This is a genomic window from Streptomyces sp. NBC_00388 (genome assembly GCF_036061255.1).
Classification (GTDB): domain Bacteria; phylum Actinomycetota; class Actinomycetes; order Streptomycetales; family Streptomycetaceae; genus Streptomyces.
The window spans coordinates 1217672-1448357 of record NZ_CP107948.1 but is presented as its reverse complement, the minus strand read 5'-3'; the positions used below and the strand labels follow the sequence as shown (position 1 = coordinate 1448357).

The 230686-nt window shown below is 71.5% G+C and carries 211 protein-coding genes, 7 tRNA genes, 1 pseudogene and 1 riboswitch (2 of these 220 cut by a window edge); of the genes and pseudogenes, 158 read left to right on the top strand and 61 right to left on the bottom strand.

What is annotated here, in order from left to right; all coding sequences use genetic code 11:
• The 3 genes from glpK to OG917_RS06605 all read right to left on the bottom strand — a co-directional run.
• Positions 1-1307 carry the 5' portion of a glycerol kinase GlpK gene (glpK, locus tag OG917_RS06615; RefSeq protein ID WP_328316596.1) on the bottom strand. Its footprint begins 223 nt before the window's first position, so the window shows 1307 of its 1530 coding nt (coding positions 1-1307); the start codon lies at positions 1305-1307; the stop codon falls past the left edge of the window.
• 45 nt (positions 1308-1352) lie between these two features.
• Entirely contained in the window at positions 1353-2129 is a 777-nt protein-coding gene (locus tag OG917_RS06610) for an MIP/aquaporin family protein (protein WP_328316595.1), read from the bottom strand.
• Between the two features lie 262 nt (positions 2130-2391).
• On the bottom strand, positions 2392-3156 hold the full coding sequence (locus tag OG917_RS06605) for an IclR family transcriptional regulator (RefSeq protein WP_328316594.1): 765 nt from the start codon (positions 3154-3156) through the stop codon (positions 2392-2394).
• A gap of 241 nt (positions 3157-3397) precedes the next feature.
• Here OG917_RS06605 and metH point away from each other — a divergent pair, with 241 nt between their 5' ends.
• The 3 genes from metH (at position 3398) to OG917_RS06590 (ending at position 9850) form a co-directional block, all read left to right on the top strand.
• Entirely contained in the window at positions 3398-6913 is a 3516-nt protein-coding gene (metH, locus tag OG917_RS06600) for a methionine synthase (protein WP_328316593.1), read from the top strand.
• A gap of 139 nt (positions 6914-7052) precedes the next feature.
• Positions 7053-7754 carry an HAD family hydrolase gene (locus OG917_RS06595; RefSeq protein ID WP_328316592.1) on the top strand — a complete coding sequence of 234 codons (702 nt, stop codon included), beginning with the start codon at positions 7053-7055 and terminating at the stop codon, positions 7752-7754.
• A gap of 497 nt (positions 7755-8251) precedes the next feature.
• Positions 8252-9850 carry an ABC transporter substrate-binding protein gene (locus OG917_RS06590; protein ID WP_328316591.1) on the top strand — a complete coding sequence of 533 codons (1599 nt, stop codon included), beginning with the start codon at positions 8252-8254 and terminating at the stop codon, positions 9848-9850.
• A 97-nt stretch (positions 9851-9947) separates the two neighbouring features.
• On the opposite strand, the gene OG917_RS06585 is transcribed toward OG917_RS06590, so the two are convergent.
• The gene (locus tag OG917_RS06585) at positions 9948-10622 is read right to left on the bottom strand and encodes a response regulator transcription factor (protein ID WP_328316590.1); all 675 of its coding nucleotides are present in this window, start codon (positions 10620-10622) and stop codon (positions 9948-9950) included.
• Between the two features lie 118 nt (positions 10623-10740).
• On the bottom strand, positions 10741-11685 hold the full coding sequence (locus OG917_RS06580; RefSeq protein WP_443058916.1) for a RecB family exonuclease: 945 nt from the start codon (positions 11683-11685) through the stop codon (positions 10741-10743).
• Between the two features lie 100 nt (positions 11686-11785).
• Here OG917_RS06580 and OG917_RS06575 point away from each other — a divergent pair, with 100 nt between their 5' ends.
• From OG917_RS06575 to OG917_RS06565, 3 genes are all read left to right on the top strand, one after another.
• A complete protein-coding gene (locus OG917_RS06575; RefSeq protein WP_328316588.1) occupies positions 11786-13024 on the top strand; it encodes a site-2 protease family protein in 1239 nt (412 codons plus the stop codon).
• An 18-nt stretch (positions 13025-13042) separates the two neighbouring features.
• Positions 13043-13987, top strand: a complete 945-nt coding sequence (locus tag OG917_RS06570) for a tRNA (adenine-N1)-methyltransferase (protein WP_328316587.1) — start codon at positions 13043-13045, stop codon at positions 13985-13987.
• 165 nt (positions 13988-14152) lie between these two features.
• Positions 14153-14740, top strand: a complete 588-nt coding sequence (locus tag OG917_RS06565) for a hypothetical protein (protein ID WP_328316586.1) — start codon at positions 14153-14155, stop codon at positions 14738-14740.
• Between the two features lie 109 nt (positions 14741-14849).
• On the opposite strand, the gene OG917_RS06560 is transcribed toward OG917_RS06565, so the two are convergent.
• Complete coding sequence (locus tag OG917_RS06560) at positions 14850-15161, bottom strand: ferredoxin (RefSeq protein ID WP_328316585.1); 312 nt, start codon at positions 15159-15161, stop codon at positions 14850-14852.
• A gap of 241 nt (positions 15162-15402) precedes the next feature.
• On the opposite strand from OG917_RS06560, the gene arc reads away from it, so the two are divergent.
• The 5 genes from arc (at position 15403) to prcA (ending at position 21110) form a co-directional block, all read left to right on the top strand.
• Complete coding sequence (gene arc / locus OG917_RS06555) at positions 15403-17169, top strand: proteasome ATPase (RefSeq protein WP_328316584.1); 1767 nt, start codon at positions 15403-15405, stop codon at positions 17167-17169.
• A gap of 239 nt (positions 17170-17408) precedes the next feature.
• Entirely contained in the window at positions 17409-18920 is a 1512-nt protein-coding gene (gene dop, locus OG917_RS06550; protein ID WP_443058915.1) for a depupylase/deamidase Dop, read from the top strand.
• A gap of 187 nt (positions 18921-19107) precedes the next feature.
• Positions 19108-19326, top strand: coding sequence for a ubiquitin-like protein Pup (locus OG917_RS06545; RefSeq protein ID WP_164263898.1), 219 nt, complete (start codon positions 19108-19110; stop codon positions 19324-19326).
• Between the two features lie 146 nt (positions 19327-19472).
• A complete protein-coding gene (gene prcB / locus OG917_RS06540; RefSeq protein WP_328316583.1) occupies positions 19473-20318 on the top strand; it encodes a proteasome subunit beta in 846 nt (281 codons plus the stop codon).
• Between the two features lie 45 nt (positions 20319-20363).
• Positions 20364-21110: a proteasome subunit alpha gene (gene prcA, locus OG917_RS06535; protein ID WP_328316582.1), complete on the top strand. Its 747-nt coding sequence runs from the start codon at positions 20364-20366 to the stop codon at positions 21108-21110.
• A 176-nt stretch (positions 21111-21286) separates the two neighbouring features.
• Here the strand turns inward: prcA and OG917_RS06530 are convergent, their stop codons facing one another.
• Positions 21287-22381: a LacI family DNA-binding transcriptional regulator gene (locus OG917_RS06530; RefSeq protein ID WP_443058914.1), complete on the bottom strand. Its 1095-nt coding sequence runs from the start codon at positions 22379-22381 to the stop codon at positions 21287-21289.
• A 64-nt stretch (positions 22382-22445) separates the two neighbouring features.
• Here OG917_RS06530 and OG917_RS06525 point away from each other — a divergent pair, with 64 nt between their 5' ends.
• From OG917_RS06525 to OG917_RS06470, 12 genes are all read left to right on the top strand, one after another.
• On the top strand, positions 22446-23705 hold the full coding sequence (locus OG917_RS06525; protein WP_328316580.1) for an MFS transporter: 1260 nt from the start codon (positions 22446-22448) through the stop codon (positions 23703-23705).
• Between the two features lie 9 nt (positions 23706-23714).
• On the top strand, positions 23715-25076 hold the full coding sequence (gene pafA / locus OG917_RS06520) for a Pup--protein ligase (RefSeq protein ID WP_328316579.1): 1362 nt from the start codon (positions 23715-23717) through the stop codon (positions 25074-25076).
• Between the two features lie 136 nt (positions 25077-25212).
• A complete protein-coding gene (locus OG917_RS06515) occupies positions 25213-26220 on the top strand; it encodes an FKBP-type peptidyl-prolyl cis-trans isomerase (protein WP_328316578.1) in 1008 nt (335 codons plus the stop codon).
• A gap of 42 nt (positions 26221-26262) precedes the next feature.
• Positions 26263-26634, top strand: a complete 372-nt coding sequence (locus OG917_RS06510; RefSeq protein WP_328316577.1) for an FKBP-type peptidyl-prolyl cis-trans isomerase — start codon at positions 26263-26265, stop codon at positions 26632-26634.
• A gap of 185 nt (positions 26635-26819) precedes the next feature.
• Positions 26820-27776: a helix-turn-helix transcriptional regulator gene (locus OG917_RS06505; protein WP_328316575.1), complete on the top strand. Its 957-nt coding sequence runs from the start codon at positions 26820-26822 to the stop codon at positions 27774-27776.
• 7 nt (positions 27777-27783) lie between these two features.
• The gene (locus tag OG917_RS06500; RefSeq protein ID WP_328316574.1) at positions 27784-28740 is read left to right on the top strand and encodes a helix-turn-helix transcriptional regulator; all 957 of its coding nucleotides are present in this window, start codon (positions 27784-27786) and stop codon (positions 28738-28740) included.
• A gap of 22 nt (positions 28741-28762) precedes the next feature.
• On the top strand, positions 28763-29008 hold the full coding sequence (locus tag OG917_RS06495; RefSeq protein ID WP_328316573.1) for a hypothetical protein: 246 nt from the start codon (positions 28763-28765) through the stop codon (positions 29006-29008).
• 9 nt (positions 29009-29017) lie between these two features.
• On the top strand, positions 29018-29215 hold the full coding sequence (locus OG917_RS06490) for a hypothetical protein (RefSeq protein ID WP_164263922.1): 198 nt from the start codon (positions 29018-29020) through the stop codon (positions 29213-29215).
• 210 nt (positions 29216-29425) lie between these two features.
• Positions 29426-29704 carry a Sec-independent protein translocase subunit TatA gene (gene tatA, locus OG917_RS06485; protein ID WP_328316572.1) on the top strand — a complete coding sequence of 93 codons (279 nt, stop codon included), beginning with the start codon at positions 29426-29428 and terminating at the stop codon, positions 29702-29704.
• Between the two features lie 61 nt (positions 29705-29765).
• Entirely contained in the window at positions 29766-30728 is a 963-nt protein-coding gene (gene tatC, locus OG917_RS06480) for a twin-arginine translocase subunit TatC (protein WP_328316571.1), read from the top strand.
• A gap of 18 nt (positions 30729-30746) precedes the next feature.
• Positions 30747-31682, top strand: a complete 936-nt coding sequence (locus OG917_RS06475) for a diacylglycerol kinase (protein ID WP_328316570.1) — start codon at positions 30747-30749, stop codon at positions 31680-31682.
• 58 nt (positions 31683-31740) lie between these two features.
• On the top strand, positions 31741-34569 hold the full coding sequence (locus OG917_RS06470) for a DEAD/DEAH box helicase (RefSeq protein WP_328316569.1): 2829 nt from the start codon (positions 31741-31743) through the stop codon (positions 34567-34569).
• Between the two features lie 61 nt (positions 34570-34630).
• On the opposite strand, the gene OG917_RS06465 is transcribed toward OG917_RS06470, so the two are convergent.
• Together OG917_RS06465 and OG917_RS06460 are read right to left on the bottom strand one after the other, a co-directional pair.
• On the bottom strand, positions 34631-35572 hold the full coding sequence (locus OG917_RS06465; RefSeq protein ID WP_328316568.1) for an RluA family pseudouridine synthase: 942 nt from the start codon (positions 35570-35572) through the stop codon (positions 34631-34633).
• A gap of 115 nt (positions 35573-35687) precedes the next feature.
• Complete coding sequence (locus OG917_RS06460; protein ID WP_328316567.1) at positions 35688-36326, bottom strand: fasciclin domain-containing protein; 639 nt, start codon at positions 36324-36326, stop codon at positions 35688-35690.
• A 280-nt stretch (positions 36327-36606) separates the two neighbouring features.
• On the opposite strand from OG917_RS06460, the gene OG917_RS06455 reads away from it, so the two are divergent.
• The 5 genes from OG917_RS06455 to OG917_RS06435 are packed head-to-tail and all read left to right on the top strand — an operon-like array spanning position 36607 to position 42011.
• Positions 36607-37878 (top strand): NAD(P)/FAD-dependent oxidoreductase, encoded by a 1272-nt coding sequence (locus OG917_RS06455; RefSeq protein WP_328316566.1) that lies wholly within the window; start codon positions 36607-36609, stop codon positions 37876-37878.
• Positions 37875-38597 carry a DUF1365 domain-containing protein gene (locus OG917_RS06450; RefSeq protein ID WP_328316565.1) on the top strand — a complete coding sequence of 241 codons (723 nt, stop codon included), beginning with the start codon at positions 37875-37877 and terminating at the stop codon, positions 38595-38597. Before OG917_RS06455 ends, OG917_RS06450 begins: the two co-directional genes overlap by 4 nt.
• The gene (locus OG917_RS06445) at positions 38594-39904 is read left to right on the top strand and encodes a class I SAM-dependent methyltransferase (RefSeq protein ID WP_443058913.1); all 1311 of its coding nucleotides are present in this window, start codon (positions 38594-38596) and stop codon (positions 39902-39904) included. Before OG917_RS06450 ends, OG917_RS06445 begins: the two co-directional genes overlap by 4 nt.
• Positions 39901-41208 (top strand): cyclopropane-fatty-acyl-phospholipid synthase family protein, encoded by a 1308-nt coding sequence (locus OG917_RS06440; protein ID WP_328316563.1) that lies wholly within the window; start codon positions 39901-39903, stop codon positions 41206-41208. The genes OG917_RS06445 and OG917_RS06440 overlap by 4 nt, the downstream gene beginning before the upstream one ends.
• Positions 41205-42011 (top strand): DUF1295 domain-containing protein, encoded by an 807-nt coding sequence (locus tag OG917_RS06435; RefSeq protein WP_328316562.1) that lies wholly within the window; start codon positions 41205-41207, stop codon positions 42009-42011. Before OG917_RS06440 ends, OG917_RS06435 begins: the two co-directional genes overlap by 4 nt.
• A 114-nt stretch (positions 42012-42125) precedes the next feature.
• Here OG917_RS06435 and OG917_RS06430 read toward each other — a convergent pair whose 3' ends face one another.
• The 4 genes from OG917_RS06430 to OG917_RS06415 form a co-directional block, all read right to left on the bottom strand.
• Positions 42126-42881, bottom strand: a complete 756-nt coding sequence (locus tag OG917_RS06430) for an anti-sigma factor (RefSeq protein ID WP_328316561.1) — start codon at positions 42879-42881, stop codon at positions 42126-42128.
• Positions 42878-43462, bottom strand: a complete 585-nt coding sequence (locus OG917_RS06425; protein WP_328316560.1) for a sigma-70 family RNA polymerase sigma factor — start codon at positions 43460-43462, stop codon at positions 42878-42880. The genes OG917_RS06430 and OG917_RS06425 overlap by 4 nt, the downstream gene beginning before the upstream one ends.
• Before the next feature lie 234 nt (positions 43463-43696).
• Entirely contained in the window at positions 43697-44539 is an 843-nt protein-coding gene (locus OG917_RS06420; RefSeq protein WP_328316559.1) for a siderophore-interacting protein, read from the bottom strand.
• Positions 44540-44586: 47 nt separating this feature from the next.
• Positions 44587-45492 (bottom strand): 5'-3' exonuclease, encoded by a 906-nt coding sequence (locus tag OG917_RS06415; protein ID WP_328321691.1) that lies wholly within the window; start codon positions 45490-45492, stop codon positions 44587-44589.
• Between the two features lie 222 nt (positions 45493-45714).
• On the opposite strand from OG917_RS06415, the gene OG917_RS06410 reads away from it, so the two are divergent.
• The 3 genes from OG917_RS06410 to OG917_RS06400 all read left to right on the top strand — a co-directional run bounded on the left by OG917_RS06410 (position 45715) and on the right by OG917_RS06400 (position 50310).
• Positions 45715-46797: a quaternary amine ABC transporter ATP-binding protein gene (locus tag OG917_RS06410; RefSeq protein WP_328316558.1), complete on the top strand. Its 1083-nt coding sequence runs from the start codon at positions 45715-45717 to the stop codon at positions 46795-46797.
• On the top strand, positions 46790-49420 hold the full coding sequence (locus OG917_RS06405) for an ABC transporter permease/substrate binding protein (protein WP_328316557.1): 2631 nt from the start codon (positions 46790-46792) through the stop codon (positions 49418-49420). Before OG917_RS06410 ends, OG917_RS06405 begins: the two co-directional genes overlap by 8 nt.
• Before the next feature lie 290 nt (positions 49421-49710).
• The gene (locus OG917_RS06400) at positions 49711-50310 is read left to right on the top strand and encodes a helix-turn-helix transcriptional regulator (RefSeq protein WP_328316556.1); all 600 of its coding nucleotides are present in this window, start codon (positions 49711-49713) and stop codon (positions 50308-50310) included.
• A gap of 28 nt (positions 50311-50338) precedes the next feature.
• Here the strand turns inward: OG917_RS06400 and OG917_RS06395 are convergent, their stop codons facing one another.
• Positions 50339-51163, bottom strand: a complete 825-nt coding sequence (locus OG917_RS06395; protein ID WP_328316555.1) for a hypothetical protein — start codon at positions 51161-51163, stop codon at positions 50339-50341.
• Between the two features lie 163 nt (positions 51164-51326).
• Here OG917_RS06395 and OG917_RS06390 point away from each other — a divergent pair, with 163 nt between their 5' ends.
• Both OG917_RS06390 and OG917_RS06385 read left to right on the top strand, forming a co-directional pair.
• Positions 51327-52436 carry a hypothetical protein gene (locus tag OG917_RS06390; RefSeq protein WP_328316554.1) on the top strand — a complete coding sequence of 370 codons (1110 nt, stop codon included), beginning with the start codon at positions 51327-51329 and terminating at the stop codon, positions 52434-52436.
• A gap of 9 nt (positions 52437-52445) precedes the next feature.
• Positions 52446-53393, top strand: coding sequence for a DUF2510 domain-containing protein (locus OG917_RS06385; RefSeq protein ID WP_328316553.1), 948 nt, complete (start codon positions 52446-52448; stop codon positions 53391-53393).
• Positions 53394-53453: 60 nt separating this feature from the next.
• Here the strand turns inward: OG917_RS06385 and OG917_RS06380 are convergent, their stop codons facing one another.
• Complete coding sequence (locus OG917_RS06380; protein WP_328316551.1) at positions 53454-54656, bottom strand: amino acid deaminase/aldolase; 1203 nt, start codon at positions 54654-54656, stop codon at positions 53454-53456.
• A 158-nt stretch (positions 54657-54814) separates the two neighbouring features.
• Between OG917_RS06380 and OG917_RS06375 the strand changes: the two genes are divergently transcribed.
• The 4 genes from OG917_RS06375 to OG917_RS06360 all read left to right on the top strand — a co-directional run bounded on the left by OG917_RS06375 (position 54815) and on the right by OG917_RS06360 (position 59042).
• On the top strand, positions 54815-56017 hold the full coding sequence (locus OG917_RS06375) for a hypothetical protein (RefSeq protein ID WP_328316550.1): 1203 nt from the start codon (positions 54815-54817) through the stop codon (positions 56015-56017).
• A gap of 106 nt (positions 56018-56123) precedes the next feature.
• Positions 56124-57347 (top strand): type VII secretion-associated serine protease mycosin, encoded by a 1224-nt coding sequence (mycP, locus tag OG917_RS06370; RefSeq protein WP_328316549.1) that lies wholly within the window; start codon positions 56124-56126, stop codon positions 57345-57347.
• Positions 57348-57468: 121 nt separating this feature from the next.
• Positions 57469-58194: an SseB family protein gene (locus OG917_RS06365; protein WP_328316548.1), complete on the top strand. Its 726-nt coding sequence runs from the start codon at positions 57469-57471 to the stop codon at positions 58192-58194.
• A 134-nt stretch (positions 58195-58328) separates the two neighbouring features.
• On the top strand, positions 58329-59042 hold the full coding sequence (locus OG917_RS06360; protein ID WP_328316547.1) for an MIP family channel protein: 714 nt from the start codon (positions 58329-58331) through the stop codon (positions 59040-59042).
• Between the two features lie 86 nt (positions 59043-59128).
• On the opposite strand, the gene OG917_RS06355 is transcribed toward OG917_RS06360, so the two are convergent.
• The gene (locus OG917_RS06355) at positions 59129-59503 is read right to left on the bottom strand and encodes a DUF1844 domain-containing protein (RefSeq protein ID WP_328316546.1); all 375 of its coding nucleotides are present in this window, start codon (positions 59501-59503) and stop codon (positions 59129-59131) included.
• Between the two features lie 362 nt (positions 59504-59865).
• Between OG917_RS06355 and infC the strand changes: the two genes are divergently transcribed.
• The 9 genes from infC to OG917_RS06310 all read left to right on the top strand — a co-directional run bounded on the left by infC (position 59866) and on the right by OG917_RS06310 (position 69798).
• Positions 59866-60558, top strand: coding sequence for a translation initiation factor IF-3 (infC, locus tag OG917_RS06350; RefSeq protein WP_328316545.1), 693 nt, complete (start codon positions 59866-59868; stop codon positions 60556-60558).
• 121 nt (positions 60559-60679) lie between these two features.
• On the top strand, positions 60680-60874 hold the full coding sequence (gene rpmI, locus OG917_RS06345; protein WP_164266672.1) for a 50S ribosomal protein L35: 195 nt from the start codon (positions 60680-60682) through the stop codon (positions 60872-60874).
• A 105-nt stretch (positions 60875-60979) separates the two neighbouring features.
• The gene (rplT, locus tag OG917_RS06340) at positions 60980-61366 is read left to right on the top strand and encodes a 50S ribosomal protein L20 (RefSeq protein WP_266858771.1); all 387 of its coding nucleotides are present in this window, start codon (positions 60980-60982) and stop codon (positions 61364-61366) included.
• 197 nt (positions 61367-61563) lie between these two features.
• Positions 61564-62421, top strand: coding sequence for a TrmH family RNA methyltransferase (locus tag OG917_RS06335; protein ID WP_328316544.1), 858 nt, complete (start codon positions 61564-61566; stop codon positions 62419-62421).
• 54 nt (positions 62422-62475) lie between these two features.
• Positions 62476-63609, top strand: coding sequence for a sensor histidine kinase (locus OG917_RS06330; protein WP_328316543.1), 1134 nt, complete (start codon positions 62476-62478; stop codon positions 63607-63609).
• Positions 63610-63783: 174 nt separating this feature from the next.
• On the top strand, positions 63784-64911 hold the full coding sequence (gene pheS, locus OG917_RS06325) for a phenylalanine--tRNA ligase subunit alpha (RefSeq protein ID WP_328316542.1): 1128 nt from the start codon (positions 63784-63786) through the stop codon (positions 64909-64911).
• Complete coding sequence (pheT, locus tag OG917_RS06320) at positions 64911-67436, top strand: phenylalanine--tRNA ligase subunit beta (RefSeq protein WP_328316541.1); 2526 nt, start codon at positions 64911-64913, stop codon at positions 67434-67436. Before pheS ends, pheT begins: the two co-directional genes overlap by 1 nt.
• A 427-nt stretch (positions 67437-67863) precedes the next feature.
• Positions 67864-69198 carry a transcriptional regulator gene (locus OG917_RS06315; RefSeq protein ID WP_328316540.1) on the top strand — a complete coding sequence of 445 codons (1335 nt, stop codon included), beginning with the start codon at positions 67864-67866 and terminating at the stop codon, positions 69196-69198.
• A 51-nt stretch (positions 69199-69249) separates the two neighbouring features.
• Complete coding sequence (locus OG917_RS06310) at positions 69250-69798, top strand: NUDIX domain-containing protein (RefSeq protein ID WP_328316539.1); 549 nt, start codon at positions 69250-69252, stop codon at positions 69796-69798.
• Between the two features lie 108 nt (positions 69799-69906).
• On the opposite strand, the gene OG917_RS06305 is transcribed toward OG917_RS06310, so the two are convergent.
• Both OG917_RS06305 and OG917_RS06300 read right to left on the bottom strand, forming a co-directional pair.
• Complete coding sequence (locus tag OG917_RS06305) at positions 69907-70767, bottom strand: 3-hydroxybutyryl-CoA dehydrogenase (protein ID WP_328316538.1); 861 nt, start codon at positions 70765-70767, stop codon at positions 69907-69909.
• A gap of 142 nt (positions 70768-70909) precedes the next feature.
• Entirely contained in the window at positions 70910-71848 is a 939-nt protein-coding gene (locus tag OG917_RS06300; RefSeq protein WP_328316537.1) for a DMT family transporter, read from the bottom strand.
• On the opposite strand from OG917_RS06300, the gene OG917_RS06295 reads away from it, so the two are divergent.
• Together OG917_RS06295 and OG917_RS06290 are read left to right on the top strand one after the other, a co-directional pair.
• A complete protein-coding gene (locus tag OG917_RS06295; protein ID WP_328316536.1) occupies positions 71847-73283 on the top strand; it encodes an aminotransferase-like domain-containing protein in 1437 nt (478 codons plus the stop codon). The genes OG917_RS06300 and OG917_RS06295 overlap by 2 nt on opposite strands.
• Positions 73284-73343: 60 nt before the next feature.
• Positions 73344-73919 (top strand): histidine phosphatase family protein, encoded by a 576-nt coding sequence (locus OG917_RS06290; RefSeq protein WP_328316534.1) that lies wholly within the window; start codon positions 73344-73346, stop codon positions 73917-73919.
• A 111-nt stretch (positions 73920-74030) separates the two neighbouring features.
• Here the strand turns inward: OG917_RS06290 and OG917_RS06285 are convergent, their stop codons facing one another.
• Entirely contained in the window at positions 74031-74504 is a 474-nt protein-coding gene (locus OG917_RS06285; RefSeq protein ID WP_328316533.1) for an SRPBCC family protein, read from the bottom strand.
• A gap of 98 nt (positions 74505-74602) precedes the next feature.
• On the bottom strand, positions 74603-75109 hold the full coding sequence (locus OG917_RS06280; protein ID WP_328316532.1) for an SRPBCC family protein: 507 nt from the start codon (positions 75107-75109) through the stop codon (positions 74603-74605).
• 257 nt (positions 75110-75366) lie between these two features.
• Between OG917_RS06280 and OG917_RS06275 the strand changes: the two genes are divergently transcribed.
• The 4 genes and pseudogenes from OG917_RS06275 to OG917_RS06260 form a co-directional block, all read left to right on the top strand.
• On the top strand, positions 75367-75723 hold the full coding sequence (locus OG917_RS06275; RefSeq protein WP_328316531.1) for a VOC family protein: 357 nt from the start codon (positions 75367-75369) through the stop codon (positions 75721-75723).
• Between the two features lie 103 nt (positions 75724-75826).
• The gene (locus OG917_RS06270; RefSeq protein WP_328316530.1) at positions 75827-78211 is read left to right on the top strand and encodes an excinuclease ABC subunit UvrA; all 2385 of its coding nucleotides are present in this window, start codon (positions 75827-75829) and stop codon (positions 78209-78211) included.
• 377 nt (positions 78212-78588) lie between these two features.
• Positions 78589-80019, top strand: coding sequence for a rifampin monooxygenase (gene rox, locus OG917_RS06265; RefSeq protein ID WP_328316529.1), 1431 nt, complete (start codon positions 78589-78591; stop codon positions 80017-80019).
• Positions 80020-80121: 102 nt separating this feature from the next.
• Positions 80122-80370: pseudogene (locus OG917_RS06260) on the top strand (hypothetical protein); the annotation flags it as partial.
• A 97-nt stretch (positions 80371-80467) separates the two neighbouring features.
• On the opposite strand, the gene OG917_RS06255 reads toward OG917_RS06260, so the two are convergent.
• Complete coding sequence (locus OG917_RS06255; protein WP_328316528.1) at positions 80468-81262, bottom strand: SDR family oxidoreductase; 795 nt, start codon at positions 81260-81262, stop codon at positions 80468-80470.
• A 233-nt stretch (positions 81263-81495) separates the two neighbouring features.
• On the opposite strand from OG917_RS06255, the gene argC reads away from it, so the two are divergent.
• The 5 genes from argC to OG917_RS06230 all read left to right on the top strand — a co-directional run bounded on the left by argC (position 81496) and on the right by OG917_RS06230 (position 86466).
• A complete protein-coding gene (gene argC, locus OG917_RS06250) occupies positions 81496-82524 on the top strand; it encodes an N-acetyl-gamma-glutamyl-phosphate reductase (RefSeq protein ID WP_328316527.1) in 1029 nt (342 codons plus the stop codon).
• Positions 82525-82636: 112 nt separating this feature from the next.
• Positions 82637-83788: a bifunctional glutamate N-acetyltransferase/amino-acid acetyltransferase ArgJ gene (gene argJ, locus OG917_RS06245; protein ID WP_328316526.1), complete on the top strand. Its 1152-nt coding sequence runs from the start codon at positions 82637-82639 to the stop codon at positions 83786-83788.
• The gene (argB, locus tag OG917_RS06240; protein WP_328316525.1) at positions 83785-84708 is read left to right on the top strand and encodes an acetylglutamate kinase; all 924 of its coding nucleotides are present in this window, start codon (positions 83785-83787) and stop codon (positions 84706-84708) included. The genes argJ and argB overlap by 4 nt, the downstream gene beginning before the upstream one ends.
• Entirely contained in the window at positions 84705-85889 is a 1185-nt protein-coding gene (locus OG917_RS06235) for an acetylornithine transaminase (RefSeq protein ID WP_328316524.1), read from the top strand. The genes argB and OG917_RS06235 overlap by 4 nt, the downstream gene beginning before the upstream one ends.
• 19 nt (positions 85890-85908) lie before the next feature.
• The gene (locus OG917_RS06230) at positions 85909-86466 is read left to right on the top strand and encodes an arginine repressor (RefSeq protein WP_328316523.1); all 558 of its coding nucleotides are present in this window, start codon (positions 85909-85911) and stop codon (positions 86464-86466) included.
• 37 nt (positions 86467-86503) lie between these two features.
• Here OG917_RS06230 and OG917_RS06225 read toward each other — a convergent pair whose 3' ends face one another.
• The 6 genes from OG917_RS06225 to OG917_RS06200 form a co-directional block, all read right to left on the bottom strand.
• Entirely contained in the window at positions 86504-87205 is a 702-nt protein-coding gene (locus OG917_RS06225) for a L,D-transpeptidase family protein (protein ID WP_328316522.1), read from the bottom strand.
• A gap of 124 nt (positions 87206-87329) precedes the next feature.
• On the bottom strand, positions 87330-88319 hold the full coding sequence (locus OG917_RS06220) for a bile acid:sodium symporter family protein (RefSeq protein WP_328321689.1): 990 nt from the start codon (positions 88317-88319) through the stop codon (positions 87330-87332).
• 76 nt (positions 88320-88395) lie between these two features.
• On the bottom strand, positions 88396-89370 hold the full coding sequence (locus OG917_RS06215; RefSeq protein ID WP_328316521.1) for a PfkB family carbohydrate kinase: 975 nt from the start codon (positions 89368-89370) through the stop codon (positions 88396-88398).
• On the bottom strand, positions 89367-90830 hold the full coding sequence (locus OG917_RS06210) for a purine-cytosine permease family protein (RefSeq protein ID WP_328316520.1): 1464 nt from the start codon (positions 90828-90830) through the stop codon (positions 89367-89369). The genes OG917_RS06215 and OG917_RS06210 overlap by 4 nt, the downstream gene beginning before the upstream one ends.
• Before the next feature lie 76 nt (positions 90831-90906).
• The gene (locus OG917_RS06205) at positions 90907-91905 is read right to left on the bottom strand and encodes an ADP-ribosylglycohydrolase family protein (protein WP_328316519.1); all 999 of its coding nucleotides are present in this window, start codon (positions 91903-91905) and stop codon (positions 90907-90909) included.
• Positions 91902-92624: a GntR family transcriptional regulator gene (locus OG917_RS06200; protein WP_328316518.1), complete on the bottom strand. Its 723-nt coding sequence runs from the start codon at positions 92622-92624 to the stop codon at positions 91902-91904. Before OG917_RS06200 ends, OG917_RS06205 begins: the two co-directional genes overlap by 4 nt.
• Positions 92625-92781: 157 nt before the next feature.
• Between OG917_RS06200 and OG917_RS06195 the strand changes: the two genes are divergently transcribed.
• From OG917_RS06195 to OG917_RS06185, 3 genes are all read left to right on the top strand, one after another.
• A complete protein-coding gene (locus OG917_RS06195) occupies positions 92782-93975 on the top strand; it encodes an argininosuccinate synthase (protein ID WP_328316517.1) in 1194 nt (397 codons plus the stop codon).
• Positions 93976-94073: 98 nt separating this feature from the next.
• Positions 94074-95501, top strand: a complete 1428-nt coding sequence (gene argH, locus OG917_RS06190; protein ID WP_328316516.1) for an argininosuccinate lyase — start codon at positions 94074-94076, stop codon at positions 95499-95501.
• 116 nt (positions 95502-95617) lie between these two features.
• Positions 95618-96589, top strand: a complete 972-nt coding sequence (locus tag OG917_RS06185) for an aldo/keto reductase (RefSeq protein WP_328316515.1) — start codon at positions 95618-95620, stop codon at positions 96587-96589.
• Positions 96590-96634: 45 nt separating this feature from the next.
• Here OG917_RS06185 and OG917_RS06180 read toward each other — a convergent pair whose 3' ends face one another.
• Positions 96635-97579 carry a ribose-phosphate diphosphokinase gene (locus OG917_RS06180; protein ID WP_328316514.1) on the bottom strand — a complete coding sequence of 315 codons (945 nt, stop codon included), beginning with the start codon at positions 97577-97579 and terminating at the stop codon, positions 96635-96637.
• A gap of 105 nt (positions 97580-97684) precedes the next feature.
• Between OG917_RS06180 and OG917_RS06175 the strand changes: the two genes are divergently transcribed.
• Positions 97685-98236, top strand: a complete 552-nt coding sequence (locus tag OG917_RS06175; RefSeq protein ID WP_328316513.1) for a TetR/AcrR family transcriptional regulator — start codon at positions 97685-97687, stop codon at positions 98234-98236.
• The gene (locus OG917_RS06170) at positions 98233-99762 is read left to right on the top strand and encodes an MFS transporter (protein ID WP_328316512.1); all 1530 of its coding nucleotides are present in this window, start codon (positions 98233-98235) and stop codon (positions 99760-99762) included. Before OG917_RS06175 ends, OG917_RS06170 begins: the two co-directional genes overlap by 4 nt.
• A 90-nt stretch (positions 99763-99852) precedes the next feature.
• On the opposite strand, the gene OG917_RS06165 is transcribed toward OG917_RS06170, so the two are convergent.
• The gene (locus OG917_RS06165) at positions 99853-100524 is read right to left on the bottom strand and encodes a lysophospholipid acyltransferase family protein (protein WP_328316510.1); all 672 of its coding nucleotides are present in this window, start codon (positions 100522-100524) and stop codon (positions 99853-99855) included.
• Positions 100525-100749: 225 nt separating this feature from the next.
• Here OG917_RS06165 and OG917_RS06160 point away from each other — a divergent pair, with 225 nt between their 5' ends.
• From OG917_RS06160 to OG917_RS06150, 3 genes are all read left to right on the top strand, one after another.
• On the top strand, positions 100750-101907 hold the full coding sequence (locus OG917_RS06160) for a glycerophosphodiester phosphodiesterase (protein ID WP_328316509.1): 1158 nt from the start codon (positions 100750-100752) through the stop codon (positions 101905-101907).
• Positions 101908-101992: 85 nt separating this feature from the next.
• Positions 101993-102487 (top strand): sigma-70 family RNA polymerase sigma factor, encoded by a 495-nt coding sequence (locus OG917_RS06155; protein ID WP_328316508.1) that lies wholly within the window; start codon positions 101993-101995, stop codon positions 102485-102487.
• A 36-nt stretch (positions 102488-102523) separates the two neighbouring features.
• Positions 102524-103027 (top strand): GNAT family N-acetyltransferase, encoded by a 504-nt coding sequence (locus OG917_RS06150; RefSeq protein ID WP_328321687.1) that lies wholly within the window; start codon positions 102524-102526, stop codon positions 103025-103027.
• A gap of 23 nt (positions 103028-103050) precedes the next feature.
• Here OG917_RS06150 and OG917_RS06145 read toward each other — a convergent pair whose 3' ends face one another.
• Both OG917_RS06145 and OG917_RS06140 read right to left on the bottom strand, forming a co-directional pair.
• On the bottom strand, positions 103051-103467 hold the full coding sequence (locus OG917_RS06145; RefSeq protein ID WP_328316507.1) for a hypothetical protein: 417 nt from the start codon (positions 103465-103467) through the stop codon (positions 103051-103053).
• Between the two features lie 2 nt (positions 103468-103469).
• Positions 103470-103829 carry a hypothetical protein gene (locus tag OG917_RS06140; protein WP_328316506.1) on the bottom strand — a complete coding sequence of 120 codons (360 nt, stop codon included), beginning with the start codon at positions 103827-103829 and terminating at the stop codon, positions 103470-103472.
• 545 nt (positions 103830-104374) lie between these two features.
• On the opposite strand from OG917_RS06140, the gene OG917_RS06135 reads away from it, so the two are divergent.
• From OG917_RS06135 to OG917_RS06100, 8 genes are all read left to right on the top strand, one after another.
• Positions 104375-105412 carry a methionine ABC transporter ATP-binding protein gene (locus tag OG917_RS06135; protein ID WP_328316505.1) on the top strand — a complete coding sequence of 346 codons (1038 nt, stop codon included), beginning with the start codon at positions 104375-104377 and terminating at the stop codon, positions 105410-105412.
• Positions 105409-106080 carry a methionine ABC transporter permease gene (locus OG917_RS06130; RefSeq protein WP_328316504.1) on the top strand — a complete coding sequence of 224 codons (672 nt, stop codon included), beginning with the start codon at positions 105409-105411 and terminating at the stop codon, positions 106078-106080. The genes OG917_RS06135 and OG917_RS06130 overlap by 4 nt, the downstream gene beginning before the upstream one ends.
• A gap of 71 nt (positions 106081-106151) precedes the next feature.
• Positions 106152-107012, top strand: a complete 861-nt coding sequence (locus tag OG917_RS06125) for a MetQ/NlpA family ABC transporter substrate-binding protein (RefSeq protein WP_328316503.1) — start codon at positions 106152-106154, stop codon at positions 107010-107012.
• A 143-nt stretch (positions 107013-107155) separates the two neighbouring features.
• On the top strand, positions 107156-107803 hold the full coding sequence (locus OG917_RS06120) for a GNAT family N-acetyltransferase (protein WP_328316502.1): 648 nt from the start codon (positions 107156-107158) through the stop codon (positions 107801-107803).
• A gap of 171 nt (positions 107804-107974) precedes the next feature.
• Positions 107975-109153, top strand: coding sequence for a precorrin-6y C5,15-methyltransferase (decarboxylating) subunit CbiE (gene cbiE, locus OG917_RS06115; RefSeq protein WP_328316501.1), 1179 nt, complete (start codon positions 107975-107977; stop codon positions 109151-109153).
• 310 nt (positions 109154-109463) lie between these two features.
• On the top strand, positions 109464-113111 hold the full coding sequence (gene cobT, locus OG917_RS06110) for a nicotinate-nucleotide--dimethylbenzimidazole phosphoribosyltransferase (RefSeq protein WP_328316500.1): 3648 nt from the start codon (positions 109464-109466) through the stop codon (positions 113109-113111).
• 173 nt (positions 113112-113284) lie between these two features.
• Positions 113285-114520, top strand: coding sequence for a uroporphyrinogen-III C-methyltransferase (gene cobA, locus OG917_RS06105; protein ID WP_328316499.1), 1236 nt, complete (start codon positions 113285-113287; stop codon positions 114518-114520).
• A gap of 54 nt (positions 114521-114574) precedes the next feature.
• Entirely contained in the window at positions 114575-115393 is an 819-nt protein-coding gene (locus OG917_RS06100) for a TrmH family RNA methyltransferase (protein ID WP_328316498.1), read from the top strand.
• 45 nt (positions 115394-115438) lie between these two features.
• On the opposite strand, the gene OG917_RS06095 is transcribed toward OG917_RS06100, so the two are convergent.
• Entirely contained in the window at positions 115439-116632 is a 1194-nt protein-coding gene (locus tag OG917_RS06095) for a serine/threonine-protein kinase (protein ID WP_328321685.1), read from the bottom strand.
• Positions 116633-117271: 639 nt separating this feature from the next.
• Here OG917_RS06095 and OG917_RS06090 point away from each other — a divergent pair.
• From OG917_RS06090 to OG917_RS06080, 3 genes are all read left to right on the top strand, one after another.
• Entirely contained in the window at positions 117272-117478 is a 207-nt protein-coding gene (locus tag OG917_RS06090; RefSeq protein ID WP_328316497.1) for a hypothetical protein, read from the top strand.
• A 199-nt stretch (positions 117479-117677) separates the two neighbouring features.
• A complete protein-coding gene (locus OG917_RS06085; RefSeq protein WP_328316496.1) occupies positions 117678-118634 on the top strand; it encodes a phosphotransferase family protein in 957 nt (318 codons plus the stop codon).
• Positions 118635-118673: 39 nt separating this feature from the next.
• On the top strand, positions 118674-118961 hold the full coding sequence (locus OG917_RS06080; protein ID WP_328316495.1) for a TFIIB-type zinc ribbon-containing protein: 288 nt from the start codon (positions 118674-118676) through the stop codon (positions 118959-118961).
• A 92-nt stretch (positions 118962-119053) separates the two neighbouring features.
• Here OG917_RS06080 and OG917_RS06075 read toward each other — a convergent pair.
• The 5 genes from OG917_RS06075 to OG917_RS06055 all read right to left on the bottom strand — a co-directional run bounded on the left by OG917_RS06075 (position 119054) and on the right by OG917_RS06055 (position 119544).
• Positions 119054-119125 (bottom strand) — tRNA-Val (locus OG917_RS06075).
• Positions 119126-119182: 57 nt separating this feature from the next.
• A tRNA-Val gene (locus OG917_RS06070) sits at positions 119183-119254 on the bottom strand.
• A gap of 32 nt (positions 119255-119286) precedes the next feature.
• Positions 119287-119358 (bottom strand) — tRNA-Val (locus OG917_RS06065).
• A gap of 1 nt (position 119359) precedes the next feature.
• A tRNA-Cys gene (locus tag OG917_RS06060) sits at positions 119360-119433 on the bottom strand.
• A gap of 38 nt (positions 119434-119471) precedes the next feature.
• Positions 119472-119544: transfer RNA gene (locus tag OG917_RS06055), tRNA-Gly, on the bottom strand.
• Positions 119545-119690: 146 nt separating this feature from the next.
• Here OG917_RS06055 and OG917_RS06050 point away from each other — a divergent pair.
• The 3 genes from OG917_RS06050 to OG917_RS06040 are packed head-to-tail and all read left to right on the top strand — an operon-like array spanning position 119691 to position 122465.
• Positions 119691-120749 carry a chorismate-binding protein gene (locus OG917_RS06050; protein WP_328316494.1) on the top strand — a complete coding sequence of 353 codons (1059 nt, stop codon included), beginning with the start codon at positions 119691-119693 and terminating at the stop codon, positions 120747-120749.
• Positions 120746-121567: an aminotransferase class IV gene (locus tag OG917_RS06045; RefSeq protein ID WP_328316493.1), complete on the top strand. Its 822-nt coding sequence runs from the start codon at positions 120746-120748 to the stop codon at positions 121565-121567. Before OG917_RS06050 ends, OG917_RS06045 begins: the two co-directional genes overlap by 4 nt.
• 58 nt (positions 121568-121625) lie before the next feature.
• A complete protein-coding gene (locus OG917_RS06040) occupies positions 121626-122465 on the top strand; it encodes a GNAT family N-acetyltransferase (protein ID WP_328316492.1) in 840 nt (279 codons plus the stop codon).
• Positions 122466-122496: 31 nt separating this feature from the next.
• Here the strand turns inward: OG917_RS06040 and OG917_RS06035 are convergent, their stop codons facing one another.
• Positions 122497-123012 (bottom strand): DsbA family protein, encoded by a 516-nt coding sequence (locus OG917_RS06035; protein ID WP_328316491.1) that lies wholly within the window; start codon positions 123010-123012, stop codon positions 122497-122499.
• A 154-nt stretch (positions 123013-123166) separates the two neighbouring features.
• Here OG917_RS06035 and OG917_RS06030 point away from each other — a divergent pair, with 154 nt between their 5' ends.
• The 3 genes from OG917_RS06030 to OG917_RS06020 all read left to right on the top strand — a co-directional run bounded on the left by OG917_RS06030 (position 123167) and on the right by OG917_RS06020 (position 125343).
• The gene (locus tag OG917_RS06030; protein ID WP_328316490.1) at positions 123167-123634 is read left to right on the top strand and encodes a hypothetical protein; all 468 of its coding nucleotides are present in this window, start codon (positions 123167-123169) and stop codon (positions 123632-123634) included.
• Between the two features lie 424 nt (positions 123635-124058).
• Positions 124059-125072 carry a LacI family DNA-binding transcriptional regulator gene (locus OG917_RS06025; protein WP_328316489.1) on the top strand — a complete coding sequence of 338 codons (1014 nt, stop codon included), beginning with the start codon at positions 124059-124061 and terminating at the stop codon, positions 125070-125072.
• A gap of 112 nt (positions 125073-125184) precedes the next feature.
• Positions 125185-125343 carry a hypothetical protein gene (locus OG917_RS06020; protein ID WP_328316488.1) on the top strand — a complete coding sequence of 53 codons (159 nt, stop codon included), beginning with the start codon at positions 125185-125187 and terminating at the stop codon, positions 125341-125343.
• A gap of 9 nt (positions 125344-125352) precedes the next feature.
• On the opposite strand, the gene OG917_RS06015 is transcribed toward OG917_RS06020, so the two are convergent.
• Positions 125353-125910, bottom strand: a complete 558-nt coding sequence (locus OG917_RS06015; protein ID WP_328316487.1) for a CGNR zinc finger domain-containing protein — start codon at positions 125908-125910, stop codon at positions 125353-125355.
• A gap of 194 nt (positions 125911-126104) precedes the next feature.
• Positions 126105-126518: an SsgA family sporulation/cell division regulator gene (locus OG917_RS06010; RefSeq protein WP_003959770.1), complete on the bottom strand. Its 414-nt coding sequence runs from the start codon at positions 126516-126518 to the stop codon at positions 126105-126107.
• A 211-nt stretch (positions 126519-126729) separates the two neighbouring features.
• Between OG917_RS06010 and OG917_RS06005 the strand changes: the two genes are divergently transcribed.
• The 3 genes from OG917_RS06005 (at position 126730) to OG917_RS05995 (ending at position 127628) form a co-directional block, all read left to right on the top strand.
• Positions 126730-127194 carry a TIGR02611 family protein gene (locus tag OG917_RS06005; protein ID WP_328316486.1) on the top strand — a complete coding sequence of 155 codons (465 nt, stop codon included), beginning with the start codon at positions 126730-126732 and terminating at the stop codon, positions 127192-127194.
• 54 nt (positions 127195-127248) lie between these two features.
• A tRNA-Val gene (locus OG917_RS06000) sits at positions 127249-127320 on the top strand.
• A 236-nt stretch (positions 127321-127556) separates the two neighbouring features.
• Positions 127557-127628 (top strand) — tRNA-Val (locus tag OG917_RS05995).
• Positions 127629-127691: 63 nt separating this feature from the next.
• Here the strand turns inward: OG917_RS05995 and OG917_RS05990 are convergent.
• Entirely contained in the window at positions 127692-128417 is a 726-nt protein-coding gene (locus OG917_RS05990) for a 3'-5' exonuclease (RefSeq protein ID WP_328316485.1), read from the bottom strand.
• 182 nt (positions 128418-128599) lie between these two features.
• On the opposite strand from OG917_RS05990, the gene OG917_RS05985 reads away from it, so the two are divergent.
• The 3 genes from OG917_RS05985 to thrS all read left to right on the top strand — a co-directional run bounded on the left by OG917_RS05985 (position 128600) and on the right by thrS (position 132491).
• Positions 128600-129160, top strand: a complete 561-nt coding sequence (locus tag OG917_RS05985) for a DUF4365 domain-containing protein (protein ID WP_328316484.1) — start codon at positions 128600-128602, stop codon at positions 129158-129160.
• Entirely contained in the window at positions 129160-130431 is a 1272-nt protein-coding gene (locus tag OG917_RS05980; RefSeq protein ID WP_328316483.1) for a hypothetical protein, read from the top strand. The genes OG917_RS05985 and OG917_RS05980 overlap by 1 nt, the downstream gene beginning before the upstream one ends.
• An 83-nt stretch (positions 130432-130514) precedes the next feature.
• Positions 130515-132491 (top strand): threonine--tRNA ligase, encoded by a 1977-nt coding sequence (gene thrS, locus OG917_RS05975; RefSeq protein WP_328316482.1) that lies wholly within the window; start codon positions 130515-130517, stop codon positions 132489-132491.
• Between the two features lie 73 nt (positions 132492-132564).
• Here the strand turns inward: thrS and OG917_RS05970 are convergent, their stop codons facing one another.
• Positions 132565-133230: a potassium channel family protein gene (locus OG917_RS05970; RefSeq protein WP_328316481.1), complete on the bottom strand. Its 666-nt coding sequence runs from the start codon at positions 133228-133230 to the stop codon at positions 132565-132567.
• A gap of 67 nt (positions 133231-133297) precedes the next feature.
• Between OG917_RS05970 and OG917_RS05965 the strand changes: the two genes are divergently transcribed.
• A complete protein-coding gene (locus tag OG917_RS05965; protein ID WP_328316480.1) occupies positions 133298-133855 on the top strand; it encodes an HIT family protein in 558 nt (185 codons plus the stop codon).
• Positions 133856-133941: 86 nt separating this feature from the next.
• On the opposite strand, the gene OG917_RS05960 is transcribed toward OG917_RS05965, so the two are convergent.
• Positions 133942-135609, bottom strand: a complete 1668-nt coding sequence (locus OG917_RS05960) for a hypothetical protein (RefSeq protein WP_328316479.1) — start codon at positions 135607-135609, stop codon at positions 133942-133944.
• A gap of 648 nt (positions 135610-136257) precedes the next feature.
• Here OG917_RS05960 and pgsA point away from each other — a divergent pair.
• The 15 genes from pgsA (at position 136258) to OG917_RS05885 (ending at position 151502) form a co-directional block, all read left to right on the top strand.
• A complete protein-coding gene (pgsA, locus tag OG917_RS05955) occupies positions 136258-136929 on the top strand; it encodes a phosphatidylinositol phosphate synthase (RefSeq protein ID WP_328316478.1) in 672 nt (223 codons plus the stop codon).
• Positions 136926-137828: a phosphatidylinositol mannoside acyltransferase gene (locus OG917_RS05950; RefSeq protein WP_328316477.1), complete on the top strand. Its 903-nt coding sequence runs from the start codon at positions 136926-136928 to the stop codon at positions 137826-137828. Before pgsA ends, OG917_RS05950 begins: the two co-directional genes overlap by 4 nt.
• Positions 137825-138985: a glycosyltransferase family 4 protein gene (locus tag OG917_RS05945; RefSeq protein WP_328316476.1), complete on the top strand. Its 1161-nt coding sequence runs from the start codon at positions 137825-137827 to the stop codon at positions 138983-138985. The genes OG917_RS05950 and OG917_RS05945 overlap by 4 nt, the downstream gene beginning before the upstream one ends.
• A 118-nt stretch (positions 138986-139103) precedes the next feature.
• Complete coding sequence (locus OG917_RS05940) at positions 139104-139652, top strand: hypothetical protein (protein ID WP_164265394.1); 549 nt, start codon at positions 139104-139106, stop codon at positions 139650-139652.
• Positions 139653-139840: 188 nt separating this feature from the next.
• Entirely contained in the window at positions 139841-140767 is a 927-nt protein-coding gene (gene pdxS / locus OG917_RS05935; protein WP_328316475.1) for a pyridoxal 5'-phosphate synthase lyase subunit PdxS, read from the top strand.
• Positions 140767-141357: a pyridoxal 5'-phosphate synthase glutaminase subunit PdxT gene (pdxT, locus tag OG917_RS05930; protein ID WP_328316474.1), complete on the top strand. Its 591-nt coding sequence runs from the start codon at positions 140767-140769 to the stop codon at positions 141355-141357. The genes pdxS and pdxT overlap by 1 nt, the downstream gene beginning before the upstream one ends.
• Before the next feature lie 62 nt (positions 141358-141419).
• The gene (locus OG917_RS05925; RefSeq protein WP_328316473.1) at positions 141420-142172 is read left to right on the top strand and encodes a YebC/PmpR family DNA-binding transcriptional regulator; all 753 of its coding nucleotides are present in this window, start codon (positions 141420-141422) and stop codon (positions 142170-142172) included.
• Between the two features lie 159 nt (positions 142173-142331).
• Positions 142332-142865 (top strand): crossover junction endodeoxyribonuclease RuvC, encoded by a 534-nt coding sequence (gene ruvC / locus OG917_RS05920; protein ID WP_328316472.1) that lies wholly within the window; start codon positions 142332-142334, stop codon positions 142863-142865.
• Entirely contained in the window at positions 142862-143482 is a 621-nt protein-coding gene (gene ruvA / locus OG917_RS05915; RefSeq protein WP_328316471.1) for a Holliday junction branch migration protein RuvA, read from the top strand. Before ruvC ends, ruvA begins: the two co-directional genes overlap by 4 nt.
• Before the next feature lie 14 nt (positions 143483-143496).
• The gene (ruvB, locus tag OG917_RS05910) at positions 143497-144588 is read left to right on the top strand and encodes a Holliday junction branch migration DNA helicase RuvB (RefSeq protein ID WP_328316470.1); all 1092 of its coding nucleotides are present in this window, start codon (positions 143497-143499) and stop codon (positions 144586-144588) included.
• A 166-nt stretch (positions 144589-144754) separates the two neighbouring features.
• Positions 144755-145231: a preprotein translocase subunit YajC gene (yajC, locus tag OG917_RS05905; RefSeq protein WP_328316469.1), complete on the top strand. Its 477-nt coding sequence runs from the start codon at positions 144755-144757 to the stop codon at positions 145229-145231.
• Between the two features lie 148 nt (positions 145232-145379).
• Complete coding sequence (gene secD, locus OG917_RS05900; protein WP_328316468.1) at positions 145380-147113, top strand: protein translocase subunit SecD; 1734 nt, start codon at positions 145380-145382, stop codon at positions 147111-147113.
• Position 147114: 1 nt separating this feature from the next.
• On the top strand, positions 147115-148233 hold the full coding sequence (gene secF / locus OG917_RS05895) for a protein translocase subunit SecF (RefSeq protein WP_328316467.1): 1119 nt from the start codon (positions 147115-147117) through the stop codon (positions 148231-148233).
• Positions 148230-148778 carry an adenine phosphoribosyltransferase gene (locus tag OG917_RS05890; protein WP_328316466.1) on the top strand — a complete coding sequence of 183 codons (549 nt, stop codon included), beginning with the start codon at positions 148230-148232 and terminating at the stop codon, positions 148776-148778. Before secF ends, OG917_RS05890 begins: the two co-directional genes overlap by 4 nt.
• Before the next feature lie 186 nt (positions 148779-148964).
• Positions 148965-151502, top strand: coding sequence for a RelA/SpoT family protein (locus OG917_RS05885; protein WP_328316465.1), 2538 nt, complete (start codon positions 148965-148967; stop codon positions 151500-151502).
• 75 nt (positions 151503-151577) lie between these two features.
• Here the strand turns inward: OG917_RS05885 and OG917_RS05880 are convergent, their stop codons facing one another.
• Complete coding sequence (locus OG917_RS05880) at positions 151578-152807, bottom strand: DUF349 domain-containing protein (RefSeq protein WP_328316464.1); 1230 nt, start codon at positions 152805-152807, stop codon at positions 151578-151580.
• A 170-nt stretch (positions 152808-152977) separates the two neighbouring features.
• On the bottom strand, positions 152978-153760 hold the full coding sequence (locus OG917_RS05875; protein ID WP_328316463.1) for a peptidylprolyl isomerase: 783 nt from the start codon (positions 153758-153760) through the stop codon (positions 152978-152980).
• 156 nt (positions 153761-153916) lie between these two features.
• On the opposite strand from OG917_RS05875, the gene OG917_RS05870 reads away from it, so the two are divergent.
• From OG917_RS05870 to OG917_RS05855, 4 genes are all read left to right on the top strand, one after another.
• A complete protein-coding gene (locus tag OG917_RS05870) occupies positions 153917-154603 on the top strand; it encodes an MBL fold metallo-hydrolase (protein ID WP_328316462.1) in 687 nt (228 codons plus the stop codon).
• 9 nt (positions 154604-154612) lie between these two features.
• Entirely contained in the window at positions 154613-155875 is a 1263-nt protein-coding gene (gene hisS, locus OG917_RS05865; protein WP_328316461.1) for a histidine--tRNA ligase, read from the top strand.
• A gap of 588 nt (positions 155876-156463) precedes the next feature.
• On the top strand, positions 156464-157090 hold the full coding sequence (locus OG917_RS05860) for a vitamin K epoxide reductase family protein (protein ID WP_328316460.1): 627 nt from the start codon (positions 156464-156466) through the stop codon (positions 157088-157090).
• 80 nt (positions 157091-157170) lie between these two features.
• A complete protein-coding gene (locus tag OG917_RS05855; RefSeq protein WP_328316459.1) occupies positions 157171-158538 on the top strand; it encodes a replication-associated recombination protein A in 1368 nt (455 codons plus the stop codon).
• 108 nt (positions 158539-158646) lie between these two features.
• Here the strand turns inward: OG917_RS05855 and OG917_RS05850 are convergent, their stop codons facing one another.
• Positions 158647-159327 carry a DUF2470 domain-containing protein gene (locus tag OG917_RS05850; protein WP_328316458.1) on the bottom strand — a complete coding sequence of 227 codons (681 nt, stop codon included), beginning with the start codon at positions 159325-159327 and terminating at the stop codon, positions 158647-158649.
• Positions 159328-159513: 186 nt separating this feature from the next.
• Between OG917_RS05850 and rpsD the strand changes: the two genes are divergently transcribed.
• Positions 159514-160128 (top strand): 30S ribosomal protein S4, encoded by a 615-nt coding sequence (gene rpsD / locus OG917_RS05845; RefSeq protein ID WP_328321682.1) that lies wholly within the window; start codon positions 159514-159516, stop codon positions 160126-160128.
• Here rpsD and OG917_RS05840 read toward each other — a convergent pair.
• Positions 160116-162275 (bottom strand): ATP-binding protein, encoded by a 2160-nt coding sequence (locus tag OG917_RS05840; protein ID WP_328316457.1) that lies wholly within the window; start codon positions 162273-162275, stop codon positions 160116-160118. The genes rpsD and OG917_RS05840 overlap by 13 nt on opposite strands.
• Before the next feature lie 169 nt (positions 162276-162444).
• Between OG917_RS05840 and OG917_RS05835 the strand changes: the two genes are divergently transcribed.
• The 6 genes from OG917_RS05835 (at position 162445) to OG917_RS05810 (ending at position 169124) form a co-directional block, all read left to right on the top strand.
• Entirely contained in the window at positions 162445-162873 is a 429-nt protein-coding gene (locus tag OG917_RS05835; RefSeq protein ID WP_328316456.1) for a DUF948 domain-containing protein, read from the top strand.
• Positions 162874-162880: 7 nt separating this feature from the next.
• Positions 162881-163195 (top strand): DUF6167 family protein, encoded by a 315-nt coding sequence (locus OG917_RS05830; RefSeq protein WP_328316455.1) that lies wholly within the window; start codon positions 162881-162883, stop codon positions 163193-163195.
• A complete protein-coding gene (alaS, locus tag OG917_RS05825; RefSeq protein WP_328316454.1) occupies positions 163195-165864 on the top strand; it encodes an alanine--tRNA ligase in 2670 nt (889 codons plus the stop codon). Before OG917_RS05830 ends, alaS begins: the two co-directional genes overlap by 1 nt.
• The gene (gene ruvX, locus OG917_RS05820) at positions 165864-166328 is read left to right on the top strand and encodes a Holliday junction resolvase RuvX (RefSeq protein WP_328316453.1); all 465 of its coding nucleotides are present in this window, start codon (positions 165864-165866) and stop codon (positions 166326-166328) included. Before alaS ends, ruvX begins: the two co-directional genes overlap by 1 nt.
• 101 nt (positions 166329-166429) lie before the next feature.
• The gene (gene mltG / locus OG917_RS05815) at positions 166430-168304 is read left to right on the top strand and encodes an endolytic transglycosylase MltG (protein ID WP_328316452.1); all 1875 of its coding nucleotides are present in this window, start codon (positions 166430-166432) and stop codon (positions 168302-168304) included.
• On the top strand, positions 168282-169124 hold the full coding sequence (locus OG917_RS05810) for a shikimate dehydrogenase (protein ID WP_328316451.1): 843 nt from the start codon (positions 168282-168284) through the stop codon (positions 169122-169124). Before mltG ends, OG917_RS05810 begins: the two co-directional genes overlap by 23 nt.
• A 37-nt stretch (positions 169125-169161) precedes the next feature.
• On the opposite strand, the gene OG917_RS05805 is transcribed toward OG917_RS05810, so the two are convergent.
• Positions 169162-169533, bottom strand: a complete 372-nt coding sequence (locus OG917_RS05805; RefSeq protein WP_328316450.1) for a hypothetical protein — start codon at positions 169531-169533, stop codon at positions 169162-169164.
• Between the two features lie 291 nt (positions 169534-169824).
• Here OG917_RS05805 and aroC point away from each other — a divergent pair, with 291 nt between their 5' ends.
• The 9 genes from aroC to OG917_RS05760 all read left to right on the top strand — a co-directional run bounded on the left by aroC (position 169825) and on the right by OG917_RS05760 (position 177805).
• Positions 169825-171009, top strand: a complete 1185-nt coding sequence (aroC, locus tag OG917_RS05800; RefSeq protein WP_328316449.1) for a chorismate synthase — start codon at positions 169825-169827, stop codon at positions 171007-171009.
• Positions 171006-171563 (top strand): shikimate kinase, encoded by a 558-nt coding sequence (locus OG917_RS05795; RefSeq protein WP_328316448.1) that lies wholly within the window; start codon positions 171006-171008, stop codon positions 171561-171563. Before aroC ends, OG917_RS05795 begins: the two co-directional genes overlap by 4 nt.
• Positions 171560-172654, top strand: coding sequence for a 3-dehydroquinate synthase (gene aroB, locus OG917_RS05790; protein WP_328316447.1), 1095 nt, complete (start codon positions 171560-171562; stop codon positions 172652-172654). Before OG917_RS05795 ends, aroB begins: the two co-directional genes overlap by 4 nt.
• Entirely contained in the window at positions 172651-173088 is a 438-nt protein-coding gene (aroQ, locus tag OG917_RS05785) for a type II 3-dehydroquinate dehydratase (RefSeq protein WP_328316446.1), read from the top strand. Before aroB ends, aroQ begins: the two co-directional genes overlap by 4 nt.
• Before the next feature lie 100 nt (positions 173089-173188).
• Positions 173189-173980: an AAA family ATPase gene (locus tag OG917_RS05780; protein ID WP_328316445.1), complete on the top strand. Its 792-nt coding sequence runs from the start codon at positions 173189-173191 to the stop codon at positions 173978-173980.
• Positions 173981-174040: 60 nt separating this feature from the next.
• Positions 174041-175147 carry an aminopeptidase P family protein gene (locus OG917_RS05775; RefSeq protein ID WP_328316444.1) on the top strand — a complete coding sequence of 369 codons (1107 nt, stop codon included), beginning with the start codon at positions 174041-174043 and terminating at the stop codon, positions 175145-175147.
• A 51-nt stretch (positions 175148-175198) separates the two neighbouring features.
• Positions 175199-175765, top strand: a complete 567-nt coding sequence (gene efp / locus OG917_RS05770; protein ID WP_328316443.1) for an elongation factor P — start codon at positions 175199-175201, stop codon at positions 175763-175765.
• Positions 175766-175767: 2 nt separating this feature from the next.
• Entirely contained in the window at positions 175768-176196 is a 429-nt protein-coding gene (gene nusB, locus OG917_RS05765; RefSeq protein WP_328316442.1) for a transcription antitermination factor NusB, read from the top strand.
• 103 nt (positions 176197-176299) lie between these two features.
• Positions 176300-177805, top strand: coding sequence for a pyridoxal phosphate-dependent decarboxylase family protein (locus OG917_RS05760; protein ID WP_328316441.1), 1506 nt, complete (start codon positions 176300-176302; stop codon positions 177803-177805).
• Positions 177806-177939: 134 nt separating this feature from the next.
• Here the strand turns inward: OG917_RS05760 and bldD are convergent, their stop codons facing one another.
• Positions 177940-178440, bottom strand: coding sequence for a transcriptional regulator BldD (bldD, locus tag OG917_RS05755; protein WP_014157378.1), 501 nt, complete (start codon positions 178438-178440; stop codon positions 177940-177942).
• A 217-nt stretch (positions 178441-178657) separates the two neighbouring features.
• On the opposite strand from bldD, the gene pyrR reads away from it, so the two are divergent.
• The 13 genes from pyrR (at position 178658) to metK (ending at position 193173) form a co-directional block, all read left to right on the top strand.
• A complete protein-coding gene (gene pyrR / locus OG917_RS05750) occupies positions 178658-179272 on the top strand; it encodes a bifunctional pyr operon transcriptional regulator/uracil phosphoribosyltransferase PyrR (protein WP_328316440.1) in 615 nt (204 codons plus the stop codon).
• Positions 179273-179377: 105 nt separating this feature from the next.
• On the top strand, positions 179378-180355 hold the full coding sequence (locus OG917_RS05745; protein WP_328316439.1) for an aspartate carbamoyltransferase catalytic subunit: 978 nt from the start codon (positions 179378-179380) through the stop codon (positions 180353-180355).
• Between the two features lie 2 nt (positions 180356-180357).
• On the top strand, positions 180358-181644 hold the full coding sequence (locus OG917_RS05740) for a dihydroorotase (protein ID WP_328316438.1): 1287 nt from the start codon (positions 180358-180360) through the stop codon (positions 181642-181644).
• Positions 181641-182282, top strand: a complete 642-nt coding sequence (locus tag OG917_RS05735; protein WP_328316437.1) for a PH-like domain-containing protein — start codon at positions 181641-181643, stop codon at positions 182280-182282. Before OG917_RS05740 ends, OG917_RS05735 begins: the two co-directional genes overlap by 4 nt.
• Positions 182279-183445, top strand: coding sequence for a glutamine-hydrolyzing carbamoyl-phosphate synthase small subunit (gene carA / locus OG917_RS05730; RefSeq protein WP_328316436.1), 1167 nt, complete (start codon positions 182279-182281; stop codon positions 183443-183445). The genes OG917_RS05735 and carA overlap by 4 nt, the downstream gene beginning before the upstream one ends.
• The gene (gene carB, locus OG917_RS05725) at positions 183438-186749 is read left to right on the top strand and encodes a carbamoyl-phosphate synthase large subunit (RefSeq protein ID WP_328316435.1); all 3312 of its coding nucleotides are present in this window, start codon (positions 183438-183440) and stop codon (positions 186747-186749) included. Before carA ends, carB begins: the two co-directional genes overlap by 8 nt.
• Before the next feature lie 94 nt (positions 186750-186843).
• Positions 186844-187956, top strand: coding sequence for a quinone-dependent dihydroorotate dehydrogenase (locus OG917_RS05720; protein ID WP_328316434.1), 1113 nt, complete (start codon positions 186844-186846; stop codon positions 187954-187956).
• Positions 187953-188801: an orotidine-5'-phosphate decarboxylase gene (pyrF, locus tag OG917_RS05715; protein WP_328316433.1), complete on the top strand. Its 849-nt coding sequence runs from the start codon at positions 187953-187955 to the stop codon at positions 188799-188801. Before OG917_RS05720 ends, pyrF begins: the two co-directional genes overlap by 4 nt.
• Before the next feature lie 302 nt (positions 188802-189103).
• A complete protein-coding gene (locus OG917_RS05710) occupies positions 189104-189427 on the top strand; it encodes an integration host factor (protein ID WP_266858973.1) in 324 nt (107 codons plus the stop codon).
• A gap of 38 nt (positions 189428-189465) precedes the next feature.
• Positions 189466-190059 (top strand): guanylate kinase, encoded by a 594-nt coding sequence (gene gmk / locus OG917_RS05705; protein ID WP_328316432.1) that lies wholly within the window; start codon positions 189466-189468, stop codon positions 190057-190059.
• Between the two features lie 25 nt (positions 190060-190084).
• Entirely contained in the window at positions 190085-190357 is a 273-nt protein-coding gene (gene rpoZ / locus OG917_RS05700; RefSeq protein ID WP_003970369.1) for a DNA-directed RNA polymerase subunit omega, read from the top strand.
• Positions 190358-190478: 121 nt separating this feature from the next.
• Entirely contained in the window at positions 190479-191714 is a 1236-nt protein-coding gene (coaBC, locus tag OG917_RS05695; RefSeq protein WP_328316431.1) for a bifunctional phosphopantothenoylcysteine decarboxylase/phosphopantothenate--cysteine ligase CoaBC, read from the top strand.
• 238 nt (positions 191715-191952) lie between these two features.
• Entirely contained in the window at positions 191953-193173 is a 1221-nt protein-coding gene (metK, locus tag OG917_RS05690) for a methionine adenosyltransferase (protein WP_328316430.1), read from the top strand.
• Between the two features lie 182 nt (positions 193174-193355).
• Here the strand turns inward: metK and OG917_RS05685 are convergent, their stop codons facing one another.
• The 3 genes from OG917_RS05685 to OG917_RS05675 all read right to left on the bottom strand — a co-directional run bounded on the left by OG917_RS05685 (position 193356) and on the right by OG917_RS05675 (position 195904).
• Positions 193356-194222 carry a biotin-dependent carboxyltransferase family protein gene (locus OG917_RS05685; RefSeq protein WP_328316429.1) on the bottom strand — a complete coding sequence of 289 codons (867 nt, stop codon included), beginning with the start codon at positions 194220-194222 and terminating at the stop codon, positions 193356-193358.
• Positions 194219-194893 (bottom strand): 5-oxoprolinase subunit B family protein, encoded by a 675-nt coding sequence (locus tag OG917_RS05680; protein WP_328321680.1) that lies wholly within the window; start codon positions 194891-194893, stop codon positions 194219-194221. The genes OG917_RS05685 and OG917_RS05680 overlap by 4 nt, the downstream gene beginning before the upstream one ends.
• A 261-nt stretch (positions 194894-195154) precedes the next feature.
• Positions 195155-195904 carry a LamB/YcsF family protein gene (locus OG917_RS05675; protein WP_328321678.1) on the bottom strand — a complete coding sequence of 250 codons (750 nt, stop codon included), beginning with the start codon at positions 195902-195904 and terminating at the stop codon, positions 195155-195157.
• A 168-nt stretch (positions 195905-196072) separates the two neighbouring features.
• Between OG917_RS05675 and OG917_RS05670 the strand changes: the two genes are divergently transcribed.
• From OG917_RS05670 to OG917_RS05650, 5 genes are all read left to right on the top strand, one after another.
• Positions 196073-196792: a GntR family transcriptional regulator gene (locus tag OG917_RS05670; RefSeq protein ID WP_328316428.1), complete on the top strand. Its 720-nt coding sequence runs from the start codon at positions 196073-196075 to the stop codon at positions 196790-196792.
• A 236-nt stretch (positions 196793-197028) separates the two neighbouring features.
• The gene (locus OG917_RS05665; RefSeq protein WP_328316427.1) at positions 197029-197760 is read left to right on the top strand and encodes a DUF969 domain-containing protein; all 732 of its coding nucleotides are present in this window, start codon (positions 197029-197031) and stop codon (positions 197758-197760) included.
• Positions 197757-198725, top strand: a complete 969-nt coding sequence (locus tag OG917_RS05660) for a DUF979 domain-containing protein (protein ID WP_328316426.1) — start codon at positions 197757-197759, stop codon at positions 198723-198725. Before OG917_RS05665 ends, OG917_RS05660 begins: the two co-directional genes overlap by 4 nt.
• Positions 198726-198857: 132 nt before the next feature.
• Positions 198858-199943: a DUF2891 domain-containing protein gene (locus tag OG917_RS05655; protein ID WP_328316425.1), complete on the top strand. Its 1086-nt coding sequence runs from the start codon at positions 198858-198860 to the stop codon at positions 199941-199943.
• 93 nt (positions 199944-200036) lie between these two features.
• Positions 200037-202178: a primosomal protein N' gene (locus OG917_RS05650; protein WP_328316424.1), complete on the top strand. Its 2142-nt coding sequence runs from the start codon at positions 200037-200039 to the stop codon at positions 202176-202178.
• A 242-nt stretch (positions 202179-202420) separates the two neighbouring features.
• Here the strand turns inward: OG917_RS05650 and OG917_RS05645 are convergent, their stop codons facing one another.
• Complete coding sequence (locus tag OG917_RS05645) at positions 202421-202987, bottom strand: hypothetical protein (protein ID WP_328316423.1); 567 nt, start codon at positions 202985-202987, stop codon at positions 202421-202423.
• Positions 202988-203412: 425 nt separating this feature from the next.
• Here OG917_RS05645 and fmt point away from each other — a divergent pair, with 425 nt between their 5' ends.
• On the top strand, positions 203413-204345 hold the full coding sequence (gene fmt / locus OG917_RS05640) for a methionyl-tRNA formyltransferase (protein WP_328316422.1): 933 nt from the start codon (positions 203413-203415) through the stop codon (positions 204343-204345).
• A gap of 136 nt (positions 204346-204481) precedes the next feature.
• On the top strand, positions 204482-205951 hold the full coding sequence (locus OG917_RS05635; protein WP_443058912.1) for an RsmB/NOP family class I SAM-dependent RNA methyltransferase: 1470 nt from the start codon (positions 204482-204484) through the stop codon (positions 205949-205951).
• A 74-nt stretch (positions 205952-206025) separates the two neighbouring features.
• Here the strand turns inward: OG917_RS05635 and OG917_RS05630 are convergent, their stop codons facing one another.
• Positions 206026-206841, bottom strand: coding sequence for a DUF899 family protein (locus OG917_RS05630; protein ID WP_328316421.1), 816 nt, complete (start codon positions 206839-206841; stop codon positions 206026-206028).
• A 223-nt stretch (positions 206842-207064) separates the two neighbouring features.
• Here OG917_RS05630 and rpe point away from each other — a divergent pair, with 223 nt between their 5' ends.
• Both rpe and OG917_RS05620 read left to right on the top strand, forming a co-directional pair.
• Entirely contained in the window at positions 207065-207751 is a 687-nt protein-coding gene (rpe, locus tag OG917_RS05625) for a ribulose-phosphate 3-epimerase (RefSeq protein WP_328316420.1), read from the top strand.
• 110 nt (positions 207752-207861) lie between these two features.
• Complete coding sequence (locus OG917_RS05620) at positions 207862-208878, top strand: sugar-binding transcriptional regulator (protein ID WP_328321674.1); 1017 nt, start codon at positions 207862-207864, stop codon at positions 208876-208878.
• A 76-nt stretch (positions 208879-208954) separates the two neighbouring features.
• Here the strand turns inward: OG917_RS05620 and OG917_RS05615 are convergent, their stop codons facing one another.
• Positions 208955-210328, bottom strand: coding sequence for a cryptochrome/photolyase family protein (locus OG917_RS05615; RefSeq protein ID WP_328316419.1), 1374 nt, complete (start codon positions 210326-210328; stop codon positions 208955-208957).
• Positions 210329-210455: 127 nt separating this feature from the next.
• Complete coding sequence (locus OG917_RS05610) at positions 210456-211997, bottom strand: SDR family oxidoreductase (RefSeq protein ID WP_328316418.1); 1542 nt, start codon at positions 211995-211997, stop codon at positions 210456-210458.
• A gap of 308 nt (positions 211998-212305) precedes the next feature.
• Here OG917_RS05610 and OG917_RS05605 point away from each other — a divergent pair, with 308 nt between their 5' ends.
• The 3 genes from OG917_RS05605 to OG917_RS05595 all read left to right on the top strand — a co-directional run bounded on the left by OG917_RS05605 (position 212306) and on the right by OG917_RS05595 (position 216535).
• Positions 212306-213568 (top strand): NAD(P)/FAD-dependent oxidoreductase, encoded by a 1263-nt coding sequence (locus tag OG917_RS05605; protein ID WP_328316417.1) that lies wholly within the window; start codon positions 212306-212308, stop codon positions 213566-213568.
• 209 nt (positions 213569-213777) lie between these two features.
• Positions 213778-215223: a GuaB1 family IMP dehydrogenase-related protein gene (locus OG917_RS05600; protein ID WP_328316416.1), complete on the top strand. Its 1446-nt coding sequence runs from the start codon at positions 213778-213780 to the stop codon at positions 215221-215223.
• A gap of 430 nt (positions 215224-215653) precedes the next feature.
• Positions 215654-216535 (top strand): RNA polymerase sigma factor SigF, encoded by an 882-nt coding sequence (locus tag OG917_RS05595; RefSeq protein WP_328316415.1) that lies wholly within the window; start codon positions 215654-215656, stop codon positions 216533-216535.
• Between the two features lie 65 nt (positions 216536-216600).
• Here OG917_RS05595 and OG917_RS05590 read toward each other — a convergent pair whose 3' ends face one another.
• Positions 216601-216969 carry an ATP-binding protein gene (locus OG917_RS05590; protein WP_328316414.1) on the bottom strand — a complete coding sequence of 123 codons (369 nt, stop codon included), beginning with the start codon at positions 216967-216969 and terminating at the stop codon, positions 216601-216603.
• Positions 216970-217253: 284 nt separating this feature from the next.
• Here OG917_RS05590 and OG917_RS05585 point away from each other — a divergent pair, with 284 nt between their 5' ends.
• Together OG917_RS05585 and OG917_RS05580 are read left to right on the top strand one after the other, a co-directional pair.
• A complete protein-coding gene (locus OG917_RS05585; protein ID WP_328316413.1) occupies positions 217254-218051 on the top strand; it encodes a carbon-nitrogen hydrolase family protein in 798 nt (265 codons plus the stop codon).
• 77 nt (positions 218052-218128) lie between these two features.
• Positions 218129-219838: a flavin monoamine oxidase family protein gene (locus tag OG917_RS05580; RefSeq protein WP_328316412.1), complete on the top strand. Its 1710-nt coding sequence runs from the start codon at positions 218129-218131 to the stop codon at positions 219836-219838.
• A 90-nt stretch (positions 219839-219928) separates the two neighbouring features.
• Here the strand turns inward: OG917_RS05580 and OG917_RS05575 are convergent, their stop codons facing one another.
• The 4 genes from OG917_RS05575 to OG917_RS05560 form a co-directional block, all read right to left on the bottom strand.
• The gene (locus OG917_RS05575; RefSeq protein WP_328316411.1) at positions 219929-220861 is read right to left on the bottom strand and encodes a TIGR03619 family F420-dependent LLM class oxidoreductase; all 933 of its coding nucleotides are present in this window, start codon (positions 220859-220861) and stop codon (positions 219929-219931) included.
• Between the two features lie 24 nt (positions 220862-220885).
• A complete protein-coding gene (locus OG917_RS05570; RefSeq protein ID WP_328316410.1) occupies positions 220886-221590 on the bottom strand; it encodes a DUF5995 family protein in 705 nt (234 codons plus the stop codon).
• Between the two features lie 90 nt (positions 221591-221680).
• Entirely contained in the window at positions 221681-223123 is a 1443-nt protein-coding gene (locus OG917_RS05565; RefSeq protein ID WP_328316409.1) for a uracil-xanthine permease family protein, read from the bottom strand.
• 253 nt (positions 223124-223376) lie between these two features.
• On the bottom strand, positions 223377-224606 hold the full coding sequence (locus tag OG917_RS05560) for an MFS transporter (RefSeq protein WP_328316408.1): 1230 nt from the start codon (positions 224604-224606) through the stop codon (positions 223377-223379).
• Between the two features lie 103 nt (positions 224607-224709).
• On the opposite strand from OG917_RS05560, the gene OG917_RS05555 reads away from it, so the two are divergent.
• The 7 genes from OG917_RS05555 to OG917_RS05525 all read left to right on the top strand — a co-directional run.
• On the top strand, positions 224710-225885 hold the full coding sequence (locus tag OG917_RS05555) for an ROK family transcriptional regulator (RefSeq protein WP_328316407.1): 1176 nt from the start codon (positions 224710-224712) through the stop codon (positions 225883-225885).
• A 115-nt stretch (positions 225886-226000) separates the two neighbouring features.
• A riboswitch (FMN riboswitch) is annotated at positions 226001-226131 on the top strand.
• 191 nt (positions 226132-226322) lie between these two features.
• Positions 226323-227384: a bifunctional diaminohydroxyphosphoribosylaminopyrimidine deaminase/5-amino-6-(5-phosphoribosylamino)uracil reductase RibD gene (gene ribD / locus OG917_RS05550; protein WP_328321672.1), complete on the top strand. Its 1062-nt coding sequence runs from the start codon at positions 226323-226325 to the stop codon at positions 227382-227384.
• A gap of 5 nt (positions 227385-227389) precedes the next feature.
• Positions 227390-228019 (top strand): riboflavin synthase, encoded by a 630-nt coding sequence (locus tag OG917_RS05545; protein WP_328316406.1) that lies wholly within the window; start codon positions 227390-227392, stop codon positions 228017-228019.
• Positions 228016-228669, top strand: a complete 654-nt coding sequence (locus OG917_RS05540) for a nicotinamide mononucleotide transporter family protein (protein ID WP_328316405.1) — start codon at positions 228016-228018, stop codon at positions 228667-228669. The genes OG917_RS05545 and OG917_RS05540 overlap by 4 nt, the downstream gene beginning before the upstream one ends.
• The gene (locus OG917_RS05535) at positions 228666-229949 is read left to right on the top strand and encodes a bifunctional 3,4-dihydroxy-2-butanone-4-phosphate synthase/GTP cyclohydrolase II (protein WP_328316404.1); all 1284 of its coding nucleotides are present in this window, start codon (positions 228666-228668) and stop codon (positions 229947-229949) included. Before OG917_RS05540 ends, OG917_RS05535 begins: the two co-directional genes overlap by 4 nt.
• Positions 229950-229970: 21 nt before the next feature.
• Positions 229971-230456 carry a 6,7-dimethyl-8-ribityllumazine synthase gene (gene ribH / locus OG917_RS05530; protein ID WP_328316403.1) on the top strand — a complete coding sequence of 162 codons (486 nt, stop codon included), beginning with the start codon at positions 229971-229973 and terminating at the stop codon, positions 230454-230456.
• Between the two features lie 34 nt (positions 230457-230490).
• Positions 230491-230686, top strand: partial view of a phosphoribosyl-ATP diphosphatase gene (locus OG917_RS05525; RefSeq protein WP_164266345.1) — the 5' portion only. The gene runs 77 nt beyond the window's last position; the window shows 196 of its 273 coding nt (coding positions 1-196); it begins with the start codon at positions 230491-230493; its stop codon lies off the right edge, out of view.

Below are 230686 nucleotides of genomic sequence, written 5' to 3'. Positions count from 1 at the left end.
GCGTCCAGGAAGTCGGAGAGCGTCTGCATCAGCAGGTTGTTGGAGGTCATTCCGCCGTCGACCTTGAGCGAGGTCAGCTCGACGCCGGAGTCCTTGGTCATGGCGTCGCTGATCTCACGCGTCTGCCATGCGGTGGCCTCGAGGACGGCACGGGCGATGTGCGCCTTGGTGACGTAACGGGTCAGCCCCGCGATCACACCACGCGCGTCGGGGCGCCAGTACGGGGCGAACAGACCGGAGAAGGCCGGTACGAAGTACGCGCCGCCGTTGTCGTCGACCGAGGAGGCCAGGGTCTCGACCTCGGCGGCACTGTTGATCATGCCCATCTGGTCGCGGAGCCACTGGACGAGCGAGCCGGTGACGGCGATCGACCCTTCGAGCGCGTACACCGGCTTCTGGTCGCCGATCTGGTAGCCGACGGTCGTCAGCAGGCCGTTGTACGAGTTGACGGGCGTGTCACCGGTGTTCATCAGCATGAAGGTGCCGGTGCCGTACGTCGACTTCGCCTCACCCTCGGCGAAACAGGTCTGGCCGAACAGGGCCGCCTGCTGGTCACCGAGCGCGGAGGCGACGGGCACACCGGCCAGCACGCCGGCGGCTGCCGTCCCGTACACCTCGGCGGACGAGCGGATCTCGGGCAGCACGGCCGCCGGGATCTCGATCGAGGCGAGGATCTTCGGGTCCCACTTCATCGTGTGCAGGTTCATCAGCAGCGTGCGGGAGGCGTTGGTGACGTCCGTGACGTGGACGCCGCCGTTCACCCCGCCCGTCAGGTTCCAGATGACCCAGGAGTCCATGGTGCCGAAGAGGATGTCGCCGGCCTCGGCGCGCTCGCGCAGCCCCTCGACGTTGTCCAGCAGCCAGCGGATCTTCGGCCCGGCGAAGTACGAGGCCAGCGGCAGACCCGTCTCGCGGCGGAAGCGGTCCTGGCCCACGTTGCGGCCGAGCTCGCGGCAGACGGCGTCCGTGCGGGTGTCCTGCCAGACGATCGCGTTGTGGACGGGCTCACCGGTGTTCTTGTCCCACAGCAGCGTGGTCTCGCGCTGGTTCGTGATGCCGATGGCCTTGACGTCGTCCGAGGTGATGCCGGCCTTCCGGACCGCGCTCGCCACGACTTCCTGGACGTTGGTCCAGATCTCGGTGGCGTCGTGCTCGACCCAGCCCGGCTTGGGGAAGATCTGCTCGTGTTCCTTCTGGTCGACGGCGACGATGCGGCCGTCGCGGTCGAAGACGATGCAGCGGCTGGACGTGGTGCCCTGGTCGATGGCCGCGATGAACGGCCCGGTGGTGTGAGCGTCAGTGGTCACGGTGTGCTCCGAAGGTCTGAAGGGGTGGTCGTCGGTGCCGGGTGCTCACGCGAAGGCGAGGTTGTAGAGACCGCCTGCGAGAGCGCCGCCTATGAGCGGGCCCGCCACGGGTATCCACGCGTAGCCCCAGTCCGAGCTGCCCTTGTGCGGGAGCCGCAGCAGGGAGTGGACGATGCGCGGGCCGAGGTCACGGACCGGGTTGATGGCGTAACCGGTCGGACCGCCGAGCGACAGTCCGATGGAGACGACGACCAGCGAGGTGATCAGTGCGCCGAGCGTGCTCAGGCCCTTGCCGTCGGCGCTCAGCCCCTGCGTCAGGATCGCCAGGACCAGGACCGTGGTGCCGATGATCTCGGTGGCCAGGTTCTGTACGACGTTACGGATCTCGGGTGCGGTGAAGAAGACACCTCCCACTGGGCCGGGACCGGGCTCGCTCTTCGCGAGGCCCTTGTCCTGCGCCGCGATCTCCGGGTCCTTGAGATGGGCCTGGAAATGACCGTAGTACGCGACCCAGACGAGCGCAGCACCGATCATGGCGCCGAGCAGCTGAGAGCCGAGGTACAGGGGCACGTCGCCCCACGGGGTGTCGCCCTTGACGGCCAGGCCTATGGTCACCGCCGGGTTCAGGTGCGCGCCCGAGACACCGGTGGAGATGTAGGCGGCGGTCAGTACGGCGAAGCCCCAGCCGAACGTGACGGCCAGCCATCCCGCGTCCTTGGCCTTCGAGCGCTTGAGGGTGACGGCGGCGCACACACCCGCGCCGAGCAGTACGAGTACGGCGGTCCCGATGGTCTCGCCGATGAAGATGTCGGAGCTGGACACCCGCGACTCCTTTGTCCTTCGTCCAGGGGAAGCCGGACACCGGTTTCCTCCGGTCGTCCGCGCCCTCAGGTGAGGGCGTTGCCGGCCCTTTGGCACTGTCACACCCTAACGCGCATTTCCGTTAAGTGTTCGACAATGCCGACCGATGAACGGCAGTTTTGTCCTGCGATCGGTAAAGGTCAAGAGGCTGTGACGTGAAACTCGGCCAAGGCCGGTTTCCGGCCCCGCGGAAGTGCCCCGGGGGACGGTCTCCGGGGGTCGCTCAGAAGCGCCCGGCGCCCAGATCGCGCGAGACGGACCGGGCACAGTCGCGCACCGCTGCCACCAGTTCCGGGCGCAGCTCCCCGTCCACGCAGACCCGCTCGACCGCACCGGTCACCGCGATGGCGCCCAGTGGCATCCTGCGCCGGTCGTGGATGGGGGCGGCCACCGACGCCACGCCCTCCCAGGTCTCCTCGACGTCCGAGCCCCAGCCGCGCGCCCTGGTGAGGTCGAGTGACGATTCGAACTCCTCCAGGCCGCTGACCGTGCGGGGGGTGAGGCTCTGGCGCTCGCTCTCCAGGGCCTCGCTGTGGGCCACCGGGTCGTACGCGGAGAGCACCTTGCCGAGAGCGCTGGAGTGCAGGGGCTGCATGGCTCCGACCTCCAGCACCTGCCGGCTGTCGTCGGGGCGGAAGACGTGGTGGACGATGAGGACGCCCCGCTGGTGCAGGACGCCCAGATAGACGCTCTCCCCGCTGGAGCGGGCCAGGTCGTCGGTCCAGACGAGGGCGCGCGCCCGCAGCTCGTGCACATCCAGATAGCTGTTGCCCAGGCGCAGCAGCTCGGCCCCCAGCTGGTAGCGCCCGGACGCCGGGTCCTGCTCCACGAAGCCCTCCTGCTGGAGGGTGCGCAGGATGCCGTGGGCCGTGCCCTTGGCCAGGTCGAGGGAGGAGGCGATGTCGGACAGCCCGAGCCGCCGCTCGCCGCCCGCGAGCAGCCTCAGCATCGCAGCCGCCCGCTCCAGGGACTGAATGTTCTTCGCCATTGCTGGGCCACCCTCCACACTGTTCGGCAATGCTGAACACTATCGGTCCATGTCGACCCAGTGTCACGCGGAGTGCGGCCGGGCGGTACCGGGCCCTCTCCCCGCGGCTCCCGCGACGGAGAGCCGTCCGCCCCGTGGGACACCAGCGCCGCCCGGCGCCGTCCCGGCTACGCTGGCCAGGTGCGCCATCCTGCCGGAAGGCGCAAAGCCGACAGCCGTCGCATCCCAGGGAGAACATTCCATGGCCTCGTCGCCAACCCCTTCCGCTGACAGCCGGACCCGAGCCGACGCCCTCCGTGAGGCACTGGCCACCCGTGTGGTGGTGGCCGACGGTGCGATGGGCACGATGCTGCAGGCGCAGGATCCCACTCTCGAGGATTTCCAGCAGCTGGAAGGCTGCAACGAGATCCTGAATGTGACCAGGCCGGACATCGTGCGCTCGGTGCACGAGGAGTACTTCGCGGTCGGCGTCGACTGCGTGGAGACGAACACCTTCGGCGCGAACCACTCGGCGGCGAACGAGTACGAGATCGCCGACCGCATCGTCGAGCTGTCCGAGGCGGGCGCCCGCATCGCCCGCGAGGTCGCCGACGAGTTCGCTGCGAAGGACGGCCGCCAGCGCTGGGTCCTCGGTTCCGTGGGCCCGGGCACCAAGCTGCCGTCGCTCGGCCACACGACGTACGGCGTACTGCGGGACGGTTACCAGCAGAACGCCGAGGGGCTGCTGGCCGGCGGCGCGGACGCCCTGATCGTGGAGACCACGCAGGACCTGCTGCAGACCAAGTCGAGCCTGATCGGCGCGCGCCGCGCGATGGACGCCCTGGGTTTCGACGTGCCGCTGATCTGTTCGCTCGCCTTCGAGACGACCGGTGTCATGCTCCTAGGCTCCGAGATCGGCGCGGCACTGACCGCGCTGGAGCCGCTGGGCATCGACCTGATCGGGCTGAACTGCTCGACCGGTCCGGCCGAGATGAGCGAGCACCTGCGCTACCTGGCACGTCACTCGCGTACGCCGCTGATGTGCATGCCGAACGCGGGCCTGCCCGTGCTGACCAAGGACGGCGCGCACTTCCCGCTCGGCCCCGAGGGGCTGGCGGACGCCCAGGAGACATTCGTCAGCGACTACGGCCTGTCCCTGATCGGCGGCTGCTGCGGTACGACGCCCGAGCATCTGCGCCAGGTCGTCGAGCGGGCACGCGCGCTCACCCCGGCGACCCGTGACCCGCGGCCCGAGCCCGGCGCCGCCTCCCTGTACCAGAGTGTGCCGTTCCGGCAGGACACGGCGTACATGGCGATCGGCGAGCGGACCAACGCCAACGGCAGCAAGAAGTTCCGTGAGGCGATGCTGGAGGCGCGCTGGGACGACTGCGTGGAGATGGCCCGCGACCAGATCCGCGAGGGCGCGCACATGCTCGACCTGTGCGTCGACTACGTGGGCCGCGACGGCGTGGCCGACATGGCCGAGCTCGCGGGCCGTTTCGCGACCGCCTCGACCCTGCCGATCGTGCTGGACTCCACCGAGCTGCCCGTCCTGCAGGCCGGTCTGGAGAAGCTGGGCGGCCGTGCGGTCCTGAACTCGGTGAACTACGAGGACGGGGACGGCCCGGAGTCGCGCTTCGCCAAGGTCACCGCACTGGCGAAGGAGCACGGGGCGGCGCTGATCGCGCTGACCATCGACGAGGAGGGCCAGGCCCGCACCGTCGAGCACAAGGTCGCGATCGCCGAGCGGCTCATCGAGGACCTGTCGGGCAACTGGGGCGTGCGTGAGTCGGACATCCTCATCGACACCCTGACCTTCACCATCTGCACCGGCCAGGAGGAGTCGCGGGGCGACGGTGTCGCCACCATCGAGGCGATCCGCGAGCTCAAGCGCCGTCACCCGGACGTCCAGACCACGCTGGGGCTCTCGAACATCTCCTTCGGTCTCAACCCGGCCGCCCGCGTCGTACTCAACTCCGTGTTCCTCGACGAGTGCGTCAAGGCGGGACTGGACTCGGCGATCGTGCACGCCTCCAAGATCCTGCCGATCGCCCGCCTGGAGGACGAGCAGGTCAAGGTCGCCCTCGACCTCATCCACGACCGCCGCTCCGAGGGCTACGACCCCCTGCAGAGGCTCATGGAGCTCTTCGAGGGCGTCAACATGAAGTCGATGAAGCAGGGCAGGGCCGAGGAGCTCATGGCGCTCCCGCTGGACGAGCGCCTGCAGCGCCGGATCATCGACGGCGAGAAGAACGGACTGGAGGCCGACCTCGACGAAGCGCTCCAGGACCGGCCGGCCCTCGAGATCGTCAACGAGACCTTGCTGGAGGGCATGAAGGTCGTCGGTGAGCTGTTCGGCTCCGGCCAGATGCAGCTGCCGTTCGTGCTCCAGTCCGCCGAGGTCATGAAGGGTGCGGTGGCCCATCTGGAGCCGCACATGGAGAAGACCGACGCCGACGGAAAGGGCACCATCGTGCTCGCCACCGTCCGGGGCGACGTCCACGACATCGGCAAGAACCTCGTCGACATCATCCTGACGAACAACGGCTACAACGTCGTCAACCTCGGGATCAAGCAGCCCGTATCGGCGATCCTCGAAGCGGCCGAGGAGCACAAGGCCGACGTCATCGGCATGTCCGGTCTCCTCGTCAAGTCGACCGTGATCATGAAGGAGAACCTGCAGGAGCTCAACCAGCGCGAGATGGCCGCCGACTTCCCCGTCATCCTCGGCGGCGCCGCCCTCACCCGCGCCTACGTCGAGCAGGACCTCCACGAGATCTACGAGGGCGAAGTCCGCTACGCCCGCGACGCGTTCGAGGGCCTGCGCCTGATGGACGCCCTGATCGGCGTCAAGCGCGGTGTCCCCGGCGCGGTCCTGCCGGAGCTGAAGCAGCGCCGGGTGCCGAAGCGGGACACGGCAGCCGTCGTGGAAGCGGACGAGCCGGAGGGCTCCGTACGCTCGGACGTGGCCACTGACAACCCGGTCCCGGAACCGCCGTTCTGGGGGACCAGGGTCGTCAAGGGCATCCAGCTCAAGGAGTACGCGTCCTGGCTGGACGAGGGCGCTCTCTTCAAGGGCCAGTGGGGGCTCAAGGAGGCCCGCAAGGGCGAGGGCCCCACCTACGAGGAGCTCGTCGAGACCGAGGGACGTCCGCACCTGCGCGGCTGGCTCGACCAGCTGCACACCAAGAACATGCTGGAGGCCGCCGTCGTCTACGGCTACTTCCCGTGCGTGTCCAAGGGGGACGACCTGATCCTCCTCAACGACGACGGCAGCGAGCGCACCCGCTTCACCTTCCCGCGCCAGCGCCGGGGCCGGCGCCTGTGCCTGGCGGACTTCTTCCGCCCCGAGGACTCCGGCGAGACGGACGTGATCGGCCTCCAGGTCGTCACGGTCGGTTCGAGGATCGGCGAGGCCACCGCCGAGCTCTTCGCAGCCAACTCCTACCGTGACTACCTCGAACTGCACGGTCTGTCCGTGCAGCTGGCCGAAGCCCTCGCCGAGTACTGGCACGCGCGGGTCCGCTCCGAGCTCGGCTACGCCGGCGAGGACCCCTCCGACGTCCAGGACATGTTCGCTCTCAAGTACCGCGGCGCGCGCTTCTCGCTCGGCTACGGTGCCTGCCCCGACCTGGAGGACCGGGCGAAGATCGCCGAGCTGCTCCAGCCCGAGCGGATCGGGGTCCACCTCTCGGAGGAGTTCCAGCTCCACCCCGAGCAGTCCACGGACGCGATCGTCATCCACCACCCCGAGGCCAAGTACTTCAACGCCCGGTAGCCCCGGTACGGCCCGCGGATGCACCGCATCGCAGGGCGCACCCGACCGCAGCGACGTAGACTGATCGGTCCGGTGCAGGCCGGTTGCCTTCCCAGCAGGGTGGGTGACCGGCCTTCGTGTCCCCAGGAGGTGTCCCCGTATGACCAGTACGGTCGCCGCGCTCGATCCCCGTATGGCCGAAGGCGCGGCTCTGCAGGCCGTCCTGCTCGACATGGACGGCACGCTGGTGGACACCGAGGGCATCTGGTGGGACGCGGAGGTGGACGTCTTCGCGGCTCTGGGCCACCGGCTGGACGAGAGCTGGCGGGAGACCGTGGTGGGCGGGCCGATGACCCGCAGCGCCGGCTACCTGATCGAGGTCACCGGCGCGGACATCACCCTGCCCGAGCTGACCACGCTGCTCAACGACCGGTTCGAGGCGCGGATCTCCGGCGGGGTGCCGCTGATGCCGGGGGCGCTGCGGCTCCTCACCGAGCTGGCCGCCCACGGCGTGCCCACGGCCCTGGTCTCCGCCTCGCACCGCCGGATCATCGACCGGGTGCTGACATCGCTGGGCCCGGCCAACTTCTCCCTGACCGTCGCGGGCGACGAGGTGGCACGCACGAAGCCGCACCCGGAGCCCTATCTCGCGGCCGCCGCGGGCCTGGGAGCCGATCCGGCGCGCTGCGCGGTCATCGAGGACACCGCGACCGGCGTGGCCGCGGCGGAGGCCGCAGGCTGCCGTGTGGTGGCCGTCCCCTCCGTGACGCCGATTGCCGCCGCCGACGGCCGGGTGGTCGTCGGATCTCTGGAAGAAGTTGATCTGCGTTTTCTCCGGGCGCTGGTCGACCGAATGCACTGACCCGGGCACGGACCGTGCCGATTTCGTTCCGGAGGAATCGGCGCGTGTCGTTCGGGTGTATTTACGTGAACATGAAGAGAGGCTTCATGCTTTACGAAAGGTGCGATCGGAGTGACGTTCATCACCTGACGGGATGTCGACGCGAGGGCAATTGCATGCTGCGACCCTTCCGTCTCCGCTCCGCACGTGCCCATGTGTCCCGATTGGTGAAGTGGTGTACGAATCACTTCGGTGGTCGGATATTGACGCTCCGCTATTCGTGAAGATGGTGTGGATCCCACCCAAGTCGCCCCCGGTCCAGGTTTCCTGACGTTCCCCACTAATCTCATGGCGAGAACTTCGCCGTACACTTCTGTGCCCCCGGTGCCCACCAAGCGTCCGGGATCACCGGACTGATCGCTCTGTACCCGGCCCGATCGCCCCGCCCCGATCGGGCGGCAGCGGCGGAGTGTCTGTACATCGCTGTATCCCAGTGCCGGATGAGGAGAACGTCCAGAATGAACCGCAAGACTCTGGTGCTGTCGGCGATAGCGTGCCTGCTCGCTCCGGCACTCGCCGCGTGCGGCGGCACAGGCAGCGGCGACGACGGCGGCAAGGCCATCGTCGTGGGCACGACGGACTTCATCGAGTCCGGCAAGGCCCCGGCTCCTCTCGACCCCGCCTACACCTATGACACCGGTGTCTGGAACTTCCTGCGCCCCACTCTCCAGTCACTGATGCAGATGCCGCGTGGTGGCGGCCTGCCGGTGCCGGACGCTGCCAGCGACTGCCGGTTCACCGACACCGAGAACGAGAGCTACCGCTGCAAGCTCCGCAGCGGACTGCAGTTCGCCAACGGCGACCCCCTCACGGCCGCCGATGTGAAGTACTCCCTGGACCGTGTCACCCACATCCACGACCCGAACGGGCCGTCGGGTCTGCTGGAGAACATCGACACCATCGAGCCGGTCAGCGCTCACGAGCTGGTCTTCCACCTCAAGACGCCCGACGCCACCTTCCCGTACAAGCTGGCGACCCCGGCCGCGGGCATCGTGGAGAAGAGCGTGTACGCGCCGGACAAGCTGCGCAAGGGCTTCGTCGTCGACGGCTCGGGGCCCTACACGTTCAAGGCGGAGGTCAGCAACAACCGCCTCACCAAGGCCATCTTCACCAAGAACCCCCACTACAAGGGTTCGCTGAAGCTGCAGAACGACAAGGTCGAGATCGATTCCTTCCCCGACGCCGCCGCCATGGGTGCCGCGCTGAAGTCAGGGAAGGTCGACATGGAGGCACGCACCCTCTCGCCCGAGCAGATCAAGCAGTTCTCGGACGGATCGTCGCCGAACATCAACTTCGTCGAGAGCCCCGGCCTGGAGATCCGCTACCTCGCCTTCAACACCAATGACCCGGCGGTGAAGAACAAGGCGGTCCGCCAGGCGATGGCCGCGCTTGTCGACCGCGGTCAGATCGCCAGCCAGGTGTACGGCGCGACCTCCGAACCGCTCTACTCGCTGATCCCCTCCGGCATTGGCGGCCACACCAATTCGTTCTTCAACAAGTACGGCGATCCGAGCAAGAGCGAAGCCGCCCAGATCCTGCACTCCGCCGGGATCAACAGCAAGGTGCGCCTGACGCTGCATTACACGAGCGACCACTACGGGCCGGGCACGGCGAAGGAGTTCGCGCTGCTCAAGAAGCAGCTGAACGCCTCCGGACTCTTCGACGTGACGACCGAGGGCCACAAGTGGGCGCAGTTCCGCCCCGCCGAGGTGAAGGGCGACTACGCGGTCTACGGCATGGGCTGGTTCCCGGACTTCCCCGACGCCGACAACTTCATCTCGCCGTTCCTCAGCAAGGGCAACTTCCTCAACACGCCCTACGCGAACTCCACCATCCGCGACACGTACATCCCGGACTCGCGGAAGGCCGCCGACCGCACCACGGCGGTGACCCCGCTCCAGAAGATCCAGGACATCGTCGCGGACGACGTCCCCGTCCTGCCGCTCTGGCAGGGCAAGCAGTACGTGGCGGCGCGGGACGACCTCACCGGAGTGGAGTGGGCGCTCAGCAACTCGTCCGCCCTGCAGATCTGGGAGCTCGGCCGCGGCGTCAGCTGACCCGTCCGGCCGCGGCGCACCGCGGGGGCTCCGGCGCCCGGCGGCCGCGCCGCCGGGCGGAGCCGCGCCGGTGCGCCGCAGCCGGGAGGCCCGGGAGCTACTGCTGCGCTCCCGGGCGCACCAGACCGCTCTCGTACGCGTAGACCGCGGCCTGCACCCGGTCACGCAGTGCCAGCTTGGTCAGTACGTGGCCCACATGGGTCTTGACGGTGGTCTCGCTGACGAACAGGTCGGCGGCGATCTCGGCGTTCGAAAGGCCGCGCGCGACCAGCTTGAGCACCTCGACCTCGCGCTCGGTCAGCGTGTGCAGGGCGTCCGGCACGGGATCCTCGCCGGACGGCAGATGGTCGGCGTACTTGTCGAGCAGCCGGCGCGTGATGCTCGGCGCCAGCGTCGCCTCACCCCCCGCCACCACCCGGATCGCCTGGACCAGCTCGTTGGCGGGCGCGTCCTTGAGCAGGAAACCGCTGGCACCGGCCCGCAGAGCCTCCACGACGTACTCGTCCAGGTCGAAGGTGGTCAGCACCAGGACCTTCGCCGGACCGTCCCGTCCCGGGCCGGTGATCTGGCGGGTGGCCTCGACCCCGTCCATCCGGGGCATCCGGATGTCCATCAGCACCACATCGGGCTGCAGCGCCCGGACCTGGTCGAGGGCCTGGAGACCGTCCCCGGCCTCACCGACCACCGCGAGGTCCTGCTCGGCCTCCAGGATCATCCGGAAACCGGTGCGCAGCAGCGGCTGGTCGTCGACCAGTAGGACGCGGATCGCCACGGGAACTCCTTCGCTAGACCGGCCCCATTCTGCCCTGACTGTCCCCCCGGGACGCCGTGGGGCGTACCGGGGGAGTCCAGGACGGATCAGGCGCAGCGGCGGCCGGGGCCGCCCGGCCTCACTGGGACACGGCCGCGCCGGCCGTACCGGCACCGGCTTCGCGGGCCCCGGCACCGGCGCCGGGCGCCCCCGCACCGGCCCCACGCACCACGTCCAGGGGGTAGACCGGCGGCGTACCGCCGAACTCCGGACAGACAGCGCGGTGGTCGCACCAGCCGCAGAGCTTCGTCGGCCGCGGCTGCCAGTCACCGCTCTCGGTGGCCTTCCTGATCGCCTCCCACAGCGCGAGCAGCTTCTGCTCGACCCGCTCCAGGTCGGCCTCGGCCGGGTCGTACGTCACCACCTCGCCGCTGCCCAGGTACACCAGCTGGAGGCGGCGCGGCACGACCCCCTTCAGCCGCCACACGACCAGCGCGTAGAACTTCATCTGGAAGAGCGCGCCCTCCGCGTACTGCGGGCGGGGCGCCTTGCCCGTCTTGTAGTCCACGATCCGGACCTCGCCGGTCGGCGCCACGTCGACCCGGTCGATGATCCCGCGCAGCCGCAGCCCCGACGCCAGCTCCGTCTCGATGAACAGCTCACGCTCGGCGGGCTCCAGGCGCGTCGGGTCCTCCAGCGTGAACCACCGCTCCACCAGCGACTCGGCCTCCGAGAGCCACTTCGCCAGCTGCTCGCCCCCCGGGTCGTCAGCGAACAGCTCGCCCAGCTCGGGCCTGGACGACAGCAGCCGGTCCCACTGGCCGGGGACCATCGCCCGGGCACGCGGAACGGTCCGCTCCGCCGCCGGGTCGTCGAACATCCGCTCCAGCACCGCATGCACCAGCGTTCCGCGCGTCGCCGCTGGGCTGGGCTTCTCCGGCAGCTTGTCGATCACCCGGAACCTGTACAGCAGCGGACACTGCATGAAGTCGCTCGCCCTGGACGGCGAGAGTGAAGTGGGCTGCTGGGCGGTAGTCATGTCCCAGACCCTACGACCCCCCACTGACACCGAGCCGCATACCATCGACGCCAGACATCCTCACACTGCATGATCAGGACATCGCGGAAAGCGGCGACCGGCCGGCAGGGGTGCGGAACGCATCCGGACGATACGAAGGGACACCGTGGACGAGAGCGGCGACAGCGGGCGCTCGCAGCCCGGCGCGGACGGGCAGGGCCCCGGCCCCGCGCCCGGCGGCGGCAAGCCGCGGCGCAGGGAGGCACCGGGCGGCGGCATCCTCATGGGCCGCCCCTTCGGCGTCCCGGTCTATGTCGCCCCCAGCTGGTTCCTGGTGGCAGCGCTCATCACCTGGGTCTTCGGCGGCCAGCTCGACCGGATCCTCCCCGGACTGGGCGGTGTCCGGTATCTGGTCTCCCTCTTCTTCGCGGTCGCCTTCTACGCGTCCGTGCTGGTCCACGAACTGGCCCACACGGTCGCCGCGCTGCGGTTCAAGCTCCCGGTACGCCGCATCCAGCTCCAGTTCTTCGGCGGGGTCTCGGAGATCGAGAAGGAGTCCGAGACCCCGGGCCGCGAGTTCGTCCTGGCGTTCGTGGGACCGCTGCTCTCCCTGATCCTCTCCGGCGTCTTCTACCTCGGGATGAAGGCGGTGGAGCCGGGAACGGTCCCCGGGGTCCTGCTGGCCGGCCTGATGATCTCCAACCTCATCGTGGCGGTCTTCAACCTGCTTCCCGGGCTGCCGCTGGACGGCGGCCGGATGCTCCGCGCCGTGGTCTGGAAGATCACCGGCAAGCCGATGAGCGGCACCATCGCCGCCGCCTGGTTCGGCAGGGCGCTCGCGGTGTCGGTCCTGATCGGTCTCCCGCTCCTCACCCACACCGGCTCCGACGCCGACGTGGGCGGCATGGAGACGGTCATGGACGCGCTGCTCGCCGCGATCCTCGCCGCGATCATCTGGACGGGCGCGGGCAACAGCCTGCGGATGGCCCGGCTGCGCGAACACCTCCCCGAACTCCGCGCCCGCACCCTCACCCGGCGCGCCGTGCCCGTGGAGACGACGACACCGCTCTCCGAGGCCCTGCGCAGGGCCAACGACGCCGGCGCCCGCGCTCTGGTCGTCGTGGACAGCGAGGGCGATCCGACGGCCCTGGTGAGGGAGGCGGCCATCGTCGGCGTGCCGGAGCACCGGCGCCCGTGGGTCGCGGTCAGCGGACTGGCCCAGGACCTCACCGAGGGGATGCGGGTGCCGGCCGAGCTGGCGGGCGAGGCGCTTCTCGACAAGCTGCGCGCCAGTCCGGCCACCGAGTACCTGGTGGTCGAGGAGAGCGGCGCGATCTACGGAGTCCTCTCCACGGCCGACGTCGAACGGGCATTCGTCCAGGCGATGGCGCGACCGGGTTCCTGAGGCCGGTAGTCTGCTCGTATGTCCGAACCGACCGGTGCCGCCCGCCGACGTGGGCCCTTCAAAGTCGGGGACCAGGTCCAGCTCACCGACCCCAAGGGACGCCACTACACCTTCACGCTCGAAGCAGAGAAGAACTTCCACACCCACAAGGGTTCTTTCTCGCACGACGAGCTGATCGGTGCTCCCGAGGGCAGTGTTGTCCGTACCACGGGGAACGTCGCCTACCTCGCGCTGCGCCCCCTGCTCCCCGATTTCGTCCTGTCCATGCCCCGCGGCGCCGCCGTGGTCTATCCCAAGGACGCGGGGCAGATCCTCGCCTTCGGGGACATCTTCCCCGGCGCCCGGGTCGTCGAGGCGGGTGTGGGCTCCGGTGCGCTCAGCAGCTTCCTGCTGCGTGCCATCGGCGAACAGGGGATGCTCCACTCGTACGAGCGCCGTGAGGACTTCGCCGAGATCGCCACGCAGAACGTGGAGCGCTACTTCGGCGGTCCGCACCCCGCCTGGCAGCTCACCATCGGTGACCTCCAGGACAACCTCTCCGACACGGACGTCGACCGCGTGGTGCTGGACATGCTCGCGCCCTGGGAGTGCCTGGACGCCGTCTCCAAGGCGCTCGTCCCCGGCGGCATCCTCTGCTGCTACGTGGCCACCACCACCCAGCTCTCGCGCACCGTCGAGTCCATCCGGGAGATCGGCTGCTTCGCCGAGCCGCAGCCCTGGGAGTCGATGGTCCGCAACTGGCACGTCGAGGGCCTCGCCGTCCGCCCGGACCACCGGATGATCGGCCACACCGGCTTCCTCGTCACCGCCCGCCGTCTCGCCGACGGTGTGGAGGCCCCGTTGCGCCGCCGCCGGCCGTCCAAGGGCGCGTACGGCGAGGACTACAGCGGCCCCGGAAAGGCCACCGGCAGGCCGGGCGCCGAGACCGGGAACGACACCACCGGGTCCGCCGAGACCGCCTGACCGCGCAACGCGCCGACGCCGCCGCAGAGTTCCCTCAGCACCTCAGGGAACTTCGCGGCGGCTTCTTTACGTTGAACATACGCACCCCGGCGTTTCGATCCCCTGTGACGTGTGGCACCATTCTGGCCACCCCCTCCGGTACTGCCCCCACAGGAGACCTCTCGCGTGCAGCCCTCCGCGCCCCCGGACCTCGTACTCCCGGACCTCGCGCACAACAGGACCAGCGCGGTCCACTGGCTGGCCACGGCCACCGCGATGGCCGCGGTCGTCGCCCTGGCGGGCGTCCTCACGCCCGATCCGGCCACGGCCTCCCAGCCCGGCGGGAAACCGGCCCACGCCAAAGTGGCCGCGCCCGATCCGGCGTCCGTGACCTTCCCGCTGAAGTGCGGAGGGGCGGGGACCACCGTCACCAGGAAGGCCTCCGGCGACCTCGACCGGAACGGCAGCCCGGAGACGGTGGCCGCGGTGCGCTGTGACGCCGGATCGGGCACACCGCCCAGCGGGATCTACGTCCTCACCAGGTCGGGGACCGGGGACGGTCCGGCCCGGGTCGTCGCGACCCTGGTCGCCCCCGGGGAGCAGCAGAGCGTGAGCGCCCTCGCCGTGCGGGACGGCGCGGTGACCGCCACGCTGCTCGGCTACTCGTCCCCCGACGTGCCGCGCTGGGATCCGGACGTGCGGCAGAAGGCCAAGTGGCGCTGGCAGGGCGGCAAGTTCGTACGCTCGGTGCCCTCCCAGGCGCGGAGCGTGTGAGGGCGGCTGTTTCCCGGCGGACGGAGCGGCCCGGGACGGCCGGGGCCCCTGGTGTGCGGCGTGCCGCCCCGGCCGGGCCTCCGGCGTCCTAGGCCGGGCCTCCGGCGTCCTAGTCGGCGGCCGGTCCGTAGACCTCCACGCTGTCCGAAACCCGCCGTACGTGGATGCAGTCGCCCGGGCACTCCTTGGCCGAGTCCACCACGTCCTGGAGGAGTGGCAGCGGCACGGGTGTGGTGGCGCCGACCGACTGGAGCAGTTCGTCGTCGGCGCTCTTCACATAGGCCAGGCCGTCGATGTCCAGCTCGAAGACCTCGGGCGCGTACTGGGCGCAGATGCCGTCCCCGGTGCAGAGATCCTGGTCGATCCAGACCTCCAGCGCCTGGGCGCCTTCGCTGGTGGGAGCCTCGTCCTGCACGGTCATTTCTCCTGCCGTTCCTGCGCGGTTGAACCAATTGAAGCCACCCCTGACGGGTGTTGAACACTTCGACGATACAACCGGCCGCTTTCCGATGCTGTTGGGTGGGTATTCCCAAGGCGTGAGGGAGTACGCAAGGGTGAAGATCAGACACACCCCGACGGTCTTTGTGATCTAGGGGTTTCAATCACCAGCCGCCCAGGTAGGGTCAGGAAGCGTCCAGCTCCCCTTGGAGGAGGTGAGGACCGTGGCAGCCCACGACGACGACAACAACCGCGGCACCCGGCCCGCGCGAGGGTCCGAGGACCCCGCCGGCCAGGTTGCCTATCTTGAGCAGGAGATCGCCGTCCTGCGCCGCAAGCTCGCCGACTCTCCGCGTCATACGAGGATTCTCGAAGAGCGGATCGTCGAGCTGCAGACCAACCTGGCAGGCGTGTCCGCGCAGAACGAGCGGCTCGCCAATACACTCCGCGAGGCCCGCGACCAGATCGTGGCCCTCAAGGAGGAGGTCGACCGGCTGGCACAGCCTCCGGCCGGCTTCGGTGTCTTCCTGCAGGCCAATGAGGACGGGACCTGCGACATCTTCACCGGGGGCCGCAAGCTCCGGGTGAACGTGAGTCCCAGCGTCGAGCTCGAAGAGCTCAGGCGCGGCCAGGAAGTCATGCTGAACGAAGCGCTCAACGTGGTCGAGGCCATGGAATTCGAGCGTGCCGGGGACATCGTCACCCTCAAGGAGATCCTTGAGGACGGCGAGCGTGCCCTGGTGATCGGGCACACCGACGAGGAACGGGTGGTGCGGCTCGCCGAGCCGTTGCTGGACATCACCATCCGCCCCGGCGACGCCCTGCTGCTCGACTCCCGGTCCGGCTACGTCTATGAAGTGGTGCCGAAGAGCGAGGTCGAGGAGCTCGTCCTCGAAGAGGTCCCGGATATCGACTACGACAAGATCGGCGGCCTGGGCGACCAGATCGAGCTGATCCGCGACGCCGTCGAGCTCCCGTACCTCCACCCCGACCTCTTCAAGGAACACGAGCTGCGGCCGCCGAAGGGCATCCTGCTCTACGGTCCGCCCGGCTGCGGCAAGACTCTCATTGCCAAGGCCGTCGCCAACTCCCTTGCCAAGAAAGTCGCCGAGGTCACCGGTCAGCCCGCGGGGAAGAGCTACTTCCTCAACATCAAGGGCCCCGAGCTCCTCAACAAGTACGTCGGTGAGACCGAGCGGCACATCCGCCTGGTCTTCCAGCGTGCCCGGGAGAAGGCGAGCGAGGGTACCCCCGTCATCGTCTTCTTCGACGAGATGGAATCCCTCTTCCGCACTCGTGGATCCGGTGTCAGCTCGGACGTGGAGAACACCATCGTCCCGCAGCTGCTCGCCGAGATCGACGGTGTGGAGGGCCTGGAGAACGTCATCGTCATCGGCGCGTCCAACCGCGAGGACATGATCGACCCGGCGATCCTGCGGCCGGGCCGGCTCGATGTCAAGATCAAGATCGAGCGTCCGGACGCGGAGGCGGCGAAGGACATCTTCGCCAAGTACCTGCGGTCGTCGCTGCCGCTGCACACGGACGACCTGGCCGAACACCGGGAGAACCCCGACGTCACGGTCAGCGCCATGATCCAGTCCGTCGTGGAGCGGATGTACACGGAGTCCGAGGAGAACCGCTTCCTCGAAGTCACGTACGCCAACGGCGACAAGGAAGTCCTGTACTTCAAGGACTTCAACTCCGGCGCGATGATCCAGAACATCGTCGACCGGGCCAAGAAGATGGCCATCAAGGCCTTCCTCGACCAGGGCCAGAAGGGCCTGCGGGTCTCCCATCTCCTCCAGGCATGCGTGGACGAGTTCAAGGAGAACGAGGACCTGCCGAACACCACCAACCCCGACGACTGGGCCCGTATCTCCGGCAAGAAGGGCGAGCGGATCGTCTTCATCCGCACGCTCGTCACCGGAAAGCAGGGTGCGGACACCGGGCGCTCCATCGACACGGTGGCGAACACCGGTCAGTACCTGTAAAAGGCAGGGCGGCTGCGGGTCCCCCGGCGGGTACCCGCAGCCGCCTTGTTTTCCGGCCTTCGGCCGCGAGGACAGCAATGCCTGTAATGATCTCCCCAGCGGCGCAACGGCGTTCTACGCTCTTCGGTATCACCGAGTGGCGCAGTGACGGGGAAGGACAACCGCGCACGCGCACGCACCGGAGCAGCGGTACTTGAGCGACGTTCCCGCGAGGGGCGCTGCCGGGCAAGGAGGGCCGCATGACCGTACGGCGGGTAATGGGCATCGAGACGGAGTACGGCATTTCCGTCCCGGGCCACCCGAACGCCAATGCCATGCTCACCTCGTCCCAGATCGTCAATGCCTATGCGGCGGCGATGCACCGGGCGCGGCGCGCCCGCTGGGACTTCGAGGAGGAGAATCCGCTGCGGGACGCGCGAGGCTTCGACCTCGCCCGGGAGACCGCTGACACCAGCCAGCTGACCGACGAGGACATCGGCCTGGCCAATGTGATCCTGACCAACGGGGCGCGCCTCTACGTCGACCACGCCCATCCGGAGTACAGCTCTCCCGAGATCACCAATCCGCGGGACGCCGTGCTCTGGGACAAGGCGGGCGAGCGGATCATGGCGGAGGCGGCCGAGCGTGCGGGCCAGATCCCCGGCGCGCAGCCGATCCACCTGTACAAGAACAACACCGACAACAAGGGCGCGTCGTACGGGACGCACGAGAACTACCTGATGAAGCGGGAGACCCCCTTCTCGGACATCGTGCGCCATCTGACGCCCTTCTTCGTCTCCCGGCAGGTGGTCACCGGGGCCGGCCGCGTCGGGATCGGCCAGGACGGCCACGAGCACGGCTTCCAGATCAGCCAGCGCGCGGACTATTTCGAGGTCGAGGTCGGCCTGGAGACGACGCTCAAGCGGCCGATCATCAACACCCGCGACGAACCGCACTCGGACGCCGAGAAGTACCGCCGCCTCCATGTGATCATCGGCGACGCGAACCTCTCGGAGATCTCGACCTACCTCAAGCTGGGCACCACCTCCCTGGTGCTGGCGATGATCGAGGACGGGTTCATCAATGTGGACCTCGCCGTCGACCAGCCGGTGCGCACCCTCCACCAGGTCTCGCACGACCCCGGCCTGCAGCAGCTGATCACCCTGCGCAGCGGTCGCACGCTGACGGCCGTGCAGCTCCAGATGGAGTACTTCGAGCTGGCCCGCAAGTACGTCGAGGAGCGGTACGGAGCGGACGCCGACGAGCAGACCAGGGATGTCCTCGGCCGCTGGGAGGACGTGCTGAACCGACTGGAGACCGACCCGATGAGTCTGTCGGGGGAGCTCGACTGGATCACCAAGAAGGAAATCCTGGAGGGATACCGCCGCAGGGACAGCGTCGGCTGGGACGCGGCCAGGCTCCATCTGGTGGACCTGCAGTACGCGGACGTACGGCCGGAGAAGGGCCTGTACAACCGCCTGGTGGCCCGCGGGAGGATGAAGCGGCTGCTGGACGAGCCCGCCGTCGTCCGGGCCGTCTCGAACCCGCCCGAGGACACCAGGGCCTACTTCCGGGGCCGCTGTCTCGAACAGTACGCGGACGATGTCGCCGCGGCCTCCTGGGACTCCGTGATCTTCGATCTGCCGGGCCGTGACTCGCTGCAGCGGGTGCCCACGCTGGAGCCGCTGCGCGGGACCCGCACTCACGTCAAGGAGCTGCTCGACCGGTGCCGGACGGCGGAGGACCTGGTACGGGTGCTGCAGGGAGGCTGAAAAGCCCCGCTTGTGGGAATCATCGGAGTAGGTCCCGGACGTTGAGGAAAGTGCGGGGCCAATGTCGGACCTCGCTTGTAGTGTCTGATCAAGCGGTTCCGATCATGCTTCTCATCGGGTCGGTCGGATCCGGTCCGATGGTGACCGTTTCAATTTCAACAACATCGAACCGAGCGGGGTGAGGTAGATGGCGACCAAGGACACCGGCGGCGGGCAGCAGAAGGCGACGCGTTCCACCGAGGAGACCGAGGAGCAGGCGCCTGAGGCGCAGGGTTCCGAGGACCTCAAGGAGCGCCAGGAGAAGCTCTCGGACGACGTCGACTCCGTTCTGGACGAGATCGACGACGTCCTTGAGGAGAACGCCGAGGACTTCGTTCGGTCGTTCGTGCAAAAGGGTGGCGAGTAGCCCCTGTCGTCCGTGTCCGGTGCGGCCGGCGGAAGCCGACCGCACCGCGACGGATGACCGGCGCGGGCACGGGTAAGGTCCGTTCACAGTCCGCAAGATCGGCCCGGCCTCAGAAGGCGGGCCGCCGCCCATCCGGAAGGAAACGCGTGGAAGCCAACCCTCGTAGCACCGGGCGTCTGCCGGCCGCTTTCCTGACGCCGGGATCCTCCTCGTTCATGGACTTCCTGTCCGACCACTCGCCGGAAATCCTGCCGGGCAGGCGGCCGTTGCCGCCCACCCAGGGACCGGTCGAGGCACCGCACGGGACGACCATCGTCGCCGCGACCTTTCCCGGCGGGGTCGTCCTCGCCGGCGACCGGCGCGCGACCATGGGGAACGTGATCGCGCAGCGCGACATCGAAAAGGTCTTCCCTGCCGATGAGTACTCGGCGGTCGGCATCGCGGGCGCCGCCGGTCTCGCCGTCGAGATGGTGAAGCTCTTCCAGCTCGAACTGGAGCACTTCGAGAAGGTCGAGGGTGCCACCCTCTCCCTGGAGGGCAAGGCCAACCGGCTCTCCACGATGATCCGCGGGAACCTCTCCATGGCCATGCAGGGGCTCGCCGTGGTCCCGCTCTTCGCCGGATACGACGTCGACCGGGAGAAGGGGCGCATCTTCTCCTACGACGTCACGGGCGGCCGCTCGGAGGAGCGCGGATACGCCGCCACGGGCTCCGGCTCGGTCTACGCGCGCGGCTCCATGAAGAAGCTGTACCGCGAGAACCTGACGGAGCAGCAGGCCACCACCCTGGTCGTGCAGGCGCTGTACGACGCTGCCGACGACGACTCGGCGACCGGAGGTCCCGACGTGGCCCGCCGGATCTATCCGATCGTCGCGGTCATCACGGACGAGGGCTGCCGCAAACTGACCGAGGAAGAGGGTTCGGAGCTCGCCCGTTCGATCCTGGCGCGACGCCTCGAACAGCCCGATGGCCCGCGGGCCGAGCTCCTCTGAGGCCTTCCGATGCACTCGTCACTGACAGAAAGGGACGGATAGCCGGTGTCGACGCCGTTCTATGTCTCACCTCAGCAGGCCATGGCCGACCGGGCGGAATACGCCCGGAAGGGCATCGCCCGTGGTCGCAGCCTGGTCGTGCTGCAGTTCGCCGACGGCATTGTCTTCGTCGGCGAGAACCCGTCCCGTGCCCTCCACAAGTTCAGCGAGATCTACGACCGGATCGGCTTCGCCGCCGCCGGCAAGTACAACGAGTACGAGAATCTGCGGATCGGGGGTGTGCGCTACGCGGATCTGCGGGGCTACACCTACGACCGCGACGATGTGACGGCCCGTGGGCTGGCGAACGTCTACGCGCAGACGCTGGGCACGATCTTCTCCAGTGCGGCCGAGAAGCCGTACGAGGTGGAGCTGGTCGTCGCCGAGGTCGGGTCCGAGCCCGACGGCGACCAGATCTACCGGCTGCCGCACGACGGATCGATCGTGGATGAGCACGGTTCGGTCGCGGTCGGGGGGAACGCGGAGACGATCAGCACCTTCCTGGATCAGCAGCACCGCGAGGGCATGACGCTCGCCGAGGCACTGAAGCTGGCCGTGCAGGCGCTGTCCCGCGAAACCAACGGCGGCGAACGGGAGATCCCCGCCGAGCGACTCGAAGTGGCGGTGCTGGACCGGACACGGCCGCAGCAGCGCAAGTTCAAGCGCATCGTCGGCCGTCAGCTGGCCAGGCTGCTCGACGCGGACGACGCCGCGTCCGCCGCGACGGACGCCCCGTCGGACGAGGACGAGTAAGGGGCCGCACCCGGCTCTCTCCGTGCCCCGGCCCGCCTTGTGCGGTCCGGGGCACGCGCAGTCCGCGTCCGGCAGGAGCTCCGGGCGCACACGGGCGGTGAAGGGGCGGCCACCGGTACGGTCCCGCCCCCGCCCCGCCCCCGCCCCCGCCCCGCCCCCGTCCCCGGCTCCGGCGGTCAGCCCGGCGCGGGCGGCGCGGCCGTCGAGCCGCGTACGAGGAGGTGCACCGGCAGGTCCCCGCCCTCTGGGCGGCGGCCGGCGAGCACGGCGAGCAGCGCTGCCATGCCCCGCTGCCCGATCTGCTCGGCAGGCAGGGCCACGGTCGTCAGCTCGGGCTCGATCGCGGTCGCCAGCGCCAGATCGTCGAAACCGGTGACGGAGAGGTCCTCGGGCACCCGCAGCCCCAGCCGCCGCGCGGCCTTGCAGGCACCCGCGGCCAGGATGTCGTCGTCACAGATGACCGCGGTGGGCCGGGGGCCCCGGACGGTGAGTGCGTCCTCCACCGCCTGCCGCGCGGCGTCGACCGCCAGCGGCGCGGTGACGGTGCGGACCTCCGCGCCGCGCAGGGCGGACCGCAGCGCCGCGGCCCGGACGTCGAAGGTCCAGGATTCGACCGCCGGTGCCAGGTGGACGAAACTGCGGTGGCCGAGCGCGAGCAGATGGTCCGTCACCTGGCGCATGCCGTCCGCGATGTCCAGGTTCACATGGGCCGCCGCACCCGACTGGTCCGGATCGCTGTCCAGCATGACCAGCGGCAGGCCCGACTTCTGGATCGCGGCGAGCGCCCCGACGGCCATCGATGAGGCGATCACTCCGTCCAGCGCGGTCTGCGCCGATCCGAAGGGGTCGCGGGCGGGGCCCACGCCCTCGGGGGAGGGGTAGAGCACCACCCCGAAATCATGCTCGGCCGCCATCGCCGCCGCGCCCGTGTAGACGCGGGCGAAGAACTCGGTGGTGAGCGCCGGGACGACCAGCAGCACGGTCTTCGTCCGGCCGAGCCGCAGCCCGCGGGCGGCGAGATTCGGCCGGTAGCCGAGGCGCTGCGCCGCGTCGCGGACCAGTCCGGCCGTCCGCTCCGAGACCCTTCCGCGCCACTTGTCGCCGAGCACCAGCGAGACGGTGGCCTGCGAGACGCCTGCGGCGCGGGCCACATCACGGCTGGTGGGGCGGGCCGGTACCACTGGTTCCGGGCTCGTCGCTCGGGCGTCCACTCGGGCCTCCGTCCGGCCTGTTCCCGACCGCGGCCATCTGGACTCACGGTCTGCGCACATGGTACGTATGACCAGACACGTTATACGTAACACTCCGGTCGGGACCGGGAGACAAGGGGCGGACATGGCCGCGGGATACGCGGAACTCCTCGGTACCAGGCATGTGACGCGGCTGCTCACCGGCACCCTCGTCGGCCGGCTGCCGAACGCGACAGCGGCCATCGCCGTCGTGCTCTTCGTCCGCGGCCACGGCGGCAGCTACTCGCTGGCAGGGGCCCTCTCCGCCGTCTACGGTCTGGCCACCGCGGTGGGACAGCCGCTGCTCGGCCGCGCCGTCGACCTGTGCGGGCAGCCCCGGGTGATGCTGCCGTCGGCCGTGGTGTCCGCGCTCGGCATGGTGCTCTTCGCCGTCGCGGGCACGGATCCGCTCCCGCTCGCCGTCACGGCGATGCTGATCGCGGGTCTCTTCACTCCGCCCCTGGAGGGCGGGCTGCGCGCCCTGTGGCCCAGTGTCCTGAAGCGCGAGGACCGCGTGCACGCCGCGTACGCGATGGACGCCGTGGCCCAGGAGGTGATGTTCACCGTCGGCCCGCTGCTGATCACCCTGGCGGTCTCGCTGTGGTCGGAGGCCACCGCACTGGTGGCCGTCAACGCCCTCGGCGTGCTCGGCGCCCTCTCCGTGGTCGTCTCCGCGCCCTCGCGCAGCTGGCGCTCCGCACCCCGCGAGGCCCACTGGCTGGGCGCACTCCGCTCGCCCGGACTGCTCGCGCTGCTCGGTGCCTTCTTCTTCGTCGGCCTGGCACTCGGCTCGATCACGGTGGCGGCGGTCGCCTACGCCGACGGGCACGGCGGCGACGGGTCGTACGGCGTGCTGATGGCGGCCATCGGCCTCGGCGCCCTCGCGGGCGGGCTCCTGTACGGCGCCCGGCAGTGGCCGGGGAGCGCCGAGCGGCGGCTGCGTGTCATCGTCGCCGCACTGGCGCTCTGCTACCTGCCGCTGATGCTGGTGCCCGGGGTGACGGCCATGGCCGTCCTGATGACGGTGGCCGGCGTCTTCCTCGCTCCCGCCATCGCCTGCGCCTTCATCGTCGTCGACCGGCACGCCCCGCGGGGCACGGTCACCGAGGCGTTCTCCTGGCTGGTGACCACCTTCGGGGTCGGCGCCGCACTGGGCACCGCCGTCGCCGGACCGGCCGTCGAGACGGGCGGAGTGGCCGCCGGGTTCGCCGCCGCGGGAGGCGGGGGGATCGCCGCGCTCCTCGTCCTGATGGCCACTCAGCGGGTCCTCGCAGCTCCCGGCGGTCCCGGCTCCGTCGTGGCCGGTTCTGAAAATGATCGGAACGGGGCCGTCGAACCCGGTTTCAGGACAGGCCATCAGGCGTAATGTTCAGTCATGGACCGCCGCATTTTCGGGCTGGAGAACGAGTACGGCGTCACGTGCACATTCAGGGGACAGCGCCGACTGTCACCTGACGAAGTGGCGCGCTACCTCTTCCGCCGTGTTGTGTCATGGGGCCGCAGCAGCAATGTCTTTCTGCGGAACGGCGCCCGCCTCTACCTCGACGTGGGATCGCATCCGGAATACGCAACACCCGAGTGCGACAACGTGGCTGAACTGGTCACGCACGACAAGGCCGGCGAGCGCATTCTCGAAGGCCTGCTCGTCGACGCCGAACGCCGCCTGCACGAGGAGGGAATCGCGGGCGACGTCTATCTCTTCAAGAACAACACCGACTCGGCGGGAAACTCCTACGGCTGCCACGAGAACTATCTCGTCGCCCGCCACGGAGAGTTCTCCCGGCTTGCGGACATTCTCATCCCCTTCCTCGTCACCCGCCAATTGATCTGCGGTGCCGGAAAGGTGCTGCAGACCCCGCGCGGAGCGGTTTTCTGCGTCAGCCAGCGGGCGGAGCACATCTGGGAGGGCGTCAGTTCCGCGACCACCCGCTCCCGTCCCATCATCAACACCCGCGACGAGCCCCACGCGGACGCCGAGCGCTACCGCAGGCTGCACGTCATCGTCGGTGACTCGAACATGTCCGAGACGACCATGCTGCTGAAGGTCGGTGCGACCGACCTCGTCCTGCGCATGATCGAGGCGGGCACGGTGATGCGTGACCTGACCCTGGAGAACCCGATCAGGGCCATCCGCGAGGTCAGCCACGACACCACCGGGCAGCGCAAAGTTCGGCTCGCCAGCGGGCGGGAGGCCTCGGCCCTCGAAGTCCAGCGCGAGTACTACGACAAGGCCGTGGACTTCGTGGACCGCCGCGGCATCCGCACGGGCCAGGTCGCGCAGGTCCTGGAGCTCTGGGGGCGCACGCTCGACGCGATCGAGGAGGAGGACCTCGACAGGATCGGCACCGAGATCGACTGGGTGATGAAGTACAAGCTCATCGAGCGGTACCGGGAGAAGCACAACATGACCATGTCGAACCCCCGGGTCGCCCAGATAGACCTCGCCTACCACGACATCCACCGGCGGCGCGGGCTCTACTACCTGCTGGAGAAGCGCGGACAGGCCGCGCGCATCTGCGAGGACCTGAAGATCTTCGAGGGCAAGTCGGTGCCCCCGCAGACCACCAGGGCGCGGCTGCGCGGCGACTTCATCCGCCGGGCCCAGGAGCAGCGCCGGGACTTCACCGTCGACTGGGTCCATCTCAAGCTCAACGACCAGGCACAGCGCACCGTGCTCTGCAAGGACCCCTTCCGGTCGGTCGACGACCGGGTGGAGAAGCTGATCGCCGGGATGTGAGCCGCCCTCACCCCGGCCTGCGAGGGCCCCGCACACCGGAGTGTGCGGGGCCCTCGCGCATGCCGTGCGCCCACATGGGGGACGAGGAGTCGTAGAGTGGCGGCCACTGACACCCCCACTACCCCCGAGGACCACTGTGCGACGCCGTTTTGCTGCCTTGCTCATCGTGCCGGCCCTGGTGCTGACCGCCTGCGGAGGTGAGGACTCCAAGAAGAAGGACGACTCGGCCTCGTCTTCGCCCGACAAGGCCGCCGCCTCGACGGCCGTGCCCAAGCCTGTCGACTCGGCGTCCCCGCTGCCCACGGTCTCCGGCAGCGCGGGCAAGAAGGCGACCATCACGGTCCCGAAGAAGGACCCGAGCGGCAAGTTCGTCATCCACACCCTCTCCGAGGGCAGTGGGGCCGTGGTCAAGAAGAACGACCTGGTGATGGCCGACTTCACCGGCAAGGTCTGGAAGAGCGGCAAGGACATCGGCAGTTCGTTCGACAAGGGCGGTGCCCCGCAGCTCATCACCGCCGGTTCGAAGACGATCATCCCGGCCTTCGCCGACGCCGTCACCGGCAAGAAGCTCGGCAGCCGTGTCCTGGTCGTCGCTCCGCCCAACGCGGCCTTCGGCAGCCAGGGCCAGCAGCAGCTCGGGGTCACCGGCAAGGACACCCTGATCTTCGCGCTGGACATCAAGAAGATCATCCCGAAGAAGGTCGAGGGCACCCAGGCCCCCACCTCGTCCGACCTGCCCCAGATCAAGGCGGACAAGGAAGCACCCGCCACCATCTCCGTGCCGAAGAGCGACCCGCCGAAGAAGCTGGTCGACAAGGAGCTGATCCAGGGCAAGGGCGCGACGGTGAAGAAGGGCCAGACCGTCTACATGCAGTACAGCGGTGCTGCCTGGAAGCCCAATGAGGGCAAGGCGTCCGCGACCCTGTTCGACTCGTCCTGGAAGACCGGCACGCCGTTCCAGACGGCCATCGGCGAGGGCGCGGTCATCAAGGGCTGGGACCAGGGGATCGTCGGCAAGAAGGTGGGCAGCCGGGTCATGCTGGTGATCCCGCCGGAGCTGGCGTACGGCGACAAGGCCCAGGGCGCGACCCTGCCGGCCAAGTCCACGCTGGTCTTCGTCGTCGACATTCTGGCGGCAGTGTAAGACTGTCCTGGTTGCCCAGTACCAAGAAGTAGGAGCAATTACGTGAGCATCGAGAAGCCCGAGATCGACTTCCCGGGTGGCGAGCCGCCGGCCGACCTGGAGATCAAGGACATCACGGAGGGCGACGGCGCCGTCGCCAAGGCCGGAGACCGGGTCAAGGTCCACTACGTGGGCGTGGCCTTCTCCACCGGCGAGGAGTTCGACGCGAGCTGGAACCGCGGCACCCCGCTGGAGTTCCAGCTCGGTGCCGGCCAGGTCATCTCCGGCTGGGACCAGGGCGTCCAGGGCATGAAGGTCGGCGGCCGCCGCCAGCTGACCATCCCCGCGCACCTCGCCTACGGCGACCGTGGCGCCGGTGGCCGCATCAAGCCCGGCGAGACGCTGATCTTCGTCTGCGACCTGGTCGCTGTCTGACCGGAACTGATCGTTTCCGAGGGTCCACGCCTGCGGGCGTGGACCCTCGGCTTTTGACCGGACACCGCGGAGCGGTACGGTCGGCGATCGTGGAGCGTACTGCTGCGTTCCTTCGTACTTCTGCACTGCGTTCTTCCCGGGGGCCGCCCCCCGGCGGACACTCCCGGACCCCAGAGAGGGCGTCGATGGCGATCGCCAAGGCCGAGCGGCTCATGAATCTGGCGCTGTGCCTGCTCGGAACCAGGCGACCCCTCAGCAAGCGTGAACTGCGGGGGTCCATCGAGGCGTATCTGGAAGCCGGATCCGACGAATCCTTCAACCGGATGTTCGAGCGGGACAAGGACGATCTGCGCGAACTCGGTCTGGTCATCGAGACGGTGGAGAGCCTGGACGGGGACGCCGGATATCTGGCCCGCCGTGACAGCAACAGGCTTCCCCCGGTCGCCCTCGACGCCGAGGAAGCAGCCGCGCTCGGGCTTGCCGCCAAGGTCTGGCAGCAGGCCCGGCTGGCCGGCGCGGCCAGCGGCGCGCTGCAGAAACTGCGGGCCGCCGGCATGCCCGAGGCCGAAGATCCGTACGCCGTGCAGCACGGCGCCCTGGAACCGCGGATCCCGGTGCACGAGGCCGCCTTCGAACCGCTGATGCTGGCCTGCCGCGACCGCCGGCCGGTCGCCTTCGACTACCGCAAGGCCAACGCCGCCCGCCCGGAGGCCCGTCAGGTCGAGCCCTGGACGCTGGAGTGCTGGCGCGGCCACTGGTACCTCGCCGGGTGGGACCGGGAGCGAGGCGCCGAGCGGGTGTTCCGGCTCTCCCGTATCACCGGCAAGGTCCGTTCCAGGCCTGGTGTGTTCACCGCCGGGGTGCCGGACGTGGTGACCGTGCGCGAGACCGTGGAGACCTGGGCGGGCGAGACCGCGACCCGCAGCGCGCGGATCCGGCTGCGCCCGGGCGCCGGATACCCGCTGCGCTCCCGTGCGACCGCCGTCCGGGAACTCGGCGACGGGTGGGACGAGTTGGAGATTCCGTACGGGCACGGACTGGACGCCTGGCTGGTGGAGTTCGGCCCCGACGTGATCGTGCTGGAGCCCGCGGATCTGCGGGCCGACGTGGTGGACCGGCTGCGCGCCGTGGCCAAGGACTGAGGGACACGTGGCTACGAACGCGATCGACCAGACCCGCCGGATGCTCTCCCTGGTGACCTATCTGCGCGAGCGCCCCGGGGCACGCGTCGGTGATGTCGCGCGCGCCTTCGGCATCACCGAGGACGAGCTGATCTCGGACCTGGACGTGCTGCCCATGTGCGGGACGAGCTTCCGCGGCGGCGATCTGCTCGACATCGACACCGACGGCGAGTCCATCTGGTGGCACAACGCCGACGACGTGGCCGCGCCGCTGCGTCTCGCGGCCGACGAGGCCACGGCCCTGCTGGTCGCGGCCCGCGCGGTGGCGACGCTGCCGGGGCTCCGCGAGGGCGACCGGAAGGCGCTGCTGCGGGCCACCGCCAAGCTGGAGGGCGCGGCCGGGGACGCGGCGGGCGCCAGCTCCCGGCTCTCGGTGACCTTCGAGTCGGAGGGCGGTGTCTTCGCCGACGTCGACCGCGCCATCTCGGAGCGGCGCAGGCTCTGGCTGCGGTACTACTCGCCGGCCCGCGATGAGCTCACCGAGCGCGAGGTCGACCCGATCAGGCTCTTCGCCGTCGGTCATACGTACATGGAAGGCTGGTGCTACCTCTCCGAGGCACGGCGCACCTTCCGGCTGGACCGGGTCGCCGGGATCCGGCTGCTCGACGAGGCCTCCTCGCCCCCCGAGCTCGAACTGCGGGACCTGTCGGAGGGGCTCGTGCAGCCCGCGGCCGAGGACCCCGAGGTCGTGGTCGAGGTCGGCCCCGGCGGGCGCTGGGTCGCCGAGTACTACCCCCACGACAGCGCGGACGAGCTCGCCGACGGCGGGCTGCGCATCACCCTGCGCACCCCCGACCCCGCCTCGCTGCGCAGGCTCGCCCTGCGGCTCGGCCGGGACGGGCGCATCGTCTCGCCGCACGATCTGGCGGCCAGCGCACAGCTCGCGGCCCGCGAGGCGCTCGCGGCCTATGACGGGCAGGAGTAGAGAGTTGGGGAGAATGCCGGTTATGTCTGAATTCTCGGCACAAGTCGGCCCGATCGTCTTCCGGGCCGCCTGCCCCGACTGCCGCGGCCGCTTCGAGCTGACCGCGAGTGCGCTGCGGCTGGCGATCGGCGCCAGCCGGCGTACCACCTTCTACTCGTTCACCTGCCCCGAATGCGGCTCGTCCGTACGCAAACCGGCTGGTGAGCGGATTGTCGAGCTTCTCTCCTGCGGGGGCGTGCGGACGCTGCGCCTCCACTCCACTGTCTAGGGTGGTCACATGTTCTGGCCGATGACCGCCATCGTGCTGGGATTCCTCGGAATCGCCGTGCTCGGTGTGCTCGCCATCCGGGTTTTCGTCGAGGCCCAGCGCCTCGGCAGTCAAGTGGCGCGCGCCACACAGCAGATCGGGCAGGCCGCTGACGGGCTGGAACGCGCGGCCACCGGGCTCGCACGGAGCGGTGAAAGTTTGCGATAGGGCCTCCGGGCTCTGCTGCCCGGCCGTTTCGGGCGGTACGCTGCTGGTCGCGGGCCCGGGAGCGAGGCGCGGGCCGCAAGCGGGAGTCTGCACGGGCATTGCCCTGCGTTTACTCCCGCGGGTTACGATCGCTGCCAGCACGACGATCGGACTCCTGTCCGATCGGTCGGGCAGTCCCACCCCAGCCGCCTCGGTGAGAAGGTACAGCTTATGTTCGGAAGGCTCGGCGCCCCCGAGATCATCCTGATCCTCGTCGTCATCGTCCTGCTGTTCGGTGCGAAGAAGCTTCCGGACATGGCCCGTTCGCTGGGCAAGTCCGCCCGCATCCTCAAGAGCGAGGCCAAGGCGATGAAGTCCGACGGTCAGCAGACCGCCCCGGCCGACCCGCCGCACGACACGACCGACGTCCCGCGTACCATCCAGGCCGCTCCGGGAGACGTGACCAGCGCCCGTCCCGTGACCGAGCCTTCGGACTCGACCAAGCGCTGACAACCGGGCCGGAGCGGGCACCGCGGTGAGCGGCCGCCCGCCGCACAGATGAGGACGTGGGTTGCTCGTGTCTGCCCGCAAAGTGGAGAGGGATCCCGACGGGCGCATGCCCCTCGTGGAGCACCTGCGTGAGCTGCGCAACCGGCTGGCGAAAGGGCTGCTGGGGATCGTCATCGTCACGATCGTCGCTGCCTTCTTCTACAAAGACATCATTGAATTCTTCACCAACCCGGTGCTGCACGCGGTGGGCTGCCATTCGAGCTTCGCCGAACTCTCGCACAAGGAAGACGGGACCTGCGCACGGATCGTCCTGAACGGTCTGCTCACGCCGTTCACGCTCGCCCTCAAGGTCTCCCTCATGGCCGGTGTGGTGCTCTCCTCGCCGATCTGGCTCTACCAGCTGTGGGCCTTCGTCGCGCCCGGTCTGCACAAGCACGAGCGCAAGTACACCGTCGGCTTCGTGGCGGCGGGCTTCCCGCTCTTCCTGGCCGGCGGCTTCTTCGCGTACAAGACGCTCCCCACCATGGCGAAGGTCCTGCTCGACTTCTCCCCGGCGGGGCTCGACAACCAGCTGCCCCTCGACGACCTGCTCGACCTGATCACCCGGATGGTGGTCGTCTTCGGTCTCTCCTTCGAGCTGCCGCTGCTGCTCGTCATGCTGAACTTCGTCGGGATCATCACCGGCAAGCGGATGGCCGGCTGGTGGCGCGGGATGATCATGGGGATCACGGTCTTCGCCGCGGTCGCCACGCCCAGCACCGACCCGCTGACCATGCTGGCGCTGGCCGGGCCGATCTGGGTGCTGTACGGGGTCGCCACCGTCGTCTCCCTGCTGAACGACCGCCGCAAGGCGCAGCGTGCGGCGGTGGGTCCTGAGGACGACGAGGCGTCCGAGCTCGACCTCACGCCCGAGGATGTCGGCGAGGTGGAGACCGTGCCCGCCACGCGGGTGCCGGGCCAGGCAGGCAGTGAGGCGGACGGTTCCAGGTCCAGTGGTCTCGGCAGTTACGACGACGTCACCTGACCTTGTAGGGTCCGGCGGGTGACCAGCGAGATCACCCTCTTCGTCAATCCCACCGCAGGACGCGGCCGGGGCGCGCACGCCGCGCAGCCGGCCGCTTCCGCGTTGCGGGACGCAGGCTTCTCCGTGCGCACCGTGCTCGGCAGCGACGCGCCCGACGCCCTGCGCCGCGCACGTGAGGCCGTGCGCGGCGGGACCGGCGCACTCATAGCCGTCGGCGGGGACGGAATGATCAGCCTCGCCCTCCAGGCCGTCGCGGGCACCCGCACCCCGCTGGGGGTGGTGGCCGTCGGCACGGGCAACGACTTCGCCCGCGGGCTCGGGCTGCCGGTACGGGACCCGTCCGCCGCGGGCCGCTCGGTGGCCGCGGCGCTCAAGGGCGGGGACATCAGGGAGATCGACCTCGGCCGGGTCGTCCCGGGCGGCGCCGGCCCGGACGGCGCGGGGGCCGGCCGGCCGGGGGAGCGCTGGTTCGGGAGCGTGCTCGCCGCCGGATTCGACTCGCGGGTCAACGACCGCGGCAACCGGATGCGCCGGCCATCCGGACGGCTCAAGTACGACCTGGCGATGATCGCCGAGCTGGCCACCTTCCGGCCGCTTCCGTACCGGCTGTCGCTCGACGGCGGTCCGGTCCGCGAGATCGAGGCCACGCTCGTGGCCGTCGGCAACGGGCCGTCCTACGGCGGCGGCATGCGGATCTGTGCGGGCGCTGAGCCGGACGACGGCCTTCTCGACGTCACGGTGGTCGGTGCCTGCTCCCGCACCACCCTGGTCAGGGTCTTCCCGAAGGTCTACCGGGGCACCCACCTCGGCCATCCCGCGGTCAGCTCGTACCGGGTACGCAGGATCGAGCTGCAGGCCGCCGGGGTCACCGGGTACGCGGACGGCGAGCCGCTGGGGGCGCTGCCGCTCGCTGTGGAGTGCGTGCCGCGCGCGGTCCGGGTCATCGGCTGTTGAAATGCTGAAATAAAGATCGCGCTGACTGTCGGAGGCGGCGGGTAGGCTCGTTGACAAGATGACCGAGGACCTTTCGCCCGCTGAGCGTTATGCAGCCGCCCGCATCCGCGCTGTCGAAGAGGCCACTTCGCTGGCTCCCTTCCGCGGCATGTACGACTTCGATCTCGATCCCTTCCAGATCGAGGCGTGCCGGGCCCTTGAGGCAGGGAAGGGTGTGCTCGTCGCGGCGCCCACCGGCTCGGGCAAGACGATCGTCGGCGAGTTCGCCGTGCACCTCGCCCTGGAGCAGGGCCGCAAGTGCTTCTACACCACCCCCATCAAGGCCCTGTCCAACCAGAAGTACGCGGACCTGGCCAAGCGGTACGGGGCGGACAAGGTCGGACTGCTCACCGGCGACAACAGCGTGAACGCGGACGCCCCGGTGGTCGTCATGACCACCGAGGTCCTGCGCAACATGCTGTACGCGAGCTCGCAGGCCCTGCTGGGCCTCGGCTATGTGGTGATGGACGAGGTGCACTACCTCTCCGACCGCTTCCGCGGCGCCGTCTGGGAAGAGGTGATCATCCATCTGCCGGATTCGGTGACCCTCGTTTCGCTCTCCGCCACGGTGTCCAACGCCGAGGAGTTCGGTGACTGGCTGGACACCGTCCGCGGCGACACCGAGGTGATCGTCTCCGAGCACCGGCCGGTCCCGCTGTGGCAGCACGTGCTCGCGGGGCGCCGGATGTACGACCTCTTCGAGGAGTCGACGGACCACGGCGGCCGGGGCGGCGCCAAACGCGAGGTCAACCCGGACCTCCTGCGGATGGCCCGGCAGGAGAACCAGCGCACGTACAACCCGCGGGACCGCCGCCGCGGCAAGATGGTGCGCGAGGCCGACCGCGAGCGCGAGCGCCGCTCCCGCAGCCGTGTCTGGACCCCCAGCAGGGCCGAGGTCATCGCCCGGCTCGACGCCGAGGGGCTGCTGCCCGCCATCACCTTCATCTTCAGCAGGGCCGGCTGCGAGGCCGCGGTCCAGCAGTGCCTCTACGCGGGGCTGCGGCTCAACCCGGATGAAGCACGTCAGACGGTCCGGGAGATCGTCGAGGAGCGAACCGCCGCGATCCCGCGCGAGGACCTCCACGTCCTCGGGTACTACGAGTGGCTCGAAGGCCTGGAGCGGGGCATCGCCGCGCACCACGCCGGGATGCTGCCGACCTTCAAGGAGGTCGTCGAGGAGCTGTTCGTCCGCGGGCTCGTGAAGGCCGTGTTCGCCACGGAGACCCTGGCGCTCGGCATCAACATGCCCGCCCGCTCGGTGGTCCTGGAGAAGCTCGTCAAGTGGAACGGCGAACAGCACGCCGACATCACCCCCGGTGAGTACACCCAGCTGACCGGCCGGGCCGGGCGGCGCGGTATCGACGTCGAGGGCCACGCGGTGGTGCTCTGGCAGCGCGCCATGGACCCCGGCGCCCTTGCCGGACTCGCCGGTACCCGCACCTATCCGCTGCGCTCCAGCTTCCGGCCCTCGTACAACATGGCCGTCAACCTGGTGCAGCAGTTCGGGCGGCACCGGTCGCGGGAGCTGCTCGAAACGTCCTTCGCGCAGTTCCAGGCCGACAAGTCGGTCGTCGGGATCTCCAAGCAGGTGCAGAAGAACGAGGAGGGCATCGCCGGCTACCGCGAGGGCATGACCTGCCACCTCGGGGATTTCGAGGAGTACGCCCGGCTGCGCCGCGACCTCAAGGACCGTGAGACGGAGCTGGCCAAGCAGGGCGCCGTACAGCGGCGGGCCTCCGCCGCCGACGCTCTGGAGAAGCTCAGGCCGGGCGACGTGATCCATGTGCCGACCGGCAAGTTCGCCGGGCTCGCGCTGGTCCTGGACCCGGGGCTGCCGGCCGGCCGGGCCAACGGGCACCGGGGCTTCGAGGCGTACGACGGGCCGCGGCCCCTGGTGCTCACCGCCGAGCGCCAGGTCAAGCGGCTCGCTTCGATGGACTTCCCGGTGCCCGTGGAGGCACTGGACCGGATGCGGATCCCGAAGTCGTTCAACGCGAAGTCGCCGCAGTCCAGGCGTGATCTGGCAGCCGCGCTGCGGACCAAGGCCGGGCACATCGTGCCCGAGCGGCACCGCAAGCCGCGGGCCGCCGCCGCCGACGACCAGGAGATCGGCCGGCTGCGCACCGAGCTGCGCGCACACCCCTGCCACGGCTGCGACGAGCGCGAGGACCACGCACGCTGGGCCGAGCGCTACCACCGGCTGCAGCGTGACACCCGGCAGCTTGAGCGCCGGATCGAGGGCAGGACCAACACCATCGCCCGCACCTTCGACCGGATCTACGCCCTGCTGACCGAGCTGGACTACCTCAGGGGCGACGAGGCGACCGTGCACGGCAAGCGGCTGGCCCGGCTCTACGGCGAGCTCGACCTGCTGGCATCGGAGTGTCTGCGCGCCGGGGTGTGGGAAGGCCTCAACCCCGCCGAACTGGCCGCGTGCGCCTCCGCGCTGGTCTTCGAGGCGCGGCAGTCCGACGACGCGGTGACGCCGAAGGTCCCCGCGGGGGCGGCGAAGACCGCGCTGGCCGAGATGGTCAGGACCTGGGGCAGGCTCGACGCCCTGGAGGAGGACTTCAAGATCAATCAGACGGAGGGCGTGGGCCAGCGCGAGCCCGATCTGGGCTTCGCCTGGGCGGCCTACCAGTGGGCGTCCGGACGGGGCCTCGACGAGGTGCTGCGCGACGCCGAGATGCCCGCCGGTGACTTCGTCCGCTGGTGCAAGCAGGTCATCGACGTCCTGGGCCAGATCGCGGCGGCGGCCCCCGGTGAGAACAGCACGGTCTCGCGCAACGCCCGCAAGGCGGTCGACGCCGTGCGCCGGGGCGTGGTGGCGTACAGCTCGGTGGGCTGAGCGCGGCCGGCACGGTACGGCCCCGCCGGAGCAGGAGCGCTCCGGCGGGGCCGTACGCCGCTCAGCGGCCCGCTGCCCACTCGTCGTACGCGGTCCAGGCCCGCAGCGAGCGGCCGCTCTCGAAGCGGTGCTCGGTGCCGGTGACCGGATCGGTGAACTCCAGCACCCGGGCCAGCAGTTGCAGAGGCCTGCGGAAGTCGTCCGCGGGCGGGTCGGTGACCACCGGGAAGAACGGATCGCCCAGCAGGGGGACGCCCAGCGCGTTCATGTGGACACGCAGCTGGTGCGTGCGGCCGGTGACGGGCGTGAGCCGGTAGCGGGCGAGATCCCCGCTCCGTCCGGCCGCCTCGATCCACGTCTCGCTGTTCGGCTCGCCGGGCGTCTCGAAAGCGGCGACGATCCCCGGCACCTTCTCGATGCGGCTGCGGGAGACGTGCGGCAGTTCGAGGCCGGCGCGGTACGGGGCGACGGCCTCGTACTCCTTGTGCACCTTCCGGTCCCGGAACAGCGTCTGGTAAGCGCCGCGCTCGTCCGGCCGCACGGAGAACAGCACAAGGCCCGCGGTCAGCCGGTCCAGCCGGTGCGCCGGGCTGAGCGCGGGCAGGCCGAGATCCTTGCGGAGCAGGGCCAGCGCGGTCTGTGTGATGTGCCGGCCCCGCGGGGTGGTGGCGAGGAAGTGCGGTTTGTCGGCGACGACGATGTGCTCGTCGCGGTAACGCACGGTGATACCGAAGGGTACGGGCACCTCGTAGGGGAACTCCCGGTGGAACCAGACCGAGGAACCGGGCAGATAGGGCGTGTCGGCCAGGACCGGCCCGTCCGCCCCCACGAACGCGCCCGCCCGCAGCATGGCGTCCACTCCGGCCGCGCCGACCGGCAGCCGCTCGGCCAGGTGGTCCCTGACGGTGGCCCACGCGCCGTCGGCGGGAAGCCGCAGCCGCACCGCGTCGATGCCCTCACGCTGGGGCAGGGGGCCCGGGAGCCGGGAGGTCTTGCGTCTCATGGTGGCTCAAGAGTACGAGCGGCGGGCCCGTGGGCACACACCCGTCCCGCTCGCGCCCGCCTCGGCCCCGCGCCGTGGGACGCTTGGAGAGGTACCCGTACCTGCTCCGATGTGACTACTTCGGCATCAGCACCGAGTCGACGATGTACACCGTGGCGTTGGCCGTCGGGACATTCCCGCAGACCACGTTCGAGGCGTTGTTGACCTTGTACGAGACGCCGGAGCCCGAGGTGGTGAGGTTGCTCTTCTCCAGGGTCGGGTAGCTGCCGTTCTCCAGCATCTTCGGCGTGAGCTTCTTGCCGACGACGTGGTAGGTGAGGATCTTCGTGAGCATCGCCTTGTCGTTGAGGACCTTGTCCAGCTGAGCCTTCGGGATCTTGTTGAAGGCGTCGTTGGTCGGGGCGAAGACGGTGACGTTCTGGGCGTTGTTCAGGGTGTCGACCAGGCCGGCCTTCTTGACGGCCGTCACCAGGGTGGACAGCGCCGGGTTGTTCGAGGCGGCGGTCGCGACCGGGTCCTTGGCCATGCCGTTGAAGCTGCCCGCGCCGTTCTTCGGGACGGTGGCACAGCCCGGACCGAACGGCTTGCTGGTGTCCATCGCGTTCGACTTGGGCGCCGACGCCGAGGACGACTTGTCCGAGTTCGCCTTCGAATCGTCCTTCTTGTCGCTGGACGAGCACGCGGAGAGCGCCAGGGGAAGGGCGACCGCGCCGACGACGGCGAGCGTGATGCGGGGGAAGCGGGTGGTGCGCATGAGGGTCTCCTCGTGGAAAGGGATGTTCAGAAGGTCCGAAAGGGTGGTGCGCAGGCGGAGTGAGCCGCCGCTACGTAGCGCGTCGCGCAGCGGGTGTTCCATCCGGAACCCGGTGCGGCCGCATCTCTCCGAAGTGCACTCACGTCGGCTATTCGGCCCTGGTGCGGTTCCGGATTGGTCTCTCACCCGATCGAGTGACAGACCAATCCAGGTGGACCCCCGCTGCGAATGCCTGGTGAGGGGCGGTGCCCGCCCGACATGACTTACCGGAGGGAGCGGCATGGCAGACCAGAGGCGACGGACGGCAGTGGTGGGAAGCGGGGTCGCGGGGCTGACCGCCGCGCATGTCCTGCAGCGCGCGCATGACGTATCGCTGTACGAGGCGGACGACCGGCTCGGCGGCCACGCGCACACCCACGACATACCGTCGGCCGACGGCCGGGTGCATGCCGTCGACTCCGGGTTCATCGTCCACAACGAGCGCACCTATCCGCACCTGCTGCGGCTCTTCGCCGAACTGGGCGTGGAGACCCAGGAGTCGGAGATGAGCATGTCCGTGCGGTGCGAGGGGTGCGGCCTCGAATACGCCGGTGCACGCGGCCTGTCCGGTCTCCTCGCCCAGCCGCGCAACGCGTTCCGCGGCCGCTTTCTGCGGATGCTCACCGAAGTGCCGCGCTTCCACCGCCTGGCCCGGAAACTGCTGGAGGCCGGAGCGGGGGCGGAGGCACTGACCCTGGGGGAGTTCCTCGCCCGCGGCGGCTTCTCCCCGTACTTCACCGCGCATTTCATGACACCACTGGTCTCGGCGGTCTGGTCCTGCGACCCGGTGACCGCCCTCGGCCACCCCGCCGGCCCGCTCTTCCGCTTCCTGGACCACCACGGTCTCCTCTCGGTGACCGGATCCCCGACCTGGCGCACCGTGACCGGCGGTTCGCGCACCTATGTCGACCGGGTCGGCAAGGAACTCACCGCGCTGCACACCTCGACCCCGGTCCGCAGCGTCCGGCGCGACGCCGGCGGTGTCGAGATCACCACCGACGACGGGACGGCCGAGCGGTACGACTCGGTCGTCATCGCCGTCCACCCCGGCCAGGCGCTCCGCATGCTCGCCGACCCGACCGAGCAGGAGAGCAGCGTCCTGGGCGCCTTCCGCTACTCCCGCAACCCCACCGTGCTGCACACGGACACCACGATCCTGCCGCGCAGCCCGCGGGCCCGCGCCTCCTGGAACTACCTGATGCCGCAGTGCTCCGCCGGGGCCGACCGCGTCCAGGTCAGTTACGACATGAACCGCCTCCAGCGCCTCGACGCGCCCGAGACCTACGTCGTCACGCTCAACGGCGCGGACCGCGTCGCCGGGGACCGGGTGCTCGACCGCATGGTGTACGAACACCCCGTGCTCAGCGTCGAGTCGGTGGCCGCCCAGCACCGCCTGCCCGGACTGAACGGCCCGGTCACCGCCTACGCGGGGGCCTACCACGGCTCTGGATTCCACGAGGACGGCTGCCGTTCGGGCGCCGTCGCGGCCCGGGCGCTGGGGGTGAGGTGGTGAACGCCCTCTACCCGGTCACGATCACGCATGTGCGGACCACGCCGAAGCGGCACATCATGCACCACCGCACCTATATGTGGCTGATCGACCCCGGCGCGCCGCCGCGGCTGCCGCGCCTGTTGCGCCCGCTCGCCCGGTTCGACGCCCGCGACCACTTCGGCGGGGGCGACCCGGCCATCCGCGACGGCCTGGAGAAGTTCCTCGCCGCACGCGGTGTGGACCTCGGCGGCGGCAGCGTGCTGATGCTCGCCCACGCCCGGGTCCTCGGCCACGTCTTCAATCCGCTGACCGTCTACTGGTGCCGCGACGCGCGGGGGCAACCACTGTGTGTCGTCGCCGAGGTCCACAACACCTACGGCGAGCGCCACTGCTATCTGCTGCGCCCCGACCCGTCGGACCGGGACGTGGTGGCGAAGGAGTTCTACGTATCGCCGTTCTTCCCCGTGGACGGCGACTACCGGATGCGGCTTCCCGAACCGGGCGAGCGGCTGAACCTCGCGGTGCACCTCGAACGCGGCGACGCCCGTCCGTTCACCGCGACCGTACGGGGGGAACGCCGGGCCGCCACCCCGGCCGTTCTGCTGCGGGCGGCGCTCCGCCATCCGTGGTCGACCATGGCCGTCTCCCTCGGGATCCGGGTACATGGAATCTGGCTCTGTCTGCGCGGGCTGCCCGTCCAGCCCCGCCCCCGTCATCTGCCCCAGGAGGGCGTGAAGTGAGTGTTTCGGTTTCCCCGGCGTCTCCCGGTCCGGCAGGATCCCCCGGGTCCGCTCCCCCTTCAACAGCGCTTCACCGCACCGCGGTCGACGCCGGGCGCTGGCCGGACGTCGCCCGGCTGCCTGACGCGTCCTGGCTGCGTACGGCCGTCGCGGAACGTATCGTCCGCAGGGCGCTCGCCGGGCTCCCGCTGCGGGTGCGCCTCGCCGGCGCCGAGACACTCGGTCTCGGCGGCCCGCTGCTCGACGTGCACGACCCGAAGGCGTTCTTCCGCCGGATCGGCGCGGGCGGTCTGATCGGCTTCGGTGAGTCCTGGATGGCGGGGGAGTGGGCGGCCGCCGACCTGGTCGGTGTCCTCACCGTGCTGGCCGAACGGGCCGCCCGGCTGATCCCCGCGCCGCTCCAGCGGCTGCGCACCGTCTGGGCCAGGAAGCAGCCGGACGCCCAGCGCAACACCCCCGAGGGCTCGCGCGAGAACATCAGCCACCACTACGACCTCTCCAACGAACTGTTCGCGCTCTTCCTCGACGAGACGCTCTCGTACTCGTCGGCGCTCTTCCGCGGCTTCCCCGCCGACCGGTCGCTGCTGGCCGCGGCCCAGCACCGCAAGATCGACCGGCTGCTCGACGAGGCCGGGGTCGGCCCCGGCACCAGGCTGCTCGAAATCGGCACCGGCTGGGGCGAGCTGGCCGTCCGGGCCGCCGAACGCGGCGCCCGGGTGCGCACCGTGACGCTCTCCCGGGAACAGCGCGACCTGGCCGTCGAACGCATCCGCGCCGCGGGGCACGAGGACAGCGTCTCGGTGGAGATCCTCGACTACCGCCGGGTGGAGGGGAGTTACGACGCCATCGTGAGCGTCGAGATGATCGAGGCGGTCGGCGCCGAGTTCTGGCCCGACTACTTCATGACGCTGGACCGGCTCCTGGCGCCCGGCGGCCGGGTCGCGCTCCAGGCGATCACCATGCCGCACGACCGGATGCTGGCCAGCAAGGACACCTTCACCTGGATCCAGAAGTACATCTTCCCCGGCGGTCTGCTGCCCTCGACCGAGGCGATCGAGCAGATCACCGCCGGGCGGACGGCGCTGCGCGTCCAGCGCCGCGAGGAATTCGGCCCGCACTACGCCGAGACGCTCAGGCTCTGGCGCGAACGGTTCGAGGAGCAGGCGGGCGCCGTCGGCGCACTCGGTTTCGACGCGACCTTCCGGCGGATGTGGACCTTCTACCTCGCCTACTCCGAAGCGGGCTTCCGCTCCGGCTATCTCGATGTGCAGCACGTACTGCTCTCCAAGGAGGAGACCCACCGATGACGCGCCCTCAGACCCGGACCGGCGCCGCCCAGCAGCTGTTCCCGCTCGTCGAACAGCTCCTCGGCGGACGCCTTCCGCTGCGCCTGCGGGCCTGGGACGGCTCCACCGCCGGACCCGAAGGCGCGCCCGTCGTGGTCCTGCGCTCCCGCCGTGCCCTGCGCCGGCTCGTCTGGCAGCCCGGCGAACTCGGCCTGGCCCAGGCCTACGTCACCGGCGAACTGGACATAGAAGGCGACCTCGCCGACGGTCTGCGCACCGTGTGGGGCGCGGTCAGGGCCCGCGGGCTGCGCCCCCCGCAGCTCACCGTCGCCGACCGGGCCCGCGCGGTGCGCACCGCGCTGCGCCTCGGCGCGGTGGGCCCGCGCCCCGCTCCGCCGGCCGCCCAGGCCAGGCTGGGCGGCGCCCTGCACAGCAAGGCCCGCGACCGGGCGGCGATCAGCCACCACTACGACCTCTCCAACGACTTCTACCGCCTGCTGCTCGACGAGACGATGGCGTACTCCTGCGGCTACTGGACCAGCGACGAGGCCGGGTACGGCGCGGCCGACGCCCAGCGCGACAAGCTGGAACTGATCTGCCGCAAACTCGCCCTGACCCCCGGGGCCCGGCTGCTGGACATCGGCTGCGGCTGGGGATCGCTGACCCTTTACGCGGCGCAGGAGTACAAGGCGAGGGTCACCGCGGTCACGCTCGCCGCCGAACAGGCGGAGTACGTCAGGCGGCAGGTGGAGGAGCGCGGGCTGGCCGATCTGGTCGAGGTACGGCACTCGGACTACCGCGACATCACGGGCGGCGACTACGACGCGGTGTCCACCATCGAGATGGGCGAGCACGTCGGCGACGCGCAGTACCCCGGCTTCACCGCCACGCTGTACGGGATGCTCCGCCCGGCGGGGCGGGCGCTGGTCCAGCAGATGTCCCGCGGCGCGGTCGCCCCGGGCGGCGGCGCCTTCATCGAGGCGTACATCGCACCCGACATGCACATGCGCCCGCTGGGGGAGACGGTCTCGCTCCTGGAGGGCGCGGGACTCGAAGTACGGGCCGTGGAGTCGCTCCGCGAGCACTACACCCGTACGGTCGCCGCCTGGGAACAGACCCTGGAGGAGCGCTGGGAGGAATTCCGCGCGCTGGTCGGCGAGGAGACGGCCCGGGTCTGGCGGCTCTATCTGGTGGGCGGCCGGCTCGCGTTCGAGGAGCGCCGGATGGGCGTGGACCAGATTCTCGCCGTACGGCCCGACGCCGGCGGCGGCAGCGCGATGCCCGCCACGCTGCGCGACTGGTACGCCGGGGACGCCGGCCGGTGAGCGGCTACCCGTGGGGCGCGTTCGGCGTGGGGGCCGGCGCCGCGGCCGCCGCCGCGCTCGCCGTCATGCTCCTGACCTTCGCCGTCGCGGTGGTCAGGGGGGTGCACCGGATCGTCGACATCGCCTGGGGGCCGGCGTTCGCCGCGGTCGCCGTCGTCTCGTACGCCGTGTCGGCGGGAGAGGGCGGCGACGGTGCGCGGCGGCTCGTGGTCACCGCGCTGACCGTCGTCTGGGGGCTGCGCCTCGGCATCCACATCGCGCTTCGCGGGCGCGGCCACGGCGAGGACCCGCGGTACGAGGCGATGCTCGCCAAGGCCCCGGGCGACCGGAACCTCTACGCGCTGCGCAAGGTCTATCTGCTCCAGGGCGCCCTGGTCCTGCTCGTCTCCCTGCCGGTCCAGGCAGCGCAGTACCTGCCGGGCGCGATCGGGCCCGCCGGGTACGCGGGCTGCGCGGTCTGGCTGACCGGGCTGCTCTTCGAAGGGGTCGGCGACCGCCAGCTGGCCCGCTTCAAGGCGGATCCGGCGCACCGGGGGCGGATCATGGACCGCGGTCTCTGGTCCTGGACCAGGCACCCGAACTACTTCGGTGACTTCTGTGTCTGGTGGGGGCTCTTCCTGCTCGTCTGTGACGATCCGGTGGTGGCCGCGGCCACCGTGGTGAGCCCGCTCGTGATGAGTTTCCTGCTCATCGGCGGAAGCGGGAAGCGGCTGCTGGAGCGGCACATGGCGGACCGGCCGGGCTTCGCCGACTACACCGCGCGGACCAGCGGGTTCTTTCCCCTGCCGCCGAAGCGGAGCTGACGGGGCGGAGGGTACGACAACATGGAGGAGGGGGAGCCCGGCTGGGCTCCCCCTCCTCCATGTGCTCACTGCCTTATGTGCTCACTGCGGCAAAGTGCGCCGCCGCGGGTCCGGTCAGGCCGCGAACTTCATGAGGGCGAGCGGGGTGGTCGTCGGCGCCTTGGAACCGCCGGCCGGTTCCACCGTGATGCCCATCCCGGCAGCGGAGTCCACCGAGCCCTCCATGAGCACGCTCTCGGAGGAGGACGAAGGATTCAGCAGACCGGCGGAGCGCATCGTTCCGTTGTCGTCGAACCAGAGCTGGTAGACCTTGTCACCCGGCGGTTTCGGCAGCCCGGAGGCGAGGAAGGCCGCCTTGTCCCTGGTGTGCGAGACGACCACTGTGCCGGTCGCCCCGTCCGTCAGCCTGCCCGTGGTGACCTTGGCGTCCGGCGCGGCGAGCACATCGGCCAGCGCGCGGGCCTGCTGCTGCGACTGCGCCGCGTCGGTCCTCGCGTCCCCCGCCTCCTGGTGCTGCCACACCGCGACCCCGCCGAGACCGACGGCGGCGGCGAGACAGGCGGCCAGTGCGAAGCGGGAGAGCGAGCGCCCGCCGCGTACGGGCCCGCCACCGCCGCGGTGCTGCTGAGGCAGCAGTGGTGCCTCCTGGCGCTCGGTGGCGATCCGCCGCAGGACCTCCTGCTTGAGAGCGGGGGGCGGGGTCACGGTGACGGCGAGGGCCAGCCGGCCCGCCGTGGCGGACAGCTCCCGGACCTCCTGGGCGCAGGCGGAGCACACCTGCAGATGCTGCTCGAATTCGGCGCGTTCGCCCGGCTCCAGTGCGTGGAGCGCGTAAGCGCCGGTGAGTGTGTGCAGATCCGCTGTCATCATGCGCTGACCCCCAGGCAGTCGCGCATCCGGATGAGTCCGTCGCGCAGTCGAGTCTTGATGGTGCCGAGCGGTACGGAGAGCAGTTCGGCCACTTCCCGGTAGGCAAGGCCCCTGTAGTACGCGAGCGTCACCGACTCGCGCTGCACCTCTGTCAGAGAGCTCAGACAGCGGCGAACCTGTTCCCGTTCCAGCCGGGACTCGACCTGCTCGACGACCTCGTCGAACGCGGGCGTCCGGTCGAGCAGTGCGGCGCGGTGCTCACGGTCCGAAGCGGCCTGGGCCGAGCGGACCCGGTCCACCGCACGGCGGTGCGCGAGCATCAGGACCCAGTTCATCGCCGAGCCCCGGTCGGGCTGGAAGCGTGCCGCGCTGCGCCACACCTCCAGGAGAACCTCCTGGGCCACCTCTTCGGACTGCGCGGGATCACGCAGTACCGCGCGCACCAGTCCGAGGACGGGACCGCACACGGAGTCGTACAGACGCGAGAACGCGTCCTGGTCCCCACGGGCGACCATGGCGAGCAACTGCTGCAGATCAGGTCCCGCCGAAGCGGCTCCGCTGATGTGTACGGCTTCTTTCACGCGGCGTTCCTTCACAGGGCGGGCATGCGGTATACGGGTTCTCGCGGGGTATTCGGAGCGAGTGCGGCCGCGGATTGGTCAAGCGTACGAATCGTTCGGCGTCACCAGTTCTCCGCCTCGCGTCCGCGCGGCCGGGGGCGCCCGGCCAGGCGCGCGCGGAAGGCGCCCCGGCGCAGCGGAAAGCCCCGGCCCGCGAGCGCACGCTCGCGGGCCGGGGCTTTCCGCTGCCGGTGGTCAGCCCGCCTGCTCCTGCTCCGCCTCGACCCTGGCGTTCCACTCGCGCTTCACGGCGCGCCAGCTGTCGTCGTCCTGCCCCAGGCGCCAGTAGCCCGAGATGGAGAGCCGTTCGCGGGGGATCCCCCGGTCCAGCCGCAGATGGCGGCGCAGCTCCTTCACGCAGCCGGCCTCTCCGTGCACGAACGCGCTGACCTCGCCTGCCGGGAAGTCCAGGGCCTGCACCGCATCGACCAGCGCGGCGCCCGCAGGGCGCCCGCCGCGGTGCAGCCAGCGCACCCCGACGCCGTCCGGTGCCTCGATCTTCTGCTCCTCGTCGGGGCCCGACACCTCGACGAACGCGTGGACCACGGCCCCCGCGGGCATCCGCTCCACCGCGGCCGCGATGGCGGGCAGCGCGCTCTCGTCCCCCACCAGCAGGTGCCAGTCCGCGGCCGGATCCGGTGCGTAGCCGCCGCCGGGGCCGAGGAAACGGACCGTGTCGCCGGGCCGCGCGCCGGCCGCCCACGGGCCGGCCAGCCCCTCGGTGCCGTGCACCACGAAGTCGACAGTCAGCTCGCGCAGCGCCGGGTCCCAGGACCGCACCGTGTACGTACGGGTGACGGGCCACTGCTCGCGCGGGAGCTCCTCGCGGATCCGGGCCATGTCGAACGGCTCCGGATAGCTCACGCCCGCGGGCGGGAAGAGCACTTTGATGTAGTGGTCGGTGAACTCCGAGGCGTCGAAAGCGCCCAGACCCTCACCGCCGATGACGAGACGGACCATGTGCGGAGTGATCCGCTCGGTGCGGATCACCTGTGCCTCATGGGCCTGCGGTGTCTTTCGGGCCGGTGCTTCCGCCACGGACAGCTCCCCTGATCGTCATGGTTAGGCTCACCTAAGTTAGCACCTCAGCCCTGCAGGGTGGAGAGCAGCCGCTGGAGCGATCCGCCCAGACCCCAGAGGGCCGCCTGCTGCTCCAGGGTGGCGGGGTCGCGCGGCTCGGAGGGCAGCGCGGGATCGAACGGCGGCAGCGGCACGTCCGATGCCACCCGCACCACCTTCGGCGCCACGGCCACATAGGGGCGTGCCTCGTCCAGCTTCCGGCGCTGCGAGGGGGTCAGCGCGGACGCCGGGTCGCCTGCCGCGGCCATGATCCCGTCCAGGTCCCCGAAGGCGTCGAGCAGCTTCGCCGCGGTCTTCTCACCGATCCCCGGGACGCCGGGCAGCCCGTCGCTCGGGTCGCCCCGCAGCAGTGCCAGGTCCACATAGCCCTGGCCGGTCACCCCGTACTTCTCGCGCAGCAGCGCCTCATCGGTGAGCTGGAGGCTTCCCACGCCCTTCAGCGGGTACAGCACCCGCACGCCCCGGGCGTCGTCCACCAGCTGGAAGAGGTCGCGGTCACCGGTGACGATGTCGACCGGGCCGGTGGCCCGGCCGGCGAGCGTGCCGATCACGTCGTCCGCCTCGTACCCCGCGACACCCACCCGGGCGATCCCGAGGGCGTCCAGCACCTGCTCGATCATCGGCACCTGCGGGGCCAGGGTGTCGGGGGTGTCCTCCTCGTCGGGGCCCTGTTCCGTCTCCTGTGCCACCCGGTGCGCCTTGTACGAGGGGATCAGATCGACCCGCCACTGCGGACGCCAGTCCGCGTCCATGCAGGCGACCAGGGAGTCCGGGCGGTGGTCCTGGACCAGGCGGGCGATGAAGTCGAGCAGCCCCCGTACGGCGTTGACCGGGGTGCCGTCCGGGGCGCGGACCGAGTCGGGGACCCCGAAATAGGCCCGGTAGTAGAGGGAAGCGGTATCGAGGAGCATCAGGCGTCGCGTCACACCCCGATGATGCCGTACGCCACCGACAGCCACCCCGAGTGAGCTGCGTCACTCTTCTGTTTGAGTTGTGTAAAGAGGGGCAGGCGCCGCCACGGAGCGGAACCAGTAGCAGATTCAAGTATTGCGAGGGTGAAGCGGACCGATCCCGCGCCGCTCCACGACCTGTCGACACGGGGGTGATGGGTCGTCTTCGTTCAAACGCGTGAGGTGTATGTGTCCAGGCTGCAAGCCGACCACTTGTACAAAGTGTTCGGCAGACGACCCGATGAAGCCGTGGGGAAACTCGAGAACGGCACCGGCCGCGATGAGCTGCGCGGTGAGGGGACGACTGCTGCGGTCATCGACGCATCCTTCACCGTCGAGCCCGGCAACATCTTCGTCGTCATGGGTCTCTCGGGGTCCGGCAAGTCCACGCTCCTGCGGATGCTCAACGGGCTCCTCGAGCCGACCGCGGGCCGGGTGCTCTTCGACGGTCAGGATCTGACCGCTCTCAGCGACGGCGAGCTGCGCGAGGTGCGCTCCAGGAAGATCAGCATGGTCTTCCAGCACTTCGCGCTCTTCCCCCACCGCAGCGTCCTGGAGAACGCCGCCTACGGCCTGGAAGTACAGGGTGTTCCCCGTGCCGAGCGCGAGAAGCGGGCGGCCGAGGCCCTGGAGATGACGGGTCTCGCGGGCTGGGAGAAGTCCTGGCCCGACGAGCTGTCCGGCGGTATGCAGCAGCGCGTGGGCCTGGCCCGCGCCCTCGCCACCGACGCGGACCTGCTGCTGATGGACGAGTCCTTCAGCGCGCTCGACCCGCTGATCCGCCGCGACATGCAGGACCAGCTGCTGGAACTGCAGAAGCGGCTGAAGAAGACGATCGTCTTCATCACCCACGACCTCAACGAGGCCATGCGCCTCGGCGACAGCATCGCGGTCATGCGCGACGGGGAGATAGTCCAGCTCGGCACCGCCGAGGACATCCTCATCACGCCGGCCAACGACTACGTCGCCTCCTTCACCAAGGACGTGGACCGCACCCGGGTCCTCACCGCTGCGGCGATGATGACCGACGCGCACCGCCCCGACGCGGGCGACTGCGGCTGCGAGACCGTCACCCCCGACACCACGTTCGCCGACCTGTGCGGCGTGAGCGCACGCGTCCCGCACCCCGTGGCCGTGAAGAACGCCCAGGGCAAGCTGGTCGGTGTCGTACAGCAGTCCCGTCTCATAGGTTTCCTCGGCGAGTACGCCGAAGCCCCGCTGGCCTGCGACGCGGCCCCCAAGAACAAGGCGGTCGCCAGTGCCTAGGTTCCATTTCGGCGACTGGGTCGAGAACATCGTCCAGTGGCTGCAGAATCACGTCGGCTGGCTCTTCGACGCGATCAACAGCGTTCTCACGAACATGTACGACGGCGTCAACGCCGTGCTGGGCGGCGGTGAACCGCTGCTCATGGCGGGCATCTTCGCCGTCCTCGCCTTCTGGCTCCGCGGCCTGGTGCCGGCGGTGCTGACCTTCGTCGGCTTCGCTCTCATCGACTCCCTCGCCCTCTGGGACGACGGGATGGAGACGCTGTCGCTGGTGATCGTCGCGGCCGTCATCACGATCGTGATCGCGGTACCGATGGGTATCTGGGCGGCGCGCAACGCGAAGGTCGGTGCCGCGGTCCGCCCGGTGCTCGACGTCATGCAGACGATGCCCGCCTTCGTCTACCTGATCCCCGGCGTCATGTTCTTCGGCGTCGGGGTCACCCCCGGCGTGATCGCCACGATCGTCTTCGCGATGCCCCCGGGTGTCCGGATGACCGAGCTCGGCATCCGGCAGGTGGACGGCGAACTGGTGGAGGCCGCCGAGGCCTTCGGCACCTCCCCGCGCAACATCCTGCGCCGGGTCCAGCTGCCCCTGGCACTGCCGACGATCATGGCCGGTGTCAACCAGGTCATCATGCTCGCCCTGTCCATGGTCGTCATCGGCGGTATGGCCGGCGCCGGCGGTCTCGGCGAGAAGGTCTACGCCGCCATCACCCAGCTCCAGGTCGGCCTCGCCGCCGAGAGCGGGGTGGCCGTGGTCATCCTCGCCATCTACCTGGACCGGATGACCGGCGCCCTCAACCTGCGGGTCTCGCCGCTCGGCCGCCGCGCCGCCGCGAAGGCGGCCGCCCTGGCCCAGCGGTGGAGCTTCACGCACTACCGTCCCGGCACCACCGTCGCCATGATCGGCGTCGTGATCCTCGGACTCGTCGCGGGAGGCATGAACCTCGGTTCGGCCTCGGACAGCGGCAGCTCTTCGCAGGCGGGCTCGGACGTCGGCCACGGCAAGCAGATCAAGATGGGGTACATCCCCTGGGACGAGGGCATCGCCTCCACGTTCCTGTGGAAGGAGCTCCTGGAGCAGCGCGGCTACACGACCGACGTCAAGCAGCTCGACGCCGGCCCGCTCTACTCCGGTGTGGCCCGCGGCGACATCGACTTCCAGACGGACTCCTGGCTGCCGACCACGCACAAGGACTACTGGAACAAGTACAAGTCCCAGCTCGACGACATGGGCAAGTGGTACGGCCCGACGTCGCTGGAGCTGTCCGTGCCTTCGTACGTCAAGGGTGTGAAGTCCCTGGCGGATCTGAAGGGCAAGGGCAAGGAGTTCAACGGCAAGATCATCGGCATCGAGTCGAGCGCCGGTGAGATGGGCCTGCTGAACAAGAAGGTCCTGAAGTCCTACGGGCTGCAGGGTGAGTACAAGGTCGTGTCGTCGAGCACGTCGTCGATGCTGGCGCAGCTGAACCGCTCCATCAAGAAGAAGGAGCCGGTCGTCGTGGTGCTGTGGTCGCCGCACTGGGCGTACGGCAAGTACGACCTGACGAAGCTCAAGGACCCGAAGGGTGCCTGGGGCAAGAGCGACTCGATCCACACCGTCGCGCACAAGGGCTTCGACAAGAAGGACCCGACGGTCGCGAAGTGGCTGAAGGACTTCAAGCTCTCCGAGGGCCAGCTGACCAGCCTGGAGAACGCCGTCCAGGCCGCCGGCGAGGGCCACGAGCAGGACGGTGTGCGCGCCTGGCTGAAGAAGAACCCCGGCATGGCCGGCAAGCTGGCGCCGGTGGCGAAGGGCGCGGGTGCCCCGCAGAAGGGCAAGGACGCCGGCAAGAGCGTCAACCTGGGCTTCTTCCCGTGGGACGAGGCGATTGCCTCCACCTACCTCTGGCAGAACATCCTGGAGGACCGCGGTTACAAGCCCAACGTCAAGCAGCTCGACCCGGGTCCGCTGTACACCGCGCTGGCGCAGGGCCAGGAGGATGTGCAGTTCGACTCCTGGCTGCCGACGACCCACAAGCAGTACTGGGACAGATACAAGAGCAAGCTGACCGATGTCGGCTCCTGGTACGGGCCCACCTCCCTCGAACTGTCCGTGCCTTCGTACGTCAAGGGTGTGAAGTCCCTGGCGGATCTGAAGGGCAAGGGCAAGGAGTTCAACGGCAAGATCATCGGCATCGAGTCGAGCGCCGGTGAGATGGGCCTGCTGAACAAGAAGGTCCTGAAGGCTTACGGGCTGCAGGGTGAGTACAAGGTCGTGTCGTCGAGCACGTCGTCGATGCTGGCGCAGCTGGACCGCTCCATCAAGAAGAAGGAGCCGGTCGTCGTGGTGCTGTGGTCGCCGCACTGGGCGTACGGCAAGTACGACCTGACGAAGCTCAAGGACCCGAAGGGTGCCTGGGGCAAGAGCGACTCGATCCACACCGTGGCCCGCAAGGACTTCGGCAAGGACCTGCCCGAGCTGAACGGCTGGCTGAAGAAGTTCAAGCTCAGCGAGGACAAGCTCAACTCCCTGGAGGTCGCGATCCAGAACGGCGGTGCGGGCAAGGAGAAGCAGTCCGCCCGCAAGTGGCTCGACGCCAACCCGGGCCTGGAGGACAAGCTGGCGCCTGTCGGCAGCTGATCCGACTCTCCCGCAGGAGATCTTCCGCGGAAGGCTCACCCGCAAGGGGTGGGCAACGCCACCGGCGTTGCCCACCCCTTGCGGTGTTTCCGGCCGCTCCGCCGTCAACGCCTTCGCCGGTGCCGGTACTTGGCGGCGGCCGGGAGCGGGGGCCTGTGGGCCCGCCCCGCGGCCGTCCGGCCGGGAGCTGGTGCGACGCGGGTGTGACGCGAGCACCCTGCCATGGCCCGAAGCTGCGTAAGGTGCTTGCAGACACGACCGGCGACCGGGCAAAGGGAGGGGAACCAGGGATGGACGTTAACGAGAAGGAGGCGTTCCGGGTGGGCGCCGCCGTCCGCAGACGCCGCCGTACGCTGGGGCTCACCCTCGCCAAGGTGTCCGCGCGCAGCGGTCTCTCCGTCCCCTTCCTCAGCCAGATCGAGAACGAACGCGCCCGGCCGAGCGAGCGCTCCCTCCAGCGGGTCGCCGACGCGCTGGAGACCACGGCCGTGGAACTGCTGGCCGTGTCCGACGCGGGACGCACCGTCGATGTCGTCCGTGCGGCGGACACCGCCGGGTGCGACCGGGATCCCGGGCCGCGGATCCGGGACCTGGTACGCGGGCACCATCAGCTGCACGCCATGGAGTTCACGGGCGAGCAGGAGACCGGACGCGAGTTCCAGCACCGCAACGACGAAGTGCTGTACGTGGCCGAGGGCGCGGCCGAGGTGGAGGCCGAGGGCCGCGCCTACCGTCTGGAGCGCGGCGACAGCCTGTTCCTCTCCGGCGGGGTGCGGCACCGCTGGCGTGCCACGCTGCCCGAGACCCGCATCCTCGTCGTCGCCGTCGCCGAGCACGTGGACGCGACCGCCGACCCGCGGGCCCGCCCCGGTCCGAACGGGCCGGCCTAGGCCCGCTGCCCCCCGCCCCCCGCCCGCGTCAGGCCCGGGCCTCGGCGTACGGCAGGAAGTCGTCCAGCACCACGACCCACCCCTCCGCGCGGAACAGCCGGGTCCCCTCGTCCGCGAGCTCCGGGTCCTTGGACGCCCGGTCCACCCAGGTCTGCGGATCGGGGCCCAGCAGGTCGAACAGCCTCGGGGAAGCCGCCAGCAGTTCGCCGAGGAGCGCGGCCTGCTCCGGCGGGGCGGGCCGCGGGCGGCCGTCCGGACCGGCCAGCACGCCCATGCTGCTGGCGTAGAGGTGCACCTCTTCCACCGGCAGACCGTTCGGCAGCTCCATGGGGAACTCACCGTTCGGCAGCAGAACCCTTTCGTAGTAGGGGAGTTCGGTCGCGTCGACCGCGGCCAGCTGGTCGTCGTCCAGCCAGGTGACGGCCAGTGAGAGGACCGACCCGCGGTCGGTGTACGGCGCGGTGGCGACGTATCCGGCGGGGTAGATGTGGGCGCAGCACCCGATCGCGATGCCCTCGACCCGTACCGGGACCATGGGCACGGTGCCGGAGATACCGCGGCTCAGCAGCTTGTTGCTGAGCTGGGCAGGCGAGGCGTTGGAGCCGACCGACATCGCCGGGTGGCGTGCGGCCAGCCGCGGCAGACCCCGCGCCGCCAGATACGCGTCCAGTGCCACGGGCCCGTTCGCGGTGGAGACCTGCCAGGTCTCCACCGGGCCGGCGCCCGGTGCCATGGTGAGCAGCGTCCGGGAATCGAGCAGTGAGGGCTCCGTGACCGGCAGCCCGGGATAGCTGAGCGGCTCCTTGGCCGGCACCACGGCGAGGCCGAGCGCTTCGAGTGAACGGTCCTGCACAGTTCTTCCCTTCGCCGGTGACCACACCCTCCGGCCGCTGAGCTTGCCACAGGAGTGCCGCTGCCGGGTGACGGCCGTGCCGCAACCCGGGAGCCTGCTCGGCCCGGGCTCGCTAGAATCCCTGACCACAGCTCAACTCGGCTATGGGGGAAGCGATTTGCTGATGCTGACACGTGCGATGCTGAGCGGCCGCGGGCATCCGCGCTTCCGTACGTCACTGCGCTGGTGGGTCGCGGAACGCTCGGTGCTCGGACTCTTCCTCCTGGCCTTCGGATCGCTGGTCGCCCTCTCCGCGGCGATCGCGGCCGGCCTGTCACTCACCCTCGAATCGCCGCGCCCCCTGGACGCGCGGATGACCGATGTGCACCAGCTGACCAACCTGACGCTGCACGCGCTGCGCGCCTGCGTCGGCACGGACAACCTCGATCCGCAGGACGGCAACAGCGCCCAGGAGGCGCTGTCCACCCTCGCCTCCGTCATCGGGGCCATCGTCCCCGCGACCCTGGTCGGCGTCGTCTTCATCAAGATGTTCTCGGTGCGGCCCTTCGTCTGGCGCGACCGGGTCAGTGTGAGCTACGCACACCAGGCGGACGCCCGCGACTTCGCCGGGCAGCACGTCGGCAGCGACCACCGGATCCTGGCCGTCCGTTTCTACAACCGGATGGAGAACCTCGCCGTCATCGACCTCTCGGCCCGCGTCTACCTCTGGTACCTGCGGCCCTCGCCGCACGACGGCACCCCGGTCTTCTGCAAGCAGCAGCTGCACGTACTGGACCAGCACGGCAGGCCGGCGCAGGAGCGCACCTGGTTCATCATGGACCGCGGGTCGCCCCTGACGGTGTGGATCCCGGTGGAGGCCGCCGTGCCCGAGCTCCCCATCGGTGAGATCCAGGGCACCCTGCTCGACGGCGCGCACTCGGTACGGATGCTGGTGCGGCTCACGGCCAAGGCCGCAGGACTGGGGACGGAGGTCTTCGGTGAGCGCTGGTTCGACCTGGAGGGTGACGACTTCGAGCTGGGCCGCTTCGCGCCCATCAGGCCGGACGTGGACGCCGACATAAGGGTCTGGGAGGGGTGGCCGACCTTCGACTCCCTGCTGGGCGTCGGTGAGCGGACCACGGACCGTCCACGGGCGGGGCACCCGGGTGGCGCCGGGCACCGGCAGCCGGTGACGCTCCGCAAGGCCGCGCGGCAGGGCCGCCCCGGGGGCCGCCTCACCGAAGCGCCCGCTCTGCACCCGCCCGGGCCGCCGGCGCCCGGCACCGAGCTCTAGGGTGACCGGATGAGCGCTTCGACCCCGCCCGGCTGGTACCCGGACACCGGTATGCCCGCAACCGAGCGGTGGTGGGACGGCGCGGCATGGACCGCGCACACCCGCCCGCCCGGCGGCGTACCGCAGCAGCCGGCTCCTGCGGGGCCCGGCTTCGGGCCCCCGCCCCCGCCGCCCCCCGCGGCCCGGAGCGGGGGCGGCGGCCTGCCGCGCGCGGTGCCGGTCGCCGCGGGCGCGGTGCTCGTGGCTGCCCTGGCCGTGACGGTCGCGGTCACCTTGGTGGGCGGAGGCGGGAACGGCACGAGGGCGCACCCCCCGTCCGCGACGAGCGCCCCTGCCCGGGCCACCGCCGGGGGGACGCACAGCCCGGGGGCCGGTGCGCCACCGACCGCCGATCCCTCGCTGCTCGTCGACGAACTCGACGGCATCACCCTGCCGGTCCCCGGCGGTTGGGAGAAACCGGCGGACACGGTCGGGGACGTCACGACCATGCGGACCCGCCACTCCTACGAGTGCCCCGGCGACTCGGCCTCGTTCTGCTATCACGCCACGGTGACCTCGCAGACCGCCGACGAGACCGACCTCCCCTCGGCCGAGGCCGTCGCCAGGGCGGACATCAAGGACGCCGCCGACAGCTCGTACGACAGAGACCCCGCCGGGAACCTCGACTACGACGGCATCACCTCGCACACCGTGCTGCGGTCCCGGTCCGTCGTCGTCGCGGGGCGCACCGGCTATCTGGTGCGCTGGCGAGTCAGGACCGGTGCGGGGCCCGGAGGTTACGTCCAGACCGTCGCCTTTCCCTCGTCCGTAGGGTCCGAGTCGATGGTGGTGGTGCGGTTCGCCTTCGACGCGGGCCCCGGCGGACCGGCGCCCGGCGGCATGGACACCATCACCAAGGGGATCCGGCCCATCGGCGACGCCACCAGCGGCGGCGTGGGAAGCAGCATCGGTCACTGAGCCGCCTCCGCGTGCCGCCGTGGGCGGGCGCCGCCGGGCCGGGCGCCGCCGGGCCGGGCGCTACAGGAAGGTGTGGCCCTCGCCGCGGTAGGTGGGCGCCGCGCCGGTCACCCGGTCGCCCTCGACGAGGTGCAGGGTGTCGAACCGCTCGCACAGTTCCCCCGACTTCGCGTGCCGGAACCACACCTTGTCGCCGATGAGCAGATCGTCGGCGGGGGAGCCGAGCAGCGGGGTCTGGACCTCGCCTGGCCCCTCCTGCGGGTCGTAGCGCAGCCCCTCCGGGAGATACGGGACGGGCAGCCGGTCCGCGCCCGCGGCGCCCGACGCCGGGTATCCGCCACCGAGCACCGTCACCACGCCCACACCCGGCCTGCGCACCACCGGCGCGGCGAAGAGCGCGGCCGGACGCCCGGTGAATGACGTGTAGTTGTCGAAGAGCCGCGGTACGAAGAGACCGGAACCCGCCGCGATCTCGGTCACTGCCTCCTCGGCCGCGGTGTGCTGGACGCTGCCCGTGCCACCGCCGTTGACGAACTCCAGGTCCGGCGCCACGGCCCGGACCGCCCGCACCACGGCGGCCCGCCGGGCCGCCAGCTCCTTACGGGCCGCCGACTGCATCAGCCGCACCGCACGCGAGCGCAGCGGACGCCCGGCGACCGAGTCGCCCACCCCGGCGATGTGGCCCTCGTACGCCATCAGCCCCACCAGCCTGAATCCGGGCCGGCGCGCCACCGAGCGTGCCAGCCCGGCCAGTTGGGCAGGGTCACGCAGCGGTGACCTGAGTGCGCCGATCCGCACCCGCCCGCCGAGCATCCGCAGGGAGGTGTCCAGTTCGAGGCAGACCCGGATCTCCTCCCGGCCGCCGTCCCGCGCCCGGTCGATGAGCTCCAGCTGGGCCGGGTCGTCGACCATCACGGTCACGGCGGCGGCGAGTTTCGGATCGGCCGCCAGCTCGGCGTAGCCGCCGCGGTCGGCCGACGGGTACGCGAGGAGCACATCGTCGAAGCCCGAGCGGGCCAGCCACAGCGACTCCGCGAGGGTGAAGGACATCAGCCCCGCGAATCCGTCCCGCCCCAGCACCCGCTCCAGGAGGGCCCGGCAGCGCACGGACTTGCTGGCCACCCGGACCGGTTTGCCCGCCGCACGGCGGACCAGGTCATCGGCGTTGGCGTCGAAGGCCTCAAGGTCGACGATGGCCAGCGGGGCATCGAGAGCGGCGGTGGCCCGGTCGTACCGGGTCCGGTCAGCAGCACGGGGCGTCATGGCCGAAGCCTGCCAGACATGATTACCGGAGGGTAGGGGGATGTTCTGGGCAGATGCCCCGTGCGTACCGTCCGGTTCCCGCAGGCCCGCTGTCAGCCCGTAGAGTGACCGACTGACCAGCCTGGAAGGCGAATTCGGGCGAACGCACAGGGGGGCGGATGGGTACCGAGGCGCGACGTGCCCCTTTCCCGTCCTTCCCGCCCCGCCCCGGTGAGCCGCCACCCGGCGCGGGGGAGCCGCCCGCCGGAGGCCCGGCCGCCCCGGCCGAGAAGTCCACCGAGACGACCACGCGGCTGCGTCCCGTCGCCGGATACGCGGAACCCGCCCGGCCTCCCGGCGCTCCTGCCGGTGGAGCAGCGGTCTCCCCCTTCCCGCCGGCCGCACCCCCGCCCGTCACCCCGCCCCGGCCCACCGCCCCGCCCCCGCCCGCCACCGCGCCGTCCGTTCCTCCGCCGCGTCCCACAGGGCCCCCGACCGCCCACCGCAGGCCGGTCGGCGCTGTCGACCTGACGCCGCGGCCGGACGCGGGGAGGCGGGGGTTCTCCGCGGAGCCGCGTCCCGCACCCGCCGAGACCCCGGTGGAGACCACCACCCGGCTGCGGCCCGTACCGGCCCGGCGCCCGGCGAGGGCCGCCCTGGTGGCGGCCTGCGTGGTCCTGGGCCTCGGACTGACCGGCGGCGCCACCGCGGGGAGCCTGCTCAGCGGTGACAGCGCCGCGGCCGGCCCCCGGGACGGATTCACCGCGGCACGCGGTCTGTGGCACAGCGCGCCGGTCGACACGCTCTTCCCGCCGTCCCTCAAGGGAACGGGCGCGGGCCCCGGCGGCGCCGACCGCACCTGGACCCGGGTCGGAGTCGCCCCGGACACCACGTGCACCGGGCGGCTCGACCCGATGCTGCTGAGGGCGCTCCAGCCGGTGGGCTGCACCAGGCTGGTGCGTGCGACGTACACCGATGCCACGAGCAGCAGCGTGACCACGGTCGGGATGGTCTTCACCGAGGCCGGACCGGCGGCGATGGGCGCTCTGCACCACAGGTTCGCGGCCGAGGGGCTCGACCGGCGGACCGATCTGATGCCCGGCACCTACCCGGTGCCGTCCACGCCCGCCGCCTCCTTCGGCAGCCGCCAGCGGGCGAGCTGGGCGGTGAACGTCCTGACGGACGCCCCCGTCGTCGTGTACGCGGTCTCCGGGTTCGCCGACGGGCGCACGGTCGCCGATCCGCAGCCCGCGGCCGTGGCCATGGAGCAGTCGCAGACGACCGCTGCGGCCCAGGCGGGACTCGGCCACGAGGCCAGAGGCATCGAGGAGCGGGTCGAGCGTGCCCTGCGCAAGAACGTGGCGGCGGCGGAGAAGCCCTGAACCGCGCGGAGGGTCCGTCAGCCGCGAGCGGGACCACCGCGCCCAGCCGCCCCGAACGTGCGACCCGAACACGAGAGAAGCCCCCGAACCGCACCGAGGAGTACCGATGAGACGCCGAGGACCGACCGTGCTCACGGCCGTGCTGGCCGCCGCGGCCTTCACCGTGCTGCCCGCGGTACCCGCACGCGCCGACTCCATCCGGGCCCAGCAGTGGGAACTGGCTGCTATGCACACCCAGCAGGCCTGGCGTACGAGCAAGGGCCGGGGCATCACCGTCGCGGTGCTCGACACCGGGGTGGACAGCGCCAACCCCGACCTCACAGGACAGGTCCTCCCCGACAAGGACCTGATCGGCTTCGGAGCCCGGCGCGGCGACCGGTCCTGGGCCCGCCACGGCACCGCGATGGCGGGCATCGTCGCCGGACACGGCCATGGCCCCGGCCGTACGGACGGCGTCCTGGGGATCGCACCCGAGGCGCACATCCTGCCGGTCCGGGTGATCCTCGAAGGCAGCGACCCAGCGATCAAGAAGGCCCGTGCGTCGAGGGGGGACGCCCTCGCCACCGGCATCCGCTGGGCCGCCGACCACCACGCCGACGTCATCAACCTCTCCCTCGGCGACGACAGTGCGTCCGCCCGGCCGGAGCCGGGCCAGGACGCGGCCGTCCAGTACGCGCTCTCCAAGGGCGCTGTCGTCGTCGCGTCGGCGGGCAACGGCGGTGAGGACGGGGACCACATCTCCTACCCGGCCGCCTACCCCGGGGTGATCGCGGTGACCGCCGTCGACCGGTACGGCACCCACGCCTCCTTCTCCACCCGGCGCTGGTACGCCACCGTCAGCGCCCCGGGCGTCGACGTCGTGATAGCCGACCCCGACCGCAAGTACTACGAGGGCTGGGGGACCAGCGCTGCCTCCGCCTTCGTCTCGGGCGCGGTCGCGCTGGTGCGGGCCGCGTACCCGGACCTCACCCCGCCGCAGATCAAGAAGCTGCTCATGGACACCGCCCGCGACGCCCCGCAGGGCGGCCGTGACGACTCCCGCGGCTACGGCATGGTCGACCCGGCGGCCGCCCTCGCGGCGGCGAAGAAGCTCGCCCCGGCCCAGCTCCGCACGGAGGCGGCCGGATACGGGACGAAGTACTTCGGCCCGGGCCCCGACGCGGAGCCCGGCGACGGGGGAGCAGCGTCGTGGGTGGTGCCGCTCGCGGGGGGCGCCGGGGTGCTGCTGCTGGCCGGAGCCCTGGTGCTGTGGCGCGGGGCACCGGCCGGGGGGCCGCGGAGCGCCGGCTCCGGCCGGTTCCGTCGCCCGCTGCGACGCCGGCCGTTCTGACGGCGCCTGTTCTGACCCTGCCCGTTCTGACGCCATCCGGTGGACGGCAGCTGTACGGCCGGCGCCATCGGCCGTACAGCCCCGCAGCCGGGCGGCGCCGGGCGGCGGCTAGGCTCGTGCCGTGGCGCTCAAGAACATTCCGGACTCCGGATTCTCCGACGACGACGGCACCGCCGACCCCCGGCTGACCGCGGCGCTCGCCGCCTGGTCGCAGGAGAGGGCGGCCGAGCCGCAGGTGCTCGAAGCCCTGAAGGACGCCCGGCTCCTGGTGCCGGTCGTCGCGCTGCTGGGGGAGGCCGAGACCGGCGAGGACGGGCTGCGCCGCGAGAAGTCCAGCGACATGGCGGTCCCCACGCTCCAGGCCGGCGACCGCAGGGCGCTCCCCGCCTTCACGTCGACTGCCTCACTGGCCCGCTGGGACCCGCAGGCCCGCCCGGTGGCCGTACCGCTGCACCAGGCGCTGCAGGCCGCGGCCCATGAGCGGGCCGACACCCTCGTACTCGATCTGGCCGGCCCTGTCCCGTACGAGCTGAGGGGCGCCGCGCTGCTCGCACTGGCCGAGGGACGCACCAGCGCGGACCCGCTGGACGATCCGGCCGTGGTGGAGGCGGTGCGTGACGTCGTCGCCGCGCACCCCGTCGTGCTCCGCGCCCATCTCGGTCCCGGCCGCGCCGACGGCACCCTCGCCCTGGTGCTCGCCCCCGGTGCGGACCGGTCGGCCGCCACCGCCGTCGCCACGGAACTGGCCGCCCACGAGGTGCTCAGGGCCCGGCTGGTCGAGGGGCTCGACCTGGCCCTCCTGCCTGCCGGGGCGCCGCCCCCGAACGCCCCGCTCTTCACCCGCTGAGCCCGGCCCGCCGACCCCGGCCCGGCACGCCAGGGGGCGCGGCCGCACCGGGATCCCGGGCCCCCGACAGGCAGGTCCGGCTCTTCCGACGAATAATTGCGGAGAAATCCGACAATCTTCGTGAGGTGTGAGCTATGGAGACGACGGAGACGCGGAGGATTGCCGCGGAGTTCCTGGGGACTCTGCTGCTGGTATTCATCGCGGTGGGTTCCGTGGTGCTCGCCAGTGAGTACATCGGTGCCTTCGGCATCGCGCTCGCTTTCGGCTTCACCATGCTGGCGCTGGCCTACTCGCTCGGTGCGATCTCGGGCTGCCACATCAACCCGGCAGTGACGCTGGGCATGCTGCTGGCCGGGCGCATCGATCTGCGCCGGGCGGTGGAGTACTGGATCGCGCAGTTCCTCGGCGCCATCGTCGGCTCCGCGCTGCTCTTCCTGCTCGCCAAGCAGGTGCCGGGAATCAAGACGGACGGCCTGTTCGGCAGCAACGGGTACGACAGCCGCTCGGCCGTGCACATCAACCTGGGCGGCGCCTTCCTGGTGGAGGTGGTGCTGACCTTCGTCTTCGTCTTCGTGGTCCTGGCCGTGACCCACAAGGTGGCCGTCACCGGCTTCGACGGCCTGCCCATCGGTCTGGCGCTCGCCACCGTCCACCTGATCGGCATCCCGCTGACCGGCACCTCGGTCAACCCGGCGCGGAGTCTCGGCCCGGCCCTCTTCGCCGGCGGCGCCGCCCTCTCCCAGCTGTGGCTCTTCATCGTGGCGCCCCTGATCGGCGGGGCGATCGCGGCCTACGCGCACCTCTTCACCCATCCGGCGGGCCTGGCGCACGCCGACGCCAGCGTCTGAGACCGCCGGCACCCGTCATGGCTGTGCCCGGTCCCGCCGCCCCCTTCGGGCGGCGGGACCGGGCACAGCCGCGATCCGTCCCTGACTCAGCCGTAGACCGGCCCGGTGTACTTCTCGCCGGGCCCGTCGCCCGGCTCGTCGGGCACGACGGACGCCTCGCGGAACGCCAGCTGCAGGGACTTCAGGCCGTCGCGCAGCGGAGCCGCGTGGAAGGAGCTGATCTCGGTGGCGCTCGCCGTGATCAGCCCGGCCAGCGCCTGGATCAGCTTCCTTGCCTCGTCCAGGTCCTTGTGCTTCTCGCCGTCCTCGGCCAGGCCCAGGTTGACCGCGGCCGAACTCATCAGGTGCACTGCGACCGTCGTGATCACCTCGACCGCGGGGACGTCCGCGATGTCACGGGTCATGGAGTCGAAGCCGGGGGCTGCGTCTTCGGGGGTGGGGGAGGGGGTCGCGTCGCTCATGACGCACACGATATGCGGTGCTCCCCGCGGCCCCGCGCGGAGGCCGGTGCACACCGGTTCGCAGCCCGGCGTCCAGGGTGCTAACCTTGTGTAACGACCGGCCGGACACCTATGTGCCCGGCCCACAAGTGGAGGCTCCGATCTCCCACCTGACCGTCCTCCGGGACGGCGGGTCACCGGTCAGGCGGCGCCCATCGTTCCGTACGGACGATGGAAGCCACCCGATGTGCGCCCCGCGGTCGACGCGGCGGTGCTCCGGTATGTGAGGAGCTCCCGCCTGTGTCCCGTCCGGGGCGTTTTTCATGTTCCAGGTGCGGTTGGTCTGTCTAAACAGACGTTACGCGGCTGTCTGCCAGAGAGCCGTGTGGTGCTACCGAGGAGGATCCATCAGCGCCGAGCCCCGCATCAACGACCGGATTCGCGTTCCCGAGGTGCGACTTGTCGGACCCAGCGGCGAGCAGGTGGGCATTGTCCCGCTCGCGAAGGCCCTGGAACTGGCACAGGAGTACGACCTCGACCTGGTCGAGGTCGCGGCGACCGCCCGTCCGCCCGTGTGCAAGCTCATGGATTACGGGAAGTTCAAGTACGAGTCGGCCATGAAGGCCCGTGAGGCGCGCAAGAACCAGGCGCACACGGTCATCAAGGAGATGAAGCTCCGGCCGAAGATCGACCCGCACGACTACGACACCAAAAAGGGTCACGTCGTGCGCTTCCTCAAGCAGGGCGACAAGGTCAAGATCACGATCATGTTCCGCGGTCGCGAGCAGTCCCGCCCCGAACTGGGGTTCCGGCTGCTGCAGCGTCTCGCTTCGGACGTCGAGGACCTCGGGTTCATCGAGTCGAACCCGAAGCAGGACGGCCGAAACATGATCATGGTGCTTGGCCCGCACAAGAAGAAGACCGAGGCCATGGCCGAGGCGCGCGAGGCCCAGGCCGCCCGCAAGGCGGAGCGCCAGGGACCCGCGGGCGAAGGCTCCGCGGACGAGGTCGCCGAGGCTCCGGCCGAGGCAGAGGCAGAGGCCGAAGCACCGGCCGAGACCACCTCCGACGCGTGACCGGACGGGCCACCAGCCAGGCGGCCCCGGGGTTCCGCCCGGAACACATACCAATGATCTGACGCTCCCGGTCTCCGGTCCCGCACCGGGGGAGCGCCACTGACGAGGAGAGTACGGCGCGATGCCGAAGAACAAGACGCACAGCGGCTCCAGCAAGCGCTTCAAGATCACCGGCTCCGGCAAGGTGCTCCGTGAGCGCGCCGGCAAGCGTCACCTGCTTGAGCACAAGTCGTCCAAGAAGACGCGTTCGCTGACCGGCACCGTCGTGGTGGCCCCGGCCGACGCCAAGAAGATCAAGAAGCTTCTCGGCAAGTGATGTCGCGGCCCCCGGTGACCACCGGGGGCGCGATATCGGGACCGGGACCAATTCGTTTCCGGGCCGTGTGAGTTCACCCACGGCCCCGCTACAAGGAGTCAACTAGTGGCACGCGTCAAGCGGGCAGTCAACGCCCACAAGAAGCGCCGGGCAATTCTCGAAGCGGCCAAGGGCTACCGCGGTCAGCGTTCGCGCCTGTACCGCAAGGCCAAGGAGCAGGTCACCCACTCCCTGGTCTACAACTACAACGACCGCAAGAAGCGCAAGGGCGACTTCCGTCAGCTGTGGATCCAGCGCATCAACGCCGCTGCCCGCGAGAACGGCATGACGTACAACCGCCTCATCCAGGGTCTGAAGGCCGCCAACATCGAGGTGGACCGCAAGATCCTCGCCGAGCTGGCCGTGAACGACACCAACGCGTTCGCCGCGCTGGTCGAGGTCGCGCAGAAGGCGCTCCCGAGCGACGTCAACGCGCCGAAGACCGCTGCCTGATCAGGCACGCACTTCAGCCGGAGTCCGACCGGCAGGACCCGCAGGCGGAAGCCGCCTGCGGGTCCGCTGTGTTCCGCAGACCGGTGGTGTTCCGGATGCCCCCCCGCAGGCCGATCCGTGGACCGGCCTGCGGCGCCCTGCGCCGAGCGGCCCGGACGTGCCGCAGTCCCGTACGTGAGTAAGGTGAAACGCCGACCATGGGCACCCCCGCCGAGCTGATCTCCCCGCGTTCCCCGCGTGTCGCCGCCGCCAGGCGGCTCGCCCGGCGCAACTTCCGTACCAAGGAACGCCGGTTCATCGCCGAGGGCCCCCAGGCCGTGCGCGAGGCGGTCCTGCACCGGGTCGGCGGCGAGCCGACGCTCGTGGAGCTGTTCGCCACCGTGGAGGCCGCCGAGCGGTACGGGACGGTCGTGGCGGCGGCGCGGGAAGCCGGGGCGCGGATCCACCTGGCCGGTGACGACGTGCTCGCCGAGCTCTCCCAGACCATCACCCCGCAGGGGATCGTCGGCGTCTGCCGGTTCCTGGACTCGCCCTTCGACGAGATCCTCGCGGCGCGGCCCCGGCTGGTGGCCGTGCTCGCGCACGTCCGTGACCCCGGCAACGCGGGAACGGTGCTGCGCTGCGCCGACGCGGCGGGCGCCGACGCCGTCGTCCTCACCGACGCCTCCGTCGACCTGTACAACCCCAAGTCCGTACGCGCGTCGGTCGGTTCGCACTTCCATCTGCCGGTCGCGGTCGGCGTGCCGGTCGAGCGGGCCGTCGCCGGGCTGAAGGCCGCCGGGGTGCGGATTCTCGCCGCGGACGGCGCGGGCGACCACGACCTCGACACCGAGCTCGACGCCGGGACCATGGGCGGCCCGAGCGCGTGGGTGTTCGGCAACGAGGCCTGGGGGCTCCCCGAGGAGACCCGGGCCCTCGCCGACGCCGTGGTCCGCGTCCCCATCCACGGCAGGGCCGAGAGCCTCAACCTCGCCACGGCCGCCGCCGTCTGCCTCTACGCCTCCGCCCGTGCGCAGCGCGCTTCCGGAGGGTGCCGCTCCGTGACCTCCAGCTAGTAGGGTGACGAGTTCGGGGGCCCACTGCGCTATTCGGAGAGGTGGGATACGGGGATGGCTGTCTCATCGGGCAGAGCGTCATCGGACGGGCACGGATCGCTGCTGAACGGAGCCGGCGGATCCGGCGGCCCGGGCGGCCCCGGTGTCGACCCCGATGACCTCCCCGACGGACTGGTCGTCGCCGACGAGCACGGCCGGATCATCTGCTTCAACGCCGCAGCCGTACGCATCACGACCGTGCCGCGGGCCGCCGCGCTCGGCCACCCGCTGGAGCAGGCGCTGCCGCTGGAGGACCTCAAGGGCCGCCGCTGGTGGACCCTGACCGATCCGTACGGCGGGCTCGCGATCCGCTACGGCCAGCCCGAGCGCAATCTGCTGCTGCCGGGCGGCCGCGAGGTGCTGGTCTCCGCGCGGTACATACGGGAGTACCCCACCGGGCCCGTGCGGCGGCTGGTCGTCTCGCTCCGGGGCACGGAGGCGCGCCGTCGCACCGAGCGCAGCCACGCCGAGCTGATAGCCACCGTGGCACACGAGCTGCGCTCGCCGCTGACCTCGGTCAAAGGGTTCACGGCGACCCTGCTCGCGAAATGGGAGCGCTTCACCGACGCACAGAAGCGGCTCATGCTGGAGACCGTCGACGCCGATGCCAACCGGGTCACCCGGCTCATCGCCGAACTCCTCGACATCTCGCGGATCGACTCAGGCCGCCTGGAACTGCGCCGCCAGCCCGTCGACATCGGCGCCGCCGTCGACCGGCACGTCCAGGCCCACATCGCCTCAGGCCAGGACCCCGGCCGTTTCCTGGTCCGGATCCAGCAGCCGCTGCCCGATCTCTGGGCCGACCCGGACAAGATCGACCAGATCCTCGGCAACCTGCTGGAAAATGCGGTGCGCCACGGTGAGGGAACCGTCACCATCGAGGTCGCGGCCGCCGCCGCGAAGGACGACGAGAAGGGGACGGGCGTCACGGTGACCGACGAGGGCCCCGGCATCCCGGAGGAATCGATGAGCCGCGTCTTCACCCGCTTCTGGCGGGGCAGCAAGCGCGGCGGCACCGGGCTCGGCCTGTACATCGTGAAGGGCATCGTCGAGGCGCACGGCGGAACGATCACCGTCGGCCGCGGAGCGGGCGGCGGCGCCGAGTTCCGATTTATCCTGCCCGTGGGTACCCCGGCCTACCTCAAATAGGGGATATCACGCAGCGCCGTGCGAGGGTGGCGGCGGGCGGCGGGTGGGCCGGAGGACCTGCGGGCCCCTCCGACCCCACGCGACCTCTAGAATCGACCTTTGGCACGTTTGCGTCCTTGACGTCGCTGTCGGCGAGCAGGTCGCCTCAGCCAGAAATCGGAAGTACGGGAAGAGATGTCGGCACCGAACAAGTCGTACGACCCTGTTGAGGTCGAGGCACTGAAACCGGATGAGATCGAGCGGATGCGGAGCGAGGCGCTGGCCGCCTTCGCCGCGGCGGGCGATCTCGACGCCCTCGCGCACGCGAAGACGGCCCACACCGGCGGCACCTCGCCGCTGGCGCTGGCCAACCGCGAGATCGGCGCGCTGCCGCCGCAGGCCAAGGCCGACGCGGGCAAGCGGGTGGGCATGGCCCGCGGCGCCGTGAACAAGGCGCTCGCGGCCCGCCAGGCGGAGCTGGAGACGGAGCGGGACGAGCGGGTCCTGGTCGAGGAGGCAGTGGACGTCACGCTGCCCCACGACCGCACCCCCGCCGGCGCCCGCCACCCGCTGACCACCTTCATGGAGCGGGTCTCGGACATCTTCGTGGCCATGGGCTACGAGATCGCCGAGGGCCCCGAGGTCGAGGCGGAGTGGTTCAACTTCGACGCCCTGAATTTCACGCCCGACCACCCGGCCCGGCAGATGCAGGACACCTTCTTCGTCCAGGGGCCCGAGGGCACGGACGGCGACGAGTCCGGTGTCGTACTGCGGACGCACACCTCGCCCGTGCAGGCCCGCACGCTGCTCGACCGTGAGCCGCCCGTCTACGTCGTCTGCCCGGGGCGGGTCTACCGCACCGACGAGCTGGACGCCACGCACACCCCGGTCTTCCACCAGATCGAGCTGCTCGCTGTGGACGAGGGCCTCACCATGGCCGATCTCAAGGGCACCCTGGACCACATGGTGCAGGCGCTCTTCGGCCAGGACATGACGACCCGGCTGCGGCCGAACTACTTCCCGTTCACCGAGCCGTCCGCCGAGATGGACATGCAGTGCTACGTCTGCCGCGGCGCTTCGGTGGGCAACCCCGACCGCCCCTGCCGTACCTGCTCCAGCGAGGGCTGGATCGAGCTGGGCGGCTGCGGGATGGTCAACCCCAAGGTGCTCACCGCCTGCGGTGTGGACCCTCAGAAGTACAGCGGATTCGCCTTCGGGTTCGGCATCGAACGGATGCTGATGTTCCGCCACAACGTCGAAGACATGCGAGACATGGTCGAGGGTGACATCCGGTTCACCCGGCCGTTCGGGATGGAGATCTGATGCGGGTCCCGCTTTCCTGGCTGCGGGAGTACGTCGATCTCCCCGCCACCGAGACCGGCCGTGACGTGCAGGCCAAGCTGGTCGGCGTCGGCCTGGAGGTCGAGACGGTCGAGCAGACCGGCGCGGGCCTCAAGGGGCCGCTGGTCGTCGGAGAGGTACTGACCATCGAGGAGCTGGAGGGCTTCAAGAAGCCCATCCGCTTCTGCACCGTCGACGTGGGCGCCGCCAACGGCACCGGTGAGCCGCAGGAGATCGTCTGCGGCGCCCGGAACTTCGCCGTCGGCGACAAGGTCGTCGTGGTCCTGCCCGGCGCCGTCCTGCCGGGCGACTTCGCCATCGCCGCGCGCAAGACGTACGGCAAGACCTCGCACGGCATGATCTGCTCCGGCGACGAGCTGGGCATGGGCGACGACGGATCGCACGGGATCATCGTGCTGCCCCCCGGGAACGAGCCGGGCACCGACGCCATCGCGCTGCTCGAACTGGTCGACGAGGTGCTCGACATCGCGGTCACCCCCGACCGCGGTTACGCCCTGTCGATCCGCGGCGTCGCACGGGAGACCGCCACCGCCTACGGCCTGCCGCTGAGCGACCCCGCGCTGCTCGACGTGGCACCGCCCAACGCGCTCGGCTACCCGGTCAGAATCGCCGACCCGCGGGGCTGTGACCGCTTCACCGCCCGTACGGTCACCGGCCTCGACGTCGAGGCCCGCACTCCGATCTGGCTCCAGCGCCGCCTCCAGAAGGCCGGCATGCGCCCGGTCTCGCTCGCCGTCGACATCACCAACTACGTGATGCTGGAGCTCGGCCAGCCGCTGCACGCCTACGACCGCACCCGGATCGAAGGCCCCATCGGCGTACGCAGGGCCACGCCCGGCGAGAAGTTCACCACGCTCGACGGCGTGGCCCGGGTACTCGACGCCGGCGACCTGGTCATCACCGACGACCGCGGTCCCATCGGCCTGGCCGGCGTGATGGGCGGAGCCAACACCGAGATCGCCGACACCACAGCAGACCCGGAGACCGGCCTGCTCCGCGGCACCACCGACGTGATCATCGAGGCCGCGCACTTCGACGCGCTCTCGATCTCCCGCACCGCCCGTCGCCACAAGCTGCCGTCCGAGGCGTCCAAGCGCTTCGAGCGGGGTGTCGACCCGGAGGCCGCTTCGGCCGCCGCCCAGCGGACCGTCGACCTCCTGGTGCTGCTCGCGGGCGGCACCGCCGAGGCCGGGGTCACCGAGATCGTCGCACCGTCGGCGCCGCGCACCCTGCAGATGCCCGCCGACCACCCGGACAAGGTGGCCGGTGTCGCGTACGGGCGGGAGACCGTCGTACGCCGCCTCCAGCAAGTCGGCTGTGACGTCTACGGTCAGGACGAGCTCGTCGTGACCGTGCCGTCCTGGCGTCCCGACCTCGCCTACCCGAACGACCTGGCCGAAGAGGTCATCCGCCTGGAGGGGTACGAGAACCTCCCGTCGACCCTCCCGAGGCCCCCTGCGGGCCGCGGGCTCACCGAGCGGCAGCGGCTGCACCGCAGGGTCGGCCGCGCGCTGGCCGGCGCCGGCTTCGTCGAGGCGCTGAACTACCCGTTCACCGGCGACTCCGCGTTCGACCGGCTCGGGCTGGCCGCCGACGACCCGCGCCGTGCCACGGTCAGGCTGGTCAACCCGCTCTCCGACGAGGAGCCCGCGCTGCGCACCACGCTGCTGCCGGGTCTGCTCGGCGCGCTGCGGCGCAACACCGGGCGCGGCTCGCACGACCTGGCGCTCTTCGAGACCGGTCTGGTCTTCCGGCCGACCGGTGCGGAGCACGTGCCCGAGCGGCTGCCCGTCGACCGCAGGCCCACCGACGAGGAGATCGCCGGCATCACCGCCGCCCTGCCGCGTCAGCCGCGCCGGGTCGCGGCCGTCCTCGCCGGTGCGCGCGAACAGGCCGGCTGGTGGGGCCAGGGCCGCCCGGCCGACTGGGCCGACGCCGTCGAAGCGGCCCGTACCGTCGCCCGCGAGGCCGGTGTGGAGCTGATCGTCCGCGGTGACCGGTACGAGCCGTGGCACCCCGGCCGCTGCGCCGCGCTGTACGTCACCGTGGACGGCGCGGAAGTCCTCGCCGGGCACGCGGGCGAGCTGCATCCGCGCGTCGTCAAGTCGTTCCACCTCCCCGAGCGCAGTTGCGCCATGGAGCTGGAGCTCGATGTGCTGGAGCAGGCCGCCACCACGCTGGTCGCGCCCCGGATCTCCTCCTTCCCGGTGGCGACCCAGGACGTCGCCCTGATCGTGCCCGCCGGTGTCCCCGCCGTGGACGTCGAGGCGGCGCTGCGTGAGGGCGCGGGTGAACTCCTCGAATCGCTGCGGCTGTTCGATGTCTTCACCGGTGAGCAGATCGGTGAGGGACGGAAGTCCCTGGCGTACGCGCTGCGCTTCCGCGCGGCCGACCGCACGCTGACCGTGGACGAGGCGACGGCCGCGCGGGACGCCGCCGTCGCACTCGCCGCGGAGCGCACCGGGGCGGTGCTGCGCGGCGCGTAGCCGCCGTACCGCGCAGGGGAACAGCCGAGGGGCGTGTCCGGATCTCCGGACACGCCCCTCACCCGTTCCGGTGGTACCCGCCCGGTCCACGGCCCGGCGTTCCGCTGTTCCGGAGCCGGCTGAAGGCCCACTGCGGCGGCCGGGTGACCCGGGTGTGCGCCACCCGTCCTGTCGCGGAGCGCCGGGCAGTTCCGGCAGGGCGGGTGGCGCCGGGAGCGGGCCGCCGCACTGTACGAGGGGGAGCCGACGGCCCGGCCGCCTCCTGGGAGGCAGTTCAGTCAAGCGCTCCGGCCCTCCCGGGGGGAAGGGACCCGGGCGCCCCGGTCCGGGTGTTCCGTTCGCACCCCGTGTGAACGGCGCTCCACTACGCTGTCCCGCACGCACGATCGCCGGGGTCTGTCGGGTCCCCGGCCACCGGGAGGGGCCCATGCCGCCCAACACCCAGCTGGACGCCATGCTCGACGAGGCCGGGATGTCCCACGCCGGCCTCGCGGTCCGGGTCAACCGGGCGGGCACGGCCCGCGGTCTGGCGCTGCGGTACGAACACACCGCCGTGGCCCGCTGGCTGAAGGGCCAGCGGCCGCGCGGCCAGGTGCCGGACGTGCTCTGCGAAGTGCTGGGTGCCCGGCTGCGCCGTACGGTCACGCTCGACGACATCGGCCTCGGGGCGCCGGACACGCCTGCGCACGCCACTCCGCTCAGCGGATTCGTGGAGCGTGCGGCAGCGCTGTGGCGCTCGGACGCACAGCAGCGCGCCCGGCTGCAGGGCGCCGCCCCGCTGACCGGGAGCCCGGCCGTACTGCCGGTCTGGGAGTGGGAGAACCCGCCCGAGGACGCCGACGTCTCACGCAGCGGCAGCTGCCGGGTCGGCCGGGCCGACACCGACATGCTCCGGGCGGCCCGGACGCACTACGAGCAGATGTACCGGAAGGCGGGCGGTGTCGCGACCCGCGCCCGGATCGTCGGCTTCCTCAACTCCGGTACGGCGCCGCTGCTGCGCGGCACCTACAGCGACGCCACCGGGCGGGAACTGCTGCGCGCCACCGGCGGACTGGCTGCCATCGCGGGGATCTGCGCCTACGACTCCGATGAACAGGGCCTGGGCCAGCGCTACTTCCACCAGGCGCTGCGGCTCGCCAAGGCGAGCGGCGACCGTGCCCTCGGCGCGTATGTCGTCGCGCTCCTCGTCAACCAGGCGCTCTTCATGCGGGAGTACCGGCAGGCCGTCGCCTTCGCCGAGGCGGCGCTGCGCGCGGCCGGCGGTGAGCTCACCCCGGCGCTGGGCAGCGATCTGCACGCCATGCAGGCCAAGGCGTACGCCTATCTCGGCGACGCGGGCAGCGCGCTGGCCTGTATCGGCCGTGCGGAGGCGGCGGCCGGGCGGATCAGACCGGGAGCCGAACCGGACGAGACGGGGTATGTCCAGCCCGGACTCGTCAATGTGCAGGTCGCGGAGGCGCTGCTCAGACTGGGCGATCTGCCGGCTGCCCGGGCCCAGGCGGTCGCAGCGGCCGCGGCACCGGCGCACGACCGGGGGAGGGTCCACCGGCTGGCGATGCTCGCCCGGATCGAACTGCGTCAGGGGGACGCCGACCGGGGCGTGGCCACCGCCGTCGAAATGGCCCTCCAGGCGCGGGGGATGGAGTCACGGCGGCTCCGTGACCGGCTGCGTGATGTGCGCGACGACCTCCGGGAGACCGGATCCGGCGGCGCCGGCGAGGCCGCCGCGCTGATCGAGGGGGCGCTGCGCGTTCCCTTGTGAGCGTGCTCCTGCTGCCATAAGGCCATCGACTTGTCGGAAGGTGGCAGAACTGTGCAGTGGACGAACTTAACCGAAAAGAATGTGTACAAAAATCGCTGGTTCCGGGTCAATCTGGCGGATGTCGCGCTCCCGGACGGAACCCGGCTCGACCACTATGTGATCCGCCAGCGGGCCGTCGCGGCGGCGACCGTCGTCAACGAGGCGAACGAGGTGCTGCTGCTCTGGCGCCACCGGTTCATCACGGACAGCTGGGGCTGGGAGCTGGCCGCGGGGGTGGTCGAGGACGGTGAGACGACCGAGGCGGCCGCGGCACGCGAGATGGAGGAGGAGACGGGCTGGCGGCCGGGACCGCTGCGCCACCTGCTCACGGTCGAGCCGTCCAACGGCCTCTCCGACGCACGGCACCATCTGTACTGGTCGGAGCAGGGCACCCGGACCGGCGATCCGCAGGACGCGTTCGAGTCCGCCCGCCGCGAATGGGTACCGCTGGAGCTGGCGCCCGGCATGATCGCGCGCGGCGAGGTCCCGGCGGCCAACATGGCGGCAGGGCTGCTGATGCTGCACCATCTGCGGCTCGGCCGGACCGTCTCCGCGGAGTAGCGAACGGCACGCGACCCGGACGTCCCCTCCAGGGGAGCCCGCGTGCGGCTCCCCTGGAGGGCGCGGCACGGGTGCGGGGCACGGCGCGCGCCCCGCACACCCGCCGGATCAGTCGTACGGGTAGAAGCCCGAGCCGGTCTTGCGGCCCAGCCGGCCGGCGTCGACCATGCGCTGGAGCAGCGGGGGAGCGGCGTACAGCGGCTCCTTGAACTCGGCGTACATCGAGTCCGCGACGGAGGCGACCGTGTCGAGACCGATCAGGTCGGCGAGCTTCAGCGGCCCCATCGGGTGGGCGCAGCCCATCTCCATGCCGTTGTCGATGTCCTCACGGCTCGCGATGCCGGACTCGAACATCCGGATCGCGGAGAGCAGATACGGGATGAGCAGGGCGTTGACCACGAAGCCGGAGCGGTCCTGGGCCCGGATCGCGTGCTTGCCGAGTATGTCCTGCACCAGCGTCTCGGAGCGCTTGACGGTCTCCTCGGACGTGGTCAGCGCCGGGATCAGCTCGACGAGCTGCTGCACGGGGGCGGGGTTGAAGAAGTGGATGCCCATGACCTGGTCGGGCCGGGAGGTCGCGACGGCCAGCTTCACCAGCGGGATCGAGGAGGTGTTGGAGGCCAGGATCGCGTCCTGCCGGGTCACCACCTGGTCGAGCACCTGGAAGATCTCGGTCTTGACCTGCTCGTTCTCCACGACGGCCTCGATGACGAGGTCGCGGTCGGCGAACTCCCCGAGGTCGGTCGTGAAGCTCAGCCGGCCGAGCGTCGCGTCCCGCTCCTCCTCGGTGATCTTGCCGCGCTCGGCGGCCTTCGAGAGAGAGTTGTGGAGCCGGGTGCGGCCGATTTCCAGAGCCTCGCCAGTGGTCTCGGCGACCATCACCTCAAGGCCGCTGCGGGCGCAGACCTCTGCGATCCCCGCGCCCATCTGGCCACAGCCCACCACTCCGACGCGTTCGATGTCGGTCACATCCAGCCTTTCGCAGATCGTCGCGGGCGAGTACCCCGTATGGTTCCGGCGCCCGCCCGGCCCCCAGACGTTACCTCCGACCTGGCGGTGAGCGGGGCGCCGGGTTAACAACCGCTCACTGAACAAATCCGGACTTGTCCGGCTATACCGTCCTTGAGCGCTGAGTGACCGCGATGCATACGAGGACCGCGACAGCGGCGACGGGAGCGGCCACCGTGAGGTGCTCGCCCAGCAGGAGGACCGACCAGACCAGGGTCAGCAGCGGCTGTGCGAGCTGCAGCTGGCTCGCCCTGGCCACGCCGATCTCCGCCATCCCCCGGTACCAGACCACCAGCCCGAGGAACTGTGAACCGACCGCCACCCAGAGCACTCCGGCGATGCTGTGGCCGGTGAGATGTACGGGTTCGAGGGCGAGCGCCACGGCGCTCGCCGGGACGGCCAGTGGCAGGCAGAGGATCAGCGCCCAGCCGATCACCCGCCAGCCGGGCATCTCGCGGGCCAGCCGGCCGCCCTCGGTGTAGCCCGCGGCGCAGACCAGCAGCGCCGCGAAGAGATACATGTCACCCGGCGACAACGCGCCCCCGGACTGCTCCACGGTGAACGCGATCACCACGGCCGCCCCCGCCAGGGCGGCGGCCCAGAAGGCGCGCGACGGCCGGCTTCCGGTCCGCAGGGCGGAGAAGGCCGCAGTGGTGAGCGGCAGCAGGCCCACCACCACGGCGGCGTGCGAGGTCGTGGACGTCTGCAGCGCGAGCGTGGTCAGCAGGGGGAAGCCGAGGACCACCCCGGCGGCCACCACGGCGAGACCGGCCCAGTGCCGCCGCTCCGGGAGGGGGGCGCGCAGGGCGAGCAGGGCGGCGCCTGCCGGCAGGGCCGCGAGTACGCAGCGTACGGAGACGAGCGACCAGGGTCCGAAGCCCTCCAGGCCCCAGGCGGTCGCGGGAAAGGTGAGGGAGAAGGCGACGACCCCGAGCGCGGCGAGCAGGGTGCCGTTGCGGGCGGCCCGGCCGGTTCCTTCATGGCCGCCTGCACTGCCGACTGCTATCGATGAACGTACGGTAGCGCTATCCTGTGCTGTCATGTACCAGCGTAGCAGCGTGGCCGATCTGGTGAAATCACTGAAAGCGGAGCTCGACCGCTATCCCCTGGATGGAAAGCTCCCGTCGAGCCGGACCATGGTCGAGACCTACCGGGTCAGCCCGGTGACGGTCTCCCGCGCCCTCGCCCAGCTCGCCGCGGAGGGGCTCGTCGTGACCCGCCCGGGCGCCGGGGTCTTCCGGTCCGGGCCCCGCAAGGACACCCCCGCGCCCGGCGACACCTCCTGGCAGGAGATCGCGCTCAGCGCCGACGGGGCGACGGACGCGGCCCCGCGTGCCGTGGACGCGTCCGGGGTGCTGGTCACGCTGGCCGCGCCCTCGCCGGGCGTCATCGAGTTCAACGGCGGCTATCTGCACGCCTCGCTCCAGCCGGAACAGGCCATGGCTGCCGCGCTCGCCAGGGCGGGCCGGCGCCCGGGCGCCTGGGGGAGGCCCCCGGTCGACGGGATCCCGGAGCTGCGCGAGTGGTTCGCGCGGGGGATCGGCGGGCCGCTGACGGCTGCCGACGTGCTGGTCACCGCCGGCGGCCAGAGCGCCCTGAGTACGGCGCTGCGCGCGCTCGCACCGCCCGGCGCCTCCGTACTCGTCGAGTCCCCCACCTACCCCGGCATGCTGGCCGTCGCCCGGGCGGCAGGGCTGCGTCCGGTGCCGGTGCCGGTGGATGCCGACGGCGTACGACCCGAGCTGCTCGCCGACGCCTTCCGCGCCACCGGGTCCCGGGTCTTCGTCTGCCAGCCGCTCTTCCAGAACCCGACCGGTGCGGTGCTCAGCATCGCGCGCCGCCCGGAGGTCCTGCGCATCGCCCGTGAGGCGGGCGCCTTCGTCGTCGAGGACGACTTCGCCCGCAGGCTCGTCCACGAGGACGCGGGGCCCCTGCCGGGACCGCTGGCCACCGACGACCACGACGGGGTGGTCGTCCATGTCTGCTCGCTCACCAAGGCGACCTCGCCCAGCCTCCGGGTGGGGGCGCTGGCCGCCCGCGGCCCCGTGTCCGAACGGCTGCGCTCGATCCAGGTCGTGGACAGCTTCTTCGTGCCGCGGCCGCTCCAGGAGGCCACGGTCGAGCTCGTCGGATCGCCCGCGTGGAACCGTCACCTGCGATCCGTCTCCGGACAGCTGCGCCGCCGCAGGGAAGCGCTCACCGGCGCACTCCGCGGAAGCCTCCCCGAACTGGAACTCCCGTACATCCCCAGCGGCGGCTATCACCTGTGGGTGCGGCTGCCCGAAGGCTCGGACGAGGCGGCGCTGGTCCCGGCCGCCCTGCGCGCGGGTGTCGCGGTCGCGCCGGGCCGCCCCTACTTCTCCGCCGAACCGGCCGCCCAGCATCTCCGGCTGAGTTTCGCCGGAGTCGCGGGAGAGGGCGAGATCGCCGAAGGGGTACGGCGGTTGCGGGCGGCGTGCGACGAAGCGCTCGGCTGAGGCGGCGCGGTTCGCCGCCACCTCTTGACCCGCCGGGCTTTCAGTCGCACGATCGCGGCCATGAGCGTTCGCGTCACGCTGGTCGCCGCCGCGCGCAGTTCCTCCCGGCTCGCCGAGCGTTTCGACGACGACCGGCCCCTCGACCGGACCGGCTGGCACGAGGTGCAGCTCTCGGCGGGCTTCCTCGTCCCGCTGGCCGCCGCTGAACTGCGTTACTGCTCACCCACGCTCCGCAGCCGTGCCACCGGCGACGCGCTCGGCTTCGCGCCGCTGCTCCAACCCGCCCTGAGCGACTGCGACATGGGCCGGTGGCGCGGGCTCACCCTGGCGGAGGTGGCCGCGTGCGAGCCGGCCGCGGTCGACGTGTGGCTCTCCGATCCACGCTCTGCCCCGCACGGCGGTGAGTCCCTGCTGGGCTTCATCTCGCGGATAGGGGGCTGGCTGGAGACCAGGCCCCCGTGCGACGGGTCGATCGTCGCGGTCGCCGAACCCTCCGTCGTACGGGCCGCCCTCGTCTACGCGCTCAAGGCGCCGCCTTCGACGTACTGGAACGTCGATGTGCGACCGCTCTCGACGGTGACGCTGACCGGTCGGCCGGGGCGCTGGAGCCTGCGGATGGAGTCGGTCGCAGGCTGAGCGAGGGCGCTGGCCCGCCCGGCCGCACAGCGGACCGTCCTCCCCCGCGCCGTGGTCTCAGCCGGCCGGCCCCGTGCTGTGGCCTCAGGGGCCAGGCGCCGTGCTGCGGCCTCAGCCGGCCGGTGCGGTGCGCAGGTCGAGCTGATCGAGGACCAGGGGCCACGCGCCGGCGGTGCGGTCGCGGGACTCCTCGTCCGCGAAACCGGCGTGCGTGAGGGTCAGGACGGTGCCGTCGCCCTCCGGTGCGAGTCCGACGGTGAGGACGGTCTCCGCCCCTCCGGTGCCACCGGCTCCCGTGACCCAGGTGAGCTCGACCAGCCGGTCCCGCTCCAGCCGCAGGAACCGGCCGTAGTGCGGGTGCCGGGTCACCGGGCCGCCCGGCTCGGGTGCGTACTCGGTCTCGAAGAAGAAGGGCGCGGCCGGTTCGGGCGTCATCCGCACCGAACCGGGTGCGGCGAACCACTGGTCGATGTGTTCGGTCCAGGCCAGGTAGAGGACGCCGGGCGCGGCCCCCATGGTGCGTGTCGTCGTCAGCCGGAAGGGCCGGGACGTCAGATCCGGGATGCGGAAGGGTTCCTGGGGCATTCCGTACGCCTCACTCCACGGCTGGGCATCAGGGAAGTCCCTCCCCATCCGATCACACGCACCCGCCGGGCGCGGGCGACGCCGCCGGCCGGCCGGCGTCACGCCGCGGGCGCTTCCACGGCCGCCTTCAGATTGCGCAGGGTGGCCCCGATGTTCTTCCGCTGGAACACCGCGAACACGTGCCCGCGGGTCGCGATCCGGTCGAAGGCGTTGGCTGCGAAGTCCGGCCAGCCGCGCCGGTCGTCCGTCCAGGTCTCGGTGACCTCCGTGCCTTCGCCGGTCTCTGTGAAGCGGTACTCCCAGGTGGCGATGGGCCCGCGCAGCCTGGGCCGCCTGATGCCGATGGCGTGCACCCGGAACGCGAACCGCTCGCCGGGATCGGCCGCGGTCACCGTGCAGCGGGTCGTCCACCGGAAGGCGCCCCGCTTGTTGTGCCCGTCGAAGACCATGCCGACGAAAGCGGCCCTGTCCGTCTCGCGGAGCGTGGCCCCCAGGTTCTCCGGACTCCAGCGCCCCATCAGGGCCGGGTTGCTGACCTGCTCGTACACCGCCGATGGTGCGGCGTCGACGGTGATGCTGCCGGACACTGAGAAGGTGCGGGGCATGGGGTCTCCGTTCTTGGGGCCCCCGACCCTACCGGCCGGTAGCAACGGTGTCAGTACCGGCCGCCCACACCGGTCAGGAATCGAGAAGCGCGCCCCGGCGGGCCGCACTAGCGTGACGGACATGGACATCACCGGGCAGCGCGATCGCGCCGCACGGTGACTCACCCCCTGCCGGCCCGCTGCCGGGCCCGCGCACCGGCCCGTACGCACCGGCCGCGCAGACCGGGCCGCAGGGCCCCACGACCTCAGGAGCAACCATGACCAGCTCTCCCACCCAGGGAATCAAGACCGTGCTGCACCCCGTATCCGACCTGGCGGCGGCCAAGGCGGTCTACACCGCGCTGCTCGGCGTACCGCCCCGGGCCGACGAGTCCTACTACGTCGGCTTCGAGGCCGGGGACCAGCACATCGGGCTGGTGCCGGGCGGTGCGGAGCAGGGCATGAGCGGGCCGGTGACCTACTGGCACGTGCCGGACATCGAGGCGAAGCTGGCCGAGGTGACCGCCGCGGGTGCGAAGGTGAAGGAGCCCGCGCACGACGTCGGCGGGGGGCGTCTGGTGGCCACGTTCACCGACCCCGACGGCAATGTCCTGGGCCTGCTCCAGGACAAGTGAGGGCGGCCCTCACCCGTACGACGGAGACGGCGCGGAGTCCGGGCCGCGCGACACCGGCGTGGAACGCCACGGCGGCCCCGCCCGACAGAGGGAGACAACAAGCATGGCCAGGAGGACGGGCGCACAGACGCCTGCACCGCACATCGCCGACAGCCATGGTCTGATCCGCGTGCACGGTGTGCGGGTGAACAACCTCAAGGACGTCAGTGTCGAGATCCCGAAGCGACGTCTGACCGTGTTCACCGGCGTCTCCGGTTCGGGCAAGAGCTCGCTGGTCTTCGGCACGATCGCCGCGGAGTCGCAGCGGCTGATCAACGAGACCTACAGCGCCTTCGTCCAGGGCTTCATGCCGGCCCTGGCGAGGCCCGAGGCCGACGTGATCGAGGGCCTTACGACCGCGATCATCGTCGACCAGCAGCGGATCGGCAGCGACCCACGCTCCACCGTCGGCACCGCCACCGACGCCAACGCGATGCTGCGCATCCTCTTCAGCAGGCTCGGCCGTCCGCACATCGGCTCGCCCAAGGCGTTCTCCTTCAACGTCGCCTCGATCAGCGGGGCGGGCGCGGTCACGGTCGAACGCGGCGGCAGGGCCGTGAAGGAGCGGCGCAGCTTCAGTATCACCGGCGGCATGTGTCCGCGCTGCGAAGGCCGCGGCTCCGTCACCGACCTCGACCTCACGCAGCTCTTCGACGACACCAAGTCGCTCGCGGACGGCGCGATCACCGTCCCCGGCTACACGGCGGGCGGCTGGAACTACCGGCTGTACAGCGAGTCGGGTTTCTACGACCCGGAGAAGCCGGTCCGGAAGTACACCAAGAGGGAACTGCAGGACTTCCTGCACCGCGAGCCGACCAGGATGAAGATCGCGGGCATCAACATGACCTACGAGGGGTTGATCCCGCGGATCAGGAAATCCATGCTCGCCAAGGACCGGGAGGCGATGCAGCCGCACATCCGGGCGTTCGTCGACCGGGCGGTCACCTTCACCGTCTGTCCCGAGTGCGACGGCACCCGGCTGACCGAAGCGGCCCGGTCCTCGCGGATCGACGGGACCAGCATTGCCGACGCGTGTGCGATGCAGATCAGTGACCTCGCCGGCTGGGTACGCTCCGTCGACGACCCGTCAGTGGCCCCGCTCCTCGCGAAACTGGCGCAGACCCTCGACTCGTTCGTCGAGATCGGCCTGGGCTACCTCTCGCTCGACCGGCCATCCGGCACGCTCTCGGGCGGCGAGGCACAGCGCGTCAAACTGATCCGCCACCTCGGCTCCCCGCTCACCGACGTCACCTATGTCTTCGACGAGCCGACCATCGGCCTGCACCCCCACGACATCCAGCGGATGAACGACCTGCTGCTCAGGCTGCGGGACAACGGCAACACGGTGCTCGTCGTGGAGCACAAGCCGGAGACGATCGCCATCGCCGACCATGTCGTGGACCTCGGCCCCGGCGCCGGTACGGAGGGCGGCACCGTCTGCTTCGAGGGGACCGTCGAGGGGCTGCGGGACGGTGCCACCCTCACCGGGCGCCATTTCGAGGACCGGTCCGCCCTGAAGAAGGACGTGCGGACCCCCACCGGCAAGCTGGAGATCCGCGGCGCGACCGCACACAACCTGCGGGACGTCGACGTCGACATCCCGCTCGGGGTCCTCGCCGTGGTCACCGGCGTCGCGGGCTCCGGCAAGAGCTCACTCGTGCACGGGTCGATCCACGCCGACGAGGGCGTGGTGGCGATCGGCCAGGACGCGATCCGGGGCTCACGGCGGAGCAACCCCGCGACGTACACCGGGCTGCTCGACCCGGTCCGCAAGGCGTTCGCGAAGGCCAACGGGGTCAAACCGGCGCTGTTCAGCGCCAACTCCGAGGGTGCCTGCCCCCACTGCAAGGGTGCCGGCGTCATCTACACCGACCTGGCGATGATGGCCGGTGTCGCCACGGTCTGCGAGGAGTGCGACGGGAAGCGGTACCAGGCCTCGGTCCTGGAGTACCACCTCGGCGGCCGGGACATCAGCGAAGTGCTGGCGATGCCGGTGGCCGAGGCGGAGAAGTTCTTCGGCGCGGGCGAGGCGCGTACTCCGGCGGCGCACGCGGTCCTCACCCGCCTCGCCGACGTCGGGCTCGGCTATCTCAGCCTCGGCCAGCCGCTCACCACGCTCTCCGGTGGCGAGCGTCAGCGGCTGAAGCTGGCCACGCACATGGCCGGGAAGGGGGGCGTCTACGTACTCGACGAGCCGACCGCGGGCCTGCACCTCGCCGACGTCGAGCAGTTGCTCGCCCTGCTGGACCGGCTCGTGGACTCCGGCAAGTCGGTCATCGTGGTGGAGCACCACCAGGCGGTGATGGCGCACGCCGACTGGATCATCGACCTCGGCCCCGGCGCGGGGCACGATGGCGGCCGGATCGTCTTCGAAGGCACCCCCGCCGACTTGGTGGCGGCCCGTTCCACCCTCACCGCTGAGCACCTCGCGTCCTACGTGGGCGCCTGACGGCGACGGGGGACCGCACAGGCCGGCTGGGGCAGGAGAGCCGGGCGCGGGAGTCTTCGGGCTCCGGCGCCCGGCTCTGCCGTTCGCTGTCCACGTGCCCGCTGTCCACGACCCGCTGTCCACGTGCCCGCGACAAGAAAGAAGGCAAGGAGAAAAGCCACTCCCTGCCACTCTCAACATATAGCGCACTGGGGGGCTTGCGGCAAGACCCCGGTCGTGGAGCAGAATGACCGGCCACGGCCGGAACCTGCGCAAATGACAGAGTCGCGATATGTGCATGCCTTTGTCCGTGCACGGTTGTGCGAGAAGCCCCGCACCGCAGGCCCGACCCGCGGCACGGCCGGCCCGAATCCCCTCTCGGTGAAGGTGCGTTCCGAATGACTGATGTGATCGTGGTCGGCGGCGGGCCGACCGGTTTCATGCTGGCCGCCGAGCTGCGGCTGCAGGGTGTGCGCGTGCTCGTGCTGGAGCGGGAGACGGAGCCGACCAGGCAGGTACGCGGGCTCGGTCTGCATGTGCGCAGCGTGGAGGCGCTGGACCAGCGCGGTCTGCTGGACCGCTTCCTCGCACACGGCCGGCAGTACCCCCTCGGTACGTCCTTCGCCGGGATCAGCAAGCCGGCGCCGGACCCGCTGGACACCGCGCACGCATACGTCTTCGGCATCCCCCAGACCATCACCGACCGCCTGCTGGCCGAGCGCGCCACCGAGCTGGGCGCCGAGGTCCGCCGCGGCTGCGAGCTGGTCGGGCTGAGCCAGGACGAGGAGGGTGTGACCGCCGCACTGGCCGACGGCACGCGGCTGCGCTCGCGCTACCTCGTCGGCTGCGACGGAGGCCGCAGCACGGTGCGCAAGCTGCTCGGCGTCGCCTTCCCCGGCGAGCCCGCCGGGACCGAGTGGCTGCTGGGCGAGATGGCGGTGGCCGTCGCGCCGCGGGCGCTGGACGAGGCGGCGGCCGGGCTCCGCACGACACACCTGCGGTTCGGCCCCGCGCCCCACGAGGACGGGGTGTACCGCTTCGTCATCCGTGCCGATGAGGTGACCGGCGGGCGTGCGGTCCCGCCGACCCTGGAGGAGTTCAAGGAGCGGATCCGCACGTTCGCCGGGACCGACTTCGGTGTGCACTCACCGCGCTTCCTGACCCGCTTCGGCGACGCCACGCGGCAGGCCGAGCGCTACCGGGCCGGCCGGGTGCTGCTGGCCGGCGACGCGGCGCACATCCACCCACCGCTGGGCGGACAGGGCTTGAACCTCGGCATCCAGGACGCGTTCAACCTCGGATGGAAACTGGCTGCCGAGGTCAACGGCTGGGCCCCCGGTGGGCTGCTGGACAGCTACCACTCGGAGCGGCACCCGGTGGCGGCCGGAGTGCTGGACCACACCCGCGCGCACAGCGAACTGCTCTCCTCCGGGCCGGGCCCCCGGGCGGTGCGCCGGCTGCTGTCGGAACTGATGGAGTTCGACGAGGTCAACCGGTACCTGATCGAGAAGAGCACGGCGATCGGGATCCGCTACGACGTCGGCGCCGACGGCCACCCGCTGCTCGGCCGCCGGCTGCGCGACATGAAGCTGCCGCAGGGGCGCCTCTACGAGCTGACGCACCGAGGCCGGGGCCTGCTGCTGGACCGTACCGGTGGGCTCACGGTGGCCGGCTGGGCCGACCGGGTCGACCACGTCGTCGGCGGCAGCGAGGAGCTGGACGTCCCGGCTGTGCTGCTGCGGCCGGACGGCCACGTGGTGTGGGTGGGGGAGGACCAGCGGGATCTGGCCGCCCGCCTGTCCCACTGGTTCGGCGCCGGCGCCGCCTGAGCGCGCACGCGGGCGGGTGGGGCGGCAGCGCCCCGGGCGAGGCCGGGCGCGGCCCGGAGGCGTACCGTCCGCCCGGCGTCCGCCGTGCCCGAGCGCTTCAGCCGGAACGGTGCCGGGCACCGCCTGCACCTCACCGGCGCCGGGGAGGCTGCCAGGGTGAAGCTGCGCGAGCTGGTGACCGAGCTGCGCGGTGTGGTCCACGAGGGCATCAGCGACGAAGAGTACGCAGCCGCGCTCAAGGTGCTGCGCAGGATGGTCGCCAACGTCGAGGCGGCAAAGCCTCCGGGCCTGGTTCTTCCTCCTGGAGGGCCGGCGGACCCGTCGGCGGAGACACGTGGAGATACGTTCTGACCCGGCTGGTTGGGCGGGCCGGCGCCCTGGCCGGTGGTGGCCTGGGTAAGCCGCGGGCCGGAGCCTTCGGGGAGGACGGGGTGCGCGTGGTGGCGGCCTACGCGGTTGTGGCGATGCCGCCGTCGACGGGGATCACCGCGCCCGTCAGGTAGGCGCCCGCCCGGCCGGCGAGGAACACGGCGACACCCGCCATGTCGTCGTCGCGGCCGATCCGGCGTAGTGGGGCCGACGCCGCGATCGCCTCGCCGAACTCATCGAGGGTTGCCGCCATCATCGTCGACGGGAACGGTCCCGGCGCCACGGCGTTCACGGTGACGTGCTGCGGTCCCAGTTCCCTGGCGAGCACTCTGGTGAGTTGATGCAGTGCGGCCTTGCTGCTGGAGTACGAGTAGTTGGGCCGCTGGGGGATGTGGATGGCGGCGATGCTGCCGATGTTGATGACCCGCGCGGGATCGTCGGCGGTGCCCGCCCTGCGTAGTGCGGGCAGCAGTGCCTGGACCAGCCAGAACGGCGACTTCAGGTTGAGGTCGACGACCGTGTCCCAGGCCGCGTCCGGGAACGTCTCCAGCGGCTCGTCCCACATGGCGCCCGCGTTGTTGACGAGGATGTCGAGACGCTCCGAGCCGGCGGTGACGAGGTCGGACAGCCGCCGGCACTCGTCGTGGCGGGACAGGTCGGCGGGGATGGCCCGCACCTCACCGAATGCGGAGAGCTGTTCCTGAGCCTGGGCGCACGCTTCTGCGCTGCGTGAGCTGATGACCACGCGGGCGCCCGCCTGGAGAAGGCCACGCGCGATCATCATCCCGATGCCTCTGGTGCCACCGGTGACGAGCGCGCGCTTTCCACTCAGATCGAAGAGTTCCGCATGCGTGGTGAACTGGTTGTCTGCCACTTGCAACCTTTCTCGTCGGCCGTGCGCGATGATGCGCCGGCGCGTCGGGTGTTTCTGTTCAGCCGTCCCGACGCTATGGCCCTGGAGTGCACTCCAGGCAAGCGGACCGGGTAAGGAACCGGCAGGTGTTCCCGCGGGGCGGCGGTCGCACGCGCGCCCGGCTTCTCCCGCATCCGTCTTTGCATAAAAGTGCAGCTCTGCGTATAGTCATGCCTTCGACGAGGAGGATTTCGATGGCGGTACGTGCAGCGGTGGCAGGGGCAAGCGGATACGCCGGCGGGGAGCTGCTCCGCCTGCTGCTGGGCCACCCGGATGTCGAGATCGGTGCGCTCACCGGCAACTCCAACGCGGGCCAGCCGCTCGGGGCCCTGCAGCCGCATCTGCGGCCGCTCGCCGGGCGCGTGCTCCAGCCGACCACCGCGGACGTACTCGCCGGTCATGACGTGGTCTTTCTCGCGCTGCCGCACGGACAGTCCGCCGCGGTCGCCGACCAGCTCGGGGACGACGTCCTCGTCGTCGACATGGGCGCCGACTTCCGGCTGAAGGACGCCGGGGACTGGGAGCGGTTCTACGGCTCCCCGCACGCGGGTACCTGGCCGTACGGTCTGCCCGAGCTGCCCGGCGGACGGACCGGGCTCGCCGGTTCGAAGCGGATCGCCGTCCCCGGCTGTTACCCGACGGCGGTCTCCCTCGCCCTCTTCCCCGCGTACGCGGCCGGTCTCGCCGAGCCCGAAGCGGTGGTCGTGGCGGCCTCCGGCACGTCCGGCGCGGGCAAGGCGGCCAAGCCGCACCTGCTCGGCTCCGAGGTGATGGGCTCGATGACGCCGTACGGCGTCGGCGGTGTGCACCGGCACACGCCCGAGATGATCCAGAACCTCAGTGCGGCGGCGGGCGAGCCGGTCACCGTCTCGTTCACACCCACCCTCGCGCCCATGCCGCGCGGCATCCTCGCCACCTGCTCGGCGAAGGCGAAGCCCGGCGTGAGCGCCGAAACGGTCCGCGCGGCGTACGAGAAGGCCTTCGCGGACGAGCCGTTCACCGAGCTGCTCGCCGAGGGGCTGTGGCCGTCGACCGGCGCCGTGTACGGCTCCAACGCGGTCCAGATCCAGGTCGCGTACGACGCCGCCGCCGGCCGGATCATCGCCATCAGCGCCATCGACAACCTGGCCAAGGGCACCGCGGGCGGCGCCCTGCAGAGCATGAACATCGCACTCGGACTCGCCGAGGACCGAGGGCTTTCCACGGTCGGCGTGGCACCGTGAGCAGGGTGGGTACGGCCGCGGGCCGGAACCGGGGAACAGAGGCCGCGCCGCCGCGCAGCGCGGCCGGCAGTGACACGAGCCGCCACAGCGGCGGAGCGAACGAGGAGATGCAGTGAGCGTCACGGCAGCGAAGGGATTCACGGCCGCGGGTATCGCCGCCGGGATCAAGGAGAGCGGCGGACCGGACCTGGCCCTCGTGGTCAACACCGGGCCCCGGCTGGCCGCCGCGGGCGTCTTCACCTCCAACCGCGTCAAGGCCGCGCCGGTCCTCTGGTCCGAGCAGGTACTCAAGGGTGGGACCGTCGGCGCCGTCGTCCTCAACTCCGGTGGTGCCAACGCCTGCACCGGCCCCAAGGGCTTCCAGGACACCCACGCCACCGCCGAGAAGGCGGCCGCGGTCCTCGGCGGCAACGCGGGCGAGGTGGCGGTCGCGTCGACCGGGCTGATCGGTCTGCTGCTGCCCATGGACAAGGTGCTCCCCGGTATCGAGCGGGCCGCGTCCGAACTCTCCCCGCACGGCGGTGAGAAGGCCGCCATCGCCATCAAGACCACCGACACCGTCCACAAGACCGCCGTCGCGGGCGGGGACGGCTGGAGCGTCGGCGGCATGGCCAAGGGCGCCGGCATGCTCGCCCCCGGCCTCGCCACCATGCTGGTCGTGCTCACCACCGACGCCGACCTGGACAGCGCGGCCCTGGACAGCGCGTTGCGCGCCGCCACCCGGACGACCTTCGACCGGGTCGACTCCGACGGCTGCATGTCCACCAACGACACCGTGCTGCTGCTCGCCTCCGGCGCCTCCGGACTGGCCCCCGGGTACGAGGAGTTCGCCGAGGCCGTCCGTACCGTCTGCGCCGACCTGGCCCGTCAGCTGATCGGTGACGCCGAAGGGGCCAGCAAGGACATCCGGATCGAGGTGGTCAACGCCGCGACCGAGGACGACGCCGTCGAGGTGGGCCGCTCCATCGCCCGCAACAACCTCCTGAAGTGCGCCATCCACGGTGAGGACCCCAACTGGGGCCGGGTGCTCTCCGCGATCGGTACGACCTCCGCCGCCTTCGAGCCCGGTGAACTCAACGTCGCCATCAACGGCATCTGGGTCTGCAAGAAGGGATCGGTCGGGGAGGGCCGCGAACTCGTCGACATGCGCTACCGCGAGGTGACCATCACCGCCGACCTGGCGGCGGGCAGCGAGTCGGCCGTGATCTGGGCCAACGACCTCACCGCCGACTACGTCCACGAGAACAGCGCGTACAGCTCATGAGTACCCGCAAGCACACCGCGCTCCCCAAGGCACAGACCCTCATCGAGGCGCTGCCCTGGCTGACGCGCCACCACGGCAAGACCGTCGTCATCAAGTTCGGCGGCAACGCCATGGTCGACGAGGACCTGAAGGCCGCCTTCGCCCAGGACGTCGTCTTCCTGCGCCACGCCGGCCTCAAGCCGGTCGTCGTGCACGGCGGCGGTCCGCAGATCAGCGCCCAGCTCGACCGGCACGGCCTGGTCAGCGAGTTCAAGGCCGGGCTGCGGGTGACCACGCCGGAGGCGATGGACGTCGTACGGATGGTCCTCGCCGGCCAGGTCCAGCGCGAACTCGTCGGGCTGCTCAACCAGCACGGCCCGTTCGCCGTCGGCATGACCGGTGAGGACGCCAACACGATCACCGCCGTCCAGCACTTCCCGCAGATCGACGGCGAGGCCGTCGACATCGGCAGGGTCGGCGAGATCACCGCGATCGACATCGGTGCGATCAAGGCGCTGCTGGACGACGGCCGCATCCCCGTCGTCTCCTCCATCGCCCGCAGCGCCGAGGACAACCATGTCTTCAACGTCAACGCGGACACCGCGGCCGCCGCCCTGGCCGCGGCGCTCGACGCCGAGACGCTGATGGTCCTCACCGATGTCGAGGGCCTCTACGAGGACTGGCCGAACAGCGACGACGTCATCAGCAGGCTCACGGCGAAGGAGCTGGAGACGCTGCTGCCCGAGCTGGCCAGCGGCATGGTCCCCAAGATGCAGGGCTGCCTCTTCGCCGTACGCAACGGCGTCACCACCGCGCGCGTCATCGACGGGCGGGTCCAGCACTCGATCCTGCTGGAGATCTTCACCGACGAGGGAATCGGCACGATGGTCGTGCCGGACACACTGACAGAAACCACCGGCACCACCGAGGGGGAGTCATGAGCAACCAGGAACTCGCGCAGCGCTGGCAGGGCGCTCTGATGGACAACTACGGCACGCCGAAGCTCTCCCTGGTCCGCGGCGAGGGCGCCACCGTCTGGGACGCCGACGGCACCGCGTACACCGACTTCGTCGGCGGCATCGCGGTCAACGCCCTCGGTCACGCCCACCCGGCGATCGTCGAGGCCGTCTCACGGCAGATCGGCTCGCTCGGCCACGTCTCCAACCTCTACATCGCCGAACCGCCCGTCGCCCTCGCCGAACGGCTGCTGCAGGTATTCGGCCGCTCCGGCCGGGTGTACTTCGCCAACTCGGGCGCCGAGGCCAACGAGGCCGTCTTCAAGATCGGCCGGCTCACCGGGCGTACGCACATGGTGGCGACCCAGGGCGCCTTCCACGGCCGGACCATGGGCGCCCTCTCGCTCACCGGGCAGCCGGGCAAGCAGAACGGCTTCGACCCGCTGCCCGGCGTGGTCACCCATGTCCCGTACGGCGACGCCGAAGCGCTGCGCGCGGTCGTCACGGAGAACACCGCCTTCGTGATCATCGAACCGATCCAGGGGGAGAACGGCGCGGTCGTCCCGCCGGCCGGCTACCTCAGGGCGGCCCGTGAGATCACCCGCGCCACCGGCACGCTGCTGGTACTGGACGAGGTACAGACGGGGATCGGACGCACCGGCCACTGGTTCGAGCACCAGGCCCACGACGGCGTCGACCCCGATGTCGTCACGCTCGCCAAGGGCCTCGGCGGGGGGCTCCCGCTGGGCGCGGCTGTGGCCTTCGGTGCCGCTGCCGAGCTGCTCCACCCCGGCCAGCACGGCTCCACCTTCGGCGGCAACCCGGTGGCGTGCGCCGCCGGACTCGCCGTGCTCGACACGATCGCCGCGGACGGAATCCTCGACCGGGTGAAGCGCACGGGCGAGAAGCTGCGGACCGGAATCGAGGGCCTGGGACACCCGCTGGTCGGCCAGGTCCGCGGCGCCGGGCTGCTGCTGGGTATCGTGCTCACCGAGTCCCGCGCGCCACAGGTGCAGCAGGCGGCTCAGGACGCAGGATTCCTGGTGAACGTGACCGGCCCCGATGTCGTACGGCTGATGCCGCCGCTGATCATCGGTGACGACGAGGTGGACGCGTTCCTCCAGGCACTGCCCGGCGTTCTCGAACAGGCCAACGGGGAAGAGTGATCCGCAGAGTGAGGCGACGATGACCGAGGCGCAGCAGACCGGGCCCGAGGCGCAGGACACCGAGCACGGGGGGCCGTCCGTCCCGCAGACCCGGACCGCCCGCCACCGCCGGATCGTGGACATCCTCAACCGGCAGCCGGTGCGCTCGCAGAGCCAGCTCGCCAGACTCCTCGCGGACGACGGGCTGAGCGTCACCCAGGCGACGCTCTCCCGCGACCTGGACGAGCTGGGCGCGGTGAAGATCCGTAACACCGGGGGCGAGCTGATCTACGCCGTGCCCAGCGAGGGCGGCTACCGCACGCCTCATGCGCCGCTCGGTGAGTCCGCCAAGGAGGAGCGGATGCGCAGGCTCTCGTCCGAGCTGCTGATCTCGGCGGAGGCGTCGGCCAATCTGGTGGTGCTGCGTACGCCGCCGGGGGCCGCGCAGTTCCTCGCGTCGGCCATCGACCAGGCCGAACTGCACGACATCCTCGGCACGATCGCCGGGGACGACACACTGATGCTGATCAGCCGGGACCCGGCGGGCGGTCAGGCGCTGGCGGACCATCTGCTGCGGCTGGCACAGAACCCGCGCTGACGCCCTGTCGCGCTGACCGCCCGGTCAGCCCCGGGGGTCAGTAGCGGGTCAGGGCGGTCGCCCCGGACCGGGTGCCGATCGCGATGTGCGGACGGCTCCGGGGGGCGGCCCAGGTGAGGATCCGGTCGACCGCGGCCGCCGGTACCGACACACAACCCGCCGTCGCACCCGCGCCGTTGATGTGCAGAAAGATGCCGCCGCCCCGCCCGTGCACCGGGCGCGCGTAGTTGAACCCGATGACGAGAGCCCGGGCGTACTGCACCGGATAGCTGTTCAACCGCTCGGCCTCGCCCGGCCCGCAGTCCGCGGGAAGCGGGTCCACCCAGCGGTTGTACGCACGGGACGCGTTGTCCTCGCACCACCACGAGGAGCTCCCGACCGCCCGGTAGGGGTAACGGGTCCCGGCCGGGGCCGCCTTGATCCCGAAGGCGAACGGCAGGTCGAAGATCCCGGTGGGTGTGGTGTCCGTGCCCTGTCTGCGCGTGGCGCCGTCGGCGAGGCCCTTCGCCCCGAAGCGCGCCGCCGCCGAGCCGCTCCGGTGCCAGCTGCCGCCGCGCAGGTCCCACCAGGTCACCGTGCCGGTGGTGGAGTGCAGCGACGGGGCTTCCGCCGTGATCAGCTGGGAACCGCCGCCGGTGTCGGCCAGCCGTTCCGGCAGGGGACGGTCCCCGGCGGGCCGGGCCGCCAGGGAACCGGCGAGGGACAGCAGGACCGCGCCTGCCATCAGGAGTCTGCGCATGGTCCGGACCGTATGCGCCGGGAGGGCGTACCGCCCGTTCCGCTGAGCCGTACGGCTCAGCGGGGACTCCCGGGCGGCCCGGTGCGGGACTGCCCGGTGGGCACCGTCCGGCGCGGGCCGGGCCTCAGGCGGTCTCCGTCTTCCGGGACCGGTACGACATCCAGGCCGCGACCAGCGCTCCCGACACGTTGTGCCAGACCGAGAAGATCGCCGCCGGGAGTGCGGCCAGCGGGCTGAAGTGGGCGGTTGCCAGCGAAGCGGCAAGTCCGGAGTTCTGCATGCCCACCTCGAACGCCATCGCCCGGCTTCCCGGCTTGCCGAGACCGGCCGCCTTGCCCGCGCCGTAACCGAGCAGCAGCCCCAGGCCGTTGTGCAGGACCACGGCCAGCAGCACCATCGCCGCCGCCGACTTGATCGCGGACGCGCTGCCGCCGACCACGACCGCGACGATGACCGCCACGGTGACGGCCGAGAGCCAGGGCAAGGCCCCCAGCACCCGGTCCACGTAACGGCCCGCCAGGAAGCGCACCGCCAGTCCCGCGAGTACCGGCAGCAGCACGGTCTTGAGGATGTCGGTCATCATCGAGCCCGCGTCCACCGGCAGATAGGCGCCCGCGAGCAGCAGGGTGAGCGGCGGTGTGATCAGCGGGGCGAGCACCGTGGAGACGGTGGCCACCGAGACCGAGAGGGCCACGTCACCGCGGGCCAGGAAGGTGACCACATTGGAGGCAGTGCCGCTGGGGGCGCAGCCGACGAGGATGACGCCCGCCGCCAACTGCGGTGAGAGGCCGAGTACATGGGCGATCAGCCAGCCGAGGCCCGGCATGATCACGTAGTGCGCGACCAGTCCGAGGCCCACGGCCCAGGGCCGCTTCGCCACCCCCTGGAAGTCCACCTTGGTCATGGTCAGTCCCATGCAGAACATGACCACGCCCAGCAGGTACGGGACGGAGACGCTCCATCCCGCGAAGGTGCCCGGAGAGGCGAGGCCTATCGCTCCCGCCACCAGGACGAGTACCGGGAAGACGGTGACCGCCCGGCGTGCCGCGCGGTCGGCCCGGCCGGACGTACCGGCGGTACCGGCCGCTTCGGCGGGGCCGTCGGATTCCTGGATCACTTGTTCGTTCTGCACCTGGGTGATGCAACGCTGCTGGCGCACTCCGCCGCAATCCCGTCTCGTTATGTGGTCTTTACACCGACTGTGCGGGCAGGGCGGCCAGCCGCTCGGCGAGCGGGTCGTCACCCAGGAAAGCCAGCAGCTCTGCGAGGCCGGGCGCGGTCGCAGGGCCGCGCCTGGTCACCGCGCAGGCCGCCGCCGCGTTGGCGCCGCGCGCCGCCGACAGCGGGTCGAGGCCCCGGCCGAGCAGGGAGAGGAACGCGCCGACATGGGCGTCGCCCGCGCCGTTGCTGTCCACGGCGTCCACCGGGAAGCCCGGCACGTGGACCGGTTCCGCACCGGGGAGCGCCAGCCAGCAGCCGTCCTTGTCGGCGCGCACCAGTACCCCCGCGCCGGGTGCGAACCGCTCGCGCAGCGCGGCGGCGGCCCCGCGCTGATCCTCCTCGCCGGTCAGCAGCCGCCCCTCACGGGCGTTGCAGCTGAGCCAGTCGGCCCGTGCCAGGACCGGGCCGATGACCTCGGGGGCGATGTCGGCGACCAGCGGAGCCGGGTCGAAGCAGACCGTGACCCCGGGCGGCAGTGCGGCGGTGAAGCGTGCGAGCAGCGGGCCGTTCACGGGCAGCACCAGGCCGTACCCGGACAGCTGGACCATGTCGCCGTCCCTGAGCCGCCCGGTCACGACGGCCAGTTCCGCCGCGGTCAGCCGGGCGTCGACCCCGAAACTGGTCACGAACGTCCGCTCGCCCCCGGCGTCCACGAGCGCCACACAGAAGCCGGTGTCGCCGTCGTCACGGACCGGCAGCACGGTCCGTACGCCCTCGGCCGCCAGCGCGTCCCGTACGAGATCGCCGTGCGGGCCCGTGCCGTGCAGCCCCGCGTACACCGCGTCCGTGCCCAGCCTGCGGGCCGCGACGAGGGTGTTGAACCCGCCGCCGGCCGCGCGGGAGGTGCGTGAGCCGATGACGTCGCCGCCGCGCTCGGGCAGTGCCGGGATCTCGATCACCAGATCGACGATGACGTTTCCGGCGAGGATCAGACGGGGGTTCATCGGGTGGCCTCCTCAAGGGCGGGCTCGGGGGCGGCGGTCACCGGGGAGCGGCGGCCGGCCACCAGGTAGACGGCGGCGCCGACCACCATGGAGACGGCCCAGCCCAGCCCGTTGGTGCCGAACCAGCTCCCGGCCAGCGGGCCGGAGAACCAGACGTCGTCCTTGCCGGTGGACGCCTCGGTGAAGAGCAGGCCCGCCACGATCGCGGCGACCCAGGCGAGGACGGCGGGGAGCCGGAAGCCGCCGGTGTACCAGTAGCGGCTGGTACGGGTGGTGTCCATCAGGGCCGTGTCGTCGTACGTACGGCCGCGCAGCGAGTCCACGGCGATCACCCCGATCCAGGCGGAGATCGGCACGGCGAGCAGCGTCAGGAAGGTGGAGAAGGGCCCGTAGAAGTCACCGGCGATCAGCATGAAGTAGATGCCGCCGAGGAACATCAGGACGACGTCGACGAGCACCGCGGCGGCCCGGGGCACCTTCAGACCCAGCGTGATCATGGTGAGACCGGCCGAGTAGGTGGAGAGGTGGTTGGACATCAGGAGTCCGCCGAACGCCGCGATCAGATACGGGACAGCCATCCAGGACGGCAGCATCGCGTTGATGGCGGCGACGGGGTCCGACGCCGTGGCGAGGGCCGGGTCGCCCGCGGTGAGGAGCGAGCCCAGCGAGATCAGCAGCACCAGCGGGATACCGGCGCCGAAGGCGGAGGCGCTGATCAGCCGGGAGCCCGGCACCGAGCGCGGCAGGTAGCGGGCGTAGTCCGCGCCCGCGTTGGCCCAGCCGATGCCGGTGCCCGCGGCGATGAAGCCGATTCCCGCGATCACGCCGCTGGTGGGGCCGGAGGGCGCGTCGAGCACCTTGGACCAGTCCACGGTCGCGACCAGGAAGCCCATCACGATCAGGTTCAGCACGCCGAAGAGGACCGTGGCCCACTTGTTGATCCACATGATCGTGGCGTGGCCGAGCCCGCTGATCAGCAGTGTGCAGGCGATGAAGACCAGCAGGCAGACGACGGTGAGGAAAGTGTTCTGGTCCACCCCGAAGGCGACCCCGAGCAGCGCGAGCAGGGCGTACGCGGCGGTGGTCGTCGTGATCGTCTCCCAGCCCACCCGGCTCAGCCAGGTGATCAGGGTCGGGCCCGCGTTCCCGCGCTGTCCGAACACCGCCCTGGACAGGGTGAGCGCCGGGGCGCCGCCTTTCTGGCCGGCGATGCTCAACGCGCCGACCAGCGCGAACGAGCCGAATGAGCCGACGACGGCGACGAGCGCAGCCTGCCAGATGTTCAGGCCGCGGAACGCGACCAGCGTGGCACCGAGCGGCAGCCCGAGGAGCGAGATATTGGCGGCGAACCAGGTCCAGAACATCTGGCTCGCATGGCCGTGGCGTTCACTGTCGGGGACCGGTTCGATCCCCCGGGTCTCCACGGTGCCGACGCGATCGTTCTTCGTTGAAACGGCCATGACGGAACCTCCTTGCACGGTGCGTTGCGGGAAATGGGGTGGTGCGGGAAACGGGTGGCGCGGTACGGCGGCGGGCTCAGCGGAGAGCGAGCAGCTGCTCGGTCAGCGGTTCCAGCGCGAGGCCGTTGACGGCCTTGAGCGTGCGTACGGCGTCCGCGGGCAGCCCCGAGAGCCCGCTCACGGACCCGGCGACGGCGCCCGCGATGGCGCCGATGGTGTCGCTGTCGCCGCCGAGGTTGGCGGCGAGGAGGGTGCTGCGCCAGGGGTCGCCACCGGTCAGCGCGAGGACGGCGAAGGCCGCGGGGACGGACTCCTGGCTGGCCACGCTGGTGCCGATGAGTGCGACGATGCGGTCCAGCGCCTCCGCCTCGTCCACTCCGCCGACCAGCTCACGGGCCCAGCCGATCCGGGCGGCGATGTCCGCCCCGGCGATCCAGTTGCCGCGTGTGGCCCCTTCGCGGGCCGCGGTGACCGCCGCCTCGAAGGCGTCGTCCAGGGTACCTCCGGCGACTCCGGTGCTCACCGCTGCCGCGACGGCCGCCGCTCCGGCGATTCCCACGTTGGTGTCGTGCGTGACCTGGCAGGACTCCACGACCCGGTCGAGGAACCGGGGCAGCGGGCGGACGGCGGTGGCGATGCCGATGGGGGTGACCCGCATGGCGGCGCCGTTGGTGGTGCCGTATCTGCCCGCCTCCTTGATGCCGGCTCCGCCGGCCACGGCGTCGAGAGCCGCCTTGGTCGAGGGTCCGAGCAGGTCGAAGGAGCCCTTGGCCTTCATCTCGCGCTCCCAGGCGAGCAGCTCCGCGGCGAAGCGGAGCGGGTCGATGTGCCCGCCGCCCTCGACGAGCAGCCGGCCCACGATGACCGCCTGGTCGGTGTCGTCGGTGACCGAGCCCGGGGGCATCCCGGCGCTGACCGGGTTGTCGGGCTGTGCGGATTCGAAGCCGGTGATGCTGCCGTAGACCCTCACGACGTCCTGGCGGGACATCACCTGGGTGGGCATGCCCAGGGCGTCCCCGAGCGCCAGGCCGTGGAAGGCGCCGAGGGCGCGGTCGGTCAGGAACGGATCGGTCATGCGTGGCCTCCTCGGCCGGTGGTGCGGACGTGCAGCTGGAACCGGGACGGGTCGAGCAGGCTGGTGACCTGCTCCACGACGGTGCCGTCGGCGGCCCGGAACACCTGGGACTGGTGGAGGAACGCCTCACCGGGGGAGCGGTGCAGCGTGGCGGCGTCGGCCGCGTCGATGCCGGAGACGGAGATCCGGGCCTCGCCGGAGTCGGCGATGCGGCCCGCCGCGACAAGCGCCTTGTGCAGCGAACCGTCCTCCAGGCCGCGGCCCGGCAGTCCGGCGAGCGCGCCCACGGCGGGCACCCGGCTGCGCTCCAGCGAGATGCCGTGCCCGTCGGGCAGCCGCCTGACCCGGTCCAGTGCGATGAATTCCGCCGCCGCCAGACCGAGTTCGGCGGCGAGCGGCTGGTCGGTGACGGTCTCGAACCGGAGCACCTCGGTGGTCAGCGCGGTGCCCCGGTCGGCGAGGGCCTGTGTCCAGCCGAGCCGGTTGTCCAGGGGCGTCCCGTCGAAGGTGACGAAGGAGCCGATCCCGGCATGGGTGGCGATCAGTCCCTGTTCGCCGAGCTCGTTGAGCGCCTGTCGCACGGTGGTGCGGCTGACCCCGAAACGCTCCCGGAGGGTGTGCTCGCCCGGCAGCTTGCTGCCGTCGGCATGGACCCCGGCGCGGATCTCCTCCGCGAGGATGCGCGAGATGCGGTGATGCTTATGAACCTGTCCAGGCATGTCTAGAACTTAAGCGGAGCGAGCCCTTCCAGTCCATGGTTTCCGGTGAGCGATTTTTCGTACGCCCTCTAGACCCCTGTTGAGCTGCGATTTTGACAAGGCATACGGCCTACCGCATAGTTATGCCTACAAGCGATCGCACCGTGAGGAGAAAACCGTGACCGAGCGCGTCGTACTCGCCTACTCGGGCGGCCTGGACACCTCCGTCGCCATCGGCTGGATCGCCGAGGAGACGGGCGCCGAGGTCATCGCCGTCGCCGTGGATGTCGGTCAGGGCGGTGAGGACCTGGACGTGATCCGCAAGCGCGCGCTCGCCTGCGGCGCCGTCGAGGCGGAGGTCGCCGACGCCAGGGACGAGTTCGCCGACGAGTACTGCCTCCCGGCGATCAAGGCCAACGCGCTCTACATGGACCGCTACCCGCTGGTCTCGGCGCTCTCACGGCCGGTGATCGTCAAGCACCTCGTGGCCGCGGCCAGGAAGCACGGCGCCACCACGGTGGCCCACGGCTGCACCGGCAAGGGCAACGACCAGGTCCGCTTCGAGGCCGGCATCACCGCGCTCGGCCCCGACCTCACATGCATCGCGCCGGTCCGCGACTACGCGATGACCCGCGACAAGGCCATCGCCTTCTGCGAGGCGAAGAACCTCCCGATCGCCACGTCGAAGAAGTCGCCGTACTCCATCGACCAGAACGTCTTCGGGCGCGCCGTCGAGACGGGGTTCCTGGAGGACATCTGGAACGCGCCGGTCGAGGACGTGTACGCGTACACGTCGAATCCGGCGGAGCCCCGCGCGGCCGACGAGGTCGTCATCTCCTTCGAGGCAGGCGTCCCCGTCGCCGTCGACGGCAGGCCCGTCACCGTCCTGCAGGCGATCCAGCAGCTCAACGAGCGGGCCGGCGCCCAGGGCATCGGCCGGATCGACATGGTCGAGGACCGGCTCGTCGGCATCAAGTCCCGGGAGATCTACGAGGCGCCCGGCGCCATCGCCCTGATCACCGCCCACCAGGAGCTGGAGAACGTCACGGTCGAGCGCGAACTCGCCCGGTACAAGCGGCAGGTGGAGCAGCGCTGGGGCGAGCTGGTCTACGACGGCCTGTGGTTCTCACCGCTCAAGCGCGCCCTGGACGGCTTCATCGAGGAGGCCGGGCGGCACGTCACGGGCGACATCCGGATGACGCTGCACGGCGGCCGCGCCACCGTCACCGGCCGGAAGTCCAGCGAGTCCCTGTACGACTTCAACCTGGCGACCTACGACTCGGGCGATACGTTCGACCAGTCCAAGGCGCAGGGCTTCATCGAGATCTTCGGCCTCTCCGCGAAGATCGCGGCCAAGCGCGACCTGGCCTGACCCGACCCGGCCGACCCGGCTCGTACGGCGGCCGCCTCCCCGGTCCTCCACGGCGGGGAGGCGGCCGGACATCCCGATCCTTCTTGAGGAGCAACTCAGTGAGCAGCAACACCGGTGACGTCCGGCTCTGGGGCGGCCGTTTCGCCGACGGTCCCGCCGAGGCCCTGGCCCAGCTGTCCGCGTCCGTCCACTTCGACTGGCGGCTCGCGCCGTACGACATCGCGGGCTCCCGCGCGCACGCCCGTGCGCTGCACACGGCCGGGCTGCTCACCGCGGACGAACTGGCCCGGATGCAGGACGGTCTCGACCGGCTGGCGGCGGACGTCGCCGACGGCTCGTTCACCGGCACCGTCGCCGACGAGGACGTCCACACCGCCCTGGAGCGCGGGCTCCTGGAGCGGGTCGGCCCCGACCTCGGCGGCAAGCTGCGGGCGGGCCGGTCCCGCAACGACCAGATCGCGACGCTCTTCCGGATGTACCTCCGCGACCACGCCAGGACCATCGGCGCCCTCATCGCTGACCTGCAGGACGCACTGGTCGGCCTCGCCGACGCCCACCCGGACCTGGCGATGCCCGGCCGCACCCACCTCCAGCACGCCCAGCCCGTCCTCTTCGCCCACCATGTGCTGGCCCACGTCCAGTCCTTCTCGCGGGACGCCGAGCGGCTGCGCCAGTGGGACGAGCGCACCGCGGTCTCGCCGTACGGATCGGGGGCCCTGGCCGGGTCCTCGCTGGGGCTCGACCCCGAAGCGGTCGCCGCCGACCTCGGATTCGAGCGCGGATCGTCCGGCAACTCGATCGACGGCACCGCCTCGCGGGACTTCGTCGCCGAATTCGCCTTCATCACGGCGATGATCGGCGTCAACCTCTCGCGGATCGCCGAGGAGATCATCATCTGGAACACGAAGGAGTTCTCCTTCGTCACCCTCCACGACGCCTTCTCGACCGGCTCGTCGATCATGCCGCAGAAGAAGAACCCGGACATCGCGGAGCTCGCGCGCGGCAAGTCCGGCCGGCTGATCGGGAACCTGACGGGGCTGATGGCCACGCTCAAGGCCCTGCCGCTCGCGTACAACCGGGACCTCCAGGAGGACAAGGAGCCGGTCTTCGACTCCTGCGACCAGCTGGAGGTCCTGCTCCCCGCCTTCACCGGCATGATGGCGACCCTGACCGTCCACCGCGAGCGGCTGGAGGAGCTGGCCCCCGCGGGCTTCTCGCTCGCCACCGACATCGCCGAGTGGCTGGTCAGGCAGGGTGTGCCGTTCCGTGTCGCGCACGAGGTGGCCGGCGAGTGCGTCAAGGAGTGCGAGCGGCACGGCATCGAGCTCGACCAGCTCACGGACGAGCAGTTCGCGAAGATCTCCGAGCACCTGACCCCCGAGGTCCGCACGGTGCTCGATGTCCCCGGTGCGCTGGCCTCCCGCCACGGCCGCGGCGGGACCGCCCCCTCGGCCGTCGCCGCACAGCTCGTCGAGGTCAAGGCCAATCTGGTCATCCAGCACGCCTGGGCCGAGGCGAAGAAGTAGCGTCCCCGCGCGCCGCCGGCGCCCGGCACCTCCACCCGGGTGCCGGGCGCTGTCGTCCGTGATCGCGGGTAGGGGTGACAGGGACCGCATACCCCGACCCGCGCAGGGAGCTACCGATGCCCTTCGCCCGCCTCACGGCAGCGACGACCCCCACCGCCCATATCGGACTCGGACTGGCGGCCGTGGGCAGGCCCGGCTACATCAATCTCGGCCGCGACCAGGACCTGCCGGGTGAGCGCACCCCGGAGACCCTGCTCGCCCGTACGCATGAACTTCTGGACGCCGCCTACGCGCAGGGGGTGCGCTACTTCGACGTCGCACGCTCCTACGGCCGCGCCGAGGCGTTCCTCGCCGAGTGGCTGCGTGCCAGGCCCGCCGTCCAGGACGTCGTGATCGGCAGCAAGTGGGGCTACACCTACACCGCCGACTGGCGCACCGACGCCGAGGTCCACGAGGTCAAGGACCACAGCCAGGCCACCTTCGACCGGCAGCGCACCGAGACCGGCATGCTCCTGGGGGACCGGCTCGACCTCTACCAGATCCACTCCCTGACCGCCGACAGCCCGGCCCTGACCGACACCGCGCTGCATGCCAGGCTGGCCGGGCTGGCGGCGGAAGGGGTGACGATCGGCTTCTCCACGAGCGGGCCCGCCCAGGCGGACACCGTCCGGGCCGCGCTCGGGATCACGGTGGACGGCGCCCCGCTCTTCGGTGCGGTGCAGAGCACGTACAACCTGCTTGATCCCTCGGCGGGCGAGGCGCTGGCGGAGGCCCACGAGGCGGGGGTCCCGGTGATCGTCAAGGAGGGCGTCGCCAACGGGCGTCTGGCCGGCGCGGCAGCGCCGCTGCTGCTGCGCGACCTCGCGGAGGAGACCGGCACGACGCCCGACGCCGTCGCGCTGGCAGCGATCCTGCGCCACCCGTGGGCGACGGTCGTGCTCTCCGGCGCGGCCACCGCCGTGCAGCTGTCGGCCAATCTGCATGCCGCGGTGGCCGACCTCGGTGAGGAGCAGCTGGACCGGCTGGCCGGCCTGCGGGAGGAACCCGCCGCCTACTGGCGGCAGCGGGCGGAACTGCCCTGGCACTGACGCGTCCCGGACCCGGGACGACGCCGTCGCCCCGGCCCCGGCGGTTCAGGACGGGTCGAAGAGCGCGCTCACCGACTCGCCGTTGTGGATCCGCCGCATCGCCTCGGCCAGCGCCGGGGCGATGGAGAGGACCGTCAGCTTGCCCGTGCGCTCACCGGGCGGTATCGGCACGGTGTTCGTACAGACGATCTCCAGCACGTCGGGCTGGTCCGAGAGGCGCTTGAGCGCCCCCGATGCGAAGAGCCCGTGCGTACAGGCGACCCGGATCGATCTGGCTCCCAACTCGCGGAGCCGGTCGAGGAGTTCCAGTACGGTGCTGCCCTTGGCGATCTCGTCGTCCAGGACGATGACGTCGCGGCCCGCGACCTCGCCGATGACGGAGCTGATGGCGACCCGGTCGTCGGCGAAGCGCTGTTTGGCGCCCGCCGCCACCTGCACGCCCAGCATCCGGGCGAAGGCCGCCGCCTCCTTGGCGTTGCCGAGGTCCGGTGAGACGACCGTGGTGCGGGAGAGGTCGTAACCGCGGAAGTGCTCGGCCAGCTCCCGCAGCGCGTGCAGATGGTCGACCGGCACGGAGAAGAACCCGTGCACCTGGGGTGAGTGCAGGGTCAGCGCCAGGACCCGGCCGGCCCCCGAGTTCACCAGCAGGTCGGCCACCAGGCGGCCCCCGATGGAGATCCGCGGCGCGTCCTTCTTGTCCGAGCGGGCGTAGGCGTAGTGCGGCATCACCACGGTGATCCGGCCCGCCGACGCGCCCCGGGCCGCGTCGCACATCAGCAGCAGCTCGACGAGGTTCTCCTGCACCGGGGTGACCAGGGGCTGGATCAGGAAGACGTCACGCTCGCGGCAGTTGGCCTGGAGCTGTACCTCCAGACAGTCGTTGGCGAACCTGTTGACCCGCACCGGGCTCAGGGGTACCCCCAGATGCGCGGTGACCTCCTCGGCCAACTCGGGGTGGGCGCTACCGCTGAATACAGCGATGTCTCGCACGAACCGCTCCTCGTTCGGTCGAACCGGCGTGTCGGCCCCATCGTACGGGGCGGGTCCGACGCCCCTGATGAGACATAAGTGTCTCAGAGTGGTTATGGTTGTCTCATGACTGTCGACCGGGATCAGGTGCTCCGCACCGCCGCCGCCCTGCTCACCCGCAAGGCGACCGCGACGATGGACGAGGTCGCCCGGGCCGCCGGAATCGGCAGAGCCACCCTCCACCGGCACTTCGCGGGCCGCGACGCGCTGGTCAGGGCACTGGAAGAGCTCAGCATCACGGAGGTCGAGGCGGCGCTCGACGCCGCCAGGACCGACGAGGGGCCGGCCGTGGAGGCGCTGCGGCGCTTCATCGCCGAGGTGGAGCCCGCCGCCGGGCTGCTCGCCTTCCTCGTCACCGAGAACGAACTCTTCGAGGGCGAAGGGGTGAACGAGGGCTGGGACCGGCTCGACGCCCGCGTCTCCGCCCTCTTCCGGCGGGGGCAGGAGGCCGGAGCGTTCCGGATCGACCTCACCCCCGCCTGGCTGACCGAGGCGCTCTACGGGCTCATCGGTACCTGCGCCTGGGCGATACAGGACGGCCGGGTCGCAGCCAAGGACTTCTCTTACATGATCGCCGAGTTGCTGCTCGGCGGCGCACAACGGAGCGTGGAGCAATGACCGGTACCACCCGGCGGACGACCGATTCCGGGGACACTCGCAGTCTCGGCCGCTGGCTCGCCCTTGCCGTGCTCGTCCTCGCCGTGCTGCTCGTCGCGGTCGACGCGACCGTGCTCGGCCTGGCGACCCCCTTCCTGAGCGAGGACCTCAAGCCGTCGGGCACCCAGCTGCTGTGGATCGGCGACATCTACTCGTTCGTCATCGCGGGACTGCTGGTGTCCATGGGCAGTCTCGGCGACCGCATCGGCCGCAAGAAACTGCTGCTCACCGGTGCGGTGGCCTTCGGCGGGGTCTCCGTGCTCAACGCCTATGCGACCAGCCCCGAGATGATGATCGCCGCAAGGGCGCTGCTCGGCGTCGCGGGCGCCACCCTCATGCCGTCCACCCTCGCGCTGATCCGCAACATCTTCCACGACCCGAAGGAGCGCAGCCTGGCCGTCGGGATCTGGGGCGCCGCCGCCTCGGCAGGTACCGCGGTCGGTCCGGTGGTCGGCGGCTTCCTGCTGGAGAACTTCTGGTGGGGCTCGGTCTTCCTCATCAACCTGCCGGTGATGCTGGTGCTCGTCCTGGTCGGCATCAAGGTGCTCCCCGAGTCGCGCGACCCCGACCCGGGCCCTTGGGACCTGCCCAGCGTGGGCCTCTCGCTGGTCGGCGTGATGGCGGTGGTGTACGCGGTGAAGGAGGCGGCGGCCAACGGCTTCCACTGGGACAACCTGACGGCCGCGGTCGTCGGTGTGCTGGCCCTGCTCTGGTTCTCCCGGCGCCAGCTGACGCTCGATTCACCACTGCTCGACATGCGGCTCTTCCACCACCGGGGTTTCTCCGGAGCGGTCCTGGCGGACCTGCTGACGATTCTCGGCCTCTCCGGGCTGGTCTTCTTCCTCTCGCAGTTCCTCCAGCTGGTGCAGGGGCGCTCCCCGCTGGCCGCCGGTCTGATCGAACTCCCCGCGGCGGTGGGAGCGGTCGCCACCGGGCTCGCGGCCGGATACCTGGCGCGCAAGGCGTCGGTGCGCAGCGCCGTGGCCGGCGGTCTCGCGGCGGTCGCGGTGGCCCTCGCGGGCTGTGTGTGGGTCAGCGCGTCGACCGGCGTGGTGGCCCTCGGATCAGCCCTGTTCTTCGGCGGGCTCGGAGCCGGTCTGGCCTTCACCGTGACCTCCGACGTCCTGCTCTCCAGCGTCCCCAAGGAGCAGGCGGGCGCGGCGTCCGCGGTGTCCGAGACCGCGTACGAACTGGGCACGGCACTGGGGATCGCCCTGCTCGGTTCGGTGGTCACCGGGATCTACCGGGGCTTCTCCATCCCGCACGGAGTCCCGGCCGGCGCGGCCGAGGCGGCCCACGAGTCGCTCGGCGGCGCCGTCGAGGCGGCGAAGACCCTCCCGCACGACCAGGGCGCAGCCCTGCTCTCCTCCGCCCAGGACGCCTTCACCCACGGCTTCCAGACGGCGGCGGGGGTCGGCTCCGTCGTCCTGTTCGCCACCGCGGCGACCTCGTGGTTCCTGCTCAGGGGCCAGAAGCTCGACGTCTGACGCGCACAGCCCGGCGCCCGTGCGGTGCCCGGGAAACAGCGGAGGGCCACCCGGATCGTCCCGGGTGGCCCTCCGCCGTGCTGAGCGTCGTCAGGCGGCCTTGGCCTTCGTCGCGTACATGTCGACGTACTCCTGGCCGGAGAGGCGCATGACCTCGGCCATCACCGAGTCCGTGACCGCGCGCAGCACATAGCGGTCGCGGTCCATGCCGTCATAGCGCGAGAACTCCATCGGCGCACCGAAGCGGACCGTGACCTTGCCGGGCCGCGGCAGCCCCGCGCCGTTCGGCTGGATCTTGTCCGTACCGATCATCGCGAACGGCACCACGGGCGCGCCCGTCATCAGTGTCAGGCGTGCGATGCCCGTACGCCCCCGGTACAGCCGTCCGTCGGGGGAGCGGGTGCCCTCCGGGTAGATGGAGAACGCCTTGCCGTCCTCCAGGATCTGGCGGCCGGTCATCAGGGCGGCGACGCCGCCGCGTCCGCCGTCGCGGTCCACCGGGATCATCCCGACACCGGTGAAGAACCAGGCCATCAGACGGCCCTTCAGCCCCTTGCCCGTGACGTACTCGTCCTTGCCGATGAAGAAGACCTGCCGCTGGAGGCAGATCGGCATGATCATCGAGTCGATGAACGTCAGGTGGTTGCCGGCCAGGATGACCGGACCCGTCCCGGGAATGTTCTCGACGCCCTCCACCTGCGGGCGGAACATCAGACGCATGATCGGTCCGAGCACTGCCTTGATGAGCGCGAGTCGGGACAACGGTTCCTCCGGAGTCGGGGCCGGGCGGCCACGGTGAAGTATGTGCAGGTCGGTACGGTACTCGCGCGCCGTGGTGCGGCGCACATCGGGTTCACCCCAATGGTGCGCGTCGTTGACGCGAGTTCGAGCCGTGTTCCGTGCGGTTCCACCCCACGTTAGGCGCAACTCCCTACCATCGGGCCCTTCAGCGTTGACAGGTGCGGGACATCACAGCGAGGAGTGCCCATGTCGCAAGGCGGAGCGAGCGCGAAGACTGGACCCGGACGGCGCACACTGCTCGGCGCGGCGGCCCTCGGTACTGCCGCCCTGGGCCTGTCAGGGACGGCGCGGGCCGCGGCGCCGGCCGCAGGTCACGGCAGCTCGTACCGTGACCTGCCCGCGCCCACGGTGATCGGGCACCGGGGGACGGCGGGCTACCGCCCCGAGCACACGCTCGGTTCGTACCAGCACGCTCTCGACCTCGGCGCGGACATCATCGAGCAGGACGTGGTGCCCACCAGGGACGGGCACCTCGTCTGCCGCCACGAGAACGACATCTCCGCGACCACCGATGTCTCCGAGCACGCCGGGTTCGCGGACCGCAGGACCACGAAGACGGTCGACGGGACGGCAGTCACCGGCTGGTTCACCGAGGACTTCACCCTCGCGGAACTCCGGACGCTCCGGGCCAAGGAGCGCATTCCGGCCAACCGCCCGCACAACACGCTCTACGACGGGCGCTGGCCGGTCCCGACCTTCGAGGAGGTGCTCCGCTGGGCCGACCGGGAGGGCCGCGAGCGGGGCAGGGCGGTCTGGCTCTACACCGAGACCAAGCACCCGACCTACTTCCGCGGGCTCGGCCTCGGACTTGAGGAGCGCCTGGTCGCGCTGTTGCGGAAGTACGGCCGTGACCGCCGCAGTTCCCCGCAGTTCGTCCAGTCCTTCGAGCCGGGCTCCGTCCAGCGTCTCGCCCGGCTCGCCGGCACCCCGGGCATCGTGCTGCTCTCCGACCCGGCGAGCAGGCCCTGGGACTTCGTGCAGTCGGGGGACCCGCGCACGGTCGCCGACCTCCAGTCCCCTGCCGGGCTGAGGTGGATCGCCTCCTACGCCCAGGGCATCGGCCCCACGCTCGACTCGGTCATCCCGAAGGACCGGGACGGCCGGCTCACCGAACCGACCACCCTGGTGCGGGACGCCCACGCACAGGGGCTCCTGCTCCACCCGTACACGATGCGCAACGAGAACACCTTCCTGCCCGCGGACTTCCGGCGCGGTACGGACCCGAACGGCTACGGCGACGCCTTCGGCGCGTTCCGGGCGTACTTCGATACCGGGATCGACGGGGTCTTCTCCGACAACGCGGACACCGCGCTGCTCGCGGCCGCCGATCACCGCGCCCGCTGACCCCGCCGCCCGGCCGCCCTCCCCGTACGGGTGAGAGGGCGCCGCGGGGGCAACCGCGCCCGGCGGCCGCCGCGTCCCGCCCGGCATGGATCTCGTCACCGAACTGAGCCCGCTGCTCGCGGCCGAGGCGGCGGCCGAAGCCGCCGCGGCCGGAGTGGACCCCGCCGATCTCGAACAGGCCGTGTGGGTGCGGCTGCTGGAACAGACACCCGCCGAGCCGCACCGCTGGGTCCGCTCCGCCGTACGGGCCGAGGCCCGCCGGGCCAGGCGGCAGGCCAGGCGGGAACTGCCGTACGCCGTCGAGCCGTACGCCGACCCCGATGCGCGGCCCGAGCCCGCCGCCCTCGCCGCCGAACGGCGCCGTGCGGTACGGGCCGCCGTGAGCCGGACCCCCGGGCGCTGCCCCCGGCTGCTCGCCGCGATGCTCTCGCCCGCCGACCCCACCTACCGGGAGATCGCGGGCGAGTTGGGTATGTCACAGGGGAGTCTGGGGCCGGTTCGTTCCCGATGTCTGGGATGTCTGCGGAGAATGCTGACGACGGAGATTGCGGCCGGGGGCCGGTGGGGAAAGGAGCGTTAGATATCCGGTGAACAGGTGAGCGGGAGGCATGCGCACATGGGCATGAGTGTGACCATCTCAGCGGCGACTGCGCAGGACGCCGAGCAGATTCTGAAACTGCAGTACCTCTGCTATCAGGGCGAGGCCGCGCTCTACGGCGACTACTCCATCGAGCCGCTCACCCAGACGCTGGACGCACTGCGGGCCGAACTGTCCGGGGGCCACGGGCTGGTGGCACGCCTGGGTGACGAGGTGGTGGCCTCGGTGCGCGGCGGGGTGGACGCGTCGGGCACGGCCCGGATAGCCAAGCTGATCGTGCACCCGAGGATGCAGCGGCACGGCATCGGAGGACGGCTGCTCACCGCCATCGAGGAGAAGTTCGCGGCCGACCCGGCAGCCCGGCGCTTCCAGCTGTTCACCGGCCACCGGAGCGAAGGCAATCTGCGGCTCTACCGCAGCCACGGGTACGTACCGGTCGCCACCGAGCAGACCGGCCCCGCGGTGAGTGTGGTGACGCTGGAGAAGGAAGCCGGGGCGCGCGCCTATGTGAGGAGCGCCTGACCCGGTGCGCGGTATGTCCGCCGTCAGCGACCGGCGGCGGACCGGCGCAGCCAGAGCATGCCCAGCACCGGAAGGATCACCGGGATGAACAGGTAGCCCATCCCGTAGTCCGACCAGACCGTGGCATCCGGGAACGCGCCGGGGTCGGCCAGGGTCCAGCTGCCCGTGACGAGGACGAAGACCAGCTCGGCGGCGCAGCACACCAGCGCCGCCCGGCGGGCCGTCTCGCCGCCGCGCACCAGCGAGTAGGTGATGAACCCGTACACCAGGGCCGCCACGGCCGAGAGCGAGTAGGCCAGCGGCGCCTTCCCGAAGTCCATGATCATCTGGACGACCGAGCGGGAGGCCGCCGCGACCGTGAACACCCCGTAGAACCAGACGAGCACCCGGCCGGGGCCGGTGCCCAGCTCGTACGGGGGCTTCTCCTGCGCAGTGGTCATCGTCAGTTTCCCCAGATGTCGTAGAGCCGGACTTCCAGCACGGCCAGAACCACCGCGCCCGCGGCGACCGTCACCGATCCCCAGCGGGTCCGTTCGGTCAGCGAGAGGAACCCGGCGGCGGGCACGGCGGCGAAGGCGCCGATCAGATAGGCGATGAAGATGGCCTTGCCCTGCTCGGGCCGCTCGCCCCGGGCCAGCTGCACGATGCCGGTCACCAGCTGCGCCAGGGCGAGTACCGAGACGACGGCCATCCCGATGAAGTGCCAGTCCTTCGTGGGCTGGTCCCGGTAGGCGGCGTAACCGCACCAGGCGGCGAGGGCGAGCGCGGCCACAGTGACCGCGACCGTCAGGGCGACAAGCATGGGGCCGAGGGTATTACGACGCGCACCGCCCGCCGCGCGCGGCCCCGGCGCCGGGGGCCGGGCCGGGCGAGGCCGTGGCCTTGGCCACAGCGCAAGACCACCACCGCCGGCCCGACCAGGCCGCCCGTACTCCGCCGCGTATGGCGTCGCCGCAGGTCGGAGCAGGTCCGCAGGTGTCGACGGGCGAGCGGGAAGCACGTCCACGGCCGTCCGTTATACGGACAAGCGTGCTCGGGCCGCCCTCACTTCTGCTTTACTTGCCGCATGACCACGACGAGCAGCCGCACCCTTGCGACCGAGGCGATCAGCACGCCCGGTGCTCGTTGTATGTGTCGAATGCGCGCCTTCTGAGGGTCCCTGCCCGCGCCCCGAAGCGGGACCGAGAGCCGGGCCGCCCGCCTCCGCTCCCCAGCGGACACGGCAGCCGCCCGCCCACGCGCACGCAAGCCTTCCGGTCACCACCGTTACGGCCGTGCCGCGCTTCAAGGACGAATGCCCCGTGCCGGCGGACACCGCGCCGCGCACTCGACAGTGATGGAAATTCTGTGATCACCACCACCGGCCTGACGAAGGTCTATGCCTCGCGCGGCCGTGAGGTCACCGCCCTGGACGGCGTCGATCTGCACGTCCGAGAGGGCGAGGTGTTCGGCGTCATCGGCCAGAGCGGCGCCGGCAAGTCCTCGCTCATCCGCTGCGTCAACCTCCTCGAACGCCCCACATCCGGCACCGTGACCGTGGACGGCACCGACCTCACCGCGCTCGCCGGCCGCGGCAGCCGCGCGGGCCGGGAGCTGCGCGCGGCCCGCAGCCGGATCGGTATGGTCTTCCAGCACTTCAACCTGCTGTCGTCGCGCACCGTGCAGGGCAACGTCGAACTGCCGCTGGAGATCCTCGGGATCACCGGCAGGGAGCGCGCCCGCAAGGCGCTCGAACTGCTCGACCTCGTCGGCCTCGCCGACCGCGCGAAGTCCTACCCGGCGCAGCTCTCCGGAGGGCAGAAGCAGCGCGTCGGGATCGCCCGGGCGCTGGCAGGCGATCCGAAGGTGCTGCTCTCCGACGAGGCGACTTCCGCGCTCGACCCCGAGACCACCCGGTCGATCCTGCAATTGCTCCGCGACCTCAACCGGCAGCTCGGCCTCACCGTGCTGCTGATCACTCACGAGATGGACGTCGTCAAGACCGTCTGCGACTCCGCCGCGCTGATGAGGAGCGGCAGGGTCGTCGAGTCCGGGACCGTCAGCGGACTCCTCGCGACGCCCGGTTCCGAACTGGCCCGTGAACTGTTCCCGGTGGGCGGCCCGCTGCCCGGCACCGACCGTACGGTCATCGACGTCACCTTCCACGGGGAGAGCGCGGGCCGCCCGGTGATCTCGCAGCTCTCGCGTACCTACAACATCGACATATCGATCCTCGGCGCCGCGATGGACACCGTCGGCGGCAACCAGATCGGCCGGATGCGGATCGAACTGCCGGGCGCCTTCGATGAGAACGTCGTGCCGATCGGATTCCTGCGCGAACAGGGCCTCCAGATCGAAGTGGCAGGCGCCGAAGACCCCACGCTGCTGAAGGAGGACGCGAAGTGAACTGGTCCGAGATGCAGCCGCTGCTCTCGCAGGGCACCACCGACACCCTCTACATGGTCCTGTGGGCCACGCTCGTCACGGTCCTCGTCGGCCTGCCGCTCGGCGTGCTCCTGGTCCTCACCGACAAGGGCGGGCTGCTGCAGAACCGTCCGGTGAACAAGGTCGTCGGCGTGATCGTGAACATCGGGCGTTCGCTGCCCTTCATCATCCTGCTGATCGCCCTGATCCCCTTCACCACCTTCGTCGTCGGCACCTTCATCGGGCCGACCGCGATGATCGTCCCGCTCGCGATCGGGGCCATCCCGTTCTTCGCCCGGCTCGTCGAGACGGCGGTCCGCGAGGTCGACCACGGACTGGTCGAGGCAGTGCAGTCGATGGGCGGCAGCGTGCCCACCATCGTCAGGAAGGTGCTGCTGCCGCAGGCCCTGCCCTCCTTGGTCTCCGCGGTCACCACCACCGTCATCGTGCTCATCGGGTACTCGGCGATGGCCGGCGCGGTCGGCGGCGAGGGGCTCGGCTCCAAGGCGATCACCTACGGGTACCAGCGCTTCGAGAACAGCTTCATGATCGCGACCGTGATCGTGCTCGTCGTGATCGTCACCGTCATCCAGCTGATCGGCGACGGAGCCGTACGCCTGCTGGCGCGCCGGGGGCGCACCGCCGCATAGACCACTCCTCAGCACACGGCCCGTACTCCTTGTCCGGGCGACATCCGCACCACTGGAAAGAGGCACTTTTCGTGCGCAACTCCCGCAAGATATCCGCGTCCGCTGCCGCCGTCGCCGCTCTGGCCATCGGCCTCACCGCCTGCGGCACCTCGTCCGACCCGTCGAGCAAGCCCGAAGGCGCCAAGGCCGACACGAGCAAGCCGCTCGTCGTCGCCGCCTCGCCCGTCCCGCACGCCGACATCCTCAACTACGTGAAGAACCACCTGGCGGCCAAGGCCGGGCTCAAGCTCCAGGTCAAGGAGTTCACGGACTACGTCCTGCCGAACAGGGCCACCCAGACCGGCCAGGTCGACGCCAACTTCTTCCAGCACAAGCCGTACCTCGACGACTTCAACAAGAAGAACCACACCGATCTCGTGCCCGTCGTCAGCGTGCACCTGGAGCCGCTGGGTCTGTACTCCAAGAAGGACAAGGACCTGAAGTCCGTCAAGTCCGGGCAGACCGTGGCCGTACCCAACGACACCACCAACGAGGGCCGCGCGCTCAAGCTGCTCGCCGACAACGGGCTGATCACCCTCAAGAGCGGGGTGGGCAGCGAGGCCTCGCTCTCCGACATCAAGGACAGCAAGGGCCTGAAGTTCAAGGAGCTGGAGGCAGCGACGCTGCCCCGCGCCCTGAACGAGGTCGACGCCGCCGTCATCAACGGCAACTACGCGATCGACGCCAAGCTCAAGCCAGCCAAGGACGCTCTCGTCCTGGAGAAGGCGGCAGGCAACCCCTACGCGAACCTCCTCGTCGTCAAGAAGGGCAGCGAGAAGGACCCGCGCGTCGAGAAGCTCGCGAAGCTCCTCAACTCCCCGCAGGTGAAGAAGTTCATCGACGACAAGTACCAGGGCGCCGTCGTCCCCGCCTTCGGGGCCGTCAAGCCCTGACCCCCGCACCGCCGGTGCCCGCGGCCGGCCCCGCGTACCCTCACGTGGTACGCGGGGCCTCCCGCGGCCACCCAGCCATGCGGCGCCCGTTCACCATGCTGCATGCTGTGGCTTTACGTCGGTCCCTGGCCATGGAGCAGCGCATGACGACCACCTTCCCGGACATCTCCATCAGCACGGACCGGCTGGTGCTGCGCCCCTTCGAGGAGGCGGACATCCCGCCGCTGGCGGACATGATGAACGACGAGGCGGTCACTGCCTGGACCACGGCGCCCCACCCCTACCAGCACATCGACGGTGAGCGCTGGGTGCGCAGGATCGCGCCCGCCGAGCGCACCGCCGGCCGCGGCATCGTCCTGGCCGTCACGGAGTTCCTCACCCACCGCCTGGTCGGCACCGTCCATCTGCGCGCCACCAACTGGCGCACGAGGGCCACCGAGGTCCGCTACATCACCGCCCCCTGGGCACGCGGCGAGGGGTACGCCACCGAGTCGGTGCTCGCCGTGGCGCAGTGGCTCTTCCGCGACCAGCGGTTCGAGCGCATCGAGCTGCGCACCCCGGCGGACAACACCGCGGCGCAGCAGGTCGCGCAGAAGATCGGCTGCATCAGCGAGGGTGTGCTGCGCAACGCCTGGATAGCGCGCACCAGGACCGAGAACGGCACGGACGGCGGCTGGACGGACATCCGCACCGACCTCATCGTCTGGAGCCTGCTCCCGGAGGACCTGGAAGGGATCGCCGACCAGCTGGCCGGCGCCGGCGGATACGGCACTTTCAACGACTGGAACTGACCCCCTCGTCGGCCGCCCGCCGCAGCGGGTAACCTCGCGGGTGCCCGCTGTTCCGCCCCGCGGTCCCGGCTCACCCCCCTCCGCACCTGCACACATCCGGGCGGAGCGGCTGCCGGGGACCGGCAGGACGCCCGCACCCCGCCGCGCGACAACACCAGGAGACTGACGACGATGGCCGACCGGGTCACGGTGATCGGCTGGGACGGCTCGCCCCTGACCGCAGCCGCCAGGTCCGCTCTCTCCGCGGCCACACTGGTCGCCGGGGCCGGGCACCACCTCGCGCTGCCCGAAGTGCCGCCGGGCGCCGAGCGGATCCGCCTCGGCAGTGTGAGCCTCGCCGCCCGCCGTATCGCCGGACACCGCGGCACCGCGGTGGTCATCGCGGACGGCGACCCGGGCTTCCACGGTGTCGTCCGTACCCTGCGCTCCCCGGAGTACGGCCTGGAGATCGAGGTCGTCCCCGCCGTCTCCTCGGTCGCCGCGGCCTTCGCCCGCGCCGGCATGCCGTGGGACGACGCCGAGGTCGTCGTCGCCCACCCGCGGACGCTGCGGCGCGCGGTCAACGTCTGCCGTGCGCACCCCAAGGTCGCCGTTCTCACCTCACCGGGCGCCGGCCCCGCCGAGCTCGCGCTGCTCCTCGAAGGGGTCCACCGCACCTTTGTGATCTGCGAGGAACTGGGCACCGCCCGTGAGCAGGTCACCGTCCTCACCTCCGACAAGGCCGCCGACCACAGCTGGCGCGACCCCAACGTCGTCATCGTCATCGGCGGCGGCGCTCCGGCGGACGCCCCGGCGGTGCGCGGCTGGGCGCTGCCGCCGGCAGAGTACGGAGAGGGGCTCAGCGAGGGCGAGGACGCCGGACTGCGCGCGGCCCAACTGGCCAGACTCGGCCCGCGCACCGGCGATCTCGTCTGGGACATCGGCTCGGGCAGCGGGGCGCTGGCCGTCGAGGCGGCCCGCTTCGGCGCCGCCGTCATCGCGGTCGACGCCGACCGCGAGAGCTGTGTCCGTACGGACGCTGCGGCACACCGTTTCGGGGTCCAGCTCCAGGTCGTCCACGGGCAGGCCCCCCACGTACTGGAGCGGCTGCCGGAGCCCGACGTGGTCCGGATCGGCGGCGGGGGCGTGGCAGTTGTCACCGGATGCGCCGACCGCAGGCCCCAGCGCATCGTCACCCACGCGTCGACCCGCGACGAGGCCGAGGCGCTCGGTGCGGCGCTGGCGGACGGCGGCTATCTAGTGGAATGCGCCCTGCTGCAATCCGTGGACCTGGACACCCGTACCTGGGCGGAGCGCGAGCGCTCGGTGGTCTTCCTGGTGTCGGGCCGCCGTCCGGAAAGTGGCCCCTGACCCTGCTCCGGGACGGCGCGGGGTAGGCTGGCCGACTGTTGTACCGCAGCTGGGGGTTCGGCGCTTCGTTCGCCAATGTCCGGAAAAAGGAACCGTTTTGGGTCCGGTGTGGTACGGCGGCACCGGGGACGCGCAACGTGGCGCAGCCCACAGCGGACCGTGGCAGGAATCCCTGCACGGCGTCGAACGGCCGTGACCATACTGATGTGTCCGCAGGCCTTTCGTACCGCACGGCGTGCCCGCTCGTTGTCCCAGTACGGGCGACCCGGTAAAGGGCTGAAGGAGCACTATGGATGGGCGAGGGGTACGCATGACCGACACCGGCCAGGTCCCGGGCGAGGGACAGCCGGGGGACGCAGGCATGCTGGAGCAGCAGGGCCTCCCCGCCCCCGGCGCCTACACCTTCCTCGACCCCTCGGAGAACCCCACCGAGGACGACGACCTCCTGCTGATGCCCGGCGCGCAGGGCGCGTGGAGCGAACCGCAGCAGCCGCAGTTCCCTGCGCAGGCCGCACCGCTGCCCGAACCGGGCGCCCACGAGACCGGCGGCCGCGATTCCGGCTCCGTCGATGTCGGCGCGGTCCGCGCCCAGACCGCGGGTCAGCAGGCGCCGCCGCGCAGGCCGCTGCACATGGGCCCGCCGGTGCCCGACACCACCGGGGGTGTGGTGCGCTCACTGGCGGACCGCGGTCCTTCAACGGCGCCGGCGCAGCCCGCTCCGGTCTTCGACGGCGGTCCGAAGACCCTCGGCCCCGAGTACCTGGACTTCCCCCGCGACGAGGCCGATGTCCTGCCCGGCCCCCAGCTGGGAGAGATCCCGCCGCAGGCCGCGCCGTGGACGCCGCAGCCCGCACCGGTGGCGGCACACGAATCCGCCGCCGCGCAGCCAGCCCCGGCGCCCCAGCCCCATGACGTCCCTGCGGCTCCCGCCGGTGCGGCAGGGACGGCCGCCCCCGACGCGGTCGCCGCCCAGGCCCCGGCCGCCCCGGCGCCCGTGGCCCCGCAGCCCCCGGCCGCCGAGGCCGCGCCGTCCGCCGCGCAGGACTCGATGGGACGGTTCGTCCCGGTCGAGGGTTCGCTGCCGTCCGCGCCGAACCTGGCCCCCGCGCCCGCCGCGGCCGCACCCGTGACCGCCGCGGTCCAGCAGCCGGTGGAGGAAGCCGCGCAGGCCCCCGCCCAGGCAGCGGAGCCGCAGCCGGAGGCAGTCCAGGCCGCCGCGCCGGCACCGGAACCGCACTCCCCGCAGGACCAGGCCCAGGTCCAGGAGCACGAGCGGACACAGCCGCACGCACCGGTGGCGGCGGAGCTGTCTGCCGGCCGGGGCGCAGAGGAGCTGCAGGGCCCGGTGGCGGAGCCGGCAGCGGAACCAGCGCCGGAAGCCGTGGCCGCACCGGCCCCGGAGCCCGTACCGCAGGGACAGCCGGAGCCGGTTGTCGCCGTCGCGGAAGCGGAGGGCGAGACGGCAGCTCCGGCCTCGGCAGGGCAGGAGGGCGCCCCGGCGCCCGCCCCCGAATCCGTACCCATAGAGGCCGGGGAGCAGCTTCCCCGCACCCCGGCCGTGGCCCCGGTGCCCGCCCCCCGTCACGGCGGAGCGGAGCAGCGGCTGCCCACCGCCGAGGCGCAGACGGATCACGCCGCACAGGCCGATGCCGCCGTGCGGAGCGACCCCGCAGGACAGACCGGCCCCGCAGCATCGAGCGACCCCGTGGACCCCGTGGAGCAACCCGCGGCGCAGGCCGAACCGCTCCCCGAAGCCGTCACCGAGCAGGTCGGCCACCCCGCGGCCGCCGGACCCGCGGCGGCGGAGCAGCCGGAGCCCGCCGCCCCCGCGGCACAGCCGGTGGAGGCCGCGGTGGCCGAGGGCGAGCCGTGGGGAATGCCCTCGGCCGGGCTCCCGGCAGCCGTGCCCGGAGCCGAGGCGAGCGCTGCGGCCGCCGGGCCGGTCGTGCCCGCGCCGGCCGCCGCCCCCGTACCGGCCGCCGAGGCCCAGCCGTTCCCCACCGAAGCGGAGCAGGACGTGGAGCCCCGCACGGAGCACCCCGCCGACGCGTACCCCGGCACGGAGCAGACCGGCACGGAGCAGACCGGCACGGAGCAGACAGGCAGCGAGCAGCCCGGGGCCGAACAGCCCGCGGACGGCGAAGCGGCCGTCGTCGCCGAGCAGCCCGCAGACGGCGAGGCCGCCGTCGCCGCCGAGCCGCAGCCCGTCGCCGCGGAGCCCGTCGCGCCCCCCGCCCCCGGCTACGACGACGCCGAGCGCGAAGCCGTCCTGCGGGTCATGCGCGAGCGCCGCGACATCCGCAACGGATTCCGCAGCGACCCCATCCCGCACGAGGTGCTGCTGCGCGTGCTGGAAGCCGCGCACACCGCGCCGAGCGTCGGCCACTCCCAGCCCTGGGACTTCGTCGTCATCCGTTCGGCCGAGACCCGTCGTTCCATGCACGAGCTGGCACAGCGCCAGCGCGAGGCCTACGCCAAGTCCCTTCCCAAGGGCCGGGCCAAGCAGTTCAAGGAACTGAAGATCGAGGCGATCCTCGACACCCCGGTCAACATCGTCGTCACCGCCGACCCGACCCGGGGCGGCCGCCACACTCTCGGCCGGCACACCCAGCCGCAGATGGCGCCGTACTCCTCGGCCCTCGCCGTCGAGAACCTCTGGCTCGCCGCACGCGCCGAGGGCCTCGGCGTCGGCTGGGTCAGCTTCTTCGACGAGCGCGAGATGGTCCGCGCCCTCGGCCTGCCCGAACACCTCGAAGTCGTCGCCTACCTCTGTGTCGGGTACGTCGACGAATTCCCCGAGGAGCCCGAGCTGATGCAGGCGGGCTGGTCCAAGCGGCGCCCGCTCTCCTGGGTCGTGCACGAGGAGACGTACGGCCGCCGCGCACTGCCCGGCGAGGAGCCGCACGACCTGCTCCAGGACACCATCACCAACATCAGGCCGCTCGACGCCAAGGCGCTCGGTGAGGCGTGGGACCGCCAGAAGCGGATGACCAAGCCCGCCGGGGCCCTGGGCATGCTGGAGATCATCTCCGCACAGCTCAGCGGGCTCTCCCGGATGTGCCCCCCGCCCATCCCGGAGCCCGCCGCGGTGGCGATCTTCGCCGGGGACCACGGGGTTTACGCCCAGGGCGTCACCGCCTGGCCGCAGGAAGTGACCTGCCAGATGGTGGCCAACTTCCTCGGCGGCGGCGCGGTCTGCAACGCCTTCGCCAACCAGGTCGGTGCCGAGGTCTGCGTCGTGGACGTCGGCGTCGCCGGTGAACTCCCGGCCACACCGGGCCTGCTGCCCCGCAAGGTGCGCGCCGGTACCGGCGACTTCACCACCGGCCCCGCGCTCACCCGCGAGGAGGTGCTCTCCGCCATCGAGGTCGGCATCGAGACGGCCCGCGACCTGGTGGCGGCCGGCAACAAGGTGCTGCTCACCGGTGAGATGGGCATCGCCAACACCACGGTGTCCGCCGCACTGATCTGTGTCTACACCGGCCAGGACCCCAGCGAGGTCACCGGCCGCGGCACCGGCATCAACGACGAGATGCACGCCCGCAAGGTCGATGTCGTCCGGCGCGGACTGGAGTTGCACCGGCCCGACCCGGCCGACCCGATCGGTGTCCTCGCGGCGGTCGGCGGGCTCGAACACGCCGCGCTGGCCGGCTTCCTGCTCGGCGGCGCCTCGCTGCGTACACCGGTCATCCTCGACGGTGTCAGCGCGGGAGCCGCCGCACTGGTCGCCCGGGCCATCGCGCCCGAGGCGCTCGCCGCCTGCATCGCGGGCCACCGCAGCGCCGAGCCCGGCCATGTCGCCGCGCTCAACAAGCTGGGCCTGCGCCCGCTGGTCGACCTCGACCTCCGCCTCGGCGAGGGAACCGGCGCGCTGCTCGCGCTCCCCGTCGTCCAGAGCGCGGCGAGGGCGATGCACGAAGTGGCCACCTTCGACTCCGCGGGCGTCACGGAGAAGTAGCCGCAGCGCACGCGAGTGAGGGGCCGGGGTCAGCGATCCCGGCCCCTCACCGCCGTCCGGAGCAGCCCGGGACCGTACAGTGTTCCGGGGGCCCGCCCCCTTCCCCACCAGCCGCTTCACCGCCGCAGCGGCGTACGCAGCCCCAACTCCCCGCGCGAGGAGCCAGCCACGCCATGGCCGAGCACGCCGATCACCCCGCCTACCCCGTAGGACTCCGCCTCTCCGGCCGGCGCGTCGTCGTCATCGGCGGCGGGCAGGTCGCACAGCGCCGCCTCCCCGCGCTCATCGCTGCCGGCGGGGACATCCTGCTCATCTCGACGTCGGCCACTCCCTCGGTCGAGGCGATGGCAACGGCGGGTGAGATCGCCTGGGAGCGGCGCACCTATGCGGACGGCGACCTGGCCGGAGCCTGGTACGTACTGATCGCGACCGGTGACACGCAGGCCAACGAGCTGGCATCGGCCGAGGCCGAGCGGCGCCGCATCTGGTGCGTCCGGAGCGACGACGCGGCAGCCGCCACCGCCTGGACACCCGCCACCGGCCGCAGCGAGGGCGTGACCGTGGCCGTCCTCACCGGCCACGACCCGCGCCGGTCGGCCGCCGTGCGCGACGCCGTCGTGGAGGGGCTGCGTGACGGAACGCTCGCCGCCCCGCGCAACCGCGACCGCTCGGCCCCGGGCGTCGCCCTGGTCGGCGGCGGACCCGGCGATCCCGACCTCATCACCGTGCGCGGACGGCGCCTGCTCGCCGAGGCGGACGTCGTCATCGCCGACCGGCTCGGCCCGCGCGATCTGCTCGACGAGCTGCCCCCGCACGTCGAGGTCATCGACGCCGCGAAGATCCCGTACGGCAGGTTCATGGCGCAGGAGGCCATCAACAACGCGCTCATCGAGCACGCCAGGGCCGGAAAGGCCGTCGTACGGCTCAAGGGGGGCGATCCATTCGTCTTCGGGCGGGGCATGGAGGAGGCCGAGGCGCTCGCCGCCGCGGGCATCGCCTGCACCGTGGTGCCCGGCATCTCCAGCTCCATCAGCGTCCCCGGAGCCGCCGGGATCCCCGTCACCCACCGCGGTGTCGCCCATGAATTCACCGTGGTCAGCGGCCATGTGGCCCCTGACGACGAGCGTTCGCTGGTGGACTGGGCGGCCCTCGCGAGGCTGCGCGGCACCCTCGTCGTGCTCATGGGCGTCGACAAGATCGGCGCCATCGCCGCGGCCCTCGTCACCCACGGAAAGAGCCCGGACACCCCCGTGGCACTCGTCCAGGAGGGGACCACGGCCGCCCAGCGCCGGGTCGATGCGACGCTCGCGACGGTGGGGGAGAAGGCCAGGTCCGAGGGGGTGCGACCGCCCGCGGTCATCGTCATCGGCCCCGTCGTGCGGGTCGGACCGCCGTACGACCGCCCCTGACCGATTCCGTGCCCATCCGTTGGCACCTCTTCCAGGACAAGGCAGTATCACCCTGTGGCTGATCTCATCACTGTCGATGACCCCGACGACCCGCGTCTGCGTGACTACACGGGCCTGACCGACGTCGAGCTCCGGCGCAAGCGCGAACCCGTCGAGGGTCTCTTCATCGCCGAGGGCGAGAAGGTCATCCGCCGGGCCAGGCTCGCGGGGTACGAGATGCGGTCGATGCTCCTATCGGCCAAGTGGGTCGACGTCATGCGCGACGTCATCGACGAGGTCCCTGCCCCGGTGTACGCCGTCAGCCCCGAGCTCGCCGAGCAGGTGACGGGCTACCACGTGCACCGCGGCGCCCTCGCCTCCATGCAGCGCAAGCCGCTGCCCACCTCCGGCGAACTGCTCGCGAGCACCCGCAAGATCGTCGTCATGGAGTCGGTCAACGACCACACCAACATCGGCGCCATCTTCCGCAGCGCCGCGGCGCTCGGCATGGACGCGGTGCTGCTCTCGCCGGACTGCGCCGACCCGCTCTACCGCCGCTCGGTCAAGGTCTCCATGGGCGCGGTGTTCGCAGTGCCCTACGCCCGCCTCGAATCGTGGCCCAGAGGGCTGGACACCGTACGGGAAGCGGGGTTCAAGCTGCTCGCCCTCACCCCCGACGCGAAGGCGTCGGCCATCGAGGACGCCGCTCCGCACCGGCTCGACCGGGTGGCGCTGATGCTCGGCGCCGAGGGGGAGGGCCTCTCGACGCAGGCCCTTGTCGCCGCGGACGAATGGGTACGGATCCCGATGGCGCACGGCGTGGACTCCCTCAACGTGGGAGCAGCGGCCGCCGTTGCCTTCTACGCGGTGGCCACGGGCCGGCCGCAGAGCTGACGGAACCCGCCGACGGCGGGCCCGGCCCGCCGGGCCGGGACCCGCTCAGAACTGCTGCGCCGCCGCGATCCCGAGCAGCACGATCAGCGTCACGACGACGAAGACGATCAGACGCTGCCGCATCATCCGCGGACTCGGCCCGGTCCGCCGGCCGGCCGGAGTCGGACGCCCGCCGGCCGACCTCGACCCCGGGCGGAGCTGAGTACGCCCCCCCGAGCGCGTGGTGTTGCGCGGCGGCCCCGGCCGGGAGCCCCCGTGCGGCGCGGACGGGCGTGACGCCTGCGGCCTGGGGGTCTGGGCGCCGTCGGCGCGGCGCGGCGGGGCGTGCTGCTCCGTCTGCGGTGCGGCGATCCGCCCCGTCGGCCGGTCGGCCTCCTGGGCGCGGCGCTGCGCGGGGGTCCGGCCCTCGGAGAGGCCCTGCGCCTCCCGGGCGGCGATCTCCTTGAGCCGCATGGACAGTTGGAGCGTGGACGGCCGGTCCTCGGGATCCTTGGCGAGGCAGGCCCGTACCAGTGGCGCCAGGGCATCGTGCACGTCGTACAGATGCGGCTCCTCGTGCACCACCCGGTAGAGCATCACCTCGGAACTGCCGTGCCCGAAGGGAGAGTCGGCCGTCGCCGCGTACGCCAGCGTGGCGCCCAGCGCGAAGACGTCGGTCGCCGGGGTGACCGCGGCGCCGCGCACCTGCTCGGGAGCCAGGAACCCCGGGGACCCGACCGCGGTGCCGACGTGGGTGAGGGTGCTCGCACCGGTCGCCCAGGCGATGCCGAAGTCGATGATCCGTGGGCCCTTGGGCGAGAGCAGGATGTTGGACGGCTTGAGGTCACGGTGGACGACCCCGGCCTCGTGGACCGCGACCAGCCCCTCGGAGAGCGCGGCCCCGATGGACGCCACCTCGGCGGCCGACAGCGGCCCTTCGTCGGCCACCTTGTCGTGCAGGGAGGGGCCGGGCACGTACTGGGTCGCGAACCACGGGCGGTCGGCCTCCAGGTCGGCTGCGACCAGCCGTGCCGTGCACCCGCCCCTGATCCGCCGTGCCGCGGACACCTCACGGGCGAACCGCGACCGGAACTCCTGGTCCTCGGCCAGATCCGGCCGGATCACCTTGAGCGCCACCCGCTGTCCGCGCCGGTCGGAGCCGAGGTAGACGACGCCCATACCCCCCGCGCCCAGCCGCCGGTGAAGCCTGAACGAGCCGACGACACGCGGATCCTCGCGCCGGAGCCGCATCATCGTCATGTCCATCCCCGCTGCCCGGTCCGTCTGACGAGGCACAGCTTACGTACCCGCGGGCCGGTGTGCTCATAGGCCGCGCCCTCTCGCTCCGACCGATTGCCCGGCGGGGCCCGTGGCGGTGAAGCAGGGTCAGCTCGCGCCGGGCCCGGCCGCCTTGGCCCGGGCCGTACCTCAAAGAGCCTTCACAGGAAGGGCCTTGAGCCCCTTCCCGGCACCCGGCCGGTACGGGGCACGGGTACACCGGAGCCGCCGGGCACCCGGGTCACGGCTGCCGGCAGGGGAGACCGGAGGTGCTGTACGAAGGGGCGCCGGAAGTGAGTGAAGTCACCCCGGCAGGCCTGCGGGATCCCCCGGCCGGAACGGCAGGGCGGGCCGGCGGCAGGGGAGCGGCAGGTCCGCAGGGCCCGGCCGGTCGGGCCCTCCCTCGGGGAAGACCCGCAGGTATGCGGCGGGAATCTCCACCCAGGGGAGTAGACCGGCACACGGAGGCTCATCCTCCTGTAGGCCCAGCAGTCAGTACGCGGGCATGACGACCGGCTCCCTCGCCGCCCCTAGATTTGAGGTCAAGCGGCGAGTGCAGCACTCGTCCCCCGAGGTCGGTACTCGCCGCTTGCAGAACCGACAGGAGAGGGGCCGGGGACCATGGCCGACACCGCAGCGCGGACGACACTCCGCACGCAGGGACGCAGGGCGTACACCGCGCTCGGCGTCCGCAGCTCCGGTACCCGCCACCCGCTGGTGGCGACCGCCATGGTCCTTCCCCTCGCCGCACTGCTGATGTTCGTCTTCGGAGGCTGGCAGGCAGTGGTCACACAGGCGTCGTCCGTGGGCGTGATGCTGGGGCGCTGAGCGGCGCCCCGGGTCCGGGAGAGCGGTCCGGGCCAGGGACATCCGGCCAACAACCCCGTGGGGACGGGGGTGCGGCGGACGGCAGCGTTTGTCCGGTCAGCTGGGGAGCTGACCGGACATCGCGCTGTCCGGGGCGTTCCGGTCACCGGGGGAGCACCGCGTAGGCTCCCCCGCGCAGGCCACACCGACGGGGGAGACCGTGACCGCATCCGCCCGTATCCGCGCGCTCGGCGCCGCCGCCGCGCGCGCCCTCCATCCGCCGCACGCACCGTGCCCCGGCTGCGGCCGCGGAGCCACCGTCCTCACCGACCGCCCGGACGGCACGGTCGTGCGCCACGGCGCCGCCGTGGCCAAGGCGCACGCAGCGGGCACGGACCGGGACGCCCTCGCGGTACGGGTCGCGGTCGCCGCGCACCCCCTCCTCGGCGGCATCCTGCTGCCACCGCTCGCCGGCCCGGAGGCCGGCCCCGGCGGACCCGTCACCGTGTGGCCGTGCGGCGTACCCGTCGACCCGGAGGCCCCGGAGGCGGCGCCCTGGGAGGAGGCCGCCGTCCTGCTCGCCCGGCTCCACGCGGTCCCGCCCGCCGCCCTGCCGGGGCCACTGCCCCCGATGCGCGGTCCCGCGAAGGCGGCCCGCGCGCTGGCCCGGATGCGGGAGGCGCGCCCAGGACCGGCGGAGGAACCCGTACTGCGGGCCTGGCGGGGGCTGCCCGGCTGGGCCCGCGACGAGGCGCCCGCGCCCCGCGGCGCCTTCCTCTGCCACGGCGATCTGCACCTCGGTCAGCTCGTGCGGCATCCCGCGACCGGCGGCCGCTGGCAGCTGATCGACGTGGACGACCTCGGGCAGGGCGACCCGGCCTGGGACCTGGCCCGCCCGGCGGCCTGGTACGCGGCCGGGCTGCTGGCGCCCGGGGTCTGGGCGCGGTTCCTGGCCGCCTACCGGGGCGCGGGTGGCCCGGCCGTATGCCGGGAAGGCGATCCCTGGCCCGAACTGGACGTCGCCGCGCGGGCGCTGACCGTTCAGACCGCCGCCCTCGCCCTGGCCAAGTCCACAGCAGCCGGGAGGCCCCTCGACGAGGCCGAGCGGATGATGCTCGACGCGTGCGCCCGAATCGCGGGTCTCCCGGCGGAGTTGGCGCGCGGGGCGGCATCGTAGGGTGAGCCGTCCTGATCCGATCGGCGAGGAGTTGAACCGATGCAGTGCCCCAAGTGCCATGCCCCGATGCACACGTACAACCGCAATGGCGTCCAGATCGAGCAGTGCAGCGGCTGCCGGGGGATATTCCTCGACTACGGGGAGCTCGAATCGCTGACCCGTCTTGAGTCCCAGTGGGGTCAGCAGCCCCCGCCGCAGGCCTATCCGGCGCCGCAGGCCCCCGCCTGGGGCGCCCCGCAGCACTACGACGCGCACCACGGGGGACACCACGGAGGCCATCACGGCCGCCACAACAGGGGCTTCGGCCACATGCTCTTCTCCTCCTGACCGCAGAGGGGTGAGGGCTCCCGGCGGGGGACGGGAGCCCGGCAGACAGAAGAACCCCCGGCCGTGGAGACGGCCGGGGGTTCCTTTTCCGGTGCGCGATACTGGGATTGAACCAGTGACCTCTTCCGTGTCAGGGAAGCGCTCTCCCGCTGAGCTAATCGCGCGGGACGTGCTGATACTGCTCGGGCCGCAACTCTCGCGGCCTTGTCCGACATACTGCGTGCGCGATACTGGGATTGAACCAGTGACCTCTTCCGTGTCAGGGAAGCGCTCTCCCGCTGAGCTAATCGCGCGGGAAGGAAACCCGGCCGGAGCCAGGATCCAGTGGACGATACTGGGATTGAACCAGTGACCTCTTCCGTGTCAGGGAAGCGCTCTCCCGCTGAGCTAATCGTCCTTGGAGGTGGAGACGGGATTTGAACCCGTGTAGACGGCTTTGCAGGCCGTTGCCTCGCCTCTCGGCCACTCCACCAGGAGTGCGGGGGTTCGGGAAGATCCCCCGGTCCTGCGAGCGGACGACCAGGTTCGAACTGGCGACCTCAACCTTGGCAAGGTTGCGCTCTACCAACTGAGCTACGTCCGCTTGTCATTCCCGGAGCACTTGCGCGCCCCGGCGACATGTTGAACTCTAGCGGATTCCCGGTCCAGCACAAAAACGCGTTTCCGCAGCGTGCTGCGGTGCGTTCGCGGCGGAGCGGCTTTCCGGCGGCCCGTCCTAGACTCGCCGGTGTGCACCACCTCCCTCCTCTCGCCCGCTTCGGCGGCCGCGTCGCCTGTGACCTGCGTGATGTCACCAGCGACCCCGCCGCCCTGGACTCCGCGGGTTTCTGGGCGGTGACCGCGGACTTCGAGGGAGGGCTCGTCTGCGCCCGCTTCGGGGACGTGCGCGCGGAACCGGTGCCCGAGGCCGTCCCCGGGCGGTGGCAGGGGCCCGCGGCCGGTGACTGGACGTCCTCCCTCGACCACGACGCGTACACGGCGGGGGTCCGTCACATCCGCGCGCAGATCGCCGCCGGCGAGGTCTACCAGGCCAACCTCTGCCGGGTCCTCACCGCGCCGCTGCCCGCCGGCACCACGGCCGACGTCGACGCCCTGACCGCGCTGCTCGCCCGGGGCAACCCCGCGCCGTACGCCGGCACGATCCGGCTGCCCGCACACGGAGTGGAGATCGCGACCGCCTCCCCGGAGCTGTATCTGCGCCGCTCCGGGCAAACCGTCGAGTCCGGCCCGATCAAGGGGACCGGGCGCACGGCCGCCGACCTCCTGGAGAAGGACCACGCGGAGAACGTGATGATCGTGGACCTCGTCCGCAACGACCTCGGCCGGGTCTGCGCCACCGGCTCCGTCGTGGTGCCGCGGCTCTGCGCGGTAGAGGCCCACCCCGGTCTGGTCCATCTCGTCTCCACGGTCCGCGGGGAGCTGGCCGACGGCGCCGGCTGGAGCCGTCTGCTCGCCGGAACCTTCCCGCCCGGCTCGGTGACCGGGGCGCCCAAGTCGAGCGCGCTGCGGATCATCGAGGCCCTGGAGACAGTGCCCCGCGGACCGTACTGCGGAGGCATCGGCTGGGTCGACGCCGACCGCGGGACGGCCGAGCTGGCCGTGGGCATCCGGACGTTCTGGATCGACCGCACCGGCGACCGCGGTCCTGTCCTGCGCTTCGGCACCGGCGCCGGGATCACCTGGGGCTCGGACCCGGAGCGGGAGTGGGACGAGACGGAACTCAAGGCAGGCCGGCTGCTCGCGATAGCGTCCGGGGCGGAAGAGACGATCGGAAGGACCACTCCATGAAGATCTGGGTCAACGGCGCGCTGCGGGACTCGGAGACCGCGCTGGTCTCGGTCCTCGACCACGGGCTGACCGTGGGTGACGGCATCTTCGAGACGGTCAAGGCGGCCGGGGGGCGCACCTTCGCGCTCACCCGCCACCTGGACCGGCTGACCCGCTCCGCCCGCGGACTGGGACTGCCCGACCCCGATCTCGACGAGGTGCGCCGCGCCTGCACGGCTGTGCTCGACGCCAACCCGGTGGAGCTGGGCCGGCTGCGGATCACGTACACCGGCGGGCTCTCCCCGCTCGGCTCCGACCGCGGCGACGCCGGCCCCACTCTGGTCGTGGCGGTCGGCGGGACGAAGCGCAGGCCCGACACCACCGCCGCGATCACGGTGCCGTGGACGCGCAACGAGCGCAGCGCGGTGGCCGGGCTGAAGACCACCTCGTACGCGGAGAACGTCGTCGCGCTCGCCCGCGCCCACGAACAGGGGGCGACCGAGGCGCTGTTCGCCAACACCGCGGGCGCGCTCTGCGAGGGCACCGGCTCCAACGTCTTCGTCGTGATCGGCGGTGAACTCCACACCCCGCCGCTCTCCTCGGGCTGTCTGGCCGGTATCACCCGTGCGCTGACCATCGAATGGACCGGCGCCCGGGAGAGCGAGCTGCCGCTCGACGTCCTTGAGCGGGCCGACGAGATCTTCCTGACCTCGACACTCCGCGACGTGCAGGCCGTCCACCGGGTCGACGGGCGTCAACTGGACGGCGTACCGGGCCCGGTGACCGCGAAGGCCATGCGGATCTGGGACGAGCGCGCCGCGGAGCGGCTGGACCCCTGAGCGCGGAACATCCGCCCGGCGGATGACGCGGGGCCGCAGGAGGGGTAGAACTCCCCTGATGACCACCACCCTGCGGCCGACCGGGCCGCTTCAGCAGGGCGCCGACGGCGCCAGGGCACGCTCCTACGAGGTCTGTGTGAACAGCCGCCCGGTGGGCGCGGTCGATCTCCGCACGGACGACGCGTACGGGCCCGTTTGCGGCGTGATCGGCGGGCTGCGGATCGACGAGCAGGACCGGGGCCGCGGCCGGGGCACCGTCGCGGCGCTCGCCGCCGAGGAGGTGCTGCGCGGCTGGAACTGCGACCAGGTGCGGATCGCCGTGCCCGCCGGCGCGGCGGCCGCGGTACGGATGGCCGGCGCGCTCGGCTACACGCTGCACAACAGCCACCTGGTGAAGGAACTGCCCGGGCAGCCGCCGGAACTGCCCGCGGGGGTCGAGGGCCGGCCGATGCGCGAGGACGAGTTCCGGCTGTGGCGGGCCCGGGGCATAGCCGACTACGCACAGACCTGGGTCGACCGGGGCATGGCGGAGGACCGGGCGCGGGCCAAGTCCGAGGCCGACCACCGCGAGGCGCTCCCCGAAGGCCCGGCCACCCCCGGGGCCGCCATCGACGTCCTGGTCGGGGACGGCCGGGTGCTCGGGCACGTCTGGACCGGCGAGGCCCGGTCGGACCCCGGCCGGCACGTGGCCTTCGTCTTCGACGTCGAGGTCGCCGAGGAGCACCGCGGCCGTGGCCACGGCCGCTCCCTGATGCTGCTCGCCGAGCGCGAGGCGCTGGCCGCCGGGGCGCGGCAGATCAAGCTGAACGTGCTGACGGCCAACACCCCGGCTGTCCGGCTCTACGCGTCACTCGGCTACCGCCCGGCCGAGCACTTCTACGGCAAGCACCTGCTCTGAGGCGTCCGGCTCCCGGCCGTCCTGAGCCGCCTCAGGCTCCGGCCGCGAGCAGCCGGTCGGCGATCTCCTCGATCCGCTCGCGCAGCCCTTCCTGGCTCTTGCCGCCGTCCAGCCGTTCGCCGGCGATCACATAGGTCGGGGTGCCGGTGACACCGATCGCCTTGCCCTCGGCCTGGTCGGCGTCGACGGTCAGCGTGTGCCGGCCGTCGATCAGCACGGTGTCGAACTCGGCGGTGTCCAGGCCCAGTCCGGCCGCGATCTCCAGCAGCACCGGCTCGCCCCGGGACGCCAGCTCCTCGGTACGGGCCAGCACGGCCTCGGTGTACGGCCAGCCCTGCCCCTGCTCGAAGGCCTCCTCCGCCGCCTGGGCCGCCGCGTACGCGTGCCGGTGCTTCTCCAGCGGGAAGTGGCGCAGCCGCAGGTCGAGGCGGTCGCCGTACCGGGCGCGCAGCGCGCGTACGTCGTCCAGGGCGCTGCGGCAGTCGGGGCACTGGAGCTCGCACCAGACGTCCAGGACGACGGGGCGGGGGGCGGGGGAGTCACTCATGCTGCCAGTCTCCCAGCCGTGCGCGGTACGGCCGAACCGGGCCCTGAGGAGGATCCGCCCCCGAGATGTCCCTGAGGTCGGGCCCGGGCGTGGCCCCCGGACCCCGGTCCGGTGCAGGATGGAGGGAAGCGAACCCATGGCTGGAGGAGACCGGATGATTGCCGAGACCGTCTGTTCCGCGGTGTCCGCGGCGGGGCTGGGCATCGCCGCGATCACGGCGTACCGCAAGCGCTTCCTGGCGGCGACCCGTATTTTCGCGTACGCGCTGGTCCCGGTGGGGCTGGTGCTGACGGGGGTCGTCGGGTGGGTGGCCGACATCGCGTTCAAGCCGTCGGTGTGGCTGGGCTTCGGGATGCTCGCGGTCGCCTGGCTGCTGTTCCTCACCACCAGGGCCGTCGAGCGCCGTTCCGGCGGCACCCGCAAGGAGCGTCGGGCGGCCGCCAGGGCCGCCGGGACCGACCAGGTCGCCCCCGGGGCCCCGGCGCCGTCGCTTCCTGGCCGTACCGGGGCGCAGCCGCAGGCCGCGGCGCGGCCCGCGCCGCGGAGCAAGGCGGCCGGGGCTGCCGCGCCGGGCGAGGACTTCTCCGATGTCGAGGCGATCCTCAAGAAGCACGGCATCTGACGGCATCCGACTGCGCCGCCCGGACCCCGTCCCGGCGCCGTACGGCCTGGCCCCGGCCCGGGCGCCGCCCGCGGGTGCGGTGCCGAGCCCTCACTGCGGAGAGTCGGCACATGCCCCGGCCTTCTCGATGAATCGATTCACTGAGCGGGGAGAGTCCGGAGGGACCCCGAGGGGAGCAGTACCGGTGCTCAGCTGCGTCAACCCTTGACGGAGCCCGGGGCGAGGGTTAGCTTCCAGCTGGTTTGAAACAATTCACCGAACAGTCGGCAGGGCTGTCGGGAACCGGTGCGGGACGGGTCCGCCGCGCCCCGGGGCCCGTCCGTCTCGCCCGGCCGGGGGCGCGACCGTACGATGAGCGCACTCCGCGCGGGCAGCCGGACAGCATCCCGGCCCGGGACAGCCAGGTACAGCAGGTGGGACAGACGTGGCAGGCATCAAGGACGTGGCCAGGCGCGCGGGCGTCTCGGTCGGCACCGTGTCCAACGTCATCAACCGGCCGGCCTCGGTCTCGCCGGAGACCCGCGGTCGTGTGCAGGCCGCCATCGCCGAACTCGGCTACGTACGGAGCGAGTCGGCCAGGCAGTTGAGGGCGGGCAGCAGCCGGATCGTCGCGCTGCTCGTGCTCGACATGGGTAATCCCTTCTTCGTGGACATCGCCCGCGGGGCGGAACGGGCCGCCCGCGGGGCCGGGCTCGGCGTGATGGTCTGCAACAGCGACCAGAGCCCAGCGGAGGAGGCGGCCTACCTCTCGCTCTTCGCCGAACAGCGGGTGCTGGGAGTGCTGGTCACCCCGGCCGACCCCACGGGCAGGTCCCTGGAGGACTTCGGCCGGCACGGCATCCCGTCCGTGCTCGTCGACCGGGTGGCCTCCGGTGCCACCTCCTGCGCCGTCTCCGTGGACGACGTCCACGGCGGCACCCTGGCCGTACGCCACCTCGTCGCCGCGGGGCACCGCTCGATCGCCTTCGTCACAGGACCGCCCGAACTGCGCCAGATCCAGGACCGCAGGAAGGGTGCGCTCGCCGCCCTCGAAGAGGCCGGACTCCCGCCGGAGGCCCTGGTGGAGATCTCCGCGGGGAGGCTCGACGTGGCGGCCGGCCGGGACGCCGGCGCCCGGCTGGTCGGCCTGGCGCCGCGCCCGACAGCTGTCTTCTGCGTGAACGACCTGCTGGCGCTCGGCGTGCTCCAGTCGCTGTACGCGGCGGGCGTCAAGGTGCCGCAGGAGATGGCGATCGTCGGCTACGACGACATCGAGTTCGCCGCCGCGGCCGCCGTGCCGCTGACATCGGTACGCCAGCCCGCGGTGCTGATGGGGCGGATGGCGGCCGAACTCCTCCTGGAGGAGGCCGGGTACGCGGGGGATGCCGAACACCTGCACCGCGGTGTCATGCTCCAGCCCGAGCTCGTCGTCCGCGCCTCCAGCATCCTGCCGCACTGACGTCCGGGCCGGCGTACGTACGGCCGGGCTGTCACGGGATCCAGCGAACTGCCCGCCCGCATATGCGTGTTGGTCGGCGAAAACGGCTCCGCTGCGTCATCATCGGCCCGAGATGCCGGATACCTCCCGGGACGGTTCCGCCGTCCCCACCCCTGCCCCCGAGCCGCGTGGCTGTCTCTTCGCGCTCTCCCAGCCGCCTCTGATGATCTTCCTCGGGGTGATCTGCTGTCTGCTGTTCATGGCGGCCGTACATGACCTGTTCCTGCTGTGAGGGCGGACGTCAGCCCGCGGCCGCCTTCCGTCTGGCGCGGTAGGCGGCGACATGCAGCCGGTTGCCGCAGGTGCGGCTGTCGCAGTACCGGCGGGAGCGGTTGCGTGAGAGATCCACGAAGGCGTGACCGCAGTCCGGCGCCTCGCAGCGGCGCAGGCGCTCCTGCTCGCCGGCGACCACGATGAAGGCGAGCGCCATGCCGCCGTCGGCCGCGAGGTGGTCGGCGACCGAGGCGCCGGGGGCGAAGTAGTGGACATGCCACTCGTAGCCGTCGTGGTCGGTGAGCTGCGGGGTCGTCCCCGCTGAGGCGACGAGCCGGTTGACGAGCGCTGCGGCGGCATGGGGGCCCGGGGCGGCGAACACCTCGGCGAACTGCCGGCGCACCCCGATGACGGCCCGCCGGTCGTCCTCGCCGAGCTGTCCCACGCCGCTCAGGTCGTGGTCCCGCACGAAGGCGTACAGCCCGTCGGTGCCGGCGAGCGGGTCGCTGTCCGTGCCCTCGGGTGTGGTGTTCACCAGGGCGACCACCACGTCGAGGGCGATCCGGGTGTCGTGGGGGATCAGCACGGTGCGCTCCCTGGCCTGCGACGGGCCGGCGCCCGCCGATGCTGGCCGACTCTAGCCGCTCCGGCTCCGGGCACACCGGGGCGCCGTCCCCGCGGTGGATTCCGCGGGGACGGCGCCCGGCTTCTGGCGTATGTCGTTGTCTGCGCGGTGCCGTCGCCCCGAGTCGGACGGCGCCGGGCCTCTCGCGGCCTGGCTCAGCTTTCGGCCAGAATGTGCGAGAGCTCGGTGTCGAGGTCGAAGTGACGGTGTTCCGTGCCGGGTGGCACGGCGGCGTCGGTCCGCTTGAGGAACGACTCCAGCGCCCTCGCAGGGGCTTCGAGCAGGGCTTCTCCTTCCGGGGAGCTCAGGGCGATGCAGACGACGCCCTGACCGTGACTGCGCGACGGCCAGACTCGGACGTCGCCGGTGCCGGTGGGCCTGTGCAGCCCCTCCGCGAGGAGGTCACGGGCGAAGACCCACTCGACGGTCTCCTCGGCTCCGGTGTGGAAGGTGGCATGCACGGCGTAAGGATCGGCCGTGTCATACCGCAGGCCCGCGGGTACAGGCAGGGATGACTCGCTCGACACAACGAGGCGCAGGTGCAGCTCGCAGCTGACCGTGGTGTTCATAAGCGCCAGGGCCTTTCGCTCAGTGTGCGCTCGGGGATTCGCACGTCGGCGAAATCGACATGCCACCTACGGTGCCGTTGTAAACCCCTCTGACCGATTTGTGGCTCTTGAGGTCGCCTGTATGGCCGAGTGTGGGTTTGGGTGATTACGGCAAACGGGTGACGCCCGGCAGGCCGGCTCCGGCTCTCCCCGGTCCAGTAGGTTGGACCGCATGAATGCGGAGAGTGACGGCCGGGGCGGGATCGCCGCAGCGGGCTCCGGGGAAGGCGTCGCGGCCGTGAGCGGCCCGGAGACGCCCCCGGACGGTGTGCACGGGTCCCGGGCCCCGGACTTCGTCAAGGGGTCCAGGGTGCTGCGCCTGAGCTGGCGGGCGGGTGTCTTCCTCGTGGGGCTCGCGGTGGTGGCCGCCGGAGTCGTCATGCTGCCGCTCCCCGGACCCGGCTGGCTGGTGATCTTCGGTGGCATGGCGGTGTGGGCGACCGAGTTCGTCTGGGCGCAGCTGGTGCTCCGCTGGACCAGGCGGAAGGTGGCGGAGGCGGCGCGGAAGGCGCTCGACCCCCGGGTCCGGCGCCGGAACCTGATCCTCCTGACCGCCGGGCTGGTGGTCGTCGCCGTACTGCTCGCGCTCTACCTCCGGCAGTTCGGGATCGTGCCGCCGTGGAAGATCCACGGGTGACTCGGGGGTGGTCCGGAACGGCCCGGTGCATGCGGTAATGTTTTCCCTGCGCCCGGGCGATTAGCTCAGTGGGAGAGCGCTTCGTTCACACCGAAGAGGTCACTGGTTCGAACCCAGTATCGCCCACCGTCCGGTTCCGATGGCCCGGAGACTTTCCAGTCTCCGGGCCATCGGCGTTCCCGTCGTGGCACCGGCCGGCGCGGACCGTCCGGGAACGGTTCGTCCGCCGCCGGTGCGCGCGCAGACGCGCGGGGCAAGATGTGCGCCGGACCCGGCGTGAGCGGCGGGTCCCGGCCGCGGCGGTGCCATCCGCAAGGGTTTGAACCAGGCCCTGCGGGACCTGTATGGTTCAGTCCGTTCCCGGGCGATTAGCTCAGTGGGAGAGCGCTTCGTTCACACCGAAGAGGTCACTGGTTCGAACCCAGTATCGCCCACCGGGAAAAGGCCGGTCCGTCACCGCGGACCGGCCTTTTGCGTGCCGGATGCGCGTCGTACGCTCAGGCCACCACGGAGAGTTCGGGCCGCAGCGGCCAGGACGGGTCCACCGTCTCGGGTGTGCCCTGACGGGTGAACCAGGCCTGCAGCCCGCGCGCCTGCGCCGCGTGCCACGTCGTCTGGAGCGTGTGCAGCTCACCCGGCGTCAGCCGTTCGAGCCGGCCGGCGAACCGGCGGCCTATCGCCCGTACCAGCTCAAGCGAGGCAAGCGCGTCCGCCGCCGCGTCATGGGCCCCGTCCAGCCGCACCTCGTACTGCGCGCAGAGATCGGTCAGGGTGCGGTGGCCCTTGCGGTAGCGGTCCAGGTGTTTGTCCAGGACACGCGGGTCCAGGACCCGCAGGGGCGACTCCCCGAGATAGTTGCCGAGCGACGAGGCCCGGTGGCGCCTCAACTCCCGGTCGAGCAGCGTCAGATCGAAAGGCGCGTTCATGACCACCAGGGGGCGCCCCGCCGCGCACTGCTCGGCCAGGGCCCTGGCTATCTCCGCGACGACGGGGGCCGGCCAGCGGCCGTTGCGCTGCAGATGGAGATCGGTCAGACCATGGATCTCGGTGGCACCCGCGGGGACCGGGATCCCCGGATTCACCAGCCAGCGGGTGATGCGCGGCCGTCCCCCCGCGGTGTCCTGCACGACCAGCGCTGCGGACACGATGCGGTCGTCCTCGACGTCCACGCCCGTCGTCTCGGTGTCAAAAGCGGCCAGGGGTCCTTCGAACCAGCACGGCATGTCCCAACTCCTCGCACTCACATGTCAGATGGCGTGCGACATCTGCCCGATTCGGTGATACCCGGCTGTTTGCGACATACGCCGACCGGAGACAACAGAGGTGACGGGCAAGGACATTGACGGCCCGCCGCCGGGAAATCCGCCGGCACGCGTCGGCACAGTCCGGAAGGCACACCACAGCCATGGCGCTCACGCAGCCCGAACGGGGCCCACTGGTGCCCGAGCGCCTGCTGCGCGGGTCGCTCGCCACCACCGCCTGTATGGAGACCTTTCAGGTGGGATATCTGCACGCGGTCGCGGCCGCGTCGGGATGTTCGCTGTCCCAGCCCTTCCCGGACAACGGCATCGACTGGCACGTGAGCCACGGAGCCCCCGACCACACCGTGGACGACGAGGTGACGATCAAGGTGCAGCTCAAGTGCACCTACCAGATCGCCCCGGACCCGCCGGGTACGGCCTTCTCCTTCACGCTCGACAACGCCCATCTGGTGAAGCTCGCCCGTACGCCGGTCTCGGTGCACAAGATCCTCGTCGTGATGCTGGTGCCGCGGACCCGGGACGACTGGCTGCGGGCCGGCCCGGACCGGCTCGACCTGCGGCACTGCTGTTACTGGACCAACCTGGCCGGCCACCCGGTGACCGGCAGGCACAGGACCACCGTGCGGATCCCGACCTCGCAGATATTCGACGACCGAGCACTCTGCGAGATCATGACCCGTGTCGGGGCCGGAGGGAGACCCTGATGCAGCACCGCCCGCTCGACGAACCCGTACGTCCCCACCCGGTGGACCCCCCGGGGGTCCGGGACGGCGGCGAGGGCCCCGATCCCGCCCGGGTCGACCCCGCGGTCCTCGGCGCGCTCCTGGGCCGGCACGGCTGGCTCCGCCGCGGTGCCGCGGCCGGCCGCTATGCCCGCTGGACGCCCCCCGGCCCCGCCGGCCGGGGTACGAGCGTGCTCGTGCCCGAGAGCCGCGCCTTCCCCGACAGCGAGGACCTGCTGGCCGAGGCGCTCACCGCCCTCACCCGCTGCGCCGCGCCGTCGGCCCGCGAGGTGCTGGTCGCGCTCGCCGTGCCCAGCGACGAGATCCGCTGGTCGCGGGGGACGGCAGACGGCCTCGCCGGGGTCGCCCCCTGGACGGTCCAGGAGCAACTGCGCTCCGCGGCACGCCAGATGCTCACTGCCGGCGCACTGGCGGCGGCCCGCAACGCCGGCTACCACGGGGCCCGCCACCGCAGGCAGGCGGACGCCGCGCTGGACGGGGTGCTGGCGGGCCCGGCCCCTGACGGGCACGGGCTCACCGCCTTCGTCCCGGTGGAGCAGGGCAGGGCCGCTGTGGTCCGGCTGCACCACGCGCTGCACGCCGCCAGGGAGGCGGTGGACTACCAGCGGGCGACCGGCGCGATGGACGCGTTCGACGCCGCCGTCCGCGCGGGGGTGAGCCGCGAGCTGACCGAGGCGGTCGTCGCGCTCGTACGGGGAACCGAAGGGGTGACGGTCGCACTGGCCTGGGCGCCGGCGGCCGGGGTGCCCGAGGGGTGCGCGGCCAGGCCCGAACCGGTCGGCTTCTCGCCCGGCGACCTGCCCGCGCTGCGGGCGGCCGGGGCACGCTATCTGCGCTCGGAGCCCTCGCTCCCGGTCCGGGTCACCGGCGCGGTGGTACGGATGCGCCGCTCGGCGCCGGGCGGCCCCGGCACGGTGCGGCTGCGGGTGCTGGCCGGGGCGGAGGTCCCGTACGTCCGGATGGTGCTCGACGAGGAGGCGTACCGCATCGCGGGCCACGCGCATCTGGTCGGACTGCCGGTCCGGGTGCACGGCAGGCTGGAGAGCCGCAGCGGATTCCGCAGGCTGACCGGGGCCGAGGGGGTGGCTCCCGTGCAGGTGGACGAGGCGGAGCGCGACCGGCTGATGAAGGCGCTCCAGGAGAACCTCGACTTCTTCGAGGAGGCCTGCGCGGGGGAGCGGACACCGGACGCGGAGGAGAGCACGGGCGGTGGCGGGGACGGAAGGCCGTAACCGTTTCGCAAACCACACCCCGGTCTCGGTACGATTCAGGCGCGCGGCGCTCCGCCTGCGCACCCCTGAGTCAGGAGAGACCGGTGTCAGACGTCCGTGTGGTCATCCAACGCGATTCCGAGCGGGAAGAGCGCGTGGTGACGACGGGTACTACGGCAGCCGAGCTCTTCCCCGGCGAGCGCACCGTCGTCGCGGCCCGGGTGGCCGGTGAGCTGAAGGACCTGGCCTGCCCGCTGGCCGACGGAGACGAGGTCGAGCCCGTCCTCATCTCCTCCGAGGACGGCCTCGACATCCTGCGCCACTCCACCGCGCACGTGATGGCGCAGGCGGTGCAGGAGCTCTTCCCCGACGCGAAGCTCGGTATCGGTCCGCCGGTCAAGGACGGCTTCTACTACGACTTCGATGTCGAGCGGCCGTTCACTCCCGAGGACCTCAAGGCCATCGAGAAGAAGATGCAGGAGATCCAGAAGCGCGGACAGCGCTTCTCGCGGCGTGTGGTGAGCGACGACGACGCCCGCGCCGAGCTGGCTTCGGAGCCGTACAAGCTGGAGCTCATCGGGATCAAGGGCTCCGCCTCCGCGGACGACGGGGCGGATGTCGAGGTGGGCGGCAGCGAGCTGACCATCTACGACAACCTCGACCCGAAGACCGGTGACCTCTGCTGGAAGGACCTCTGCCGCGGTCCGCACCTGCCCACCACCCGGTTCATCCCCGCCTTCAAGCTGATGCGGAACGCCGCCGCCTACTGGCGCGGCAGCGAGAAGAACCCGATGCTCCAGCGCATCTACGGCACCGCCTGGCCCACCAAGGACGAGCTCAAGGCACACCTGGAGTTCCTTGAGGAGGCCGCCAAGCGCGACCACCGCAAGCTCGGCAACGAGCTGGACCTCTTCTCCTTCCCGGACGAGATCGGCCCCGGCCTCGCGGTCTTCCACCCCAAGGGCGGCGTCATCCGCCGTGCCATGGAGGACTACTCGCGCAAGCGCCACGAGGAGGAGGGCTACGAGTTCGTCTACTCGCCGCACGCCACCAAGGGCAAGCTCTTCGAGAAGTCCGGCCACCTGGACTGGTACGCGGACGGCATGTACCCGCCCATGCAGCTCGACGACGGGGTGGACTACTACCTCAAGCCGATGAACTGCCCGATGCACAACCTGATCTTCGACGCACGCGGCCGGTCCTACCGTGAACTGCCCCTGCGGCTCTTCGAGTTCGGCACCGTGTACCGGTACGAGAAGTCGGGTGTCGTGCACGGGCTGACCCGCTCGCGCGGCTTCACCCAGGACGACGCGCACATCTACTGCACCAAGGAGCAGATGGCCGAGGAGCTGGACAGGACGCTCACCTTCGTCCTGAACCTGCTGCGCGACTACGGCCTGACCGACTTCTACCTGGAGCTGTCCACCAAGGACCCGGAGAAGTTCGTCGGCGCGGACGAGGCCTGGGAAGAGGCCACCGAGACGCTCCGCCAGGTCGCGGAGAAGCAGGGACTGCCGCTGGTCCCGGACCCGGGCGGCGCCGCGTTCTACGGGCCGAAGATCTCCGTCCAGTGCAAGGACGCCATCGGGCGCACCTGGCAGATGTCGACCGTCCAGCTCGACTTCAACCTGCCGGAGCGCTTCGACCTGGAGTACACCGGCCCGGACGGCTCCAAGCAGCGCCCCGTCATGATCCACCGCGCCCTGTTCGGTTCCATCGAGCGCTTCTTCGCGGTGCTCCTGGAGCACTACGCGGGTGCGTTCCCGGTCTGGCTCGCGCCCGTCCAGGCGGTCGGGATCCCGATCGGTGACGCACACATCCCGTACCTCCAGGAGTTCGCCGCCACGGCGCGCAAGCAGGGGCTGCGGGTCGAGGTGGACGCCTCGTCGGACCGTATGCAGAAGAAGATCCGCAACCAGCAGCGCGCCAAGGTGCCCTTCATGATCATCGCGGGGGACGAGGACATGGCCAACGGCGCCGTCTCCTTCCGGTACCGCGACGGCTCCCAGGAGAACGGCATCCCGGTGGCGGACGCCATCGCCAAGATCGCGCAGGCCGTCGCGGACCGCGTACAGGTCTGACCGCTCGCGGTACGGCCCGGCGACGGGGGGAAGCCCCCGGACGGGATCCTGCGGGGGAGCCCCCGGACAGGGTCTAACTGTCCGGGGGCTTCTCCTCGTCGTCACGCCGGAAGGTCTGGAGCAGCCACGACGAGAAGGACCCGGTCACGGCGCCGAGCAGGGCGATCCCGCACGCCATCATGGCCACCGCGATCACCCTCCCCAGCGGCGTCACGGGGGTCACATCGCCGTAGCCGACCGTCGAGAGCGTCGCGGCGGCCCACCACACGGCGTCGCCGAAGGTACGGATGGTGGCGCCCGGGGCGGACCGCTCACAGCTGTAGACGGCGAGCGACCCGGCGAAGGCGAGCAGTACGGCCGAGAGCCCCGCGTAGGCGATCACCCGGGCCTGAAGATTCAGCCGGGGCTGCTCCCTCTTCTGCTGGACCGCGTTGTAGAGCGGCACGATCCGCAGCAGCCGCAGCAGCGGCAGGATCATCGCGAGCGTGTCCATCCGGTGCCGGTGCGGGAAGCGCAGCCGCTCGCCGCTGAGGACGAGCCGCACCGCGTAGTCCAGTACGAACACCAGCCAGACCGCCAGGGCCACGGCGAGTGCGGTGTCCCGCAGCAGGGGGTCGGCGCCCCGGGCGAGCACCCGGACCGCATAACAGGCGAGGAAGAGCAGTGCGGCCGCGAAGAGCGGGATCTCCGTGCGCTCCTCCCAGCGGCGCAGCCGCTCGCCGGGAATCAGGACGTCCATCGGCCCAGCATCGCCGGGACCGCCGCTGCCCGCGCCCCGGCGACACGTCGCGAACGGGGGAAGTCATATGCTGCACAGCATGACGAGTGAGCCGGAGCAGCAGAACGGAGTGGGGACGCCGGACGCGTTCCAGCGCCTGTGGACCCCCCACCGGATGGCGTACATCCAGGGGGAGAACAAGCCGAGCGGGCCGGGCTCGGGAGACGACTGTCCGTTCTGCTCGATCCCGTCGAAGTCCGACGAGGACGGTCTTGTCGTCGCACGCGGCGAGCATGTCTACGCGGTGCTCAACCTCTACCCGTACAACGGCGGTCACCTCATGGTCGTGCCGTTCCGCCATGTCGCCGACTACACGGAGCTGGACGCGGCCGAGACGGCCGAGCTGGGCGAGCTGACCAAGCGGGCGATGACGGCGCTGCGTACGGCGTCCGGCGCGCACGGATTCAACATCGGCATGAACCAGGGCGCCTCCGCGGGGGCGGGCATCGCCGCGCACCTGCACCAGCACGTGGTGCCGCGCTGGGGCGGTGACACCAACTTCATGCCGGTCGTCGGGCACACCAAGGTGCTTCCGCAGCTGCTCGCGGACACCCGCGGGATGCTCGCCCGGGCCTGGCCGGTGTGAGCTCCGGCCGTACCGGTACGCAGGCGTAGCCCGGACACGGCAGGTGCGGGGCCCGGCGGACCGCCGGGCCCCGCACCTGCCGGGCGTCAGGCGTCGTAGACGTCCGCCTTGCGCGGTGTCGGGTCCTGCACCAGCCCGCTGAGGACCATCGAGCGGTTGGTGAAGGAGTCGGTGTTCACGCCGTGCTCGTCCAGCACGCGCACCGCGGCCGCGTGCACGGCACGCAGCACCGGAGTCGCCGCGCGCATCGCGTCGTCCGCCATGAAGCGGTGCCGCCACGGCTTGTCGGCCCAGGCGTGCCGCATCCCGAACGGCTCGGGCAGCGTGATCTTCCCGCCGCAGAAGTCGAGTACGGGCGGGAACCAGGTCAGCGGGGCCCGCGCGGCCAGTCGCACCACCTCAGGTGTCTCCACCAGCGGCAGGTTCACGTCCCGTGTCTCCCAGAACCTGACTGCCTTGCTGACCTGCTTGGTCTTGGCAGCGGGCTTGGTGGTGAAGAGCGGGTGGACCGGGCCGAGCGCATGACCGGTGACCTCGATCCGCAGCGTCTCGTGGAGCACCGTCACAGTGATCATCATGGTGATCACCAGCTGCCCGTCCCAGAGGGTGAACTGCACGCCCAGGTAGTGGCGGTTGCCGCTGCCGAACTGCTGCTCGTTGCAGATCCGCTGTATCTCGTGGCCCTTGATCTGGAAGGCCTCCACGTCCTCTCCGTCGGGACGGCTCACCTCGCCCGCGTTCTCGCCGACGGGCGCCACGATCCAGTGCTTGACGGACGGGGTGGGGAAGCCGCCGGTGTGCAGCGGACCGCGCTCCAGCATCCGCAGCCGGTCGTGGATGGCCCGGATGACGTCCCAGCTGCGGAAGCCGTGGATCTCCGTGCCGGCCTCGCGGGGGACCAGCTCCTCGGCGAGCTGCCAGCTGCCCCAGCGGGTGCCCATGCCGAGTATTCCCTTGGGGCCCGCGTAGAAGACCGAGTTGGACTGCTGCTCGGCGGTCAGCCTGGCCAGGGCCTGGCGCAGCTGTTCGGCGGCGGTCTCGGTCGGGTTGCGCGGTACGGCCTCGGGGATCTTCGGTCCGATGCCGCCGCCGGAGAGCAGGCCCTCCCAGCGGGACCGCAGGTCCACGGCGGTCCGCTCGCAGATCCGCTTGGCCCACACCCAGCCGATGACGGGGGCGACCAGCATGACGCGCAGGTACATGGCGCCGATCCCGCCGAACGGCAGCTTGACGAGGAAGAGCACCACGAGCCCGCCGACGGCCACCAGCAGTGCGGTGCCCAGAGCCCCCGCGCTGCGGTTCTGCGCGCCGGCCAGGGTGCGCCGCAGCTGGAAGACGGCGAGCCAGATCAGCATCCCGGGCAGGAAGAGGAGTCCGAAGAGGGCCATCACGATGGTCAGCCGGGTGTCGCGTTCCTTGCGGATACGGGTCGCGGCCAGGCAGTGCTCCACGACGGTCTGCGGCTCGGTCCCGAAGGACTGGATGAGCGCGGCCCGGCCGCCGCCGAGCATCCGCACCTGGACCGCACGGGAGAAGGACTCGCCCAGATTCGGCTCGAAGAGCGAGAACTTGCCCTTCTTCACCACGGTCTTGTGCCACTCGCTGTTGGCTTTGAGTATCTCCTCGACCGAACTGTCCCGGTAGGCAGCCGACGCGAGGGCATGGGTCGCGGCGGTCTGGCCCGCTGCTCCCTGGAGCGGGACCTGTGCCCCGGGAATGAAATCGAATCCGTCGTTCGCCACCGCTGCCCCCATCGCCGCACCCAACCGCTGCTGCGGCTGTTCCCAACTACCGCGCCCCGCACACCTGCTGTGCGGGACCCGGGCCGCCCTTGCGCCTTCCGTCCGGATCGTGACGTCAGCGTATCCGCGGCGCTCCCCGCGCGTCACGGGGCGACCGAATGCTGTCCGGCGCGCGGGGGCGCGCGGCCGGATACCACTGCGGCCGACGGGCGTTGGCCACCGGTGGTACGCGCCGGTGTGCGCCCCTGCCGGCCGCCGGACACCGCGGGCGTGGCGCGGGGGCCGTCGCCGCCGGGGACCGGGTCGCGCGGCCCGGTCCGCGCGCAGGTCTGCCGGCTGCTCCTGGGTGTGCCCGGACCGTCGCCCAGGAGGCCCGGCGGGTGCTTCGCGGGCGCTTCCCGAGTGATGTGGGGCATCGCACGGTGAGGAACGAGGCGCGGACCCCGGGCCGGACCCCGGGCCGGAGTGCGTGGCGCCGGGGGCGCCGGGCTTCCCACCAGGCCCGCGGCGCGTCCCCCGGCAGGGCCGCAGGGCCCGCCCCGCGGCCGTTCCGCCACCCGCCGGGACAGGGCCCGGCGGTGGAGGCCCGCGGTCCTGGCTACGATGGGCCCGCCGGGTGGCCAATGGGGCCGCGCGGCTCACCGACCCCCCGGGAAGGCCATGCTGAACAAGTACGCGCGTGCATTCTTTACGCGTGTCCTCACGCCGTTCGCCTCGTTCCTGCTCCGGATCGGGGTCAGCCCCGACGCGGTGACGCTGATCGGTACGGCCGGGGTGATGGCGGGTGCGCTGGTCTTCTTCCCCAGGGGAGATTTCTTCTGGGGCACGATCGTCATCACCGTCTTCGTCTTCTCCGACCTCGTCGACGGCAACATGGCGCGCCAGGCCGGGATCTCCAGCCGCTGGGGTGCCTTCCTCGACTCGACCCTCGACCGGGTCGCGGACGGGGCGATCTTCTCCGGCTTCGCCCTCTGGTACGCGGGCACCGGCGACAACAACCTGATGTGCGCGGTCGCCCTCTTCTGCCTCGCGAGCGGCCAGGTGGTCTCCTACACCAAGGCCCGCGGCGAGTCGATCGGGCTTCCGGTCGCGGTGAACGGGCTGATCGAGCGGGCCGAGCGGCTCGTCATCTCGCTGGTCGCCGCAGGCCTCGCCGGGCTGCACACCTTCGGGGTGCCCGGCATCCAGATCCTGCTGCCGATCGCCCTGTGGATCGTGGCGGTGGGCAGCCTGATCACCCTGGTGCAGCGGGTCGTCACCGTACGCAGGGAGTCCGCGGAGGCGGACGCCGCGGCCGCCGGAGCCTCCGCGCACGGCGGCGAGGCGGTATGAGGGAGCGGCTGACGGACGCCCTGTACGGACTCGGCTGGGGCGCGGTCAAGAAGCTGCCAGAACCGGTCGCGACCGGGCTCGGCCGCCGCATCGCGGACACGGTCTGGAAGCGGCGCGGCAAGAGTGTGCTGCGACTGGAGTCCAACCTGGCCCGGGTCGTGCCCGGCGCGGGCCCCGCACGGCTCGCCGAGCTGTCCAAGGCCGGAATGCGCTCGTACATGCGGTACTGGATGGAGTCCTTCCGGCTGCCCGCGTGGAGCGCCGACCGGGTCCGCAACGGCTTCGACGTCGACGACGTCCACCATCTCAAGGACGGTCTTGCCGCCGGTAAGGGCGTCGTGCTCGCCCTGCCCCACATGGGCAACTACGACCTCGCGGGCGCCTGGGTCACCACGGAGCTGGGGGTGCCGTTCACCACGGTCGCCGAGCGGCTCAAGCCCGAGACGCTCTACGACCGGTTCGTCGCCTACCGCCAGGGCCTGGGCATGGAGGTCCTGCCGCACACCGGCGGCTCCGCCTTCGGCACGCTGGCCAGGCGGCTGCGGGACGGCGGCCTCGTCTGCCTGGTCGCCGACCGGGACCTCTCCGCCTCGGGCGTCGAGGTCGAGTTCTTCGGTGAGCCGACCCGGATGCCCGCGGGCCCCGCGCTGCTCGCCCAGCAGACCGGAGCGCTGCTGCTGCCCGTGACGCTCTGGTACGACGGCTCGCCGGTCATGCGCGGCCGTGTCCATCCGCCCGTCGGCGTACCCGCTTCGGGTACCCGCACCGAGAAGACGTCGGTGATGGCGCAGGCGCTCGCCGACGCCTTCGCCACCGGGATCGCCGAGCACCCCGAGGACTGGCACATGCTCCAGCGCCTCTGGCTCGCCGACCTGGAGCCCCGTCAGGAGCCCTCGTGAAGATCGGCATCGTCTGTCCGTACTCCTGGGACGTCCCGGGCGGGGTGCAGTTCCACATCAGGGACCTCGCCGAGCACCTGAACGGCCTCGGCCACCAGGTGTCGGTACTGGCCCCGTCCGACGACGAGACACCGCTGCCGCCGTACGTGGTCTCCGCGGGCCGGGCCGTCCCCGTCCCGTACAACGGCTCGGTCGCCCGGCTGAACTTCGGGTTCCTGTCTGCGGCCCGGGTCCGGCGCTGGCTGCACGACGGCACCTTCGACGTGATCCACATCCATGAGCCCACCTCACCCTCGCTGGGGCTGCTCACCTGCTGGGCCGCGCAGGGGCCGATCGTGGCGACCTTCCACACCTCCAACCCGCGCTCCCGCGCGATGATCGCCGCCTACCCGATCCTGCAGCCCGCGCTGGAGAAGATCTCGGCCCGGATCGCGGTCAGCGAGTACGCGCGCAGGACCCTCGTCGAGCACCTGGGCGGCGACGCGGTCGTCATCCCCAACGGCGTCGACGTCGCCTTCTTCGAACGCGCCGAACCCCGGCCCGAGTGGCAGGGGGGCACCATCGGCTTCATCGGGCGGATCGACGAGCCGCGCAAGGGGCTGCCCGTGCTGATGCGGGCACTGCCGAAGATCCTCGCCGAGTGCCCGGAGGCCCGGCTGCTGGTGGCCGGGCGGGGCGACGAGAAGGAAGCGGTCGCGTCACTGCCCAAGGAGATGCGGCAGCGGGTCGAGTTCCTCGGCATGGTCAGCGACGAGGACAAGGCACGGCTGCTGCGCAGCGTCGATGTCTACGTCGCGCCGAACACCGGCGGTGAGAGCTTCGGGATCATCCTCGTCGAGGCGATGTCGGCCGGTGCGCCGGTGCTGGCGAGCGACCTCGACGCGTTCGCCCAGGTCCTGGACCAGGGCGAGGCCGGCGAACTCTTCGCCAACGAGGACGCGGACGCGCTGGCCGGGGCTGCCGTGCGGCTGCTCGGCGACAGCGAGCGCCGGGAGGGGCTGCGCCTGAGGGGCAGCGCGCATGTGCGCCGCTTCGACTGGTCCACCGTGGGCGCGGACATCCTGGCGGTGTACGAGACGGTGACGGACGGGGCCGCATCGGTCGACACCGACGAACGGGTCAGCCTGCGCGCCCGGTTCGGCCTGGCCAGGGACTGACTCGTCGGCCGGGCCGGGCGCCTGACGGGCCGTCCGGTCCGGGGGCGGTCCTGCGCCGCGGGCCACGCACCGGCCGGAGCGGACGTCCGGGCCTGGCGGCCCGGTAGCCTTTCGGCCCGTGACCGTATCCCTGATCATCTGGATCGTCCTCGCGTTCGTCGCGGTCGGTCTGTACCTGAGCTGGACCGCGGGGAGGCTCGACCGGCTGCACGCCCGGATCGACGCCGCCCGCGCCGCCCTCGACGCCCAGCTGCTGCGCCGCGCGTCGGTCGCCCAGGAGCTGGCCACGTCCGGCGTCCTGGACCCTGCGGCCTCGATCGTGCTCTACGAGGCGGCCCACGCGGCGCGGCAGTCCGAGGAGGAGCACCGCGAGGTGGCCGAGAGCGAGCTCAGCCAGGCGCTGCGGGCGGTGTTCGGCGAGACGGCGCAGGTAGGGGCCGTACGGTCGGCGCCCGGCGGTGAGGAGGCGGCCGACGAGCTGGCGGCGGCCGTACGGCGGGTACCGATGGCCCGGCGCTTCCACAACGACGCGGTACGGGCCGCCCGCGCCCTGCGCACGCACCGCAAGGTCCGCTGGTTCCGGCTGGCGGGGCACGCGCCGTTCCCGCTGGCGTTCGAGATGGACGACGAGCCGCCCGTGGCGCTCGCCGACCGGCCGGGTACCTAGCCCGCAGGGTGCCGCCCGGCCTGCGGACGGAGGGCGCGGCCTGCGGACACCCCGCGCATTTGGATCATGCCGGGCGGTCCGGCCCGGGGCAGAACGATCCACCGGCTGTTCATTGGCCCTTGCGGTGGACTGGTCGGCCGGGGTTATGTCGGTCGGGCAAGAACCCTCTTCCCCGAGCGAGGTAGCCCGTGTCCAGCAGTACGCACTCCACCACTTCCCCCGCCGCCGAGACCCCGGCCACCGGCACCGCGCGCGTCAAGCGGGGCATGGCCGAGCAGCTCAAGGGCGGCGTGATCATGGATGTGGTCGACGCCGCGCAGGCGAAGATCGCCGAGGACGCCGGCGCGGTCGCCGTCATGGCGCTGGAGCGGGTCCCCGCCGACATCCGCAAGGACGGCGGCGTGGCCCGGATGTCCGACCCGAACATGATCGAAGAGATCATCGCGGCCGTCTCCATCCCGGTCATGGCCAAGTCGCGCATCGGCCACTTCGTCGAGGCCCAGGTGCTGCAGTCGCTCGGCGTCGACTACATCGACGAGTCCGAGGTGCTGACCCCGGCCGACGAGGTCAACCACAGCGACAAGTTCGCCTTCACGACGCCGTTCGTCTGCGGCGCGACCAACCTGGGCGAGGCCCTGCGCCGCATCGCCGAGGGCGCGGCCATGATCCGTTCCAAGGGCGAGGCCGGGACCGGCAACGTCGTCGAGGCGGTCCGCCACCTGCGCCAGATCAAGAACGAGATCGCCCGCCTGCGCGGCTTCGACAACAACGAGCTGTACGCGGCGGCCAAGGATCTGCGCGCCCCGTACGAGCTGGTCAAGGAGGTCGCCGGGCTCGGCAGGCTGCCCGTCGTGCTCTTCTCGGCAGGCGGTGTCGCCACCCCCGCCGACGCGGCGCTGATGCGTCAGCTCGGCGCCGAGGGCGTCTTCGTCGGCTCCGGCATCTTCAAGTCCGGCGACCCGGCCAAGCGCGCCGCGGCCATCGTCAGGGCCACGACCTTCTTCGACGACCCGAAGGTCATCGCCGATGCCTCCCGCAACCTGGGCGAGGCCATGGTCGGGATCAACTGCGACACCCTCCCCGAGGCCGAGCGTTACGCGAACCGGGGCTGGTGATGGGCACTCCCGTCATCGGTGTCCTCGCTCTTCAGGGCGATGTACGGGAGCACCTGTCCGCGCTGGCCGCGGCGGGCGTCCAGGGTGCTCCCGTCCGGCGCCCCGAGGAGCTCGACACGGTCGACGGACTCGTGCTCCCGGGCGGCGAGTCCACCACCATGTCCAAGCTGGCCACGCTGTTCGGCATGGCGGACCCGCTGCGTGAGCGCATCAGGTCCGGGCTTCCGGTGTACGGGACGTGTGCCGGGATGATCATGCTCGCCGACAAGATCCTCGACCCCCGGTCGGGCCAGGAGACCTTCGGCGGCGTCGAGATGATCGTCCGGCGCAACGCCTTCGGACGCCAGAACGAGTCCTTCGAGGCGGCCGTCGACATCCCCGGGATCCCCGGCGGCCCCGTCGAGGGCGTCTTCATCCGGGCCCCCTGGGTCGAGTCGGTGGGCGCCGGGGTCCAGATCCTCGCGGAGCACGGCGGTCACATCGTCGCCGTGCGCCAGGGCAATGTCCTGGCGACGTCCTTCCACCCGGAGCTGACCGGGGACCACCGGGTGCACCGGTACTTCGCGGACATGGTGCGCGACGCCGGGTGACCGCAGCCCGGTAGGATCTCTGGCGTTCGTCCAGGAAATGGTTACGCGAAGGAGACAGGCAGATGTCCGGCCACTCTAAATGGGCTACGACGAAGCACAAGAAGGCCGTGGTTGACGCCAAGCGCGGCAAGCTCTTCGCGAAGATGATCAAGAACATCGAGGTCGCTGCCCGCACGGGCGGCGCCGACGTGTCCGGCAACCCGACCCTCTTCGACGCCATCCAGAAGGCCAAGAAGAGCTCGGTGCCGAACAAGAACATCGACTCCGCGGTCAAGCGCGGAGCCGGTCTCGAAGCCGGTGGCGCCGACTACGAGACGATCATGTACGAGGGCTACGGGCCGAACGGTGTCGCGGTGCTCATCGAGTGCCTCACCGACAACCGCAACCGGGCCGCATCCGACGTGCGCGTCGCGATGACCCGCAACGGCGGCAACATGGCCGACCCGGGCTCCGTGTCGTACCTGTTCAACCGCAAGGGCGTCGTGGTGGTGCCCAAGGCCGGGCTCACCGAGGACGACGTCCTGGGAGCGGTGCTCGACGCGGGCGCCGAGGAGGTCAACGACCTGGGCGAGTCCTTCGAGGTGCTCTCCGAGGCCACCGACATGGTCGCCGTCCGCACCGCGCTCCAGGGCGCCGGCATCGACTACGACTCGGCCGAGGCCAACTTCATGCCGACCATGCAGGTCGAGCTGGACGAAGAGGGCGCGCGCAAGATCTTCAAGCTGATCGACGCGCTGGAGGACAGCGACGACGTGCAGAACGTCTTCGCCAACTTCGACGTCTCGGACGAGGTCATGGAGAAGATCGACGACTGACGGGCGCTCAGCGCCACGCGTACGCGGGTACGGACGGGCCGGAGGGGACACACCCCCGCCGGCCCGTCCGCGTTGTCGGTGGTACCCGATAGCCTGCGACAACGCAGGAACACATGGTCGAACGGGCCCGGGTGCACCGGGTGCGAGGGAGGGGGCACCGTGCGGGTACTCGGCGTGGACCCGGGGCTGACCCGCTGTGGCGTCGGCGTCGTCGAGGGCGTGGCGGGCCGCCCGCTGGCCATGCTCGGCGTCGGGGTGGTCCGCACGCCGGCCGACGCGGAGCTGGGGCTCCGGCTGGTCGCCATCGAGCGCGGCATCGAGGCGTGGCTGGACGAGCACCGGCCCGAAGTCGTCGCCGTGGAGCGGGTGTTCAGCCAGCACAACGTCAGTACGGTGATGGGCACCGCACAGGCCAGCGCGGTCGCGATGCTCTGCGCCTCCCGCCGCGGCATCCCCGTCGCGCTGCACACGCCCAGCGAGGTCAAGGCCGCGGTCTCCGGCAGCGGCAGAGCGGACAAGGCCCAGGTCGGAGCGATGGTGACCCGGCTGCTGCGGCTGGACGCACCGCCGAAGCCGGCCGACGCCGCAGACGCGCTGGCACTCGCCATCTGCCACATCTGGCGGGCCCCCGCCCAGAACAGGCTCCAGCAGGCCGTCGCCGCCCACCGCACGCTGAAAGGCCGTACCGCATGATCGCCTTCGTCTCCGGACCGGTGGCCGCCCTGGCCCCCACCACCGCCGTCATCGAGGTCGGCGGGATCGGCATGTCGGTCCAGTGCACCCCCGACACGCTGTCCGCGCTCCGTATCGGCCAGGAAGCCAGACTCGCCACCTCGCTCGTCGTGCGGGAGGACTCCCTCACGCTCTACGGCTTCGCCGACGACGACGAACGCCAGACCTTCGAGCTCCTCCAGACCGCGAGCGGCGTCGGACCCAGGCTCGCCCAGGCCATGCTCGCCGTGCACTCCCCGGACGCCCTGCGGCTCGCGGTCTCCACCGGTGACGAGAAGTCGCTCACCGCCGTACCCGGCATCGGCAAGAAGGGCGCCCAGAAGCTCCTCCTCGAACTCAAGGACCGGCTCGGCGCCCCGCTCGGCACCGGCGGCGCGCGCCTCGCCGCGCAGCGCACCGCCTCGGGGCCCGCGCCGTGGAGCGAGCAGCTGCACTCCGCGCTGGTCGGGCTCGGTTACGCGCCGCGGGACGCGGAGGAGGCCGTCGCCGCTGTCGCCCCGCAGGCCGAGGCCGCCGCCCAGCCCGATGTCGGCGCCCTCCTCAAGGCCGCCCTGCAGACCCTCAACCGCGCCCGCTGATCGAGAGACCCGCCATGCTGCCTCCTCAGAACGAGTGGGACGACACCGCCCCCGACACCGAAGAGCGCCTGGTGGGAGCCGTCGCCGACGGCGAGGACCAGGCGGTCGAAGCCGCACTGCGCCCCAAGGACCTGGACGAGTTCGTGGGCCAGGAGAAGGTCAGGCTCCAGCTCGACCTGGTCCTGCGGGCTGCCAGGCAGCGCGGCGCCACCGCCGATCACGTGCTGCTCTCCGGCGCCCCCGGCCTGGGCAAGACCACTCTGTCGATGATCATCGCGGCCGAGATGGGCGCCCCCATCCGGATCACGTCGGGCCCCGCCATCCAGCACGCAGGCGATCTGGCCGCGATCCTCTCGTCCCTCCAGGAGGGCGAAGTCCTCTTCCTCGACGAGATCCACCGGATGTCCAGGCCCGCCGAGGAGATGCTCTACATGGCGATGGAGGACTTCCGGGTCGACGTCATCGTCGGCAAGGGGCCGGGCGCCACCGCCATCCCGCTGGAGCTGCCGCCCTTCACCCTGGTCGGCGCCACCACCCGCGCGGGCCTGCTGCCCCCGCCCCTGCGGGACCGCTTCGGTTTCACCGGGCACATGGAGTTCTACGAGCCGTCCGAGCTGGAGCGCGTCATCCACCGCTCGGCCCGGCTGCTGGACGTCGAGATCGGCGAGGACGGCGCCGCGGAGATCGCCGGGCGCTCCCGCGGCACCCCCCGCATCGCCAACCGGCTGCTGCGCCGCGTCCGCGACTACGCCCAGGTCGAGGCCGACGGGGTGATCACGAGAGAGGTGGCCCGCAAGGCTCTCGCGGTGTACGAGGTCGACGCCCGCGGGCTCGACCGGCTGGACCGTGCGGTGCTCCAGGCCCTGCTCAAGCTGTTCGGCGGCGGGCCCGTGGGACTCTCCACTCTCGCCGTCGCCGTCGGCGAGGAGCGGGAGACGGTCGAGGAGGTCGCCGAGCCGTTCCTGGTCCGCGAGGGGCTGCTGGCCCGTACCCCGCGTGGCCGGGTCGCCACCCCGGCCGCCTGGGCGCACCTGGGGCTCGTACCCCCCCAGGGTGGTGCGGGAGGCGCCGCTGGAAAGGGACAAGCGGGTCTGTTCGGGGCGTGAGAAGGCGCGGGGGTGACCACAGCGGAACCCCGGTGCCATGCTGGGCGTTGTTCCATTGATGCGGACTCGCTTAGACTCCGCCGGTGCCGCCCTTCCAGAGCGGCATGCCCCGCCCCCGAAGATCAGGCCGCGATCCAGCGCGGTCGTGCGAAGGAAGTTCCCTCCCGTGAGTCTCGTGACCCTCCTCCCCTTCATCGTGCTCATCGGGGCCATGTTCCTGATGACCCGGTCCGCCAAGCGCAAGCAGCAGGCGGCCGCATCGATGCGCAATGAGATGCAGCCCGGCACCGGCGTCCGGACGATCGGGGGCATGTACGCCACCGTCAAGGAGATCAACGAGGACTCGGTGCTCCTGGAGATCGCGCCCGGCGTGCACGCCGTCTACGGCAAGAACGCGATCGGCGCGGTCCTGGACGACGCGGAGTACAACCGCATCGTCCACGGTGACACCGCTGTCGTTCCCGACGACGCCTCGTCGCTGACCGAGATCGACGACCCCAAGGTCGACCTCGGCAAGCACGAGACCCCGGACGCCGGCGCGGCCGCCGACGACGCCACCGATGCCGACCAGGCCACGGCCACGTCCGAGGACAAGGCCGAAAAGGGCGAGAAGAAGATCGACGGCGAGGGCGAAGCGAAGTAAGCACATCCGGGGACCGCAGGCGCCGCCCTCGGGCGGCGCCTGCGGTCCCCGAGACCGTGCACTGCTACAGCGGAGCAGGTCCCCCATCACTTCGTGGCCGTCACAGCGCATACCCGGCGCGGGCGGTAGGACAGGGAGAATCGACAAGGTGGCAGCACCGAACAAGGGCCGAAGGCAGACGGGAGCCCAGGGCAAGCCCGGGCGGTCCCTGGCCCTGATCCTGATCGCCATGGTTGCGCTCGTCGGCGGGATGTTCTGGGCGAAGCAGGTCACGCCGCGTCTCGGCATCGACCTCGCGGGCGGTACGAGCATCACGCTCCAGGCCAAGCCCCAGCCGGGCAAGCCCAACGCGATCAACCAGAAGAACATGGACACCGCGGTCAGCATCATCGAGCGCCGTGTCAACGGGCTCGGCGTCTCCGAGGCCGAGGTCCAGACGCAGGGTAAAGACCACATCATCGTCAACATCCCCAAGGGGACGAACGAGAAGCAGGCGAGGCAGCAGGTCGGTACCACCGCCCAGCTGTACTTCCGCCCTGTGGTGACGGTCGCCGCCGGGAAGCCGACCCCGGCCGGCAAGCCCTCCACCACGCCCTCCCCGAGCGCCTCGTCGAAGGCCAAGGGGACGTCGTCCACCTCGCCGAAGTCCACCGGTTCGCCCTCCGGCTCCCCGCAGGGCCGCGCGGTCACCGACGCGCTGAAGGCCGGCCCCACGCCCTCCCCGTCGGCTCCCCAGTCCAGCGCCACCCCGTCGCCCGCCGAGACCGCGGCAGCGGCCAAGCTGCAGAAGAAGTTCGCCGCGCTCGACTGCTCCACCAAGGCCGGCCGTGCCAAGGCCGGCGGCGACAACGTCAAGCCCAGCGACCCGACCGTGGCATGCAGCGACACCGGTGACGCGAAGTACATCCTGGACGCCGCGGCCGTGGACGGCACCGACGTCTCGGGCGCCAAGGCCGTCATCGACCAGCAGCAGGGCCAGTGGATCGTCCAGATGGACTTCACGGGCAAGGGCTCGAAGAAGTTCCAGGCGATCACCGGCAAGCTCTCGAAGCAGCAGCAGCCGCAGAACCAGTTCGCCATCGCGCTGGACGGTTCCGTGGTCTCGGCCCCCAGCGTGAGCCAGACGCTCAGCGGCAGCGCCCAGATCTCCGGCAGCTTCACCCAGCAGTCGGCCGAGGACCTCGCCAACGTGCTGTCCTACGGTGCGCTCCCGCTCTCCTTCAAGGAGGAGACGGTCACCACGGTGACGGCGGCACTCGGCGGCGAGCAGCTCCAGGCTGGCCTCATCGCGGGCGCGATCGGCCTCGCGCTGGTCATCGTCTACCTGGTGGCCTACTACCGCGGTCTCTCCCTCATCGCGATCCTCAGCCTCCTGGTCTCCGCGATCCTCACGTACACACTGATGGCGCTGCTCGGCAAGGGCATCGGCTTCGCACTCAACCTGCCCGCGGTGTGTGGTGCGATCGTTGCGATCGGTATCACCGCGGACTCGTTCATCGTGTACTTCGAACGGATCCGCGACGAGATCCGTGAGGGCCGTACGCTGCGTCCCGCCGTCGAGCGGGCCTGGCCCCGCGCCCGGCGCACCATCCTGGTCTCGGACTTCGTCTCCTTCCTCGCCGCCGCCGTGCTGTACATCGTGACGGTCGGCAAGGTGCAGGGCTTCGCGTTCACGCTGGGTCTGACGACACTGCTCGACGTCGCGGTGGTCTTCCTCTTCACCAAGCCGGTCATGACGCTGCTCGCGCGCAGGAAGTTCTTCTCCAGCGGCCACCCGTGGTCCGGACTCGACCCGAAGCGGCTCGGCGCCAAACCCCCGCTCCGCCGCTCGCGCGGTGCCACCGCCGCCTCCTCCGTCCCCACCGACCCGAAGGAGGCGTGAGATGTCGCGACTCGGCAGCATGGGCGCCCGGCTGTACCGCGGCGAGGTCGGCTACGACTTCGTGGCCAAGCGCAAGATCTGGTACGGCATCTCCATCCTGATCACCATCACGGCCATCGTCGGCCTGGCGGTGCGCGGTCTGAACCTGGGCATCGAGTTCCAGGGCGGCGCCGTCTTCACCACCACGCAGAGCAGCAGCGTCTCGGTGACACATGCCCAGGACGCGGCGGAGAAGCTCTCGGGTCACGACGCGACCGTCCAGAAGCTCGGCAACGGCGGCATGCGGATCCAGGTCTCCGGGATCGACACCGGAACGGCCGACAAGATCCACGGTTCGCTCGCCAAGGAACTGAACCTCCCGCTCGACAAGATCGCCGCCGACGTCGTCGGCCCCAGCTGGGGTGAGACGATCGCCACCAAGGCCTGGGAGGGCCTGGCGATCTTCATGGTGCTGGTGGTGATCTATCTGGCCATCGCCTTCGAGTGGCGGATGGCCCTCGCCGCCCTGGTCGCCCTGATCCACGACCTCACCATCACCGTCGGTGTGTACGCCCTCGTCGGCTTCGAGGTCACCCAGGGCACCGTGATCGGTCTGCTGACGATCCTCGGTTACTCCCTGTACGACACCGTCGTCGTCTTCGACGGTCTCAAGGAGTCGTCGAAGGACCTCAAGAAGCAGACCCGCTTCACCTACAGCGAGATCGCCAACCGCAGCCTCAACGGCACCCTGGTGCGTTCCATCAACACCACGGTCGTCGCGCTGCTCCCGGTGGCCGGTCTGCTCTTCATCGGCGGTGGCTTCCTGGGCGCCGGCATGCTCAACGACATCTCGCTCGCGCTGTTCGTCGGTCTCGCGGCCGGCGCGTACTCCTCGATCTTCATCGCCACCCCGCTCGTCGCCGACCTCAAGGAACGCGACCCCGCGATGAAGGCGCTCAAGAAGCGGGTGCTCGCCAAGCGGCGCGCCGACGCGGCGAAGGGCGAGTCCGCCGAGCAGGGCGACGGCACCTACCCGGGACAGGACGAGGGGCCCGGCGCCCCGGCCGCGGCCGGAGCAGGCTCCGTCCGCCGTCCGCCTGCCCCCCGCGGTCGCGGGCGCACCCCGGGGAAGCGCCGATGACCAGCACACAGAGCACCCAGGACCTGCTGCTCAGCAGGATCAGGGATGTGCCGGACTACCCCCGGCCTGGAGTGATGTTCAAGGACATCACCCCGCTGCTCGCCGACCCGGAGGCCTTCACGGCCCTGACCGACGCCCTCGCGGAGCTCTGCCTGCGGCACGGCGCCACGAAGATCGTCGGTCTGGAGGCGCGCGGCTTCATCCTGGCCGCACCGGTCGCCGTCCGCGCCGGCCTCGGCTTCATCCCGGTCCGCAAGGCCGGGAAGCTGCCGGGTGCGACGCTCTCCCAGACGTACGACCTGGAGTACGGCAGCGCGGAGATCGAGGTGCACGCGGAGGACCTCCGTGCCGACGACCGCGTGCTGGTCATCGATGACGTGCTCGCCACCGGCGGCACGGCCGAGGCCTCGCTGGAGCTGATCCGGCGGGCCGGGGCCCAGGTCGTCGGAGTGGCCGTGCTGATGGAGCTCGGCTTCCTCGACGGACGTGCCCGGCTGGAGCGGGCGCTGCACGGCGCCCCGCTCGACGCCCTGATCACCGTCTGACCCGTACGTCCGAACGCTGAGGCGGGCCCCCGGTCGATCCGGGCGGCCCGCCTCTCGCGTACGGTGCCGGCACCGGCCCGGGGCGAGCGGATCGCCGGGGGTCGTTACCATGGGCTTCCGGACCTGACACGGGGACCCGGACCCTCCCCCCAGGCTCCGTCCGGGGGGACCCCCAGAGGAGTGCCCTTGCCAGACGAGGACCGGCCCACAGCCGCCGCACAGCCCGAGAAGAAGGCCGCGGCGGCCCCAGTGACGCCCGAGAAGCCGCCCGCCGGGCAGCCGAAGCCCTCGGCTCCCGTGGTCCGCCCCGGCGGCGCCGCGCCGCTCTCGACGCCGAAGCCCGCCGCACAGGCGCCCGCGCCCGACCCGGCGCAGGGCGCTACCGCCCGTCCGGCGCCGCAGAGCCCCGCAGCGCGCTCCGGCGGCTCGTCCAACCGGGTCAGGGCCCGCCTCGCCCGGCTCGGTGTGCAGCGCTCCTCGCCGTACAACCCGGTGCTCGAACCGCTGCTGCGGGCCGTGCGCGGCAACGACCCGAAGATCGAGTCCGCGACCCTGCGGCAGATCGAACGCGCCTACCAGGTGGCCGAGCGCTGGCACCGCGGGCAGAAGCGCAAGAGCGGCGACCCTTACATCACGCACCCCCTCGCCGTCACCACGATCCTGGCCGAGCTCGGCATGGACCCGGCCACCCTGATGGCGGGGCTGCTGCACGACACCGTCGAGGACACCGAGTACGGCCTGGACACCCTGCGCCGCGACTTCGGCGACCAGGTCGCACTCCTCGTCGACGGCGTCACCAAGCTCGACAAGGTCAAGTTCGGTGAGGCCGCGCAGGCCGAGACGGTGCGCAAGATGGTCGTCGCCATGGCCAAGGACCCGCGCGTCCTGGTCATCAAGCTCGCCGACCGGCTGCACAACATGCGCACCATGCGGTACCTCAAGCGGGAGAAGCAGGAGAAGAAGGCCCGCGAGACCCTGGAGATCTACGCCCCGCTCGCCCACCGCCTGGGCATGAACACCATCAAGTGGGAGCTGGAGGACCTCGCCTTCGCGATCCTCTACCCCAAGATGTACGACGAGATCGTGCGGCTGGTCGCCGAGCGGGCGCCCAAGCGTGACGAGTACCTCGCCATAGTGACGGACGAGGTCCAGTCCGACCTGCGCGCCGCCCGGATCAAGGCCACCGTCACCGGGCGTCCCAAGCACTACTACAGCGTCTACCAGAAGATGATCGTGCGCGGCCGCGACTTCGCCGAGATCTACGACCTGGTGGGCATCCGCATCCTTGTCGACACCGTCCGCGACTGCTATGCGGCGCTCGGCACCGTCCACGCCCGGTGGAACCCGGTTCCGGGACGGTTCAAGGACTACATCGCGATGCCCAAGTTCAACATGTACCAGTCGCTGCACACCACGGTGATCGGCCCCAGCGGCAAGCCCGTCGAGCTCCAGATCCGCACGTTCGACATGCACCGCCGCGCCGAGTACGGCATCGCCGCCCACTGGAAGTACAAGCAGGAGGCGGTGGCCGGGGCCTCCAAGGTGCGCACCGACGCGCCGAAGAGCCCGGGGAAGGGCTCCCGTCAGGACACCGTCAACGACATGGCGTGGCTGCGGCAGCTGCTCGACTGGCAGAAGGAGACCGAGGACCCCAGCGAGTTCCTGGAGTCGCTGCGTTTCGACCTGTCGCGCAACGAGGTCTTCGTCTTCACGCCGAAGGGCGACGTCATCGCCCTGCCGGCCGGTGCGACCCCCGTCGACTTCGCGTACGCCGTGCACACGGAGGTCGGCCACCGGACGATAGGGGCACGGGTCAACGGGCGGCTCGTACCGCTCGAATCCACCCTCGACAACGGCGATCTGGTCGAGGTGTTCACCTCCAAGGCCACCGGCGCCGGACCGTCCAGGGACTGGCTGGGCTTCGTCAAGTCGCCCCGGGCGCGCAACAAGATCCGCGCCTGGTTCTCCAAGGAGCGCCGCGACGAGGCGATCGAGCAGGGCAAGGACGCCATCGCGCGGGCCATGCGCAAGCAGAACCTGCCGATCCAGCGCATCCTCACCGGAGACTCGCTGGTCACGCTGGCGCACGAGATGCGCTACCCGGACATCTCCTCGCTGTACGCGGCGATCGGCGAGGGCCATGTCGCCGCCCAGGGCGTCGTACAGAAGCTGGTGCAGGCGCTCGGCGGCGAGGAGGCCGCCAACGAGGACATCGCCGAGAGCACACCGCCGTCGCACGGCCGCAGCAAGCGCCGCGCCAACGCCGACCCCGGTGTGGTCGTCAAGGGCGTCGACGACGTCTGGGTGAAGCTCGCCCGGTGCTGCACGCCCGTACCCGGTGACCCGATCATCGGGTTCGTCACCCGGGGGAGCGGCGTCTCCGTGCACCGCGCGGACTGCGTCAATGTCGACTCGCTCTCCCAGCAGCCCGAACGGATCCTGGAAGTCGAGTGGGCCCCCACCCAGTCGTCGGTCTTCCTGGTCGCCATCCAGGTGGAGGCGCTGGACCGCTCCCGGCTGCTCTCGGACGTCACACGCATCCTCTCCGACCAGCACGTCAACATCCTGTCGGCGGCGGTGCAGACCTCCCGCGACCGGGTGGCCACCTCCCGCTTCACCTTCGAGATGGGCGACCCGAAGCACCTCGGCCATGTCCTGAAGGCGGTACGTGGCGTGGAGGGTGTCTATGACGTCTACCGGGTGACATCGGCCCGCAGGCCCTGACAGCCGGAACCGGACAGGGAGGAGCCCCCCGCTCATGAGCGGGGGGCTCCTCCCTGTCCGGCTGCGGTGAAATTCTCAGCCGCCGAACTCCTCCAGACCCTTCAGCGCCTGGTCGAGCAGCGCCTGCCGGCCTTCCAGCTCACGGGCGAGCTTGTCGGCCCTGGCGTTGTTGCCCGCCGTACGCGCCGTGTCGATCTGCTTGCGCAGCTTGTCGACGGCGTCCTGCAGCTGGCCCGTCAGACCCGCGGCACGCGCACGTGCCTCCGGGTTGGTGCGCCGCCACTCGCTCTCCTCGGCCTCCTGGAGTGCCCGCTCCACCGTGTGCATCCGGCCCTCGACCTTCGGCCGGGCGTCACGCGGTACGTGGCCGATCGCCTCCCAGCGCTCGTTCAGCGCCCGGAACGCGGCCCTGGCCGACTTGAGATCCCGCACCGGGAGCAGCTTCTCGGCCTCGACCGTGAGCTCCTCCTTCAGCTTGAGGTTCTCGACCTGCTCGGCGTCCCGCTCGGCGAAGACCTCGCCGCGGGCCGCGAAGAAGACGTCCTGGGCGCCGCGGAAACGGTTCCACAGGTCGTCCTCGGACTCGCGCTGGGCGCGGCCCGCGGCCTTCCACTCGGTCATCAGATCGCGGTAACGGGCCGCCGTCGCGGCCCAGTCGGTCGAACCGGAGAGCTTCTCGGCCTCGGCGACCAGCTTCTCCTTGGCCCTGCGGGCCTCCTCGCGCTGGGCGTCCAGCGACGCGAAGTGCGCCTTGCGCCGCTTGGAGAACGCCGACCTGGCGTGCGAGAAGCGGTGCCACAGCTCGTCGTCGGACTTCCGGTCGAGCCGGGGGAGGCCCTTCCAGGTGTCCACCAGCGCCCGCAGGCGCTCACCCGCGGACCGCCACTGGTCGCTCTGCGCGAGCTCCTCGGCCTCCACGACCAGGGCTTCCTTGGCGTGCTTCGCCTCGTCGGTCTGCTTGGCCTTCTGGACCTTGCGCTCCTCACGGCGCGCGTCGACCGTCGAGACCAGCCCGTCCAGCCGGACCCGCAGAGCATCCAGATCGCCGACGGCGTGGTGCTCATCGACCTGCCCGCGCAGGTGGTCGATGGCGGTCTGGGCGTCCTTGGCCGGCAGGTCGGTGGTCTTCACCCGGCGTTCGAGGAGGCCGATCTCGACGACCAGGCCCTCGTACTTGCGCTCGAAGTAGGCCAGAGCCTCCTCGGGAGAGCCTGCCTGCCAAGAACCGACGACCTTCTCGCCGTCGGTCGTACGCACGTATACGGTGCCGGTCTCGTCGACACGGCCCCACGGGTCGCTGCTCACAGCGCCTCCATCCACATGATGCCTGCGGAGACTTGTGGGCCCCCGGACATCGTCCACAGTTTCTTCGGCAGGGCTGCTTGCGCCCCGCACACCGCCAACATAGGCGAATGGCGGGGCGGCTGTCCGCATCCGGCCCATCCGAATATCGCCATAACCCCGCCGGGGTCCGCTCAGTCCTTGGTGACGGTGGCCTTCGAGATGGTGACGGCCTTCTTGGGGGCCCCGTCCTGGCTGCCGCCGGTCACCCCGGCCTTGGCCACCGCCTTCACCGTCTTGAGCCCCGCCGCGTCCATGGTCCCGAACGGGGTGTAGGTGGGAGGAAGTTTGCTGTCCTTGTAGACGAGGAAGAACTGGCTGCCGCCGGTGTGCGGCTGGCCGGTGTTGGCCATCGCGACCGTGCCGGCCGGATAGGTCACCGTGCCGTCGCTGCCCGCCTTGCCGAGCGCGGTCAGGTTCTCGTCCGGGATGGTGTAGCCCGGGCCGCCGGAGCCGTTGCCCTTGGGATCGCCGCACTGGAGCACATAGATGCCGCTCGTGGTGAGGCGGTGGCACTTGGTCTTGTCGAAGAAGCCCTTGTCCGCGAGCGACTTGAAGGAGTTCGCGGTGTGCGGGGTCTTCGCGGCGTCCATGACGAGGGAGACCGCGCCCTGGTTCGTCGTGAGCGCGAAGGTGTACTTCGCCTTCTTGTCGATCTTCATCGCGGGCTCGGGGGGAGCGGTGCTGCTCGCCGAGGGCGAGGGGGCCGGGGCCTTGGCCGCACCGGACTTGCCGTCGTCCCCCTTGAATGCTCCGGCGCCCCAGGCGATACCGCCCGCCACGACCACCACGGCGACCGCCGACGCGATCACCGCGTTGCGGCGGCGGGCGTTGCGCCGGGCCGTGATGCGGCGTTCCTGCTGCCGCTCGAACTTTTCCCTGGCGAGCTGCCGCCGCCGCTGATCGCTGTTGACCACCGGTGTTCTCCCTCGTCCGTATGTGTGCGTGATGTGCGCGTGTCGTCTACCTGTCCGGGCTAGGCCGTACCGTATATGGGTTCGCTGTGGGATGAGCGGCGCCGGTAGGCTCTGATCTGCTGCATTCTCCCGCTGGACCGACATTTAAGGACGATCGTGCTCATTGCCGGGTTCCCCGCCGGGGCCTGGGGGACCAACTGTTATCTGGTCGCCCCCGCCGCAGGTGAGGAGTGCGTGATCATCGACCCGGGCCACCAGGCCGCCCAGGGAGTCGAGGACGCACTCAGGAAGCATCGGCTCAAGCCCGTGGCGGTCGTTCTCACCCATGGCCATATCGACCATGTGGCATCGGTCGTCCCGGTGTGCGGAGCACACGACGTCCCGGCGTGGATCCACCCCGCCGACCGCTTCATGATGAGCGATCCGGAGAAGGGGATCGGGCGTTCCATCGGTATGCCGCTGATGGGCGAACTGACCGTCGGGGAACCGGACGACGTCAAGGAGCTGGCGGACGGGAGCGAGCTGACCCTCGCCGGTCTCGATTTCGCCGTTTCGCATGCCCCCGGCCATACCAAGGGGTCGGTGACGTTCAGGATGCCCGAGGCGGCGGACATTCCGCAGGTCCTCTTCTCGGGCGACCTGCTCTTCGCCGGCTCCATCGGCCGCACCGACATGCCCGGCGGCGACCACACCGAGATGCTCGATTCGCTGGCCCGTGTGTGCCTGCCGCTCGACGACTCGACCGTGGTCCTGCCCGGTCACAACGAGCAGACGACCATCGGCCGCGAGCGCGCCACCAACCCGTACCTGCGGGGCCTGGCCGCTCCCCGACGAGGAATGTGACGATTTTCCGTGAGTACTTTCCAGGCCCCCAAGGGCACGTACGACCTGCTGCCGCCCTCCTCCGCGACGTTCCTCGCGGTGCGCGCGGCGCTCGCCGCCCCGCTGCGGAACTCCGGCTACGAGTACATCGAGACCCCGGGCTTCGAGAACGTCGAGCTCTTCTCGCGAGGCGTCGGTGAATCCACCGACATCGTCTCCAAGGAGATGTACGTCTTCGAGACCCGCGGTGGCGACAGGCTCGCCCTGCGGCCCGAGGGCACCGCTTCCGTGCTGCGTGCCGCGCTGGAGGCGAACCTCCACAAGGCCGGGAACCTGCCCGTCAAGCTCTGGTACTCCGGCTCGTACTACCGCTACGAGCGGCCGCAGAAGGGCCGCTACCGCCACTTCTCACAGGTGGGCGCGGAGGCGATCGGTACCGAGGACCCCGCACTCGACGCCGAGATGATCATCCTCGCCGACCAGGCCTACCGCGCGCTCGGACTGCGGCAGTTCCGGATCCTGCTCAACTCGCTGGGGGACCGGGAGTGCCGGCCGGTCTACCGCGACGCGCTCCAGGCCTTCCTGCGCGGACTCGACCTGGACGAGGAGACCCGGCGGCGGGCCGAGATCAACCCGCTGCGGGTGCTCGACGACAAGCGGGCCGACGTACAGAAGCAGCTGGCCGGTGCGCCGATGCTGCGGGACTACCTGTGCGAGGCGTGCAAGGCGTACCACGAGGAGGTCCGCGCGCTGCTGACCGCCGCGGGCGTCGCGTTCGAGGACGACGTGAAGCTGGTCCGCGGCCTCGACTACTACACCCGGACCACCTTCGAGTTCGTCCACGACGGACTCGGCTCGCAGTCCGCGGTGGGCGGCGGCGGCCGTTACGACGGCCTCTCCGAGATGATCGGCGGGCCCGCGCTCCCCTCGGTGGGCTGGGCGCTCGGGGTGGACCGTACGGTGCTCGCGCTGGAGGCGGAGGGCGTCGCGCTCGAACTGCCCGCCACCACGAGCGTGTTCGCCGTGCCGCTCGGCGAGGAGGCCCGGCGGGTGCTGTTCGGCCTGGTCACCGAGTTGCGCAGGGAGGGCGTCGCGACCGACTTCGCGTTCGGCGGGCGCGGCCTCAAGGGCGCGATGAAGAGCGCCAACCGCAGCGGCGCCCGCTTCACCGTCGTCGCGGGCGAGCGGGATCTTGCCGAGGGCGTCGTCCAGCTGAAGGACATGGAGTCCGGTGAGCAGAGCGCGGTACCGGTCGGCGCTCTCGTGGACGAGGTCCGCAAGCGGCTCGGCTGAGACCGGCACCCGCCGCATCCGGCACCCGCCGCATCCGGCACCCGCCGGATCAGGCACCGATCGCACCGGGCACGCTTCTGCGGCCCGGACGGAGAGCCTCCGTCCGGGCCGCAACTGCGAGAGGGCCGGGCGGCTCCTCCGCCGCACCGCAGGCCGGGGTGGCGCGTGGCCGGAACACCGGAACCGTCAACATGGCGTCCGCGGGTTCGCCCGCCGGACAATTGCGACAGATGACCGCCGGGTACGGTTCACGGCGCCGGGACCGGCCGGACTGCGGCCGTGAGCAGGGGCGGGACTCCGCGCGCCCTCCTGCCGCGCCCGTCCTGCCAGCCCTGCCGCAGCTACGGGCCCCGGTACCCGCTTCTGAACGAATGCCCAGGTCGCAGCGGGTCCAGCGGAGTGCCGACGGCGGTTTTCCCGGCGCCGAGGGGCCGCCCCGGCCGTGCCCGCCGTACCCCGGAGGGCTCCCGGCGGGCGGGCCGCCCGCCGGGAGGTGTCCCTCTCCTTATCTCCATCGAACGGTGCGGACCCCGTCCGGTGCGGCACAATGAGCCTGCCCACAGGCCACAGGAGCGATGGATCGGCATGATGACGACGACAGTGGTTGACGACGTGTCCGCGCAGCAGGACGGGAAGACCGGCGCGAGCCGTGCCTTCGGCTGGCTTCTGGTGATCACCGGCGCCGCCGGGCTACTCGCGGCATGGGTCATCACCCTCGACGAGTTCAAGCTCCTGAAGAACCCGAACTTCACCCCCGGCTGCAGCCTCAACCCGGTGGTGTCCTGCGGCAACGTGATGAAGAGCGCGCAGGCCTCGGTCTTCGGCTTCCCCAATCCGATGCTCGGCCTGGCCACCTACGCGGTCGTGATCGGCGTCGGGATGAGCCTGCTCGCCGGCGGGCGCTACGGCCGCTGGTACTGGCTGACCTTCAACGCCGGCTGCCTGTTCGGTGTCGGCTTCGTCACCTGGCTCCAGTACCAGTCGCTCTACAACATCAACTCCCTCTGCCTCTGGTGCTGCCTCGCCTGGGTGGGCACGATCACCCTCTTCTGGTACGTCACCTCGCACAACATCCGGCACGGCCTGCTGGCCGCCCCGGGCTGGCTGCGGAGCTTCTTCGGCGAGTTCACCTGGGTGCTGCCCGTCGTGCACATCGGCGTCATCGGCATGCTGATCCTCACCCGCTGGTGGGACTTCTGGACCGGGGCGCACTGACCCTGCCGGTCCGGCGGCCCGCGCCGCCCGCTCCCGCCGGCCCCGCGGCGTTGTCAGTGGGGTGACATAGGGTTTTGCACGTGGAACCCGATCTGTTCACCGCCGCGGCCGAAGAGCGCCAGGAGAAGGACCCGTCCAGCAGCCCCCTGGCCGTCCGGATGCGCCCGCGCACCCTCGACGAAGTGGTCGGCCAGCAGCATCTGCTGAAGCAGGGCTCGCCACTGCGCCGGCTGGTCGGCGAGTCCGGGGGAGGTCCGGCAGGACCGTCGTCCGTGCTGCTCTGGGGGCCGCCGGGCATCGGCAAGACGACCCTCGCCTACGTCGTGAGCCAGGCGACCCGGAAGCGGTTCGTCGAGCTCTCCGCCATCACGGCCGGCGTCAAGGAAGTGCGCGCCGTCATCGACGGTGCGCGCAGGGCCTCGGGGGGATACGGCAAGGAGACCGTCCTCTTCCTGGACGAGATCCACCGCTTCAGCAAGGCCCAGCAGGACTCACTGCTCCCCGCCGTGGAGAACCGCTGGGTCACGCTGGTCGCAGCGACCACCGAGAATCCGTACTTCTCGATCATCTCCCCGCTGCTCTCCCGGTCCCTGCTGCTCACGCTGGAATCGCTCACCGACGACGACCTGCGGTCCCTGCTGCACCGGGCGCTCACCGAGGACCGCGGTCTCGGAGGCGCCGTCACCCTGGCCCCCGAGGCGGAGGCGCATCTGCTGCGGATCGCCGGTGGCGACGCCCGCCGTGCCCTCACCGCCCTCGAAGCGGCGGCCGGTGCGGCCATGGCCAAGTCCGAGCCGGAGATCACGCTGGAGACGCTGGAGGAGACGGTCGACCGCGCCGCCGTGGCGTACGACAGGGACGGCGACCAGCACTACGACGTGGCGAGCGCCCTGATCAAGTCGATCCGTGGGTCCGATGTGGACGCCGCTCTGCACTATCTGGCCCGGATGATCGAGGCGGGGGAGGACCCGAGGTTCATCGCCAGACGGCTGATGATCTCCGCCAGCGAGGACATCGGTCTGGCCGACCCCACCGCGCTGCCGACCGCGGTCGCCGCCGCGCAGGCGGTCGCGCTGATCGGTTTCCCCGAGGCCGCGCTCACCCTCAGCCACGCCACGATCGCGCTGGCGCTCGCCCCCAAGTCGAATGCCGCCACGATCGCGATCTCCGCCGCGCGCGCCGACGTGCGCGCGGGACTGGTCGGGCCGGTCCCGGCCCACCTGCGGGACGGGCACTACAAGGGCGCGGCCAAGCTCGGCCACGCCCAGGGCTACGTCTATCCGCACGATGTCCCGGGCGCCATCGCCGCCCAGCAGTACGCCCCGGACTCCGTGCAGGGGAAGCGCTACTACGAGCCCACCAGGTACGGAGCCGAGGCGCGCTACGCGGACGTGGTCGAGAAGGTACGGGAGCGGCTGTCGGGCGAGGGCGCGGACGGACGTCAGTGACCTCCGGGCGCCCGTCCGTGCCCCGGCTGCCGGCGGTTCACGCACATGCCGCCGCCCGCCGCCCGGGCACCACCACCGCCGGCCCGGCCGCGCCCGCGGACCGCGGCCTCACCCGCCCGTCGCGTCGAAGAGCGTGTGCATGGCGCGGCGCAGCCCGGTCACATCGCTCACCGGCTCGGGGAAGTCGAAGCGCGCGTCGAAGCACCGCGCACCGGTGAACCGCACCCGCAGGCCGAACCGGTCGAGCGCCAGGGGCACCACAGCCGTCCCGTCCGGGATCCGGTCGCCCAGCAGCCCGGACAGCCCGTGCACCTGGGCGCCGTGGGCGGAGTGCAGATGCTGGAGCAGCTCGGCCTCATGGGCGACCAGTGGATCGGCGACGGCTCCGGCGAACTCCTCCGCCTCGGCGCTCCCGTGTCCCCAGAGGTCGTCCACGTACACCTCCCCGACCTCCAGCCGCAGCATCATGCGGCCCGGCGCCGCCATGCCGGGTACGGCGGTGAGCCAGCCGGAGACCCAGGCCCGGCCCCGGATCCGGTGGGGTACGGAGACCGGGGCGACATCCGTGATCTCCAGCACGGCCGCCAGCTCGTCGTCCTGAGCGTGGGTCGCGGCCCGGACGGCCGGGGACGCGGCGGGATAGAGCAGGTACAGCTCCCCGTCGGGACCGGTGCTGCGGGCGAGCGGTACGAGCTGGTCACCGAGGGCCGCTTCGACCCCGGTCACCAGCAGTACCGCGGAGCAGGTACTCTGTACGAGAGTTCGTGTGCGCTCGGCTGCTGACGGCATCCGGGCGGTTTCAAGTCCGCTGGGACGCGGCTGACCACGATCTGATCGGACCTCCGTCGTGTCGACGCCCTGAGCGTCGGCCTTCTTTGTGCTGTCCGTGATGTGACTGGTGTTCCCCGGACGAGACATGCGATCTCCTTGAGTAAGGTGAGCCTAACCTAACCCAACCATGGAGGTTTGGAGAACGTGCCTAACCAGTCGCGTCCCAAGGTCAAGAAGTCACGCGCGCTCGGTATCGCGCTGACGCCGAAGGCTGTCAAGTACTTCGAGGCCCGTCCGTACCCGCCGGGCGAGCACGGCCGTGGCCGCAAGCAGAACTCGGACTACAAGGTCCGTCTGCTCGAGAAGCAGCGTCTGCGCGCCCAGTACGACATCAGCGAGCGCCAGATGGCCCGCGCCTACGACCGCGCCAAGAAGGCCGAAGGCAAGACGGGCGAGGCCCTGGTCGTCGAGCTGGAGCGCCGCCTCGACGCGCTGGTCCTGCGTTCGGGCATCGCCCGGACCATCTACCAGGCCCGCCAGATGGTCGTCCACGGTCACATCCAGGTCAACGGTGGCAAGGTCGACAAGCCGTCGTTCCGTGTCCGTCCCGACGACGTCGTGTCGGTCCGTGACCGCAGCCGCGACAAGGTCCCCTTCCAGGTGGCCCGCGAGGGTGGCTACGACACCGACGGTGAGACCCCGCGCTACCTCCAGGTGAACCTGAAGGCTCTGGCATTCCGCCTGGACCGCGACCCGAACCGCAAGGAAATCCCGGTCATCTGCGACGAGCAGCTGGTCGTCGAGTACTACGCCCGCTGATCCGGACGTACCTCGCGCTTCACCGCTTCGGCCCGTCGTCCCCCCGCTCCGTGCGGAGCAGGGGACGGCGGGTCTTCGCGTGGGGCGGGACCGCGCAGCGCCCGGGCCACCGCGGCGTTCCGGTCCAGCCGCGCGCCGCGCTCCAGCAGACTCTCGTAGACCCCGGCGCCCAGCGCGCCGCGGGCCCCTTCCGCGCAGCGCAGGTGTGGCGCGTTGTAGTAGGCGGAGCCGAAGAGCGGCAGCCCCACCGACGTCCAGAGCTGCGCCGCGGCCCCCTGCAGCAGCGCGGCTTCCGCCGCCTCCCCCTCCTCCAGCGTGAGCAGCGCCATCAGCTCCAGGGCGAGCACCGTGCCCAGCTGGTCGTGGAAGGCGTGGCAGGTGGTGAGGGATTCGGTCAGCAGCCCACGGGCGTCCACGGGCCTGCCGCCCGACCAGGCCTCGAAGGCCAGCACATACAGCGCGTAGGCCCGCGCCCAGCGTTCGCCGTGGTCCTCGCAGACCGCCACGACGTCCTGGCACATGGCTGCCGCCTCGGCGAGCCGGCCCCGGAAGCACACCGCCATCGCCAGCTCGACCTGGCCCATCAGGACGTTGCTGTTGAGCTCGCCGCTCTCCCGGTACTGCCCGATCGCCTCGCGCAGCAGTTCCTCCGCGCGCGGCATGTCGTCGGTGACCAGCGCCAGGCAGCCGGTCCTGTGCAGCGCGTACGCGGCCGCCACCGTGTCGCCGGTCTGCTGGGCCGCCTCGCGGCACTCCTGGAGAGCGGCCACCGCGGCCACCGGGTCGCCCTGGAGGACCGCCACGTACCCCAGTACCCAGAGCGACTTGAGCCGTGCCCCCTCGCGACCGCCCTCCGCCTCCAGCACATGGTCGAGCCAGTGCCGGCCCTCGGCGAGACGCCCGCACCCCGCCCAGTAGAACCAGAGTGTGCCCGCCAGGTACTGCGCCAGATGCGCGTCCCCCGGGTGGTCGAGGGAGAATTCGAGTGCCCCCCGCAGATTGGCCAGTTCACTGTCCACGCGGGCTGCGATCCCGGTCTGCCGGGCGCTGAACCAGTCCAGTTCGCACCAGGTCGCGAGCCCCACGAACCAGTCGCGGTGACGCCGGCCGAGCCGCTCGGTGTCACCGGTCGCGGTGAGCCACTGCGCGCCGTACTCCCTGATCGTGTCCAGCATCCGGTAGCGGACGCCTGCCGCGGTGTCCTCCCGTACGAGCACGGACTGCGCGAGCAGTTCGTGCAGCACGTCCAGGATGTCGTCGGACGCCAGGCCGGCGCCGCCGCAGATGTACTCGGCCGCCTCCAGGTCGAACTGCCCGGGGAAGACGGAGAGCCGCGCCCAGAGCAACCGCTGTCCGGGGGTGCACAGTTCATGGCTCCACCCGATCGCCGTGCGCAGGGTCCGGTGGCGGGGCAGTACGCCTCTGCCGCCCCCGGTCAGCAGCCGGAACCGGTCGTCGAGCCTGGTCAGCAGCTGATCGACCGAGAGCGCCCGCATCCGTCCCGCCGCCAGTTCCAGCGCGAGCGGGATCCCGTCCAGCCTGCGGCAGACCTCCGCGACCTTGGCGGCGTCGCCCCGGGGGAACCGGAATCCGGGCCGGCCGGCGGAGACGCGGTCGGTGAACAGCCGTACGGCGTCCTGGCCGCGCATCGGCGCCAGCGGGAGGGTCAGCTCGCCCTCGATCTCCAGGGGGCGCCTGCCGACCGCGATCACCCGCAGCCCGGGCGCACCGCGCAGCAGCCCGAGAAGCAGCGGGGCGCACGCGTCGACCAGGAACTCGAACCCGTCGAGCACGAACAGCAGCTCCCGCTCCGCGAGATGACGGGCCAGTACCTCGCGCGGCGGCCTGCTCGTGTGGTCGGTCAGCCCCAGCGCCTCGACCAGGGCGTGCTCGATCAGCTCCGGATCGCGCAGAGCGGAGAGCTCGGCCAGCCACACTCCGTCGGAGAACCGTTCCTTCAGAGTGCCGGCCACGTGCGTCGCCAGCCGGGTCTTGCCCACGCCGCCGGCTCCCACCACAGTGACCAGCCGGGACGAGCCGATGAGCTTCTTCAGCCCGGCAGCCTCGGTCCTCCGCCCCACGAACCGGTTGAGCTCTGCCGGAAGGCTGCCGGGGACGGTCCGGTGGCCGGTCGAGTCGCGTCGCATAGGACACGGAGAGTACGCGGGAGGGAGCACTGCGTACAATCCGGTGCCGGAACTCCTGCCGCGCACAGCGCATATCCGGTGCGGGGGCGGAGTCCCGGCGCGATAGGCTCGGTTACCACAATCGACGTGACCAACGACGTGACTTCCGACGACCAGAGAGCGGTGCAACGTGTCCGGTGGTGAGGTGGCCGGCATCCTGGTGGCCGTCTTCTGGGCGATCCTGGTCTCCTTCCTCGCCGTGGTACTGGTGAGGCTGGCCCAGACGCTCAGGACGACCACCAAACTCGTGGCGGACGTGACGGATCAGGCCGTGCCGCTGCTCGCCGACGCCTCCACGGCCGTCCGGTCGGCGCAGACCCAGCTGGAGCGGGTCGACGCCATCGCGACCGACGTCCAGGAGGTCACCTCCAACGCGTCGGCGCTCTCCACGACCGTCGCATCGACGTTCGGCGGACCGCTGGTGAAGGTCGCCGCCTTCGGTTACGGCGTCCGCCAGGCCCTCGGCCGCAAGGCGGACGGGGAGCCGGAGAGCTCGCGCCGCCCGGTGATCGTCGGCCGCACGGTGCCGGCCGCACGGCGTAGGAAGCGGAAGGGCTGACGCTGCAATGTTCCGCCGTACGTTCTGGTTCGCCACGGGCGCCGCAGCCGGTGTGTGGGCCACCACCAAGGTCAACCGCAAGATCAAGCAGCTGAGTCCTGAGAGCCTCGCGGCGCAGGCGGCGAACAGGGCCGTCGACGCGGGCCACCGACTGAAGGACTTCGCATTCGACGTACGGGCCGGCATGGTCCGGCGCGAGGCGGAGCTGGGGGAGGCGCTCGGTATCGACGCGCCGCCAGGACCGGCCGAGCTTCCCGCGCGGCGACGTCTCGCCGCCATTGAACACACCAAGCATTCGCACAACCGGAATGAGGACCACTGATGGAGTCGGCCGAAATTCGCCGCCGCTGGCTGAGCTTCTTCGAGGAGCGCGGTCACACCGTCGTCCCTTCGGCGTCGCTCATCGCGGACGACCCGACTCTGCTCCTGGTGCCCGCGGGGATGGTCCCGTTCAAGCCGTACTTCCTCGGTGAGGCCAAGCCGCCCGCCCCGCGCGCCACCAGCGTGCAGAAGTGCGTGCGTACGCCGGACATCGAAGAGGTCGGCAAGACCACCCGGCACGGCACGTTCTTCCAGATGTGCGGCAACTTCTCGTTCGGCGACTACTTCAAGGAAGGCGCCATCACGTACGCCTGGGAGCTGCTCACCAGCTCCGTGGCGGACGGTGGTTACGGGCTGGAGCCGGAGAAGCTCTGGATCACGGTCTACCTGGACGACGACGAGGCCGAGCAGATCTGGCGCGAGAAGATCGGCGTTCCGGCCGAGCGCATCCAGCGGCTGGGCAAGAAGGACAACTTCTGGTCCATGGGTGTCCCCGGTCCCTGCGGGCCGTGCTCCGAGATCAACTACGACCGCGGCCCCGCGTTCGGCGCCGAGGGCGGCCCCGCCGTCAACGACGAGCGGTACGTGGAGATCTGGAACCTGGTCTTCATGCAGTTCGAGCGCGGCGCCGGAGACGGGAAGGAGGACTTCCCGATCCTCGGCGACCTGCCGTCGAAGAACATCGACACCGGTCTGGGCCTGGAACGCCTGGCGATGATCCTCCAGGACGTGCCCAACCTGTACGAGATCGACACGTCCCGGATCGTCATCGACAAGGCCACCGAGCTGACGGGCGTCGGCTACGGCCGGGACGAGGCCTCGGACGTCGCGCTGCGGGTCGTCACCGACCACATGCGTACCTCCGTGATGCTCATCGGGGACGGCGTGACCCCCGGCAACGAGGGCCGCGGCTACGTCCTGCGCCGCATCATGCGCCGGGCCATCCGCAACATGCGGCTCCTGGGCGCCACCGGGCCGGTCGTCGCCGAGCTGGTCGACGTGGTGATCAACACCATGGGCCACCAGTACCCGGAGCTCATCACCGACCGCCGGCGGATCGAGACCGTCGCCCTCGCCGAGGAGGCCGCCTTCGTCAAGACGCTGAGGGCCGGCACCAACATCCTCGACACCGCCGTGGGTGAGACCAAGGCCGCGGGCGGCCGGGTCCTCGCCGGTGAAAAGGCCTTCCTGCTCCACGACACCTGGGGCTTCCCGATCGACCTCACCCTGGAGATGGCCGCCGAGCAGGGCGTCTCGGTGGACGAGGACGGCTTCCGGCGGCTGATGAAGGAACAGCGCGAGCGCGCCAAGGCGGACGCCAGGTCCAAGAAGACCGGCCACGCCGACCTCTCCGCCTACCGCGCCGTCGCCGACAGCGCCGGCGTCACCGAGTTCACCGGATACACCACCACCGAGGGCGAGTCGACCATCGTCGGCCTGCTCGTCGACGGGGTGCCCTCGCCCGCCGCCACCGAGGGCGACGAGGTCGAGATCGTCCTCGACCGGACCCCGTTCTACGCCGAGGGCGGCGGCCAGCTCGCCGACACCGGCCGGATCAGGCTCGGCTCGGGTGCCGTCGTGGAGGTCCGCGACGTCCAGCAGCCGGTCCCCGGGGTCTCCGTACACAAGGGTTCGGTGCAGGTGGGCGAGGTGACGGTCGGCGCCGCCGCGTACGCCGCCATCGACCAGCGCCGCCGGCGGGCCATCGCCCGCGCCCACAGCGCCACCCACCTGACGCACCAGGCGCTGCGTGACGCTCTCGGCCCGACGGCCGCACAGGCCGGTTCGGAGAACTCGCCCGGCCGCTTCCGCTTCGACTTCGGTTCGCCCAACGCCGTACCCGGCACGGTCCTCACCGACGTCGAGCAGAAGATCAACGACGTCCTCTCCCATGAACTCGACGTCCGTGCCGAGGTCATGTCCATCGACGAGGCCAAGAAGCAGGGCGCCATCGCCGAGTTCGGGGAGAAGTACGGCGAACGAGTCCGGGTCGTCACCATCGGCGACTTCTCCAAGGAGCTGTGCGGCGGGACCCATGTCCACAACACCGCCCAGCTGGGTCTGGTGAAGCTGCTCGGCGAGTCGTCGATCGGCTCCGGTGTGCGCCGGATCGAGGCCCTCGTCGGGGTCGACGCGTACAACTTCCTGGCCCGCGAGCACACGGTCGTCGCCCAGCTCCAGGAGCTGGTCAAGGGCCGTTCCGAGGAGCTCCCCGAGAAGATCTCGGGCATGCTCTCGAAGCTCAGGGACGCCGAGAAGGAGATCGAGAAGTTCCGCGCGGAGAAGGTCCTCCAGGCGGCCGCGGGTCTCGCCTCCGGGGCCAAGGACGTACGGGGGGTCGCCGTGGTGACCGGTCAGGTCCCCGACGGCACGGGCGCCGACGACCTGCGCAGGCTCGTTCTCGACGTGCGCGGACGCATCCAGGGCGACCGCCCGGCGGTGGTGGCCCTCTTCACCACGGCCAACGGCCGCCCGCTGACCGTCATCGCCACCAACGAGGCGGCCCGCGGGCGGGGTCTCAAGGCCGGCGAGCTGGTCCGGGCCGCGGCCAAGACCCTCGGTGGGGGCGGCGGCGGCAAGCCGGACGTCGCCCAGGGCGGCGGGCAGAACCCGGAGGCCATCGGTGACGCCGTGGCCGCCGTCGAGCGCCTGGTCGGAGAGACGGCCTGATGCGACGCGGCCGCCGGCTGGCGATCGATGTCGGGGACGCCCGGATCGGGGTCGCCTCGTGCGACCCCGACGGGGTCCTCGCCACGCCGGTGGAGACGGTACCGGGACGTGACGTCCCGGCCGCCCACCGGCGGTTGAGGCAATTGATCGCCGAGTACGAACCGATCGAGGTGGTCGTCGGTCTCCCCCGTTCCCTGAATGGGGGAGAGGGCCCGGCGGCCGCCAAGGTCCGTGTATTCGCCCAGGAACTCGCTCGTGATAGTGCACCCATTCCGGTGCGATTGATCGACGAGAGGATGACCACAGTGACGGCGAGTCAGAGTTTGCGGGCTTCCGGCGTAAAGTCCAGAAAAGGCCGTTCTGTCATTGACCAGGCTGCGGCCGTTGTCATCCTGCAGAATGCACTGGAGTCCGAACGGGCGTCAGGTGTTGCTCCAGGTGAGGGCGTCGAAGTGGTTGTCTGATCGCGATACGGTAGCGTTCCGCGCCGTGCGGCGGTTTTCGAACAGCTGCCGCACAGCACAAGAGGCGGACCGTCCGGAGGCCTCGCGGCTCTAGGGGACCGATGACTGAGTATGGCCGGGGCGCAGGCTCCGAACCGTGGCATCCCGAGGACCCGTTGTACGGGGACCAGGGTTGGGGAGGTCAGCAGGACGCCTCCGGCCGGACGCCGTACGACGTCCCGGCGCAGCAGTACGCCGGGGCGCCCCAGTACGACCAGTACGGCAACCCGGTCCACAGCCCGCCGCAGGACCCGTATCAGCAGCAGTACCCGCAGCAGCAGGCCCAGGGGCCGCAGCAGTACGGCCAGGACCAGCAGCAGTACGGGCAGGGCCAGGGCCAGAACCCGTACGGGCAGTACGGGCAGGGTCCCGCCCAGGTCCCGTACGGCGGCGGTCAGCAGCAGTACCCGCAGGATCCGGACCAGCAGCAGTACCCGCAGAATTCGAACGCCCAGCAGTATCAGCAGTCCGCGTACCAGCAGCCGTACGCGCCCGACGCGTACCGGCAGGACCAGTACCCGCAGCAGCAGGATGGCGGCTGGCAGGGCTCACCGCAGGCCGGTGCGGCGTACGGGGCGGATCAGCAGACGCCGTACAGCGGGCAGCCGGTGCATCACAACGGCGAGAACCCCGACTTCTACCGCACGCCCGACGCCTATCCGCCGCCGCAGCCCCCCGGCCGCCGGGACGAGTGGCCGCAGGAGCCGCCGGCCGGGACGGAGCCCGCCCCCCGGGTGGACGAACCCGAGACGCATCCTTTCTTCACCGGTGCCGAGGGGCCCGTCGGCGGTGACGACGAGGACGACTACGACGACGATCCGGGCGAGACAAGGGACGGCACCCGCGACCGCCGGGGCAAGTCCAGAAAGCCCAAGCGCCGCAACGGATGCGCCTGCTTCGCGGTCTCGCTCGTCCTGGCCGCGGGCCTCGGCGGAGTGGGCTACGTGGGCTACGGCTTCTACCAGTCCCGTTACGCGCCGCCGCCGGACTTCACCGGCGTCGGCAGCTCGCCGGTCCAGGTGGAGGTCCCGCAGGGGACGGGCGTCGGAGGGATCGGACGGCTGCTCAAGGAGAAGGGCGTCGTCAAGAGCGTCCAGGCCTTCGTCACCGCGGCGAAGGGCAAGTCGCTCCAGGCCGGCGTGTACAGCCTCAACCAGCAGATGTCCGCGAAGAACGCGGTCATCGCGATGGTGGATCCGAACAGCCTGAACCAGCTCATCATCCCGCCGGGCTGGCGGAACGCCACCGTGTACGCGGCCATCGACAAACGGCTCGAAGTGAAGGCCGGCACCACCGCGGGCGTCGCCAAGTCGCAGGCCGGCAAGCTGGGTCTGCCGGGCTGGGCCAAGGGGCACAAGAACCTGAAGGACCCGCTGGAGGGCTTCCTCGCCCCGGCCAGCTATCCGGTCGCCACGGGCATGAAACCCGAGGACCTGCTCAAGAAGATGGTCGGTCAGGCGGACAAGGAGTACGGGGACGAGGATCTCGAAGCGGCCGCGAAACGGCTGGGGCTCGACGACCCGTTCCAGGTCGTGACCGTGGCCAGCCTCGTGCAGGCCGAGGGCAGGACCCATGACGACTTCCGCCGAATGGCAGAAGTGATCTACAACCGTCTGAAGCCCGGGAATACAGAGACCAATCAGCTCCTTCAGTTCGACTCGACCTACAACTATCTGAAGGGCCAGAGCAAGATCAATATTGGTGAGGCGGAAATCCACAGCAATATGGATCCGTACAACACCTATACGCAGAAGGGACTTCCGCCCGGCCCGATCGGAAGTCCCGGTCATGACGCACTCGCTGCGGCCCTGCATCCGACGAAGGACGGCTATCTCTACTTCGTATCGGTCGACGGGCACAAGACCGGATTCACCAAGTCCTATGCGGATTTCATGAAATTGAAGAAGGAGTTCAATGACAACCAGAACGCCGGCTGACGCCCGCAGGGCGGCTGTTCTGGGCTCGCCCATCGCGCACTCGCTCTCCCCGGTGCTGCACCGGGCCGCATACCGGGAACTCGGCCTCGGCGCCTGGTCGTACGAGCGCTTCGAGGTGGACGAGGCGGCTCTCCCCTCCTTCGTCGAGGGGCTGGACGACTCCTGGGCGGGGCTCTCGCTGACCATGCCGCTCAAGCGCGCGGTCATCCCGCTTCTCGACGAGGTGACCGCGACGGCCGCCTCCGTCGAGGCCGTCAACACGGTGGTGTTCACCGCGGACGGGCGCCGGGTCGGGGACAACACCGACATTCCCGGGATGGTCGCCGCCCTGCGGGAGCGCGGGGTCGACAAGGTCGAGTCGGCCGCCGTACTCGGAGCGGGCGCCACGGCCTCCTCCGCGCTCGCGGCCCTCTCCCTGATCTGCACGGGCCCGGTCACCGCCTATGTGCGCAGCGAGGCCCGCGCCCAGGAGATGCGCGGCTGGGGCGAGCGGCTGGGCGTCGACGTGCACACGGCAGGCTGGGAGTCCGCGGCGGCCGCGCTGGACGCACCGCTGGTCATCGCGACCACCCCGGCCGGCGCCGCCGACGCACTGGCCGGCGCTGTCCCCGGTACGCCCGGCACGCTCTTCGACGTGCTGTACGAGCCATGGCCGACGGCGCTCGCCTCCGCCTGGCAGTCCCGCGGCGGGGCGGTCGTCGGCGGCCTCGATCTGCTGGTGCACCAGGCGGTGCTCCAGGTCGAGCAGATGACCGGCCGCGTGCCCGCGCCGCTGACCGCCATGCGGCAAGCGGGGGAGCAGGCGCTCGCTTCGCGGTGACACCGGGCCCGCGACCGTGCGGGCCCGCCCCGTCCGGTCAGCCGCGGCGCCGGAGGCCGATCTCCGTACCGGCCGCGTAGTCCTGGGTCCAGCTGCGGCCCGCGTCGGACCTCCAGGTGACCTGGACCGTGCCGCCCAGGGCCCTGACGCGGTCCACCGTCATGGAGCGTTCGCTGTCCCTGACGTCCCCGCGGCGCAGCTCCCGCGCCTCCACCGTGACGGACTCGGCCGGCTGTGCGCGCTCCGCTTCGGCGGCCCCACGGACCAGGGCGGCGGCCAGCTCCCTGGCCTGGGCGGGGGAGCAGAGCAGCGCGGTCTCCGGCCCTCCGGGCGACGCGGCGGTGAGCCGTACTCCTGCGGGGCCCGCGGTCAGGGTCACACCCGCGCCGTCCCCGAGATCGAGTTCCACGTGCTCTCCGCCTCTCTGCGGCGGCCCGGTCGTCCGGCCGCCCCGGTCTCCGGTGACCCCCGCATTGGAGCACACGGGCCGCCCCCCCACCGGTGCCGGGCGCCGTACCGTACGGGACCGCGAAGGCGCCGCCGGTCACCGGCCGGGAGTCCGCCGGTCACCGGCCGGGAGTCCGCCGGCTGGACCCGTGACCGTCCGGCTACCCGTCCGTGGGAGGATCGGGTCAGGCGGGCCAGGGCCGCGCACCCGGCCGCGCCGTCGCAGACCGAGGCGCGAGCATGAGGAGCACCGTTGAGCAGGTTGCGTTGGCTGACCGCGGGGGAGTCGCACGGACCCGCACTGGTGGCGACGCTGGAGGGGCTTCCCGCCGGCATCCCCGTCACCACGGACATGGTGGCGGACGCGCTCGCCCGGCGGAGGCTCGGGTACGGCCGCGGCGCCCGGATGAAGTTCGAGAAGGACGAGGTGACCTTCCTCGGCGGCGTCAGGCACGGGCTGACCATGGGCGGCCCGGTGGCCGTCATGGTGGGCAACACCGAGTGGCCCAAGTGGGAGAAGGTCATGTCGGCCGACCCGGTCGACCCCGACGAGCTGGCGCAGCTGGCCCGCAACGCCCCGCTGACCCGCCCCCGCCCGGGCCATGCGGACCTCGCCGGTATGCAGAAGTACGCGCTGGACGAGGCCCGGCCGATCCTGGAGCGCGCCAGCGCCCGTGAGACGGCGGCGCGTGTCGCACTCGGCACGGTGGCCCGCTCGTACCTCAGGGAGACGGCCGGGATCGAGCTCGTCTCGCACGTCGTGGAGCTGGCAGGCGCCAAGGCCCCGTACGGCGTCGTCCCGGTCCCGGCCGACGAGGCGCGGCTGGACGAGGACCCGGTGCGCTGCCTGGACGCCGGCGCGTCGGAGGCGATGGTCGCCGAGATCGACCAGGCCCACAAGGACGGTGACACCCTCGGCGGTGTCGTCGAGGTGCTCGCCTACGGCGTGCCGGTCGGCCTCGGTTCGCATGTGCACTGGGACCGCAGGCTCGACGCCAGGCTCGCCGCCGCCCTGATGGGCATCCAGGCCATCAAGGGCGTCGAGGTCGGCGACGGCTTCGACCTGGCCCGGGTGCCGGGCTCGCAGGCACACGACGAGATCGTGCCGACCGCGGACGGCGTACGCCGCACATCGGGCCGCTCCGGCGGGACCGAGGGCGGTATGTCCACCGGGGAGCTGCTCCGCGTCCGGGCCGCGATGAAGCCGATCGCGACGGTGCCGCGCGCCCTCGCCACCATCGATGTGGCCACCGGCGAGGTCGCCGCCGCGCACCACCAGCGCTCGGACGTCTGCGCGGTGCCCGCAGCCGGCATCGTCGCCGAGGCCATGGTCGCGCTGGTCCTGGCCGACGCGGTCGCGGAGAAGTTCGGCGGCGACAGCGTCGGTGAGACCCGCAGGAACGTCCGGTCGTACCTCGACAACCTCCAGATCCGATGAGCGGGCCGCTGGTCGTCCTCGTCGGCCCGATGGGTGTCGGCAAGTCCACCGTCGGCGAGCTGCTCGCCGAGCGGCTGGGCGCGGCCTACCGCGACACCGACGCCGACATCGTGGCGGCCGAGAACCGCACCATCGCGGACATCTTCGTCGACGAGGGCGAGGACCACTTCCGCGCCCTGGAGCGCGCCGCGGTGCGCGACGCCGTGGCGGGGCACACCGGTGTCCTGTCGCTCGGCGGCGGCGCGGTCCTCGACCCGTCCACCCGCGCGCTCCTCGCGGGCCGCCCCGTCGTCTACCTCTCCATGGACGTCGACGAAGCGGTCAAGCGCGTGGGGCTCAACACCGCGCGCCCGCTGCTCGCCGTCAACCCGCGCCGCCAGTGGCGCGAGCTGATGGAAGCGCGCCGGCCCCTCTACACCGAAGTAGCCCGCACGGTCGTCGCCACCGACGACCGTGTCCCCGAAGAGGTCGTCCAGGCGGTCCTCGACGCCCTCGAGCTCCCGCTCCCCGCGGGGGACACCACCCCGCCCCACGGCCAGGAGAAGACCGTATGACGCAGGACGCCCCCATCCGGATCCAGGTCGGCGGCACGGACGGCCACGACCCGTACGAGGTACTGGTCGGCCGTCAGCTGCTGGACGAACTGCCCACGCTGATCGGTGAGCAGGCCAGGCGGGTCGCCGTACTGCACCCCGAGGCGCTGGCCGAGACCGGCGAGGCGGTCCGCAAGGACCTCGCCGACCAGGGGTACGAGGCCATCGCGGTCCAGCTGCCCAACGCGGAGGAGGCCAAGACCGTCGAGGTCGCCGCCTACTGCTGGAAGGCGCTGGGCCAGACCGGGTTCACCCGCACCGACGTCATCGTCGGGGTCGGCGGCGGTGCGACCACCGATGTCGCCGGATTCGTCGCGGCCACCTGGCTGCGCGGGGTGCGCTGGATCGCTGTCCCGACCACCGTCCTCGGCATGGTGGACGCGGCCGTCGGCGGGAAGACCGGCATCAACACCGCCGAGGGCAAGAACCTGGTGGGCGCCTTCCACCCGCCCGCCGGAGTGCTCTGCGACCTCGCCGCGCTCGACTCCCTCCCGGTCAACGACTACGTCTCCGGGATGGCCGAGATCATCAAGGCCGGTTTCATCGCCGACCCGGCCATCCTCGACCTCGTGGAGTCGGACCCCGAGGGGGCCCGTACGCCCGCGGGGCCGCACACCGCCGAGCTGATCGAGCGGTCCATCCGGGTCAAGGCCGAGGTCGTCTCGAACGACCTCAGGGAGTCGGGCCTGCGGGAGATCCTCAACTACGGGCACACGCTCGCCCACGCCATCGAGAAGAACGAGCGCTACAAGTGGCGGCACGGCGCCGCGGTCTCGGTCGGCATGGTGTTCGCCGCCGAACTCGGCCGTCTCGCGGGCCGCCTCGACGACGCGACCGCCGACCGGCACAGCGCCGTGCTCGCGTCCGTCGGACTGCCGCTGACCTACCGGGGCGACCAGTGGCCCAAGCTCCTGGAGACGATGAAGGTCGACAAGAAGTCCCGGGGCAACGTCCTGCGCTTCATCGTCCTCGACGGGCTGGCCAAGCCGACCGTCCTCGAAGGCCCGGACCCGGCCGTCCTGCTCGCGGCGTTCGGGGAGGTATCGGGATGAGCCGGGTCCTCGTGCTCAACGGCCCGAACCTCGGCCGCCTGGGCTCCCGCGAGCCCGATGTCTACGGTGCGACGTCCTACGCCGGACTGGTCGAGGCCTGCACCCTGCTGGGCAAGGAGCTCGGCCTCGACGTCGAGGTGCGGGAGACCAACGACGAGGGCGAGATGATCCGCTGGCTGCACGAGGCGGCCGACGGCGCGCTCCCCGTGGTCATCAACCCCGGTGCGTTCACGCACTACTCGTACGCGATGCGGGACGCGGCGGCCCAGCGCACCGCGCCGCTCATCGAGGTGCACATCTCGAATCCGTACGCCCGCGAGGAGTTCCGTCACCATTCCGTCATCGCCCCGGTCGCCAGCGGCACCGTCGCGGGCTTCGGGATCGGCTCCTACCGCCTCGCCCTGCGGGCGCTGGCCGGGGAACTCACGGACTGACGACGGACGATGGGGCTCCCCGGCCGTTCACACGGTGGTGGCCGGGGAGGGTACCGTTCGGCAGGCAAGGAGTCGGCCGAGCGAGACGGAGTGGCACCGGATGCAGCACGCTGTGGGAGCTCCGCTGCCGCCCCCTCCGGGCGCGGGCTGGGGCCAGGCCGCCCAGCAGCCCGCAGGCCCCCCGGGCTGGGCGGCACCGAACCAGCCGGCCGCACCGCCCCACCCGCCGGCCGCGCCGCCGTCCATGGAGACGACCGGTCACGTCCAGTTGCCGCCCGGCGGCCCGGTGCCGCTGCCGGCCCCGCCCGCCGCCAGTGCTCCCGCGGACACCGGGAACACCACGCTCGCCGTGCTCCTCATAGGCCCGGCGGGCGCCGGCAAGACCACGGTCGCCCGGCACTGGGCGCGAAGCCGCCGGATGCCCACGTCGCACATCAGCCTCGACGACGTGCGGGAGTGGGTCTGCTCCGGGTTCGCCGACCCCCAGACCGGCTGGAACGACCACTCCGAGGCCCAGTACCGGCTGGCCCGCCGGACCTGTGGTTTCGCGGCGAGGAACTTCCTGGCCAACGGCATCTCCTGCATCCTCGACGACGCGGTCTTCCCGGACCGCCCGGTCGTCGGCCTGGGCGGCTGGAAGCGCCACGTCGGGCCCGGTCTGCTGCCCGTCGTGCTGCTGCCCGGCCTTGAGGTCGTCCTGGAGCGCAACGCGGCCCGCAGCGGCAACCGCCGCCTCGACGACGAGGAAGTGGCGCGGATCCACGGCCGGATGGCCGGCTGGTACGGCTCGGGGCTGCCGATCATCGACAACTCGGGCTACGACGTGGCCACCACCGCGCAGGTGCTCGACGACGTACTCGCACGCTCCATCGCCTCCCCTCCGGCCTGGTGACCACCCCGGTCGGACGCGCTGAACCGGCCGGGACCGGCCGCTGCTCCTAGGCTCGGGACCATGGCAGAGGTGTTTGCGGTCCGCCGGGCAAGGCTGCGTGACCGGTGCCTGGCAGCGGGCAGCGGTGCGGCGCTGGTCTCCCGGCCGGCCAACGTCCGGTATCTCGCCGGTGCGGCCCCGGCGGGCGCCGTCCTGCTGCTCGGCCCCGACGCCGATGTGCTCCTCTGCCCCGAGGACCCGGCCGGTGAACCCCAGGAAGGGCGGCCCGACGAGCAGCTGCGGCTGACGGTGCTCCGGGGGGCGGGCGGCGACCCCGCGGTGGCCGCCGCGGAACTCCTCGTCCCGGCGGGCGCCCTGTCGCTCGCGGTGGAGGAGCACCATCTGACGGTCGCCCGCCACCGAGCCGTGCGCTCGGTCGCACCGCGGCTGCACCTCGCCGATCTCGCCCGCGCCGTCGAGCAGCAGCGGATCATCAAGGACGAGGACGAGATCGGCTGCCTGCGCACCGCGGGGGAGATCACCGACCAGGCCCTGGGCGAGCTGCTCGAATCGATCCTCGTCGGGCGTACCGAGCGCCATCTCGCCCTGGAGCTGGAGCGCCGCCTGATCGACCACGGCGCCACCGGGCCGTCCTTCCCGACATCGGTGGCCACCGGACCCAACGCCGGGCTGCGGGGGCACCGTCCGTCCGACCGCCGGGTCGAGGAGGGCGATCTGCTCTCCGTGCGTCTCGGAGCGGTGTACCGGGGATACCGATGTGAGATCGGCCGGACCTTCGTGATCGGGACGGCGCCCGCGGACTGGCAGATCGAGCTGTACGACCTCGTCTTCGCCGCACAACGGGCAGGTCGGGAGGCACTTGTGCCCGGTGCGGCCTGCCGGGACGTGGACCTCGCGGCACGCCATGTCCTGGAGGCCGCGGGCCACGGCGGGACCCTCGGTCCGGTGACCGGCCACGGTGTGGGGCTCGAAATCGACGAGGACCCGCAGCTGGCACCTGCGGCCATGGGTAAACTGGACGCTTGCGTGCCGGTCACCGTCGAACCGGGGGTCCACCTCCCTGGCCGGGGCGGAGTCCGGATCGATGACACGCTCGTCGTACGCCCTGAGGCGGACGGCGGACCCGAGCTACTCACCATTACGACCAAGGAGCTGCTCGCCCTCTAGCGGCGCGCACCCGCGGTCCCACACACGCTGCAGTCCAGGAGAACCTCAACCGTGGCTTCCACGAACGACCTCAAGAACGGCCTGGTGCTCAAGCTCGACGGGGGCCAGCTCTGGTCCGTCGTCGAGTTCCAGCACGTCAAGCCCGGCAAGGGCCCGGCTTTTGTGCGCACCAAGCTCAAGAACGTGCTTTCCGGCAAGGTCGTCGACAAGACGTTCAACGCCGGTGTGAAGGTCGAGACGGCCACCATTGACCGACGCGACATGCAGTTCTCGTACATGGACGGCGAGTACTTCGTTTTCATGGACATGAACACGTACGACCAGCTGATGGTCGACCGCAAGTCGGTCGGTGACGCGGCCAACTTCCTCATCGAGGGCTTCACCGCCTCCGTCGCCCAGTACGAGGGCGAGGTGCTCTACGTCGAGCTCCCGGCCGCGGTCGAGCTGACGATCCAGCACACCGACCCGGGCGTCCAGGGTGACCGCTCCACCGGCGGCACCAAGCCCGCCACCCTGGAGACCGGTTACGAGATGGGCGTCCCGCTGTTCATCACGACCGGCGAGAAGATCAAGGTCGACACACGTACCGGTGATTATCTCGGCCGGGTGAACAGCTAACCGTGGCTGCCCGGAACACGGCGCGCAAGCGCGCCTTCCAGATCCTCTTCGAGGCCGACCAGCGCGCGGCGTCCGTGCAGACGGTCCTCGCGGACTGGATCCGTCTCTCCCGGACCGACGACCGGCAGCCACCGGTCAGTGAGTACACGATGGAACTCGTCGAGGGGTACGCGGAGCACGCGGACCGCATCGACGAACTCATCGCCACCTACGCGGTGGGGTGGACCCTCGACCGGATGCCGGTCGTCGACCGCAACATCATCAGGCTCAGCGCCCATGAGCTGGTGTGGGTCGACGGGACGCCGGACGCGGTCGTGATAGACGAAGCGGTGCAGCTCGCCAAGGAGTTCTCCACGGACGAGTCACCGGCCTTCATCAACGGCCTGCTCGGCCGGTTCAAGGACCTCAAGCCGAGCCTGCGCCGGGACTAGGCCCGCCCCCGGACAGGCCCCGCGCACCAGGCCCGGAGCAGAAGATGAACAATCTTCTGCTCCGGGCCTGGTGCGTCGCGCGGGCCTGCCCTAGGTTGCGCGCATGGCTGACCCCGGCGAACAGACCAGCGAACCGACATCCGCAGGGACCGGCCCGGAGGCGCTCGCCGACCGGCGCATCCTCGACCGGCTCGGCGCCCTGCGCGCGGCCGATCTCCCGGTCAGGGGCGGGCGCACCATGGCGTACGTCTACGACTCGGGCCTGCCGGGAATCGAGGAGCTGGCCTCGGCGGCGGCCGCGGCGTTCGCGGGGGTCAACGGGCTCGACATGACGGCCTTTCCCAGCGTCGTCTCCCTGGAGAACGACATCGTGGGGCGCGCCGCACGGCTGCTCGGCGGCGGCCCGGACACCGCGGGCACCTTCACCAGCGGAGGTACGGAGAGCTGCCTGCTCGCGGTCCTCACCGCGCGCGAACACGCGCTGCGCACCCGCGGGGTCACCGAGCCCGAGCTGGTGCTGCCGGAGACCGCGCACGCGGCCTTCCACAAGGCCGCCGCGCTCTTCGGGCTCAGGACCGTGGTGGTGCCGGTGGATCCGCTGTCCTACCGGGTGCGCGCCGGCGACCTGGCGGTCGCCGTCCGCGACCGCACCGCACTGGTGGTGGTCTCGGCGCCCTCGTACGCCCACGGTGTGATCGACCCGGTCGCCGAGGCCGCCGCCGAAGCGGCGCGCAGGGGCGTGCTCTGCCATGTCGACGCCTGCATAGGCGGCTGGTACCTCGGGCATCTGAGGCTCGGCTCCGGGGCGCCCGTGCCGCCGCCGTTCGATCTCTCCGTACCCGGCGTCACCTCGCTCTCGGTGGACCTGCACAAGTACGGCTACACGGCGAAGGGCGCGTCGGTGCTGCTGTTCCGGGACGCCGAACTCCGCAGGCACGGCTGGTTCGCCCACGCCTCGTGGCCCGGCTACCCGGTGGTCAACGCCACCCTCCAGGGCACCAAGGCGGCCGGGCCGCTGGCCGCCGCCTGGGCGGTGCTTGAGCGGATCGGCACCGATGGGTACACGGCGCTGTCGCTGCGCGTCCACCGGGCGGTGACGGCGCTCGTGGCGGGGGTGGGAAAGATCGACGGGCTCCGGGTGCTCGGCAGCCCCGACTCCTCACTGCTCGCGCTGGCCGCCGACGGGCCGGGCATCGATCCGTTCGTGGTGGCCGACGAGATGCGCGGTCTCGGCTGGTACGTCCAGCCGCAGCCCGCCTTCGCCGGCTCCCCGGCCAATCTCCATCTCACGGTGACAGCCGCGATGGCGGGGGACGAGACCGTGCGCAAGCTGCTGAGCGCGCTGGCGGAGGCCGTCGCCGCCGCTGCGGCGAGGGGGCCCGCCGAGCCCGGCGCCGCTGTCCTGGAGGCTGCCGCGGCCCTCGACCCGGCGGCCCTCACACCCGGGGAGGCGGCGCTGGCGCTCACCTTCGCCGGGGTGGGGGAGGGCGGCGAGCTGCCGGAGCGGATGGCGCCCGTCCTCGCGGTGCTCCAGGCACTGCCGCCCGCGCTCGCCGAACGGCTGCTGCCCGAACTGGTCGGCCGGCTCTACCGGCACGCCGGGCCCTGACCGCGGGCGCGGGCGGATTGCGCGGCCGGTCGCGGACAGGCGCCCGGCGGGGCCGCAAGCCGAAGGGCGGCCACCGGCATATGCGGGGCCGCCCTTCGGACGAGACGTTTCTTCTGTTGAACGATCCGCGGGGCTCAGCCCTCGTCGTGCGCGACGGCACGACGCGCGTCCGCGTCCAGTACGCCCCAGCTGATCAGCTGTTCGGTGAGCACCGAGGGGGACTGGTCGTAGATGACGGCGAGTGTGCGCAGGTCGTCCTGGCGGATCGACAGCACCTTGCCGTTGTAGTCGCCGCGCTGGCTCTGGATCGTGGCGGCGTAACGCTGGAGCGGCCCGGCCTTCTCCGGCGGGACGTGGGCGAGACGCTCCAGGTCCAGGACGAGCTTCGGCGGCGGCTCGGCGGCTCCGCCCGGTGTCGTACCCGGGAGCAGTTCCTGCACCGGAACCCCGTAGAAGTCCGCCAGTTCGGCGAGGCGCTGGACGGTTACGGCGCGGTCGCCACGCTCGTACGAACCGACCACCACGGCCTTCCACCGGCCCTGGGACTTCTCTTCGACACCGTGGAGGGAAAGGCCCTGCTGGGTGCGGATGGCACGGAGCTTGGCCCCGAGCTGTTTTGCGTATTCGCTGGACATATGGCTCCCCGGACGCTGAGATGACCTGCGGCTCCGCCGCGCGGCTGGTAACTCACTGTGAGGTTACGCAGCGTTACTTGGATGCGTCAAGCCGAATGGTCCGGACCGCCCCGGACCAGGGCGGGAGCGCCCAGGCGGCCCCTGGTACGGTGGGTTCTGTAATTTCGACGTCCTTTAAGGTCCGTCCCGTGAGGCGGAGAAGGAGGTCCGTTTCATTATGGACACCAGCAGTGCAAGCTCAGACGGTTCCGGCGCGAGCGGCGGTACCGGTGGTTCCGGCGCGCGCCCCGTTCTTGAGGCCCCGGACATCGCACGGGTTCTGACCCGTATCGCTCACGAGATCGTCGAACGGGCCAAGGGCGCCGAAGACGTCGTGCTCCTCGGTATCCCGACCCGCGGTGTGTTCCTGGCCCGCAGGCTCGCGGCCAAGCTGGAGGAGATCACCGGCCGTACGATCCCGGTCGGCTCCCTGGACATCACCATGTACCGCGACGACCTGCGCATGCGGCCCGCCCGTGCGCTGGCCCGCACGGACATCCCCGCCGACGGTGTCGACGGACGCCTGGTGGTTCTCGTCGACGACGTGCTCTTCTCCGGCCGCACGATCCGCGCCGCGCTGGACGCCCTGGGCGACATCGGCCGTCCGCGCGCCGTGCAGCTCGCGGTCCTCGTCGACCGCGGCCACCGCGAACTGCCGATCCGTGCCGACTACGTCGGCAAGAACCTCCCCACGTCGCTGCGGGAGACGGTCAGGGTCCAGCTCGCCGAGGAGGACGGCCGTGACACGGTCCTGCTCGGCAGCGAGCGGACCGCCCCGGCCGGCGGCCGCTAGCCCACTCCTGCGTACGGCCCGTGACCCGGGCCGCAGAGCTGTGCCCGAATCCGCCGCGCCCTCCGCGACGCCCCGCGATCCCCCGCGAACATGGAGAACTCCCAGATGAAGCGCCACCTCATCTCGGCCGCCGATCTCACCCGCGACGACGCCGTCCTGATCCTCGACACCGCCGAGGAGATGGCCCGGGTCGCCGACCGGCCGGTCAAGAAGCTTCCGACCCTGCGCGGCCGTACCGTCGTCAACCTCTTCTTCGAGGACTCGACCCGGACCCGAATCTCCTTCGAGGCCGCCGCCAAGCGCCTCTCCGCCGACGTCATCAACTTCTCCGCGAAGGGCTCGTCGGTCTCCAAGGGCGAGTCACTCAAGGACACCGCGCTGACGCTGGAGGCGATGGGCGCCGACGCCGTCGTCATCCGGCACGGCTCCTCCGGGGCTCCCTACCGGCTCGCCACGTCGGGCTGGATCGACGGCGCGGTCGTCAACGCCGGCGACGGCACGCACGAGCACCCCACCCAGGCGCTCCTCGACGCGTTCACCATGCGCCGCAGGCTGGTCGGGGCCGACACCGGCATCGGGCGCGACCTCGAAGGCCGCCGCATCACGATCGTGGGTGACGTACTGCACAGCAGGGTCGCCCGGTCGAACGTGCTTCTGCTGCACACCCTCGGAGCCCGGGTGACGCTGGTCGCGCCGCCCACCCTGGTGCCCATCGGCGTCGAGCACTGGCCCTGCGAGGTCTCGTACGACCTCGACCGGGTGCTGCCCGCCTCCGACGCCGTCATGATGCTCCGTGTGCAGCGTGAGCGCATGAACGCGGCCTTCTTCCCCACCGAGCGCGAGTACTCGCGCCGCTACGGCCTGGACGGCGACCGCATGGCGCGGATGCCGGGCGACGCCATCGTGATGCACCCCGGGCCGATGAACCGCGGGATGGAGATCACCGCGGATGTCGCCGACTCGGACCGCTGCACCGCCGTGGAGCAGGTCGCCAACGGCGTCTCGATCCGGATGGCCGTCCTCTATCTGCTGCTGGGCGGCTCCGAGCCCGCCCTGACTTCCCGTACCGAGGAGAGCAAGTAACCATGAGCAAGACCCTGATCCGTGGTGCGAAGGTGCTCGGCGGCGAGCCGCAGGACGTGCTGATCGACGGCGAGACCGTCGCGGCGGTGGGCCCCGGCCTGTCCGCCGATGGCGCCGAGGTCATCGAGGCGGGGGGCCGGATCCTGCTGCCCGGCCTCGTCGACCTGCACACCCACCTGCGCGAGCCGGGCCGTGAGGACTCCGAGACGGTGCTCACCGGTACCAAGGCCGCCGCCGTCGGCGGGTTCACCGCCGTCCACGCGATGGCGAACACCTTCCCCGTCGCGGACACCGCGGGGGTGGTGGAGCAGGTCTGGCGCCTGGGCAAGGAGTCCGGCTACTGCGACGTGCAGCCCATCGGCGCCGTCACCGTCGGCCTCGCCGGCAAGCAGCTCGCCGAGCTCGGCGCGATGCACGACTCGGCGGCGGGTGTGCGGGTCTTCTCCGACGACGGCAAGTGCGTGGACGACGCGGTGATCATGCGCCGCGCCCTGGAGTACGTGAAGGCTTTCGACGGTGTCGTCGCCCAGCACGCCCAGGAGCCCCGGCTCACCGAGGGCGCCCAGATGAACGAGGGCGTCGTCTCCTCGGAACTGGGGCTCGGCGGCTGGCCCGCCGTCGCCGAGGAATCGATCATCGCCCGCGATGTGCTGCTCGCCGCCCACGTCGGCTCCCGGGTGCACATCTGCCACCTGTCGACGGCCGGTTCGGTGGAGATCGTCCGCTGGGCCAAGTCCAAGGGCTGGAACGTCACCGCCGAGGTCACCCCGCACCACCTCCTCCTCACCGACGAGCTGGTCCGTACGTACAACCCGGTCTACAAGGTCAATCCGCCACTGCGCACCGAGGCCGATGTGATGGCCCTGCGCGAGGCACTCGCGGACGGCACGATCGACTGCGTCGCCACCGACCACGCCCCGCACCCGCACGAGGACAAGGACTGCGAGTGGGCCGCCGCTGCCATGGGCATGGTGGGCCTGGAGACCGCGCTCTCCGTCGTCCAGCAGACGATGGTCGACACCGGGCTCGTCGACTGGGAGACCGTCGCCGACCGGATGTCCTTCCGCCCCGCGGCCATCGGCCGCCTCGCGGGCCACGGCCGCCCGATCGCCGCGGGTGAGCCCGCGAACCTCACCCTGGTCGACGCGGCTTACCGTGGTGAGGTGGACCCCGCGGGCTTCGCGTCCCGCAGCCGCAACACCCCGTACGAGGGCCGTGAGCTGCCGGGACGCGTCACCCACACCTTCCTGCGGGGCAGGGCAACGGTCGTGGACGGGAAGCTGGCGTGACACCTCTCATCAATCTTCACCTCGCAGCGGAGCAGAAGTCGGCGGACGTCACCGACTGGTCGGGCCGCATCGGCTGGATCGTCGGCCTGCTGCTCCTCGTCGTGCTCGTCTACTGGCTGATGCGCGAGGGCTGGAAGTGGCGGGGCACGCTCCAGGGCGACCTGCCCGAGCTGCCCACCGCGCCGGACGCCCCCGGTACGGCCAGACTGGAGATGAGCGGCCGCTACCACGGCTCGACCACGGCCGGGCAGTGGCTCGACCGGATCGTCGCCCACGGCCTGGGCACCCGCAGCAAGGCCGAGGTGACGCTCACGGACGCGGGAGTGGACGTCGTACGCCCCGGAGCGAGCGACTTCTTCATCCCGGCGGCCCAGCTCCGCGAGGCCCGGCTCGACAAGGGCATCGCGGGCAAGGTCCTCACCGAGGGCGGCATGCTCATCCTGACCTGGCAGCACGGCGACAAGCTGATCGACTCCGGCTTCCGCTCCGGCCGGGCGGCTGAGCACGCCTCCTGGGTCGAGGCAGTGAACGCCCTGAGCCACCCGGCCGGCAGTCCCGCCGGGACCACCACCGCGAGCAGCACCGCCGCGGACCGCACCACGCACCACCCGATCACGACGGAAGGCACCGCACGATGACGATCTCCAGCCCGGGGAACGCCTCGGAGAGGAAAGCGGCGTCCCCCGCCGTACTCGTCCTGGAGGACGGCCGGTGTTTCCGCGGCCAGTCCTACGGGGCCACGGGGGAGACCTTCGGTGAAGCGGTGTTCAACACCGGGATGACCGGTTACCAGGAGACCCTCACCGACCCCTCGTACCACCGCCAGGTCGTCGTGATGACGGCCCCGCATGTGGGAAACACCGGCGTCAACGACGAGGACGACGAGTCCGGGAAGATCTGGGTCGCCGGTTACGTCGTGCGCGACCCGGCCCGCACCCCGTCGAACTGGCGCTCGCGCCGCTCCCTCGACGACGAACTCGTCTCGCAGGGCGTCGTCGGCATCAGCGGCATCGACACCCGCGCCCTCACCCGCCATCTGCGTGAGCGCGGCGCGATGCGCGTCGGGATCTTCTCCGGCAACGCCATCGCCGACGACGGCACGCTGCTCGCCAAGGTCCGGCAGGCCCCGGAGATGAACGGCGCCGACCTCTCGTCCGAGGTCGCCACCGCCGAGGCGTACGTGGTCCCGGCGATCGGCGAGAAGAAGTTCACCGTCGCCGCCATCGACCTCGGGATCAAGGGCATGACCCCGCACCGGATGGCCGAGCGCGGCATCGAGGTGCACGTCCTGCCCGCCACCGCCACCGCCGACGAGGTGTACGCGGTCGCCCCCGACGGCGTGTTCCTCTCCAACGGCCCCGGCGACCCGGCCACCGCCGACCTGACGGTCATCAAGGCCGTCCTGGAGCGGAAGACCCCGCTCTTCGGCATCTGCTTCGGCAACCAGCTGCTCGGCCGCGCCCTGGGCTTCGGCACCTACAAGCTCAAGTACGGCCACCGCGGGATCAACCAGCCCGTGCAGGACCGTACGACGGGCAAGGTCGAGGTCACCGCGCACAACCACGGCTTCGCCGTCGACGCGCCGCTCGACCAGGTCTCCGACACCCCCTACGGCCGCGCCGAGGTCTCCCACGTCTGCCTCAACGACAACGTGGTCGAGGGACTCCAGCTGCTCGACCAGCCGGCCTTCAGCGTCCAGTACCACCCCGAAGCAGCCGCGGGCCCGCACGACGCCGCGTACCTCTTCGACCGCTTCACGTCTTTGATGAACACAGCCCTGATGGAGGCCCAGCGTGCCTAAGCGCTCCGATATCCAGTCCGTCCTGGTCATCGGTTCCGGGCCGATCGTCATCGGCCAGGCCGCCGAGTTCGACTACTCGGGTACCCAGGCATGCCGGGTGCTCAAGGCCGAGGGCCTGCGGGTCATCCTGGTCAACTCCAACCCGGCCACGATCATGACCGACCCGGAGATCGCCGACGCCACCTACGTCGAGCCGATCACCCCGGAGTTCGTCGAGAAGATCATCGCGAAGGAGCGCCCGGACGCCCTGCTGCCGACCCTCGGCGGGCAGACGGCGCTCAACACCGCCATTTCGATGCACGAGGGCGGTGTCCTGGAGAAGTACGGCGTCGAGCTGATCGGCGCCAACGTCGAGGCGATCAACAAGGGCGAGGACCGCGAACTCTTCAAGGGCGTCGTCGAGGCCGTCAAGGCCAGGATCGGTTACGGCGAATCCGCCCGCTCGGTCATCTGCCACACGATGGACGACATCATCGCCGGCGTGGACACCCTGGGCGGCTACCCGGTCGTCGTGCGCCCCTCCTTCACCATGGGCGGCGCCGGCTCCGGCTTCGCGCACAACGAGGAGGAGCTGCGCCGGATCGCCGGACAGGGCCTCATGCTCTCGCCGACCACCGAGGTGCTCCTTGAGGAGTCCATCCTCGGCTGGAAGGAGTACGAGCTGGAGCTGATGCGCGACAAGCACGACAACGTCGTGGTCGTCTGCTCCATCGAGAACTTCGACCCGATGGGCGTGCACACCGGTGACTCGATCACCGTCGCCCCCTCGATGACCCTGACCGACCGCGAGTACCAGCGGCTGCGCGACATCGGCATCGCGATCATCCGCGAGGTGGGCGTCGACACCGGCGGCTGCAACATCCAGTTCGCCGTCAACCCCGACGACGGCCGGATCATCGTCATCGAGATGAACCCGCGGGTCTCGCGCTCGTCCGCGCTGGCATCCAAGGCGACCGGATTCCCGATCGCGAAGATCGCGGCCCGGCTCGCTGTCGGCTATACGCTGGACGAGATCCCCAACGACATCACGGAGAAGACCCCGGCTTCCTTCGAGCCGACACTCGACTACGTCGTCGTGAAGGTGCCGCGATTCGCCTTCGAGAAGTTCCCGGCCGCCGACGCCACCCTCACCACCACCATGAAGTCGGTGGGCGAGGCCATGGCGATCGGCCGTAACTTCTCCGAGGCGCTCAACAAGGCGCTCCGCTCGCTGGAGAAGAAGGGCTCGCAGTTCACCTTCACCGGCGAGCCCGGTGACAAGGCGGCCCTCCTGGAGACCGCCAAGGTCCCCACCGACGGCCGGATCAACACCGTCATGCAGGCCATGCGGGCCGGCGCGACCCCGCAGGAGGTCTTCGACGCGACGAAGATCGACCCGTGGTTCGTCGACCAGCTGTTCCTGATCCTGGAGCACGCCGACGAGCTCGCCGCCGCCGAGAAGCTGGACCCCCAGCTGTTCGCCGCCGCCAAGCGCCACGGCTTCTCCGACGCCCAGATCGCCGAGATCCGCGGTCTGCGCGAGGACGTCGTCCGCGAGGTGCGGCACGCGCTGGGCGTACGCCCGGTCTACAAGACGGTCGACACCTGCGCCGCCGAGTTCGCCGCGAGGACGCCGTACTTCTACTCCTCGTACGACGAGGAGAGCGAGGTCGCGCCCCGCGAGAAGCCCGCGGTGATCATCCTGGGCTCCGGCCCGAACCGGATCGGCCAGGGCATCGAGTTCGACTACTCCTGCGTCCACGCCTCGTTCGCGCTCAGCGACGCGGGCTACGAGACCGTGATGGTGAACTGCAACCCCGAGACCGTCTCCACCGACTACGACACCTCCGACCGGCTCTACTTCGAGCCGCTCACCCTGGAGGACGTCCTGGAGATCGTGCACGCCGAGACGCTGGCGGGGCCGGTCGCGGGTGTGATCGTCCAGCTCGGCGGCCAGACCCCGCTCGGCCTGGCACAGGCGCTGAAGGACAATGGCGTACCGGTCGTCGGCACACCCCCGGAGGCGATCCACGCCGCCGAGGACCGCGGCGCGTTCGGCCGGGTGCTCGCCGAGGCCGGGCTGCCCGCCCCCAAGCACGGCACCGCCACCACCTTCGACGAGGCCAAGGCCATCGCCGACGAGATCGGCTACCCGGTCCTGGTCCGCCCCTCGTACGTGCTCGGCGGGCGCGGCATGGAGATCGTCTACGACGAGAGCCGCCTCTCCTCGTACATCGCGGAGTCCACCGAGATCAGCCCCACCCGCCCGGTGCTGGTCGACCGCTTCCTCGACGACGCGATCGAGATCGACGTCGACGCGCTCTACGACGGCACCGAGCTCTACCTCGGCGGCGTCATGGAGCACATCGAGGAGGCCGGGATCCACTCGGGCGACTCCGCCTGCGCGCTGCCCCCGATCACCCTCGGCGGCTTCGACATCAAGCGGCTGCGCATCTCCACCGAGGCCATCGCCAGGGGCGTCGGCGTCCGCGGGCTGATCAACATCCAGTTCGCGCTGGCCGGCGACATCCTCTACGTCCTGGAGGCCAACCCGCGCGCCTCCCGTACGGTCCCCTTCACCTCGAAGGCCACCGCGGTCCCGCTGGCCAAGGCCGCGGCCCGTATCTCACTCGGTGCGACCGTCGCCGAGCTGCGCGCCGAGGGCATGCTCCCGGCGACCGGCGACGGCGGCACCCTGCCGCAGGACGCGCCGATCTCCGTCAAGGAGGCCGTGATGCCGTGGTCGCGCTTCCGCGACATGCACGGACGCGGCGTCGACACCGTCCTCGGCCCGGAGATGCGCTCCACCGGCGAGGTCATGGGCATCGACTCGGTCTTCGGCACCGCGTACGCCAAGTCGCAGGCCGGGGCGTACGGCCCGCTGCCCACCAAGGGCCGCGCGTTCATCTCGGTCGCCAACCGGGACAAGCGCTCGATGATCTTCCCGGCCCGCGAGCTCGTCGCGCACGGCTTCGAACTGCTCGCCACCTCCGGCACCGCCGAGGTCCTGCGCCGCAACGGCATCAACGCCACCGTGGTCCGCAAGCTCAGCGAGGGCGAGGGCCCCGGCGGGGAGCGGACCATCGTCCAGCTCATCCACGACGGCGAGGTCGACCTCATCATCAACACCCCGTACGGCACGGGCGGCCGGCTCGACGGCTACGAGATCCGCACGGCGGCCGTGGCACGCTCGGTGCCCTGCCTCACCACGGTCCAGGCGCTCGCCGCGGCCGTCCAGGGCATCGACGCGCTCAACGGCGGCGACGTCGGTGTCCGTTCCCTCCAGGAACACGCACGTCATCTGACCGCCGCACGCGAGGTCTAGCAGCCCACGAGGGGGACACCGGAAACGGTGTCCCCCTCTTCACGGGACCCCGTCCATGAGTTCCCGCCCGGGGGCTCGTCATGAGGAAAGCCGGATGTACAAACTCTTCTTCGACCTGGTCTTCAAGCGGATGGACCCCGAGCGCGCCCACCACCTGGCCTTCGGCTGGATCCGCGCCGCGGCGCGGACCCCGGTCCTCCGTACCTTCGCGGCGGCGGCACTCGCCCCCCGTCACAAGGAGCTGCGTACGGAGGCCTTCGGCCTGCGCATGCACGGCCCCTTCGGCCTCGCCGCCGGTTTCGACAAGAACGCCGTCGCCATCGACGGCATGACCATGCTGGGCTTCGACCACGTCGAGATCGGCACGGTCACCGCGCAGCCGCAGCCCGGCAACCCCAGGAAGCGGCTCTTCCGCCTGGTGGCGGACCGCGCGCTCATCAACCGCATGGGCTTCAACAACGAGGGCTCCGCGGCCGTGGCGGCCCGTCTGGCGGCCCGCAACCCGGTCTTCAGGACCACCGTCGGCGTCAACATCGGCAAGACCAAGGCCGTCCCCGAGGCCGAGGCCGTCGGCGACTACGTCACATCGACCGAACGGCTGGCCCGCCACGCCGACTACCTGGTCGTCAACGTGTCGTCGCCGAACACCCCAGGCCTGCGGAACCTCCAGGCCACCGAGGCGCTGCGCCCGCTGCTGACCGCGGTCCGCGAGGCGGCCGACCGCACCGTCACCGCCCGGCGGGTCCCGCTCCTGGTGAAGATCGCCCCGGACCTCGCCGACGAGGACGTGGACGCCGTCGCCGACCTCGCGGTCGAGCTGGGCCTGGACGGCATCATCGCCACCAACACCACCATCGCCCGCGACGGCCTCGGCCTGCGGTCCGCCCCCGCGCTCACCGCGGAGACCGGCGGACTCTCCGGAGCCCCCCTCAAGGAGCGCTCCCTGGAGGTCCTGCGCCGCCTGTACGCCCGCGTGGGCGACGATCTCACCCTGATCGGGGTCGGCGGCATCGAGACCGCCGAGGACGCCTGGCAGCGGATCCTGGCGGGTGCCACGCTGGTCCAGGGCTACAGCGCCTTCATCTACGAGGGCCCCTGCTGGGCCCGTGCGGTCCACAAGGGCCTCGCGGCCCGGCTGCGCAACAGCCCGTACGCGACCCTCGCCGAGGCAGTCGGCGCGGACACCAGGAAGACGGTGACCCGATGACACCCCGGCAGCCACTCGAACCGTTCGGCACCCGGCTGCGCCGGTCGATGGACACCCGCGGGCCGCTCTGCGTCGGCATCGACCCGCACGCCTCCCTGCTGACCGCGTGGGGGCTCGGCGACGACATCGCCGGTCTTGAGCGCTTCACCCGTACCGTCGTGGAGGCGCTGGCGGACCGGGTCGCCGTGCTCAAACCGCAGTCCGCGTTCTTCGAGCGGTTCGGCTCGCGTGGCATCGCCGTCCTGGAGAAGGCGGTCGCGGAGGCCCGTGCGGCCGGCGCCCTGGTCCTGATGGACGCCAAGCGGGGCGACATCGGCTCGACCATGGGCGCGTACGCCGCGACCTACCTGGACCCGGAATCGCCCCTCTTCTCGGACGCGGTGACCCTCTCGCCGTACCTCGGTTTCGGCTCGCTCCGCCCGGCCCTGGACGCGGCCGTGCTGAGCGGCGCGGGCGTCTTCGTCCTCGCGCTGACCTCCAACCCCGAGGGCGCCGAGGTCCAGCGGGCCACGGCGCCCGACGGCCGGCCGCTGGCCCGGCTGATGCTCGACCACATGGCGGCCGAGAACGAGGGCGCGGAACCGCTCGGCTCGGTGGGCGCAGTCGTCGGCGCCACACTCGGTGACCCGGGGGTGCGCCTGGACATCAACGGCCCGCTGCTCGCACCCGGCATCGGAGCCCAGGGCGCGACCCCCGCGGATCTGTCCAGGGTGTTCGGTTCGGCGGTCGGCAACGTGGTCCCGAGCGTCAGCAGGGGAGTCCTGCGCCATGGGCCCGGCATCGCGGCCCTGCGTGATTCGGCCGCGCGCTTCGCCGGCGAAGTCCGGACGGCGGTCGCCGGGTAGGACGTGTTCTGCCGATCGGCGAGGTCGGGGGCCGGGGAGAGCCGGAAACCCGGGGGTCGACGATCAGATTCGGCCACTTCGCTGTCGGTGGGCCGAAAACCGGGGTGTTATGCCCTATATATCCCCTCCGGCCAAGGCTGACCAGGACTTTTCGTCTGTTCTCGCTGACTGGAGCGGCCTTGGCCGCTAGTCTCCGTCGAGAGCCGACGCGCAATTCTGTTGCTCGTCGCTTCGCAGGTGTGGGGCGATCAGGTTCCTCACCGGTCCGTATCCGACAGTTCGACATCCGAGGTGACGTAGGCGTGGCTCTTCCGCCCCTTACCCCTGAACAGCGCGCAGCCGCGCTCGAAAAGGCCGCCGCGGCTCGCCGGGAGCGGGCCGAGGTCAAGAATCGACTCAAGCACTCCGGCGCCTCCCTCCACGAGGTCATCAAGCAGGGCCAGGAGAACGGCGTCATCGGGAAGATGAAGGTCTCCGCCCTCCTGGAGTCCCTGCCCGGCGTGGGCAAGGTCCGCGCCAAGCAGATCATGGAGCGGCTCGGCATCTCCGAGAGCCGCCGAGTGCGCGGTCTCGGCTCCAATCAGATCGCCTCTTTGGAGCGCGAGTTCGGCGGCGGCGCTGCCTGACGTCCCGGGCACCCCCGGGAAGCTGGAATAATCGCCGCATGGCTGCAACACCCCGGGGGACGACCCCCGTACCCCCGGACCCCCATCCGCGGTTGACCGTGCTCTCCGGCCCCTCCGGGGTCGGCAAGAGCACGGTCGTCGCTCATATGCGCAAGGTTCATCCCGAGGTCTGGCTCTCGGTGTCGGCGACGACCCGCAAGCCGCGCCCCGGCGAGCGCCACGGCGTCCACTACTTCTTCGTGGACGACGAGGAGTTCGACAAGCTCGTCGCCAACGGCGAGCTGCTCGAGTGGGCCGAGTTCGCCGGCAACCGCTACGGCACCCCGCGCCGGGCCGTCCTGGACCGCCTGGAGGCGGGGGAGCCGGTGCTCCTGGAGATCGATCTCCAGGGCGCCCGGCTCGTTCGCCAGTCGATGCCGGAGGCCCAGCTGGTCTTCCTCGCGCCGCCCGGCTGGGACGAGCTGGTCCGCAGGCTCACCGGCCGCGGGACCGAACCGCCCGACGTCATCGAGCGCAGGCTGGCGGCCGCGAAGATCGAACTGGCCGCGGAGTCGGAGTTCGATACGACTCTTGTCAATACCTCCGTCCAGGACGTGGCCCGCGAGCTGCTAGCCTTGGTCAAGGTTCTTTGATTTTCACTCCATCGGAAGGCAGAGAGTGTCCTCTTCCATCACCACGCCCGAGGGCATCATCAACCCGCCGATTGATGAGCTGCTCGAGGCAACCGACTCCAAGTACAGCCTGGTCATCTACGCCGCCAAGCGCGCGCGTCAGATCAACGCTTACTACTCGCAGCTCGGCGAAGGCCTGCTGGAGTACGTCGGTCCGCTGGTGGACACTCACGTCCACGAGAAGCCCCTCTCGATCGCGCTCCGCGAGATCAACGCGGGTCTGCTGACCTCCGAGGCCATCGAAGGCCCCGCGCAGTAACGCAGACAGTGAGTTCTTTCACTCCGGGCCCGGCAGCACCGCTGCCGGGCCCGGAGTGTTTCCCGGGGCCCCCGGGGGCGTCGTCCCGCCGGTGATGCAGCATGGGGGTGTACGAATCCGAATGCGGAGCGGAAGCCGGGGAGACGTGGACGTGGCGGAGAAGCCGAAGGTCGTTCTGGGGGTCAGCGGAGGCATCGCCGCGTACAAGGCGTGCGAGGTGCTCCGCCGGCTGACCGAGTCCGGCCACGACGTACGCGTCGTGCCGACCGAATCCGCCCTCCACTTCGTGGGCGCGGCGACCTGGTCCGCGCTCTCCGGCCACCCGGTGCCGACCGACGTCTGGTCCGATGTCCACGAGGTCCCGCACGTGCGGATCGGCCAGGGCGCCGACCTGGTCCTGGTCGCCCCCGCCACCGCCGACCTGCTCGCCAAGGCGGCCCACGGGCTCGCCGGCGACCTGCTCACCAACACACTCCTCACCGCCAGGTGCCCGGTGGTCTTCGCTCCCGCGATGCACACCGAGATGTGGGAGCACCCGGCCACCCAGGAGAACGTGGCGACGCTGCGCCGCCGCGGCGCCGTCGTGATCGAGCCCGCCGTCGGGCGCCTCACCGGGGTGGACACCGGCAAGGGCAGGCTGCCCGACCCCGGCGAGATCTTCGAGGCCTGCCGCCGGGTCCTCGCCCGCGGGGCCGCGGAGCCGGATCTCGCGGGCCGCCATGTGGTCGTCAGCGCGGGCGGCACCCGGGAACCGCTCGACCCGGTCCGCTACCTGGGCAACCGCTCGTCGGGCAAGCAGGGGTACGCACTCGCCCGTACGGCCGTCGCGCGCGGCGCCCGGGTGACGCTGATCGAGGCGAACACCGGCCTGCCCGCACCCGCCGGGGCCGATGTGGTGCACGTGGGCACGGCGGTGCAGCTGCGGGAGGCGGTCCTGAAGGCAGCGGCCGACGCCGATGCGGTCGTCATGGCAGCCGCGGTGGCCGACTTCCGGCCCGCGGCGTACGCGGCGGGCAAGATCAAGAAGCGGGACGGGCAGGAGCCCGCGCCGATCGCACTGGTCCGTAACCCGGACATCCTGGCCGAGATCTCCGCGGAGCGCGCCACGCCCGGACAGGTCGTTGTCGGATTCGCGGCCGAGACGGACGACGTGCTCTCCAACGGGCGGCACAAACTGCGCCGCAAGGGCTGCGATCTCCTGGTCGTCAACGAAGTCGGGGAGCACAAGACCTTCGGCTCCGAGGAGAACGAAGCGGTCGTCCTCGCGGCCGGTGGCGGTGAGACCGCCGTGCCGTACGGTTCCAAGGAAGCTCTTGCCGATACCGTCTGGGATCTGGTGCTACCGCGTTTCGGATGAAAATCTGGTGACGACCGCCGGCCCGGAGGAAGGGCTGGAAGCCCGGTTCCACCCCTTCGCCGCGGCCCGAAAGCCGTACCGCCGGCGCAGTGCCTCAGATCACATGACTCCCACGGAGCGAGACACGTGCCCCGTTGACCGGAGCCGACCGATAAACTGGTCCCGGAATGAGCCGGGCGCAGCCCCCGGCCACTCCACCCATGATCAGCCAGCAGCCGCTGCAACCCCAGGGAGCGTTGTGTCCCGTCGTCTGTTCACCTCGGAATCAGTCACCGAGGGCCACCCCGACAAGATCGCTGACCAGATCAGCGACACGATTCTCGACGCGCTTCTGCGTGAGGACCCCGCCTCCCGTGTCGCCGTGGAGACCCTGATCACCACGGGCCAGGTGCACGTGGCCGGTGAGGTCACCACCAAGGCGTACGCGCCGATCGCGCAGCTCGTGCGCGAAAAGATCCTCGACATCGGCTACGACTCCTCGAAGAAGGGCTTCGACGGCGCCTCCTGCGGCGTCTCGGTGTCCATCGGCGCGCAGTCCCCGGACATCGCCCAGGGTGTCGACACCGCGTACGAGAAGCGGGTGGCCGCAGCGGGGGGCACCGAGGACGACGACCTCGACAAGCAGGGCGCCGGCGACCAGGGCCTGATGTTCGGCTACGCCTGCGACGAGACGCCCGAGCTGATGCCGCTGCCCATCCACCTCGCGCACCGGCTCTCGCGCCGTCTGTCCGAGGTCCGCAAGAACGGCACGATCCCGTACCTGCGCCCGGACGGCAAGACCCAGGTCACCATCGAGTACGACGGTGACAAGGCGCTCCGCCTGGACACGGTCGTGGTCTCCTCGCAGCACGCGAGCGACATCGACCTGGACTCGCTGCTCGCCCCCGACATCCGCGAGTTCGTCGTCGAGCACGTGCTGAAGCAGCTGATCGACGACGGCATCAAGCTGGACACCGAGGGCTACCGGCTGCTGGTCAACCCCACCGGGCGGTTCGAGATCGGCGGCCCGATGGGTGACGCCGGCCTCACCGGCCGGAAGATCATCATCGACACGTACGGCGGCATGGCCCGCCACGGCGGCGGCGCCTTCTCCGGCAAGGACCCGTCGAAGGTGGACCGGTCCGCGGCGTACGCGATGCGCTGGGTCGCCAAGAACGTGGTGGCCGCGGGCCTCGCCACCCGCTGCGAGGTCCAGGTCGCGTACGCGATCGGCAAGGCCGAGCCGGTGGGCCTGTTCGTGGAGACCTTCGGCACCGCCGTCACCGACGTCGAGAAGATCGAGCACGCCATCACGGACGTCTTCGACCTCCGCCCGGCCGCGATCATCCGCGACCTGAACCTGCTGCGCCCGATCTACGCGCAGACCGCTGCGTACGGACACTTCGGCCGCGAGCTCCCGGACTTCACCTGGGAGCGCACGGACCGCGTGGACGCGCTGCGGAAGGCCGCGGGCCTGTAGGGGCGCTCGTCTCCGGAAGAACACGACTGCCCGGCACCTCTTCGGAGGTGCCGGGCAGTCGTGTTCTGTGTGCTGGGGGTCTGCAACCGGCCGGATCGGAGTCGGAATCAGCAGGAGACGGACTCCGCGGGCGGGGGAGGGACGGCGGGGCCTGCTCCGTTGACGTGGGGCGGGCCCCGGGGTCAGCGGATGAGGGTGAACCTGAGTGGTGTGCCGGGGGGTGCCTGGGCCGCTGCTGCCAGGGCGTCTTCCGGGACGACGCCGATCACCGGGTAGCCGCCCGTCGTCGGGTGGTCGTTGAGGAAGACCACAGGGCGGCCGTCCGGCGGGACCTGGACCGAGCCCAGGACGACGCCCTCGCTGGGGAGCTCACCGTGCAGTGCGCGCTCCAGGGTGGGGCCCTCGGTGCGCAGGCCGATGCGGTTGCTCTGCGGCGACACCCGGTAGCCGGCCGTGGCCAGCGTGCGCAGGGCGGCCGGTGTGAACCAGTCGTCGCGCGGCCCGGGCCGCAGCGGCAGGACCAGGGAGCCGGGGACGCCGGGCCATGGGGCGGTGTCCGCGCCGGGAACCGCTGCCCGGGTCCGCGGGGTGCCGAGCGGGAGGGTGTCCCCGTCCCGGAGGGGGGCCGGGCCGAGACCCGAGAGCAGGTCGGTGGAGCGGCTGCCCAGGACGGGGTCGGGGCACAGGCCGCCCGCGAAGGCCAGATAGCTGCGGACCCCGTGCTGCGCCGGATGTGCTTCGAGCACCGCGGAAGCGGGGACCAGGACGGGCGCCCCCCAGGGCGCGGGCCTGCCGTCGACCGTGACCCGGCAGGGCGCGCCGCCGACGACCGCCGTCACGGTCCGGGTGGGGCGGACCGCGCAGCCGGTGAGGGTGGTCTCCAGCACGGCGGCGTCCGCCGGGTTGCCGGCCAGCCGGTTGGCGAGCCGTCCGGCCGGGGCGTCCAGGGCCCCCGCGCGGCCCACGCCGAGATGGGCGTAACCCGTACGGCCGCCGTCCTGCACCGTGGTCAGCGCGCCCGCGCGGACCACCTGGAGTGTGGCTGTCACCGGCCGGTCCCCTCCGTCTGTGTTCCGGCGGCGCGGTGGCGCTCCGGGTTCTCCGTGAAGCGGACCCGGGTGCCTGGTGTCAGGAGTGCGGCGGGATCGCGGTCCGGGTCCCAGAGGCGGCCGGGATCGGGGGTCCGGCCGATGAGCTGCCAGCCGCCCGGCGACGCGCGCGGGTACACGCCGGTGTACGGGCCGGCGAGCGCCAGGGCTCCGGCGGGGACCCGGGTGCGGGGAGTGGCGCGGCGGGGCACCTGGAAGCGTTCGGGGAGGCCGGTCAGATAGCCGAAGCCGGGGGCGAATCCCGAGAAGGCGACCCGGAATTCGGTGCCGCTGTGGATCCGGGCCACCTCGCCGGGTGTGACGCCCCACGCCCCGGCCACCTCGGCGAGGTCGGGACCGTCGTACACCACGGGTACCTCGACGGCGGGCCCGGCGTCGAGGGGCAGCGGGGGGATCCGCCAGGTGACGAGCGACCGGGCCAGACGGGCCGGGGCGCCGGACGAGCCGTCCGAGACGCCGTCGAGCAGGACGGTCCGGGCGCCGGGCACGATCTCCCGTACGGCGGGGAGCCTGCCGAGGGCGCGCCGGTGCAGCAGTTCGGCGTGGAACGCCTCCGCGGCCGCCCCGGTGGGGAGTTCCACGAGCAGACCGTGCCGGCCCGCAGGCAGCACCCGAATGCTGTCGTCGCCGAGGGCGGCGGGCGTCCCGGGCCCTGCTGTCCCGGCCCTCGCTGTCCCGGTCGTGGCATCCGTGCCGGTAGGCGCCCCAGTACCGGTCTCAGTGTCGGCCACAGCCACACTCCCGCCCTCTGTCCTGTCGGTCCCTTCGTCCTCGGGGGCCGGGCGCCACGGCCCCTGCCGGCGTCCTCCCGCGGGCGGTGGCCCTCGCCCTGGTCGCTCCGCTGCCCGTCGCCGCAGCCCTGGCCGCCCCGGTCATGCGAAGGCCCTGACCCTGACGCCGGCCTCTTCCAGCGCCACCCGGATCCGGCGGGCCACGCCGGCCGCGCCCGGGGTGTCGCCGTGGACGCAGAGCGAGCGGGCGGCCACCGGCACCCGGCTCCCGTCCCGGGCCGTGACCGTACGGTCGACGGCCATCCCCACGGCCCGGCGTACGACAGCCGCTGCGTCCTCGATCACCGCCCCCGGTTCACGCCGCGGCACCAGTGTGCCGTGCGGGGTGTACGCGCGGTCGGCGAACGCCTCGTCGACGACGGGCAGCCCCGCCGCCCGGGCAGCCGCGAGCAGCCGTGAGCCCGGCAGGCCGAGGACCGCGAGGCCGCCGCCGGCGAGCCGGATCCCCTCGACGACCGCGGTCGCCTGCTCCTCGTCGTGGACGGTGCGGTTGTAGAGGGCGCCGTGCGGTTTGACGTACGAGACACCTGGCCCGGCAGCCTCCGCGAAGACCCGCAGTGCGCCGATCTGGAAGGCGGTCTCGGCGGCCAGTTCGTCCGGTGGCACGTCCATGGAGCGGCGGCCGAAACCGGCGAGGTCCCGGTAGGAGACGTGGGCGCCGATACGCACCCCGCGGGCGGCGGCCGCTTCGCACACGCGACGCATCACGGAGGGGTCGCCCGCGTGGAAGCCGCAGGCGACGTTGGCGCTGGTCACAGAGGAGAGCAGAGCGTCGTCATCGGTGAGCTGCCACCGGCCGAAGCCCTCACCGAGGTCCGCGTTGAGATCCATCACGCGCGTACGCTAGCCAATTGTTCAACAATCTGACAAGGGCTGGTGCGGCCGCAGACCGTGCGGCGGCCCCGGGGCGGCTTGGGCGCGGGGGCGCCGCTGCTGTTGACTTGGCGACGCCGCCGGCGCGGGCGGAGCGGCGGACGACGCACGGACAGGGGACGACACATGACGGGGACAGCGGACCGGACTTCTCCGGACCTCTCGGAGCTGGTGGCGGGCGGGCTCGCTCCGCCGGGCACGGGCGCGGGTACCGCGGAAAGGGTCGCCGCGATCCTCCGGGAGCGGATCACCGAGGGGTACTTCCCGCCCGGCAGCCGTCTGTCCGAGGAGAGCCTCAGCGCCGCGCTGGCGGTGTCCCGCAACACGCTGCGGGAAGCGTTCAGGCTGCTCACCCATGAGCGGCTGCTGGAGCACCGGCTCAACAGGGGCGTCTTCGTCCGTGTCCTGGCCGTCGATGACCTCGTCGACATCTACCAGGTCAGGCTGCTGGTGGAGTGTGCCGCGCTGCGGGCCCTGGGGGACCCTCCGTACGCGCTGGACGATGTGGAGGCCGCGGTCGCCACCGGTGAGCGGGCCGCGGCCGTGGACGAGTGGGCCGCCTGCTCGACCGCCAACATCCGGTTCCACCAGGCACTGGCGGCGCTCGCCGGCAGTCCGCGGGTGGACGAACTGATGCGCAACGTGCTGGCCGAACTGCGTCTCGCCTTCCATGTGATGGCAGACCCGAGACGCTTCCACGAGCCCTACCTCACCCGGAACAGGCAGCTCGCGGACCGGCTGGCGGCAGGCGACGCGGCGGGCGCCGAACGGATGCTGGGCTTCTACCTGGAGGATTCCCGCCGTCAGCTCGCCGAGGCCTACGCGATGCGCCTCGCCGCGGAGTGACCGGGCAGACCCGGCGGAGTGGCCGCGGAGTGACCGGGCAGGCCAGGCGGGCTGTACAGCGGGGTGATGTGCGGGGGAGGGCGGCGCGGTCGCGCCGGCCGGTCGTGGCCGCCGCAGGCCGCTTCCCGCTCGGCGCCGGATACCTCTTGTGTGTTTGTTGAACAATCGCCTAAGGTCTCGCGCAGCATCCCGTCCGACCGGGGCCTCCTGGCCCAAGCGCGGAAGAAGGCCGACGCGTGATCGTTCTCCTCGGCGTGCTCGTGGTGATCCTCGGATTCGCCACGCGCCGCAACCCCCTCCTCGTGGTGGGCGCCGCCGGCATCGTGACCGGACTGCTCGGCAAGATGTCGCCGCAGGAACTCCTGGCCGCGTTCGGCAGCAGTTTCGCCTCGTCCCGTTCCGTGACCGTCTTCGTCATCACCCTCCCGGTCATCGGCCTTCTGGAGCGCTACGGCCTGCAGGAGCAGGCCCGCAACCTCATCGGGAGACTCGGTGCGCTGACCACCGGCCGATTCCTCGCTCTCTACCTGCTCATCCGCCAGCTCACCGCCTCCGTGGGGCTGACCAGCATCGGCGGACCGGCGCAGAGTGTCCGCCCGCTGATCGCCCCGATGGCCGAGGCCGCCGCCGAGAGCAGGGCGGGCGGGCCGCTGCCGAAGCGGCTGCGCGAGAAGATCCGTTCGCACGCCTCGGGCGCCGACACCATCGGCATGTTCTTCGGCGAGGACTGCTTCATAGCCATCGGTTCGATCCTGCTGATCACCGGCTTCGTCAACTCGACGTACAACCAGCACCTGGAACCGCTGAGCCTCGCCCTCTGGGCGATCCCGTCCGCGATCTGCGCCTTCCTCATCCACGGTGCGCGGCTGCTGCACCTGGACCGCGTGCTGGAGCGCGAACTGGCCGTCGTGGCCGCCGAGAATGCACTCACCGCCCATGCCGCCCGCCGCCCCGAGGACCTCACGTGATCAAGTCCGAGTACTTCTTCTGGCTGGTCGGCGCGGTCTTCCTGGTGATGGCGGCGCAGATGGCCGGCGACCGGACCAACCCCAAGCGGACCGGTTCGGCGTCCTTCTGGGGCCTGCTGGGCGCGTCCTTCCTCTACTCGACCGGTGTGGTCGACAAATCGCTTCCCGCCGAACCCCTCGGCGCCGCCGTCCTGGTGCTGATCGTTCTCGGCGGGTTCGGCCTCACCGGCAAGGGCGCCCCGCACACCCCGCCCCGCGAGGAGCGCGCCGCATCGGCCGCCCGCCTCGGCAACAAGCTGTTCCTCCCCGCCCTCACCATCCCCGTCGTCGCGATGCTCTGCGCGACACTTCTGAAGAAGGTGAGGATCGGCGGGGAGCCGGTCCTGGAGCCGGGATACGAGACGATCCTGGGTCTCGGCATCGGGGCGATCGCGGCCCTGGTGGTCGGCATGACAGTCCTGCGTGAGCGCCGCGTCACGGTGCCGCTGCACGCCGGGCGCAACATGCTCGAATCCATGGGGTGGGCGCTGGTGCTGCCCCAGCTGCTCGCGGTGCTCGGGTCCATCTTCCAGACCGCGGGCGTCGGCGACCAGGTGGGGAGGATCACCGAGGCGATCCTCCCGGACGGCCAGCGGTTCATCGCGGTGCTCGTCTACTGCTGCGGGATGGTGCTGTTCACGATCGTGATGGGCAACGCCTTCGCCGCCTTCCCCGTCATGACGGCGGCGGTCGGCTGGCCCGTGCTCATCCAGCAGATGCACGGCAGCATCCCGGCGATCCTCGCCATCGGGATGCTGTGCGGCTTCTGCGGCACCCTCGTGACACCCATGGCCGCCAACTTCAACCTGGTCCCGGCCGCGCTGCTGGAACTGGACGACCAGTACGGCCCCATCAAGGCCCAGCTGCCCACGGCGGCAGCCCTGCTGGTCTGCAACATAGCCGTCCTGGCGCTGTTCGCCTTCTGACCGGCCGCGCCGCCGCACTGCCCCGGTCCCCGGTCCCGCGCCACCCCGGATCCCGTCGCCCGCCCCGTACCGCCGATGCCGCCCCGAAGCCGTCCGTCCAGCTCAGTACCGCCCCGCTCAAGGAGTACCGCCATGCCCCCCACCCCGCCGGCCCCCGCCTCCGCGTTTCCCCGTGAGTACGCGCGTCCGTTCGCGGAACTGGCGCTCCACAACGTGGTCCGCGAGTACCCCAATGCCCCGGCCCACCTGTACGCCGGGCCCGAGGAGATCGTCACACCGCGCGAGCTGCACCCCGCGTTCTACGGGTCGTACGACTGGCACTCGACCGTGCACATGCACTGGCTGCTCGTACGGCTGCTGCGCCGGTTCGGCCCGGCCGCGCCGGACGGGGGACCGGGTGGCGGGGCCGCGCTGCCCGCGAGCACGGCGATCCGGATCACCGAGGTCCTCGACACCCATCTGACTCCCGGCAACATCGCCGTCGAGGCGGCCTATCTGCGCCGCCGGCCGTCGTTCGAGCGCCCGTACGGCTGGGCGTGGCTGGTCGCGCTCGCCGCCGAGTGCCGGGCGCTCGGCGGGGCGGCCGGCGAGCGCTGGGCGGACGCGCTCGCGCCCGCGGTCGACGCCGTGGGCGATCTCCTCCTGTCCTGGCTGGCCAAGGCGACGTACCCGGTCCGGCACGGAGTCCACAACAACAGCGCGTTCGGGCTCGGCCTCGTCCTGGACGCGGGCGAACGCGCCGGTCTGGCCCGCCCGGTGCTGGACGCGGCGGCCGGCCGGCTGACCGGCTGGTTCGCGGGGGATCACGACGCGCCGCTCCACTGGGAGCCCTCAGGACAGGACTTCCTCTCGCCGGCGCTGACCGAGGCACACGCGATGCTGCGGGTCCTGCCTGCCGCCGACTTCCCCCGCTGGCTCGCCGGTTTCGTCCCTGCGCTCAGCGCCGGGCACCCGTGCTCCCTGCTCACCCCGCCGGTGGTCTCCGACCACTCCGACCCGCAGATCGGACATCTGCTCGGCCTGGCCCTGAGCCGCGCCGCCGGGCTGCGTGCCCTCGCGGCCGCACTGCCCGCCGGCCCGGCGCGCGAGGCCGTGGAGGAGTCGGTCGCGGCCCACCTGGCCGTGGGGCTCCCGGCGGTCTCCTCGGGCGACTTCAACTCCGACCACTGGCTCGCGACGTTCGCCGCCCTGGCCCTGGACACGGCGCCCGGACACTGACCGGGCCTCCCGTGCGCGTGGGCGCGGGCGGAGTGCCCCGCGGCCCTTCGCCCGGCAGGCCCGATGTCAGTGGGGTCTGGTAGGAATTTGGCTGTGAGCAGTGACGACGAGCAGCCAGGGAGCCCCGACGACGGGGCCCCCGAGCAGCTTGCCCTCATCAGGGAGACCGTGCGCCGCACCAAGGTGCCCCGGGCCAAGCCCCGTACCTGGCGCGGCGCCGCCCTCGCCGGTGAGCTGCCGGTGGCGCGGGTCGTGGTGAACAAAGGCGTGCTCCATCTCGACCAGTTCTTCGACTACGCCGTACCGGAAGAGCTCGACGAGGCGGCCCAGCCGGGCGTCCGGGTCCGGGTCCGGTTCGGCGCCGGCAACCGGAACGTTCGGGACGGCCGCCGCGAGGGCGGGGGCCTGATCGACGGTTTCCTCGTCGAGCGGCGGGCCGATTCCGACTACGCGGGGCCGCTCGCCGCACTGGCCGGGGTGGTGTCCCCCGAGCCCGTGCTCAGCACCGAACTGCTCGGGCTCGCCCGGGCCGTCGCCGACCGTTACGCGGGCAGCCTCGCGGACGTGCTGCAGCTGGCCGTGCCCCCGCGGAACGCACGCGCCGAGGCGAAGCAGTCCCCCGAGCCGCTGGAGCCGCCCCCCGCGCCGGAGCCCGGCACCTGGGCCCGGTACGGACAGGGGCCGGCCTTCCTGCGGTCGCTGGCCACCGGCGGAGCACCGCGTGCCGTATGGACCGCGCTGCCGGGTCCGCACTGGCCGCAGGAGCTGGCACTCGCTGTCGCCGCCGCACTCTCCTCGGGGCGCGGTGCGCTCGTCGTGGTGCCCGACGGGCGGTCGGCGGCCCGGGTCGACGCGGCGCTTCTCGCGGCCCTCGGACCAGGACACCACGCGCTGCTCACCGCCGACGCGGGCCCCGAGAAGCGCTACCGGCAGTGGCTCGCGGTGCGGCGCGGAGCCGTGCGGGCCGTGGTCGGCACCCGGGCCGCCATGTTCGCTCCCGTACGGAACCTCGGCCTGGCCGTCATCTGGGAGGACGGGGACGCCAGCCACAGCGAGCCGCACGCACCGCTGCCGCACGCCCGCGAGGTGCTGCTGCTGCGCGCGGCGCACGACAAGTGCGCCTTCCTGCTGGGCAGTACGAGCTGCACGGTGGAGGCCGCGCAGCTCGTCGAGAGCGGCTGGGCGGCCCCGCTCGTGGCCGACCGGGAGCAGGTCCGGGCCGCGGCGCCCCTGGTGAGGACTGTCGGCGACCTCGATCTCGCGCGGGACGAAGGAGCGAGGGCGGCCAGGCTGCCGAGCCTCGCCTGGCAGGCCGTGCGGGACGGGCTGAAGAGCGGCCCGGTCCTGGTTCAGGTGCCGCGGCGGGGGTACGTACCCCGGCTCTCCTGCGAACGCTGCAGGACGCCCGCCCGGTGCGCGCACTGCGCGGGCCCCCTGGAAGCACCGGACGAGCGGGCGCTGTGCTGTGGCTGGTGCGGCCGGGACGCGGCCGGCTGGCACTGCCTGGAGTGCGGCCATGCCCGGCTGCGCGCACAGGTCGTGGGCGCGCGGCGCACAGCCGAGGAGCTGGGCCGTGCCTTTCCCGCCGTGCCCGTGCGGACGTCGGGGCGCGACCATGTGCTGGACACCGTGGACGGGCGGCCCGCCCTGGTGGTGAGTACGCCCGGCGCCGAACCGGTCGCCGACGGCGGATACGCCGCGGCGCTGCTGCTGGACGGCTGGGCCATGCTCGGGCGGGCCGACCTGCGTGCGGACGAGGAGGCGCTGCGGCGCTGGATCGACGCGGCCGCGCTGGTGCGGGGCCAGAGCGAGGGCGGCACGGTGGTGATCGTGGCCGAGCCCACGCTCCGCCCCGTCCAGGCGCTGGTCCGCTGGGACCCGGCCGGGCACGCGGTGCGCGAGCTGGCCGACCGGGCCGAGCTCGGCTTCCCGCCGGTCTCGCGGATGGCCGCCGTGTCCGGCCGGGCGCAGACGCTCGAAGAGTTCCTCGCCGCGGTCCGGCTGCCGCATGACGCCGAGGTGCTGGGGCCCGTACCGATCCTCCCGGCGGACCCGAACCGGCCGCGCAGACCGGGCGATCCGCCCCCGGGGGAGAGCTGGGAGCGTGCGCTGGTCCGGGTGCCGCCCGGCAGCGGAGCGGCGCTCGCGTCGGCCCTCAGGACGGCGCAGGCGGCGCGGCTGACGCGGGGCAGCGAACCGGTACGGATCAGGGTCGACCCGCCGGACATCGGCTGACACCGGGAGCCCTGCCGGGGGTGGCCGGGGCGTTCCGGTGGTGCGCCTGCTGGTCGGAGCCGTCCTGCGGGGCCTCAGGCCGCCCGGGCCTCCGTTCCCGCCGGCCCCCCCGACTCCCGTGCCCCCTGACGGAATCCCGGTATCCGGCGCCGGGCGCGCGACTGCCCCCGGCGCGGGTCCGGCGCAAGGGGCAGTGGCTGTGCGGGAGGTGAAGGGGCGGCGCAGGGGCCGGGCGGCGAGGGTCAGCCGTTGCGCGGTCCCGGGAAGGCACTCGGGCGTGCCTCCTCGCGGAGGGAGTGGTCGCCCGCGGTCGGCTGGGGCGGCATGGAGCGGGCGGCGGGCACGGTCGGCAGCCCGGGGGACACGGGCAGAGGCTGCTCCGCGATCACCTGGCTGTCCTCGTCGACCGCGGAGCCCTCCTGCTCGGCGGTCGCGGCCGCCGCGACGGCCGCGGCCGCCGAAGCCCGCCGGGTGCCGTATCTGCGGTGCACCGCCTGTTTGGTGACGCCGAGCGCCGAGCCCACCGCGTCCCACGAGAAGCCCAGCGATCGGTCGAAGTCCACCGCTGCCGTCACCAGGGTCTCGACGCTGTCCCGGAGTTCCTGGGCCAGGCGTACGGTCGGGGCGGGAGCCCTGCCGTAGACGACGAAGCCCGTGGAAGGGCCTGAGCGGCGCGGGCGGTAGACATTGCCCAGCTGAGCGGTGAGGGTGCGCAGTGCGTCCACCTGTCGGCGGACCCGCTCGATGTCTCTGACCAACAGGTGCAGGCTGGCCCGCGCTTGGGCGTCGTGGGTTGCGTGGTCGGCCATGAACAAGCCTCTCGGACCGGCGTTGAAAAGGATCGGGCCGCGCGTACGGCCCACTCTGCTTCGGACAGGTTTTTCAGGAGCTGCTGGAGTCAATGGAGTTGCTGAGTGCGGCAGGGACCGCAGGACTCAAGGGTCTTGTCCTGACGGTGTCTCGGTGTTCTTCCGGGTGCCGGGTGCTCCCGGCGGGTCTTCCCGGCAGGCTTCCGGTCAGGTGTTCCGGGCGGGTGTTCCGGTCCGCGCGGTCGGTCGGTTTCTTCCTTTCGGTCAATCTCTCTTGACCAACGCTCCACCTGCTGTTCTGGTCACGCTGCGGGGGCGTATGGGCATATGCGAGGGGCGCGCGGCGGTGCGTACGCCCCCTCGGAACGGGACCGTAGACTGGTGCGCTGCTCGTAGTCGTGTGCAGTCGGTCCGAGAGGCATCCAGTGAAACTCGTCTTCGCAGGCACCCCCGAGGTCGCCGTACCCGCCCTGGACGCCCTGATCGCATCCGGCCGGCACGAGGTGGCCGCCGTGGTGACCCGTCCCGACGCCCCCGCGGGGCGCGGCCGGCGGCTCGTGGCCAGCCCGGTCGCGCAGCGCGCCGAGGAGGCGGGCATCGAGGTGCTGAAGCCGGCCAGGCCGCGGGACGAGGACTTCCTTGCGCGGCTGCGGGAGATCGGTCCCGACTGCTGCCCGGTCGTCGCCTACGGAGCGCTGCTCCCCAGGACCGCCCTCGACGTGCCCGCCCGTGGCTGGGTCAATCTGCACTTCTCGCTGCTGCCCGCCTGGCGTGGGGCGGCGCCCGTGCAGCACTCGATCATCGCGGGCGACGAAGTGACGGGTGCGTCGACCTTCCTGATCGAGGAGGGGCTCGACTCGGGGCCGGTCTACGGCGTGCTCACCGAGGAGGTGCGCCCCACCGACACCAGCGGTGATCTGCTCACCCGGCTCGCCTTCGCGGGATCGGGACTGCTGGTGGCGACCATGGACGGGATCGAGGACGGCACCCTGCACGCGGTGCCGCAGCCGTCCGACGGGATCTCGCTGGCACCGAAGCTCACGGTCGAGAACGCCAGGGTCGACTGGTCGGCCCCCGCGATGCGGGTGGACCGGCTGGTGCGCGGCTGCACCCCCGCACCCGGCGCCTGGACCGTCTTCCGCGGGGAGCGGCTCAAACTGGTCTCCCTGGCCCCCGTCACCGACCGCACGGACCTGGCCCCCGGTGAACTGGCTGTCGCCAAGAACAGCGTGCACGCGGGCACCGGCTCGCACGCCGTCGAGCTCATCTGGGTCCAGCCCCAGGGCAAGAAGCCGATGCGTGCGGCCGACTGGGCCCGCGGGGTCCGGATCGCCGCCGGAGAGCTGCTCGACGAGTAGCGCCCGCGCCGGGTGACCCGGCCCCGCCCGGGCGCGGCGGCGGGGGCCGGGTGAACGCCCGCCGCACCGGACGCAGGCCGACCGGACGTACGCTGAGAGGGTTCGTCCCTCTCACCTTCAGCGGAGCACCTTTCACGTGACCGACCAGCCTCGCCGCCGTCCCGCGCAGCAGTCGAGACGGCAGCAGCCGAATCAGCAGTCGAAGCCCTACCGCCGTCCGCAGAAGGACCCGGTGCGGCTCCTCGCCTTCGAAGTGTTGCGGGCGGTCGACGACCGGGACGCGTACGCCAACCTCGTACTGCCGCCCCTGCTGAAGAAGGCCCGCGAGAACCCGGAGTTCGACGGGCGGGACGCCGCGCTGGCCACTGAGCTGGTGTACGGAACGCTCCGCAGGCAGGGCACGTACGACGCGGTCATCTCGGCCTGCATCGACCGCCCGCTGCGGCAGGTCGACCCGCCGGTGCTCGACGTACTGGCCCTCGGCGCGCACCAGCTCCTCGGTACCCGTATCCCCACCCACGCCGCGGTGTCCGCGAGCGTGGAGCTGGCCCGGGTGGTGCTGGGCGACGGCCGGGCGAAGTTCGTCAACGCGGTGCTGCGCAAGATCGCGGCCGATGACCTGGACGGCTGGCTGGAGCGGGTCGCGCCGCCCTACGACGACGACGCCGAGGCCCATCTGGCCGTGGTCCACTCGCACCCCCGCTGGATCGTCTCCGCGCTCTGGGACTCCCTGGGCGGTGGCCGCGCGGGGATCGAGGACCTCCTCGAAGCGGACAACGAACGCCCCGAGGTGACCCTGATCGCCAGGCCGGGCCGCTCCACCACCGACGAGCTGATCGACACCGTCGGCGAGGACTCGGCACTGCCCGGCCGCTGGTCGCCCTATGCCGTCCGGCTCGCGGAGGGCGGCGAGCCGGGTGCGATCGAAGCCGTGCGCGACGGCCGGGCCGGGGTCCAGGACGAGGGAAGCCAGCTCGTCGCCACCGCCCTGGCGAACGCACCGCTGGAGGGCCGCGACGAGCGCTGGCTCGACGGCTGCGCGGGCCCCGGAGGCAAAGCCGCCCTGCTGGCCGCGCTCGCGGCGCAGCGCGGCGCACTGCTGCTCGCATCCGAGAAGCAGCCGCACCGGGCCCGGCTCGTCGAGCGGACACTGGCGGGCAACCCGGGCCCGTACCAGGTCGTCGCGGCGGACGGGACCAGGCCGCCCTGGCTCCCCGGCACCTTCGACCGGGTACTGATGGACGTCCCCTGCACCGGGCTCGGTGCGCTGCGGCGCAGGCCCGAAGCCCGCTGGCGGCGGCGGCCCGAGGACCTGGAGGGGTTCGCCCCGCTCCAGCGCGGTCTGCTCCGCGAGGCGCTGAGCGCGGTACGGGTCGGCGGTGTCGTGGGCTACGCGACCTGCTCACCGCACCTCGCGGAGACGCGGATCGTGGTCGAGGACGTCCTCAGGGGCCGTGGCGGACAGCCCGTGGAAGCCGAGTGGATCGATGTCAGGCCGCTGATGCCGGGGGTCGCGGCGGTCGGTGAGGGCCCCGACGTACAGCTGTGGCCGCATCTGCACGGCACCGACGCGATGTACCTCGCGCTGCTGCGGCGCACGGCCTGACCGGCGCGGATGGCCCACCGGAACGAGCAGGAGCCGCTCGTTCCGGTGGGCCACCTCTCGTTGTGGCGGGCGCGTCAGTGGTGGTGGCCGTTCCGGCCGAGGGTCTCCACGGGGGTCGCGCCGGGGCGGGTCCACTGCGGCACCGGCCGGCTGGCCGGGCCCCAGGTGGCGACGCCGTCCGCGTCCGAGCGCCAGTACCAGCAGGCCTGGCGGCCCCGGGCGGGGTGCCCCTCGCGGACGTCGCCGATCACGGGCCACCCCGCCGGGCTCTCCTCCCACGCCTCGCCGCGGCCGTAGGGCGTCATGTCCAGCAGGCCGAGGGCCCCGTTGACCCGCTCATTGCCACGGCCCGTCGTGGAGTAGGTGAGGAACACGCGGTCCCCGTCGCGCAGGAAGCAGGCGATATGCCCCATCACCCCGCCGATCGGCGCGGCCACGCCCCGCACCGAGTACCAGGGCTGGGTGTATCCCATGAACTCGGTGTAGGGGGCCACCTCCTCCCACGCGCCCGTTGTCAGGACGGCGAACGAGACGCCCCGTGCGTTGAGGTAGGCGGCGTCCTTCACATGCCAGGCCGTGGTGGTGCAGCCCTCGCACTGCCCCTGATGGGGCGCGCCGTCGTACCACATGTGCTGGTAGACCACGAGTTCGTCGCGCCCCTGGAACAGATCGAGGAACGGGACCGGCCCCCCGGCTCCGGTGACCTCCACCGCGCCGTCGAGCTCGACCATCGGCAGCCGCCGCCGGGCCGCCGCGATCGCGTCGCCCTCGTGCGTGTGGGCCTTCTCGCGGACCAGCAGCGCCTCGCGCGCCGCCTCCCAGGTGGCCAGGTCGGTGACGGGCGGCCTGCCTGGGAGGCCGCTGCCGGAGCGGCCGGGCGGGGTCGTCATGGTGTCCTCCGTGGTGTCTCGTGCCGGTGTCCGCGCCGTACGACGCTCACCAGGACAGACTCCCGGCCCGGCCGGAACTCATCGCGCAAGGGGACGGGCCGGGCCTCCGGGTGTCGGCCGGGGACCCGTCGAATGCCAGGTTTGCGCGGTGTGTGCGGGTACCCGGTCCGCTCCGGCCCCCGCAGTGGCGGGCAACTCCGCCGGGGCATGGCAGGCTTGGGGCATGGCCGTGCAGATCAACCCCAGCATCCTGTCCGCCGACTTCTCCCGGCTCGCGGAGGAGGCGAAGGCCGTCGAAGGTGCCGACTGGCTCCACGTCGACGTGATGGACAACCACTTCGTGCCCAATCTGACCCTCGGGGTCCCTGTGGTGGAAGCGCTCAGCCGGGCCACGGACACCCTGCTCGACTGCCACCTCATGATCGAGGACGCGGACCGCTGGGCGCCGCAGTACGTCGAGGCGGGCGCGGGCTCCGTCACCTTCCACGCGGAGGCCGCCGCCGCCCCCGTGCGCCTCGCGCGCGAGATCAGGGCCAAGGGCGCACGGGCCTCCATGGCGCTGAAGCCCGCGACGCCCATCGAGCCGTACGAGGACCTGCTCCCCGAGCTCGACATGCTGCTGATCATGACCGTGGAGCCGGGCTTCGGCGGCCAGTCCTTCCTGGACATCATGCTCCCGAAGATCCGCCGCACCCGTGAGCTGATCTCCAAGCACGGACTCGAACTCTGGCTCCAGGTCGACGGCGGGGTCTCCGCTTCGACGATCGAGCGGTGTGCGGAGGCCGGGGCCGACGTCTTCGTCGCGGGCTCCGCGGTCTACGGCGCCGACGACCCGGCGGCAGCGGTCCGCATGCTCCGCCATCAGGCGCAGGAGACGACCGCGGCGGCGGGCTGGGCCTGCGGCCACTGAGCGGCCGCAGGATGAACGCGGCCTTACGGGGCTGATCAAGTTGTGCCGGGTCTGACAGGATGGCAGGTCCGGGAGCGAACAGCAGTAGTGAGGAGAGCGCGGTGTCTGCAATGTCGGCGGGCAGATCAGCCCTGCGGATGGGACCCGCGGAGCTGGTGCAAGCGGCGGCCATGGCCCGTCGTTTCTACCTGGAGGGAAAGTCCAAGATCCAGATCGCCGAGGAGTTCGGCGTCAGCCGGTTCAAGGTGGCCCGGGTCCTGGAGACGGCGCTGGAACGCGATCTCGTACGGATCGAGATCCGGGTTCCCGCGGAACTGGACGCCGAGCGCTCCGACGCACTGCGCGCCCGGTACGGGCTGCGCCACGCGGTCGTGGTCGAGTCCCCGGCGGACGCGGCCGACGACGCCCCCGACCCGGAGAACCTGGGCGAGGTCGCGGCCGACCTGCTGGGCGAACTGGTGACCGAGGGCGACGTGCTGGGTCTCGCCTGGGGGCGCTCCACCATCCACATGGCCGCGGCACTCAGCGTGCTCCCGCCGTGCACGGTGGTGCAGCTGACCGGGGTGTACGACGCGGGGACCGCCGAGCGCGGCTCCGTCGAGGCGGTGCGCCGGGCAGCACAGGTGTCAGGCGGGGAAGCCCACCCCATCTACGCCCCGATGCTGCTGCCGGACCCGGCCACCGCCGCCGCGCTGCGCAACCAGACCGGTATCGCGCGCGCCTTCGAGTACTTCGACAAGGTGACCGTGGCCGCGGTGTCCATCGGCTCCTGGGAGCCGGGCATCTCGACGGTCCACGACATGCTCAGCGACGCCGAGCGGGCCCACTACGCCTCGCTGGGCGTTGCCGCCGAGATGTCCGCGCACCTCTTCGACGCGGAGGGGCGGCGGGTCGGCCGGGACCTCGGCGAACGGTGCATCACCGTGGAGGCCGACCGGCTGCGCCGGATCCCCGAGGTCGTGGCCATCGCGGGCGGCCAGCGCAAGGCGGCGGCGATCGGTGCCGTCCTGAAGTCGGGCCTCGTCACCAGCCTGGTCACCGACACGGCGGCCGCGGACTTCCTGCTGACGGAGACCGGACCGGGGCCCCGCCCCGCGCTGAACCGCGCGGACCCCGACGGGGACTGAGCCCCGGCGGGGCGCCGGGGGCGGTCCCGGACGCACGATCCCGTGCGCGCCGCGGTCGGTCCCGGCCGCGGCGCGCTCAGGCCCGCCCGCGGGCCTCTTTGAAGCGGGCCAGGCCTTCGGAGAGTTCGAGCAGCGGCCCGGGGTAGTCGTACGCCTCGCGCTCGGGCCCGCGCAGCTTCCACGGCTCGTGCGCTGCGGCCCCGTCCAGCCCGGCCAGTTCGGGCACCCAGCGCCGGACATAGTCGCCCTGGGGGTCGTACCGCTTGCCCTGGGTGACCGGGTTGAACACGCGGTTCGGCCTGCTGTCCGTGCCGGTGCCGGCCACCCACTGCCAGTTGAGCTGGTTGTTGGCGACATCGCCGTCCACCAGCAGCTCCAGGAAGTGCCGCGCACCGACCCGCCAGTCCACGTACAGCGTCTTGGCGAGAAAACTGGCGGTGAGCAGCCGCCCCCGGTTGTGCATCCAGCCCTCGTGCCGCAGCTGCCGCATGGCGGCGTCGACCACCGGATAGCCGGTCCGCCCCTCCTTCCAGGCAGTGATCTCCCGCGCGGCGGACCGCTCGGAACGCCAGTGGTCGTGCTGCGAGCGGTAGTCGGCGGAAGCGGCTGCCGGGCGGGCGGTCAGCACCTGGTGGTGGAAGTCCCGCCAGCACAGCTGTCGTACGAACGCCTCACCACCCGGGCCGCCCTTCCGGATGGCACCCCGCACCAGCTCGACGGGGGAGAGGGTGCCGAAGTGCAGGTGCGGCGAGAGCCTGGACGTGAGATCGCCCGCCAGATCGTCGTGGTGGTCCTCGTACCCGGCGAGCCCGTGCCGCTGCCAGGACGCCCACCGGGCGCGGCCCTCCCGCTCGCCGCCCGCGGCCAGCCCCTCCGAGACCCCGGAGACGCCACTGCGCGAGGGCAGCCGGTCCGAACGGGCGCCGCCGGGCACCCGCACCGTGCGCGGCGCCGCCTGAACGGAACGCATCCGCTCCTGGGACCAGTGCCTGAAGTACGGGGTGAAGACCGCGAAGTGGTCCGAAGAGGCCGGCGTGACCGCGCCCGGCGGTACGGCGGTGATCACCGCGTCGTGGACGCGCAGCCGCCGGCCGTCCGACTCCAGGGCCGCCCGCAGCCGCTCCTCGCGCCGCTGCGCGTACGCGCTGACCCCGGCGGCCATGTGCACCTCGGTGGCTCCGGTCTCCGCGGCCACCCGGCAGACCTCGCGGGTCACGCCCCCCGACCGCAGGACGAGCCGTCCGCCGCGCTCCCGCAGCCCCGCGTCCAGGCCGGCAAGACAGTCGGCCAGGAAGGCCTGCCGGTTGGGCGTGGCGAAGCCCGCCGCCTCGATGGCCTCGTCGCGGACGAACAGCGGCACCACCTCGTCCGCCGACGCGAGCGCCGCGTGCAGCGGCGGGTTGTCGTGCAGCCGGAGGTTGGACGTGAACAGGGCGACCGACACGGTCATGCGCCACTCCTCTTCGGGACTCGTGGGGGAAGGGGCTCGCGGGGAGAGCGGGGCGGGAAGGACGGGACCGCCGGCGTGCACGACCGGGGTCGGCCGGACCGGACGGCAGGGGAGCGGGCGGGGCGGGTCAGCCGCCTGCTGCGGGCTCCGCACGGGCCCGGCTCCGGCGCTCCGCCGCCCCCGCGATATTGCGTGCCATACCGCCGAAGACCAGGGAATGGAAGGGCGCGACACTCCACCAGTACGCGTGTCCGAGCAGACCGCGGGGGTGGAAGAGAGCGCGCTGCCGGTAGCGCGTGCGCCCCTGCTCGTCCCGGTCGACGGACATCTCCAGCCAGGCGAGCCCCGGCAGCCGCATCTCGGCCCGCAGTCGCAGCAGCCGGCCCGGCTCGATCGCCTCGACCCGCCAGAAGTCCAGCGAGTCGCCGACCCTGAGCCGCTGGGCGTCCCGCCTGCCGCGCCGCAGGCCGACCCCGCCGGCCAGCCGGTCGAGCGAGCCGCGCACGGACCAGGCGAGCGGGAAGGAGTACCAGCCGTTGTCGCCCCCGACGCCCTCGACGATCTGCCAGAGCGCCTCCGGGGTCGCCTCCGTGGTCAGCTGACGCCGGTCCGTATAGAGGCTGCCGCCCGCCCAGTCGGGGTCGGTGGGCAGCGGATCGCTCGGGGCGCCGGGCAGCGAAGCGGACGACCACCGCGTCGTGACCTGGGCGTCCTGTACCCGCTGGAGCGCCAGCTGGAGGGCTCTGCTGAAGGTGAAGGGAACACCGGGGCCGTCCGGCACATACCGCGCGATGTCGTGTTCGCGGCAGACGACTTCGTAGCGCAGCGACTCGGCGAGCGGCCGGGCGAGTGAGCGCGGGACGGGGGTGACGAGCCCGATCCAGTGGCTCGACAGCCGCGGTGACAGCATCGGCACCGGCAGGATGAGCCGGTGCGGGAGGCCGGCGACCGCGGCGAAGCGCCGCATCATGTCGCGGTACGTCATGACGTCGGGTCCGCCGATGTCGAAGGACCGGTGCACACCGGCGGGGAGCCGGGCACTGCCCACCAGGTACCGCAGCACGTCCCGGACGGCGATCGGCTGGATCCGGGTGCTGACCCAGCTCGGCGTGACCATGACGGGCAGCCGTTCGGTGAGATACCGCAGCATCTCGAAGGACGCGGAGCCGGAGCCGATGATGACCGCGGCGCGGAGCACGGCGGTCGGCACCCCGGAGTCGAGGAGGATGCGGCCCACTTCGGCCCGCGAGCGCAGATGCGGCGAGAGTTCCTGGTCCGGTACGCCGTCCGGGGTGAGCCCTCCCAGGTAGACGATGCGTCGGACACCGGCGGCCCGTGCCTGCTCGCCGAAGATCCGGGCGGCGGCGCGGTCCTTCTCCTCGAAACCGGAGCCGGTGTTCAGCGCGTGCACCAGGTAGTACGCCACGTCGATGCCCCGCATGGCCGCGGCCACCGACCCGGCATCGGTGACGTCTCCCCGTACGACGCCCGCCCGGCCGGCCCAGGGGTGGTCCCGCAGCTTCTCCGGTGTCCTGGCCAGACAGCGGACGCTGTGACCTGCGTCCAGCAGCTCGGGCACCAGCCGGCCGCCGATATAGCCCGTCGCCCCGGTCACCAGGCAGCGCAGTGCGGGGGAGTGCTGTGCGGGTGCCGCTTCACCGTCGCTCATGAGATCTCCGGTCATATCGCTCTCAGCTGCCATTACGGGACGTTCCGTCTCTTCCCCTCCTATCCTTGCTTCTCCCCCGGGACTGTCCATGGATGCGGCAGACGGGCGTCCGTGGGCCGATCGCGTGACCGGCCGCGCCCCTGCGGCGTGACGGACCTCCAGTCGCCCCCGGCGCCCCGGCCGTTCCTGCCCGCCCGGCGGCCGGTCCTGGCGCCCGCCGGACGCGCGGTCCCCGCGGCACCGGCGAGAGAAATACGCCCCGAGGACGTCTACTGAAATCCGGACGAGAGAGCGAAGGGCGGATCCCCATGACGGACCACCGGGGCCGGCGCTGCGATGTCATCGTGATCGGTGCGGGCCTCGCAGGGCTCGCCTGTGCCGGGGACCTGTGCCGGGCGGGGCTGTCCGTGACCCTGCTGGAGGCTTCGGACACGGTCGGCGGCAGGATGCGCACGGACCGGCGGGACGGATTCCTCCTCGACCGCGGCTTCCAGGTGTTCAACACGTCCTACCCGCAGGTGAAACAGAGAATGTGGCTCCGGGGGCTGCGGCTGCGCGCCTTCACCCCCGGCGCCCTGGTGCACACCCCGTCGGGGCGGTTGCGGTTCAGCGACCCGACCCGGCGGCCGGGTGTGGCGGTGGACCTGCTGTCGCTGCGGCCGGTCGCGGGCCGCCGCGACCTCCTGGCGCTCGGCCTGCTCTCCGCGCGCGACCTGTTCGGCCCGGTCAGTGCGGTGAAGCGCTCGGCGGACCGTACGACGCGCACGGCGCTCGCCGACGCCGGGATCTCCGAGCGACTGGTCGAGGTGTTCTTCCGGCCCTTCCTCTCCGGTGTCTTCCTGGAGGACAGCCTCGAAACCTCGTCGCGCTTCTTCCACCTGGTCTGGCGCAGCATGCTCCGGGGCACCCAGTGCCTGCCCGCCGCGGGGATCGGCGCCGTCCCCGCCCAGCTCGCCGGCGCTCTGCCGCCAGGGGTGCTGAGCCGCGGCACCCCCGTGCGGGCGCTCACCGACGCGGGCGTCGAGCTGCCGGACGGCACGGAGCTCCACGCGCCCTGCGTGGTGGTCGCGGCCGGCCCCGGCGCCGCGGCGGCGCTGTTGCCCGGCCTGGCGGTGCCGGCCACCCGCACCGTCACGACGTACTACCACTCCGCCCCGCAGCCGCCGCTGCACGAGCCGACCCTGATGGTGGACAGCGAGCACCGTTTCCTCAACACCTGCGTACTGAGCGAGGTCGCTCCCACCTACGCCCCGGCCGACCGCTCGCTGATCTCCACCTCCGTCCTCGGCCCCGGCGGCCCGGCGGAGGAGGGGCGGCTGCGCGCCGCGCTCGCGGACGTGTACCGGACCGACACCTCGTCCTGGGAGCTCCTCGCCCCCTACACGGTGGTGGGCGCCCTGCCTGCGATGCCGGCGCCCTGGCCGCTGAGCCGTACGACGCGGGTGACCCCCGGGCGCTATGTGTGCGGGGACCACCGCGCCACGGGCTCCGTGCAGGGGGCGCTCGCCTCCGGGGCGCGGGCGGCGCGGGAAGTCCTGGAGGACCGCGGCGGCCCGCACGGGCCGGCGTGAGCGCCCGGCAGGCACTGCCCGGTGCCCTTTGGCGGAACATACGAGCCACGCCGCCACGGCCCTGGCGGAAGCCACAGAAGAGGGGGCGGGCATTCGCCACCCGGCCCCCCATCGGCGATGATGGCCTAGGAGCCGCAGCCTGATCCTCTCCCGGACGGCGCTGACTTCCCGCCCGCCCATTCTGTATAACCGCAGGTGAGAGAGTTAGTATGCGTTTCCTCAATGACCTGAAGCCGCCGTACGACCTGACGTACGACGATGTGTTCATGGTGCCGAGCCGCTCGGCTGTCGGCTCCCGGCAGGGTGTCGACCTGTCCGCCCCCGACGGCACCGGCACCACCATCCCGCTGATCGTCGCGAACATGACGGCCATCGCGGGCCGCCGGATGGCCGAGACCGTCGCCCGGCGCGGCGGCCTCGTCGTCATCCCGCAGGACATCCCGATCGAGGTCGTCACCGAGGTCATCTCCTGGGTGAAGACGCGCCACCATGTGCTGGACACCCCCATCGTGCTCGCCCCGACGCAGACGGTCGCCGACGCGCTGTCGCTGCTGCCCAAGCGCGCGCACAACGCGGGTGTCGTCGTGGACGAGGACGGCAGGCCCATCGGTGTGGTGACCGACGAGGACCTGGCCCGCGTCGACCGCTTCACCCAGCTCTCCGAAGTCATGTCCTCCAAGGACCTGGTGCTCCTCGACGCGGACATCGACCCGCGGGAGGCGTTCAACCGGCTCGACGGCGCCAACCGCCGCTACGCCCCCGCGGTCGACGCCGACGGCAGGCTGGCCGGCATCCTGACCCGGCGCGGCGCCCTGCGCGCGACCCTCTACTCCCCGGCCGTCGACGCCCGGGGCAGGCTGCGTATCGCCGCGGCCGTCGGGATCAACGGCGATGTCGCGGGCAAGGCCAAGCAGCTGCTCGACGCGGGCGCCGACACGATCGTCGTGGACACCGCGCACGGCCACCAGGAGTCGATGATCGCCGCGGTCAGGGCAGTGCGGGCACTCGACCCGCAGGTCCCGATCGTCGCGGGCAACATCGTGGCGGCCGAGGGCGTACGCGATCTCATCGAGGCCGGAGCCGACATCATCAAGGTCGGTGTGGGCCCCGGGGCCATGTGCACCACCCGGATGATGACGGGCGTGGGCCGCCCGCAGTTCTCCGCCGTACTCGAATGCGCCACGGAGGCGCGGAAGTTCGGCAAGCACGTCTGGGCCGACGGTGGGGTCAGGCACCCGCGCGACGTGGCGATGGCACTGGCCGCCGGGGCGTCGAACGTCATGATCGGCTCCTGGTTCGCCGGGACGTACGAGTCCCCGGGCGACCTCCAGCAGGCCGCCGACGGCCGCTGGTACAAGGAGTCGTTCGGGATGGCGTCGGCCCGCGCCGTCCGCAACCGTACGAGCGAGGAGTCGGCCTACGACCGCGCCCGCAAGGGGTTGTTCGAGGAGGGCATCTCCACTTCGCGGATGTTCCTGGACCCGGCCCGCCCCGGCGTCGAGGACCTGATCGACTCGATCATCGCGGGCGTCCGTTCCTCCTGCACCTACGCCGGTGCCAACACCCTGGAGGAGTTCGCCGAGAAGGCGATCGTCGGGGTGCAGAGCGCCGCCGGGTACGCCGAGGGCAAGCCGCTGCACGCCAGCTGGGGCTGACCGTCACGACGCCGGAACCGGCCACCGCGGTCACCGCGGTGGCCGGTTCCGGCGTTTTCCGCTCTCCGCTGTCCGCTCTCCGCTGTCCGCTCGCCGCTGTCAGGCGGCGCGGCCCGGCGGGTGCGGCCCGGCGGGCGCGGCCGGTCCTGTGACCGCCCGCGTGACGGTGCGGTGCCGACGGAGCGGAGGCGACCGTTCCGGCCGTGCCGCCGCCCCGCACCGCCACCCCGTGCGGTCCGGCCTGACGCCGCTCCCGTACCCCGTGTCCCGCACGCCCCGTACCTGCGGCATCCCGCGTCGCAGCCTCCTCCGGGCCCCCTCCGCGCGCGGCCGACCGGCGGCGCATTGGCCGAAATCATGCGTATGGAGCGCTCCTCAGCGGGTAGCCCGAACTGCGGCAACTGCCGGAGCAGGAGAGAGGGAGGACACCATGCCCCTGTCGACCACCGTCCCGTCCGGTCCCGCCCCGCACACCGCCGGACTGCCCGGCCGGGCTCCGGCTCCGGGGGAGCTCCCCCGGGTGGCGGATCCCTCGAAGGTCGCACCCCAGGACGCCCGCGAACTCTCCCGGCTCTTCTTCGCCACCCTCGACACCGCCCCCGAGGGCACACGTGCGCATCAGTACGCGCGCAACACCCTCATAGAGCTGAACCTCTCACTTGTCGGATTCGCAGCCGTCCGCTTCCGCAGTCGCACCGACCAGACGGAGGACATCGTCCAGGTCGGCACCATCGGACTGATCAAGGCGATCGACCGGTTCCAGCTCTCACGCGAAGTGGAGTTCGCGACCTTCGCGATGCCCTGCATCATCGGCGAGATCAGACGCTTCTTCCGTGACACCAGCTGGTCCGTCCACGTCCCCCGGCGGCTCCAGGAACTGCGGATCACGCTGGCCAAGGCGTCCGACGAGCTCTTCCAGCGCCTCGACCGCTCCCCGACGCCGGCCGAACTGGCCGCGCACCTCCGGATGGACGAGGAGGACGTCATAGAAGGCCTGATCGCGGCCAACGGCTATACCGCAGGCTCCATCGACTCCGCCGTCGACGACGGAGGGGAGGGCGGGACCAGGACACTCGCCGACCGGCTCGGCGAAGCCGACAGCGGCCTGGACCTCGTCGAGAACCTCACGGTGCTGAAACCGCTCGTCGCCCGGCTCTGCGCCAGGGACCGGCGCATCCTGCGGATGCGGTACGGCGACGAGCTGACCCAGTCACAGATCGGAGCCGAACTGGGCGTCTCCCAGATGCACGTCTCCCGGCTGCTGGCACGGATCACCGCACAGCTGCGGACCGGGCTGCTCGGCCCGGAGTGACCGCCCGCAGCGCAGGGCCGGACCGCACCCGTGGCGCATAACCGGCCATCCGGCGCCGGGCCTCCTCAGCCGGCCGCCGGCTGCGACCAGATCGCCCGGACCGTCTTGCCGGACGCGCGCGGGCTGACCTCGACGCGCCCCGCCAGGCGCAGCACCATGTGCCACCCGAAACCGCCGCCGCCCGCGAAGTCGGGCTCACGGGCCACCGGATGCGAGGGACTGTCGTCGTCCATCTCCACCACCAGCGTCCCGGCCTCCGCGCTGAGCCGCAGCCGCCACCAGCCCGCCGTGTGCCGGGCGGCGTTGGCGACGAGCTCGCTGATCACGAGCAGCACAGCGTCGACATCCGCCCAGGGGCAGTGCTGGGTCAGAAATCGGCTGGCGGTATCGCGGGCCGTGGCACTGTCTGCCAACGGCGAATCCAGGACAACCACGGGCGGCTCCTCAGTCATCTCCCGCTCGCTTACCCCGCCTGCGCCAGTCCATCACTCCCGGATCGCGGGTTCGCCCCCAGCGGAATCCGGGACGCCGCGGGGGGCCCGGTGGGGGGTGGCGGGACCTGTTCCACAGGCGCACAACAAATCGTCGCATCGACGTGGTGACACGCAACAAATCGCGCAGTGATGCGCAATGGACGCGTCTTGTCCCCGCCGAGTCGCTGAACGTACCGTCGGTCTGTCCCCAGGATTCCCTTCTGCACCCTTCGACGAGGTCTGCCATGCCGCCGCTGCGCACCGCCCTGCTCCAGAGTTCCGGCCGCCCGGGCGACGTCGCGGAGAACCTCGCGGTACTGGAGGAGGCCGCGGGCCGGGCCGCCGCTTCGGGCGCCGGACTGCTGGCCTGCCCGGAGCTGTTCCTGACCGGGTACGCGATCGGTGACGACCTGCCCCGGCTGGCCGAGCCCGCCGACGGCCCGGGTGCGCAGGCCGTCGCGGAGATCGCCGTGCGCCACGGGATCGCGGTCCTCTACGGCTACCCCGAACAGCACGGCGGCGTGCTGTACAACGCGGCCCAGCTGATCGGCGCCGACGGTACGAGCCTGGCCAACTACCGCAAGACCCATCTCTTCGGCTGCTTCGAGCAGAAGTGGTTCACGCCGGGGGACACCCCCGTCGTCCAGGCCGGGCTGGGCGGCCTGCGGATCGGGATCATGATCTGCTACGACGTGGAGTTCCCGGAGAACGTCCGCGCACACGCCCTCGCGGGGACCGACCTGCTCCTGGTGCCGACCGCCCAGATGCACCCCTTCCAGTTCGTTGCCGAGTCGCTGGTGCCGGTCCGGGCCTTCGAGAACCAGCTCTACATCGCCTATGTGAACCGGACCGGGGCCGAGGGCGACTTCGAGTTCGTCGGCCTCAGCTGCCTGGCCGGCCCCGACGGAACCGTGCGGGCCCGCGCCGGGCGCGGCACTGAGCTGGTCACCGCCGACGCCGACCCCGCCCTGCTGCGCGGATCGCGTGAGCTCAACCCGTACCTCCGCGACCGCCGCCCGGCCCTCTACGGCTCGCTGGCCTGAGCTCCGCCCGGCCCTCATCCCCCCGCCTTCAGCTTCAGCCGCTTTCCGCGGCTCTCCGTGCAAGGAGCCCGTACCCCATGACGTCCACGGTGCCCACCACCGCAGTCCAGCACGCCGACGGCCAGCCGCCGATCACCATGTTCGGACCGGATTTCCCGTACGCCTACGACGACTTCCTGGCCCACCCGGCGGGCCTCGGCCAGATACCGGCCACCGCGCACGGCACCGAGGTCGCGGTGATCGGCGGCGGCCTCTCGGGGATCATCACGGCGTACGAGCTCATGAAGATGGGTCTCAAGCCGGTGGTCTACGAGGCGGACCGGATCGGCGGGCGGCTGCGCACCGTGGGCTTCGACGGCTGCGACCCGTCGCTCACCGCGGAGCTGGGGGCCATGCGCTTCCCGCCGTCGTCCACGGCGCTGCAGCACTACATCGACCTGGTGGGCCTGGAGACGAAGTCCTTCCCCAACCCGCTGGCGCCCGGCACCCCTTCGACCGTGGTCGATCTCAAGGGCCAGTCGCACTACGCCACATCCGTGGACGACCTGCCCCAGGTCTACCGCGATGTGATGCACGCGTGGAACAGCTGCCTGGAGGAGGGCGCGGACTTCTCCGACATGAACCGCGCCCTGCGTGAGCGCGACGTACCGCGAATCCGGGAGATCTGGGCGCGGCTCGTCGAGCAGCTGGACGACCAGACGTTCTACGGCTTCCTCTGCGCGTCCGAGGCGTTCTCCTCGTTCCGGCACCGCGAGATCTTCGGACAGGTCGGCTTCGGGACGGGCGGCTGGGACACCGACTTCCCCAACTCCATCCTGGAGATCCTCCGGGTCGTGTACACCGAGGCGGACGACCACCACCGCGGGATCGTGGGGGGCTCTCAGCAGCTGCCGCTGAGGCTCTGGGAGCGCGAGCCGCAGAAGACGGTCCACTGGCCCTCCGGCACCTCCCTCTCCTCGCTGCACGCGGGGGAGCCCCGCCCCGCGGTGACCCGGCTGCACCGCACGGCGGGCAACCGCATCACCGTCACCGACGCGTCCGGCGACATCCGGACCTACCCGGCCGCGGTCTTCACCGCGCAGTCCTGGATGCTGCTGTCCAAGATCGACTGTGCCGACTCCCTCTTCCCCATCGACCACTGGACGGCGATGGAGCGCACCCATTACATGGAGTCGTCGAAGCTGTTCGTCCCGGTGGACCGGCCCTTCTGGCTCGACGGGGCCGTCGACGACAACGGCCGTCCGACCGGCCGCGACACCATGTCGATGACGCTCACAGACCGGATGACCCGGGGCACCTATCTGCTGGACGACGGCCCGGACCGGCCCGCCACCATCTGCCTCTCGTACACCTGGTGCGACGACAGCCTCAAGTGGCTGCCGCTCTCCGCGCAGGAGCGGATGGAGGTCATGCTGAAGTCGCTCGGCGAGATCTACCCGAAGGTGGACATACGGAGCCACATCATCGGGAACCCGGTCACGGTCTCCTGGGAGGACGAGCCCTACTTCATGGGCGCGTTCAAGGCGAACCTCCCCGGCCACTACCGCTACCAGCGGCGTCTGTTCACCCACTTCATGCAGGACAGGCTCCCCGAGGACCGGCGGGGGCTGTTCCTCGCCGGTGACGACATCTCCTGGACGGCGGGCTGGGCCGAGGGTGCCGTCCAGACCGCCCTCAACGCGGTCTGGGGGGTCATGCACCACTTCGGCGGTACGACCGACGCGGCCAACCCGGGGCCCGGTGACCTGTACGACGAGATCGCCCCGGTGGAGCTGCCGGAGGACTGAGCCTCCAGGACGAGCGGAAGAGCGAAAGAGGGGCGGACGGGGCCGAACCGGCTCCGTCCGCCCCTCACCCGTCCGCCCCGGCCGGTGCCGTCAGACACCGGCCGCGCGCGCCGCCGCGTACACCTCGGCGGCCACGTCCGTCAGTTCCCGCGCGTCACGCGTCGTGCCCTGGAGGTCGAGCAGGAACTCGGTGGCCACCCCGGTCTCCGCGTGCGCCACCAGGTCATCGACGATCTGCCCGGTACTGCCCTGGAACGGTTTGCGGTCCGCGCCCACGTACGGCCGGGCACTGTGGGCCGCGTTGACGCGGACCGTCGCGGTCAGCGGCCGATCGCGTCCCCGTCCGGCCGCCGCGTCCTGGATCTTCCGCCAGTCCTCGGCGAGTGCGCGGGCCCCGAGTGCGACGGGCATCCAGCCGTCAGCGCGGTCGACGAGACGCCGGATCGCACGGGGGCCGCCGGCCGGCAGCCGCACCGGGATCGGCCGGGCCGGTTTGGGGCCGACCTCGGAGGGGGCGATGGTGGTGAACTCCCCTGCGTACGACACCGGATCGGGGCCCCACACCGCCTGGAAGACGTCGAGCAATTCGTCGAGGAAGGCGCCACGCCTGCCGAACGGCGCCACGGCCGCCGCCGCGTACTCGTCGCTCGACCACCCCGTCCCGATACCGGCCACGACCCGGCCACCGCTCGCCGCGTCGAGCGTGGCGAGGGAGCGGGCCAGCTGGAAGGGCACATGCAGCGGGGCCACCAGCACACTCGTGCCCAGCTGCGCCCGCCCGGTTGCCGCGGCGGCCAGTGCCAGGGTCACCAGGGGGTCGGCCACCGAGCGGTACCGGTCGGGCCAGGGAAGCCCCGGTACGCCGTACAGCCCCTGGGTGGCGGGCTCCGGGAAGAGGATCCGCTCGAAGACCCACAGCGATTCGAAGCCGGTCTCCTCGGCGGCGCGGGCCACCGCGGGTACGTCACGGCCGATGGCGTACTGCTTCATCTGGGGAAGGCCGAGACCGAGCGGGATCGCCATGGTGGTACTCCTTCGATGCCGGGGTCAGCGCAGGGGGGTGAGCAGATACCGTCCGACGAGGCCGGCGCTGGCATCCATCCCGTCTCTGAACTCCTCGGCGAGCCCCGGTAGTTCCCGCAGGCCCCAGAGGATCCGGGCAGCCGACCAGGCCGCCTCGCGTGCGCGTTCCAGACTCCACGATCCGATCAGATGGGTGAGCGGGTCGACGATCTCCAGGAGATCGGGCCCCGGCATCAGCTCCTCGCGGATCCGTTCCTCCAGCCGCTCCAGGATGTCGCCCACCCGGTGGAAGTCCCCTTCCAGCGCGGCGGGTTCACAGTCGAGGAGCCGGCAGGCGTCGGTGACGGCCAGTGCCAGATCGTGGCCGATGTGTGCGTTGATCCCCGCGAGCGCGAACTGCAGCGGCCGCACGCCGGGATGGTGGCGGTACTGGAAGAGCGGTCGCCAGCAGGCCGGTGGCCTGCGTCCGGCGGCGACTGCGTCGACCGCGGCCAGATAGCGCTCCGCGAACACCGCGTCGAGCGTCGCGGCCCCGCGCCGGTCGGGGAACCGCCGTCTCCCGATGTTCCGGCCGACCTCCTCGGTGACCGTCAGATAGACGTTGTTGAAGACCGCCACCCCGTCCGCGGGCGGCCAGGACGCGCGCAGTTCGCGCATCCGGGCGGCCACCGCGGTGACCGAGTGCCCGGCGGGGGCGGCCGGGGCCGCGCGCTGTTCCGTCTGTGCCATGGGAGCAGCCTGGCAGCAGCGGGTCCGCGGCAGGCGCCGTCACGCCCGTACTTCCTCAGAACGGGCGAAGCGCGGAGGGTGCCGGGCGCCCTACGCGCCGCTGTCCTGCCCGCCGCTCTCCGGCTCCGTGCCGTCCCCGGTCCGCCCGGTCTCCTCGTACGAGGAGGTGCCCGAGTCCAGGAGGGGTGTCTGCACCTTGAGGTGCGGCGGGGCCATGGCCCGCAGGGCGTGGTAGCCGGTGATCACCACGATGGTGCCCAGCGCGATCCCGCTGAGCTGGAAGTTGTCCGTGATCTTCAGTGAGACTCCGCCGACGCCGATGATGATGCCCGCGGCGGCCGGTACGAGATTCAGCGGATTGCGCAGATCCACCTTGCCGTTGATCCAGATCTGGGCGCCGAGCAGGCCGATCATGCCGTAGAGGATCACGGTGATCCCGCCCAGCACACCACCGGGGATGGCGGCCACCACAGCGCCGAACTTGGGGCAGAGGCCGAAGAGCAGCGCGAAGCAGGCGGCGGCCCAGTAGGCGGCCGTGGAGTACACCCGGGTCGCGGCCATCACGCCGATGTTCTCGGAGTACGTGGTGTTGGGGGGACCGCCGAGGCCGGTGGAGAGCATGGAGGCGACACCGTCGGCGGCGATGGCGGTGCCCAGCTTGTCGTCCAGGTTGGTCCCGGTCATCTCGCCGACGGCCTTGACGTGCCCGGCGTTCTCGGCGATCAGCGCGATGATGACGGGCAGTGCCACGAGGATGGCCGACCACTGGAAACTCGGGGCATGGAAGGATGGCAGACCGACCCAGTCCGCATGGCCCACACCGGAGAGGTCGAGACGCCAGTGGTCGGCGACCTTTCCGTCGGCGCCGACCGAGTGGATCTTTCCGAAGACCTGGTCGAAGACCCAGGAGATGCCGTATCCGAACACCAGCCCCAGGAAGATCGCGATCCGGGACCAGAAGCCGCGCAGGCAGACCACGGACAGGCCGGTGAAGAGCATCACAAGGAGCGCCGTCCACTGGTCCTGGGGCCAGTACGTGGAGGCGGTCACCGGGGCCAGGTTGAAGCCGATCAGCATGACCACCGCGCCGGTCACCACGGGCGGCATCGCGGCATGGATGATCCGTGCGCCGAATCGCTGGACTGCGAGACCGGCCGCGAAGAGGACCGCACCGACGACGAAGACCGCGCCGGTGACGGTGGCACTGTCGCCCCCGGTGCCGCGGATGGTCGCAGCGACCCCCACGAACGAGAGCGAACAGCCCAGATAGCTCGGGACCCGGCCGCGGGTGGCGAGCAGGAAGATCATGGTCGCGACACCGGACATCATGATCGCGAGGTTCGGGTCGAGGCCCATCAGTACGGGCGCCACGAACGACGCGCCGAACATCGCCACGACGTGCTGCGCACCAAGTCCGGCGGTGCGCGGCCAGGTCAGCCGTTCGTCGGGCCGTACGACAGCCCCCGGAGCGGGGGTCCTCCCGTCGCCGTGCAAGGTCCAGCGCACGCCGAGGCCGCCCATGATCGCTCCCATTCGTTCACTTCTCTGCTGATTCTCTGTCTCGCCTGGCAGCTGTCCGTGCGCTTTGCGGCAGAAATGGCCAGGGCAATGTTAATCCGGAGCCCGTACCTCCCTTTACCGCCGTGGAAAGGTGCCCGCCGGCGGTGTGAGCCCCGCGGCGAGCTGCGTCCCACCGCTGCCACCGGGGGCTGCCGGCCGGCCCTGCCCGGACGCTCCGGCCGCCGGACCCGGACCTGCCGGGCGGCGCCGGGATCGCGACACCGGTTCAGGCCGGGCCCGCGGCGCCGGGGTCCCGGGCACCCTCGGCCGCCGCGCCGCCGGACCCCGTCACCGCCCGGCGCGCCGACCGGAGTACGCCCGCAGCCGGCACCAGGCCGAACGACAGCACCGTCACCAGGATGAAAGAGCCCACCAGGGAGGTCGCGTCGGCGATCCCGCCGATCGCCGACGGGGCGACGAGCCCCGAGGTGTACGTGATGGTGGCGACGCCGGCGATGGCCTGACTGGGGTTGGGGCCGCTCCGCCCGGCCGCCGCGAAGGCCAGCGGGACGACGACCGCGATCCCGAGCCCGATCAGTGCGAAACCGCACAGTGCCGTGGCGGGGCCGGAGGCCAGTACGACCAGCAGTCCGCCCAGCGTGGCCAGGACCCCGCCCGTACGCACCGTGCGTACCGCGCCGAAGCGGTCCACGACCCGGTCCCCGGTGAGTCTGACCACCGCCATGGTGAGGGAGAAGGCTGTGGTGGAGGCCGCGGCGACGCCCGCCGATGTGCCGAGGGTGTCCCGCAGGAAGACCGCCGACCAGTCGAGGCTGGCCCCTTCCGCGAAGACCGCGCAGAAGCCCACGGCGCCGATGATCAGCGCGGACCTGGGCGGCAGGGCGAAGCGCGGCGGCGGTGTCTCGTCCGCCGTGCTCCGGACGTCGAGCACTCCCTGGCAGGCGGCCAGGCCCAGCACGGTGAGAGCCGCTGCGGCGATGCAGTGGTGGAGCCTGGCGTCGCCGCCCAGGTGGGCGGCGAGCGTGCCCGCTGCCGATCCGATCAGCGCTCCCGCACTCCACATGCCGTGCAGCCCGGACATGATGGACCGGCCGAGCCTGTTCTCCGTTTCGACCCCCAGCGCGTTCATCGCCACGTCCGCCGTCCCCGCGGCGGCGCCGTAGAAGAAGAGCGCCGCGCAGAGTGTGAGCAGATTCGGCGCGAACGCGGGCAGCGCCAGCGCGAGGGTCCACAGCGCGAGCAGTCCGCGCAGCGCCTTGCGTGCTCCGAACCGGTGGGTGATCGCACCGGAGACCGGCATGAGCAGCGACGACCCGATCGCCGGAAAGGCGAGCGCGAGGCCGAGCTGCCCGGCACTGGCCCCGGCGTGCTCCTGGATCCACGGAACGCGGGTCGCGAAGCTGCCCGTCACCGCGCCGTGGACGCAGAACACCGCGGCCAGGGCGTACCGTGCCCGCTTCACCCTCCGCAGACTGAAGCCCGTCCCTCCGGTCATGCGCCCTCCCCGAGCGTCGTGTTCGCTGTCCCGTGCGGCTGCCGGGGACGGCCGTAAACTATCAGGCAACCTGCCTGATAAATAGATCTGGAAGGATCCCGGCATGCCCGCATCCTCGATCACCGCCCGGGCCGTCAATGACCGGATCGCCCTCGATCTGCTCCAGGGCGAAGGCCCGCTGACGGCCGGGCAGCTGAAGACCCTCACCGGTCTCTCCCGGCCGAGCGTCGCCGACCTCGTGGAGCGGCTGCAGGCGGCAGGGCTCATCTCCGTCGTCGGCGAGGTGGGCGCGGAACGCCGCGGTCCCAATGCCCGCCTGTACGGGATCGTGGCCGACCGGGCCCACCTCGCGGCCCTCGACGTACGGACCGGAAGTGTCGCCGTCGTCGTCACCGACCTGCTCGGGGCCGTCCTGGCGGAGGCCACGCTGCCTGTCGGGCACGGCGCGGGACCCGGCCCCGCCGACGCTGTCGAGGAGGCGGCCGCCCTGCTGGAGCGCACCGTGCGACAGGCCGGCGCCGCCCGCCTCCACAGCGTCGGGATCGGCGCCCCGGGGCTCATCGACCCGGCCACCGGTGAACTCAGGACCACCATCGGGCTGCCCGCCTGGCACCGCAGCCTGGTCGCCGCGCTGCAGGAGCGGCTGCCCGCGACCGTCCTCGTCGGGAACGAGACCAATCTGGCCGCCGTCGCCGAGCAGAGGAGCGGAGCGGCCCGCGGACTCGGCACCTTCGTCCTGCTCTGGCTCAGTCACGGGGTCGGCGCCGCCGTCGTCCTCGAAGGGAAGGTGCGCAGGGGAGCGTCGGGCGGGGCGGGCGAAATCGGCTTCCTCCCGGTGCCCGGCCGGGGCCTCCCCTCGGCCACCGACTGCGAGGACGGATTCCACGGACTGGCCGGCAGTGCGGCCATCTGCGCGCTCGCCGCCCGGCACGCCGTCACGGCCGTGCCGGAGCCGGAGGAACCGGCGGCGGCCGCGGCCGTACGGGCCGCTCCGTCGGCGGGACAGCGCGGCGAGGACTTCCTGGAGGCGCTGGCTGCGTCCCTCGCGATCGGGGCCGCCGCCGTCGTCGCCGTGGTCGACCCGGGCTGTGTGGTGCTCGGCGGCGAGATCGGCCACGCGGGGGGCGCGGACCTCGCGGCCCGGGTGGAGCGGCATCTGGCCGTCCTCTCTCCGCTGCGGACGGAGGTGCGCGCCGGGACGCTCGGTGGCACCGCGGTGCTGCGCGGAGCCCTCCTGACGGCCAGGGACGCGGCTCAGGACGATCTTTTCGGGGGCTGAACGCCCGTCCCGCGACGCGCTGTGACCGGCCCGTCGCACTCCCTGTGAGCCAGCCCACATCGGCTCGCTCGCATGGCCGACGGCCGGACGTGGCAGACTTGTCCCGTACCAGCAGCAGCGCACTCCGGGGTCGGTGTAATTCCGAACCGGCGGTTATAGTCCGCGACCCGTCCGCATCCAGCGGGCGGTTGACCAGGTGTAATTCCTGGACCGACGGTGAAAGTCCGGATGGGAGGCAGTGCGCGGCGGGCCGTATTGGTACGTCGTAGCCGGTGGCGTGTCTTCTGGATCCTCGGAACACAGCCGCTCCTCCGGCCCGGCGTCCCTGTGCGTTTCCGCTCTCTGTCGTCATCGACAGGCCCCGGAGTCCGTGCCCCAAGAGGCAGGAGGACCCGGTGGCCACCGCAGCCGCTCCATCGCCGCAGGCGCTCGACGCCATGCGCCGCGCCATCGCGCTCGCGGCGCGCGGACTCGGATCCACCAGCCCCAACCCCGTCGTGGGCTGCGTCGTCCTGGACGCGTCGGGCGAGACGGCGGGCGAGGGCTTCCACCAGCGGGCCGGCGGTCCGCACGCCGAGGTGCACGCACTCGCCGCGGCGGGCGACCGGGCGCGCGGCGGCACCGCGTACGTCACGCTCGAACCCTGCAACCACACCGGCCGCACCGGGCCCTGCTCGCAGGCGCTCATCGACGCCGGCGTCAGCCGCGTCGTGTACGCGGTAGGCGACCCGAACCCGCAGGCCACCGGCGGCGCCGACACCCTGCGTGCGGCCGGGATCGCGGTCACGTCCGGCGTACTCGCCGAGGAGGCCGGAGCGGGCAACGCCGCCTGGCTCACCTCCGTACGCCTCGGCCGCCCCCACGTGACCTGGAAGTACGCGGCGACGCTCGACGGCCGCACCGCCGCGGCCGACCGGACGAGCCGCTGGATCACCTCGGCCGAGTCCCGGGCCGACGTCCACCGGCTGCGCGCCGAGTCAGACGCGGTCCTCGTCGGCTCGGGCACCCTGCGCGCCGACGACCCGCACCTCGCCGTCCGGGGCATCGAGGGCGCGACCCAGCCACTGCGGGTCGTCCTGGACACCCACGCACGCTCCCTCACCCCCACCGCCCGGGTCCTCGACGACGCCGCGCCGACCCTGGTCGTCGTGGGCAAGGCCGTCACCGCGCCCCCGCTCCCCGGATCAGGCGCCGACGTGGTGCGACTGCCCTGTGACGACGCGGGTATCGCCGTCGGCGCCCTGCTCGCCGAGCTGTACGCGCGCGGTGTCCGCTCCGTACTCCTCGAAGGCGGTCCGACGCTGGCCGGCTCCTTCGTCGCCGCGGGCGCCGTCGACCGGGTCGTCGGCTATCTCGCCCCCGTTCTTCTCGGCGCGGGCCCCGCGGCTCTCGCCGACGCCGGAATCACCACCATCACCGACGCGTTGCGTCTCGACATCACCGAGACCGTCCGCATCGGCCCCGATCTGCGGATCACCGCCACCCCGAAGGAGCGCTGAGCGCCGTGTTCACCGGAATCGTCGAAGAACTGGGTGAGGTCACCTCCGTCGAGGACCTCGGCGACGCCTCCCGCTTCCGCCTGCGCGGACCGGTCGTCACCGAGGACGCCAAGCACGGCGACTCCATCGCCGTCAACGGCGTCTGTCTCACCGTGGTCGAATCCGGCGGCGGTGAGTTCACCGCCGATGTCATGGCCGAGACACTCGACCGCTCCAGTCTCGGCGCGCTCGCCACCGGGTCCCGGGTCAACCTCGAACGCCCCATGGCGCTCGGCGGCCGGCTCGGCGGACACCTCGTCCAGGGCCATGTGGACGGCACGGGCACCGTCGTGGAACGCACGCCGTCCGAACACTGGGAGATCGTGAGGATCGCGCTCCCCGACGGCCTCTCCCGCTACGTCGTGGAGAAGGGCTCCATCACGGTCGACGGAGTCAGCCTCACCGTCGTCGACGCCGGACCGGACTACTTCACCATCAGCCTCATCCCCACCACCCTCGCCCTGACCACGCTCGGCATCAAGCAGCCCGGCGACCCGGTCAACCTCGAAGTGGACGTACTCGCCAAGTACGTCGAGCGGCTGCTCGGAGCCGACGGCGCACGCCCCGCACCCGGACCGGAGGGACCGCTGAAGTGAGCGCACTCACCTGGCTGAACACCGAGGCGTTCACCGTCATCGGCCAGCACATCCTGTGGTCCGACATGATCGGCAACACCATCGGGCTGATCGCGCTCGCCCTCGGCTGGCGCCGCTCGGTGCTGACCTGGCCCGCACAGTTCCTCTCCGGGGTCATCCTCGTCGGCGCGTACTCCTCGGCCCATCTCAGCGGCGGGGTCGGCAAGCAGCTGCTGGTCATCGGGATAGCCCTGTGGGGCTGGCGGGCCTGGACCCGGGGCCGGCAGCAGGCTCAGGACGGCAGCATCGCCGTACGGTTCGCCACCTGGCGCGAGCGCGGGCTGCTGCTGGCGGGCGCCATCGCCGGCACGGTCGCCGTCGCCGGTCTCTTCCTGGCCGTCCCCTCGCTGTCCTGGAGCCCGTGGGCCGACGCCTACATCTTCGTCGGCACTCTCGTCGCGATGGTCGCCCAGGCGCGCGGACTCGTCGAATTCTGGTTCGCGTGGCTGCTGGTCGACCTCGTCGGCGTCCCCCTCGCCTTCCACAGCGGCCTGGCCTTCTCCGGCCTGGTCTACGTGGTCTACTTCGCGCTCGTCCTCTGGGGCATGCGCGACTGGTGGCTCCGCTCCCGTACGAGCGTCAAGCCCGCCCTGGAAGGAGCAGCAGCATGACTGCCGAACCCGTCTGGTACTCGACCGACAACGCCGAGGACCTCTCCCTCGACCCCGTGGAGCAGGCCGTACGCGACATCGCGGCGGGCAGGCCCGTGGTGGTCGTCGACGACGAGGACCGTGAGAACGAGGGCGACCTCGTCATCGCGGCCGAGAAGGCCACACCCGAGATCATCGCGTTCATGATGAGCGAGTGCCGGGGACTGATCTGCGCGCCCATGGAGGGCGCGGAGCTGGACCGGCTCGACCTCCCGCAGATGGTCGAGAACAACACCGAGTCGATGCGGACGGCCTTCACCGTGTCCGTCGACGCGAGCAGCGCCCACGGGGTCACCACCGGCATCTCCGCCGCCGACCGCGCCGCCACGCTGCGCCTCCTCGCCGACGGCCGGTCCGGCGCCGGGGACTTCGTACGTCCCGGACACATCTTTCCGCTGCGGGCCAAGCCCGGCGGTGTGCTCGTGCGCAACGGGCACACCGAGGCGGCCGTCGACCTCGCCCGGCTCGCCGGGCTGCGCCCCGCCGGTGCGATCGTCGAGATCGCGGGGGAGGACGGGGTGATGCTGCGGCTCCCGGAACTCGTCCCGTTCGCGCGCAAGCACGGCCTCACGATCATCTCCATCGAGGACCTGGCCGCCTACCGCCGCAGCTCCGAACCGCGGGTGCGCCGCGAGGCGACCGTCCGCCTCCCCACCGCCCACGGCGACTTCACCGCGTACGGCTACCGGTCCATCGCCGACGGCATCGAGCATGTCGCCCTGGTCCACGGGGACCTCGGCGACGGCGACGACGTCCTGGTGCGCGTCCACTCCGAGTGCCTCACCGGCGACATCTTCCACTCGCTGCGCTGCGACTGCGGTCCCCAGCTGGAGGCGTCCATGGAGCGCATCACCGGCGAGGGCCGCGGGGTCGTCGTGTATCTGCGCGGCCACGAGGGGCGCGGCATCGGGCTGCTGTCCAAGCTGCGCGCCTACGAGCTCCAGGAGCGCGGCCGGGACACCCTGGACGCCAACCTGGAACTCGGGCTGCCCGCCGACGCCCGCGACTACGGCGCCGGAGCCCAGATCCTGGCGGACCTCGGAGTGCACAGCCTGCGGCTGATGACCAACAACCCCGAGAAGACCGCCGCGCTCGTCCGGCACGGTCTGGACGTCACCGGCCGGGAGGCCATGCCCGTCCAGGCGGGCGAACACAACCTCCGGTACCTGCGCACCAAGCGGGACCGGATGGGACATGACCTGCCCTGGCTGGACACCACGTCCGCCTGCGGCAACCAGTAGGAAGCACAAGGGAGACAGAACATGAGCGGCAAGGGCGCACCCGAACTCACCGTGAAGAACTGCGGCGACCTGCGCGTGGCCGTCATCGCGGCCCAGTGGCACGAGAAGGTCATGGACGGCCTCGTCGACGGCGCGCTGCGCGCCCTCGGCGAGCTGGGAATCGACGAACCGACCCTGCTCCGGGTCCCGGGCAGCTTCGAACTCCCGGTGGTCGCCAAGGTCCTCGCGGGCCGCGGCTACGACGCGATCGTCGCGCTCGGGGTGGTCATCAGGGGCGGCACCCCGCACTTCGACTACGTCTGCCAGGGCGTCACGGGCGGTCTCACCCAGGTCTCGGTCGAGACCGGCGTCCCGATCGGATTCGGCGTGCTGACCTGCGACACCGAGGAGCAGGCGCTGGACCGCGCGGGCCTGGAAGGCTCCAACGAGGACAAGGGGCACGAAGCGGTCACCGCGGCTGTCGCCACCGCGACCACACTGCGGACGGTCAGCGAACCCTGGCGCTGAGTGGGGAACGGGACCCCGTAGTCTTAGCAGCATCATGGCGAACAAAACCTTCGAAGAGCTCTTCTCCGAGCTCCAGCTCAAGGCCGCCAACGGCGACCCCTCCACCTCCCGTACCGCCGAACTGGTGGGCAAAGGGGTGCATGCCATCGGCAAGAAGGTCGTCGAGGAGGCGGCCGAGGTGTGGATGGCAGCCGAGCACGAGGGCAAGGAAGCCGCCGCCGAGGAAATCT

Coding starts and splice junctions, on each gene's coding strand:
- pheT (WP_328316541.1), top strand. CDS start 64,911: ATGCGGGTCCCGCTTTCCTGGCTGCGGGAGTACGTCGATCTCCCCGCC.
- OG917_RS06150 (WP_328321687.1), top strand. CDS start 102,524: ATGGGCATGAGTGTGACCATCTCAGCGGCGACTGCGCAGGACGCCGAG.
- OG917_RS06380 (WP_328316551.1), bottom strand. CDS start 54,656: ATGACGCCCCGTGCTGCTGACCGGACCCGGTACGACCGGGCCACCGCC.
- OG917_RS06270 (WP_328316530.1), top strand. CDS start 75,827: ATGGCCAGGAGGACGGGCGCACAGACGCCTGCACCGCACATCGCCGAC.
- OG917_RS06460 (WP_328316567.1), bottom strand. CDS start 36,326: ATGCGCACCACCCGCTTCCCCCGCATCACGCTCGCCGTCGTCGGCGCG.
- alaS (WP_328316454.1), top strand. CDS start 163,195: ATGGAGTCGGCCGAAATTCGCCGCCGCTGGCTGAGCTTCTTCGAGGAG.
- OG917_RS05610 (WP_328316418.1), bottom strand. CDS start 211,997: ATGAGCGACGGTGAAGCGGCACCCGCACAGCACTCCCCCGCACTGCGC.
- argB (WP_328316525.1), top strand. CDS start 83,785: ATGAGTACCCGCAAGCACACCGCGCTCCCCAAGGCACAGACCCTCATC.
- OG917_RS06440 (WP_328316563.1), top strand. CDS start 39,901: ATGACGCGCCCTCAGACCCGGACCGGCGCCGCCCAGCAGCTGTTCCCG.
- rox (WP_328316529.1), top strand. CDS start 78,589: ATGACTGATGTGATCGTGGTCGGCGGCGGGCCGACCGGTTTCATGCTG.
- OG917_RS06495 (WP_328316573.1), top strand. CDS start 28,763: ATGTCTGAATTCTCGGCACAAGTCGGCCCGATCGTCTTCCGGGCCGCC.
- OG917_RS05965 (WP_328316480.1), top strand. CDS start 133,298: ATGCTGCACAGCATGACGAGTGAGCCGGAGCAGCAGAACGGAGTGGGG.
- secF (WP_328316467.1), top strand. CDS start 147,115: ATGTCGCGACTCGGCAGCATGGGCGCCCGGCTGTACCGCGGCGAGGTC.
- OG917_RS06040 (WP_328316492.1), top strand. CDS start 121,626: ATGACCACCACCCTGCGGCCGACCGGGCCGCTTCAGCAGGGCGCCGAC.
- pafA (WP_328316579.1), top strand. CDS start 23,715: ATGGACCGCCGCATTTTCGGGCTGGAGAACGAGTACGGCGTCACGTGC.
- OG917_RS06360 (WP_328316547.1), top strand. CDS start 58,329: ATGGAGACGACGGAGACGCGGAGGATTGCCGCGGAGTTCCTGGGGACT.
- OG917_RS06315 (WP_328316540.1), top strand. CDS start 67,864: ATGCCGCCCAACACCCAGCTGGACGCCATGCTCGACGAGGCCGGGATG.
- OG917_RS06570 (WP_328316587.1), top strand. CDS start 13,043: ATGTCCGAACCGACCGGTGCCGCCCGCCGACGTGGGCCCTTCAAAGTC.
- OG917_RS06505 (WP_328316575.1), top strand. CDS start 26,820: ATGGCGATCGCCAAGGCCGAGCGGCTCATGAATCTGGCGCTGTGCCTG.
- OG917_RS06140 (WP_328316506.1), bottom strand. CDS start 103,829: ATGCTTGTCGCCCTGACGGTCGCGGTCACTGTGGCCGCGCTCGCCCTC.
- OG917_RS05925 (WP_328316473.1), top strand. CDS start 141,420: ATGTCCGGCCACTCTAAATGGGCTACGACGAAGCACAAGAAGGCCGTG.
- OG917_RS05580 (WP_328316412.1), top strand. CDS start 218,129: ATGACGTCCACGGTGCCCACCACCGCAGTCCAGCACGCCGACGGCCAG.
- OG917_RS05595 (WP_328316415.1), top strand. CDS start 215,654: ATGCCCCTGTCGACCACCGTCCCGTCCGGTCCCGCCCCGCACACCGCC.
- OG917_RS06290 (WP_328316534.1), top strand. CDS start 73,344: ATGAGCGTTCGCGTCACGCTGGTCGCCGCCGCGCGCAGTTCCTCCCGG.
- OG917_RS05890 (WP_328316466.1), top strand. CDS start 148,230: ATGACCAGCACACAGAGCACCCAGGACCTGCTGCTCAGCAGGATCAGG.
- OG917_RS06430 (WP_328316561.1), bottom strand. CDS start 42,881: ATGATGACAGCGGATCTGCACACACTCACCGGCGCTTACGCGCTCCAC.
- OG917_RS05970 (WP_328316481.1), bottom strand. CDS start 133,230: ATGGACGTCCTGATTCCCGGCGAGCGGCTGCGCCGCTGGGAGGAGCGC.
- OG917_RS06390 (WP_328316554.1), top strand. CDS start 51,327: ATGCTGACACGTGCGATGCTGAGCGGCCGCGGGCATCCGCGCTTCCGT.
- aroB (WP_328316447.1), top strand. CDS start 171,560: ATGACGCAGGACGCCCCCATCCGGATCCAGGTCGGCGGCACGGACGGC.
- OG917_RS05830 (WP_328316455.1), top strand. CDS start 162,881: ATGTTCCGCCGTACGTTCTGGTTCGCCACGGGCGCCGCAGCCGGTGTG.
- OG917_RS06005 (WP_328316486.1), top strand. CDS start 126,730: ATGAATGCGGAGAGTGACGGCCGGGGCGGGATCGCCGCAGCGGGCTCC.
- OG917_RS05980 (WP_328316483.1), top strand. CDS start 129,160: ATGCAGCACCGCCCGCTCGACGAACCCGTACGTCCCCACCCGGTGGAC.
- rpmI (WP_164266672.1), top strand. CDS start 60,680: ATGCCGAAGAACAAGACGCACAGCGGCTCCAGCAAGCGCTTCAAGATC.
- OG917_RS05560 (WP_328316408.1), bottom strand. CDS start 224,606: ATGACCGGAGGGACGGGCTTCAGTCTGCGGAGGGTGAAGCGGGCACGG.
- dop (WP_443058915.1), top strand. CDS start 17,409: ATGACCGTACGGCGGGTAATGGGCATCGAGACGGAGTACGGCATTTCC.
- cobT (WP_328316500.1), top strand. CDS start 109,464: ATGACCGACACCGGCCAGGTCCCGGGCGAGGGACAGCCGGGGGACGCA.
- OG917_RS05860 (WP_328316460.1), top strand. CDS start 156,464: ATGACGACGACAGTGGTTGACGACGTGTCCGCGCAGCAGGACGGGAAG.
- pyrF (WP_328316433.1), top strand. CDS start 187,953: ATGACACCCCGGCAGCCACTCGAACCGTTCGGCACCCGGCTGCGCCGG.
- OG917_RS05670 (WP_328316428.1), top strand. CDS start 196,073: ATGACGGGGACAGCGGACCGGACTTCTCCGGACCTCTCGGAGCTGGTG.
- OG917_RS06080 (WP_328316495.1), top strand. CDS start 118,674: ATGCAGTGCCCCAAGTGCCATGCCCCGATGCACACGTACAACCGCAAT.
- OG917_RS06205 (WP_328316519.1), bottom strand. CDS start 91,905: ATGACCGATCCGTTCCTGACCGACCGCGCCCTCGGCGCCTTCCACGGC.
- OG917_RS05630 (WP_328316421.1), bottom strand. CDS start 206,841: ATGACGACCCCGCCCGGCCGCTCCGGCAGCGGCCTCCCAGGCAGGCCG.
- OG917_RS06605 (WP_328316594.1), bottom strand. CDS start 3,156: ATGGCGAAGAACATTCAGTCCCTGGAGCGGGCGGCTGCGATGCTGAGG.
- OG917_RS05775 (WP_328316444.1), top strand. CDS start 174,041: ATGGCAGAGGTGTTTGCGGTCCGCCGGGCAAGGCTGCGTGACCGGTGC.
- OG917_RS06330 (WP_328316543.1), top strand. CDS start 62,476: ATGGCTGTCTCATCGGGCAGAGCGTCATCGGACGGGCACGGATCGCTG.
- OG917_RS06560 (WP_328316585.1), bottom strand. CDS start 15,161: ATGACCGTGCAGGACGAGGCTCCCACCAGCGAAGGCGCCCAGGCGCTG.
- OG917_RS05555 (WP_328316407.1), top strand. CDS start 224,710: ATGCCCGCATCCTCGATCACCGCCCGGGCCGTCAATGACCGGATCGCC.
- OG917_RS05795 (WP_328316448.1), top strand. CDS start 171,006: ATGAGCGGGCCGCTGGTCGTCCTCGTCGGCCCGATGGGTGTCGGCAAG.
- OG917_RS06595 (WP_328316592.1), top strand. CDS start 7,053: ATGACCAGTACGGTCGCCGCGCTCGATCCCCGTATGGCCGAAGGCGCG.
- gmk (WP_328316432.1), top strand. CDS start 189,466: ATGGCTGCAACACCCCGGGGGACGACCCCCGTACCCCCGGACCCCCAT.
- ruvX (WP_328316453.1), top strand. CDS start 165,864: ATGCGACGCGGCCGCCGGCTGGCGATCGATGTCGGGGACGCCCGGATC.
- argC (WP_328316527.1), top strand. CDS start 81,496: ATGGCGGTACGTGCAGCGGTGGCAGGGGCAAGCGGATACGCCGGCGGG.
- OG917_RS05720 (WP_328316434.1), top strand. CDS start 186,844: ATGTACAAACTCTTCTTCGACCTGGTCTTCAAGCGGATGGACCCCGAG.
- OG917_RS06225 (WP_328316522.1), bottom strand. CDS start 87,205: ATGCGCAGACTCCTGATGGCAGGCGCGGTCCTGCTGTCCCTCGCCGGT.
- OG917_RS05600 (WP_328316416.1), top strand. CDS start 213,778: ATGCGTTTCCTCAATGACCTGAAGCCGCCGTACGACCTGACGTACGAC.
- OG917_RS06275 (WP_328316531.1), top strand. CDS start 75,367: ATGACCAGCTCTCCCACCCAGGGAATCAAGACCGTGCTGCACCCCGTA.
- coaBC (WP_328316431.1), top strand. CDS start 190,479: ATGCGGAGCGGAAGCCGGGGAGACGTGGACGTGGCGGAGAAGCCGAAG.
- OG917_RS06385 (WP_328316553.1), top strand. CDS start 52,446: ATGAGCGCTTCGACCCCGCCCGGCTGGTACCCGGACACCGGTATGCCC.
- OG917_RS06465 (WP_328316568.1), bottom strand. CDS start 35,572: ATGAGACGCAAGACCTCCCGGCTCCCGGGCCCCCTGCCCCAGCGTGAG.
- OG917_RS06010 (WP_003959770.1), bottom strand. CDS start 126,518: ATGAACACCACGGTCAGCTGCGAGCTGCACCTGCGCCTCGTTGTGTCG.
- OG917_RS06045 (WP_328316493.1), top strand. CDS start 120,746: ATGAAGATCTGGGTCAACGGCGCGCTGCGGGACTCGGAGACCGCGCTG.
- cobA (WP_328316499.1), top strand. CDS start 113,285: ATGGCCGAGCACGCCGATCACCCCGCCTACCCCGTAGGACTCCGCCTC.
- ribH (WP_328316403.1), top strand. CDS start 229,971: ATGAGCGGCAAGGGCGCACCCGAACTCACCGTGAAGAACTGCGGCGAC.
- bldD (WP_014157378.1), bottom strand. CDS start 178,440: ATGTCCAGCGAATACGCAAAACAGCTCGGGGCCAAGCTCCGTGCCATC.
- OG917_RS05655 (WP_328316425.1), top strand. CDS start 198,858: ATGCCCCCCACCCCGCCGGCCCCCGCCTCCGCGTTTCCCCGTGAGTAC.
- OG917_RS05675 (WP_328321678.1), bottom strand. CDS start 195,904: ATGGATCTCAACGCGGACCTCGGTGAGGGCTTCGGCCGGTGGCAGCTC.
- OG917_RS06185 (WP_328316515.1), top strand. CDS start 95,618: ATGCCCTTCGCCCGCCTCACGGCAGCGACGACCCCCACCGCCCATATC.
- OG917_RS06545 (WP_164263898.1), top strand. CDS start 19,108: ATGGCGACCAAGGACACCGGCGGCGGGCAGCAGAAGGCGACGCGTTCC.
- OG917_RS06280 (WP_328316532.1), bottom strand. CDS start 75,109: ATGCCCCGCACCTTCTCAGTGTCCGGCAGCATCACCGTCGACGCCGCA.
- OG917_RS05570 (WP_328316410.1), bottom strand. CDS start 221,590: ATGGCACAGACGGAACAGCGCGCGGCCCCGGCCGCCCCCGCCGGGCAC.
- OG917_RS05780 (WP_328316445.1), top strand. CDS start 173,189: ATGCAGCACGCTGTGGGAGCTCCGCTGCCGCCCCCTCCGGGCGCGGGC.
- OG917_RS05740 (WP_328316438.1), top strand. CDS start 180,358: ATGAGCAAGACCCTGATCCGTGGTGCGAAGGTGCTCGGCGGCGAGCCG.
- OG917_RS06200 (WP_328316518.1), bottom strand. CDS start 92,624: ATGCCTGGACAGGTTCATAAGCATCACCGCATCTCGCGCATCCTCGCG.
- OG917_RS06355 (WP_328316546.1), bottom strand. CDS start 59,503: ATGAGCGACGCGACCCCCTCCCCCACCCCCGAAGACGCAGCCCCCGGC.
- tatA (WP_328316572.1), top strand. CDS start 29,426: ATGTTCGGAAGGCTCGGCGCCCCCGAGATCATCCTGATCCTCGTCGTC.
- OG917_RS06400 (WP_328316556.1), top strand. CDS start 49,711: ATGGACGTTAACGAGAAGGAGGCGTTCCGGGTGGGCGCCGCCGTCCGC.
- carA (WP_328316436.1), top strand. CDS start 182,279: ATGACGATCTCCAGCCCGGGGAACGCCTCGGAGAGGAAAGCGGCGTCC.
- OG917_RS05990 (WP_328316485.1), bottom strand. CDS start 128,417: ATGCCGTGCTGGTTCGAAGGACCCCTGGCCGCTTTTGACACCGAGACG.
- OG917_RS06120 (WP_328316502.1), top strand. CDS start 107,156: ATGACGACCACCTTCCCGGACATCTCCATCAGCACGGACCGGCTGGTG.
- OG917_RS06375 (WP_328316550.1), top strand. CDS start 54,815: ATGGGTACCGAGGCGCGACGTGCCCCTTTCCCGTCCTTCCCGCCCCGC.
- OG917_RS06095 (WP_328321685.1), bottom strand. CDS start 116,632: ATGACGATGATGCGGCTCCGGCGCGAGGATCCGCGTGTCGTCGGCTCG.
- OG917_RS05950 (WP_328316477.1), top strand. CDS start 136,926: ATGAGGGAGCGGCTGACGGACGCCCTGTACGGACTCGGCTGGGGCGCG.
- ruvB (WP_328316470.1), top strand. CDS start 143,497: ATGCTGCCTCCTCAGAACGAGTGGGACGACACCGCCCCCGACACCGAA.
- ruvA (WP_328316471.1), top strand. CDS start 142,862: ATGATCGCCTTCGTCTCCGGACCGGTGGCCGCCCTGGCCCCCACCACC.
- OG917_RS06230 (WP_328316523.1), top strand. CDS start 85,909: ATGACCGAGGCGCAGCAGACCGGGCCCGAGGCGCAGGACACCGAGCAC.
- cbiE (WP_328316501.1), top strand. CDS start 107,975: ATGGCCGACCGGGTCACGGTGATCGGCTGGGACGGCTCGCCCCTGACC.
- OG917_RS05565 (WP_328316409.1), bottom strand. CDS start 223,123: ATGGGAGCGATCATGGGCGGCCTCGGCGTGCGCTGGACCTTGCACGGC.
- OG917_RS06155 (WP_328316508.1), top strand. CDS start 101,993: ATGGATCTCGTCACCGAACTGAGCCCGCTGCTCGCGGCCGAGGCGGCG.
- OG917_RS06210 (WP_328316520.1), bottom strand. CDS start 90,830: ATGGCCGTTTCAACGAAGAACGATCGCGTCGGCACCGTGGAGACCCGG.
- OG917_RS06170 (WP_328316512.1), top strand. CDS start 98,233: ATGACCGGTACCACCCGGCGGACGACCGATTCCGGGGACACTCGCAGT.
- mycP (WP_328316549.1), top strand. CDS start 56,124: ATGAGACGCCGAGGACCGACCGTGCTCACGGCCGTGCTGGCCGCCGCG.
- OG917_RS06580 (WP_443058916.1), bottom strand. CDS start 11,685: ATGGTATGCGGCTCGGTGTCAGTGGGGGGTCGTAGGGTCTGGGACATG.
- OG917_RS06415 (WP_328321691.1), bottom strand. CDS start 45,492: ATGCTCCTCGATACCGCTTCCCTCTACTACCGGGCCTATTTCGGGGTC.
- OG917_RS05575 (WP_328316411.1), bottom strand. CDS start 220,861: ATGGCGATCCCGCTCGGTCTCGGCCTTCCCCAGATGAAGCAGTACGCC.
- rpe (WP_328316420.1), top strand. CDS start 207,065: ATGGCCGTGCAGATCAACCCCAGCATCCTGTCCGCCGACTTCTCCCGG.
- OG917_RS06530 (WP_443058914.1), bottom strand. CDS start 22,381: ATGTGCGCAGACCGTGAGTCCAGATGGCCGCGGTCGGGAACAGGCCGG.
- OG917_RS06285 (WP_328316533.1), bottom strand. CDS start 74,504: ATGCCCCAGGAACCCTTCCGCATCCCGGATCTGACGTCCCGGCCCTTC.
- OG917_RS05615 (WP_328316419.1), bottom strand. CDS start 210,328: ATGACCGTGTCGGTCGCCCTGTTCACGTCCAACCTCCGGCTGCACGAC.
- ribD (WP_328321672.1), top strand. CDS start 226,323: ATGCGCCGCGCCATCGCGCTCGCGGCGCGCGGACTCGGATCCACCAGC.
- OG917_RS06035 (WP_328316491.1), bottom strand. CDS start 123,012: ATGAGTGACTCCCCCGCCCCCCGCCCCGTCGTCCTGGACGTCTGGTGC.
- OG917_RS05760 (WP_328316441.1), top strand. CDS start 176,300: ATGGCTGACCCCGGCGAACAGACCAGCGAACCGACATCCGCAGGGACC.
- OG917_RS05840 (WP_328316457.1), bottom strand. CDS start 162,275: ATGCGACGCGACTCGACCGGCCACCGGACCGTCCCCGGCAGCCTTCCG.
- OG917_RS06030 (WP_328316490.1), top strand. CDS start 123,167: ATGATTGCCGAGACCGTCTGTTCCGCGGTGTCCGCGGCGGGGCTGGGC.
- mltG (WP_328316452.1), top strand. CDS start 166,430: ATGACTGAGTATGGCCGGGGCGCAGGCTCCGAACCGTGGCATCCCGAG.
- OG917_RS05605 (WP_328316417.1), top strand. CDS start 212,306: ATGACGGACCACCGGGGCCGGCGCTGCGATGTCATCGTGATCGGTGCG.
- OG917_RS06215 (WP_328316521.1), bottom strand. CDS start 89,370: ATGAACCCCCGTCTGATCCTCGCCGGAAACGTCATCGTCGATCTGGTG.
- OG917_RS06020 (WP_328316488.1), top strand. CDS start 125,185: ATGCCGGATACCTCCCGGGACGGTTCCGCCGTCCCCACCCCTGCCCCC.
- OG917_RS05850 (WP_328316458.1), bottom strand. CDS start 159,327: ATGCCGTCAGCAGCCGAGCGCACACGAACTCTCGTACAGAGTACCTGC.
- OG917_RS06175 (WP_328316513.1), top strand. CDS start 97,685: ATGACTGTCGACCGGGATCAGGTGCTCCGCACCGCCGCCGCCCTGCTC.
- OG917_RS06455 (WP_328316566.1), top strand. CDS start 36,607: ATGGCAGACCAGAGGCGACGGACGGCAGTGGTGGGAAGCGGGGTCGCG.
- OG917_RS06590 (WP_328316591.1), top strand. CDS start 8,252: ATGAACCGCAAGACTCTGGTGCTGTCGGCGATAGCGTGCCTGCTCGCT.
- metH (WP_328316593.1), top strand. CDS start 3,398: ATGGCCTCGTCGCCAACCCCTTCCGCTGACAGCCGGACCCGAGCCGAC.
- OG917_RS05535 (WP_328316404.1), top strand. CDS start 228,666: ATGACTGCCGAACCCGTCTGGTACTCGACCGACAACGCCGAGGACCTC.
- OG917_RS05810 (WP_328316451.1), top strand. CDS start 168,282: ATGACAACCAGAACGCCGGCTGACGCCCGCAGGGCGGCTGTTCTGGGC.
- OG917_RS06235 (WP_328316524.1), top strand. CDS start 84,705: ATGAGCAACCAGGAACTCGCGCAGCGCTGGCAGGGCGCTCTGATGGAC.
- pgsA (WP_328316478.1), top strand. CDS start 136,258: ATGCTGAACAAGTACGCGCGTGCATTCTTTACGCGTGTCCTCACGCCG.
- pdxT (WP_328316474.1), top strand. CDS start 140,767: ATGGGCACTCCCGTCATCGGTGTCCTCGCTCTTCAGGGCGATGTACGG.
- OG917_RS05960 (WP_328316479.1), bottom strand. CDS start 135,609: ATGGGGGCAGCGGTGGCGAACGACGGATTCGATTTCATTCCCGGGGCA.
- OG917_RS05585 (WP_328316413.1), top strand. CDS start 217,254: ATGCCGCCGCTGCGCACCGCCCTGCTCCAGAGTTCCGGCCGCCCGGGC.
- OG917_RS05620 (WP_328321674.1), top strand. CDS start 207,862: ATGTCGGCGGGCAGATCAGCCCTGCGGATGGGACCCGCGGAGCTGGTG.
- OG917_RS05985 (WP_328316484.1), top strand. CDS start 128,600: ATGGCGCTCACGCAGCCCGAACGGGGCCCACTGGTGCCCGAGCGCCTG.
- OG917_RS06145 (WP_328316507.1), bottom strand. CDS start 103,467: ATGACCACTGCGCAGGAGAAGCCCCCGTACGAGCTGGGCACCGGCCCC.
- pyrR (WP_328316440.1), top strand. CDS start 178,658: ATGGACACCAGCAGTGCAAGCTCAGACGGTTCCGGCGCGAGCGGCGGT.
- OG917_RS05745 (WP_328316439.1), top strand. CDS start 179,378: ATGAAGCGCCACCTCATCTCGGCCGCCGATCTCACCCGCGACGACGCC.
- OG917_RS06090 (WP_328316497.1), top strand. CDS start 117,272: ATGGCCGACACCGCAGCGCGGACGACACTCCGCACGCAGGGACGCAGG.
- OG917_RS06300 (WP_328316537.1), bottom strand. CDS start 71,848: ATGACAGCACAGGATAGCGCTACCGTACGTTCATCGATAGCAGTCGGC.
- OG917_RS05645 (WP_328316423.1), bottom strand. CDS start 202,987: ATGGCCGACCACGCAACCCACGACGCCCAAGCGCGGGCCAGCCTGCAC.
- OG917_RS06470 (WP_328316569.1), top strand. CDS start 31,741: ATGACCGAGGACCTTTCGCCCGCTGAGCGTTATGCAGCCGCCCGCATC.
- OG917_RS06490 (WP_164263922.1), top strand. CDS start 29,018: ATGTTCTGGCCGATGACCGCCATCGTGCTGGGATTCCTCGGAATCGCC.
- OG917_RS06160 (WP_328316509.1), top strand. CDS start 100,750: ATGTCGCAAGGCGGAGCGAGCGCGAAGACTGGACCCGGACGGCGCACA.
- OG917_RS06295 (WP_328316536.1), top strand. CDS start 71,847: ATGTACCAGCGTAGCAGCGTGGCCGATCTGGTGAAATCACTGAAAGCG.
- aroQ (WP_328316446.1), top strand. CDS start 172,651: ATGAGCCGGGTCCTCGTGCTCAACGGCCCGAACCTCGGCCGCCTGGGC.
- pheS (WP_328316542.1), top strand. CDS start 63,784: ATGTCGGCACCGAACAAGTCGTACGACCCTGTTGAGGTCGAGGCACTG.
- OG917_RS06525 (WP_328316580.1), top strand. CDS start 22,446: ATGGCCGCGGGATACGCGGAACTCCTCGGTACCAGGCATGTGACGCGG.
- OG917_RS06335 (WP_328316544.1), top strand. CDS start 61,564: ATGGGCACCCCCGCCGAGCTGATCTCCCCGCGTTCCCCGCGTGTCGCC.